Source organism: Corynebacterium sp. LK2590, from assembly GCF_040946105.1.
GTDB lineage: Bacteria > Actinomycetota > Actinomycetes > Mycobacteriales > Mycobacteriaceae > Corynebacterium.
In genome coordinates this window covers 225,746-447,636 of record NZ_JAYWMH010000002.1, presented here as the reverse complement: position 1 = coordinate 447,636, position 221,891 = coordinate 225,746, and the positions used below count along the sequence as shown (strand labels likewise).

At 66.6% G+C, this 221,891-nt stretch carries 188 protein-coding genes and 5 tRNA genes (1 of these 193 cut by a window edge); 58 read left to right on the top strand and 135 right to left on the bottom strand.

Annotation, left to right across the window (positions count from 1 at the left end; translation table 11 throughout):
• Nucleotides 1–247: 247 nt before the first annotated feature.
• The 19 genes from tyrS to uvrA all read right to left on the bottom strand — a co-directional run bounded on the left by tyrS (nucleotide 248) and on the right by uvrA (nucleotide 22,877).
• Nucleotides 248–1,507, bottom strand: a complete 1,260-nt coding sequence (gene tyrS / locus VVR85_RS04695; RefSeq protein WP_368519780.1) for a tyrosine--tRNA ligase — start codon at nucleotides 1,505–1,507, stop codon at nucleotides 248–250.
• Between the two features lie 66 nt (nucleotides 1,508–1,573).
• Complete coding sequence (locus VVR85_RS04690) at nucleotides 1,574–1,747, bottom strand: Trm112 family protein (protein WP_070769337.1); 174 nt, start codon at nucleotides 1,745–1,747, stop codon at nucleotides 1,574–1,576.
• Between the two features lie 188 nt (nucleotides 1,748–1,935).
• Nucleotides 1,936–2,964 carry an ornithine cyclodeaminase gene (locus tag VVR85_RS04685; protein WP_368519779.1) on the bottom strand — a complete coding sequence of 343 codons (1,029 nt, stop codon included), beginning with the start codon at nucleotides 2,962–2,964 and terminating at the stop codon, nucleotides 1,936–1,938.
• Between the two features lie 94 nt (nucleotides 2,965–3,058).
• On the bottom strand, nucleotides 3,059–4,582 hold the full coding sequence (locus tag VVR85_RS04680) for an amino acid permease (protein ID WP_409338171.1): 1,524 nt from the start codon (nucleotides 4,580–4,582) through the stop codon (nucleotides 3,059–3,061).
• Nucleotides 4,583–4,884: 302 nt separating this feature from the next.
• Entirely contained in the window at nucleotides 4,885–6,330 is a 1,446-nt protein-coding gene (argH, locus tag VVR85_RS04675; RefSeq protein ID WP_368519778.1) for an argininosuccinate lyase, read from the bottom strand.
• Nucleotides 6,331–7,548 carry an argininosuccinate synthase gene (locus VVR85_RS04670; protein ID WP_368519777.1) on the bottom strand — a complete coding sequence of 406 codons (1,218 nt, stop codon included), beginning with the start codon at nucleotides 7,546–7,548 and terminating at the stop codon, nucleotides 6,331–6,333.
• Between the two features lie 127 nt (nucleotides 7,549–7,675).
• Nucleotides 7,676–8,167, bottom strand: a complete 492-nt coding sequence (locus VVR85_RS04665) for an arginine repressor (RefSeq protein WP_368519776.1) — start codon at nucleotides 8,165–8,167, stop codon at nucleotides 7,676–7,678.
• Nucleotides 8,168–8,171: 4 nt separating this feature from the next.
• Nucleotides 8,172–9,122 carry an ornithine carbamoyltransferase gene (gene argF, locus VVR85_RS04660; RefSeq protein ID WP_368519775.1) on the bottom strand — a complete coding sequence of 317 codons (951 nt, stop codon included), beginning with the start codon at nucleotides 9,120–9,122 and terminating at the stop codon, nucleotides 8,172–8,174.
• An 89-nt stretch (nucleotides 9,123–9,211) separates the two neighbouring features.
• Nucleotides 9,212–10,381 (bottom strand): acetylornithine transaminase, encoded by a 1,170-nt coding sequence (locus VVR85_RS04655; RefSeq protein ID WP_368519774.1) that lies wholly within the window; start codon nucleotides 10,379–10,381, stop codon nucleotides 9,212–9,214.
• Complete coding sequence (argB, locus tag VVR85_RS04650) at nucleotides 10,378–11,325, bottom strand: acetylglutamate kinase (RefSeq protein WP_368519773.1); 948 nt, start codon at nucleotides 11,323–11,325, stop codon at nucleotides 10,378–10,380. The genes VVR85_RS04655 and argB overlap by 4 nt, the downstream gene beginning before the upstream one ends.
• 52 nt (nucleotides 11,326–11,377) lie before the next feature.
• Nucleotides 11,378–12,592, bottom strand: coding sequence for a bifunctional glutamate N-acetyltransferase/amino-acid acetyltransferase ArgJ (gene argJ, locus VVR85_RS04645; RefSeq protein WP_368519772.1), 1,215 nt, complete (start codon nucleotides 12,590–12,592; stop codon nucleotides 11,378–11,380).
• 66 nt (nucleotides 12,593–12,658) lie between these two features.
• The gene (gene argC / locus VVR85_RS04640; protein ID WP_368519771.1) at nucleotides 12,659–13,717 is read right to left on the bottom strand and encodes an N-acetyl-gamma-glutamyl-phosphate reductase; all 1,059 of its coding nucleotides are present in this window, start codon (nucleotides 13,715–13,717) and stop codon (nucleotides 12,659–12,661) included.
• A gap of 145 nt (nucleotides 13,718–13,862) precedes the next feature.
• Entirely contained in the window at nucleotides 13,863–16,376 is a 2,514-nt protein-coding gene (pheT, locus tag VVR85_RS04635) for a phenylalanine--tRNA ligase subunit beta (RefSeq protein ID WP_368519770.1), read from the bottom strand.
• A 38-nt stretch (nucleotides 16,377–16,414) separates the two neighbouring features.
• Nucleotides 16,415–17,461 (bottom strand): phenylalanine--tRNA ligase subunit alpha, encoded by a 1,047-nt coding sequence (gene pheS, locus VVR85_RS04630; protein ID WP_368519769.1) that lies wholly within the window; start codon nucleotides 17,459–17,461, stop codon nucleotides 16,415–16,417.
• 127 nt (nucleotides 17,462–17,588) lie between these two features.
• Nucleotides 17,589–18,389 (bottom strand): TrmH family RNA methyltransferase, encoded by an 801-nt coding sequence (locus tag VVR85_RS04625; RefSeq protein ID WP_368519768.1) that lies wholly within the window; start codon nucleotides 18,387–18,389, stop codon nucleotides 17,589–17,591.
• Nucleotides 18,390–18,539: 150 nt separating this feature from the next.
• Nucleotides 18,540–18,923 (bottom strand): 50S ribosomal protein L20, encoded by a 384-nt coding sequence (gene rplT / locus VVR85_RS04620; protein ID WP_290226108.1) that lies wholly within the window; start codon nucleotides 18,921–18,923, stop codon nucleotides 18,540–18,542.
• A 57-nt stretch (nucleotides 18,924–18,980) separates the two neighbouring features.
• Nucleotides 18,981–19,175, bottom strand: a complete 195-nt coding sequence (gene rpmI, locus VVR85_RS04615) for a 50S ribosomal protein L35 (RefSeq protein ID WP_070769319.1) — start codon at nucleotides 19,173–19,175, stop codon at nucleotides 18,981–18,983.
• 33 nt (nucleotides 19,176–19,208) lie between these two features.
• A complete protein-coding gene (infC, locus tag VVR85_RS04610; protein WP_290226283.1) occupies nucleotides 19,209–19,730 on the bottom strand; it encodes a translation initiation factor IF-3 in 522 nt (173 codons plus the stop codon).
• A gap of 294 nt (nucleotides 19,731–20,024) precedes the next feature.
• The gene (gene uvrA, locus VVR85_RS04605; protein ID WP_368519767.1) at nucleotides 20,025–22,877 is read right to left on the bottom strand and encodes an excinuclease ABC subunit UvrA; all 2,853 of its coding nucleotides are present in this window, start codon (nucleotides 22,875–22,877) and stop codon (nucleotides 20,025–20,027) included.
• An 84-nt stretch (nucleotides 22,878–22,961) separates the two neighbouring features.
• Here uvrA and VVR85_RS04600 point away from each other — a divergent pair, with 84 nt between their 5' ends.
• From VVR85_RS04600 to VVR85_RS04585, 4 genes are all read left to right on the top strand, one after another.
• On the top strand, nucleotides 22,962–23,564 hold the full coding sequence (locus VVR85_RS04600) for an MBL fold metallo-hydrolase (RefSeq protein WP_368519766.1): 603 nt from the start codon (nucleotides 22,962–22,964) through the stop codon (nucleotides 23,562–23,564).
• A 123-nt stretch (nucleotides 23,565–23,687) separates the two neighbouring features.
• A complete protein-coding gene (locus VVR85_RS04595; protein WP_368519765.1) occupies nucleotides 23,688–24,602 on the top strand; it encodes a DoxX family membrane protein in 915 nt (304 codons plus the stop codon).
• A gap of 108 nt (nucleotides 24,603–24,710) precedes the next feature.
• The gene (locus VVR85_RS04590; RefSeq protein ID WP_368519764.1) at nucleotides 24,711–26,936 is read left to right on the top strand and encodes a UvrD-helicase domain-containing protein; all 2,226 of its coding nucleotides are present in this window, start codon (nucleotides 24,711–24,713) and stop codon (nucleotides 26,934–26,936) included.
• Between the two features lie 15 nt (nucleotides 26,937–26,951).
• The gene (locus tag VVR85_RS04585) at nucleotides 26,952–27,986 is read left to right on the top strand and encodes an App1 family protein (protein ID WP_368519763.1); all 1,035 of its coding nucleotides are present in this window, start codon (nucleotides 26,952–26,954) and stop codon (nucleotides 27,984–27,986) included.
• A gap of 106 nt (nucleotides 27,987–28,092) precedes the next feature.
• Here the strand turns inward: VVR85_RS04585 and VVR85_RS04580 are convergent, their stop codons facing one another.
• The 6 genes from VVR85_RS04580 to rpsA form a co-directional block, all read right to left on the bottom strand.
• Entirely contained in the window at nucleotides 28,093–28,533 is a 441-nt protein-coding gene (locus tag VVR85_RS04580; protein WP_368519762.1) for a universal stress protein, read from the bottom strand.
• Nucleotides 28,534–28,630: 97 nt separating this feature from the next.
• A complete protein-coding gene (locus VVR85_RS04575) occupies nucleotides 28,631–29,077 on the bottom strand; it encodes a universal stress protein (RefSeq protein ID WP_368519761.1) in 447 nt (148 codons plus the stop codon).
• A 48-nt stretch (nucleotides 29,078–29,125) separates the two neighbouring features.
• A complete protein-coding gene (gene uvrB / locus VVR85_RS04570; protein WP_368519760.1) occupies nucleotides 29,126–31,231 on the bottom strand; it encodes an excinuclease ABC subunit UvrB in 2,106 nt (701 codons plus the stop codon).
• 33 nt (nucleotides 31,232–31,264) lie between these two features.
• The gene (coaE, locus tag VVR85_RS04565) at nucleotides 31,265–31,855 is read right to left on the bottom strand and encodes a dephospho-CoA kinase (RefSeq protein ID WP_368519759.1); all 591 of its coding nucleotides are present in this window, start codon (nucleotides 31,853–31,855) and stop codon (nucleotides 31,265–31,267) included.
• Nucleotides 31,855–33,870: a glucose PTS transporter subunit IIA gene (locus tag VVR85_RS04560; RefSeq protein ID WP_368519758.1), complete on the bottom strand. Its 2,016-nt coding sequence runs from the start codon at nucleotides 33,868–33,870 to the stop codon at nucleotides 31,855–31,857. The genes coaE and VVR85_RS04560 overlap by 1 nt, the downstream gene beginning before the upstream one ends.
• A 242-nt stretch (nucleotides 33,871–34,112) precedes the next feature.
• Nucleotides 34,113–35,573, bottom strand: a complete 1,461-nt coding sequence (gene rpsA / locus VVR85_RS04555; RefSeq protein ID WP_070769309.1) for a 30S ribosomal protein S1 — start codon at nucleotides 35,571–35,573, stop codon at nucleotides 34,113–34,115.
• A 242-nt stretch (nucleotides 35,574–35,815) separates the two neighbouring features.
• On the opposite strand from rpsA, the gene VVR85_RS04550 reads away from it, so the two are divergent.
• Nucleotides 35,816–36,280 carry an RDD family protein gene (locus VVR85_RS04550; RefSeq protein ID WP_368519757.1) on the top strand — a complete coding sequence of 155 codons (465 nt, stop codon included), beginning with the start codon at nucleotides 35,816–35,818 and terminating at the stop codon, nucleotides 36,278–36,280.
• A 19-nt stretch (nucleotides 36,281–36,299) separates the two neighbouring features.
• On the opposite strand, the gene polA is transcribed toward VVR85_RS04550, so the two are convergent.
• Nucleotides 36,300–38,906: a DNA polymerase I gene (polA, locus tag VVR85_RS04545; protein WP_409338178.1), complete on the bottom strand. Its 2,607-nt coding sequence runs from the start codon at nucleotides 38,904–38,906 to the stop codon at nucleotides 36,300–36,302.
• A 151-nt stretch (nucleotides 38,907–39,057) separates the two neighbouring features.
• Here polA and VVR85_RS04540 point away from each other — a divergent pair.
• The 6 genes from VVR85_RS04540 (at nucleotide 39,058) to VVR85_RS04515 (ending at nucleotide 43,862) form a co-directional block, all read left to right on the top strand.
• A tRNA-Leu gene (locus VVR85_RS04540) sits at nucleotides 39,058–39,134 on the top strand.
• A gap of 138 nt (nucleotides 39,135–39,272) precedes the next feature.
• Complete coding sequence (locus tag VVR85_RS04535; protein WP_368519755.1) at nucleotides 39,273–40,184, top strand: ABC transporter substrate-binding protein; 912 nt, start codon at nucleotides 39,273–39,275, stop codon at nucleotides 40,182–40,184.
• Nucleotides 40,181–41,116, top strand: a complete 936-nt coding sequence (locus VVR85_RS04530; RefSeq protein ID WP_368519754.1) for an amino acid ABC transporter permease — start codon at nucleotides 40,181–40,183, stop codon at nucleotides 41,114–41,116. The genes VVR85_RS04535 and VVR85_RS04530 overlap by 4 nt, the downstream gene beginning before the upstream one ends.
• Complete coding sequence (locus VVR85_RS04525) at nucleotides 41,106–41,885, top strand: amino acid ABC transporter ATP-binding protein (protein WP_368519753.1); 780 nt, start codon at nucleotides 41,106–41,108, stop codon at nucleotides 41,883–41,885. Before VVR85_RS04530 ends, VVR85_RS04525 begins: the two co-directional genes overlap by 11 nt.
• A 52-nt stretch (nucleotides 41,886–41,937) precedes the next feature.
• Complete coding sequence (locus tag VVR85_RS04520) at nucleotides 41,938–42,756, top strand: DUF368 domain-containing protein (RefSeq protein WP_368519752.1); 819 nt, start codon at nucleotides 41,938–41,940, stop codon at nucleotides 42,754–42,756.
• Nucleotides 42,757–42,848: 92 nt separating this feature from the next.
• A complete protein-coding gene (locus tag VVR85_RS04515; RefSeq protein WP_368519751.1) occupies nucleotides 42,849–43,862 on the top strand; it encodes an HNH endonuclease signature motif containing protein in 1,014 nt (337 codons plus the stop codon).
• 126 nt (nucleotides 43,863–43,988) lie between these two features.
• Here VVR85_RS04515 and VVR85_RS04510 read toward each other — a convergent pair whose 3' ends face one another.
• Genes VVR85_RS04510 through VVR85_RS04475 form a run of 8 tightly spaced genes read right to left on the bottom strand, consistent with a single transcriptional unit; the run spans nucleotide 43,989 to nucleotide 51,061 of the window.
• Nucleotides 43,989–44,726: a TSUP family transporter gene (locus VVR85_RS04510; RefSeq protein WP_368519750.1), complete on the bottom strand. Its 738-nt coding sequence runs from the start codon at nucleotides 44,724–44,726 to the stop codon at nucleotides 43,989–43,991.
• Nucleotides 44,723–45,196, bottom strand: coding sequence for a pantetheine-phosphate adenylyltransferase (gene coaD / locus VVR85_RS04505; protein WP_368519749.1), 474 nt, complete (start codon nucleotides 45,194–45,196; stop codon nucleotides 44,723–44,725). The genes VVR85_RS04510 and coaD overlap by 4 nt, the downstream gene beginning before the upstream one ends.
• Before the next feature lie 28 nt (nucleotides 45,197–45,224).
• Nucleotides 45,225–45,788, bottom strand: a complete 564-nt coding sequence (rsmD, locus tag VVR85_RS04500) for a 16S rRNA (guanine(966)-N(2))-methyltransferase RsmD (RefSeq protein ID WP_368519748.1) — start codon at nucleotides 45,786–45,788, stop codon at nucleotides 45,225–45,227.
• Nucleotides 45,785–46,000 carry an acetyl-CoA carboxylase biotin carboxyl carrier protein subunit gene (locus VVR85_RS04495; RefSeq protein WP_296205180.1) on the bottom strand — a complete coding sequence of 72 codons (216 nt, stop codon included), beginning with the start codon at nucleotides 45,998–46,000 and terminating at the stop codon, nucleotides 45,785–45,787. The genes rsmD and VVR85_RS04495 overlap by 4 nt, the downstream gene beginning before the upstream one ends.
• Before the next feature lie 26 nt (nucleotides 46,001–46,026).
• Nucleotides 46,027–48,102 (bottom strand): ATP-dependent DNA helicase RecG, encoded by a 2,076-nt coding sequence (locus tag VVR85_RS04490; protein ID WP_368519747.1) that lies wholly within the window; start codon nucleotides 48,100–48,102, stop codon nucleotides 46,027–46,029.
• Between the two features lie 5 nt (nucleotides 48,103–48,107).
• Nucleotides 48,108–49,460, bottom strand: a complete 1,353-nt coding sequence (locus VVR85_RS04485) for a DAK2 domain-containing protein (protein ID WP_368519746.1) — start codon at nucleotides 49,458–49,460, stop codon at nucleotides 48,108–48,110.
• A 10-nt stretch (nucleotides 49,461–49,470) separates the two neighbouring features.
• The gene (locus VVR85_RS04480; protein ID WP_368519745.1) at nucleotides 49,471–50,127 is read right to left on the bottom strand and encodes a uracil-DNA glycosylase; all 657 of its coding nucleotides are present in this window, start codon (nucleotides 50,125–50,127) and stop codon (nucleotides 49,471–49,473) included.
• Nucleotides 50,128–50,131: 4 nt separating this feature from the next.
• Nucleotides 50,132–51,061 carry a thiamine-phosphate kinase gene (locus tag VVR85_RS04475; protein ID WP_409338172.1) on the bottom strand — a complete coding sequence of 310 codons (930 nt, stop codon included), beginning with the start codon at nucleotides 51,059–51,061 and terminating at the stop codon, nucleotides 50,132–50,134.
• A gap of 55 nt (nucleotides 51,062–51,116) precedes the next feature.
• Here VVR85_RS04475 and VVR85_RS04470 point away from each other — a divergent pair, with 55 nt between their 5' ends.
• Nucleotides 51,117–52,037, top strand: a complete 921-nt coding sequence (locus tag VVR85_RS04470) for a DUF3515 domain-containing protein (RefSeq protein WP_368519743.1) — start codon at nucleotides 51,117–51,119, stop codon at nucleotides 52,035–52,037.
• On the opposite strand, the gene VVR85_RS04465 is transcribed toward VVR85_RS04470, so the two are convergent.
• Together VVR85_RS04465 and VVR85_RS04460 are read right to left on the bottom strand one after the other, a co-directional pair.
• The gene (locus VVR85_RS04465) at nucleotides 52,034–53,116 is read right to left on the bottom strand and encodes a D-alanine--D-alanine ligase family protein (protein ID WP_368519742.1); all 1,083 of its coding nucleotides are present in this window, start codon (nucleotides 53,114–53,116) and stop codon (nucleotides 52,034–52,036) included. The genes VVR85_RS04470 and VVR85_RS04465 overlap by 4 nt on opposite strands.
• 22 nt (nucleotides 53,117–53,138) lie before the next feature.
• On the bottom strand, nucleotides 53,139–54,134 hold the full coding sequence (locus VVR85_RS04460; RefSeq protein WP_368519741.1) for an NAD(P)H-dependent glycerol-3-phosphate dehydrogenase: 996 nt from the start codon (nucleotides 54,132–54,134) through the stop codon (nucleotides 53,139–53,141).
• A gap of 118 nt (nucleotides 54,135–54,252) precedes the next feature.
• On the opposite strand from VVR85_RS04460, the gene VVR85_RS04455 reads away from it, so the two are divergent.
• Nucleotides 54,253–55,251 (top strand): NUDIX domain-containing protein, encoded by a 999-nt coding sequence (locus VVR85_RS04455; protein WP_368519740.1) that lies wholly within the window; start codon nucleotides 54,253–54,255, stop codon nucleotides 55,249–55,251.
• A 3-nt stretch (nucleotides 55,252–55,254) separates the two neighbouring features.
• On the opposite strand, the gene VVR85_RS04450 is transcribed toward VVR85_RS04455, so the two are convergent.
• The 3 genes from VVR85_RS04450 to leuC are packed head-to-tail and all read right to left on the bottom strand — an operon-like array spanning nucleotide 55,255 to nucleotide 58,181.
• Nucleotides 55,255–56,097, bottom strand: a complete 843-nt coding sequence (locus VVR85_RS04450; protein WP_368519739.1) for a hypothetical protein — start codon at nucleotides 56,095–56,097, stop codon at nucleotides 55,255–55,257.
• A 23-nt stretch (nucleotides 56,098–56,120) separates the two neighbouring features.
• Nucleotides 56,121–56,705: a 3-isopropylmalate dehydratase small subunit gene (gene leuD, locus VVR85_RS04445; protein ID WP_368519738.1), complete on the bottom strand. Its 585-nt coding sequence runs from the start codon at nucleotides 56,703–56,705 to the stop codon at nucleotides 56,121–56,123.
• Nucleotides 56,706–56,741: 36 nt separating this feature from the next.
• Entirely contained in the window at nucleotides 56,742–58,181 is a 1,440-nt protein-coding gene (gene leuC, locus VVR85_RS04440; RefSeq protein WP_368519737.1) for a 3-isopropylmalate dehydratase large subunit, read from the bottom strand.
• A 51-nt stretch (nucleotides 58,182–58,232) separates the two neighbouring features.
• Between leuC and VVR85_RS04435 the strand changes: the two genes are divergently transcribed.
• Nucleotides 58,233–58,916, top strand: a complete 684-nt coding sequence (locus VVR85_RS04435; protein WP_368519736.1) for an IclR family transcriptional regulator — start codon at nucleotides 58,233–58,235, stop codon at nucleotides 58,914–58,916.
• 1 nt (nucleotide 58,917) lies between these two features.
• Here VVR85_RS04435 and VVR85_RS04430 read toward each other — a convergent pair whose 3' ends face one another.
• From VVR85_RS04430 to gltX, 5 genes are all read right to left on the bottom strand, one after another.
• On the bottom strand, nucleotides 58,918–59,490 hold the full coding sequence (locus VVR85_RS04430) for a DedA family protein (RefSeq protein ID WP_368519802.1): 573 nt from the start codon (nucleotides 59,488–59,490) through the stop codon (nucleotides 58,918–58,920).
• Nucleotides 59,491–59,726: 236 nt separating this feature from the next.
• Nucleotides 59,727–59,799: transfer RNA gene (locus tag VVR85_RS04425), tRNA-Glu, on the bottom strand.
• 581 nt (nucleotides 59,800–60,380) lie between these two features.
• Nucleotides 60,381–60,453 (bottom strand) — tRNA-Glu (locus VVR85_RS04420).
• 39 nt (nucleotides 60,454–60,492) lie between these two features.
• Nucleotides 60,493–60,564 (bottom strand) — tRNA-Gln (locus VVR85_RS04415).
• A gap of 176 nt (nucleotides 60,565–60,740) precedes the next feature.
• Entirely contained in the window at nucleotides 60,741–62,228 is a 1,488-nt protein-coding gene (gltX, locus tag VVR85_RS04410; RefSeq protein WP_368519735.1) for a glutamate--tRNA ligase, read from the bottom strand.
• 131 nt (nucleotides 62,229–62,359) lie between these two features.
• Here gltX and VVR85_RS04405 point away from each other — a divergent pair, with 131 nt between their 5' ends.
• The gene (locus VVR85_RS04405) at nucleotides 62,360–63,463 is read left to right on the top strand and encodes an isochorismate synthase MenF (RefSeq protein WP_368519734.1); all 1,104 of its coding nucleotides are present in this window, start codon (nucleotides 62,360–62,362) and stop codon (nucleotides 63,461–63,463) included.
• Here VVR85_RS04405 and VVR85_RS04400 read toward each other — a convergent pair.
• The 13 genes from VVR85_RS04400 to VVR85_RS04340 all read right to left on the bottom strand — a co-directional run bounded on the left by VVR85_RS04400 (nucleotide 63,460) and on the right by VVR85_RS04340 (nucleotide 79,241).
• Nucleotides 63,460–64,092 (bottom strand): class I SAM-dependent methyltransferase, encoded by a 633-nt coding sequence (locus VVR85_RS04400; protein WP_368519733.1) that lies wholly within the window; start codon nucleotides 64,090–64,092, stop codon nucleotides 63,460–63,462. The two genes, VVR85_RS04405 and VVR85_RS04400, sit on opposite strands and share 4 nt — an antisense overlap.
• Before the next feature lie 34 nt (nucleotides 64,093–64,126).
• Complete coding sequence (locus VVR85_RS04395; protein ID WP_368519732.1) at nucleotides 64,127–64,921, bottom strand: fumarylacetoacetate hydrolase family protein; 795 nt, start codon at nucleotides 64,919–64,921, stop codon at nucleotides 64,127–64,129.
• Nucleotides 64,922–64,971: 50 nt separating this feature from the next.
• Nucleotides 64,972–65,607: an exonuclease domain-containing protein gene (locus VVR85_RS04390; RefSeq protein WP_368519731.1), complete on the bottom strand. Its 636-nt coding sequence runs from the start codon at nucleotides 65,605–65,607 to the stop codon at nucleotides 64,972–64,974.
• Between the two features lie 33 nt (nucleotides 65,608–65,640).
• Nucleotides 65,641–67,500 carry a DUF294 nucleotidyltransferase-like domain-containing protein gene (locus tag VVR85_RS04385; RefSeq protein WP_368519730.1) on the bottom strand — a complete coding sequence of 620 codons (1,860 nt, stop codon included), beginning with the start codon at nucleotides 67,498–67,500 and terminating at the stop codon, nucleotides 65,641–65,643.
• 10 nt (nucleotides 67,501–67,510) lie between these two features.
• Complete coding sequence (locus VVR85_RS04380; RefSeq protein ID WP_368519729.1) at nucleotides 67,511–69,085, bottom strand: cell wall-binding repeat-containing protein; 1,575 nt, start codon at nucleotides 69,083–69,085, stop codon at nucleotides 67,511–67,513.
• Nucleotides 69,086–69,176: 91 nt separating this feature from the next.
• Nucleotides 69,177–70,202, bottom strand: a complete 1,026-nt coding sequence (locus VVR85_RS04375; protein ID WP_368519728.1) for a 3-isopropylmalate dehydrogenase — start codon at nucleotides 70,200–70,202, stop codon at nucleotides 69,177–69,179.
• Nucleotides 70,203–70,380: 178 nt separating this feature from the next.
• Nucleotides 70,381–71,967 (bottom strand): phosphoglycerate dehydrogenase, encoded by a 1,587-nt coding sequence (serA, locus tag VVR85_RS04370; RefSeq protein WP_368519727.1) that lies wholly within the window; start codon nucleotides 71,965–71,967, stop codon nucleotides 70,381–70,383.
• A 65-nt stretch (nucleotides 71,968–72,032) separates the two neighbouring features.
• Entirely contained in the window at nucleotides 72,033–72,980 is a 948-nt protein-coding gene (locus tag VVR85_RS04365; protein ID WP_368519726.1) for a hypothetical protein, read from the bottom strand.
• The gene (locus VVR85_RS04360) at nucleotides 72,970–74,775 is read right to left on the bottom strand and encodes a DUF262 domain-containing protein (RefSeq protein ID WP_368519725.1); all 1,806 of its coding nucleotides are present in this window, start codon (nucleotides 74,773–74,775) and stop codon (nucleotides 72,970–72,972) included. The genes VVR85_RS04365 and VVR85_RS04360 overlap by 11 nt, the downstream gene beginning before the upstream one ends.
• Nucleotides 74,776–74,796: 21 nt before the next feature.
• On the bottom strand, nucleotides 74,797–75,744 hold the full coding sequence (locus tag VVR85_RS04355; RefSeq protein WP_368519724.1) for a cation diffusion facilitator family transporter: 948 nt from the start codon (nucleotides 75,742–75,744) through the stop codon (nucleotides 74,797–74,799).
• 49 nt (nucleotides 75,745–75,793) lie between these two features.
• Nucleotides 75,794–76,810, bottom strand: coding sequence for a ketol-acid reductoisomerase (gene ilvC, locus VVR85_RS04350; protein WP_368519723.1), 1,017 nt, complete (start codon nucleotides 76,808–76,810; stop codon nucleotides 75,794–75,796).
• Nucleotides 76,811–76,887: 77 nt separating this feature from the next.
• A complete protein-coding gene (gene ilvN, locus VVR85_RS04345) occupies nucleotides 76,888–77,403 on the bottom strand; it encodes an acetolactate synthase small subunit (RefSeq protein ID WP_368519722.1) in 516 nt (171 codons plus the stop codon).
• A 2-nt stretch (nucleotides 77,404–77,405) separates the two neighbouring features.
• Nucleotides 77,406–79,241: an acetolactate synthase large subunit gene (locus tag VVR85_RS04340; protein ID WP_368519721.1), complete on the bottom strand. Its 1,836-nt coding sequence runs from the start codon at nucleotides 79,239–79,241 to the stop codon at nucleotides 77,406–77,408.
• 429 nt (nucleotides 79,242–79,670) lie between these two features.
• Between VVR85_RS04340 and VVR85_RS04335 the strand changes: the two genes are divergently transcribed.
• From VVR85_RS04335 to VVR85_RS04320, 4 genes are all read left to right on the top strand, one after another.
• A complete protein-coding gene (locus VVR85_RS04335) occupies nucleotides 79,671–80,279 on the top strand; it encodes a PH domain-containing protein (RefSeq protein ID WP_368519720.1) in 609 nt (202 codons plus the stop codon).
• Nucleotides 80,280–80,375: 96 nt separating this feature from the next.
• Nucleotides 80,376–82,229, top strand: a complete 1,854-nt coding sequence (gene ilvD / locus VVR85_RS04330) for a dihydroxy-acid dehydratase (RefSeq protein ID WP_368519719.1) — start codon at nucleotides 80,376–80,378, stop codon at nucleotides 82,227–82,229.
• A 49-nt stretch (nucleotides 82,230–82,278) separates the two neighbouring features.
• Complete coding sequence (locus tag VVR85_RS04325) at nucleotides 82,279–83,553, top strand: glycosyltransferase 87 family protein (protein WP_368519718.1); 1,275 nt, start codon at nucleotides 82,279–82,281, stop codon at nucleotides 83,551–83,553.
• A gap of 146 nt (nucleotides 83,554–83,699) precedes the next feature.
• On the top strand, nucleotides 83,700–84,698 hold the full coding sequence (locus VVR85_RS04320; protein ID WP_368519717.1) for an HNH endonuclease signature motif containing protein: 999 nt from the start codon (nucleotides 83,700–83,702) through the stop codon (nucleotides 84,696–84,698).
• 133 nt (nucleotides 84,699–84,831) lie between these two features.
• Here VVR85_RS04320 and VVR85_RS04315 read toward each other — a convergent pair whose 3' ends face one another.
• Nucleotides 84,832–86,004, bottom strand: a complete 1,173-nt coding sequence (locus tag VVR85_RS04315; protein WP_368519716.1) for a DoxX family membrane protein — start codon at nucleotides 86,002–86,004, stop codon at nucleotides 84,832–84,834.
• Between the two features lie 149 nt (nucleotides 86,005–86,153).
• On the opposite strand from VVR85_RS04315, the gene VVR85_RS04310 reads away from it, so the two are divergent.
• Nucleotides 86,154–87,236 (top strand): glutathione S-transferase family protein, encoded by a 1,083-nt coding sequence (locus VVR85_RS04310; RefSeq protein ID WP_368519715.1) that lies wholly within the window; start codon nucleotides 86,154–86,156, stop codon nucleotides 87,234–87,236.
• 18 nt (nucleotides 87,237–87,254) lie between these two features.
• Here the strand turns inward: VVR85_RS04310 and VVR85_RS04305 are convergent, their stop codons facing one another.
• The gene (locus tag VVR85_RS04305) at nucleotides 87,255–88,130 is read right to left on the bottom strand and encodes a LysR family transcriptional regulator ArgP (protein WP_368519714.1); all 876 of its coding nucleotides are present in this window, start codon (nucleotides 88,128–88,130) and stop codon (nucleotides 87,255–87,257) included.
• A 69-nt stretch (nucleotides 88,131–88,199) separates the two neighbouring features.
• Here VVR85_RS04305 and VVR85_RS04300 point away from each other — a divergent pair, with 69 nt between their 5' ends.
• Entirely contained in the window at nucleotides 88,200–88,910 is a 711-nt protein-coding gene (locus VVR85_RS04300) for a LysE/ArgO family amino acid transporter (protein WP_368519713.1), read from the top strand.
• Nucleotides 88,911–88,959: 49 nt separating this feature from the next.
• Here the strand turns inward: VVR85_RS04300 and VVR85_RS04295 are convergent, their stop codons facing one another.
• On the bottom strand, nucleotides 88,960–90,384 hold the full coding sequence (locus VVR85_RS04295) for a hypothetical protein (protein ID WP_368519712.1): 1,425 nt from the start codon (nucleotides 90,382–90,384) through the stop codon (nucleotides 88,960–88,962).
• 360 nt (nucleotides 90,385–90,744) lie between these two features.
• Nucleotides 90,745–92,250 carry an Asp-tRNA(Asn)/Glu-tRNA(Gln) amidotransferase subunit GatB gene (gene gatB, locus VVR85_RS04290; RefSeq protein WP_368519711.1) on the bottom strand — a complete coding sequence of 502 codons (1,506 nt, stop codon included), beginning with the start codon at nucleotides 92,248–92,250 and terminating at the stop codon, nucleotides 90,745–90,747.
• A gap of 66 nt (nucleotides 92,251–92,316) precedes the next feature.
• On the opposite strand from gatB, the gene VVR85_RS04285 reads away from it, so the two are divergent.
• Nucleotides 92,317–93,108: a DUF4261 domain-containing protein gene (locus VVR85_RS04285; protein ID WP_368519710.1), complete on the top strand. Its 792-nt coding sequence runs from the start codon at nucleotides 92,317–92,319 to the stop codon at nucleotides 93,106–93,108.
• A 25-nt stretch (nucleotides 93,109–93,133) separates the two neighbouring features.
• Here VVR85_RS04285 and VVR85_RS04280 read toward each other — a convergent pair whose 3' ends face one another.
• A complete protein-coding gene (locus VVR85_RS04280; RefSeq protein ID WP_368519709.1) occupies nucleotides 93,134–94,165 on the bottom strand; it encodes an ATP-dependent 6-phosphofructokinase in 1,032 nt (343 codons plus the stop codon).
• A 10-nt stretch (nucleotides 94,166–94,175) separates the two neighbouring features.
• The gene (locus tag VVR85_RS04275; protein WP_368519708.1) at nucleotides 94,176–95,612 is read right to left on the bottom strand and encodes an MFS transporter; all 1,437 of its coding nucleotides are present in this window, start codon (nucleotides 95,610–95,612) and stop codon (nucleotides 94,176–94,178) included.
• Nucleotides 95,613–95,692: 80 nt separating this feature from the next.
• Between VVR85_RS04275 and VVR85_RS04270 the strand changes: the two genes are divergently transcribed.
• Nucleotides 95,693–96,016, top strand: a complete 324-nt coding sequence (locus VVR85_RS04270) for a hypothetical protein (protein ID WP_290225952.1) — start codon at nucleotides 95,693–95,695, stop codon at nucleotides 96,014–96,016.
• A 28-nt stretch (nucleotides 96,017–96,044) separates the two neighbouring features.
• Here the strand turns inward: VVR85_RS04270 and VVR85_RS04265 are convergent, their stop codons facing one another.
• The gene (locus VVR85_RS04265) at nucleotides 96,045–97,109 is read right to left on the bottom strand and encodes an SIP domain-containing protein (RefSeq protein ID WP_368519707.1); all 1,065 of its coding nucleotides are present in this window, start codon (nucleotides 97,107–97,109) and stop codon (nucleotides 96,045–96,047) included.
• A 165-nt stretch (nucleotides 97,110–97,274) separates the two neighbouring features.
• Here VVR85_RS04265 and VVR85_RS04260 point away from each other — a divergent pair, with 165 nt between their 5' ends.
• Nucleotides 97,275–98,291, top strand: a complete 1,017-nt coding sequence (locus tag VVR85_RS04260) for a formamidase (RefSeq protein WP_368519706.1) — start codon at nucleotides 97,275–97,277, stop codon at nucleotides 98,289–98,291.
• A 125-nt stretch (nucleotides 98,292–98,416) separates the two neighbouring features.
• Here the strand turns inward: VVR85_RS04260 and VVR85_RS04255 are convergent, their stop codons facing one another.
• The 4 genes from VVR85_RS04255 to VVR85_RS04240 all read right to left on the bottom strand — a co-directional run bounded on the left by VVR85_RS04255 (nucleotide 98,417) and on the right by VVR85_RS04240 (nucleotide 102,221).
• A complete protein-coding gene (locus tag VVR85_RS04255) occupies nucleotides 98,417–99,361 on the bottom strand; it encodes an META domain-containing protein (RefSeq protein ID WP_368519705.1) in 945 nt (314 codons plus the stop codon).
• Nucleotides 99,362–99,463: 102 nt separating this feature from the next.
• Nucleotides 99,464–100,957, bottom strand: coding sequence for an Asp-tRNA(Asn)/Glu-tRNA(Gln) amidotransferase subunit GatA (gene gatA, locus VVR85_RS04250; RefSeq protein ID WP_368519704.1), 1,494 nt, complete (start codon nucleotides 100,955–100,957; stop codon nucleotides 99,464–99,466).
• A complete protein-coding gene (gene gatC, locus VVR85_RS04245) occupies nucleotides 100,958–101,254 on the bottom strand; it encodes an Asp-tRNA(Asn)/Glu-tRNA(Gln) amidotransferase subunit GatC (RefSeq protein ID WP_368519703.1) in 297 nt (98 codons plus the stop codon).
• Nucleotides 101,255–101,411: 157 nt separating this feature from the next.
• Nucleotides 101,412–102,221 carry a sulfite exporter TauE/SafE family protein gene (locus VVR85_RS04240; protein ID WP_368519702.1) on the bottom strand — a complete coding sequence of 270 codons (810 nt, stop codon included), beginning with the start codon at nucleotides 102,219–102,221 and terminating at the stop codon, nucleotides 101,412–101,414.
• A gap of 210 nt (nucleotides 102,222–102,431) precedes the next feature.
• Between VVR85_RS04240 and VVR85_RS04235 the strand changes: the two genes are divergently transcribed.
• Complete coding sequence (locus VVR85_RS04235) at nucleotides 102,432–103,118, top strand: amino acid-binding ACT domain protein (protein ID WP_368519701.1); 687 nt, start codon at nucleotides 102,432–102,434, stop codon at nucleotides 103,116–103,118.
• Here VVR85_RS04235 and VVR85_RS04230 read toward each other — a convergent pair.
• Together VVR85_RS04230 and ligA are read right to left on the bottom strand one after the other, a co-directional pair.
• Nucleotides 103,115–103,885 carry an HAD-IIB family hydrolase gene (locus VVR85_RS04230; RefSeq protein ID WP_368519700.1) on the bottom strand — a complete coding sequence of 257 codons (771 nt, stop codon included), beginning with the start codon at nucleotides 103,883–103,885 and terminating at the stop codon, nucleotides 103,115–103,117. The genes VVR85_RS04235 and VVR85_RS04230 overlap by 4 nt on opposite strands.
• A gap of 59 nt (nucleotides 103,886–103,944) precedes the next feature.
• Entirely contained in the window at nucleotides 103,945–106,023 is a 2,079-nt protein-coding gene (gene ligA, locus VVR85_RS04225) for an NAD-dependent DNA ligase LigA (RefSeq protein WP_368519699.1), read from the bottom strand.
• 107 nt (nucleotides 106,024–106,130) lie between these two features.
• Here ligA and VVR85_RS04220 point away from each other — a divergent pair, with 107 nt between their 5' ends.
• A complete protein-coding gene (locus VVR85_RS04220; protein ID WP_368519698.1) occupies nucleotides 106,131–106,802 on the top strand; it encodes a 3'-5' exonuclease in 672 nt (223 codons plus the stop codon).
• Between the two features lie 133 nt (nucleotides 106,803–106,935).
• Nucleotides 106,936–108,090 (top strand): AAA family ATPase, encoded by a 1,155-nt coding sequence (locus VVR85_RS04215; RefSeq protein ID WP_368519697.1) that lies wholly within the window; start codon nucleotides 106,936–106,938, stop codon nucleotides 108,088–108,090.
• Here VVR85_RS04215 and VVR85_RS04210 read toward each other — a convergent pair.
• Together VVR85_RS04210 and mnmA are read right to left on the bottom strand one after the other, a co-directional pair.
• Nucleotides 108,087–109,031: a methionine synthase gene (locus tag VVR85_RS04210; RefSeq protein ID WP_368519696.1), complete on the bottom strand. Its 945-nt coding sequence runs from the start codon at nucleotides 109,029–109,031 to the stop codon at nucleotides 108,087–108,089. The genes VVR85_RS04215 and VVR85_RS04210 overlap by 4 nt on opposite strands.
• Nucleotides 109,032–109,064: 33 nt before the next feature.
• A complete protein-coding gene (gene mnmA / locus VVR85_RS04205) occupies nucleotides 109,065–110,150 on the bottom strand; it encodes a tRNA 2-thiouridine(34) synthase MnmA (RefSeq protein WP_368519695.1) in 1,086 nt (361 codons plus the stop codon).
• A gap of 160 nt (nucleotides 110,151–110,310) precedes the next feature.
• Between mnmA and VVR85_RS04200 the strand changes: the two genes are divergently transcribed.
• Nucleotides 110,311–111,156 carry a spermidine synthase gene (locus VVR85_RS04200; RefSeq protein ID WP_368519694.1) on the top strand — a complete coding sequence of 282 codons (846 nt, stop codon included), beginning with the start codon at nucleotides 110,311–110,313 and terminating at the stop codon, nucleotides 111,154–111,156.
• Here VVR85_RS04200 and VVR85_RS04195 read toward each other — a convergent pair.
• The 9 genes from VVR85_RS04195 to VVR85_RS04155 form a co-directional block, all read right to left on the bottom strand.
• On the bottom strand, nucleotides 111,137–112,291 hold the full coding sequence (locus VVR85_RS04195) for a glycoside hydrolase family 25 protein (RefSeq protein WP_368519693.1): 1,155 nt from the start codon (nucleotides 112,289–112,291) through the stop codon (nucleotides 111,137–111,139). The genes VVR85_RS04200 and VVR85_RS04195 overlap by 20 nt on opposite strands.
• A gap of 56 nt (nucleotides 112,292–112,347) precedes the next feature.
• A complete protein-coding gene (locus VVR85_RS04190; RefSeq protein WP_368519692.1) occupies nucleotides 112,348–114,708 on the bottom strand; it encodes a bifunctional lysylphosphatidylglycerol flippase/synthetase MprF in 2,361 nt (786 codons plus the stop codon).
• The gene (locus tag VVR85_RS04185; RefSeq protein WP_368519691.1) at nucleotides 114,701–115,912 is read right to left on the bottom strand and encodes an alpha/beta hydrolase; all 1,212 of its coding nucleotides are present in this window, start codon (nucleotides 115,910–115,912) and stop codon (nucleotides 114,701–114,703) included. The genes VVR85_RS04190 and VVR85_RS04185 overlap by 8 nt, the downstream gene beginning before the upstream one ends.
• 60 nt (nucleotides 115,913–115,972) lie before the next feature.
• Nucleotides 115,973–117,109, bottom strand: coding sequence for a cysteine desulfurase family protein (locus tag VVR85_RS04180; protein ID WP_368519690.1), 1,137 nt, complete (start codon nucleotides 117,107–117,109; stop codon nucleotides 115,973–115,975).
• 1 nt (nucleotide 117,110) lies between these two features.
• Nucleotides 117,111–118,058, bottom strand: a complete 948-nt coding sequence (locus tag VVR85_RS04175; RefSeq protein WP_368519689.1) for an electron transfer flavoprotein subunit alpha/FixB family protein — start codon at nucleotides 118,056–118,058, stop codon at nucleotides 117,111–117,113.
• Nucleotides 118,059–118,097: 39 nt separating this feature from the next.
• Entirely contained in the window at nucleotides 118,098–118,895 is a 798-nt protein-coding gene (locus VVR85_RS04170) for an electron transfer flavoprotein subunit beta (RefSeq protein WP_368519688.1), read from the bottom strand.
• Nucleotides 118,896–118,975: 80 nt separating this feature from the next.
• Entirely contained in the window at nucleotides 118,976–120,169 is a 1,194-nt protein-coding gene (locus tag VVR85_RS04165) for a THUMP-like domain-containing protein (protein WP_368519687.1), read from the bottom strand.
• 77 nt (nucleotides 120,170–120,246) lie between these two features.
• Entirely contained in the window at nucleotides 120,247–121,074 is an 828-nt protein-coding gene (locus VVR85_RS04160; protein WP_290225914.1) for an NUDIX domain-containing protein, read from the bottom strand.
• 62 nt (nucleotides 121,075–121,136) lie between these two features.
• Nucleotides 121,137–122,054 (bottom strand): ABC transporter ATP-binding protein, encoded by a 918-nt coding sequence (locus VVR85_RS04155; RefSeq protein WP_368519686.1) that lies wholly within the window; start codon nucleotides 122,052–122,054, stop codon nucleotides 121,137–121,139.
• 58 nt (nucleotides 122,055–122,112) lie between these two features.
• Here VVR85_RS04155 and VVR85_RS04150 point away from each other — a divergent pair, with 58 nt between their 5' ends.
• Nucleotides 122,113–124,131, top strand: a complete 2,019-nt coding sequence (locus VVR85_RS04150; RefSeq protein ID WP_368519685.1) for a maltotransferase domain-containing protein — start codon at nucleotides 122,113–122,115, stop codon at nucleotides 124,129–124,131.
• A 76-nt stretch (nucleotides 124,132–124,207) separates the two neighbouring features.
• Complete coding sequence (gene glgB / locus VVR85_RS04145) at nucleotides 124,208–126,373, top strand: 1,4-alpha-glucan branching protein GlgB (protein ID WP_368519684.1); 2,166 nt, start codon at nucleotides 124,208–124,210, stop codon at nucleotides 126,371–126,373.
• A 38-nt stretch (nucleotides 126,374–126,411) separates the two neighbouring features.
• On the opposite strand, the gene VVR85_RS04140 is transcribed toward glgB, so the two are convergent.
• The 19 genes from VVR85_RS04140 to rho all read right to left on the bottom strand — a co-directional run bounded on the left by VVR85_RS04140 (nucleotide 126,412) and on the right by rho (nucleotide 143,641).
• Nucleotides 126,412–127,404 (bottom strand): co-chaperone YbbN, encoded by a 993-nt coding sequence (locus VVR85_RS04140; RefSeq protein ID WP_368519683.1) that lies wholly within the window; start codon nucleotides 127,402–127,404, stop codon nucleotides 126,412–126,414.
• A gap of 44 nt (nucleotides 127,405–127,448) precedes the next feature.
• The gene (locus VVR85_RS04135; RefSeq protein ID WP_070768999.1) at nucleotides 127,449–127,754 is read right to left on the bottom strand and encodes a thiamine-binding protein; all 306 of its coding nucleotides are present in this window, start codon (nucleotides 127,752–127,754) and stop codon (nucleotides 127,449–127,451) included.
• A 39-nt stretch (nucleotides 127,755–127,793) separates the two neighbouring features.
• Nucleotides 127,794–128,078, bottom strand: a complete 285-nt coding sequence (locus tag VVR85_RS04130; protein WP_290225903.1) for a hypothetical protein — start codon at nucleotides 128,076–128,078, stop codon at nucleotides 127,794–127,796.
• 45 nt (nucleotides 128,079–128,123) lie between these two features.
• Nucleotides 128,124–128,816: an endonuclease NucS gene (nucS, locus tag VVR85_RS04125; protein WP_368519682.1), complete on the bottom strand. Its 693-nt coding sequence runs from the start codon at nucleotides 128,814–128,816 to the stop codon at nucleotides 128,124–128,126.
• Nucleotides 128,817–128,930: 114 nt separating this feature from the next.
• Nucleotides 128,931–129,449, bottom strand: a complete 519-nt coding sequence (locus tag VVR85_RS04120) for a DUF2550 domain-containing protein (protein WP_368519681.1) — start codon at nucleotides 129,447–129,449, stop codon at nucleotides 128,931–128,933.
• A gap of 223 nt (nucleotides 129,450–129,672) precedes the next feature.
• Nucleotides 129,673–130,044 carry a F0F1 ATP synthase subunit epsilon gene (locus tag VVR85_RS04115; RefSeq protein ID WP_070769003.1) on the bottom strand — a complete coding sequence of 124 codons (372 nt, stop codon included), beginning with the start codon at nucleotides 130,042–130,044 and terminating at the stop codon, nucleotides 129,673–129,675.
• 10 nt (nucleotides 130,045–130,054) lie between these two features.
• Nucleotides 130,055–131,500 carry a F0F1 ATP synthase subunit beta gene (gene atpD, locus VVR85_RS04110; protein WP_290225895.1) on the bottom strand — a complete coding sequence of 482 codons (1,446 nt, stop codon included), beginning with the start codon at nucleotides 131,498–131,500 and terminating at the stop codon, nucleotides 130,055–130,057.
• A gap of 3 nt (nucleotides 131,501–131,503) precedes the next feature.
• Nucleotides 131,504–132,493: a F0F1 ATP synthase subunit gamma gene (locus tag VVR85_RS04105; RefSeq protein ID WP_368519680.1), complete on the bottom strand. Its 990-nt coding sequence runs from the start codon at nucleotides 132,491–132,493 to the stop codon at nucleotides 131,504–131,506.
• Between the two features lie 55 nt (nucleotides 132,494–132,548).
• The gene (gene atpA, locus VVR85_RS04100; protein WP_368519679.1) at nucleotides 132,549–134,189 is read right to left on the bottom strand and encodes a F0F1 ATP synthase subunit alpha; all 1,641 of its coding nucleotides are present in this window, start codon (nucleotides 134,187–134,189) and stop codon (nucleotides 132,549–132,551) included.
• An 81-nt stretch (nucleotides 134,190–134,270) separates the two neighbouring features.
• Entirely contained in the window at nucleotides 134,271–135,089 is an 819-nt protein-coding gene (locus VVR85_RS04095; RefSeq protein ID WP_368519678.1) for a F0F1 ATP synthase subunit delta, read from the bottom strand.
• 6 nt (nucleotides 135,090–135,095) lie between these two features.
• Entirely contained in the window at nucleotides 135,096–135,665 is a 570-nt protein-coding gene (locus tag VVR85_RS04090) for a F0F1 ATP synthase subunit B (RefSeq protein WP_368519677.1), read from the bottom strand.
• Between the two features lie 44 nt (nucleotides 135,666–135,709).
• The gene (locus VVR85_RS04085; RefSeq protein WP_368519676.1) at nucleotides 135,710–135,949 is read right to left on the bottom strand and encodes an ATP synthase F0 subunit C; all 240 of its coding nucleotides are present in this window, start codon (nucleotides 135,947–135,949) and stop codon (nucleotides 135,710–135,712) included.
• A 105-nt stretch (nucleotides 135,950–136,054) separates the two neighbouring features.
• Nucleotides 136,055–136,843: a F0F1 ATP synthase subunit A gene (gene atpB, locus VVR85_RS04080; protein ID WP_290225883.1), complete on the bottom strand. Its 789-nt coding sequence runs from the start codon at nucleotides 136,841–136,843 to the stop codon at nucleotides 136,055–136,057.
• Nucleotides 136,844–137,420: 577 nt separating this feature from the next.
• Nucleotides 137,421–137,798: a hypothetical protein gene (locus VVR85_RS04075; protein WP_368519801.1), complete on the bottom strand. Its 378-nt coding sequence runs from the start codon at nucleotides 137,796–137,798 to the stop codon at nucleotides 137,421–137,423.
• Between the two features lie 116 nt (nucleotides 137,799–137,914).
• Entirely contained in the window at nucleotides 137,915–139,078 is a 1,164-nt protein-coding gene (locus VVR85_RS04070; protein WP_368519675.1) for a glycosyltransferase family 4 protein, read from the bottom strand.
• Nucleotides 139,078–139,746 carry an L-threonylcarbamoyladenylate synthase gene (locus VVR85_RS04065; RefSeq protein ID WP_368519674.1) on the bottom strand — a complete coding sequence of 223 codons (669 nt, stop codon included), beginning with the start codon at nucleotides 139,744–139,746 and terminating at the stop codon, nucleotides 139,078–139,080. The genes VVR85_RS04070 and VVR85_RS04065 overlap by 1 nt, the downstream gene beginning before the upstream one ends.
• A gap of 87 nt (nucleotides 139,747–139,833) precedes the next feature.
• Complete coding sequence (gene prmC, locus VVR85_RS04060; RefSeq protein WP_368519673.1) at nucleotides 139,834–140,706, bottom strand: peptide chain release factor N(5)-glutamine methyltransferase; 873 nt, start codon at nucleotides 140,704–140,706, stop codon at nucleotides 139,834–139,836.
• A gap of 2 nt (nucleotides 140,707–140,708) precedes the next feature.
• Entirely contained in the window at nucleotides 140,709–141,785 is a 1,077-nt protein-coding gene (gene prfA / locus VVR85_RS04055; RefSeq protein WP_368519672.1) for a peptide chain release factor 1, read from the bottom strand.
• Entirely contained in the window at nucleotides 141,785–143,641 is a 1,857-nt protein-coding gene (gene rho / locus VVR85_RS04050; RefSeq protein ID WP_368519671.1) for a transcription termination factor Rho, read from the bottom strand. Before rho ends, prfA begins: the two co-directional genes overlap by 1 nt.
• Nucleotides 143,642–144,239: 598 nt before the next feature.
• Between rho and VVR85_RS04045 the strand changes: the two genes are divergently transcribed.
• From VVR85_RS04045 to VVR85_RS04025, 5 genes are all read left to right on the top strand, one after another.
• Nucleotides 144,240–146,024 carry a long-chain fatty-acid--CoA ligase gene (locus VVR85_RS04045; RefSeq protein WP_368519800.1) on the top strand — a complete coding sequence of 595 codons (1,785 nt, stop codon included), beginning with the start codon at nucleotides 144,240–144,242 and terminating at the stop codon, nucleotides 146,022–146,024.
• An 83-nt stretch (nucleotides 146,025–146,107) separates the two neighbouring features.
• Nucleotides 146,108–147,223: a GTP 3',8-cyclase MoaA gene (moaA, locus tag VVR85_RS04040; RefSeq protein WP_368519670.1), complete on the top strand. Its 1,116-nt coding sequence runs from the start codon at nucleotides 146,108–146,110 to the stop codon at nucleotides 147,221–147,223.
• Nucleotides 147,224–147,245: 22 nt separating this feature from the next.
• Nucleotides 147,246–148,517 (top strand): molybdopterin molybdotransferase MoeA, encoded by a 1,272-nt coding sequence (locus VVR85_RS04035; protein ID WP_368519669.1) that lies wholly within the window; start codon nucleotides 147,246–147,248, stop codon nucleotides 148,515–148,517.
• A 32-nt stretch (nucleotides 148,518–148,549) separates the two neighbouring features.
• On the top strand, nucleotides 148,550–149,029 hold the full coding sequence (gene moaC, locus VVR85_RS04030) for a cyclic pyranopterin monophosphate synthase MoaC (RefSeq protein WP_368519668.1): 480 nt from the start codon (nucleotides 148,550–148,552) through the stop codon (nucleotides 149,027–149,029).
• Nucleotides 149,030–149,032: 3 nt separating this feature from the next.
• Nucleotides 149,033–149,644: a molybdenum cofactor guanylyltransferase gene (locus VVR85_RS04025; protein WP_368519667.1), complete on the top strand. Its 612-nt coding sequence runs from the start codon at nucleotides 149,033–149,035 to the stop codon at nucleotides 149,642–149,644.
• Here the strand turns inward: VVR85_RS04025 and VVR85_RS04020 are convergent.
• Nucleotides 149,594–150,070 (bottom strand): molybdopterin-binding protein, encoded by a 477-nt coding sequence (locus VVR85_RS04020; RefSeq protein WP_368519666.1) that lies wholly within the window; start codon nucleotides 150,068–150,070, stop codon nucleotides 149,594–149,596. The two genes, VVR85_RS04025 and VVR85_RS04020, sit on opposite strands and share 51 nt — an antisense overlap.
• Nucleotides 150,071–150,318: 248 nt before the next feature.
• Here VVR85_RS04020 and VVR85_RS04015 point away from each other — a divergent pair, with 248 nt between their 5' ends.
• The 6 genes from VVR85_RS04015 (at nucleotide 150,319) to VVR85_RS03990 (ending at nucleotide 159,879) form a co-directional block, all read left to right on the top strand.
• Nucleotides 150,319–151,653: an MFS transporter gene (locus VVR85_RS04015; RefSeq protein WP_368519665.1), complete on the top strand. Its 1,335-nt coding sequence runs from the start codon at nucleotides 150,319–150,321 to the stop codon at nucleotides 151,651–151,653.
• Between the two features lie 30 nt (nucleotides 151,654–151,683).
• Complete coding sequence (locus VVR85_RS04010) at nucleotides 151,684–155,424, top strand: nitrate reductase subunit alpha (RefSeq protein WP_368519664.1); 3,741 nt, start codon at nucleotides 151,684–151,686, stop codon at nucleotides 155,422–155,424.
• Nucleotides 155,424–157,016 (top strand): nitrate reductase subunit beta, encoded by a 1,593-nt coding sequence (gene narH, locus VVR85_RS04005; protein ID WP_368519663.1) that lies wholly within the window; start codon nucleotides 155,424–155,426, stop codon nucleotides 157,014–157,016. Before VVR85_RS04010 ends, narH begins: the two co-directional genes overlap by 1 nt.
• A 12-nt stretch (nucleotides 157,017–157,028) precedes the next feature.
• Nucleotides 157,029–157,832, top strand: a complete 804-nt coding sequence (gene narJ, locus VVR85_RS04000; protein WP_368519662.1) for a nitrate reductase molybdenum cofactor assembly chaperone — start codon at nucleotides 157,029–157,031, stop codon at nucleotides 157,830–157,832.
• A gap of 9 nt (nucleotides 157,833–157,841) precedes the next feature.
• Nucleotides 157,842–158,630 carry a respiratory nitrate reductase subunit gamma gene (gene narI / locus VVR85_RS03995; protein WP_368519661.1) on the top strand — a complete coding sequence of 263 codons (789 nt, stop codon included), beginning with the start codon at nucleotides 157,842–157,844 and terminating at the stop codon, nucleotides 158,628–158,630.
• 238 nt (nucleotides 158,631–158,868) lie between these two features.
• Nucleotides 158,869–159,879 carry an HNH endonuclease signature motif containing protein gene (locus VVR85_RS03990; RefSeq protein ID WP_368519660.1) on the top strand — a complete coding sequence of 337 codons (1,011 nt, stop codon included), beginning with the start codon at nucleotides 158,869–158,871 and terminating at the stop codon, nucleotides 159,877–159,879.
• 162 nt (nucleotides 159,880–160,041) lie between these two features.
• Here VVR85_RS03990 and VVR85_RS03985 read toward each other — a convergent pair whose 3' ends face one another.
• The 3 genes from VVR85_RS03985 to VVR85_RS03975 are packed head-to-tail and all read right to left on the bottom strand — an operon-like array spanning nucleotide 160,042 to nucleotide 163,751.
• Nucleotides 160,042–161,445, bottom strand: coding sequence for a multicopper oxidase domain-containing protein (locus VVR85_RS03985; RefSeq protein ID WP_368519659.1), 1,404 nt, complete (start codon nucleotides 161,443–161,445; stop codon nucleotides 160,042–160,044).
• Nucleotides 161,438–162,667, bottom strand: coding sequence for a beta-carotene 15,15'-monooxygenase (locus VVR85_RS03980; RefSeq protein WP_368519658.1), 1,230 nt, complete (start codon nucleotides 162,665–162,667; stop codon nucleotides 161,438–161,440). Before VVR85_RS03980 ends, VVR85_RS03985 begins: the two co-directional genes overlap by 8 nt.
• Nucleotides 162,657–163,751 (bottom strand): hypothetical protein, encoded by a 1,095-nt coding sequence (locus VVR85_RS03975; protein WP_368519657.1) that lies wholly within the window; start codon nucleotides 163,749–163,751, stop codon nucleotides 162,657–162,659. The genes VVR85_RS03980 and VVR85_RS03975 overlap by 11 nt, the downstream gene beginning before the upstream one ends.
• A 216-nt stretch (nucleotides 163,752–163,967) precedes the next feature.
• Here VVR85_RS03975 and modA point away from each other — a divergent pair, with 216 nt between their 5' ends.
• The 3 genes from modA (at nucleotide 163,968) to VVR85_RS03960 (ending at nucleotide 167,331) form a co-directional block, all read left to right on the top strand.
• Entirely contained in the window at nucleotides 163,968–164,756 is a 789-nt protein-coding gene (gene modA / locus VVR85_RS03970; RefSeq protein WP_368519656.1) for a molybdate ABC transporter substrate-binding protein, read from the top strand.
• Nucleotides 164,757–164,834: 78 nt separating this feature from the next.
• The gene (locus VVR85_RS03965; protein ID WP_368519655.1) at nucleotides 164,835–166,661 is read left to right on the top strand and encodes an ATP-binding cassette domain-containing protein; all 1,827 of its coding nucleotides are present in this window, start codon (nucleotides 164,835–164,837) and stop codon (nucleotides 166,659–166,661) included.
• Between the two features lie 10 nt (nucleotides 166,662–166,671).
• Nucleotides 166,672–167,331, top strand: coding sequence for a helix-turn-helix transcriptional regulator (locus tag VVR85_RS03960; RefSeq protein WP_368519654.1), 660 nt, complete (start codon nucleotides 166,672–166,674; stop codon nucleotides 167,329–167,331).
• On the opposite strand, the gene thrB is transcribed toward VVR85_RS03960, so the two are convergent.
• The 4 genes from thrB to argS form a co-directional block, all read right to left on the bottom strand.
• Nucleotides 167,328–168,257: a homoserine kinase gene (gene thrB / locus VVR85_RS03955; protein ID WP_368519653.1), complete on the bottom strand. Its 930-nt coding sequence runs from the start codon at nucleotides 168,255–168,257 to the stop codon at nucleotides 167,328–167,330. The two genes, VVR85_RS03960 and thrB, sit on opposite strands and share 4 nt — an antisense overlap.
• 22 nt (nucleotides 168,258–168,279) lie before the next feature.
• Entirely contained in the window at nucleotides 168,280–169,617 is a 1,338-nt protein-coding gene (locus VVR85_RS03950; RefSeq protein ID WP_368519652.1) for a homoserine dehydrogenase, read from the bottom strand.
• Between the two features lie 207 nt (nucleotides 169,618–169,824).
• A complete protein-coding gene (lysA, locus tag VVR85_RS03945) occupies nucleotides 169,825–171,162 on the bottom strand; it encodes a diaminopimelate decarboxylase (protein ID WP_368519651.1) in 1,338 nt (445 codons plus the stop codon).
• Complete coding sequence (argS, locus tag VVR85_RS03940; protein ID WP_368519650.1) at nucleotides 171,162–172,814, bottom strand: arginine--tRNA ligase; 1,653 nt, start codon at nucleotides 172,812–172,814, stop codon at nucleotides 171,162–171,164. The genes lysA and argS overlap by 1 nt, the downstream gene beginning before the upstream one ends.
• Nucleotides 172,815–173,052: 238 nt before the next feature.
• Between argS and VVR85_RS03935 the strand changes: the two genes are divergently transcribed.
• From VVR85_RS03935 to VVR85_RS03910, 6 genes are all read left to right on the top strand, one after another.
• A complete protein-coding gene (locus VVR85_RS03935) occupies nucleotides 173,053–174,699 on the top strand; it encodes an L-lactate permease (RefSeq protein ID WP_368519649.1) in 1,647 nt (548 codons plus the stop codon).
• A gap of 292 nt (nucleotides 174,700–174,991) precedes the next feature.
• Nucleotides 174,992–175,777: a (Fe-S)-binding protein gene (locus tag VVR85_RS03930; RefSeq protein ID WP_368519648.1), complete on the top strand. Its 786-nt coding sequence runs from the start codon at nucleotides 174,992–174,994 to the stop codon at nucleotides 175,775–175,777.
• Complete coding sequence (locus tag VVR85_RS03925) at nucleotides 175,777–177,327, top strand: lactate utilization protein B (protein ID WP_368519647.1); 1,551 nt, start codon at nucleotides 175,777–175,779, stop codon at nucleotides 177,325–177,327. Before VVR85_RS03930 ends, VVR85_RS03925 begins: the two co-directional genes overlap by 1 nt.
• 3 nt (nucleotides 177,328–177,330) lie before the next feature.
• Entirely contained in the window at nucleotides 177,331–177,981 is a 651-nt protein-coding gene (locus VVR85_RS03920) for a lactate utilization protein C (protein ID WP_368519646.1), read from the top strand.
• A gap of 188 nt (nucleotides 177,982–178,169) precedes the next feature.
• Complete coding sequence (locus VVR85_RS03915; RefSeq protein WP_409338173.1) at nucleotides 178,170–179,753, top strand: alpha/beta hydrolase; 1,584 nt, start codon at nucleotides 178,170–178,172, stop codon at nucleotides 179,751–179,753.
• 65 nt (nucleotides 179,754–179,818) lie between these two features.
• Nucleotides 179,819–179,895, top strand: a tRNA-Arg gene (locus tag VVR85_RS03910).
• 56 nt (nucleotides 179,896–179,951) lie between these two features.
• On the opposite strand, the gene VVR85_RS03905 is transcribed toward VVR85_RS03910, so the two are convergent.
• The 9 genes from VVR85_RS03905 to VVR85_RS03865 form a co-directional block, all read right to left on the bottom strand.
• Complete coding sequence (locus VVR85_RS03905; protein ID WP_368519645.1) at nucleotides 179,952–180,593, bottom strand: N-acetyltransferase family protein; 642 nt, start codon at nucleotides 180,591–180,593, stop codon at nucleotides 179,952–179,954.
• 78 nt (nucleotides 180,594–180,671) lie between these two features.
• Nucleotides 180,672–180,845 carry a hypothetical protein gene (locus tag VVR85_RS03900; protein WP_368519644.1) on the bottom strand — a complete coding sequence of 58 codons (174 nt, stop codon included), beginning with the start codon at nucleotides 180,843–180,845 and terminating at the stop codon, nucleotides 180,672–180,674.
• Between the two features lie 113 nt (nucleotides 180,846–180,958).
• On the bottom strand, nucleotides 180,959–181,258 hold the full coding sequence (locus tag VVR85_RS03895) for a molecular chaperone GrpE (RefSeq protein ID WP_368519643.1): 300 nt from the start codon (nucleotides 181,256–181,258) through the stop codon (nucleotides 180,959–180,961).
• Between the two features lie 5 nt (nucleotides 181,259–181,263).
• A complete protein-coding gene (locus tag VVR85_RS03890; RefSeq protein WP_368519642.1) occupies nucleotides 181,264–181,773 on the bottom strand; it encodes a MarR family winged helix-turn-helix transcriptional regulator in 510 nt (169 codons plus the stop codon).
• Nucleotides 181,774–181,803: 30 nt separating this feature from the next.
• The gene (locus VVR85_RS03885) at nucleotides 181,804–182,322 is read right to left on the bottom strand and encodes a MarR family winged helix-turn-helix transcriptional regulator (protein ID WP_368519641.1); all 519 of its coding nucleotides are present in this window, start codon (nucleotides 182,320–182,322) and stop codon (nucleotides 181,804–181,806) included.
• A 4-nt stretch (nucleotides 182,323–182,326) separates the two neighbouring features.
• Entirely contained in the window at nucleotides 182,327–185,002 is a 2,676-nt protein-coding gene (locus tag VVR85_RS03880) for an AAA family ATPase (protein ID WP_368519640.1), read from the bottom strand.
• Nucleotides 185,002–186,159 carry an exonuclease SbcCD subunit D gene (locus VVR85_RS03875; protein WP_368519639.1) on the bottom strand — a complete coding sequence of 386 codons (1,158 nt, stop codon included), beginning with the start codon at nucleotides 186,157–186,159 and terminating at the stop codon, nucleotides 185,002–185,004. The genes VVR85_RS03880 and VVR85_RS03875 overlap by 1 nt, the downstream gene beginning before the upstream one ends.
• Before the next feature lie 65 nt (nucleotides 186,160–186,224).
• A complete protein-coding gene (locus VVR85_RS03870; RefSeq protein ID WP_368519638.1) occupies nucleotides 186,225–187,058 on the bottom strand; it encodes a hypothetical protein in 834 nt (277 codons plus the stop codon).
• Nucleotides 187,059–187,070: 12 nt separating this feature from the next.
• Nucleotides 187,071–190,160, bottom strand: a complete 3,090-nt coding sequence (locus VVR85_RS03865; RefSeq protein ID WP_368519637.1) for a DEAD/DEAH box helicase — start codon at nucleotides 190,158–190,160, stop codon at nucleotides 187,071–187,073.
• 453 nt (nucleotides 190,161–190,613) lie between these two features.
• On the opposite strand from VVR85_RS03865, the gene putP reads away from it, so the two are divergent.
• Nucleotides 190,614–192,179: a sodium/proline symporter PutP gene (gene putP, locus VVR85_RS03860; RefSeq protein ID WP_368519636.1), complete on the top strand. Its 1,566-nt coding sequence runs from the start codon at nucleotides 190,614–190,616 to the stop codon at nucleotides 192,177–192,179.
• A gap of 111 nt (nucleotides 192,180–192,290) precedes the next feature.
• Here the strand turns inward: putP and VVR85_RS03855 are convergent, their stop codons facing one another.
• The 7 genes from VVR85_RS03855 to VVR85_RS03825 all read right to left on the bottom strand — a co-directional run bounded on the left by VVR85_RS03855 (nucleotide 192,291) and on the right by VVR85_RS03825 (nucleotide 201,278).
• The gene (locus tag VVR85_RS03855) at nucleotides 192,291–192,734 is read right to left on the bottom strand and encodes a DUF2269 domain-containing protein (protein ID WP_368519635.1); all 444 of its coding nucleotides are present in this window, start codon (nucleotides 192,732–192,734) and stop codon (nucleotides 192,291–192,293) included.
• 120 nt (nucleotides 192,735–192,854) lie between these two features.
• Complete coding sequence (locus VVR85_RS03850) at nucleotides 192,855–193,433, bottom strand: HNH endonuclease family protein (protein ID WP_368519634.1); 579 nt, start codon at nucleotides 193,431–193,433, stop codon at nucleotides 192,855–192,857.
• Between the two features lie 122 nt (nucleotides 193,434–193,555).
• Nucleotides 193,556–195,529, bottom strand: coding sequence for a DEAD/DEAH box helicase (locus tag VVR85_RS03845; protein ID WP_368519633.1), 1,974 nt, complete (start codon nucleotides 195,527–195,529; stop codon nucleotides 193,556–193,558).
• Nucleotides 195,530–195,604: 75 nt separating this feature from the next.
• The gene (gene hutI / locus VVR85_RS03840) at nucleotides 195,605–196,804 is read right to left on the bottom strand and encodes an imidazolonepropionase (RefSeq protein ID WP_368519632.1); all 1,200 of its coding nucleotides are present in this window, start codon (nucleotides 196,802–196,804) and stop codon (nucleotides 195,605–195,607) included.
• A gap of 54 nt (nucleotides 196,805–196,858) precedes the next feature.
• Nucleotides 196,859–198,535, bottom strand: a complete 1,677-nt coding sequence (locus VVR85_RS03835) for a urocanate hydratase (RefSeq protein ID WP_368519631.1) — start codon at nucleotides 198,533–198,535, stop codon at nucleotides 196,859–196,861.
• 282 nt (nucleotides 198,536–198,817) lie between these two features.
• Complete coding sequence (gene hutH / locus VVR85_RS03830; protein WP_368519630.1) at nucleotides 198,818–200,398, bottom strand: histidine ammonia-lyase; 1,581 nt, start codon at nucleotides 200,396–200,398, stop codon at nucleotides 198,818–198,820.
• Nucleotides 200,399–200,534: 136 nt separating this feature from the next.
• Nucleotides 200,535–201,278 (bottom strand): IclR family transcriptional regulator, encoded by a 744-nt coding sequence (locus tag VVR85_RS03825; protein WP_368519629.1) that lies wholly within the window; start codon nucleotides 201,276–201,278, stop codon nucleotides 200,535–200,537.
• A gap of 61 nt (nucleotides 201,279–201,339) precedes the next feature.
• Here VVR85_RS03825 and hutG point away from each other — a divergent pair, with 61 nt between their 5' ends.
• A complete protein-coding gene (gene hutG, locus VVR85_RS03820) occupies nucleotides 201,340–202,326 on the top strand; it encodes a formimidoylglutamase (protein WP_368519628.1) in 987 nt (328 codons plus the stop codon).
• A 27-nt stretch (nucleotides 202,327–202,353) separates the two neighbouring features.
• On the opposite strand, the gene VVR85_RS03815 is transcribed toward hutG, so the two are convergent.
• Nucleotides 202,354–203,670, bottom strand: a complete 1,317-nt coding sequence (locus VVR85_RS03815) for a YjiH family protein (RefSeq protein ID WP_409338179.1) — start codon at nucleotides 203,668–203,670, stop codon at nucleotides 202,354–202,356.
• A gap of 326 nt (nucleotides 203,671–203,996) precedes the next feature.
• Here VVR85_RS03815 and VVR85_RS03810 point away from each other — a divergent pair, with 326 nt between their 5' ends.
• On the top strand, nucleotides 203,997–205,058 hold the full coding sequence (locus tag VVR85_RS03810; protein WP_368519626.1) for an alcohol dehydrogenase catalytic domain-containing protein: 1,062 nt from the start codon (nucleotides 203,997–203,999) through the stop codon (nucleotides 205,056–205,058).
• A 1-nt stretch (nucleotide 205,059) separates the two neighbouring features.
• Here the strand turns inward: VVR85_RS03810 and VVR85_RS03805 are convergent, their stop codons facing one another.
• Entirely contained in the window at nucleotides 205,060–206,334 is a 1,275-nt protein-coding gene (locus tag VVR85_RS03805) for an MFS transporter (protein ID WP_368519625.1), read from the bottom strand.
• Nucleotides 206,335–206,440: 106 nt separating this feature from the next.
• Between VVR85_RS03805 and VVR85_RS03800 the strand changes: the two genes are divergently transcribed.
• Complete coding sequence (locus tag VVR85_RS03800) at nucleotides 206,441–206,947, top strand: hypothetical protein (protein ID WP_368519624.1); 507 nt, start codon at nucleotides 206,441–206,443, stop codon at nucleotides 206,945–206,947.
• Between the two features lie 12 nt (nucleotides 206,948–206,959).
• Here the strand turns inward: VVR85_RS03800 and VVR85_RS03795 are convergent, their stop codons facing one another.
• From VVR85_RS03795 to VVR85_RS03785, 3 genes are read right to left on the bottom strand one after another with little or no spacing between them, the layout of a single operon-like run.
• On the bottom strand, nucleotides 206,960–207,796 hold the full coding sequence (locus VVR85_RS03795; protein WP_368519623.1) for a hypothetical protein: 837 nt from the start codon (nucleotides 207,794–207,796) through the stop codon (nucleotides 206,960–206,962).
• Nucleotides 207,797–207,822: 26 nt separating this feature from the next.
• On the bottom strand, nucleotides 207,823–208,635 hold the full coding sequence (locus VVR85_RS03790; protein ID WP_368519622.1) for a DNA primase: 813 nt from the start codon (nucleotides 208,633–208,635) through the stop codon (nucleotides 207,823–207,825).
• Nucleotides 208,636–208,689: 54 nt separating this feature from the next.
• Nucleotides 208,690–210,390 carry a carboxylesterase/lipase family protein gene (locus VVR85_RS03785; protein WP_368519621.1) on the bottom strand — a complete coding sequence of 567 codons (1,701 nt, stop codon included), beginning with the start codon at nucleotides 210,388–210,390 and terminating at the stop codon, nucleotides 208,690–208,692.
• Nucleotides 210,391–210,506: 116 nt separating this feature from the next.
• Between VVR85_RS03785 and VVR85_RS03780 the strand changes: the two genes are divergently transcribed.
• Both VVR85_RS03780 and VVR85_RS03775 read left to right on the top strand, forming a co-directional pair.
• Nucleotides 210,507–211,274, top strand: a complete 768-nt coding sequence (locus VVR85_RS03780) for a hypothetical protein (protein ID WP_368519620.1) — start codon at nucleotides 210,507–210,509, stop codon at nucleotides 211,272–211,274.
• 144 nt (nucleotides 211,275–211,418) lie between these two features.
• On the top strand, nucleotides 211,419–215,162 hold the full coding sequence (locus VVR85_RS03775) for a multifunctional oxoglutarate decarboxylase/oxoglutarate dehydrogenase thiamine pyrophosphate-binding subunit/dihydrolipoyllysine-residue succinyltransferase subunit (protein ID WP_368519619.1): 3,744 nt from the start codon (nucleotides 211,419–211,421) through the stop codon (nucleotides 215,160–215,162).
• 87 nt (nucleotides 215,163–215,249) lie between these two features.
• On the opposite strand, the gene VVR85_RS03770 is transcribed toward VVR85_RS03775, so the two are convergent.
• On the bottom strand, nucleotides 215,250–216,278 hold the full coding sequence (locus VVR85_RS03770; RefSeq protein ID WP_368519618.1) for an HNH endonuclease signature motif containing protein: 1,029 nt from the start codon (nucleotides 216,276–216,278) through the stop codon (nucleotides 215,250–215,252).
• Between the two features lie 134 nt (nucleotides 216,279–216,412).
• Nucleotides 216,413–217,117 carry a hypothetical protein gene (locus VVR85_RS03765; RefSeq protein ID WP_368519617.1) on the bottom strand — a complete coding sequence of 235 codons (705 nt, stop codon included), beginning with the start codon at nucleotides 217,115–217,117 and terminating at the stop codon, nucleotides 216,413–216,415.
• A gap of 91 nt (nucleotides 217,118–217,208) precedes the next feature.
• Here VVR85_RS03765 and VVR85_RS03760 point away from each other — a divergent pair, with 91 nt between their 5' ends.
• Nucleotides 217,209–218,345, top strand: a complete 1,137-nt coding sequence (locus VVR85_RS03760; protein WP_368519616.1) for a P-loop NTPase — start codon at nucleotides 217,209–217,211, stop codon at nucleotides 218,343–218,345.
• Between the two features lie 3 nt (nucleotides 218,346–218,348).
• Here the strand turns inward: VVR85_RS03760 and VVR85_RS03755 are convergent, their stop codons facing one another.
• From VVR85_RS03755 to sigE, 3 genes are all read right to left on the bottom strand, one after another.
• Nucleotides 218,349–218,906: a twin-arginine translocase TatA/TatE family subunit gene (locus VVR85_RS03755; protein ID WP_368519615.1), complete on the bottom strand. Its 558-nt coding sequence runs from the start codon at nucleotides 218,904–218,906 to the stop codon at nucleotides 218,349–218,351.
• Nucleotides 218,907–218,911: 5 nt separating this feature from the next.
• Nucleotides 218,912–219,319, bottom strand: a complete 408-nt coding sequence (locus VVR85_RS03750) for a zf-HC2 domain-containing protein (protein ID WP_409338180.1) — start codon at nucleotides 219,317–219,319, stop codon at nucleotides 218,912–218,914.
• Between the two features lie 140 nt (nucleotides 219,320–219,459).
• Nucleotides 219,460–220,068 (bottom strand): RNA polymerase sigma factor SigE, encoded by a 609-nt coding sequence (gene sigE / locus VVR85_RS03745; RefSeq protein WP_368519614.1) that lies wholly within the window; start codon nucleotides 220,066–220,068, stop codon nucleotides 219,460–219,462.
• Between the two features lie 114 nt (nucleotides 220,069–220,182).
• On the opposite strand from sigE, the gene VVR85_RS03740 reads away from it, so the two are divergent.
• Nucleotides 220,183–220,854, top strand: a complete 672-nt coding sequence (locus VVR85_RS03740; RefSeq protein ID WP_368519613.1) for an O-methyltransferase — start codon at nucleotides 220,183–220,185, stop codon at nucleotides 220,852–220,854.
• Here VVR85_RS03740 and glgC read toward each other — a convergent pair.
• A protein-coding gene (glgC, locus tag VVR85_RS03735; RefSeq protein ID WP_368519612.1) for a glucose-1-phosphate adenylyltransferase crosses the window boundary here: on the bottom strand, nucleotides 220,851–221,891 show its 3' portion. Its footprint extends 177 nt past the window's final position; only the last 1,041 of its 1,218 coding nucleotides appear in the window; its start codon lies off the right edge, out of view; it ends in the stop codon at nucleotides 220,851–220,853. The genes VVR85_RS03740 and glgC overlap by 4 nt on opposite strands.

Here is a 221,891-nt window from a genome sequence, read left to right as displayed (position 1 = left end):
TTGCAAAACCGTTCCGCGCTATTGTCTAGCGAAGTTCGTGTTTTGTAACTGGGGTTTAAATCTTAGACCAACTTTTAAACCAAAGTCAACCTGGAGTTTAACTCCCTGTCACCTGCTCTCGCGGCGACTCGGACTAATTTACACACCCCTTTAATTTTCCACAAATCCCCTGCTAGACAATAAAAACCCGCCACCAGGTGGTGACGGGTTAACTTTTGGCGCTGCCGGTTACTGCCTTCGGCGGGTTTTAGACGAACTTGGCGCCGGCGAAGTTCTTCTTGCCGCGGCGCAGAACCAACCATGCCCCGTGCAGCAGGTCGCTGTCGGACGGCTCCCACTCCGAGTCTTCGACTCGCTCGTTGTTGACGTAGGCGCCGCCTTCCTTAATGGTGCGGCGGGCCGCGCCCTTCGAATCAGCCAGGCCGCTGGCGACCAGAAGATCCACGATGGTTCGGGGCTGGCCCGCCTCGATCTCGGCGACCTCGGTCTCGGACAGCGCGCCGCACAGGGTCTCCTCGTCCAGGTCCGTCAGGCTGGCCTTGCCGAACAGCGCCTGGGCAGCGAGCTCGACGGACTTCGTGGCTTCCTTTCCGTGGACCAGGTCGGTCATTTCCTGGGCCAACCGGCGCTGAGCCTCACGCTTGTACGGCTCGGTCTCTACCTTCTCCTGGTACTCGGCGATCTCGTCCTGGGTCAGGAAGGTGAACCAGCGCAGGTAGTCGATAACCACGGAGTCTCCAGCGTTCAGGAAGTACTGGTACCAGGAGTACGGGGAGGTCTTCTCCGCGTCTAGCCAGAGCTTGCCGCCACCGGTGGACTTGCCGAACTTCTGACCGCTGGCATCGGTGACCAGCGGCACGGTCAGGCCGTGCACCTTGGCGCCGTCGACGCGGCGGTTCAGGTCCACACCGGAAACGATGTTGCCCCACTGGTCGCCGCCGCCAATCTGCAGAACGCAGTCGTAGTTGCGGCGCAGCTGCACGTAGTCGTTGGACTGCAGCAGCATGTAGGAGAACTCGGTGTAGGAAATGCCGTCGGCCTCCAGGCGGCGCTTGACGGTGTCGCGATCCAGCATCGTGTTCAGCGAGAAGTTCTTGCCCACGTCGCGGAGGAAGTCGATGACGGACATGTTCATCGTCCAGTCAGCGTTGTTGACCAGGGTTGCGGCGTTCTCGCCGTCGAAGTCGACGAAACGACGCAGCTGGCCCTTAATTGCTTCGAGGTTCTTCTCGATAACGTCCTCGGAGAGCATGGAACGCTCCCCGACGTCGCGCGGATCGCCGATGAAGCCGGTAGCGCCACCAGCCAGAGCTAGCGGGTGGTGGCCGGCTTCCTGGAAGCGGCGCAGCATGATCATCGGGACCAAGTGGCCGGCGTGCAGGGAGTCACCGGTCGGGTCGAAGCCGCAGTACAGGGTGATGGGCTGCTCGCAGGCCTCGCGCAGGGCCTCAAGATCCGTGGACTGGTTGATCAGCCCGCGCCATTGCAACTCATCGATGATATTCATGAAAATCGTCGTCCTTCTAGTAGATCTCTTCTTAGTTTTGGTTTCGGGGCGCCCCTGGAACTGGGCCTAGGCCGGCCATTTCTTGGCCTCGTCGGCCAGCATGACCGGGATGCCGTCTTCGATGGGATAGGCGATCCCCAAGCGCTTGTTTACTAGGACCTGCTGGTCCTCGATATACTCCAGCGGGCCTTTGTCCTGCGGACAAACCAAAATGTCTAGGAGGGCGGGGTCACAACTCATGGCCCTCATCGTACCCGTTGCGCTTCCACCCTGCGGCCTTGGCCCCGCCCTTTCCGGCGGCGAGTCCTCCGCTGCGGTCGCCGGTGGAGGCTTCGGACGCGACAAAGCCCCGCTTCCCCATCGGTACGAGGCCGCGGGAGGCGGGGCGAAGGCAATTGCGCACGTGGTTTAGCCGCGTGCGCTGTGGGCTAGATCAGGGAGGGAACGTTCGCCACGAGGGAGAACAGATCCTTCGGATCGTCCGGGTTGGCGATGATGTCGATGTCGGTCTCCAGCTCGGTGCCCTTGACCGCGTCGCGGACGTAGCGCAGCGCGGAGAAGTCGTTGATGGCGAATCCCACGTCGTCGAAGAGCGTGATCTGCTCGTCGTCGTCGCGGCCGGTCGCCTGGCCCGTCAGGACCTGGTAGAACTCCGTGACGGGGAAGTCCTCCGGCATCTGCTGGATTTCGCCCTCGATGCGGGTCTGCTCCGGGAACTCGACGAAGACCTTGGACTTGTCCAGGATGGAGGCCTCCAGCTCGGTCTTGCCCGGGCAGTCGCCGCCGACGGCGTTGAGGTGCACGCCTGGGGCGACGTGGCGCTCGGCCAGAATCTGGTTCTGAGCCTTGTCCGCGGTGCAGGTGGTGATAATGTCAGCGCCCAGCACGGCCTCGTCGACGCTGTTGCAGGCGGTGATGTTGAAGCCCAGCGGCTCCAGGTTGCGCTTGAACTTCTCGACGGCATCCGGGTCGATGTCGTAGATGGTGATGTCCTCGATGCCCAGTACGCCGCGGAAGCCCAGCGCCTGGAATTCGGACTGCGAACCGGCGCCCACCATGGCCATGCGCTTGGAATCCTTGCGGGCCAGGTACTTGGCCACCATCGCGGAGGTCGCGGCCGTGCGCAGGGCGGTCAGCAGGGTCATCTCGGCCTCGAAGGTCGGGTAACCGTTGTCCACGTCGGCAAGCACGCCGAAGGCGGTCACGGTCTGGAAGCCGCGGGCCGGGTTGGACGGGTGGCCGTTGACGAACTTGAAGGCGTACTCCTCGCCGTCGGAGGTCGGCATGAGCTCGATGACGCCGAACGGGGTGTGGGAGGCCACGCGCGGGATCTTGTCGAAGCGCTCCCAACGGCGGTAATCGCTCTCCAAGTACTCGACCATGCCGGTAATGATGTTTTCTACGCCGTCGCGCTGGATCCAGCGCGCCATGTTCTCAACGTCGACGAATTTGACCATAGTTTCTTAATCTTCCTTCCTTTTACTAACGATGTCGCTTCCCCAAGCGCCGGGGTGTATCCCAGCGCTCAGCCATAGCCGTTAGAGATCTTACTTACTTTCGATCGCGCGGGTGCAGGTCCGACTGCGGGGCAGCCGGGAAGCTAGAGGTCGGCAGGTGCTTGGCGCGGCGCTCATCGGCAATGGCCCGGATGCGGTCGCGCCAGGCGAACCACATCACCATGAAGACCGGGATGAGCAGGATGGAGGCGCCCAGCGCGTAAGTGCCGATTGGGTAGTCGAAGGCCATCAGGACGATGACCACGGCGATGAAGACCAGGGTGGCCCAGTCCCCGACCGCGCCGAAGGGCGAGCGATACTCCGGCCGCGTGTAGCGCCCGCTCTTAGACAGCCGCACGAACTTCAGGTGCGCCAGGGCGATAGCTGCCCACGATGCCAGCGTGCCCAGCGCCGCCAGGTTCAGCACGATTTCGAAGGCCGCCTCCGGAACAATGAAGTTCAGGAACACGCCCGCCAGGCCCACGAAGGCCGCCATAACGATGCCGCCGTAGGGCACGCCCGACTTAGACATCCGGGCACCGAACTTCGGACCGGAGCCAGCGGTCGACATGTTGTACATGATGCGCCCGGTCGAGTACAGACCGGCGTTCAGCGAGGAGATCGCCGCGGTGATGACCACCAGCTGGAAGATCGGGGCCGCGGCCGCGATACCCAGGGACTCGAAGAAGGTCACGAACGGCGAGACGTTCGCGATGTACTCGGTGTACGGCAGGACCAGGGTCAGCAGCAGCACGGAGCCGAAGTAGAAGACCAGGATGCGGAACAGGACGTTGTTGACCGCCCGCGGGATATGCTTCTCGACGTCCTTAGTCTCACCACTGGTGGTACCGACCAGCTCGATGCCGGCGTAGGCGAAGACCACGCCCTGGATGACGATGACGGCCGGGATGAAGCCGTTCGGCAGCCAGCCGCCGGCGTCAGAAATCAGGCTAAACCCGGTCGGGTCGCCGCTCGGGTGGCCGAAGATGACCACGCCGATGGCCACCAGCATGAAGATGAGCAGGGCGACGACCTTGATCATGGAGAACCAGTACTCCAGCTCGCCGAAAATCTTGACCGACATCATGTTGAACAGCAGGATGCCGCCGATGACCAGCAGGGCCAGCACCCACTGCGGGATGTCTTCGATCCAGTGGGTGTACTGGGAGAACCACTTGATGTAGAGGGCCACGGCCGTGGCGTCGGCCACCAGCGTCATGGCCCAGTTGCCCCAGTAGAGCCAGCCGGTCACGAACGCCGTCTTCTCGCCGTAGAACTCACGGGCATAAGACACGAACGAGCCGGAGCTCGGGCGGTAGACGATGAGCTCGCCGAGCGAGCGCAGGATGACGTAGCCGAACATACCGCAAATGAGGTAGAGCACGGCCAAGGAGGGGCCGGCTTGTTCGAGGCGCGCACCGGTGCCCAGAAGGAGGCCGGTGCCGATAGCGGAGCCAATGGCAATCATCTGGAGCTGGCGGTTGCCCATCCCCTGTTGCAAGCCATGGTCCTCGGAGGCGTAGACGTTGCGTTCTGCCTCGTGGGGGGCTGACTCGGAGCCCGTTGGATTGGTTGTCATAGGTTGGCTTTCTAAATCTGTCCACGATTAAGTAGCACGGATCACATCCGCTTGAGTGAACTGTAGTACACACTTCAAAGATGTGTGACTGGCAGCACCTTCGCTAGTCTCGTTTTTCAGACTGTCCCCGGAGACACCCCCACCACCACAGAAAACAGAACGCCGTACGGTGAGAACCACTAGCCCCGAAAGAGGTAGCCCTGCCCCACCGATGCAAAAACCGGCGCGGCCTTGTCGCCTCACCACAGGAGGCAACGAAACCGCGCCGGTTCGTTAATGGTGGCTATGCCAGCTAGCCGGTGCTATTTCTGGGCGCCGGGAATCACCGGAGTCTCCGCCCAGGTCTTCGCCTGAGAATTGCGCTGGGCGACCAGCTCGCGTTGCTCCGCCACGCGCACACCCGCGGTGCCGCCCTTGGTAGAGCGGGAGGCAACCGCGCCGTCGATGGTCAGCACCTCGCGCACCTCCGGGGTGAGCGCCTCGTGGACCCCCGCCAACTCCGCGTCGGTGAGATCGATGAGATCGACGCCGCGTTCCTCGGCGATCCGCACGCACTCGCCGGAGGCCTCGTGCGCCTGGCGGAAGGGCACGCCCTGGCGCACCATCCACTCGGCCAGGTCGGTGGCGAGCGTAAACCCGCGCGGGGCCAGCTCGCGCATCCGGTCCTCGTGGAAGACCAGGGTGCTGACCAGGCCCGTCATCGCCGGCAGCAGCAGGTTGAGCTGGGCGACCGAGTCCACGATCGGCTCCTTATCCTCCTGCAGGTCCCGGTTGTAGGCCAGCGGCTGCGCCTTGAGCGTGGCCAGCAGGCCCGTCAGGTTACCGATGAGACGGCCGGTCTTGCCGCGGGTCAGCTCCGGAACGTCCGGGTTCTTCTTCTGCGGCATAATCGACGAGCCCGTCGACCAGGCGTCATCCAGGCTGACGTAGCCGTATTCCGGCGTGCACCAGTAGATGATCTCCTCGGCCAGGCGCGACATGTCGATGGCCGTCTGCGTGAGAACGTAGGCGGTCTCCGCGGCAAAGTCGCGCGAGGCGGTAGCGTCCAGGGAGTTCTCCGCCGCGGCGTCGAAACCGAGTTTCTCGGCGATGGCCTCCGGGTCCAGCGCCAGCGAGGAGCCCGCCAGGGCACCGGAGCCGTAAGGCGAGATAGCCAGTCGCTTGTCCAGGTCCTGGAAGCGCTCGATATCGCGCAGCAGCGGCTGAGCGTGGGCCAGCAGCTCGTGCGCCAGCAGGATGGGCTGGGCGGCCTGCGAGTGCGTCTTGCCCGGCATGATGGCCTCCGGGTGCGCGCCCGCCTGCTCGACCAGCGCGTCGATCAGCTCGGTGATCTGCGCCGTGATGTCGCGGATGGCGTCGCGGACCCACATGCGGAACAGGGTCGCAACCTGGTCGTTGCGGGAGCGGCCCGCGCGCAGCCGGCCGCCCACCTCGGGGCCAACGCGCTCGATGAGCCCGCGCTCCATGGCGCCGTGGACGTCCTCGTCGTGGGCGTTCGGCGTGAACTCGCCGGAGGCGACGTCCTTACCTAGCTGCTGGAGACCAGCAATCATGGTCTCGAAGTCGGCATCGCTGAGCAGGCCGGCCTTGTGCAGGACGCGGGCGTGGGCCTGGGAGGCCAGCACGTCGTAGGGCGCCAGGACCCAGTCGAAGTGGGTGGACACGCTGAGGGCAAACATCGCCTCAGAGGGACCGCCGGAGAACCGGCCGCCCCAGAGGGCGCCCTCGTTCGTCTTGTGCGGCTGCATCTACTTCGCCCCCGTGCGGAAGCCGCCGTCCCGGTCGCGCTGGTTGGAGATCTGCGTGGACAGGCCGTGCAGCTGCACGAAGCCCTTAGCCGCGGTCTGGTCGAAGGCGTCGCCGGTGTCGTAGGTGGCCAGGTCGAAGTCGTACAGGGACTGGCCCGAGCGACGGCCGTTGACCACGATGGAACCGGCGTGCATGACCATGCGGATGTCGCCGGTGACGTTCTCCTGGGAGGACTGGATGAACTGGTCCAGCGCCTTCTTCAGCGGGGAGAACCAGAGGCCGTCGTAGACCTCCTCGGACCAGCGGGCATCGGTAAGCCGCTTGTAGCGAGCCAGTTCGCGCTCGACGGCCACGTCCTCCAGCGCCTCGTGCGCCTTGATCAGCGCGATAGCGCCCGGGGCCTCGTAGACCTCGCGGGACTTGATGCCCACCAGGCGGTCCTCGACCATGTCCAGGCGGCCGATGCCCTGGGCGCCGGCGCGCTGGTTCATCTGCTCGATGGCCTGCAGGACGGTCACCGGCTGGCCGTCGATGGCCACCGGCTTGCCCTTCTCGAAGGAGATAACGACCTCGTCGGGGGCGTTGCCCAGGCCCGGATCCTCGGTGTAGGCGTAGAGGTCCTTTGTCGGCGGGTTCCACAGATCCTCGAGGAAGCCGGTCTCGACGGCGCGACCCCAGACGTTCTGGTCGATGGAGAACGGCGAGGAGGCGGACTGCTCAATCGGCAGATCGATTTCCTCGGCGAAGGCGATGGCCTTATCGCGGGTCCAGGCGTAGTCACGAGCCGGGGCGATGATCTCCAGGGACGGATCCAGGGCGCGGAAGGAGACCTCGAAGCGCACCTGGTCGTTGCCCTTGCCGGTGCAACCGTGGGAGACGTGGGTGCCACCGTGCTCCTGGGCGGCCTCGACCAGGTGCTTGACGATGAGCGGGCGAGAGATAGCAGAAACCAGCGGGTACTGCTTCATGTACATGCCGTTGGCCTGGATGGTCGGCAGGCAGTACTCCTCAGCGAACTCGTCCTTGGCGTCGATGACGATGGACTCGACGGCGCCGCAGTCCAGGGCGCGCTGGCGGACCGACTCCATGTCTTCCCCACCCTGGCCGAGATCCAGGGACACCGCGACGACGTCGCCGCCGGTCATCTTGGCCAGGTACGGGATGGCCACCGAGGTGTCCAGGCCGCCGGAATAGGCCAGCACTACGCGTGCACTCATTGCGAATCTTCTCCTTCTTGAGCACGGTTGTCTGCAATTAATTCATCTGGATAAATATTATCCACCGGGAGCGCGGGGAACAAACTCCGCCACCCCGCGCCTCACCCCTGGCCCTAGTCTGCCAGGTCTACTCGCTCGTGGAGCTGCGCCCGGTCAGCCGCTCCCCCAGCTCCTTGCCGGCTAGCGGTTCGCGCGCCAGGACGAAGACCGTGTCGTCGCCAGCGATGCACCCGACGACGTCCGGCAGGCCCACGCGGTCGATGAAGCTGGCCAGGTACTGGGCCGCACCCGCCGGGGTGCGCAGCATGGCGATGTTGCCGGAGTGGTCGTGGGAGACCACCAGCTCGTCGACCATGCGGCGCAGCTTCTCCCGGGGCCCGTTGACCTGGTCATCGAAGTCCTCGTGCTCCCCGCCGACCTTGTAGAAGGAACGCCCGCCGTCGCGCTTGACCTTCTTAGCGCCCAGCTCGTCCAGGTCCCGCGACAGCGTCGCCTGGGTGATATCGATTCCCTCGTCCAGCAACAGATCGGAAAGTTGCACCTGGCTGGTCACCCGGGTCTTGCCCAGGATTTCCAGGATTTTGGCCTGACGCGCGTTCCGGGTACTCGGCACGGTCATGTATCTAGCTGTCCTTTCGTTCCAACAACCACGTCAGCAGCGCCTTCTGGGCGTGCATTCGGTTTTCGGCCTCGTCGATGACGCGGGACGCCGGCCCGTCGATCACCTCGGCGGTGACCTCGTTGCCGCGGTAGGCCGGCAGGCAGTGCAGGAAGATGGCGTCGTCGGCCGCGGCCGCCATGACGTCGTCATTGACCTGATACGGCAGGAACGGGGTGCGGCGGTCCTTGCCGTCGCCCTCCTGCCCCATGGAGACCCACGTATCCGTGATCACCACGTCGGCGCCGGCCCCGGCCGCAACGTCATCGCTGACAACGACGTTAGCACCGGTGGCCTCCGCCCGAGCGCGCGCCCGGTCAACGAAGCGCTGCTCCGGCTGGAACTGTGCCGGCGAGCAGATGGTGATGTCCATGCCGGCCGTGGCAAAGCCCAGCAGGTAGGAGTTGGCCATGTTGTTGGCGCCGTCGCCGTAGTAGACAGCCTTCTTCCCGCGGAGATTTTCTACCCCACCGAAGTTCTCGGCGCAGGTGAGCAAGTCGGCCAGGATCTGGCACGGGTGCAGGTCGTCCGAGAGGGCGTTAATCACCGGGACCGTGGCGGTTTCCACCATGTCCACCAGGTTCTGGTGGGCGAAGGTGCGCCAGACGATGGCGGAGACGAACCGCGACATCACCGCGGCGGTGTCCTGGATGGACTCCCCCTTGCCGATCTGGGTCTCCGAGGTGTCCGAGACCACCGCGTGGCCGCCCAACTGCGGCACGCCGGCGCCGAAGGAAAAGCGCGTGCGCGTCGAGGTCTTATCGAATAGCACCGCGACGGTCTGCGGGCCCTCGAGGGGCCGGTAGCCGTACGGGTCCTTTTTCATCTCCAGCGCCAGGTTCAACACCTCGGCCTGCTCCTGGGGGCTCAGGTCGTCGTCGGCAAGGAAGTGCCGAAGCTTGGGGGCGGAAGTCATATCGTTCGTTGTCCTTTCGATGTATCTACGAATCTTATTTTATAGCGGTTGGTGCATAATCCGCAGGGATGGGCTCGCGGATGTTGCCGCTACTTGCTGAGCTCGCCCAGGATGGCGGCGATGTGCTTGACCGCGAAGTCGATGTCCGCGTCGGTCAGGACCAGCGGCGGGCACAGTCGCAGCACGTACTCGTTGGGGGCGTTGAGCAGCAGGCCGTGGTCGTAACCGGCCTGCACGGCCTTCTTCGCCAGCGGCTGGTTGAGCACGACGCCCAGCAAGAGGCCCTGGCCGCGGACGTAGTCCACCTGCTCCAGGGCGGAAAGGCCCTCGCGCAGGGCGGCTCCGGCGTCCTGGACCCGCTGGCAGAAGGCCTCGTCGACGTGGTCGATGACCACCTGGGCCGCGGCCGCGACCACGGGGTTGCCGCCGAAGGTCGTGCCGTGGGAGCCGGGCGTGAACAGCTCGGCCGCCTTGCCGCGGGCAATCGTCGCGCCCATCGGCAGGCCGCCGCCCAGCCCCTTGGCCAGGGTGATGACGTCGGGTTGGATGCCCGCCTGCTGGTGGCAGAAGAACGAGCCCGTGCGGCCGATGCCGGTCTGCACCTCGTCGATAACCAGCAGGATGCCGTGCTCGTCGCAGAGCGCGCGGGCGGCGCGCAGGAATTCCGGCGTGGCCGGGACCACGCCGACCTCGCCCTGGATGGGCTCCAGGATGATGGCGGCCGTATCGGCCGGGTCCTGCTCAACCAGGGTGCGCAGGTAGTCGATGTCGTTGTAGGTGAAAAACTCCACCCCGCCGGGCAGCGGGCGGAAGGCGCGCTGCTTGTCCGGCTGGCCCGTCAGCGCCAGCGAGCCCATGGTGCGGCCGTGGAAGCCACCGTGGGCGGCCAGGATCCGCCGGCGCCCGGTCAGGCGCGCGAGCTTGAAGGCGGCCTCGTTGGCCTCCGCGCCGGAGTTACAGAAGAAGACCCGGGCGCTGGAATCGCCCACCTTGTCCCGCAGGGCGGCCGCCACCTGGAGCGTCGGCTCGGAGGCGCACAGGTTGGACACGTGGCCTAGGCGGGCAACCTGCTCGCTCACCGCGGCGACGATGTCCGGATGGGCGTGCCCCAGCGCGTTGACGGCGATGCCCGCCACCAGATCCAGGTAGTCCTTCCCGGCGTCGTCGGTCACCCAGGCGCCCGACCCGCTGCGTAGGGTCAGCGGCGGGGTCCCGTAGTTGTTCATCATGACGTCATTCCACTGCGGAGTGGTGCTCATTTCGCGTCGTCCTTCCTAAAGACCGTTCCGGCCGGGTAATTGTTGATTTGGTAATCGTCGGGCAGCACCATCGTTCCGATGCCGCCCATGGTCATCAGCTCCAAGAGCACGGTGTGGGCCTGGCGGCCGTCGATGACGTGCGCGGCCTTCACCCCGCCTTCCACCGCCTTGAGGCAGGCTTCCATCTTGGGGATCATCCCGGAGTCCAGGTGCGGCAGCAGCTCGCGGAGCTGGCTGGCCTCGAGCTTCGAGACCAGCGAGTCCGGGTCCGGGTAGTCCGTGTAGAGGCCCTCGACGTTGGTCAGCATAATAAGGCGCTCCGCGCCCAGCCCGACAGCCAGCTCGCCGGCGGCGATGTCGGCGTTGATGTTGTAGACCTCCCCGCTATCGCCAGGGGCGATGGTCGAGACCACCGGGATGCGGCCGGCATCGATGATGTCGCGCACGGCCGCGGGGTTGACCTCGGTGATTTCGCCGACCAGGCCGACGTCGCAGCCCTTGCCGTCGATGGTGACCTCGCGGCGACGGGCCCGGAACAACCCGGCGTCCTCCCCCGACGTGCCCACCGCGTAGGGCCCGTGGGAGTTAATGAGGTTGACCAGCTCCCGGCCGACTTGGCCGAAGAGCACCATCCGCACTACCTCCATGACCTCCGGGGTGGTAACCCGGAAGCCGCCCCGGAATTCGCCGTGCAGGCCGACGCGTTCTAGCATCGCGTTGATCTGCGGGCCGCCGCCGTGGACGACCACGGGCTTGGCGCCCACAGTGCGCAGGAAGACCATGTCGGCGGCGAAGGCCTCCTTGAGCGCATCGTCGACCATGGCGTTGCCGCCGTATTTGACCACGACGATCTTGTCGCGGAAGTGTTTCAGCCACGGCAGCGCCTCCGCCAGGATCTGGGCCCGCTGCCCGTCGCTGAGCCGGTCCGTAGTGGGATTGTTCATTGCTCTTCTTTCTCCCCTAGTCCTTGTTCCTGCTTATCCGAAGCCGCTGCACCTAGGAGCTGTAGGCGGAGTTGATTTCGACGTAGGCGTGCGACAGGTCCGTCGTCCGCACCGTCGCCTGCCCCGCGCCGCCCGTGCCCAGGTCGACCTCGACGTCGATATCGGTGCCGCTGAGGTCCACTTCGCGGGCGGTCGGCGTGCCGGTGGTGTTCTCACAGACCGCATGGCCGTTGAAGCGCACGGCTATGCCGTCCGGGTCCATCGCCACCGGCGCCATGCCGACGGCGGCCAGCACCCGGCCCCAGTTCGGATCGGAGCCGAACATCGCGCACTTGAAGAGGTTGTCCCGGCCCAGGGTGCGCGCGGCTACCAGAGCGGCGGCATCGTCCTGGGCACCGGTGACCGTGATCTGCACGCGCTTGGTCACGCCCTCGGCATCGGACTGCATCTGCGCGGCGATCGCGGCGCAGACCTCGTGGATGGCGGCGTTGAGCTCTGCCTGGTCGGGGGTAATGCCCGCCCGGCCCGAGGCCAGGGCCACCACCGTGTCGTTGGTGGAGGTCGAACCGTCGATGTCCAGGGTGTTGAAGGTCTTCGGCATCGCCGCTTCCAGCGCGGTCTTAAGCTGCTCGGAGGTGACGTCGGCGTCCGTGGTGATAACGGCGAGCATCGTCGCCAGCGAGGGCGCCAGCATGCCCACGCCCTTGCCTATAGCACCCACGGACCAGCCCTCGCGCCGCGCCGAGGCCTGCTTAGGCACCGTGTCGGTCGTCATAATGGCCTGCGCGGCCTGCCCCGCGGCCTTAGCCGTCGCGCCCGCGCCCTGGGCTGCCTGAGCGCCCAGCTTGTCGATGCCACCGGCAACCACCGGCATATCCATCGGCTCGCCGATGATGCCGGTCGAGCACACCACGACCTCCTGCGGCGCCACCCCCAGGGCCTGCGCCGTGGCCTGGGCCATGGTCTCGGCGTCCTGGTCGCCTTGGGCGCCGTTGCAGGCGTTCGCGTTGCCGGAGTTGATCACCACGGCGCGTACGCTGCCGTCAGCGACGGCCTTCCGGCTGTATTTGACGGGTGCTGCCACGACCTGGTTCTGGGTAAAGACCGCGGCGGCCGCGCTGGACGGGCCCTCGTTGACGACCAGCGCCATATCGGGGTTGCCGGAGGGCTTAAGGCCGGCGGTCGCGGCATAAGCGCTAAACCCGGCCGGGGTCACGACGCCTAGTTCTTCCGGGGCGGCGTCAGGTCCTGGGGTGTGAGTCTGCATGGGGGTTCTCCTAAAAGGTGCTTGAAAGATGGGGCGAGGGTTAGTGGCGGGAATGTTGGTCCCGCTCTAGGGCAGGACGGAGGTGCCGGTCAGTCCGGCGGTTTCCTCCCAGCCCAGGGCGAGGTTGAGGCACTGTACCGCTGCCCCGGCCGTACCCTTGGTCAGGTTGTCGATAGCGCAGGTCATAATCAGGCGGCGCGCCCCCGCGTCGACGTGGACCTGGATCTGGGCGAAATTCGATCCGACGACGTGCTTGACCTGCGGCTGGACGCCCTCGGACAAGAGCTGGCAGAAGGCCTCGTCCGCGTAGGCCGCGACGTAAGCGCGCCGGGCGGCGTCCGCTACGGCGGCCGCGTCCTGGGGAACATCGGCGGCTAGCGGGGCGGAGACCGTGGCCAGGATTCCCCGCGTCATGGGTACGAGCACCGGGGTGAAACTGACGGTGACGCCAGGGACCAGCTCGGAAAGGTTCTGGACCATCTCCGGGGTGTGCCGGTGGGTGCCGCCCAGGCTGTAGGCCTTGACGTTGCCGATGGTCTCGGAGCCGCTGAAGGCTACCGCGGCCTTCTTGCCCGCACCCGAAAGCCCCGTCACGGCGACGACGTCGAAGCTCGGCTCCACGATGCCGCCCTGCAGGGCCGGGAAGGCCGCCAGGGTCACGGCCGTCGGGAAGCAGCCCGGCACGGCCACGAGGCGCGCGGCGGAAATTTCCTCCCGGTGGCCGGGCAGCTCCGGCAAGCCGTAGGGCCAGGAGCCGGCGTGATCGGTGCCGTAGTAGTCCGCCCACGCGTCCGGGCTTTTCAGCCGGAAGTCGGCGGCGCAGTCGATGACCAGGACGTCCTCGGGCAGCTGCTGGGCCAGGGCGGCCGAGTGCCCGTGCGGCAGGGCCAGGAAGACGACGTCGTGGCCGGCCAGTGTCTCGACGGTCGTGTCCTCCAGCGTGCGGTCGGCCAGCTCGGCCAGGTGCGGGAGGGCCTCGGCCACGGGAGCCCCGGCCTGGGAATGCGCGCACAGCGACCCGATGGTCAGGTCGCCACGGCGGTACGCGGGGTGTGACAGCAGGAGGCGGAGGATTTCGCCACCGGCGTACCCGGTGGCGCCAGCTAGTGCGACGTGAATACTCATAGCGAAGAGCATAGATGAATATGCACTCGAATGTACGTTATTCACGAATCTTTCGCTGTTTTCTCCGTTTTCTAGCGTTTTTACTACCCCCGAAAATGCATAAACCCCCGCCGCTGGGTGCGGCGGGGGTAGGTGCGGGCGGGAACTAGGCGCGGATCTTCGCTCCCAGCTCCTGCTCGGCCAAAGCGGCGGCGGCCTCGCGGTGCGCGTTGACCTCCTCGTCGGTCAGCGTGCGGTCCGGGGCGCGGAAGAGCAGCTTGAACGCGAGCGACTTCTGGTTCTCGCCCAGCTGCTCACCGCGGAAGACGTCGAAGAGCTCCACGGACTCGAGCAGATCGCCCGCGCCCTGCGCGATGACGCGGCGGACCTTTTCGGCCGGCACGTCCTCGGCGACGGTCAGAGCGATGTCCTGGTGCAGGGCCGGGAAGGCCGAGAGCACCGGCGCCGGGAAGCGCTCGTCCAGCGGCAGGGCCGTAACATCCAGCTCCATGGCGCAGGTGCGCTCCGGCGCGCCCAGCTTCTCCAGCACCTGCGGGTGCAGCTCGCCGGCGTAGCCGACGACCTTCTCGCCCACCTTCAGCGCGGCGCAGCGGCCCGGGTGCCACGGCAGCTCGCTAGCGGCTTCCACGTCCAGCTCCACGCCGGCCGCCCGCGCGACGATGCGCGCCGACTCGATGGCGTCCGCGTAGGTGTAGGCGCGGCCCTCGCCCCACGGGCCCGGGTTGTCCGCGAAGCCGGCGGAGACGGTGGCTACGTGCAGCGGCTGCTCCGGCAGGGTACCCAGCAGCTCGGCCAGGGTCTCGTCGTCCGGACGGGACTCGACAGAGGGCATTGGCGTGACGTCCGCGCGGCGGAAGGAGACCTGCTGCAGGCCGTACAGGCGCAGGTTGGCCTGGCCGCGGGAGACGTTGCGGTTGAGCGCTTCCAGGATATTCGGCAGCAGGGTCGTCGACAGCTGGGCCTTGTCAGCCTCCAGCGGGTTTTGTACGGCGACGGTCTGGCGGCGGGCATCGTCGGCAGCCAGGCCCCAGACGTCGAAGGTGTCGTTGGCCACGAACGGCGACGGGATGATTTCCGCGTAGCCGGAGTAGGCCAGGCTGTGGCCGATCGCCCGGCGGCGCTTCTGCGCCGGGGTCAGGCCGCGGCCGCCGCGCGGGGTCGGCAGGACGGACGGGATGTCAGCCAGGCCCTCTAGGCGCAGGACTTCCTCGATGAGGTCGACGTCCATGCCGATGTCCGTGCGCCAGGTAGCCGGGGTAACCGACAAGGTCTCGGAGTCCGCGTTCTCGACCTGACAGCCGACCTCCTGGAGGCGGTTAACGACGGTCTCGAGCGAGTAGTCGACGCCGGCGTAGCGGCCGGGCATATCCACGGGCAGCTCGATGGCGGCCGGCTGCGCGACCTCGCCGATGAGCGTGCGCCCGGCCTCGATGGTGCCGCCGGCCAGCTGCTGCAGCAGTGCGCAGGCGTAGTCCAGGGCGACCTCTACCAAGGCAGGGTCCACGCCGCGCTCGAAGCGGCGGGAGGCCTCCGAGGACAGCTTGTGGCGGCGGGAGGTCCGCGCCACGGTGATCGGATCCCAGATGGCGGCCTCGAAGATGACGTCGGTGGTATCGTCCGAGATCTCCGAGGTGGTTCCGCCCATCACGCCGGCCAGGGACTGGATGCCGTTGTCGTCGCAGATGACGACGTCCTCGGCGTCCAGAGTGCGGTCTACGTGATCCAGGGTCTGGAAGCTCTCCCCTGCCTGGGCGTTGCGGATGACCAGCCCGCCGGAGACTTGGTTGGCGTCGAAGGCGTGCATCGGCGAGCCGAGCAGCAGCATGATGTAGTTGGTGACGTCGGTCGGCAGATTGACGCTGCGCTGGCCGGAGAGCATGAGCTCGCGCTCCAGCCAGAACGGCGTGCGCGCGTGCGGATCGATGCCGGTGACCTTGCGCAGGCCGAAGCGCTGGGCCTTGGTCTCCTCCCGCAGGTCGACCGGCAGGGCGCCGGCGGCATCGTCGGCCGCCGGTACGTGGGCGGTATCGATGCCCGCGGCGGCCGGGTCCTCGGCCAGGTCGCGGTAGTCGGCGTCGAAGGCCGAGGCCACCTCGCGGGCCAGGCCGCGCACCGACAGCGCGTAGCCGCGGTCCGGGGTGATGTTGACGTCGAAGACGGTCTCGTCCAGGCCGATGATCTCGCGGGCGTCGCGGCCGACCGGGCCGGCGTCCTCCCCGAGGGTGATGATGCCGTCGGCCTTCTCGCCGAAGCCCAGCTCGGCGGCCGAGGCCAGCATGCCGTTGGAGATGTGCTCGTAGGTCTCGCGCGCGGCAATCTTGAAGCCGCCGGGCAGCTCGGAGCCGGGCAGCGCGACGACCACGTAGTCGCCCTCGCGGAAGTTGCGGGCGCCGCAGATGATGCCCTGCAGCTCGCCGGTGCCGTTGGCCTCGCCCACGTTGACCTGGCAGTAGCGGATCGGCTTCTTGAAGCCGGTCAGCTCCTCAATCTCCTCGACGCGGCCGATGACCAGCGGGCCGGTCGACTCCGGCAGCGCGGCGTAGCCCTCGGTTTCGAAGCCGACGCGCACAAAGCCGCTGTCGAGCTCCTCAGCGCTGACCGACCAGTCCGGGTTCTGGGTGCCAAGCACGCGGGTTACCCAGCCTTGCGAAATAAGCATGTGGTGAATTCTTCCTTTCTAAGAGTCTGGGTAGCGGCCTAGGCCTGGATTCCGAACGGGAGGGTGAAGCGGACATCGCCCTCGACCATGTCGCGCATGTCGGACAGCCCGTTGCGGAACTGCAGGGTGCGCTCCAGCCCCATGCCGAAGGCGAAGCCGGTGTATTCGGCCGGGTCGACCCCGACGGCGCGCAGCACGTTCGGGTTGACCATGCCGCAGCCGCCCCACTCGATCCAGCCGGCGCCGCCCTTCTTGTTCGGGAACCAAACGTCGACCTCGGCCGACGGCTCGGTGAACGGGAAGTAGTTGGTGCGCATGCGGGTCTTGGTCTCCGGCCCGAAGAGCACCTGGGCCAGGTGGTCAAGGGTGCCGCGCAGGTGGGCCATGGTCAGGCCCTTGTCGACGGCCAGGCCCTCGACCTGGTGGAAGACCGGGGTGTGGGTGGCGTCCAGCTCGTCGGTGCGGAAGACGCGGCCCGGGCAGGCGATGTACAGCGGGACGTCGCGGTCCAGCATGGTGCGTACCTGCACCGGCGAGGTGTGCGTGCGCAGCACCTGCTTGGAGCCTTCCACGGAGACGTGGAAGGTGTCCTGCAGCGTGCGGGCCGGGTGATCCGGCTTAAAGTTCAGCGCGTCGAAGTTGAAGTACTCGGCCTCGACCTCGGGGCCGTCGGCGATCTCCCAGCCCATGCCCACAAAGATGTCGGCGATCCGCTCGGACAGCGCCGTAATCGGGTGCAGCGCACCGGTCTGGGCGCGGGTAGTCGGGATGGTCACGTCCACCGTCTCCGCGACCAGCTGTTCCTGGCGGGCGCGCTCTTCGAGCTCCTTCTTCAGCTGCGCGTAGCGCTTCTCGGCCTTGCCGCGCGCCATGTTGACAGCCTTCCCGGCGTCCTTGCGCTGGTCCTTCGGCAGCGATCCCAAGGACTTGCGGGCCTGCGGGATATATCCCTGCTCGCCCAAGTGCTCCCGATGCGCCTGCGCCAGCCCGGCTAGGTCCTCGGCGCCCTCAAACGCGGCGATGGCCTCGTCTGCGGCCGCGGCCAGGGCCGCCTCTGTCAATTCAATCTCGGGGGTATCTGACACGTAGCTTCAACCTTCTTCTCACGCTTAAACTAACGCAGGCTATGTTACCCGCTGTTACCGTGCACACCGGCGCCGGGGCGGGAATTTTATCCCTGCGTCAACCCCGGCTAGTTCGGGCTAGTTCGGGCTAGCTCTGCGCTTTGGCGGACTCGTAGAGGCAGATACTGGCGGCGGTCGCGAGATTGAGGGACTCGGCGCGGCCCCGAATCGGGATCCGCACCCGCAGGTCCGCCTGGTCCAGTAGGTCCCGGCCCAGCCCGTGGGCCTCGTTGCCGAAGAGCCAGGCCGTCGGTTGCGAGAGATCCACGTCCGCGAGATCCGCTTCCCCATCGGCGGCGGTGGCCAGGATCTGCAGGTCGTGGGAGCGCAGCTGGCCCAGCACGTCCTTGACGTTGGTCTCGCGCGCCACCGGCACGTGGAACAGCGAGCCGGCCGAGGCCCGCGCCACCTTGCAGCCCAGCGGATCGACGGTCTCGCCGGCGAAGATGACCCCGTCGGCGCCCATCGCGTCCGAGGTGCGAATCAGGGTGCCGGCGTTGCCCGGCTCGCTGGTCAGCACCGGCACCGAAACCAGCGAGGGCTTGCCCGCCAGGATCTTGCCGGCCGACCACAGCACTGGGCGGCATACGGCGAACAGGCCGGTGGTCGTCGCGGTGTCGGACAGCGACTTGGCGGCCTTGTCCGTAATGGGGTGGACGTAGACGTCCATATAGCCAGCGGCGGTAAGGATCTCCGAGAAACGCGACGCTGCCTGCTCGGTGGCGAAGACGTCGGTGGCTGCGCCGGTGGACACGGCGGCATCGACGGCGTTCTCGCCCTCGATGAGGAAAGCGCCGGCCTTCCGGCGGGCCGCGGCGCGGTGCAGCTTCGTGGCTTTGGCCACGCGGGGCGTGCGTTCGGTTAGAGGTTGGGAAAAGTCCAGTGTCATACCCGCCAATCTAGCAGTCAGGCCACCACCCACCCGCACGGGGACCGCAGGCCCAGATACCAAAAAGCCCCGCGACCGGCGCACTGTTAAACAGTGGCGGGCGCGGGGTGGAAGGCGAAGTAGTGAAACTACTCCGAGAGCCGTTAAGGCTTAGGCAGCCTTCGGGGCGTTGACGTCCTCCGGCAGGGCGGCCTTGGCGGCGTCGCACAGCGCGGAGAAGGCGTCGAAGTCGTTGACGGCCAGCTCGGCCAGGATCTTGCGGTCGACCTCGATCTCAGCTAGGCGCAGGCCGTGGATGAGACGGTTGTAGGTCAGGTCGTTCATGCGGGCTGCAGCGTTGATGCGCTGGATCCACAGCTTGCGGAACTCGGACTTACGGGCGCGACGATCGCGGTAAGCGTAAGTCATGGAGTGCAGCCACTGTTCCTTCGCAATGCGGTAGCGGCGGGAACGGGCGCCACGGTAGCCCTTAGCGGACTTCAGAATCGCGCGACGCTTCTTCTTGGCGTTCACAGAGCGCTTTACTCGTGCCACGGTAGTACTTCCTTAAATCTTTCTCGACGGTATTGAGGTGGGGTGGGTTCGGCGCTACTAGGAGCGGCCGAGCAGGCGCTTGACGCGCTTGACGTCGGACTGGGCGACAGCCTCGGTGCCCTTCAGACGACGGGTGCGCTTGGAGGGCTTGCCCTCCAGCAGGTGGCGACGGCCAGCCTGCTCACGGCGCAGCTTGCCGGAACCGGTCACCTTAATACGCTTGGCGGTGCCCTTGTGGGTCTTCTGCTTCATGAGAATTAAGTCCTTAAATCCCTAGTGTGTGGTCTACTTCTTACCCTTGCGAACCGGGCCCAAGACCATGGTCATGTTGCGGCCATCCTGCTTGGGGCGGGACTCGACGACGCCGACCTCCGCGACGTCCTCAGCCAGCCGCTCCAGCAGGCGGAAACCGAGTTCCGGACGCGACTGCTCGCGACCGCGGAACATGATGGTCACCTTGACCTTGGAGCCCTTTTCGAGGAAGCGAACAACATTGCCCTTTTTGGTCTCGTAATCGTGGTCATCGATCTTAGGACGGAACTTCTGCTCCTTGACCACAGTCTGTTGCTGGTTCTTGCGAGCCTCACGAGCCTTCTGGGCCTGCTCGTACTTGTACTTGCCGTAGTCCATGATCTTGGCCACCGGCGGCTTCGCCTTCGGGGCAACCTCGACCAAGTCCAAATCGGCTTCGTACGCAACCTTGCGGGCGTCGTCGGTACGGACAACTCCTACCTGTTCACCCTCGGGTCCGATCAGACGAACTTCGGGTACTCGGATTCGCTCATTGATGCGAGCTTCAGCGCTGATTGTGTGTCTCCTAAGTGAGAAGGGTCAATAGTTAATTCGCCTACCAACGCCACAAACAAAGAAACCCGCCTGCCAAAACTGACAGCCGGGAGGTCTCACCTAGATACCGCGCCCCGAGGGGCTCGGTTACCTTTTGACCCGTTGCCTGCTCTAGGCGGCTGGGGGTGGGAGAATCTCCGCTTGTGACCCGGAAACCTTATGGAAGGTACCACGGGCGGTAGTGCCAACAACATTAGCACGCCACCCGCGGCCCACCAAATCGCGGCCCCGCTCCCCTTTCCGCGGCCAACTCGGCTACTTGCCGGCCGGGGTCAAAACGTCGGCGAGGAACTGCCCGGTATAGGAGCCTTCGACGGCCGCGACCTGCTCCGGAGTACCCTCCGCGACGACCGTGCCGCCGCCGTTGCCGCCCTCCGGGCCCATGTCCACTAGCCAGTCGGCGGCCTTGATGACGTCCAGGTTGTGCTCGATGATGATGACCGAGTTGCCCTTGTCCACCAGGCCCTGGATGACCAGCATCAGCTTGCGGATGTCCTCGAAGTGCAGGCCCGTGGTCGGCTCGTCCAGGATGTAGACGGTCCGGCCGTTGGTCCGCTTCTGCAGCTCCGAGGCCAGTTTGACGCGCTGGGCCTCGCCGCCGGACAGGGTCGTCGCCGCCTGGCCCAGCCGCACGTAGCCCAGGCCCACCTCTACCAGCGTGTGCAGGTAGCGGTGGATGGAGGTGATCGGCTCGAAGAACTCGGCGGCCTCCGAGATCGGCATGTTCAGCACCTCGGCGATGTTCTTGCCCTTGTACTGGACCTCGAGCGTCTCGCGGTTGTAGCGCGCGCCGTTGCAAACCTCGCAGGGCACGTAGACGTCCGGCAGGAAGTTCATCTCGATCTTCAGGGTGCCGTCGCCGTGGCAGGCCTCGCAGCGCCCGCCCTTGACGTTGAAGGAGAAGCGCCCGGCTTTGTAGCCGCGCACCTTGGCCTCCTGGGTCTCGGCAAACAGGTTGCGGATCTTGTCGAACACGCCCGTGTAGGTCGCCGGGTTCGAGCGCGGGGTGCGCCCGATGGGGCTCTGGTCAACCTGCACCAGCTTGTCGAGGTGCTCCATGCCCTCCACGCGCTTGGCGCGGCCGGGCACCTGGCGCGCGCGGTTGAGCTCGTTGGCCAGGGTCTTGGCCAGGATCTGGTTGACCACGGTGGACTTGCCCGAACCGGACACGCCGGTCACGCAGACCAGCACGCCCAGCGGGATGGTCACGTTGATGCCCTTGAGGTTGTTCTCCCGGGCGCCGACGATCTTCAGCACGCGCTGCTTGTCGATCTCGCGGCGGTGATCCGGCACCGCCAGGACCTTAGCCCCGGACAGGTACTGCCCGGTCAGGGAGTCCTCGCAGCTTTCGATGCCGTCCGGCTCGCCCTGGTAGACCACGTGGCCGCCGTATTCGCCGGCGCGCGGTCCGATATCCACCAGCCAGTCCGCCTGGCGGATGGTGTCCTCGTCGTGCTCGACGACGATCAGGGTGTTGCCGATATCCCGCAGCCGCTGCAGCGTGGCGATGAGCCGCTGGTTATCGCGCTGGTGCAGGCCGATGGACGGCTCGTCTAGGACGTAGAGCACGCCCGCCAGGCCGGAGCCTATCTGGGTGGCCAGGCGGATGCGCTGGGCCTCGCCGCCGGACAGCGTGGACGCACCGCGGTCCAAGGTCAGGTAGTTCAGGCCGACGTCCAGCAGGAAGCGCAGGCGCGCCTGGATCTCCTTGAGCACCGCGCCGGCGATGATCTCCTCGCGGTGGCCCAGCTGCAGCGTGGACAGGAACTCGGAGGCGTCCTCGATGGACAGGGCCGTCAGCCCCGCGATGGACTGCTCGCCGTGTGCGCCCGAGGCCAGGCGCACGGCCAGGATTTCCGGCTTCAGGCGGGAGCCGTGGCAGGTCGGGCACGGCACCTGGCGCGTGTACTGCAGCAGGCGGTCCTTCTGCGAGTCGGAGTCGGTGGTCTCCAGCTTGCGCTCGATAAAGCCCACCGCGCCCTCGAAGGGGGCGGTCCAGTTGCGCTGGCGGCCGTAACGGTTCTTGTAGCGGACGTGGACTTCCTGCTCGGTGCCGTGGATCAAGGCATCGCGCTGCTCGTCGGTCAGCGAGCTCAGCGGGGCGTGCGGATCGAAGTCCAGCGCTTTGCCCAGGCCCTCGACCAGCTTGACGAAGTAGCGGCTATTGGGGCTGGAGTGCCAGGGCTGGACGGCATCGACAGCCGGGGCGTCCGGGTCCGGGATGAGCAGGTCCTCGTCGACCTTGAGGCGGGTGCCCAGGCCGTCGCAGACCGGGCAGGCGCCGAACGGCGAGTTGAAGGAGAAGGCGCGCGGCTCGTATTCCTCGATGGTCAGCGGGTGCCCGTTCGGGCAGGCGGCCTTCTCCGAATAGGTGTGGTTGAGTTCTGGCTGGTCCACGAAATCGATGCTCACCAGGCCCTCGGCCAGGCGCAGGGCCGTCTCCACCGAATCCGTCAGGCGCTGCTTCTGGGAGGCCTTGACCTGCAGGCGGTCGACGACCACCTCGATGTCGTGTTTGATCTGCTTCTTCAGCTTCGGCGGATTAGACAACTGGTGGACCTCGCCGTCAACGCGCACGCGGGCAAAGCCCTGGGCGGCCAGGTCGGCAAAGAGGTCGACGAACTCGCCCTTGCGCTTGCGCACCACCGGGGCGAGCACCTGGAACTTCAGCTTTTCTTCGTGCTCCAGGACCGTGTCCACAATCTGCTGCGGGGTCTGCCGCTCGATGACGGCGTCGCACTTCGGGCAGTGCGCCGTGCCCGCGCGCGAAAACAGCAGGCGCAGGTAGTCGTAGATCTCCGTGATGGTGCCGACCGTCGAGCGCGGGTTGTGGTTGGTCGACTTCTGGTCGATGGACACGGCCGGGGACAGGCCGTCGATGAAATCGACGTCCGGCTTGTCCATCTGCCCCAGAAACATACGGGCATAGGAAGACAGTGACTCCACGTAGCGGCGCTGGCCCTCTGCGAAAATGGTGTCGAAAGCCAGCGAGGACTTGCCCGAGCCGGACAGGCCGGTGAACACAATCATTTTGTCGCGGGGCAGGTCGATATCTACCCCTTGCAGGTTGTGCTCGCGGGCGCCGCGGACGACAAGGCGATCAGCCACAGTTTGCCTACCTTCCTTAATGGATCTGCTGCAGATTATTCACTGCGGGTCTCTTCGCTTGAATTTACCCGTAGACTGGTCAACATGACTAAAGAGCTCAAGCTACACCATATTTCCGTCTCCGACATGGACAACAATTGCTACCTGCTGGCCTGCGGCGACGAGGGCTTGCTTGTCGATGCCGCCGACGACGCCCCCGCCATCCTCGACATGGCTCGCCAGGCTGGCGTCAGCATCACCGCGGTCTTTACCACCCACCGCCACTGGGACCACGTCCGCGCGCTGCCGGAAATCCTGAAGGAAACCGGCGCCACCCACTACGCGTCCTTCCTGGACTCGCCCGCCCTGCCCGCGCCCGTCGACGTCGAGCTCAACCACGGCGACACCATCGACTTCGCCGGGCACGAGCTGCCCGTCATCATCCTGCGCGGCCACACCCCGGGCGGGGCGGCGCTGGTCACCGAGCTGGACGAGGTGCCCAACCTCTTCGTGGGTGATTCCCTCTTCCCCGGCGGCGTCGGCAAGACCACCTCGGAGGGGGACTTCGTCCGCCTGTACAAGGATCTGACCGAACGCGTATTTGATATCTATCCGGACGAAACGGTCGTCTGGCCGGGCCACGGCAAGCCCACCACCCTCGACGAGGAGCGCCCGCACCTCGGCGAATGGTGGGACCGCCGCTGGTAGTCTCCCCCGGCTGGCCCACAGCCGCGGAAAAAGTGCGTAAACTTGAACCCCTAGGTTAAATTTCTGGCTTAGAACTTCTAGGTTAGACTTACTGGTCTTTTTCACTAAAGGAGCATTTCAGACATGATTCGCAAGATTGCCCGCCCGATGTTGGCTTCGGTCTTCGTTTTCGACGGTGTGGACACTCTCCGTAACACCTCCGATCACGTGGAGGAGACGGAGTCCTTCCTGCAGACCCTGCGCAAGGCGCTGCCGGGTAGCTACGCCGGTTACGTCCCGAACGACCCGGAACTGGTTGCCCGCGGCCTGGGCGGCGCCAAGGTTGGCGCCGGTTCCCTGCTCGCCCTGGGCAAGGCTCCGCGTACCTCGGCCGCTGTGCTGGCCGCTGCTACCCTGCCGACGATGTTGACCCGCAACAACTTCTGGGAGGCCGACAGCGCCGAGGAGAAGACCTCCAAGCGCAACGGCCTGCTGACCAACACCGCCCTGCTGGGTGCGCTGTTTATCACCACCCAGGACACCGCCGGCAAGCCGTCCCTGCGCTGGCGCGCCCAGAAGGCCGGTGAGCGCACCAACAAGAAGATCCAGCAGGCGCTGCCGACCAAGTCGGAGTCCCAGAAGTTCGCCGACGACGTGACCGAGCGCGCCTCCGATTTCTCGGATCGCGCTTCCGACTGGTTCAACGAGACCTCCGACAAGGTCCAGGCCTACATCGATGACAACAAGGACGACTGGCAGGAAAGCGGCAAGGATCTGCTGGAGACCGCTAAGGGCTACGTCAACGACGCCAAGGACTTCGTCACCGACAACAAGGACGACTGGCTGAAGGCCGCCCAGGACAACGCCGAGACCACCCGCAAGGGTGCCGTCAAGGCCGCGTCCCGCGCCCAGGAGAAAGCCGAGAAGGCCCGCTCCGCCGCCGACAAGAAGAACGGCAAGCGCGCCGCCAAGAAGGCTTCCAAGAACGCTGACAAGCTGCAAAAGCGCGCTGACAAGGCCATCGCCAAGGCCATGAAGAAGCTCGAGGGCAAGCTCTAAGCTTTCTCCTTCCAGCTACTTTTCTCACGCAACGGCCCAGCGAGTATGCTGGGCCGTTGTTCTTTTGCCCACCCCGCAAACCCGTGCACAAGACAGAAAGCCCACCAAATGACCGGTGAACGTGACCCGCGGCAGGCCGCGGCCCACCAGGCCGAGATAGCCGCCGAGCAGGCCTACGTGGATGGCTTGTTCGATCGCCTCGACGACGCCGTCGCCCGCGCCAACGAATCCCTGGCCCGCGTGCAGGCGGATGTCGATCCCCAGACCCCCGACGCGGACGCGCTGGTGCGCCGCGAGACCGAATACCACGGCCTGCAGGCCAAGCTCGACAAGCTCAACCTGGCGCAGCTGGGCTTGGTCTTCGGCCGGATCGACATCGACGCGGACGGGGACAACCCGACCGAGGCGGGCCTCGACCGGCGCTATATCGGGCGCATGGGCATGGACGACCGCGCCGACGATTACCGCACCCTGCTGTTGGACTGGCGCGCCCCGATGGCCCGCCCGTTCTACCTGGCCACCACCGCCCACCCGGAGGGCGTCGAACAGCGCCGCACCATCCGGATGCGGGGGCGGGAGGTCACGGATCTCACCGACGAGTTCCTCTCCGGCGACGGCGCCGGCACGGATACCGCCGGCGTGGCCAGCGAGTCGGCGCTCTTCCAGGCCCTGCAGCAGGCGCGCACGGGACATATGTCCTCCATCGTGGAGACCATCCAACGCGAGCAGGACGAGATCATCCGTGATTCCACCCGCGGCGTCCTCGTCGTCGAGGGCGGCCCGGGCACCGGCAAGACCGCCGTGGCGCTGCACCGCGTGGCCTACCTGCTCTACACCTACCGCGAGCGGCTCGCCTCGACCGGCGTGCTTATCGTGGGCCCCAACCCGACGTTTTTGGACTATATTTCCCAGGTGCTGCCCGAGCTGGGCGAGACCGGCACCGTGCTCTCGACCATCGGCGACCTCTTCCCCGGCGTGACGGGCAACCACCCGGAGGATCTCCTCGCCCGGGAGATCAAGGGCTCCGAGGCCATGGCGGAGATCCTGGCCAACGCCGTCAAGGACTACCAGCAGGTGCCGGGCGAAGCCCAGGAGATCACCGTCGAGCAGCTGCCGCTTGAGGTCACCCCGGCCATGGTCAAGGCCGCCCGCACCCGCGCGCGCCGCTCCCGCAAGCCGCACAACGATGCCCGCCTGGCCTTCGCCGAGCACCTCACCGAGTCCCTGGCCCAGGCGCTTTCGGAGCGCATCGGCGCGGACCCGCTGGGTGGCGAGAACCTGCTCTCGCGCGCCGACGTCGACCAGCTCCACGACGACCTGTCCGAGTCCCCCGCCGTGCGCGAGCTCATCGACGCCTACTGGCCGGAACTCAGCCCCCAGCAGGTACTTTCCGAGCTGCTGTGCTCCCGGGAGTTCATCGCCCGGGCGGCCGCGGCCTACGACGAGGAAACCCAGGGGGCACTCTACCGCGCCGACGGTACGGCCTGGACGGCCAGCGATGCTGCGCTTCTCGACGAGCTCGCCGTCTTAATCGGCATGCCCGACCCGGCCGCCGTCGAGGAGGCCGAACGCGAGGCCTGGAAGCAGCAGGTCGCCGAAGCCGAGGACGCCCTGGACATCCTCAGCAGTTCCGAGTCCACCGACAACGACGACGACATGTTCGACGCGGAGATCCTCTCCGCGCACGACGTCATCGACGCCGAGACCCTGGCGCGGCGCCAGCAGGTCCAGGACCACCGCACCACCGCCGAGCGCGCTCGTGCCGACCACACGTGGGCCTTCGGTCACGTCGTCGTCGACGAGGCCCAGGAGCTTAGCGCCATGGAGTGGCGGATGGTCTTCCGCCGCAGCCCCTCGCGCTGGGTCACCCTGGTCGGCGACACCGCCCAGACCAGCGCCCCGGCCGGCGTCGACGCCTGGGCGGACACGCTCGAGCCCTTCGTCGGCGGCCGCTTCCGCCACCACCGCCTGACCGTCAACTACCGCACGCCGGAGCCCATCGCCGAGGTCGCCAACCGGCTGCTTACACTCATCGACCCGCACGCCGAGCCCGCCACCGCCATCCGCCCCGGCGAGCCGGTGGCCTACCACTGCCTGCCGGAGGAGGAAGCAGACCGGCCGGCAGCCGGCATCGGCAGCACGGCGGACGGACGCCTGCGCGCGGTGATTGATGCCAGCAACGTCGAGGAGATCAAGGGCCTGGAGTTCGACCACGTGGTCATCGTCGACCCGCAGGCTATCGTCGCGGCCTCCCCGCAGGGGCTGCAGAACCTCTACGTGGCGCTGACACGGGCCACCCAGACGCTTACGGTCTACGGCGAGCTGCCCGCTTAGGATAGATTGGTCATTATGGCTTTATCTGATTTTGCCCGCCTTTGCGAGCGCCATATCAACCGCTGGAGCGTGAAGCGATCCGACGCTCGGGGCTGGGTCCCCACGGTGACCGGCTACCTGGGCTACGGCAGCCCGGACCGAGTCCGCGTGCTGGGCCGCGTTCTGATGGAAAACCCCGAGAAACCGGCCCGCAACTGGGCCGAGCGCGGCTACCGCCAATTTTTCACCATCCAGGTCGCGGGCATCGATATCACGGTCACCGCCGGGGATCAGACCGTGCACGCCTCCACCAACGACAACGGCTATATCGACGTGCTCGTCAAGGACCACGGCTTGCCTCCCGGGTGGCACGAGGTAACCATTGCCGCCGAGGGCGCCGAGCCGGTGACCGCGGAAGTCCTCATCGTCGACGAGAAGACCCGCGTCGGCATCATCAGCGACGTCGACGACACGATCATGGTCACCTGGCTGCCGCGCGCCCTACTGGCAACCTGGAATTCCTGGTTCAAGCGCACCAACCGCCGCCAGCCCGTGCCGGGCATGGACGCGTTCTACTCGGAGCTTATCGATGCCCACCCGAACGCACCCGTCTTCTACCTCTCGACCGGGGCGTGGAACACCTTCGACACCCTGATGAATTTCGTCCGCGCGCACCGCCTGCCGCGCGGCCCGATGCTGCTGACCGACTGGGGTCCCACCCCCACCGGGCTCTTCCGCAACGGCGTGGAACACAAGAAGGTCCAGCTCCGAAATTTGATTATCGACTTCCCCCACATCCAGTGGGTCTTGGTCGGCGACGACGGCCAGCACGATCCGCTGACCTACCGTGACATAGTCAACGAGCACCCCGAGCGCATCGCCGGCGTGGCCATCCGCAACCTGTCGCCGCAGGAGCACGTGCTCTCGCACGGAACCGCCGCCCCGCTCGCCGAGGCCGGCGACAGCGCGCGCAGCGACGTCCCGCTCATCCAGGGCGACAACGGCCACAGCCTCCTGGCGGTCTACCGCCGCAACCCCTTCGAGCGCGTCGAAAAGCACCGCACTCACTAGGCCCTCCTCCGGCGCCCGTGGCCCGGGCACGCGAAAGGCCCTCCCCGACCGCATCGCAAGGGACGCAGCGGGGAGGGCCTTTTAATCTCCGGCGGCTAGCCGCAGCTTAGGCGACGGTGTGAACGATCATGACGTCGCAGTCGGACTGACGGGCAACGTCGGCCGGGACGGAGCCCAGCAGGCGGCCGGTCAGGGAGTTGATGCCACGGTTACCGACGATGAGCAGGTCAGCCTTGTTGTCGTTGACAATCGACATCAGGGCCTGGACCGGGGTGCCCGGGCGGACGGCGGTCTTGACGTCCTTGACGCCGAACTTCTCAGCGTGCTCGCGGCCGGCCACGAGGTTAGCCTCGGCCTTGTCATCACCCAGGATGGTCACAGACTCCTGACGCAGAGTCTTGGAGGCCTCTTCCTTGTTCTCGTAGTAGGCGCAACCGATGATGAGGGTTGCGTCGAACGCAGCGGCAATCTTGGCCGCCCGCTCCACTGCCAGCAGGGAGGAGTTGGAGCCGTCGGTGCCGACAACAATGGTGTTGTAATCGCTCATGGTGACCTTTCTGTGGACTCTTAGTCCGCAAAATATTCTTCTGGTATTTACCCTATTCTAGTGTAACAACCAGCCGGCGGGGCTTTGGTGCAGCGAGCTAGTCAGTGGTATCTGCCACAAGCACATCGACGTGTGCCCGGCGGGTCAGATCCTTCGCCACGGAGCCGAAGACGCGGCCGCGCATGGAGTTGAAGCCCTTGTTGCCCACGACGAAGAGATCGACGTCGAAGTCCTCGCCGGCCGCCAGCAGCGCCTTGACCGGATCGCTGGAGCGGCCCACGATCTCGACGTTGTCGGCCTTTTCCTCCTCCGCGACCTTCAGCGCGGTAGCCAGGAAGTCCTTCGCCATGTCCTCGCTGATGACCGGCACGCCGGTGTTGTCCGAGCCGGTGGCCCCCAGCATGGAGCTGGAGTGGTTGAAGAACGCGGAGACGATGATGAGGCGGGCCTCGTAGACGCGCGCCAAGGAGGCGGCGGTGCGCACGGCGCGCAGGGAGGTAGCCGAGCCGTCGGTGCCGACGACGATGTTCGAATAGGTAAGCATGTTCTTTCTTTCTTGCAGATTCAGCTTGCTTCCGCCCTAGTATAGCCTCTAAATGCCCGCCTCTTTGAGGCCTCGCGCTTCCTTTTTCAGGTCCGCAATCTCGTCGCGCAGACGTCCTGCAAGCTCGAACTTGAGCTCGCGGGCGGCCTCCCCCATTTGGGCGGTCAGATCGTCGATGAGCTTCTCGACTTCCTCGACCGCCATCGAGGACACGTCCGGCTTGTCCACCATCGCCGCCGGGTCACTGGCCGCGGCCGATTCCCCGTCGCCGTCGCCGTCGTTGTCGTAGACCTGGTCCAGGATGTCGGCGATCTTCTTGCGCAGCGGCTGCGGATCGATGCCGTGCTCGGTGTTGTAGGCGATCTGCTTCTCGCGGCGGCGCTCGGTCTCCTCGATGGCGTTGTTCATCGACTCGGTCACCTTGTCCGCGTACATGATGACCTCGCCGGAGACGTTACGGGCCGCGCGGCCGATGGTCTGGATGAGCGACGTCGTCGAGCGCAGGAAGCCTTCCTTGTCCGCGTCCAGGATGGCCACCAGGGAAACCTCCGGCAGGTCGAGGCCCTCGCGCAGGAGGTTGATGCCCACCAGCACGTCGAACTCGCCCAGCCGCAGCTGCCGCAGCAGCTCCACGCGCTGCAGGGTGTCGATGTCCGAGTGCAGGTAGCGCACCTTGATCCCGTGCTCGAGCAGGTAGTCCGTGAGATCCTCGGCCATGCGCTTGGTCAGCGTGGTCACGAGCACGCGCTCCTGCTTGTCGACGCGGGTGCGCACCTCATCGATAAGATCGTCGATCTGGCCCTTCGTGGGCTTGACCGTGACCTTCGGGTCCACCAGCCCGGTCGGGCGGATGACCTGCTCGACGAACTCGCCACCCGCGGCGGTCATTTCGTAATCGCCCGGGGTCGCCGACATGTAGACCGTCTGCCCCACGCGCTGCTCGAACTCGTCGAAGGTCAGCGGGCGGTTGTCCACCGCCGAGGGCAGGCGGAAGCCGAACTCGACCAGGTTGCGCTTGCGGGCCATGTCGCCCTCGAACATGCCGCCGATCTGCGGCACGGTCACGTGGGACTCGTCGATGATCGTCAGGAAGTCTTCGGGGAAGTAGTCCAGCAGCGTCGCCGGCGCGGAGCCGGCCTCGCGGCCGTCGATGTGCCGCGAGTAGTTCTCGATGCCCGAGCAGAAACCGACCTGCTCGATCATCTCCAGGTCGTATTCGGTGCGCATGCGCAGGCGCTGGGCCTCCAGCAGCTTGCCGCGGTTTTCCAAGTCCGCCAGGCGCTCGGCCAGCTCCTCTTTGATGTCCGCGACGGCCTTTTCCATGCGCTCCGGGCCGGCCACGTAGTGGGTGGCCGGGAAGATCCGCAGCTCGTCGACCTGCTCGAGCACGTCCCCGGTGACCGGGTGGATGTAGTAGAGCGAGTCCACGTCGTCGCCAAAGAACTCGATACGCACCGCCCGCTCCTCGTAGGCGGGGATGATGTCGACGGTATCGCCGTTGACGCGGAAGGTGCCGCGGGTAAAGCCGACGTCGTTGCGCTCGTACTGGATGTCGACCAGCAGGCGCAGGAAACGGTCGCGCTCGACCTCGTCGTCCACGGCGAGCACCACCGAGCGGTCCAGGTAGGACTGCGGCGTGCCCAGGCCGTAAATGCAGGACACGGAGCTGACCACCACGACGTCGCGCCGCGAGAGCAGCGCCGAGGTCGCCGAGTGGCGCAGGCGTTCGACGTCCTCGTTGATCGAGGAGTCCTTCTCGATGTAGGTATCCGTCTGCGCGATATACGCTTCCGGCTGGTAGTAGTCGTAATAAGAGACGAAGTATTCGACCGCGTTGTGCGGCAGAAGCTGGCGCAGCTCGTTGGCCAGCTGCGCGGCCAGGGTCTTGTTCGGCGCCATCACCAGCGTCGGGCGCTGCTGCTGTTCGATGAGCCACGCCGCCGTGGCCGATTTACCGGTACCGGTCGCGCCCATGAGCACCACGTCGGCTTCGCCGCGATCCAGCCGCTTATCCAGCTCCGCGATGGCCGCGGGCTGGTCGCCGGCGGGCTCGTATTCGGACTCGACCTTGAACTCGCCGGGGGTGCGCTCCACCTCGCCCACGGGGCGGTGTTCGGACTCGGACAGGATGGGGTGTTCCGCTGCAAAGGCCATGCCGGCCAGTCTACCCGCCCGCCCGCGGGGTCCCTAGGCGAAAACGCGCTCCCGGATGGCCTCTACCCGCTCACGCAGGTCCTCGAGGCTGCCGTTGTTGTCGATGACGATATCGGCCGCCGCGCGGCGCTTATCGTCGGGGATTTGGGCCTTGATGCGGGCACGGGCATCGTCAGCCGTCAGGCCGCGGCCGACCAGCCGGTTAACCCGCTCCTCCGGCTCCACGTCCACGACGAGTACCAGGTCCATGTCCTTGTCCAGGCCCTTGTCGACTAACAGCGGCATGTCGTAGACGACGACCTCGTCGCCGCGCTCGCGGGCCTTGCGGAAGGCCTTGCGGGTCTGCTCCCCGATGCGCGGGTGGGTGATCCGGTTGAGCTTATCGGTTGCCTCCCGGCTGGCGAAAGCCCGCTCGGCGAGCTTGCCCCGGTCCAGGCTCCCATCCGGGTTGAGGATATCGCTGCCGAAGGCGTAGGCGGCGTCCTGGAGGGCCGGGCGGCCCGGCTCCATGATGTCGCGGGCGATCTGGTCGGCGTCCACCACCATAGCGCCGGCTTCCTCCAGCATCTTCGCCACGGTCGACTTACCGCTGCCGATGCCTCCTGTCAGCCCCACCAGCCGCATTAAGCGTCCTCCTTCTTATCGTCTTGCTTGTCTCGCGGCACCACCTCGATGACCGGAGTGGTGGTATCGACTGTACCCAGCGTCGGGTTGACGTGCGCGAATTTCTTCGTGTTGGTCACCACCACCGGCGTAATCAGGTTGTAGCCGCGGGAGCTGATGAACTCCGGGTCGAAGCTGATGAGCTTGTCGCCGGCGGCCACCCGCTGCTTCTTGTCCACGTGGACGGTAAAGCCCTCCCCGCCCAGCTCGACGGTGTCCAGGCCGACGTGGACGAGCAGCTGCACGCCGCTATCCAAGCTCAGCCCCACCGCGTGGCCGGACTTCTGGACGGTGAGCACCTTGCCGTCCGCTGGGGCGTAGACCGTGGTGCCGGTCGGCAGGATGGCCACGCCCTCGCCCAGCTTCGCGCCGGCGAAGATCGGATCGGGGACCTCGCTGAGATCCACGGCCTCGCCGGCCAGGGGCGCATCGATAGCCACGGCGCCCTCCTGGGCCGGGGCGGCGACGGCGACGGCGGCCGGGGCGGCTGCCGCGTTGGACGTAGCCGGCTGCGGGGCGGGAGTCTCCTTGCCCTCGGCGGCGCGGCGCTGGGCGATGCGCTCCAAATCCGCAGCCTTTTCCTCCGGGGTGCGGTAGCCGAAGAAGACCGTCAACAGGAACGAGGTCATGAACGCGACCAAAAGGCCCAGCGCGTAGCCGGCGGCCGGCTCCATCGCGAAGACGGTCAGGGCCGAGGTGAAGACGAAGGCGTTGGCCTTGACGTTGAACAGGCCCATCACCGCGCCGCCGATAGCACAGCCCGGCAGCAGTCGGTAGTAGCTGCGACGGAAGCGCAGCAGGATGCCGTAGAGCGACGGCTCCGAGACGCCGCCGAGCAGGCCGGCGGCCAGACCGCCGATGGAGACCTGGCGCATCTGGTCGTTGTGCTCGCGGAAGGAGATAACCATGACGCCGGCGACGACGCCGAAGCAGGCGAAGTTCCAGGCGCCCATGGGGCCTTGGATGAAGTCGTAGCCATAGGTCGCGATGTTCTGGACCATGATGATGTTCAGCGGCCAGTGCAGGCCCAGCGGTACCAGGAACGGGTACAGCAGCGGCACGACAATAGCCAGGATGAACGGCGAGAACTCGTTGATGCTGTGCAGCAGCCAGGAGATCCCGTTACCCACACCGACGCCGAAGGGACCGAGCAGGAACGCCGTGGCCGGGATCATGATGAGCAGGGAGAAGAACGGCACGAAGACCATGTGCACCGCCGACGGGATGATCTTCTTCAGGCCCTTTTCCAGCCAGTACAGGCCGATGGCCGCCAGGATCGGCGGGAAGACCTGCGAGCCGTAGGAGTTGATGACCAGCGGCAGGCCGAAGACGTCGACGACGTCGCCCTGCTCGCCCATCGCGAGGAACTCCGGGGTCAGCAGGGCCGCCGGGATGGCCGCGGAGACCCACATATTCGCGCCGAGCTTATTCGCCGCGGTGGCCGCGACCATAATCGGCAGGAAGTAGAAGACGCTGCGCCACATGGCGTGGCCCAGCTGGTAGGCCGGCGGCTGCTCCTCCATCGGCGCGCGGAAGTCCTGCCAGCCGATGGTATCGGCCAGGATGAGCAGCATGATGATGAGCGACGCGCCCAAAAGCGCCCACAGGATTGGGCGGAAGGTATCCGAGAGGAACTCGAAGCAGTAGTCGACCCAGGAGTACTTCCCGCGCACGCCGTCGTATTGCTTCTTTTGGCCGCTGGCCTTGTCCCCGGCCGAGGCCGAGACGCCCGGCTGCTTGATAATCGCGTTGTAGTACTCCGCTACCCCGCCGCCCATGACGACCTGGAAACCGTGGTCGCCCTGTGGGACGGTGCCGAGCACCGCCTGGTCTTCGTCCAGCTTGGCGTTGTCGACCAGCGAGGTGTCTGCCAGCTGGAAGCGCAGACGCGTCGCACAGTGGGTCAAGGACGTAATGTTGTCGGCGCCACCGAGGTTGTCCACGATGTGCCGCGCCGTGTCTTGTGTAGACGCCACGACGAAAGCCCCTTCCTAATGAACCGGACCACCGCCGCGGCAGTGGTTATTACCAGGCCAGTATAAAGGGGTAAGCAGTCCGAAACCTAATAGTTCGGACGGCCTATGACATATCCCACTTTTGAGGCACCTGGCCGGCTTCGCGCAGCGTGGTGAGGATAAAACAGGTGGGACTGTCGGGCATGAAAAAGCCCCCGGCCCGCGGCTGCGGACTGGGGGCTCTAGCGGCTAGCTAGCGCGGTTTACTTACCGGCCAGCTTGTCGCGCAGCTTAGCGAGCTGCTCGTCGGAAGCCAGGGAGCCAGCCTCCTCTGCCGGAGCCTCAGATGCCGGAGCTGCATCTGCGGACTCGGAGGAGTAGTTGGAGGACTCGCCGGCCTCGGCTGCCTCGGCGGCAGCGGCACGGTGACGCTCGATCTGAGCGGAGTGCAGCTGGAAGCGGCGCTCGGACTCGGCGTAGCGGGCCTCCCAGGCCTGACGCTGCTCGTCGAAGCCTTCCTTCCACTCGTTGGTCTCCGGGTCGAAGCCCTCGGGGAAGACGTAGTTGCCCTGCTCGTCGTAGGAGTCGGCCATGCCGTACTTGGACGGGTCGAACTCGTCGGTGTAGTCCTCGTCAGCCTGCTTGACCGACAGGGAGATGCGGCGACGCTCGAGGTCGATGTCGATGACCTTGACCATAACCTCTTCGCCGACGGTGACGACCTGGTCCGGGACATCCACGTGGCGCTGAGCCAGCTCGGAGATGTGAACCAGGCCCTCGATGCCCTCCTCGACGCGGACGAAGGCGCCGAACGGAACCAGCTTGGTGACCTTGCCCGGGACGATCTGGCCCACAGCGTGGGTGCGGGCGAAGACGCGCCACGGATCTTCCTGGGTTGCCTTCAGGGACAGGGACACGCGCTCGCGGTCCAGGTCGACGTCGAGCACCTCGACGGTGACCTCGTCGCCCACGGTGACAACCTCGGACGGGTGGTCGATGTGCTTCCAGGACAGCTCAGAGACGTGAACCAGGCCGTCGACACCGCCGAGATCGACGAAGGCGCCGAAGTTGACGATGGAGGACACAACGCCCTTGCGGACCTGGCCCTTCTGCAGCTGGTGCAGGAACTCGGAGCGGACCGCGGACTGGGTCTGCTCGAGGTATGCACGGCGGGACAGGACAACGTTGTTGCGCTGCTTGTCCAGCTCGATGATCTGGGCTTCCAGCTCCTGGCCGATGTACGGCTCCAGGTCGCGGACGCGGCGCATCTCGACCAGGGAAGCCGGCAGGAAGCCGCGCAGCCCGATGTCGAGGATGAGGCCGCCCTTGACGACCTCGATGACGGTACCGGTGACAGGCTCTTCCTTGGCCTGCAGCTCCTCGATGGCGCCCCAAGCACGCTCGTACTGAGCGCGCTTCTTGGACAGGATCAGGCGGCCTTCCTTGTCCTCCTTGGTGAGGACCAGAGCGTCGATCTCGTCGCCGACCTCGACGACCTCATCCGGGTCGACGTCGTGCTTGATGGACAGCTCGCGGGAAGGGATAACGCCCTCGGTCTTGTACCCGATGTCGAGCAGCACCTCGTCGTGGTCAACCTTGACGACGGTACCGGCAACGATGTCACCATCGTTGAAGTACTTGATGGTCGCGTCAACGGCTGCGAGGAAGTCCTCAGCGGTTCCGATGTCGTTGATCGCAACCTGAGGGGTGTTAGAAGATGGCATGCGTAAAAATGCTCCGAAATAACGTAGGAAATCGAATTTGGACAATCGCACGTCTCTTGCGCCACCGCATTAATGCTGCTGAGAGTATTGATGAACGGAGGGACGCAATCCCGCCCCAAGCGCCATTCGACTTTCCTACCAGAGCCGAACGACCGCTTGAGAGCATAGACGCACCTGCTACACACTACATCCGTGCAGCTACTTGCGCAAATACCGGCGGTTTTCTTCTAAGGTGGAAGGCTATGTGGACGGAAAGAATTGCCGTATTGCTCCGCCGGGCCGTCGCCTGGTGGATTGACGCCTTCGCGGTCGCCGCGGTTCTAGTGCTGCTCCGGGGCCTTATCAACCTCATGTTTTCGGAGCCGCTGACCGGGCAGGCCGCCGAGGTCTACAACGTCGTGGGCCTGGCCCTCGGCTTCTTCGCCTACCGCGTGGTGGTCGAGGGACGCTACCGCACCAGCCTCGGCAAATGGTCGTTGGGCCTGCAGGTCTACGAGGGCGCACGCGGATATACCGGCGCCGCGATCCGCAACAGCTGGGTGCTGCTGACCATGCTGGCCGCCGTCGGGCCGGCCATCCTCGACGAGATCGTCATCGGCCTGGTCGCGCTCAGCGTCCTGCTGCTGGGCCGCCACCCGGGCGACTTCGCCGCCCACGCCCGCGTGGACCGGCGCCTCGATCCCTTCGACCCCATGGAAGAGGTCTAGGGAAAGGCCAGGCTCCGCGCTAGTGCGCCGCGGCGTCCCAGTTGGCGCCGGCGCCGGCGGAGACCTCCAGCGGCACGCGCAGCTCAATGGCGGAATCCATCTCCTTTTCCAGGATGGCGCGGATCTCGTCCAGCTCGCCGGGGGCGATTTCGACGACCAATTCGTCGTGGACCTGCAGCAGGACGCGGGACTTCTTTTCCTTGAGCGCGGCATCGACGCGGATCATCGCAACCTTGATGATGTCGGCCGCCGTGCCCTGGATGGGGGCGTTGAGGGCGGCGCGCTCGGCGTTTTCGCGGGCCAGCCGGTTGTCGCTGGCCAGCTCAGGCAGGTAGCGCCGGCGCCCAAAGATGGTCGAGGTGTAGCCGTCCTTGCGGGCGGTGTCGACGACCTCGTCCAGGTAAGTCTTGACCCCGCCGAATCGCTCGAAGTAGCTTTCCATAATCTCCTTCGCCTCCTTCGGGCTAATGCCCAGCTGCTGGGACAGCCCGAAGGCGGATAGGCCGTAGACCAGGCCGTAAGACATGGCCTTGACGCGGCGGCGCAGCTCGGAGGTGACCTGGTTGACGGGGACGTCGAAAACCTTGGAGCCGACGTAGTTGTGCAGGTCCTCGCCCGCCTGGTAGGCCTCGATGAGCCCCGGGTCCTGGGACAGGTGGGCCATCACGCGCATCTCAATCTGGGAGTAGTCCGCGGTCAGCAGGGTCTCGAAGCCCTCGCCCACCACGAAGCCGGAGCGAATCTTACGCCCCGCCGGCGTGCGCACCGGGATGTTCTGGAGGTTGGGATCCGCCGAGGACAACCGGCCCGTCGACGCCACCGTCTGGTTGAAGGTGGTGTGGATGCGCCCGTCCGGCTGGACCGTCTTGATGAGACCTTCCAGCGTGGACTTGAGCTTCTGGTACTCGCGGTGGGCCAGCAGGTGATCCAGGAAGGGGTGCGGGTGGTTAACCGCCAGGGCCTCAATCTCCTTGGCCGCGGTCGAATAGCCGGTCTTGGTCTTCTTCGTCTTCGGCAGGTCGAAGGTATCGAAGAGCACCGCCTGCAGCTGCTTCGGCGAGTTCAGGTTCAGCGAGGGGTCGCCGGCCAGCTCGCGGGCGGCGTCCTCCTGCTCCTTGACCTGGGCGACGAAGGATTCCAGCTGGGAATCCAGCGTGTCGATATCGACGGCGATGCCGGTGGCCTCCATCCGCGCCAGGATGGAAATCAGCGGCAGCTCCAGGTCCGTGTACAGCTGGAAGGAATCGATATCGTGCAGCTGCCGGGTCAGCTCCGCGGCCAGCTCCATAATCGCCGCGGCCGAATCCACCAGGGAGGTCTCGTCCAGCAGGCTCAGCTGGCCGCTGGTCGCCCCGAGGGTCTTGTGCAGGTGGCGCTGGTAGACGTCCGGCAGCTCGTAGGTGCGCTGGCCCGGGCGCAGCAGGTAGGCCGCCACCGCGGTGTCGTGGGCGATGCCCGCCAGCTCGATGCCGCGGCCCAACAGCATGTGGTAGGCCGCCTTGGCCTCGTGCAGGTACTTGGCGCAGTCGGCATCGGCCAGCCATTCGGCCAGCGCCTTGTCGTCGTCGGCGTCGAGTTCGGCCAGCTCGACCTGCAGGCCGTGGTAGTCGGTGTCGACGAAGGCCATGGCGGCGGCATCGCCCTGCCCGGGCCGCCCGTCACCCTGCACGAAGACGGCCACGTGCTCGCGGCCGGGCAGCCAGTCCGCCAGCTTCTCGCTCACGATGCTCACTTCCGGCACCTGCACGTCCTCGTCCTGCGCGGTGGCCTCACCGCCGTCGTTCGGGATGGCCTTGAGCACCCGGTCGCGCAGGTTGGTGCCGAATTCGAGGTTGTCGAAGTGATCGGCGACCTCGCTGACCACCGCGCCCTTAAAGTCCAGATCGGCCGGGCTGACCTCCAGGTCCATGTCCGTAATCATCTGGGTCAGCTCGCGGTTGAGCTGGACCTGTTCGACGCGGTCCCTAAAGTTCTGGCCGGCCACGCCCTTAATATCGTCGGCGTGGGCGACCAGCTCGTCAAGTCTGCCGTACTGGGTGATCCACTTGGTCGCCGTCTTCTCCCCGACCTTCGGGATGCCGGGCAAGTTATCGGAGGGATCGCCACGCAGCGCCGCGAAATCCGGGTACTGCCGCGGGGTCAGGCCGTATTTTTCCTCCACGGCCTCCGGGGTGAACCGGTGCAGGTTGCTCACCCCGCGCATGGGATAGAGCACCGTCGTGGACTCGTTGACCAGCTGCAGGTAGTCGCGGTCGCCAGTAACAATATAGGTATCAAAATCCTCCGCGGCCGTGGCTTCGGTGGCCAGGGTGGCCAGGATGTCGTCGGCCTCGAAGTTCTCCCGCGACAGCGTCGCAATACCCAAGGTGTTAAGCACCTCGCGGATGATGTCCACCTGGCCCTTGAATTCCTCCGGCGCGGCCTCGCGCTGGGCCTTATACTCCGGAAATTTTTCCGTCCGGAAAGTCTTGCGCCCCACGTCGAAGGCCACGGCCATCTTGTCGGGGCGTTCCTCGCTCACGATGCTCGACAGCATCGACAAGAACCCATAGACCGCGTTGGTGTGCTGGCCACCCGAGGTGGAGAAATTCTCCGCCGGCAACGCATAGAAAGCGCGGAAGGCCATAGAGTGTCCGTCGATGAGCAGAAGGCGTTGTTTGGAATCAGTCACGGCTCCCCAGTCTAGGCAATAGCCGCACTACTGCGTAGGCCGGAGGGCGATTTCTCTTCGCCGCTTTCCATGCGCTAGTATTTCCCCAGTGCGAAACAACCCGCGCGCCCCTGTAGCCCAATTGGCAGAGGCAACGGATTCAAAACCCGTCCAGTGTGAGTTCGAGTCTCACCAGGGGCACCACTTTTAAATCCCCGTTATCACCCCAGTGGTAGCGGGGTTTCGCGCGTTCCGGCGCGGTAATTTCTTAAATGCGAGCGAATATTATACATTTGAGGGGTAACTATTCATTCGCAAGTTTTCCCAAAGGACCACACGACTATGGTTGTGCCTGCAACAGGCAAAGTCACCGCCGCGCGCCGCGCCCGCCGGGCCACGGTTGCCGCAGTGACGATAGCCACGCTGGGCTTGAGCGGCTGCGTGACCAACGTGGAAAAATCCACGCCCGACGGGTGGCAACCCATCCGCGCGGACAAGGTCGACGAGATCGCCGCAATGTACGACGACGATGACGGCGTGCTCAGCATCGGCGTCAACCCGCCTTTCGCCCCCTTCCAGCTCAAGGACGCCGACGGCCAGATCGTCGGCCTGGAGATGGACCTCGCCCACGCCGTCGCTGACGTGCTCGGGCTCGACTTCCGCATCGAGGAGCAGGACTTCGCGATGATCCTGCCGGCCGTGCAATCCGGCCAGATCGATATGGGCGTTTCCGGCTTCACCGATACCCCGGACCGCCGCGAGAACTTCGACTTCGTCGACACCCTCTACGCGGGTATCCAGTGGACCAAGCGCACGGATTCTTCAAAAGAGATCGACCCGGACAACCCCTGCGGCTTGACCGTGGCCGTCCAGCGCACCACCGTCTCCGACACCGACGACGTCCGCCCCAAGGCCGAGGCCTGCGACGGCGACATGCAGGTCCTGGCGTACGACACCGCCGACAACGCCGCACTGGCCGTGCTCATGGGGCGGGCCGATGCCCTCTCGGCCGACTCCCCCGCCGCCGGCTGGGCGGTCAACCGCTCCGACGGCCGCCTGGAGCTCGTCGGCGATATCTCGCAGGCCGCCCCTTACGGGATGGCCGTTCCCAAGGGCTCAGAACTGGGCCCGGCTGCCGCGGCCGCGCTGCAGCACCTCATCGACAACGGGCAATATGCCGAAATCCTCGCGCAATGGGGCGTCGAAGACGGGCTCGTCGACGAGGCTCTCATCAATGAAAGGCCAGTGAAATGACACAGGACACCCCCTCCACTCCCCCGGAAATCCACGCCAAGCCGCTGCGCCACCCGTGGCGCTGGGCTTTCGCCGTCGTACTGCTCGTGCTGGCCGCCTGGTTCGTCATCGCCGCCGCCAACAACGAGGCCTACGGCTGGTCGACCTACTTCAGCTACCTGCTGGATACGCGGATTGCCATCGCCTCGCTGCACACCATCGCGATTACCATCCTGGCGATGATCATCGGCGTCGTCGGCGGCGCCATCCTGGCCATCCTGCGCATGTCCCCCAACCCGGTGATGCGCGCGGTCTCCTGGGTCTTCCTCTGGATCTTCCGTGGCACTCCGATCTACGTGCAGTTGGTCTTCTGGGGTCTGCTCAGCGCCATCTACCAGTCCATCAACCTGGGCTTTGCGGAAATCTCCCTCGAGGAGCTTTTGTCCAACGCCTTCTTCCTGGCCGTTATCGGCCTGGGGCTCAACGAGGCCGCCTACATGGCCGAAATCGTGCGCTCCGGCATCAACTCCGTGGGCGAGGGCCAGCGGGAGGCATCGAAGGCGCTGGGGCTTAGCTGGTGGCAGACCATGTACCGCACGGTCATGCCGCAGGCGATGCGCATCATCATCCCGCCGACCGGCAACGAGTTCATCTCCCTGCTGAAGACCTCCTCCCTGGTCGTGGCCATCCCGTACACCCACGAGATTTTCGGCCGCGCGACGGACATCTCCGCCGCCCTCTTCGAGCCGATCCCGCTGATGATGGTCGCCGCCACCTGGTACCTGGTCATCACCTCGCTGCTGATGATCGGTCAGCACTACCTCGAGCGCTACTTCGACCGCGGCGCCACCCGCGAGCTGACCGCCCGCCAGCTGGCCGCGCTCGCCGATGCCGAAGGTGTTATCCCCAACAATGTCAACGTCGTCCAGGAGGCCCCGCGCAATGAACGCTAAAGATACCCGCCAACCCATGGTGCAGACGCAGCAGATCCACAAGAAGTTCGGCTCCCTGCAGGTTCTGCGCGGCATCGACCTAGAGGTCCAGCACGGCGAGGTCGTCTGCCTGCTGGGGCCGTCCGGCTCCGGCAAGTCGACCTTCCTGCGCTGCATCAACCACCTAGAAACCATCGATGCCGGCCGCCTCTACGTCGACGGTGATCTCATCGGATACAAGGAGCGCAACGGCGTCCTCTACGAGATCTCCGAGAAGGAAGCCGCCGCCCAGCGCGCCGACATCGGCATGGTCTTCCAGAACTTCAACCTGTTCAGCCACCGGACGGTCCTCGAGAACGTCGTCGAGGCCCCCATCCACGTCAAGAAGGTCGATCCGGAGGCCGCCAAGCAGCACGCTATGGAGCTGCTCGACCAGGTCGGGTTGGCATCGAAAGCCAACGCCTACCCGGTCCAGCTTTCCGGCGGCCAGCAGCAGCGCGTGGCCATTGCCCGCGCGGTGGCCATGGACCCGAAGCTGATGCTCTTCGACGAGCCCACCTCCGCGCTTGACCCCGAGCTCGTCGGCGAGGTCCTGCGCGTGATGAAGGAGCTGGCCGCCGACGGCATGACGATGCTCGTGGTCACCCACGAAATCGGCTTCGCCCGCGAAGTCGCCGACAAGATCGTCTTCATGGCCGACGGCCGCGTCGTCGAGGCCGGCCCGCCTGCCCAAGTCATCGACAACCCGCAGCAGCCGCGTACGCAGGAGTTCCTGTCTTCCCTGCTCTAAGCGCCGGGGTGGCGCGACCACCGCGGGCTGAATTGCCACTAGTCTGGAAAGAATGAATCATCTTGCCAACGCAATCCGCGGTGGGCTCATCGGCTCCGCCGAGCTGGTCCCCGGCATCTCCGGGGGCACAGTCGCCCTCATCGTGGGTATCTACGAGCGAGCCCTGCACAACGCCGACAAGATCCTCAAAGCCCGCTTCAAGGAAGTCGAGTGGGGCTTCATCATCGCCGTGGCCATCGGTATGTTCGCCGCGGTCTTCGGCCTCTCGTCTGTCATGTCCAGCTTCGTCGAGGGCCATGTCTCCCTGTCGAAGGCCCTTTTCTTGGGCATGGTCGCCGTCTCCATCATCGTGCCGGTGTCCATGATGGACAAGGCCGACCGCTTCAAGGCCCCCTCCCTCATCGCTTTCGTGGTGGCAGCCGTGCTCATCTTCTTCATCACCGGCTTTACCTCCGCCCCGCATGAGGACCCGTCGCTGGTGGTTGTTTTCTTCGCCGCCGCCATCGCCGTGTGCGCGCTGGTCCTGCCGGGCGTGTCCGGCTCTCTCATCCTGCTCACGATGGGCCTCTACCAGCCCATCATCGGCGCCGTCAGCGACCGCGAGATGGGCACCATCGCCGTTTTCGCTCTTGGCGCCCTGTGCGGCTTGGCCGCCTTCGTCAAGGTTCTCAACTACCTGCTGGACAATCACCACTCCGTGACCCTGGCCGCGATGGCCGGCTTCATGCTGGGCTCCCTGCGCGCCCTCTGGCCCTGGGGCGAGAGCCAGGACGCCGGGACGCCGGCCATCCTCGGCATGTTCGTCCTCGGCGCGGCGATCGTCTCTGTGTTCATCTACCTCGACCGCCGCAAGGCCAAGTCCTACCAGTAGCTTCGCGCTCCCGATGCCCCTTCCAGTTGCAGGCTGGCAGGGGCTCATTTAGTGTGTGGGGCATGACATCGGGGGATTGTTTTTCTAGGTTCGTGGCTGCCGTAACCCAGCCCGGAATCGACATTGTGGAGGGCGCTTGGCACGCCGATTGGGATGCCGAGCGCGCGGCCGCCGGCTCCGGCCGCGACGAGCTGGAGCGCCTTTTCGACCTGGCCGGCGTGTTTTTCGGCCCGGTCAAGCACGCCGGCCGCCAGCGCCGAGTGCGCGCGAATGCCGCCCGCCACGGGCACTGCCTACCCGTACTCGACGTACTACGTGGGGTGCTGCGGCGGGTGAAAAACAAAAACGATGCCTGGCGCATCATGGAAGAGCTTTCCGCCCAGCCGGTTGACGCCAAGCAAATGGCGGCGACCGCCCGGCGCAAAATCCAGGAGGCCCGCCCCGCCCCGGCGCCGCAGCCAGGCGTTATTTACCGCCGTTCGGCCGAGGGCTTATGGTCGATGCGCCTTATCGCCGACGCCGGCCTCGTCGCCGATATCAAAGCCCAAGTACGCACCGTCGAGGATGCCCGCGCGGTCTTCACCGGCGGCGGTGACGGCGACGGTACCGGTGATGGTGCCGGTGTGCGCGCGTCGGTGACGACCAACGTGGTCCTCAACCTTCAGGATTTCGGCCACCTCGTCGTCGGCCAGGACGCCGCGGATATCACGGTGCAGCTGACCAACGGCGCAGTGATCAGTGGCGCCGAGCTGGTGACCCGGGCGTTTGAGCAGGTCGGCTACGTCGGGGTCTTCGACCCGGTGGCCGGACCGGTTAACTGTTACCGGGATGCGCGTTTGGCCTCCTGGAAGCAGCGGCGCTTGGCGTTGATGGAGCATCCGGTGTGTGCCTGGCCGGGGTGTTTGGCCGGTGCCGATGAGTGCCAGGTCCATCACCTGCAGTCCTGGGACTCAGGTGGCCCGACGAATGCGGCGAACCTGGCCACGTTGTGTCCGCACCATAATGGTGCCAACGAGGACGGGCCGGGCCCGGCGCAGACTCGGGGCCGGATGGCTAGGGTTGGTGGCCGGGTGGTGTGGATACCACCCGAACGCGTGCCGGCTTAAAACGCCGGCGGCCCCCTGCGGCAAGCGCAGCAAGAACACGCGAAGAGGCGTCCACGGAACAGACCGTGAACGCCCATTCAGCGTGCCTACTCGGCGTATCTAGCTTGCGCGCCTGGGTGCCGTGCCTTAAAGGCTGGTGAGGCCGCGGATTACGGCGCTGGCGGCGCCGACCGAGGCGATAAAGAGTGAGAACTTGTGCGCCGCCCCGCGGGGTACTCGGCGCGCCAGCGCGGTGCCGGTGCTAATGCCCAGCAACATCGCGAGCAGGCCCACCGGCCACAGCCAGCCGCTCACCCCGTCGAAGCCACCGGCGCCCACCAGCAGCTTGGCCGTGACGGAGATAAACCCGCCCACCATAAAGATGGGCTGCAACGTGGCGGTATACATCTGCTGCGGCCAGCGTGCAGCCTGGGCGTAGACGGTGATGACCGGACCCGCGATGCCGGCCAGCGTGTTGGTAAACCCGCCCAGGATGCCGGCGGAGACAGCCGGACCGGTGCCTTGCATCTGCGGCACGAAGCGCTTGCCGAAGGTCACCACGCCCAGCGCAACCAGCAGTGCGCCGCCGACGATCACCAGCAGCGGCGCCGTATCCGTGCGCGCGCCCAGCAGCCCGGCCGGGATGGATCCGAGCACCATCACCGCCCCAATCTGCGCGAAGACCTTCCAGTCCACGTCGTGGCGCACGGATATCGTCGTCAGCGCGGCGTTGATACAGGCCAGCACGTTGATGACCAGAATGCCTTCGACCGGCCCCATCAGCAGCATGAGGACGGGCCCGCCGATAAGACCCAGCCCCATGCCGGAGACCCGCTGCATGCAGGAGCCGAAAAGGACGACAGCGAAAACGGCCAGCAGCATCATGCGCGGTACTTGTCCATCACGGCGCAGGCGACGGCCTCGGGGAACATGCCCTGCACGTCCCCGCCGAACTTAGCGACCTGCTTGCACAGGGAAGACGAAATATAGCCGTACTTCTCATCGGTGAGCAAGAACATGGTGTCGATGCCGGTCAGCCGCCGGTTCATCTGCGCCATCGGCAGCTCGTATTCGTAGTCCAGCGAGGAACGCAGGCCCTTGACCAGGCAATCGATGCCGTGCTCGCTGGTGTAGTCAACCAGCAAGCCGCCCCAGCTGTCGACCTTGATGTCGGCGGGCACGCTCTGGCGGATGAGCTCCATGCGCTCGTCGATGCTAAACAACCCCGAGGGCTTGTCCGGGTTGCCGGTCACGAGCACGGTGACCTCGTCGAACAGCTGGTTAGCCCGGGTAAAGATATCGAGGTGTCCCAAGGTCATCGGGTCAAAAGAGCCCGGGCACACGGCCTTCGTCATGGCAGTAGGGGTCCTTCCTGTAGCGGTTCTATCCGGCGCGGTGGTACAGCGCCATGTCCATCCGCGCAATACCAAAGGTACGCTTCTTCAGCTTCTGGCCGGTCGGCTCAAAGCCGGCGGGCCACTCGGTCTGCGGGGAGTCGACGTGGCGCTCGATGACGACGATGGCATCGTCGGCTAGCACCGGCTCGATGGCGGCAACGAGCTCGTCGACGGCATCGAAGGCGTAGGGCGGGTCGGCCAGGACCATGTCGAAGAATCCGCGCGGGGCGCCCGCCAGGTAGGCCGAGGCCTTCTGCTGCCGGATGGTCACCCGCGGGTGCCCGACGACGCCGACGTTGTGTTCCATGGCGCGGCAGGCGACGGCGGCATCGTCGACGAGGACGACCTCCTCGGCGCCGCGGCTGGCGGCCTCTAGTCCTAGGGCGCCGGAGCCGGCGAACAGGTCCAGCACGCGGGAGCCGGCAAAACCCCAGCGGGCATTGAGGGAGGAAAACAGGCCCTCCCGGGCGCGGTCGGCGGTCGGGCGGGTACCCGTGTCCGGCACCACGATGGTGCGTCCCCGGGCTTGTCCAGCAATAATCCGCGTCATGGGCGCTCTCCAATCTCGGCCAGGCGGTCGCCACCGGCCACGGTCGAAAAATCCGGGACCAGCACCCGGCTCACGATGCCCGGCGCCGGGCTCACCACCGGAATCTCCAGCTTGGTAGCCTCCACAGTAGCGACGGGGGCACCGGCGTCCACCGTGTCCCCTTCCGCCACGTGGTAGCGGACGATGCCCGCGAAGGGCGCGCAAATTTCCATGCCCCATACCCTAGCACCGCGGCTGGTTAGTTCTTTTCCAGGTAGCTTAGTTTCTCCGCGTTCATCTCCTGCGTCAGCTCCAGCGCCAGATCCGGGTTGCGCTCGACCAAGGCGAAGGCGTCGGCGTGGCTGCGCTCGATGATGTCGCGGTCGCGCAGAAGGTTGAGCAGCTTGAGGCTGCGCCGGGTGCCGGATTGCTCGGTGCCCAGCACGTCGCCTTCCTGGCGCTGAGCCAGGTCCAGTTCGGCCAGCTCGAAGCCGGAATTCGTGGCCGCGACCGCCTGGACGCGGTTAAAGGCCGGGGTATGCTCCTCGGCGAGCGTGTGCAGCAGGCAGACCGAGGCGTTGCCGCCGCGGCCGACGCGCCCGCGCAGCTGGTGCAGCTGCGAGACGCCGAAGTTCTCCGCGTTGCGGATAAGCATGACGGTGGCGTTCGGCACGTCGACGCCGACCTCCACCACGGTGGTTGCCACGAGCACGTCGATATCGCCGCGGGCGAAGGCGGCCATCCGCTCGTCCTTGTCCGGCATGCGGCCATGCAGCAGACCGACGCGCAAATCCTTCAGCGGCCCGTGGGCCAGCTGCTCGGCCACGGCCTCGACGCCGCCCTCGCCCTCGATCTGCGGGCAGACGATATAGGCCTGGTGGCCGGCCGCGACCTCCTCGCGGATGCGCTCAAGCGCCCGCGAAACCCAGGACGGCATCCACTCCGGCACCACCGAAGTCTGGATCGGCTTACGCCCGCCCGGCAGCTCGGTCAGCGTCGACACAGCCAGATCGGCGAAGACGGTCATCGCCACCGTGCGCGGGATAGGCGTCGCCGTCATCACCAGCAGGTGCGGGCTAAAGCCCGGGTGCGACTTGGTACGCAGGGCCTCGCGCTGCTCGACGCCGAAGCGGTGCTGCTCGTCGACGACGACCAGCCCCAGGTCGAAGAACTCCACCTTGTCCTGGATGATCGCGTGCGTGCCGATGACGATGTCCGCGTCCCCGGAGACGATATCCAGCAGCGCCTGGCGCTTCTCGGCGGCCTTCATCGAGCCCGTCAAGCAGACTACCTTGACATCCGCGGGGACGGTGGCGGTCACGGACTCGAAGTGCTGTGCGGCCAGCACCTCCGTGGGGGCGAGCAGGGCGGCCTGGAAGCCGGCATCGGCGGCCTGCAGCATTGCCAGCACGGAGACCATGGTCTTGCCGGAGCCGACCTCGCCCTGCAGGAGCCGGGCCATCGGCGCGTCCTGGGTCATGTCGTGGGAGATGTCCGCAGTCACGCGCTTTTGCCCGTTGGTCAGCTCGAAGGGCAGGTTATCTAAAAGCTCGGCGCGGAAGCCGTCGTCGAGCGGCGGCAGCGGCTTGGCCCGGTGCGTTTGCGCGTCGCGGTGGCGCAGCGCCATCACCAGCCCGATGCCCAGCGCCTCGTTGTACTTAAGCCGCTGGATGGCGCGCTGCGGGCCGGCCGGGCCCGGCTGGTGGACCTGGCGCAGCGCGGTGTCGAAGCTGACCATCTGCCGCTGATCCAGCGGCTCGGGCACGGGAGGCAGCGTGTCAAGGACGCGCTTGACCGCCATCATGATGAGCCAGGAAGGCGCCTTCTCCGAAGCCGGGTAGACCGGGATCCACTCCCACTGGCTCAGAACCTCCTCGAGCTCGCCGGCGCTGGCCAGCCCCCGCAGGGCGCCGGAGCCGGCCACCGTGCCGTCGTGGCTATCGAGCATCACGAAGTCCGGGTGCTGCAGCTGCGGAGTCCCGCGGAAAAACTGCAGCTTACCGGAAAACATCGCCCGGCGCCCGCGCTGCAGAAACTTGCGCTGGAACGTCGGGTTGAAAAAGCTCACGACCAGGCCATTGTCCAGGAAGACGCGCAGCACCCCGCGGCGGCTGGTGGGCCGGAAATCGGTGCGGGTGATAACGCCCGAGAGGGTGACGTGGTCGCCCTCGTCGGCATCGGCGATGCCCACGTCGTAGCCGTGGCGCATATAGTCGCGCGGGTAGTGCTCCAGCAGCTGCCCGCAGGTGGTGTACCCGAAGGCCGCCTCCAACCGGCGCGCCTGCTTCGGGTCTAGAACCTCCGAGAGCTTTCGTTCATCGCGCCACCCCAGCATGCCCGCTACTCTACCCCAACTTCGGTGGCGATCCCGGGGACCTGGAGGGCCGCGACCTCCGCGCCGAGCCTTGCCCCCAGCTCCGCCGAGTCAATCGGCTGGGCAGACAGGACGGTGACCTGTTCCCCGCCCGCGGCCAACAGCCGGCGGCACGCCGCCTCGACGGCTTCCGGGCTCTCCTCATCTAGGATCTCCACGCGCATGGAGTCGGCGACTTCCTGCATGGCCTGCACCATCGCCGCGGTGTCCGGGTTGCCGGGTTCGTAGACGCTCAGCGCGGCCAGCCCGGCGACGAAGGATCCCGTCGGCACCACCTGGCAGCGGCCGGTCTCGGACTCAGTGCCGTTGGTGAGGAAGATATCGTTGTCCTGCGTCTCGCCCGCGCCCTGACCAGGCGCGACGACATCCACGCCGGCGGCGGCAAAAAGCTGGGCGACCGCGCCGTCGGGGGCGGCCGCGATGACCCGGCGCACCTGCCCGCGCTCCGGCGCGGGCTCGGCGGGGCTCGGCAGGACCTCCAGGCGCAGGTCGCTGACAGCGCCGGCGGCGAAGGCCTCCTCGATGACCGGGCCGGCAACGGTGGTGTGCAGGTGGACGGTGGCGGCATCGTCGGCCGCCGGGGCGACGACCAGGCAGTTGCCCATCGCGTCGAGGCGGGCCTGCAGGGCGTCGAGATCGCCGCGGAAGAAGAACATGACCTCGAGCCAGTCGGCATCCGGGGCCGCCGCGGCCACCGGCGCGGGTTGGGTGTCGGTGGACAGCAGGGACTCGAGCAGGACGACTAGGCCGGCCCCACCCGCGTCGACGACGCCAGCCGCGGCCAGCTCCGGCAGCAGCGAGGGCGTGTTTTGCAAAGCGATGCGCGCGGCTTCCACCGCCGCCTGCGCCACCGGCTGCAGGCGCGGGTCGTCTTCGGCCGCGTCCTCGGCGGCCTCCGCGGCCGCCCGCAGGACCGTGACCACGGTGCCCTCCACCGGCTGCGCGATGGCCCGGCTGACGAGCCGGACCGCGAGCGTCAGGGCATCGGCGAGCACTTGCCCGTCCAGGGGGCCGTCGTGGACGGTCTCCGCCACCCCGCGCAGGACCTGGGAGAGCACGAGCCCGGAGTTACCGCGGGCCCCGCGCACTGATCCGACGGCGAGCGCTTGGGCCACCCCGGCCAGGTCCGCCTCCGGGTGCTGGTCGGCCTCTCGCAGCGCGGCCTCCATGGTGTAGGCCATGTTGGAGCCGGTGTCAGAGTCCGGCACCGGGAAGACGTTCAGGGCGTTGATCTCCGCGCGCCGGCGCGACAGTTCGCCGGTGGCCCGGCCGGCCCACCCGCGCAGACCGGCCGCATCTAAGGACCCTAGAAATGACATGGCCGTTATCTTACAAGCGCCAGTCCACTTCGCGCGCGCCAGCCGCCCGAAGGTACTCGTTCGCCCGAGAAAACGGTCGCGACCCGAAGAAACCGCGGTGCGCCGACAGCGGCGACGGGTGCGGGGCGGCCAGCTTGTGGGCGCGCGGGAGGAACGTCGCGCACTTCTGCGCGTCCCGGCCCCACAGGATGGCCACCAGCTGCTCGCTATCCAGGCTGCGGATGGCGGCCTCCGTGACCGCCTCCCAGCCGTGGCCGCGGTGCGAACCCGCGTTGCCGGGCGCCACGCTCAGCACTCGGTTGAGCAGCATGACCCCCTGGTCGTTCCAGGCCGACAGGTCCCCGTCCGCGGGCGGGGCAATGCCTAAGTCGTCGTGGAGCTCTTTGTAGATATTGACCAGCGACTTCGGCGGCTTGACGCCCGGCTGGGTAGAAAATGCCAGGCCCATCGGATGGCCCGGGGTCGGGTACGGGTCCTGGCCCAGGATGAGGACGCGCACCTGGTCGCGCGGCTGCCAGAAGGCGCGGAAGAGGTTTTCGGCGGCGGGCAGAAACGGCCCGGCGTCCAGCAGGGACTGAATCTGCAGCCAGTGCTCATCGAGGGCCGGGCCCAAGACCTCCTCCCAGGACGGGTGGTAGGTCGGCGTGCACGTGGGGATATCGCTCATGGGTTTAGAAGGCCTCCCAGCCGGCATCGTAGGCGGATTCTTTCCCATCCACCGTAGCCGCCGCGCCCTTGTTAACGCTGCCGATGACCCGGAACCCCGACGGTGCCTCCTTCGCCGTGGTGCCCACCAGGGTGTGGTCCTCGCCGCCGGTAAGCACCCAACGCCACGGATCGACGCCCAGGGCGTTGCCGGCCTCGACCAGCAGCTCGTGCGGGGCGATGGCCGCCGAATCCAAGTCGATGTTGACTCCGGAGCGCGCCGCGATGGTGCCGACGTCGCGGATGAGCGAGTCGGAGATATCCGTCATGGCGGTCGCGCCCGCCGCCCGCGCGATCATGCCCCGGCTGGGCTCTAGCCAGGGGCAGCAATGGGCATCGATAAGCGGGTTGAGGTGGGCCAGCTCGGCGGGCAGATCGCGGCCAAAGCGCTCGAGCAGGGCCAGACCGGCGGCCGACCAGCCGATCTTGCCGTGCGCGACCAGCTGTTGGCCAGGCCGGGCGCGGTCCAGGGTCATCGCGGGCCGGTCCCCGCCCAGGTGCCCAATCGCGGTGACTGTGACAGTGACCTGGGCGCCCTGGGTGAGATCGCCGCCCACCAGCTCGGCGTTGTAGGGCTCGCAGCGCTGGGCGATGCCCTCCGCAATCCCCCGCACGAACGCCACCGGGGTGTCGGCCGGGGCGCTAATAGCCAGCAGCGCGGCAATCGGCCGCGCGCCCATGGACTCGACGTCGGCGAAGTTTTCCAGGATGGCCTTCTGCCCTATCTCGTTAGGCGTCGACCAATCGCGTCGGAAGTGGCGGCCTTCGACCATCATGTCCGTGGCCGCGACCGTGCGAGTGTTGGGGGCGGCCGGAAACATCACCGCCGCGTCGTCGCCGTTCAGCGCGCTGGGCGCGGCCGCGATGATCTCGCCGATGACCTCGTGTTCGCCCACATCGGTCAGAGTCGGGGTTAAGTTCACCGAATACCTTTCGATAAGATTGCAGTTTATGGACTCTCAGGGTAACCAATTTAACCGCACCGCAGTCTACGCGCTGCTGGCTATCTCCTTAATTCTTATCGTGGTGGTCCTGTTCGGGGCCAAGTACTACTTTTCCACGGTGGCGCGGGAGCCGGTGGCGATGTCGCCGGTGCCGTCGCAGGAGGCATCGTCGGCCGAGTGCGCGGCGGTGGTGGACAACCTGCCGGGCAAGTTCTACGGGCACGAGCGCTCCGAGATCGTCGAGCCCGTGCCGGACGGGGTGGCCGCCTGGGCGACCATTTCTTCCGAGGCGACCACGCTGCGCTGTGGCGTCGACTTGCCGCTGCAGTACACGCCTTATTCCGAGACCACCGAGGCCAGCGGCGCGCAGTGGCTGCAGGTCCGCGACATGACGCCGGGGTCGACCCTGACCACGTGGTACACCGTTGACCGCGCCCCGGTCGTGGCGGTGACCACCCACGACGACGGCGAGCCCGAAGGCCTGGAGGAGGCCCTGGGCCAGCTCGAGCACAAGGACCAGAAACCGCACGCGGCTCCCCTGTCCCAGCTCCAGGCCGCAGACGGTGAGACCCGCACCCCCTGCCGCGCCCTCGATGCCGCCCTGCCGGACACGCTGGCCGAGGACTACCGGCGCCTGCGCGAGCTGCCGGAGGGCACCGCTGCAGGCACGGCCGTGTGGACCGCGCCCGGCCGCGAGGCCGTCGTCCTGCGCTGCGGGGTGGAGCCGGCGCCGGGCTATGCGGCCGGCGAGCAGGTCCAGCAGGTCAACGACGTGCCCTGGTTCGAGGACACGACCCTGGCGCCGGGTACTACGGCCAGCACCTGGTTCGCGCTGGGCCAGGACACCGACATCGCCGCGCACCTGCCCCAGGACGTCGCCGACAGCGTGCTGGTAGAGCTCGGCGATGCCCTCGCAGCCGCCGACTAGGGCTCCGGCGTCGAGGCGCCTGCCAGCGCGGTTTCGATGAGCGTGTCGAGCAGGGTCTCGTAGTCGACGCCGCTGGCGGCGAGCACCTGCGGGTACATCGAGATCGGGGTAAAGCCCGGCATGGTGTTGATCTCGTTGAGGACCGGGCCTTGGTCGGTGACGAAGAAGTCCACACGGGACAGGCCTTTGCAGTCCAGCGCCTGGAAGGTCTCCAGGGCCAGCTGTTTGAGCTCGTCGATGACTTCTGTCTCGAACGGGGCCGGGATGGTGGCGGAGACGACGTTGTCCAGGTACTTGGTCTCGAAGCCGTAGAAGCCTTCCTCCGAGTCGCCGGTGCCGTTGAGCAGCGCCGGCACCGAGGCCAGCAGCTTTCCGTCCGGGTACTGCAGGACGCCGACCTCGACCTCGGAGCCGACGATCTCCTTTTCCACGATGACCTTCTCGTCGGATTCGCGGGCCAGGCGGATGGCCTCGGGCAGCTGCTCCCAGTCGGTGACCTTGGAGATACCGATCGAGGAACCGCCGCGCGCCGGCTTCACGAAGACCGGCAGGCCCAGCACGGACTTTTCCTCTTCGGTGAGCTCGGAGCGGTCGCGGAGAATGACCTCCGGGGTGACCGGCAGGCCTTCGGCGACCATGAGCTTCTTGGTGAACTCCTTGTCCATGCCGGTGGCCGAGGACAGCACCCCGGTGCCCACGTACGGCACCGAGGACATCTCAAACAGGCCCTGAATGGTCCCGTCCTCGCCGAAAGGCCCGTGCAGGACGGGGAAGATGACGTCCACGTCGGCGTAGACCTCGCCGCGGGTGACGTTGACAAAGCGCCCGCGGGAGCTGGGGGTCAGCGACAGCGAAAGCTCGTCGCCGGCGGTGACCTCGGGCAGGACGCCATCGTTGAGCTGCAGGCCCTCGGTGGTTCCCGGGGTCCACAGGCCCTCGCGGGTAATACCGACGGGCACGACCTCGTATTTGTCGTGCGGGAGGTGGCTCATCACCGCCCCGGCGGAGATACAGGACACGGAGTGTTCAGTGCTGCGGCCACCGTAGACGACCGCCACGCGGATCTTTCGGGAACTCATAGGCAGCTAGCATACCGGTTGCCTACTCCGACTTCTTGGACCGACCCATCAATGCGACGATCATTTCCTCCACCGCGACCCCGCGGTGGCATACCCCGTAGACCGAATGGGTAATGGGCATGTCGATGTTGTGCTGCTGCGCTAGGCGGAAGACCGAGTCCGAGGAAATTACGCCCTCCGCGACCTGGCCGTTGGTAGCAGCCTTGGCTTCCTCCAGGGTCCCGCCCTGGCCCAGGCGGTAGCCGAAGGTGCGGTTACGCGACAGCTCGGAGCTGCAGGTCGCGACCAGGTCGCCCAGGCCGGCCAGCCCCGCGAAGGTCCGCGGATCGGCGCCCAATTCCACGCCCAGGCGGCTGATTTCGGCCAGGCCGCGGGTAATCAAGGAGGCCAGCGTGTTGTTGCCCAGCCCCTTGCCGGAGGCGATGCCGCAGGCCAGGGCGATGACGTTCTTACAGGCGCCGCCGATCTCGCAGCCGATGACGTCGGTGTTGGTGTACGGACGCAGGTAGTTAGTGGCCACGGCAGCCTGGACCAGCTGGCCGCGGGACTCGTCCTCGCAGGCGATGACGGTGGCCGCCGGCTGCTCCAGCGCGATCTCCTTGGCCAGATTGGGGCCCGAGAGCACCGCGATCCGCTCGGCGTCCACGCCGGAAGCCGCAATCACCTGGCTCATCCGCCGCAGCGAGGTCGACTCCACGCCCTTGGAGATGGAGACGACGGTGGCATCGTTAGGCAGGTGCTGCGACCAGGCATCCAGGTTTTCGCCCAACGTCTGGGAGGGCACGGCGAGGACGACGATGTCGGCATCGGCAAGCGCGTTTTCCGGCTCGGTCGTCGGGGCGATGGTGGCGGGCAGCTCGATATCCGGCAGGTAATCAGCGTTGCGGTGGGTCTCCCGGATGGTGGCGGACAGCTCCGGCCGGCGGACCCAGAGCCGGACGCTGTTGCCGGCATCGGCGAAGACCTTGGCCAGCGTGGTGCCCCACGAACCAGCCCCCATCACTGCAACTCGGACCATTAAGCGCTCCTCCTTAGACATCACGAACAATAGTAGTGTAGCCGGGCCCACCGCGGGACTATGATGGACGGCGAGAAATATCCGTTTGAGACCAGTTGCAAGGAGTAGGCGCGCGCCCATGCCCAAGCCCAAGAACATGCACGAAAACGACAAAGACAGCCAGTCCGAGGTCTTCATTTCTGGGCGTCACCAGGAAATTAGCCCCGATCCGGCCAAGGAATTTTCCCGGACCACCCTGGCGGCGGGCGCGGTGCTCTGGCGCGGCAACCCCCACGATCCGGAGGTGGCCGTCATCCACCGCCCGCATTACGACGACTGGTCGCTAGCCAAGGGCAAGGTCGACCCGGGCGAGTCCCTGCCGACTACCGCCGTGCGCGAAGTCGCCGAGGAAACCGGCTACCGCATCAAACTGGGCAAGCTCATCGGCAAGGTCACCTACCCGGTCCAGGGCCGGACCAAGGTGGTCTACTACTGGCTGGGCAAGGTCGAGGACGGCGAGTTCACGCCCAACGACGAGGTCGACCAGATCCACTGGATGACCGTGGACGCGGCCATCAACCTGCTGTCCTACCAGGTGGACGCCGACGTGCTCCGGAAGGCAAAAAAGCGCCTGCGGCTGGCCCCGACCACCCGCGTGCTCTATGTCCGCCACGCCCGCGCCCTGCCGCGCAAGGGCTTTAGCGGCGACGACAACCTGCGCCCGCTGGACAAGAAGGGCCTGCGCCAGGCGGAGATGCTCGTGCCGATGCTCGCGCCCTACCAACCGACCGCCATCTATTCCGCGCTGCCGGACCGCTGCCAGCAGACCGCCGCTCCCCTGGCGGCCGAGCTCGGCTTCGACGTCACGGTAGACGAGCGCTTGGGCGACGACGGCTGGTTGCGCGACAAGGAGGCGGCGCGGGAGGCCTTCGATGGCATCGTTGAGCAGGGCGGCACGCCCGTCATCGTCAGCCAGGGCCTGGCCATCCCCGAGATGATCGCCAGCCTGGACCCGGTGTTTTTGAAGTACGACGTCGACGACCTGAAGGTCAAAAAGTCCTCAGTGTGGGTGCTGTCCTTTAACGGCGGCGAGCTGACCGGCGCGGATTACCTGGCCAGCCCGCTGCCCGTGCGCTAACGCCTACCAGCGCGCGGCCGGGCGCTGGGTCAGCGAGCGGTAGGTCAGGACCCAGGCGAAGAAGAGCACCGGCAGCACCACGAGGCTGCCGACAATCGGAATGAGGCTCGCGGCCATCTGCAGCAACACCAGCAGGACGACCAGCAGCAGCGTGGTGCCAATATTCTGGGTGGACAGGCGGTAGGACTCCCACATCGCCGCGCCGATGCCCTTGGACGGGTCCTCGGCCTTAATCACGGGGACCCAGCACAGCAGGAAAGCGATGAAAAGGCCCGGGATGATAAAGAAGAAGCAGCCCAGCCAGACCAGGATCCCGTAGACGGCGACCGTGACCATGGTGCCGACGCGGCCTCCGTCAAAGCGGAACAGCCCGCGGAAGCTCACGCGCTGCCCGTTAGCCTCCTCGACGGCCCCGTGGTAGAAGTTCACGTACATCCACAGGCCCACCAGAAAAACGCAGGCGCCCAGCAGCAGCAAAACGATAAAAGCCGCACCCATGGTGGCCGACCCTGTGCTCGCGGTGCCTTCGGTTTCGAGGATGCCGGTAAGCGCGACGACCAACGCAAACGGGATCATCGGGAGGAACTGCAGCACCAGGTAGACCACCGCCGCGCCGAACCAGGGGCCGAAGTTCTGGAAGTAGCCCTTGAAGCCCTGGCCGACGGCCCCGGGCGCGTCCGGCGGGGTGGGCGCGTAGACCGTGCCGGATTGAAAGCCAGCCTGCGGGCCGGCACCGGCGTAGCCCGGCTGGCCGTAGGGCGTGCCCTGGTTCGGGTTCTGGTTTTGGTAGCCGTAGCCTTGTCCGTAGTTGCGGGATTCGGAGTTGTTCCACTCAGGTGTTGTCATGACACCTGAGCTTATGCGAATTATTAGCGCACCGCTGGCTTAAACGACGGGCGGGTACCCTCGTACGCTGCGATGGCGTCCTCGTCGCGCAGCGTCAGCCCGATGTCATCGAGGCCCTCCATGAGGCGCCAGCGGGTGTAGTCGTCGACGTCAAAGCTGTAGACGTTGCTGCCGACGGTGACGGTGCGGGCCCCCAGGTCGACGCGGACGGCGGTCTCCCCACCCTCCAGCTGCTTCCAGATGAGCTCGATATCTTCTTGGGCCATGATTCCTGCCAGCAGGCCCGCCTTGCCCGCGTTGCCGCGGAAGATGTCGGCGAAGCGGGAGGAAAAGACGGCCTTGAAGCCGTAGTCGTTGAGCGCCCAGACGGCGTGCTCGCGCGACGAGCCGGTCCCGAAGTCGGCGCCGGCGAACAGGACGGAGCCGTCGCGGAAGGTCTCCTGGTTCAGGACGAAGGCGGGGTCTTTGCGCCAGTTGGCGAACAGGGCATCGGCAAAGCCGGTGCGCTTGACCGATTTCAGGTAGACGGCCGGGATGATCTGGTCCGTGTCCACGTTGGAATACGGCAGGGGCACCCCGGTGCCGGTGTGGGTGGTGAATTTCTCCATCGGAATCTTCTCCTTCTAGGGTTTTCGGCTCGGGCGCTATTCGGCGGACGGGGCGGCGGGCAGGTCGGCCGGGGAGGCCAGGTGGCCGGTCACGGCGGTGGCGGCGGCCACCAGCGGCGAAACGAGGTGGGTGCGCCCGCCGGGGCCCTGGCGGCCTTCGAAGTTGCGGTTGGAGGTGGACGCGGAGCGCTCGCCCGGCCGCAGCTGATCGGGGTTCATGCCCAGGCACATCGAGCAGCCCGCGGTGCGCCACTCCGCGCCGAAGTCGGCGAAGACGCGGTCGAGGCCCTCAGCCTCGGCCTGTTGCTTGACGACGGTCGAGGACGGCACGACCAGCATGCGGGTTCCGTCCGCAATGCGGCGGCCGCGCACGACGTCGGCGGCGGCGCGCAGGTCCTCGATGCGCGCGTTGGTGCACGAGCCCAGGAAGACGGTATCGATGGCGAGTTCGCGCAGCGGGGTGCCCGGTGTAAGGTCCATGTAGTCCAGGGCCTTCTCGGCGGCGGCGCGGGAGTTGTCGTCGCCGAAGTCCTCCGGGCTCGGCACATTTGCCCCCAGCGGCAGGCCCTGGCCCGGGTTGGTCCCCCAGGTCACGAACGGGGTCAGTTCAGAGGCGTCGATTTCGACGACGGTGTCGAACTCGGCGCCCTCGTCGGTCGGCAGGGTCTTCCAGTACTCGACGGCCGCGTCCCAGTCCGCGCCCTGCGGGGCAAACTCGCGCCCGCGGACGTACTCGAAGGTGGTCTCGTCGGGGGCGACCAGGCCCGCACGGGCGCCGGCCTCGATCGACATGTTGCAGATGGTCATGCGGGCTTCCATCGACATCGCGCGGATGGCCTCGCCGCGGTATTCGATGATGTGTCCCTGGCCGCCGCCGGTCCCGATCTTGGCGATGATCGCCAGAATGAGGTCCTTCGCGCTGACGCCTTCGGCCAGCTGGCCCTTGACCTCGATGGCCATGGTCTTGAACGGTTTCAGCGACAGCGTCTGGGTGGCCATGACGTGCTCGACCTCGGAAGTCCCGATGCCCATGGCAATGGAGCCGAAAGCGCCGTGGGTCGAGGTGTGCGAGTCGCCGCAGACGATGGTCATGCCCGGCTGGGTAATGCCCAGCTGCGGGCCGACCGTGTGGACGATGCCCTGTTGCTCGTCGCCCATCGAGTGCAGGCGGACGCCGAACTCCTCGCAGTTTTTCCGCAGAGTGGACACCTGGGTGCGCGAGGTCGTGTCGGCGATTTCGTTCAAGCCCCCGATCTTGATGCCCGTGGTGGGCACGTTGTGATCCTCGGTCGCCAGGTGCAGCTCTGGGTGGCGCAGGCTGCGGCCGTTGAGGCGCAGCCCCTCGAAGGCCTGCGGGCTGGTAACTTCGTGGAGGAGCTGGAAGTCAATGTAGATGAGGTCCGGTGCCCCATTCTCACCGCGGGTGACGACGTGGTCGCGCCAGATCTTTTCTGCCAAGGTCAGTTTTTGACTCATACTCTTCCTCCACACTTGAAATCTCAGAATTTGAGACGTAAATTTCAAAGTATGGGAGATTATAGCGCAGTTTCCGGGATCAAGGTACTGGACCGGGCCGTCGCCATCATGATGGCGGCCGCCAACCGGCCCTCGAGCCTCAACGACCTGTGCGAGACCACTGGTTTGCCGCGGGCTACGGCGCATCGTTTGGCAACGGCACTGGAAGCACACCGAATTTTAACCCGCACGGATGAGGGTAAATGGACGGCCGGCCCCGCCCTGCCGGGCAACCGCGACCGGCTACTCACCGCGGCCGGGCCGATCATGGATAAATTGCTCGAGCAAACCGGCGAATCGGTCCAGCTTTACGAGCTGACGGGAGCCACCCGCACCTGCATTGCCACCCGGGAGCCGGAGGCCGGCCTCCACAACGTCGTCCCGGTGGGACGCCAGCTGCCGCTTACCTCGGGGTCGGCGGCGCGCATCATCGCGGCGTTTACCCCCACCAGCGTTAGCGGCGCCTCCTTCAGCGAGGACGATATCGAGGCCGCCCGCCGCGACGGCATCTCCGAGTCCGTCGAGGAGCGCGAGGCCGGACTCTCGTCGGTTTCTGTGCCGGTCCTCGACCCGTCCGGCACGTTTATCGCCGCGCTGTCCGTCTCTGGATCGGCGCAGCGCTTCCGCCCGGACCCCACCGCTAAATTCGGCGAGCCCCTAAAAGACGCTGCCCGGAAGCTGGGCGCGCTGCTGTAGGCTACCGGGCGGGTTCGGCATCGTTAGCCGGGGCGTCCGGCTTGTGGCGCCAGCTGCGCGCGCCGGAGATGACCACCGGCAGGACCGAAACGCCCACGATGACCAGGACGATGGCGTCGATGCGGTCAGCAATCCCCGGGATGCCGCCCAGGAGGACGCCCACCATGGTCATGGTGACGATCCAAGCGACCGCGCCGAGGACGTTCCAACCCACGAATTTCTTATACGGCATGGCGGCCGTGCCTGCCGAGACCGGCACGTAGGTGCGCACGATGGGCACGAAGCGACCCAGCACCAACGCCAACGGCCCGTGCTTGCGGAAGAAGGCCTCGGCGCGCTCGAGGTACTCCGTCTTCAGGATCTTCGCATCCGGCTTGAACAGCCGGCGGCCGAAGGTATGCCCCAGCCAGAAGCCCACCTGGTCGCCCAGGAAGGCCGCCACCGTACCGACGAGCAGGATGAGCGGGACGCTCAGGCCCAAATCGTCACGGAGGATGGCGGCGGTGACCAAGAGGGAATCGCCGGGCAGGAACGGGAAGAGAACGCCCGATTCGATGAAGATGACCAGGCCCAGGCCCGCGAGCGCCTAGCCCCCAAAGTTCTGGAGCAAAACGCCCGCGTCCATAAGATCGCTAAGATGCACGGCGCATCCCTTCTGTGGCAGGAATAGATAGAACGTTTTAGTTTTACTCCCCTGCACCCCGCTCGACCAAGGCAGAGACGCCGTTGCGGGCAAGTCCCCAGAACATTCACAGCCAGCTGGCGGCAAAAGAAAAAGCCCAACCCGGGCTGGGTTGGGCTTTTAGGTTGTACCCCGTACGGGATTTGAACCCGTGTTACCGCCGTGAGAGGGCGGCGTCCTAGGCCGCTAGACGAACGGGGCCTAGCTTGTCCACAGCAGCGCACGCTGTGCGTTGCGGACTTGAATTACTCTAAACTATGCGCGAAACATCAACAAATCCGCAGCTAAAGACATAAAAATCCCAGTGCGGTAGTGACAGTTCCTTCTGTCCGGCCGGATGCGAATCGAATCAGTGGTTATTTCGCTTGCAGTCTGTCTGACTGTCAGTGGCCCGAAGGATCCTCGGCTACGCTGCACTGGGATTTCGTTTCTGCGTCGAGATTCATCCTCGTTTAGCTCCTGTACTTCGTGCAATAGTCGCGGTGGGAAGTTATGAATTATGGCAATGCCGCATCTTCACGAGCTACAAATCTTCGTTGCGCTTAAGACGGAAAGAAGCTTTCATCCAATCTCCTTTTCTTTCGGTGAACGTCTTGAGGCCTAGTATACGACCAGCTCAGAGGGGATGGAAGCGATTGGAGGAAAGTCCCGAAAATGGCGGGTGGTCCTACCCCACCGGGCCCGGCAACTTGAGCTTTCCCGGCGGTGGTCTGGGGTAGGTTAATACCACCCTGGAAACGAAGAAAAGGCAGCCAGTAGAAACTGACTGCCTTCATGATTTGTACCCCGTACGGGATTTGAACCCGTGTTACCGCCGTGAGAGGGCGGCGTCCTAGGCCGCTAGACGAACGGGGCATAGAACTGTGACTCCGGATTTTTAACCCTTTATCACTGCTGGCCTACCAGGACTCGAACCTAGAACGACGGTACCAGAAACCGCTGTGTTGCCAATTACACCATAGGCCAATTGTTGCCGTGCTTTTCGACTGGAAGATTATTTAATCTCTCGCAACCGCTCGCTGCAACGGTTAATAACTATAACCACCCTGGCGGCACACTAGCAAATCGCCTGGGTAGAGGCGGTTTTTAGCGCTATTTTAAGTGTGCCTACCGCGGATGAATTACAGCGTGTGGATTTAGGCTTACGCGCTCTCCCACGGGGTCTTGGCAAGGGCGGCCCGCAGACGGTTCAGCGTGGACTCCTTGCCGAGCAGCTCCATGGACTCGAACAGCGGCGGGGACACAGCAGCGCCGGAGACGGCCACGCGGAGAGCGCCGTAGGCCTTGCGCGGCTTGAGCCCCAGATCGTCGATGAGGGCCTTCGACAGGGCCGCCTCGATGGGCTCGGTGGTCCAGTCCTCGATGGGCTCCAGCGTCGCGATGGCGACCTCGAGCGGCTGGACGGCCTCCTCCTTGAGGTTCTTGCGGGCGGACTTCTCGTCGAGCTCTAGGTCCTCGTCGGCGGTGACGAGGAACTTGAGCAGGCCGTAGGCATCGGACAGCGTCTTGATGCGGGTCTGGACGAGGTCGGCAGCGAAGGCGAACTTCTCCGGGTCGTAGTCGGCCGGGAAGTCGGTGTACTCCGTCAGGTAGTTGCGCAGGCGGAAGGCGAATTCCTCCGGCTCCAGCAGGCGGATGTGGTCGGCGTTGATGGCCTCGAGCTTCTTCTGGTCAAAACGGGCTGGATTACCCAGCACGTCGGTCACGTCGAAGTTTTTGACCAGCTCGTACATGCCGAAGATGTCCTGGTCGGCGGACAGGGACCAGCCCAGCAAGGACAGGTAGTTGAGCATGCCCTCCGGGATGATGCCATTGTCGCGGTGGTTGAACAGGTTGGACTGCGGGTCGCGCTTGGACAGCTTCTTGTTGCCCTCCCCCATGACGAACGGCAGGTGGCCGAACTGCGGGGTGAACTCGGCAATGCCGATCTGCTTCAGGGCCTCGTAAAGGGCCAGCTGGCGCGGGGTCGAGGACAGAAGATCCTCGCCGCGAAGGACGTGGGTGATGCCCATCAGGGCATCGTCGACCGGGTTAACCAGCGTGTAGAGCGGCTCACCGTTGGAGCGGGCCACCACGTAGTCCGGCTGGGTCTCGGCCTTAAAGGTCATCTCGCCGCGGACCAGGTCGGTCCAGGACCAGTCCTGCTCCGGCATGCGCAGGCGCCAGACGGGCTTGCGGCCCTCGGCCTCGAAGGCATCGATCTGCTCCTGGGGGAGCTCGCGGTCGTAGTTGTCGTAGCCGAGCTTCGGGTCGCGGCCGGCGGCCTTGTGGCGCTCCTCGACCTCCTCGGCGGTGGAATAGGCCGGGTAGACCAGGCCGGCGTCCTTGAGCTTCTGCAGAACGTCGGCGTAGATGTCCTTACGCTGGGACTGGCGGTACGGCTCGTGCGGGCCGCCCACGTCGATGCCTTCGTCCCAGCCGAGCCCCAGCCAGGTCAGGGAGTCAATAATCGCCTGGTAGGACTCTTCGGAGTCGCGGGAGGCGTCCGTATCCTCAATACGGAAAATCAGTTTGCCACCGGTGTGGCGCGCATAGGCCCAGTTAAACAGGGCCGTGCGCACCATCCCCACGTGTGGGGTGCCGGTCGGCGACGGGCAGAATCGTACACGTACATCACTCATGCCCACCATCGTAGACGAGGCGCCGCCCGCCTTTTCGCTAAGCCTGCACGCCGAATCCGCTCACGTCCTATTCGCTTACCGGCGCGGGACCGATGAGCTGATTCCGCGGTCGCGCAGCCGGATGACTAAAATATTTTTTCATGCATGAAAACCGGCCATCGACCGCGCCCGACTTCCTCCTCTCGCGCGCCACGGGGTCCGTGCGCACCCAGGGCTGCGCGCAGTCCTACACGGACCCGTGGGAGGCGGCGCAGGCTCTGCGCGAGTCCCGCCACGAGATGGTGGTCGGGGCTATCCCCTTCAACGCGGATGAACCCGCCGCTCTGACGGTGCCGCGGTCCATCATCCGCGAGGACGGGCCCCTCGAGCCGCACGCCTACTACCGGCGCGGCCACCTCAACGCGGAGATCTCCGGGGTGGACCCGGAGCCGCAGGAGCACCTGCGCCGGGTCGAGGCCGCCGTATCCACCATCCAGAACTCCCGCCTGGAGAAGGTCGTTTTGGCCCGCGCCGTCGATATCGCGTTCGCGGAACCGGTCGACCCGCGGCTGGTCGCCGCGCGGCTTATCGATAATTCTTCCCACCGCGACGGCTTCATCGCGGATCTGACCCCGGCGGGCCGCACCGGCGCCATGCTGGTCGGTTCTTCCCCGGAGGTCCTCATCAAGAAGCAGGGCTCGACGGTTTCCGCCTTCCCCCTGGCCGGCTCCGCGGCCCGGCACGCCGATGCCGCCGCCGATGCCCGCGCCGCCGAGACCCTGCGCGGTTCTGCCAAGGACCAGGCCGAGCACGCCTTCGTGGTCGACCACCTGCGGCGCATCCTGGAGCCGCTGTGCTCGCACCTGGATTGCCCGGAGACCCCGCAGCTGCTGAGCACGACCGAGATGTGGCACCTGGGCACCCCGATTACCGGCACGCTGGCGGATTCTTCCACCAACGCGCTGGAACTGGCCCTGCGGGTGCACCCCACCCCGGCCATCTGCGGGACCCCGACGGCCGCGGCCGAAGCCCTCATCCACACCGCGGAGACTGACCGCGGCTTCTACGCCGGTGCGGTCGGCTGGTGCGACTCGTCCGGCGACGGCGAATACATGGTGGCTATTCGCTGCGCCGAGGTCGCCGGCGACGGCTTGAGCGCGCGGGCCTGGGCCGGCGGGGGCATCGTCGCGGACTCGGACCCCGAGACAGAGCTGGAAGAAACCACGGCTAAGCTGCGCACCATCCTGGCCACGCTGGGCCTCTAGAAGGACTCCTCCGCGGGCCGCTGGGCGATGAGCACCACGTCCTCGTGGTGGTGCGCGCCCGCGCCGTGGCTGACGTTGCGCGGGCGGGACTCGAAGCTTAAGACCTCGAGCGCGGACAGACGGTCACGGACCCACGCCGGCATGGCCACGCCTTCGCCCTCGGCATAGTGGTGGACAAAGAGCAGGTAGCCGCCCGGGGCGACCGCGTCTTCGAGCGCGTGGAGGGTCTCCGCTTCGGCGGGCAGGGTGCTGTAGTGGCAGCTGACCAAGTCGAAGGTCTCCCCGCGCGCGGAAAAATCGCGGAAATCGATGGCCTCTAGCTGGACGCGGGCGGCGACGTCGGGGACCTGTTCGGCTAGGAGTTGCTGGCTGCGTTCGATGGCCACGTCGACTAAGTCGATGCCCACCACGTGCCAGCCGCGGCTGGCCAGGTAGACGACGTCGGCGCCCTCCCCGCAGCCGATATCGAGGGCGGTGCCCGCCGGCGGCGCGGGGGCATCGCTAACAAAGCTCACCAACGCCGCATTCGGGTTACCCGACCAGACCCGATCGGATTCCTGGTAGACCGCGGCGAAATGCTCGCGGCTGTGCGGGCCATGGGGTCGGGCGGGGCTGTCGTCGTGCTGCATGCCCCCAGCCTACCGACGGCGGAACGACGCGGTTTTAAGCGCGCGCGATGGGGTTGGACAGCGAGCCGATGCCCGGGATCTCGATCTCGATGTGATCGCCCGGCGTCATCGGGGCGGTGCCGGCCGGCGAGCCGGTGGTGATGACGTCGCCCGGCAGCAGGGTCATCGAGGCGGAGATCTCTTCCAGGATGCCGCCCATCTTGACGATCATCTGGTTGGTGTTCGAGTCCTGCTTCTGCTCCCGCTGGCCCTCGTGGGTCAGGTAGGCGTTGATCTTGGTGTTGTCCAGATCCAGCGTGTCCAGGTCGGTCTCGATCCACGGCCCCAGCGGGCAGAAGGTGTCAATACCCTTGGCGCGGGCCCACTGGCCGTCGGAGAACTGCAGGTCGCGGGAGGAGACGTCGTTGCAGATGGTGTAGCCCAGCACGTGGTCGCGCCAGTTCTCGGCCTTAATATTCTTCGACGGCTTGGAGATGACCACGGCCAGCTCGCCCTCGAATTCCACGCGGGTGGCGAAATCCGGGATCTTGATGGGGTTGTCCGGGCCGATGACGGCGGTCGACGGCTTAACGAAGATCGTCGGCGGCAGGTGCTCCGCGGACTCCTTGAAGACCTCGGCCACGTGGTCCGCGTAGTTGCGGCCCAAGGCGACCACCTTGGTCGGCAGCGTCGGGGCCAACAGGCGCACCTCGTCGAGCTTCCACTCCCGGCCGGTCGGCTTCGGGGTGGTAAACGGGGTGTCCGCGATTTCCTTCGCGACGAGTTCGTCCTCGCCCTCGATGATGGCGAAACAGATTCCTTCTGGGTGTGCAATTCGTCCTAAACGCATGACGCATAGTGTACTCATGGACGCCTTTGCAACTTTGTTAATCCCCCCTGTTAGGTTCCTTTGATCTGCACGCCGCGCTGGATCTCTTTGAGTGTGTCCGCCCGCATGCCGCTGACAATCGCCAGGTAGAGCTCGGCGCAGGCGAGGGCATCGCCCAGCGCGTTGTGGCTGCCGTAGGCCGGCAAACCGTAGCGCGCACGCACGTTTGCTAAGCGCAAGTCCTCCCCACGCGGGTAGGTGCCCATGCGCTCCATGTGGCGGCGCTCGAGCCCGAAGGTGTCTACTACCTCCAGGTGCGGCACGCGGCCGCGGTGACGCCGTGCCGCCGCGTTTAAGAAACCGACCTCGAGTCCGGCGAAGTGCGCGAGCATCGCCCGCCCTCGCAGGGCAGCAAAGAGGCTCTCCAGGACGTCGTCTTCGGCCTCGCCGGCGGCCAGGGCGTCGTCGGTAAGCAGGTGGATGGTGGCCGACTGCCCCACCGATGCCCCGCGCACGACGTGGTAGCCGGCGCCGGCCAAGTCGATGACCTGACCGCGCACCGGCACCCAGCCGACCGAGACGATCCGGTCGCGGCGCGGATCCAGCCCGGTGGTCTCCATGTCCACGGCCAGCAACTCCAGCTCATCCAGCGGCGTGGACCGGGCGGGCGCCTCCAAATCCAGGCGGGAACGGCGAAAGAGCGCCATGCTGGGATACCTCCTTGTCTTCTCGCGCGCGGGCTAGATATTGCGGACGGGATACTTGGTGGCCAGCGCGTTTTGCTGGCTCTTGATGATCTGGAAGGCATCGCGCAGGTGCTCGCGCTGGTTGCGGCTGAGCTCCTTCGGCGACAGGTAGTAGTCCGTGGCCTCCCCACGGGCGTGCTGGGCGGCCTGGTGCGCCAGGGTGATGCTGGTCAGGTAGTCGAAGGCGTCGCGCAGATCGGCCGCGCCCTGCTGGCTGACGCTCTGGCCGGCGGCATCGGCCAGCCGGCTGCGGGTATCCACGGCCCGGCTGCCGGAGACCAGCGCGTACAGCCGGGCCATCTGGACCACGGCGGCGAGCCCACCTTTCTTCACGTCGAGGGTGTGCGCGTAGTCGCCGGAGCGATCCACCACGAAGCCTTTGAAAAAGGTCAGCGGTGGCTCACGGCGGGCGGCCAGGCTGGCCAGGTGCGCGTGCGTGCGGCGGGAGGCCTGCCCGGCGGCCACGGCCCCGCGGTGCACCCCGGCGGCTAGCTCGGTACTGCCCGCCACCGCCCGCAGGTCGAAAAAGACCTGGGCGTGCAGGAGGGCCTCCGGCTGCGGGGCCTGGACCCAGCGGCGGAACGTCGCCTCCCAGGAGCTCACCGACATTCGCCACTCGGGATTGCTCGCCATCATGTCACCCGGGCACAGCAGCTGCCCGGCCGCGGCGAGACCCTGGCAGACGAGCTCGGAGAACTGCGCGAAGTACTGGCCGTGGCGGGACTCGTCGTAGTCGTCGGCCACAACCAGCGCGTTGTCCTGGTCGGAGGCGAAGCCGACCTCGCGGCGGCCCTGGGAGCCGACGGCGACGAACGCGTACTCCACCGGCGGGGCCCCGAGCTCGCGCTCGGCTAGGGTGCACAGGCGCCTAGCCAGCGCGTCCGCGCCCAGGGTCAGCACCCCGGCGGTCTCCTCCGGGGAGGCGTTGCGCCGCACGTAGCGGGCGGCTAGCTGGCGCGAGTGTGCGAAGGCGTCGGCCAGCTCTTCGCCCGTCTCGCAGCGGTGGAAATCCGCGGCGACGTAGAGCGGGTCCTCCTGCAGCGTGCGCGCGATATCCGCCTGCAGCAGGACCGCCACCACCTTCCGACCGTCGACCACGGGCACGTGGTGGATGGACTTTTCTGCCATGACCAGCAGGGCCTCCATGACGAGGCTGTCGGGGCGCACCGTGGCCACCGGCGCGGTCATCACCGCCGAAAGCGGCTGGGCCGGGTCCACGCCGGCCGCCACCACGCGGGCGCGCAGGTCGCGGTCGGTGACGATCCCGTGCGCGCTGCCGTCGGCGGGATCGGTGACCACCAGGCAGGAGACGTTGTGCTCGGTCATGCGGCGGGCGGCAGCGGCGATGCCCTCCTCGGCCGCGGCGGTCACCGGCTCCTGCAGCGGCAGGTCGGTCACGCGCTGGCGCAGGATCTCGGCGTGCTCGGTGTCGGTGAGCTTCTCGGCCTCCGCCCGGATGCGGCGCGACTGGGAGGAAAAATAGCGGTCCACGTCGGGGTGGCGCTGCGCCAGTTCGCTAAAGTCCGCGCGTGGCAGGGCCAGCACCAGGCTGTCTTCGACCGCCTCCATGCGGTAGCGCGGGGAGTTTTCTCCCACCAGCGTAGAATAGCCGAAGCACTGGCCGGCGTCGCGTCGGTCCAAAAGCACCCCGTCGGCGTCCATGATGTCGACGGCGCCGGAGCGGATGACGTAGAGAAAATCGTTGGGCCCGCCCGGCTCCACGAAGACCTCGCCGCGGCGGGCGTAGCGCATGGTCAGGCTGGTGGGCAGGGCGTCGAGCTCCCCGCCCGGCAGGCGGGCGAAGGGCTCGTGGGCGGCTAGGAAGGTGCGGACCTCAGTAATCTCCACGCTCATGTGAGCTAGGTTACTGGTATGAGACGAACCAGGGGCGCGGTTCTATGTCATAAGTCTGCTCGGGGGTGAAAGTGGGTGTGTCCTCGTCGATGAAGTTCTTCCACGCCATGAAGTAATCGTCGCTCAAGCCCTGCTGCATGGTGTTCCAGGTATCGAACTTCTGGTCCGGGCCGCCGTGGCCGTCGGCGTGCAGGATGAAGGACAACTCCGGGTGATCCGTGTTGATGGTCTCGCGGTCGCGGATCATCTGCAGCTGGAACTGGTGGACGATAAGGCCCTTCTGCGGCAGCTCGTTGTCGCGGGCCAGCTCGGCCAGCCAGTCGCCGACCTCGGTGATTTCGTGGGCCTCAACGTGGCCGACGCGCCCCATGGGCTGCTCGTCCGGGCCGATCTTCCACTCCGGATCCAGGGCCAGCCCGACGTTCGGGCGCTTGAGCAGGTCCTCGTAGAGCTTCGCCTGGTCCAGCAGGTTCGCCCGTCCCGGCTGCAGGTCCAGGAAGGCATACCCGCCGGCCTCGGTGATGGCGTCGATATACGGGATGAGCTCTTCCGGGTCCGCCTCGTTGGAAAAATCGCCGTCCGGGCCCGGTTCCGAGGAGGCCACCGTCGCGATGATCTCGAAGGCGGGCATGACCGGGTAGTCGGTGTGCGGCTGGTATTCGTGGACCAGCTTTTGCACGCGGTCGACGGCCTCTGCCGGGGGCTGCTCCCCCATCAGCCCCAGCGCCCCACCGGACGGGTGACCGTAGAGGGCCACCATGCGGCGGCCCGGGAAGAGCAGCCCGCCGCCGCCCGGCAGCTCGCCGGCGGCCGCCAGCTCGGCGCTGGCATCGAATTCGTCCTGGGAGTCGAAGTCCTTGCCCAGGCCGACGACGGCGCCGTCCTCGAGTGCCTGCATGGATTCGCTGGTCGCGCGCGGGTCGGCCACCGGCACGCCCAGCACGTCGGCCCCGGCCGAGCGGGCCGTCGCCGCCAGCGCGGAGGCCCCGGCGTCCTCGGCGGTCTGGGCCGAGATTAGCGCGGCGGCCGGCACGTCGTAGTCGCTATCCAGGCCCGCGATGCGCTTTAACTCACCGAAGGGGTCCTGCGCGTCCGCCGCCTGGGTCTCAAAGTCCTCGGTGACCTCGATCGAGACTCCCTCGCCCAGGTCCTCTTCCGACAACCCGGCACCGTAGTCGTGGACGGTCTCCGCCCCGAGGCGCTGGATCTCCTCGGCGACAGCGGCCGCGTCCGAGCCCTCGCCACGCACGACGAGCATGGGGGCGCCGGCGGCCACGGCGGCATCGGCGGCGCTGGCCTGGGCGTTGCGGTCTTCGCCGGCGACGAAGACCTCGGCGGCCGAGTCGAAGAAGGCCTGCGTGGTGGCCACGCCGTTACCGGTCTCGTCCGCGACGAGCTCGCGGGAATCGGCCGCCAGTTCCTTCGCGCCCTCGGGCCCGTGCGTGCCGCCTTCCGAGCCGGAGGATCCGTCGCCGCCGGCGCAGGAGGCCAGCCCCAGCGCGGTCGCGGCGACGATGAGCGCTGCCGCCGCCCGCGGGGTGCGGCGGGAGCGTGGGGACAAAGAATTCAGTGCCTTGGTAGCCATCGTGATCATCTTACAAGCCGGCCGGGCTTGGTATGCAGTTTCCTGCATTCTTAATTCCTCGCCCAGCCTGCGGTTCGGTTAACCCGCGGGTTTAGCCAGCGCACACGGCTCGGGCCAGGCGGTCACCGACCTCGGTGGTCACGATGGGGGCACCCGTGCGCGCAGCGACATCGGCGGCCACGGCCTTCTCGATGCGCTCGGCGTTGGCCTCGTCGCCCAGGTGGCGCAGCAGGAGCGCAGCCGAGAGGATGGCCGCGGTCGGGTCGGCCACGCCCTGACCGGCGATATCCGGCGCGGAGCCGTGGACCGGCTCGAACATCGAGGGGTTTACCCGGGAGGCGTCGATGTTGCCGGAGGCCGCCAGGCCGATGCCGCCGGTAACCGCGCCGGCCAAGTCCGTCAGGATGTCGCCAAAGAGGTTGTCGGTGACGATAACGTCGTAGCGGCCCGGATCGGTGACCAGGTAGATGGTGGCCGCGTCGACGTGGTTGTAGTCGACCGTGACGTCCGGGTATTCGCGAGCCACCTCGTCGACGGTGCGCTGCCAGAGGCCGCCGGCGTTGACCAAGACGTTGGTCTTGTGAACCAGGGTCAGGTGCCCGCGGCGAGCCTGGGCGCGGGCGAAGGCGTCGCGCACCACCCGCTCAACGCCGAAGCGGGTGTTCTGGGAGACCTCGGAGGCCACCTCGTGCGGGGTGTTCTCGCGCAGGGTGCCGCCGTTGCCGCAGTAGAGGCCCTCGGTACCCTCGCGCACGACCACCAGGTCGATGTCGCCCGGGTTAGCCAGCGGGCTGCTGGCCGCGTCGGCACGAGCCGTAAACGGGCGCAGGTTGACGTGGTGATCGAGGGCGAAGCGCAGCTTGAGCAGCAATCCCCGCTCCAGCACGCCGGGCGCCACCCGGGCCGGGTCGCCGATAGCACCCAGCAGGATGGCATCGTGCTCGCGCAGGGCCGCCAGGTCGTCCTCGGTCAACAGCTCGCCGGAGCGCACATAACGGGAGGCACCCAGGTCGAAGTCGGTGGCCTCGATGTCCGAGCGCACAGCCTTCAGCACCTTGAGGGCCTCCGCCGTAACCTCGGGGCCGATTCCGTCGCCGCCAATAACCGCAAGTTTCATATACTGAGACTCCTATTCCGCATAATGGACTTTGACTCAGTGTAGCAAACCCCGGCGGCTAGGCGGCCATTTTTGTGCGCCGGCCGGATTCGGCCCTTCTTGCGGAGGCCTCCTTTTGGCCCGTAGGCCTCCTCTTGGCGCTTAGGCCTCCTTCTCTCGCCTAGGCGTCCTTTGACGCCTAGGCGTCGAAGTTCAGCTGCAGGCAGGTGGCACCCAGCTTGTTGCAGATCTCCTCGGTCAGCTCGCTGGAGACCGGGTTGTCCACGCGCAGGATGAGTACGGCGTCGTCGGCCACCTTGCCCTGGGTCAGCGCGGCGGCCTCGATGTTGATGCGGGCCCCGCCCAGCACCGTGCCGACCGTGCCGAGCGCGCCCGGAGCATCCGCGTAGCGGAAGAACAGGTTCCGGCCCTGGGCCCGCATGTCGACGCCGCGGCCATCGATGCGCACGATCTTCTCTACGCCGTCGATGCCGGTGCGCGCGCCCTCCAGCACGGAGACCTCACCGTTGGAGCCGATGACCTTGACGCGCAGCACGGAGCTGTGGCCCTGGGCGACCTCGCCGGTGCCGACCTGCACGTCGACGCCGCGGCTCTCGGCAATCTGCATAGCGTTGACGAAGGTGACCGGCTCGTCCACCACGCCGCTAAACAGGCCGCGCACGGCGGACAGCCCCAGCACATCCGGGTCTTCGTTGGCCAGCTCGCCGCAGGCCTGGACCTCGATGGCCACCGCCGGGGAATCCAGCAGCTTGCCGGCCGCCAGGCCAACCTTGCGGGCCAGCTCCAGCCACAGGGCGACCTCCTCGCCCACGCGCCCGCCCGAGACGTTGACCGCGTCCGGGACGAATTCGCCGGCCAGCGCCTTGAGGACCGACGCCGCCACGTCCGTGCCCGCGCGGTCCTGGGCTTCCACCGTGGAAGCGCCCAGGTGCGGGGAGACGGTGACCGCGTCCAGTTCGAACAGCGGCGAATCGGTGCACGGCTCGGAGGCATAGACGTCGAAGCCGGCGCCGCGGTGGCGGCCCGAGCGGATGGATTCGGCCAGCGCGGCCTCGTCGACCAGCCCGCCGCGAGCGGCGTTGATCAGGATCTGGCCGGGCTTCGCCTTGGCCAGCAGCTCGGCGTCGAACATCCCGGCGGTCTCCGGGGTCTTCGGCAGGTGGATGGTCACGAAATCGGAACGCTCCATCAGCTCGTCGAGCTCCACCAGCTCGACCCCGAGGGAACCGGCGCGAGCCGGGTTGGCGTACGGGTCGTAGGCCAACAGGGTGGTCTCGAAGGCCTTCAGGCGCTGGGCGAAGAGCTGGCCGATGTGGCCGAAGCCGACGATGCCGACGGTCTTGCCGTAGACCTCCACGCCCTTGAACTCGGAGCGCGCCCAGCGCCCCTCGCGCAGACTGCGGTCGGCGGCAGGCACCTGGCGGGCGGTGGCCAGCAGCAGGGCGATGGCCTGCTCGCAGGCGGAGTGGATGTTCGAGGTCGGCGCGTTGACCACCATGACGCCACGCTCGGTGGCCGCGTCGATGTCGACGTTGTCGAGGCCGACGCCGGCGCGGCCGACGATCTTCAGGTTGGTCGCGGCGGCGAGCACCTCCGCGTCAACGGTGGTCGCGGAGCGCACCAAGAGGGCATCGGCAGCCGGGACGGCCGCCAGCAGCTCGGCCCGGTTCGGGCCGTCAACCCACTTGACCTCCACGGACTCACCAAGCGCGTCGACGGTGGACTGGGCAAGCTTGTCGGCTATCACTACAAGGGGCTTGGTCATTGAAGGCTCCTGGGGTTGTTGTCTTTTAGAAAGAGGGATCCGGCTGGCCTTCTGTAGTACCCTGGCTATGCAGCGGGAACGCCACTGGCAGGGCGCGGTTCCGACCAGCCTTCCCTAATTCTATCGGCTAACAGTTTTTCATCCCCGAATTCGGGGCCAAGAGCCACCAACGGGCCGTCTTCCATCCCCTCGACCATGGCCTGCGAAACCTTGGACTCCCGCGGGTCGGCCGTGGGCATCATCCGCACGCCCGCGCCATAGGATCGGGCGTTAGCTACCGATGCCACCGAGGCCGCCTCCGTGGCCACCACAATGGGCGCCATGTCCGCGTCGCGCCGCGACTGGGCCGGCAGCGGCACAGCCTCCTCGTCCTCGAGCCGCTCGAGCGGCTCCCAGGCCGCCTTCAGCTCCGTGCGGGTCCGCCCGTCCAGGTGCGCCACCGCGCGCGCCATGTTCTCCCGGTTGGCCACCACCTTGCTCTCAAACTGGAAGGCGGTGATCTGCCCCAGCGCCCAGGTGGTGCCCGGGTCCTGGATGAGGCGCACGGAGCCGGCCGAGGCCGTCATCGGCACCTGGCCGACCATCAGCGCCCGGTCCACGCCGAGCCGGGCCATCTCGGTATAGATATCGTTGCGGATGGACTCGTCGTAGACCAGCATGGGCGCGCGCTGGGACACCGCGATGGACGCCGCGCGCAGCTTAGAAGAATCCCGTTGATCGCTGATGACCAGGGTCGGCGACTCCGGGAAGAAATACCGGAGCGTTTCCAACCCGTACGGGTCCTCGAAGACGTGGAAGTGCCCCTTGAACTCCTCCTTGACCATACGGTTGCGGTTTTCGGCCGCCGCGTCGTCTAAGTTGATGTCGGATTCGGCCGGGGTCACCGAATCCGTGAGCACCGCCGTCGGCTGGTGGAGCACGTCGTGGCAGCCAGAAAGCGTCAGGCACAGCGCCACCGACGCGACATGGGCGGCGACGACTGCAGTGCGGGTGCGAACACCTTTAACGAACAAAGGCTTGCGGTCCTTCTTCTCCGGCAGTCAGATCGGCCTCATCCACGTCCCGACGCACCGGCTTGCCCATGGCGTATTCGATCATCGCCACCAGGCGCTGGCGGCGATCCCGCAGGAAACCGTCGAAATCGGCGGCCCACAGGTACTCCGGGTCGAGCTCGTGGCTGGCCAAAACGGCTGCGAACTCGTGGTCTTCCATTAAAGACTTGGATTGTACTCGGGGCAGGTAGCGCGCGGGCGAATAGCCGTCCAGAACCACCTCGGTGCGCTTGCCCATGGGCGCACGGTTGAGCACGGAGGCCGCCAGGGAGGCCGGCACCGCGTGCTTTTTCGCCCAGGCCAGGGGGAAAACCGGCTCGAAGCCCGGCTGCAGGTCCCCGATGGTCCCCCGGTTGAAAGGCTGGGCGGTGCGCCAGTCCCGCGCTCCCCTGCCCATGAGCAGAGCGTAGATGGCATGGAAGACCCCATCGTCCGGGCCGGCGGACAGCAGGCGGGACTCGCTAAACTGCGCGTCGCGCACCGTCTTCGGCGCCCGGTCGGTCTTACCCTCGACCCAGGCGGTGACCTCGTCGACGTCCCGGGCCGAGCGCAGCTTGACCGCCGAGGAGCCGTAGAGCTCCCCGAACACCCCGCACCAGAACCACTGGTTGAGCTTGTCCCAGGCCGCCTGGGCGCTCAAGACCCGGCCGTGCTCGCCGCGGGCCTCGGAAAGCTGGGCCAGAATCACCGCCAGGGGAACGATCTGGGCGCTATAGGGCACCTGCGCCAGCTCGAAGATGCACCGCTGCGATAGGAACTCGGCGACCTCCCGGAAGGTAATCCGCAGCGTCTCCGTGGCCTTTCGGTAGTCGGCCAGGCGCAGGTTCAGAATGTCCTCGCGCTGCCCGCGCGCGGGACCGCGGGAGCCGGTCACCAGCAAGGAGACCGCCGACAGGAACTGCGTACGGCCGATGCCGTCCAGCGCCGGGTAGTCCCGCAGCACCCGCTCAGTTTCCTCCCAGTCGCGGGCCAGCTGGAAGTCCGGGTCCTCGGCGGCGAAAACCGCGGTGAGCAGGTCGAAGACGTCCATCTGCAGGCCCGCGGCGTTGGCCTGGGCGAAAATTGAGCCCACGCCCGCCCGCGCCGTGTGGCGGGCCAGCCGGATAATCGGCGTGTTGTACCCGGTCAGCGGGGCCATCACCCGATGCTGGAAGGCTGCCAGCAGCGCCCGGTCGCCGTCGCCGGCCTGAGCGGCCATGTCGAAAAGCAGCGCGGGGCCCTCCTCCCCCAGCAACGCGGCGACCGGCAGGCAAAGGTTCGCCACCTGCTGGCTGCGCTCGTGCAGGTTGCTCTCGATGTCGGGACCGAAATGGGAGCGCACTGCCCCGGCCTGGTTGACGGCGAAAACCGCCTCGTCGGGCAGGAGGTCCCCGCGCACGGCGCTGCGCACGTCAACGAAGAAGCTGCGGGTAATCTTCTTGGAGCGAAAATCGGTGGTCTCCACCTCCCCCGAGCCCCGGAAGCAGTGGTAGAGGCTGGTCAGGCGCTGCTGGCCGTCCAGCAGCAACATGCCGGGGGCGTTGTCGGTGGCCGGCGCGCCGCTAATCCGGCGCGGGCGGAAGCGCTGCGGCTCGTTGCGCGTATCCAGGGCCATCATCGCCCCCATGGGATAGCCGCGCAGGACGGTCACGATGAGCGAGCGGATGCGGTCTTCGTCCCAGGCATAGGATCGCTGAAAATCGGGCAGCTGGATATCCCCGCGATCGATGCGGGCGAACAGGTCGGGCAGGTCATAGCTTGGCGTGGTGAAACCCATGCCGCCTAGCTTAACCCCGCCCTAATCGCCGTGCGAGTGCTCAGTACAGGTCGTCTCGTGCGCCTGGTGCCCGGGGTGCTCGAGCTGGATGGTCGAATGCTCGATGCCCATCTCGTGCAGGATCTCCTGCGCCCTATCCAGCACCGGCCCGGTGGAGAAATCGTCGTTGACCACCAGGTGGCAGGTCGCCAGCGCCTCGGTGCCGCTGACCGACCAGACGTGCAGGTCGTGGACGGCGCGCACCCGCGGGATTTCCTCCAACGCCGCGGCGATGTCCGCGACGTCGTAGCCGGCCGGCACTCGGGCCAGCAGCACGGACAAGGAAGCGCCCAGCAGCTTGATGGCGCGCGGGGCGACGATGGCGGCGATCACCAACGAGGCGATCGTGTCGGCGGCGCGCCAGCCGGTGAAGTAGATGATGACGGCGCCCGCGATCACGGCCACCGAGCCCAAGAGATCGGTTAGCACGTGCAGGAACGCGCCCTCGACGTTGAGGGAGGCGCTGCGCTGGCGGTGCAGCACCCAGGCGCTGGCCGCGTTAGCTAGCAGGCCGACGATGGCCACCCCGCCCATCACGTGCGGGTCCACCGCCTGGTCGTTGCCCAGGCGCAGCAGCGCGGAGACCACGATCCACACGGAGACGGCAACAACCGCCACGGCGTTGACCGCGGCGGCAAGGGCCTCCACTCCCCGATAGCCGTACGTCGCCCGAGCCGAGGCCGCCTTGCGGCCAATCACCACGGCAATAACGGCCAGGATGAGGCCGGTGGCATCGGAGAGCATGTGCATGGCGTCGGCCAGCAGCGCCAGCGAGCCGGAAACCACCCCGCCGACAATCTCCGCGAAGAACACCGTGCCCGTGATGGCGAGCGCTGTGACCAGCGCCCGCAGCGGGGTGTTCTGCGCGTCGATGCCGTGCGAGTGGTCGTGGCTGTGCCCACGACTGTGACCGTGGCCGTGCTTTGTCATACTCAATGAGTATAGCCGAAAAACCGGCTATTGAAAATAGATTGAAAATCTAGCGAGCGGTGTCGGTCAGCTCGACCTTAACCCAGCTCATCAGGTCGCGCAGCTGCGCGCCGGTCTTTTCAATCTGGTGGTCGGCGAACTCCTGGCGCAGGCCCTCCAGCTCCTTGTTGCCGCCCTCGACGTTGGCGATCAGGCGCTTGGTAAAGGTTCCATCCTGGATATCGGACAGGATGTCGCGCATGCGCTGCTTGGTGCCTTCGTCGATGACGCGCGGGCCGGACAGGTAGCCGCCGAACTCCGCGGTGTCGGAGACCGAGTAGTTCATGTTGGCGATGCCGCCCTCGAACATCAGGTCCACGATGAGCTTCATCTCGTGCAGGACCTCGAAGTAGGCCATCTCCGGCTCGTAGCCGGCCTCCACCAGGACCTCGAAGCCGGTCTTGATGAGGAACTCCGCGCCACCGCACAGGACGGCCTGCTCACCGAAGAGGTCGGTGACGGTCTCGGCCTCGAAGGTGGTCGGGATGACGCCGGCGCGGGCACCACCGATGGCGGCGGCGTAGGACAGAGCCAGGTCCTGGCCGTTGCCCTTCGGATCCTGCTCGACGGCGATCAGGCAGGGAACGCCCTTGCCGTCCAGGAACTGGCGGCGCACCAGGTGGCCCGGGCCCTTCGGGGCGACCATGCCGACGGTGATGTTCTCGGCCGGCTCAATCAGCTTGAAGTGGATGTTCAGGCCGTGGCCGAAGAAGAGGGCGTCGCCGTCGTGCAGGTGCGGGGCGATCTGGTTGTCGTAGATCTCCTTCTGGGAGGTATCCGGCGCCAGCAGCATGACCAGGTCGGCCCACTCGGCGGCCTCGGCGACGGAGGTCACCCGGAAGCCGGCCTCCTCCGCCTTGACGGCGGACTTGCTGCCGTCGCGCAGGCCGATGGTGACCTCGACGCCGGACTCGCGCAGGTTCTGCGCGTGGGCATGTCCCTGGGAGCCGTAGCCGATGATGGCTACCTTGCGGCCCTGGATGATGGACAGATCGGCGTCGTCGTCGTAGAAGGTCTGGATTGCCATGAGGTATTTACCTACTTTCCAAAAATGATGATGATGGGTGGAAAACTGTGGCCTAAACGGCCAGGGTGATTATTCGTTTATTTGGGTGGGGCCATCGCCTTGGGGCCGCGCGAGAGCGCCACATGTCCAGATTGCACTAGCTCGCGCACTCCGAACGGTTCCAACACGTCCAGCAGCGCTTGCAGCTTGCCGGGGGTGCCGGTGGCCTCCACAACCACGGACTCAGGCGCCACATCGACCACGCGGGCGCGGAAGATGTTGACCGCGTCGACCACCTGGGGCCGGTTTGCGTTGTTCGCTGCGACCTTGACCAACATGATCGCCCGCGCGACCGAGGAATCCTCTTCCAGCTCGACGACCTTGATGACCGGGATGAGTTTGTTGAGCTGCTTGGTAATCTGCTCGATAACAATCTCGTTGGCATCCGCCACGATAGTCAGGCGGTTAATGCCTTCGGTCTCCGTGCGCGCCGAGACGAAGGAGATTATGGAATAGCCGCGGCGGGTAAACATTCCCGCCACGCGGGAGATGATCCCCTCCCCGTCTTGGACGAGCACCGACAGCGTGTGCCGGGTGACATCGGTTGCTGCCATGGTTAACTCTCCTTTCCGGTCGCGTCCAAGTCCTTACTGGACTCTTCCGCGAACAGGGGCCGCAGCCCCTGGACGTATTGGATTTCCTCGTTCGATGCCCCGCCGCCGACCATCGGCCAGACCTGGGCGTCCTCGCCGACGATGAAGTCGATGACGACCGGGCGGTCGTTGATAGCGCGGGCCCGCTCGATAGCCGGGGCGACCTCCTCCTCGCAGGTGACCCGGATGGCTTCGCAACCCAGCGCCTGGGACAGCTGCACGAAGTCCGGCAGGAAGGTGCCGCCCTCGCGCAGCTTGGTGTGCGAGTAGTTGCCGTCGAAAAACAGCGTCTGCCACTGGCGCACCATGCCCAGGTTGCCGTTGTTGATGACCGCCACCTTGATGGGAAAGCCCTCGATGGCCGCGGTCGTCAGCTCTTGGTTGGTCATCTGGAAGCAGCCGTCGCCGTCGATGGCCCAAACCTCGCGGTCCGGGCTGGCGGCCTTGGCGCCCAGGGCGGCGGGCACCGCGTAGCCCATCGTCCCGGCGCCGCCGGAGTTAATCCAGCTGCGCGGGCGCTCGAAGTCGATGAACTGCGCGGCCCACATCTGGTGCTGGCCCACGCCGGAGCAATAGATTGCCTCCGGGCCGGCCAGTTTGCTCAGCTGCTCGAGCACGAACTGCGGGTTGAGCAGGCCGTCCCCGGTCGGCTCCCACCCGCGCGGGTAGCGCTCGCACAGGTCATCCAGGTAAGTACGCCAGCGGTCCAGCTCCGGCAGTTCGGGCTGGCGCGGGCCCTGGAACCCCCGCAGCAGCTGGTGGAGGACCTCGCGGGCATCGCCCACGATGGGGATATCCACCTCGCGGTTCTTCCCAATCTCGGCCGGGTCGACGTCCGCATGGATGACGCGGGCCCCCGGCGCAAACGATGCCGTATCGCCCGTCACCCGGTCATCAAACCGGGCGCCAATGGCGATCAGCAGGTCGGAGCGCTGCATGGCCGCGACCGCCGGCACCGTTCCGTGCATGCCGGGCATGCCCAGGTGCTGCGGGTGCGACTCGGGGAACGCGCCCAGCGCCATCAGCGTGGTGACCACGGGGATGCCGGTGAACTCGGCGAATTCCCGCAGTTCCTTTTCAGCGTTGGCCTTAATAACGCCGCCGCCGACGTAAAGCACCGGCTTGCGGGACTCCGAAATCAGCTGGACCGCCTGGTTGATCTGGCGCGCGTGTGGGCGGGTGACCGGCTTGTAGCCGGGCAGCTCGAGGCGCGTCGGGGCCGTGTAGTCCAACGTGCCGTTTTGCACGTCCTTCGGGATATCGACCAGCACGGGGCCCGGGCGGCCCGTCGACGCCAGGTGGAAGGCGGCGGCGATAGCCCCGGGGATTTCCTCGGGCGTGGCGACGATGAAGTTGTGCTTGGTAATCGGCATCGTGATGCCCCGGATGTCCGCCTCCTGGAAGGCGTCGGTGCCCAACAGGTTGGACCCGACCTGGCCGGTGATGGCGACCACGGGGACGGAATCCAGCATGGCGTCGGCCAGCGGCGTGACCAGGTTGGTCGCGCCCGGGCCGGAGGTAGCGATACACACCCCCACCTGCCCGGAGGCCTGGGCGTAGCCCTCGGCCGCGTGGCCGGCGCCCTGCTCGTGCCGGGTCAGCACGTGGCGCAGGCGGCTCGAATGGGCCAGCGCGTCGTACAACGGGAGCACAGCGCCACCCGGGATGCCGAATACCAGCTCGGTTCCGAGATCCTCTAGCGTGCGGACGATTGCCTCGGCTCCGGTGAGCCTTTCACGAACAGGGGTGCCGGTTCGAGCGGCCACGGAAGCGGGCGTGGGAGTGGGTGAAGCTGCCACGGTAGATTCGCTCCTTTTTGCATTTAAGTGTTGACTGGGTTGACTAGGTTGTCTGGGTTGTTGGTCGTTGTGGTTGGTGATTGTCGGCTACCACCTCCTGGGTGCGAGGCGATGATCATTGCCGGCCGGGGTCTGCCGATACGACAAAGCCCCCGGCGGGAACCTGCCTCTGGTGGTTCCGCGTCGAGGGCGCTTGGCGTATACGACAACAGTTAGCCGCTACGGCGAGCGCCGCTCGGGTACGAGTACTAGCTGAAGTCGAATAATGATCATGTCCTGCATCATACACAGCCGAAAATTTGCGACAACCCCCTTACCCCTAGCCGGGGTTATCTCACGCTTTGAAATTAATTCCGTCACGATTGACCATACAATGAAACGCGTCGCGGGTTTTCCCACGCTAACCCCCGTCCACTAGCATGGATAGCCATGAGCACACCCCAGCGCCGACCTTCCCGTAACAACCGCCCGGCCCGCCCGGAGGAAGCGAATAAAAATCGCACCAACCAGGCACCCGCCGGGACGGCCGAGCAAACCACGGTCTTTCGACCGGAGCGCACCAATCTGCTCGCCATCGTCTTGCTCACCGCCATCGCAATCCTCATCATCTCCTGGAAGCCGCTGGTCTTGGGCTGGCTGCTGATCATCCCCGCGCTGGCCTTCTGGTGGGTGCTGCGGGCGCGCACCACGGTGGGCGAGGCCGGCATCGCCATCCGCTACGCCTTCCGCGGGGATGCCCGGCTGTCCTGGGACGAGTTCGCAGGCATCGGCTTCAAGCGCGCGCACGCCTTCGCCGCGACCCACGCGGGCCGGAAATTCAACCTTCCGGGGGTAACCTTTAATTCACTCCCCGACCTGGCGCGGGCCTCCCGCGGGCGCATCCCGGACGCGCTCAGCGCAGGTAAGAAGGCCGCCGACGACAAGGTCGTGGTCATCCACCGCGACGGGCAGCAGGTTCTCATGTCCAAGGAGGAGTATGCTGCCTACCAAGCCACCGAGGGCGACTCGGCCACCCACACTGAGTCCAACCCCAACTAGGCGCGCGGCCACCCCATCCGCGCACGCGGTACGGCTTTGCCTCTTCTTTCCTGATATCCCCGTGTGCCTGTAGAAAGGTCAAGGCTTTAGACCCCCATGTACCCGCTGCGCTCAAAAACCACCACTGTAGGCCGTCAAGCCGCCGGCGCCCGCGCCCTCTGGCGCGCGACCGGTACCGCCGAGAACGACTTCGGCAAGCCCATCGTGGCCATCGCCAACTCCTTTACCCAGTTCGTGCCCGGCCACGTGCACCTGAAAAACGTCGGTGACATCGTCGCCGAGGCCGTCCGCGCCGCCGGCGGGGTGCCCAAGGAGTTCAACACCATCGCTGTCGACGACGGCATCGCCATGGGCCATTCCGGCATGCTCTACTCGCTGCCCAGCCGCGAGATCATCTCCGACTCCATCGAGTACATGGTCAACGCCCACACCGCCGACGCCCTGGTCTGCATCTCCAACTGCGACAAAATCACCCCGGGCATGCTGAATGCCGCCCTGCGCCTGAACATCCCCACCATCTTCGTCTCCGGCGGGCCGATGGAGGCTGGCAAGGCCGTCGTCGTCGACGGCGTGGCCCACCAGCCCACCGATCTCATCACCGCGATCACGGCCTCGGCCTCCGACGCGGTTTCCGATGCCGCCCTAACCACCGTCGAAGAATCCGCCTGCCCCACCTGCGGCTCCTGCTCCGGCATGTTCACCGCCAACTCCATGAACTGCCTGACCGAGGCCTTGGGCCTGGCCCTGCCCGGCAACGGCACGACCCTGGCCACCCACGCCCAGCGCCGGCGCCTGTTCGAGCAGGCCGGCGAAAAGATCGTCGAGCTGTGCCAGCGCTACTACGGCGAGGAAGACGACCGGATGCTGCCGCGGAGCATCGCCAGCAAGGCCGCGTTCACCAACGCCATGGCGCTGGACATGGCCATGGGCGGCTCCACCAACACGATCCTCCACACGCTGGCCGCCGCCCAGGAAGGCGACGTCGACTTCACCCTGCGCGACATCGAGGCCATCTCCGACCGCGTGCCCTGCCTGTCGAAGGTCGCGCCGAACGGCGTGTGGCACATCGAAGACGTCCACCGCGCCGGCGGCATCCCCGCCATCCTGGGCGAGCTGCGCCGCGCCGGCCACCTCGACACCACCGTCCACACGGTCTGCTACGACGACGCCAACCAGTGGCTCGACGACTGGGACATCCGCGGCGGGAACCACATCCCGGACGCCGAGGAACTCTTCTACGCCGCGCCCGGCGGGGTGCGCACCACCGAGCCCTTCTCGACGTCGAACCGCTGGTCCTCGCTGGATACCGACCAGCAGGACGGCTGCATTCACTCGGCCGAGCACGCCTACTCCGCCGACGGCGGCCTCGTGGTCCTGCGCGGCAACCTGGCCCCCGACGGAGCCGTCATCAAGGCCGCCGGCGTCGAGGAGGAGCTGTGGGGGTTCAGCGGCCCGGCCCGCGTGGTCGAGTCTCAGGAGCAGGCCGTCTCCGCCATCCTCAACAAGGAGGTACAGGCAGGCGAGGTGCTGGTCATCCGCTACGAAGGCCCCTCCGGCGGCCCCGGCATGCAGGAGATGCTCCACCCGACCTCCTTCCTCAAGGGCGCCGGGCTGGGCAAGAAGTGCGCGCTGATCACCGACGGGCGCTTCTCCGGCGGCACCTCGGGGCTGTCCATTGGGCACATCTCGCCCGAGGCCGCCCACGGCGGGCTCATCGGGCTGATCGAAAACGGCGACACCATCCACATCGACGTGCGCTCCCGCCGCCTGGAGCTGGCCGTCGCCGACGATGAGCTGGCCCGCCGCCGCGCCGCCCAGATGGAGCGGGAGCACCCGTTCACCCCGGTGGACCGCAACCGCCCGGTGACCAAGGCGCTGCGCGCCTACGCCGCCCTGGCGACCTCCGCCGACCGCGGCGCCGTCCGCGTGGTCGACGGCCACGTCCACTAGGCCACGTCGATCGCCCCGGGGCGCGGGCGTCTCGCCTAAACTCTCCGGGGTGAATACCCAACGCCGCGTACCGCCACTACTGGCCTATCTCCTCATCGCCGCCGGGCTCCTCGGCGGCATCGGGAAGACCATCGCCCACACCCTGATCACCGACTTCCCCGTCGACATGATCATCTACCGGGAAGGGGTCAAGGCCTTCCTGTCGGGCGGCGAGGTCTACTCGCAGCCGATGTATGCCGGCGACATCGCCCTGCCGTTCATCTACCCTCCCTTCGGCGCCCTAGTGATGGTGCCGCTGGCCGCCTTCGAGTGGATGAGCGACGACCTGGCCGGCGACATCATGATCGTGCTGTCCGACCTGCTGCTGCTCGCGTGCATCTACTTCGTCGCCCGCGCCATCCTGCCGGCGATGGCGCGCCGCAACTTCCTCGCGGTCGTCTTCGTGGTCTGGGCCGTGGTGCTGGGCTTCGAGCCGGTGGAGCTGAACAACGGTTTCGCGCAGATCAACATCGCCGTCATGGCCTTGGTGGTCTTCGACCTCGTGCCGCGCAAGCGCTACCTGCCGCAGGGCTGGCTCATCGGCGTCGCGGCCGCCATCAAGCTGACCCCTGCGGCCATGCTGCTGTATTTCCTGGTCCGCAAGGAAGTCAAGCCGATTGTCACCGCTGCCGTCTCCGGCGTCGTCGCCACGGCCCTGGCGGCGGCCGTGCGCTGGGATGTCTTCGTCGAGTTCTTCTTCGGCAAGATGCTCGCCATGGGTTCCGGCGACGATTTCGGCGTCGGCACCGCCTACCAGTCCAACAGCTCGTGGAAGGGCGTGCTCGAGCGCGCGTTCACCTCCGCCGAGGCCGCCGAGGCCCACGGCACCTTGCTCAACGTCGCCTGGCTGGTGGGCGCCCTAATCATCATCGGCGTCGGCGCCTGGCTCATGCGCAGCCTCCTTAGCCGCGGCCTGGCTATCGATGCCGCCCTCACCGCCTCCGTCGTCATGCTGCTCATCTCTCCGGTGTCTTGGTCGCACCACTGGGTCTGGCTGGCACTCATCCTGCCGGTTCTCGCCTACCGCGCGTGGTCGTGGCGGCACCAGACCTGGGTCGCCGGCAGTCTTATCGCCGTCGTGGCCGCCTGGGCCTTCTGCTTGCTCACGATGCCACCCAAGTGGTGGTTCGGCGACGACATCAACGTCTACGGGCTTAACACCATGCAGAAGTTCCTGGTGAGCGACTTCGTGTGGATGATCATCATCGCCGGCGCCCTCTACGCCTACTGCGCACTGAAACAGCCGCGGCAGGAGTTATCCACAGGCACGCGCACCGAAGTGTGACGGACTCAACTCCCTTCGCGCCAAAGTCGGGGTTATCCACAGGCAGGCGCGTTGACGCGTCATCAAAAATGGCGTTTTTGGGCGAGTTATCCACAGGTTCAGGTTTTTACTTGTCGGGGTTGACGGGCGGGCTTAGCGTGTGAGGCATGACGACGACAGCCATAGACACTTTGAAAGCAGCGCACTCTATCTTCGCGGACGGGATTTCCTACTTGGGCCTGTGCCGCGAGCTGAGACTGCCCGCCCTGAAGGCTGTCATGTCGGACGTTGCCGCGGCCGCCCACTACCGCGCCTGCCAGACCTTCTTCGGACACACCACGTATACGCGCAAGCAAGCCGATGCGAGGAAAGGCGCCGCGGAATCCGGACACCACTTAGATACTTTGCTGGTGTTAGACAACGCCTTCCGCCGGGTGCGACACAAAGGCCACGCCTGGGCCATGCTCATAGAACTCTGCAACACCCCCGGCACCACCAAACAACTCCGCCGCCTTGCCAACCAAAAGGTCCTAGAGCTTAACCGCCCGGCCCCACCGGCCGAAGGCGTGCGCGTGACCCGCTGCAAAGACGGACCGAGTACTTTTTCTATCACCGGCGACCCTGAGCTGGTGGAAAACCTCTGGGCGTCGATTAAGACCATCCCCGACGTGGAAGCCTTGTTCAGCGGCGGGCTGAACAAGCAACCGAAAGCCACCCACGTGGTGATCTCGCTTCCTGATTGGGTGCAAATCCTGTCCGGTGATGGGGATGAGATCACCCTGCAGCTAACCAACGGCACCACCATGACCGGTGCCGAGTACGTCCGCCAATGCTTGCTGGACGCGGGCCTGGCCACCCTGGTGGACCCTAGGCGCGGCCCGGTCAACCACTACCGCTTCCAGCGCCACGCTTCACCGAAGCAGAAGGACATGGCCAAGGCCGAGACCACCACCTGTGCGTGGCCGAACTGCCGCAAGCCGGCCGATGAGTGCCAGGTCCACCACATCCACCCCTGGGCCGATGGCGGCGAGACCAACCAGGAGAATCTCACCTTGTTGTGTGAGTTCCATAATTCGTGGAACGACGACGACCCCGCCTACCCCAGACACGGGCGGGTCAATCGAAGACACGGCAAGGTGACCTGGGACCCGCCCTGGGGCGGCTGACACTGGGGCGGCGGGCATAAATCCCGCCGCGGGGCTGGCATAAAGCCAGCCGAGCCACAAGGAACGGCCAGCCAAATACACTGAAAGGCGCCACGGACCACGTCCGTAGCGCCTACTCGGCGTGCCTTAAGGCCTAGTGCAGCGGATTGACCCCTGCGCCGAACCACCAGATAGCCCCCAGGGCGACCAAGCCCAGGATGATGAAGACCCACGAGGACGCCAGCGGGCGACGCACCCACGAGCGACCAAAGTCCAGCGACATAACACCCGGGCCGGTAAACTGAACGCCCAGAGCGATAACGAACAACACGACCGACAGCCATACCGACTCCGGCCAGTTAAAGACGTTGAGCCCGGCCCCAGAGACAGCGAGGGCGTGCAGAGCGGTGAACCCGGTGACGAGCGTCGCGAGCATCGCCGCGACCGGCGTCAACAGACCCAAGACGAGGAAGGCGCCAGCGACCAACTGGACGACCGGCACACCGATGCCCAGAATGTTGGCCCACGGATAACCCGCGAACTGCTCGGTGACCTCGCTAAGGCCGGCAGAATCGCCGAGCTGCAGTAGCGGGCGCAGCCCCGCCAGGATGAGGTACACGCCCAAGCCGAGGCGGACCAGCAAAAGGCCGAAATCGATGGTGCCACGCTTAGCGGAGGCCGTGGTTTCGGGGGCCTCGGTCGGGTCGGTGGCATCGGCAGCGCCGGCGTAGAGGGGCTGCCCGTCGGCGTCGTACTGCTCGCCGGCCGGGACCTGGGAGGTCGCGGCGTAGTCCGGCTCGTTCGGATCCAGCGCCATGGTCTCCTGCGGCGCGGCGGCCGGCTGGTAGCGAGTGGCAGGCTCGTCGGCGCGGCGCTCGGCGAAGTCGCGATCGGCAAAGGCCTCGGACTCGCGCGGCTCGCGGTCCAGCTGGACGGTCGGATCCGCGGCGGCGGCCGGCGCACCCGTGGCACTGAAGGCGGTGGTCTCAGCCCCCTGGCCTGCCGACCTCACCTCGGGAGCCTCCTCCACACCCGGCTCGGGCGTGGTAGCGCGGGGCTCGATGTTCTGCGGCTGGGCGCGGCCGGCGCGCTCGAAGAGGGAGCTGCGCTTCGGCGCGGGCTTGCTCGGGGCACCTGCCTGGGCGGACTCGCTGGTCTCGCCAGGCTTGGCGGCCTGGCCGAACTCGGTGGTCTCCGGGGCATCGTCGCGCTTTAGGGGACGCGCGGTGCCGCGGCCGGAAGACTGGGAGGGCCCAGTGTAGGTGGGAACGTCGTCAAAGTCATCGCCTAAGGCTCGGGCGTTATCTGGCTTGTTGTTCTGGGTCATAACTGCCAACTTAGGCCAGCTAAGCGTCAGTCTGGACCACCGTTATCGGCGCGCCGCGACATCGTCTGCAAATCGAGCCCCTTTCACCTTTGTTGACACGTCACGCTTTTGGGTACACTAGAGTTATTAGCCAACACCAAGGAGGAACCATGACCGACAAGAACCAGGACTGGGCCGGCGACCCGCACAACGCTTCCCCGGACGGCGAATTCGTCCGCGACACCAACTACATCACCGACCGTTTTGTCGCCGGTATCACCGAGCGCCAGAACAACGACGACGGCACCGTCAGCTGGCCAATGGCCGCCGACCGCTACCGGCTTATCGCCGCCCGCGCCTGCCCGTGGGCGCACCGCTCCGTCATCACGCGCCGCCTGATGGGCCTCGAGGACACCCTCTCGCTAGGCCTGGCCGGCCCGACCCACGACGTGCGCTCCTGGACCTTCGACCTGGATCCCGATGGCGTCGACCCAGTGCTTCGCATCCCCCGCCTGCAGGACGCCTACTTCGCCCGCTTCCCCGACTACCCGCGCGGGATCACGGTACCTGCCATCGTGGAGGTCGCCAGCGGGAAGGTCGTGACGAACGACTACGACAGCATCGTGCGCGATTTCATCACCGGGTGGACCGACTTCCACCGCGCCGGCGCCCCGAACCTCTACCCCGCCGAGCACGCGGCCGAAATCGACGAGCTCAACGAGTACATCTTCCGCAACATCAACAACGGCGTCTACCGCTGCGGCTTCGCCGGCAGCCAGGAGGCCTACGAAAAGGCCTACGCGGACCTCTGGGAGGCCCTCGACTGGGTCGAAGAGCGCCTGGGCCAGCAGCGCTACATGGTCGGCGAGCACCTCACCGAGACCGATATCCGCCTCTTCGTCACGCTGGTGCGCTTCGATCCGGTCTACTACTCGCACTTCAAGTGCTCCCGCCACAAGACTTCCGAGCTGCCGAACATCCGCGGCTACCTGCAGGAGCTTTTCCAGATCCCGGGCTTCGGTGACACCACCGACTTCACCGAGATCAAGCAGCACTATTTCATCGTGCACAAGGAAGTAAACCCCACCCAGGTTGTCCCGGTCGGCCCGGAGATGTCCTGGCTGGCCCAGCCGCACGACCGCGACCGCTTCGGCGGCGCCCCCTTCGCCGAGGGCACCACGCTGCCCGGCGCCCTGCCGAAGGGCGAGGAGCTCAAGAACCCGGAGCCCTTCCAGGAAGAGCTCTTCGGCTAAGCCGCGCTAGGCAACGGGCTAAGCAACTAGCCCCTCCCCGGCGGCGCGCACGACGGAGTCCGTGAGCTCCTCGAGCACCTCGGATTCTAGCCGCCAGCGCTGCCAGTACAGATCGACGTCCAGCGGATCACCGTCGAGCAGCACCACCTGCCCGCTGTCGAGCAGCGGCCGCGCCTGGGCCTCGGCCACCAACCCCCAGCCCAGGCCCGCGCGGACGGCCTCGACGTAGCCCTCGGCCGAGGGAATCTCCGAGATATTAGCCCGGATGACGTGCGAGTCGATGAAGCGTTCCTGCATGGCATCGTCGAGCACTTGGTCGTGCGGGCCGTACATCACCACCGGCATCTGCGTCCACGAAATACCCTCCACCGTCCGATGCCGCCGCGCCAGCCCCGGTGCCGCCACGGCGACCAGCCGCTGCTTGCCCAGGTACGTCGACTCGCAGCCGCTCACCGGCAGCTCCTCGCGGGTTACCGCGCCGAGGACGTCGCCGCGGCGGAGCATCGCCAGCGTGCGAGCCTCGTCCTCAATCAGCAAGCGCAACGATGCCTTGCCCCCGTCGGCCACGTCCTCCAGCACCGGGCGAAACCAGGTCGCCAGCGAGTCGGCGTTCACGGCCACCGACAAGGGGACGCGCGCCAGGCGTTTCTGCAGGCGGGCATTGGTCTCGGCCTGGACCAAGGCCATGCGGCGGGCGGCTTGGACGAGGACTTCGCCGGCATCGGTAGCCATCACCGGCGTGGAGCGCCGCAGCAGGACGCGGCCCGTGCTGGTTTCCAGGGCTTTGACGCGCTGGCTAACCGCGGAGGGTGATACCCCTAACACTCGGGCGGCGCCGTCGAAGCTGCCTTCGTCCACAATTGCCAGCATAGTTTCCAGATGAAGCGGGTTCATGAAGCATAGCTTAACTATATTTAGTCTGATTAACTAGACTTCACTTTCGCGCGGCGGCACACTAGAGATATGTCGATCATCGTAGCTGGCTTCGCCCTGGGTATCTCCCTTATCGTCGCTATCGGGCCCCAGAATGCCCTCCTGCTCAAACAGGGCATTCGCCGCCATGCGATTGGCGTGGTGATTGCTATCTGCGCGGCCAGCGACATCATCATGATTCTCGGCGGCACCGCCGGCGTCGGCTTCTTGGTCGACCGCTTCCCTTGGGCGCTGACCATCCTCAAATACGCGGGCGCGGCCTACCTGGCCTATTTCACCTTCCTGTGCTTCCGCGACGCCCTCACCCCCGACGGCAAGGCCCTCGACGCGGACACGCCGCCCAACAAGACCGAGGAGATCGAATCCTTCGGCACCTCCCCCGACGCCCGCGGCGGCGTGGCCGCCGTGGCCACGAAGACCCGCCGGGTCATCCGCCGCCAGATGCAGGAAAAGACCTGGCTCAAGCCAGCCCTGGCCGCCGTGGCCATCTGCTGGCTCAACCCGGCCGCTTACGTCGACGTGCTCGTCATGTTGGGCGGCGTGGCCAACCAGTACGGCCCCGACGACCGCTGGCTCTTTGCCGGCGGCGCCATCTGCGCCAGCCTCGTCTGGTTCCCTACCATCGGCTACGGCGCGGCCAAGTTCTCCGACGTTCTGGCGCAGCCGAAGGTCTGGCGGGTCATCAACTTCGCCATCGGCTGCATCATGATTGGCCTGACCATCAAGCTGCTGATGCACTAAACGCCCCGCCGGAGAGCTCGTCTCCGCGGGGCGCCGGTCCGGCTTTTAGTTAGTTCTTCTGCTCGCTAGTGGAAGCGTCGGTGCCGGTGGTCTCGGCATCGTCGGCCTCGGGGTCACCGGAGGCGCCGGTTTCCTCGATCCACTGCTTGATTTCTTCCTCGGAGCGGCCTTCCTCAACGTTGTCGCGCTCGGTGTAGTAGCTGACGTCGTTGCGCTTCTCGTCGTACTCCTCGAGGTCGAAATCGACTTCCTCGTCGTTGTCGAGGTCGTCGGTGACCTCGTCGACGATGTCGTTGTAGAGCTCCTCGCGTTCCAGGTTGGAGTCGACCAGCTGCTGGCCGATCTCGTCGTCGTAGCGCGCGGCGTCGTACTCCTTGTCCGGGTGCAGCTTCAGGTGCAGCAGGGCGCGGATGCGCTCGCGGCGCACGCCCTCGTCCTTAATCTGGGACTGGCTGCGGAACCAGGCGAAGACCAGGATGGCCACCATGACAATGCCCATGTAGCCGATGACCGGGTAGACGTAGTTCATCAGGGTCTTGAAGCCGGCGAAGGAGACCCCGAAGCCAGCCAGGCAGCCCGCGACGAAGATGACGCGGTAACGGCCCTCGTGGCCGGCGGACAGGCGCTTACCCAGCGCGTAGAACATGCCGATGGCGGTGTTGAAAATCATCAGGTAGATGATGACGGCCATGATGCCGCCCAGCACGGAGCCCATCTCGTCGACGAGCATCAGCATCGGGATGTCGGAGTCGCCGATCTTGTCGGCGTTCATCAGCAGGGAGAAGCCCGCCATGCCCATCATGATGAAGTAGATGACGCCGCCAATGATGCCGCCCAGGCCGGCCTCGCGCGGGCTGATGTTGTCGCCGCCGATGACCAGCGACATGGACACGGCCAGCATCAGGGCCAGGCCGTTGTAGTTCAGGGCAGAAACCAGCCAGTTGCCGATAGGCGAATCAATCTGGCCGGAGTGCTCCATGGCCAGGGTGACGTCCTCGGGCATGCTGAACAGCGTGTAGATGAAGACCAGGATGACCGCGATGATGATGGTCGGGGTCAGCGCGCCGATGACCTTGGAAACCTTGTCGACGTCCAGCATGCCGCACACCAGCACGAGGATGAGCATCAGCAGGGAGCCGACCCAGGCCGGCCAGCCGAACTGCTGCTCCATGTTGGAGCCGGCGCCGGCGAGCATCACGAAGCCGATTGCGAACAGGGTGATGACCACCGCGATATCCAGCAGCTTGGAAACAATCGGGTGGGTCACGCGGCGGAAGACGGTGTTGTGCTCCGAGGCGTGGAAGTAGCTACCCAGCTGCAGGAAGACGGTGCCAGCCAGCGTCATGATGATGCCGGCGACGATGATGCCCCACACGCCGTTGGCGCCGAAGGAGGTGAAGTATTGCACGATCTCCTGGCCCGTCGCGAAGCCGGCGCCAACCAGCAGGCCGACGAAGGCCAAGGCGATGCTCATTGATTTGGTAATAGACACAACTTTCCTAGTTCTGCTAGACAATGATCAAGTCTCAAGCGCGCACCCGACGGCCAGGGGCCCTGCCAGAAAGCGGCGGGCCCAGCCAGCCTCAGCCCGCCGCGGCCCGAGGGAGCAAGCATACAACTCAACCTCCGGCGCAGCGGATTGGCGCGCGCTGTCGTCCCAAAGCATAACGCACCTGTCCGCGCCGCCTGGTGTGCACTGTAGCTAGTCCACCCCTACCTGTGAGACACCTAACGCTTGGCTGGGACTTTCGGCAGGAAAGGCCCCGGAATACGCCAAAGAACCGCGGATATCATTTTGATAACATCCGCGGGTCCTGGCTGATAACTGTGCGGTCTAGTTGAGCTTCTCCGCGATCAACTTGTTGACCTGGCCCGGGTCAGCCTTGCCCTGGGTGGCCTTCATGACTGCGCCCACGATGGCGCCGGTGACCTTCTTGTTGCCGGCCCGGTACTTCTCCACGATGTCCGGGTTGGCGGCCAAGGCGTCGTCGACGGCCTTCTCGATGGCGCCGTCGTCGCGGACGACCTCCAGGCCGCGCGCGGCGACGACCTCGTCGACGTCGCCCTCGCCAGCCAGCACGCCGTCGACGGCCTGGCGAGCCAGCTTGGTGGTCAGCTTGCCCTCGGCCACCAGGGCGCACACGCGGGCGACCTGCTGCGGGCTAATCGACAGATCGGCCAGGGCCACTCCCTGTTCGTTGGCCTTGCCGGAGAGGTAGGCCACCCACCAGGAGCGGGCATCGGAGGCCGGGGCGCCAGCCTCGACGGTGTCGACGATGAGGTCGAGGGCGCCGGCGTTGACCAGGTCGCGCATCTCCTCATCCGTCAGGCCCCACTCCTTCTGGATGCGGGCGCGGCGGACCCACGGCAGCTCCGGCAGCGTGGCGCGGATTTCCTCGACCCACTCGCGCGGGGCGATGACCGGCGGCAGGTCCGGGTCGTTGAAGTAACGGTAGTCCTCGGCGGTCTCCTTGGGGCGCCCCTTGGAGGTGGTGCCGTCGGCCTCCTGGTAGTGGCGGGTCTCCTGGACGATCTCGCCGCCGTCCTCGATGACCTGGGCCTGGCGCTGCATCTCAAAGCGCACGGCCTGCTCGACGGACTTCAGCGAGTTGATGTTCTTGGTCTCTGTGCGTGTACCAAACTCCTCCTGGCCGATGGGGCGCAGGGACAGGTTGGAGTCCACGCGCATGGAGCCCTGGTCCATGCGGGCATCGGACACGCCCAGGGCGGCGACCAGGTCGCGCAGGGCGGAGACGTAGGCCTTGGCGACCTCGGGGGCGCGCTCGCCGGCGCCGATGATCGGCTTGGTAACGATCTCGATCAGCGGGATGCCGGCACGGTTGCAGTCCACCAGGGACTTCGTCGCGCCGTGGATGCGGCCGTCGGCGCCGCCCAGGTGGGTCAGCTTGCCGGTGTCTTCCTCCATGTGGGCGCGCTCGATCTCGACGCGCCACTCAGTGCCGTCCTCGAGCTGGACGTCCAGGTAGCCGTCGTACGCGATGGGCTCGTCGTACTGGGAGATCTGGTAGTTCTTCGGCTGGTCCGGGTAGAAGTAGTTCTTCCGGGCGAACCGGGAGGACTCCGCGATGGAGCAGTTCAGCGCCAGCCCAATCTTGATGGCCCATTCCACGCCCTTGGCGTTAACGACCGGCAGCGCGCCCGGCAGCCCCAGGGACACCGGGTCCACGTTGCTGTTCGGAGCGGCGCTGAAATTGGTGGCCGAGGTGGAAAACATCTTGGTTTCGGTATCCAACTCGACATGCACTTCCATGCCCATGACGGGTTCAAACTTTTCCAAGACCTCATCGAAGTCCATCAGGTCATACATCGCAGCAGTCATGCGTGCCATCTTAGTACGTTATTTTTCTTCGCCGGCAACTGGTCTTTTTTGCCTATGCTGGGGCGCATGGATACCCCGAATAGCGTCGGCTCGGACCTCGTCAATGCCCCCTTGGTCAACGTCGTCTATTGCCGCAACTTACCCACCGCGAAAGACTTAGCCGCCGCCGTCCGCGACACCTTCGGCGACCAGCTCAGCCCGCTGGAGCCCGGCCCGAACCCGCAGCTGCAGGTGGCCCAGGCCCGCGACTGCACCATCACCTTCAAGCTTATCGATGCCGCCCCCGACCTTTCCGAGGTCGAGCCCCACCCGGAGCTCAACGACGGCTCGGTCGACGTGTCCAGCGCCACCAGCTACGTACTCGTCACGGTCTTCCCCGACAACGCGCACCTCGAGCGCGGCAAGAAATACCGGGAGGACCGCCTGCGCCAGCTCAACATGCTGTCGGTGGCCACCCTCGCCGCGCTTAAAACCCCGGGCGCGCTCGCGGCCTTGGTGCCGCGGGCCGGGGTGACCATTAGCGCGCCGCGCTTTATCCAGCTGGCCGATAGCGGCGAGCTGGCGATGACGGCCGCGGGCGTGTGGGTACGCCCCTCCGAGGACGCCGATCGCTGGTACGCCTACTCCGTCGGGCTCATCCAGGCCGGCCACCCGGAGGTGCAGATTCGCAACGCGCCCGGGGATCCCAACGATTTCTACGCGGTACTGCGCGGGCTCGTTTCTTATGTGCTGGACGGCAACACCGTCCGCGCGGGCGACTCCCTGACCATCGCCGAGGACCGGCCGGCCATCACCGTGGCCGAGGACAGCTGGGTCGTGGACCCGCAGCTGCCGGCGCTGCGCCTCGACGTCGCGTAGGCGCTTACCCTACCGCGGGCCCGCGCTAGCCGAAGAGCGCCTTGGCGGTGGCGTAGCGGGCGGGCGGGACGACCTTGAGCTCGCCGACGGCATCGGCAAGCGGGACCAGCTCAATCTTTTCCCCGTGCAGGGCCACGCACTGGCCGGACTTGCCGGCGTGGGCGGCGCGGGCCGCGTGGACGCCGTAGCGCGTGGCCAGCACGCGGTCGTAGGCGGTCGGGGTGCCGCCGCGCTGGATGTGACCGAGCACCGTGGTGCGCACGTCGTAGCCGGTGCGGCGCTTGATTTCGTCGCCGATAACCTGGCCGATGCCGTTGAAGGTCTGGTGCCCGAACTGGTCGGTATCACCCTCGGTAAATTCCATGGTCCCCTCCTTCGGGAGGGCGCCTTCGGCCACGCAGATGATCCCGTACTTCTCCCCCATCTGGAAGCGGCGCTCCATGGCCTTGGTGATTTCGGCGATGTCGAAGGGTTCTTCCGGGATGACGGTGTAGTGCGCGCCGCCAGCCATGCCCGCGTGCAGCGCGATCCAACCAACGTGGCGTCCCATGACCTCCACGATGAGGATGCGGTTGTGGGACTCGGCGGTGGTGTGCAGGCGGTCGATGGCGTCGGTGGCCACGGAAACGGCCGTGTCGAAGCCGAAAGTAAAGTCGGTGGCGTTGACGTCGTTGTCGATAGTCTTCGGCACGCCGATGACAGGGATACCGTTGTCCGCCAGCCACTGCGCGCCTTTTAGGGTGCCCTCGCCGCCGATGGCGATGAGCGCGTCGACGCCGGCGTCGGCGAGGTTTTCCTTAATTTGGCCCAGGCCGGCCTTGAACTTGTCCGGGTGCAGGCGGCCGGTGCCCAGGATGGTGCCGCCGCGCAGGAGGATGCGGTCAATCTCGGCGTCGTCGTAGAGGTCGCGCCGGCGGTCTTCCATAAGCCCTACCCAGCCGTCTTCGTATCCGACCACCGTGTCGCCGAATTCGCTAGAGGCGGTGCGCACCACGGCGCGGATTACTGCATTCAGCCCGGGGCAGTCGCCGCCGGAGGTCAAGGTGGCAAGTCGCATGCTAACCAGCTTAACGCCTCTTGGCCTCCGCTGCCCCGCCGTGCAACGTATCCCGGAAGAAGCTGACCGTCACCAGGCCCGCGGCCAGCGCCGCGATGATCGCCCAGAGGGAGTGCGCCAGACCGGCGCCCAGGCCGAAGGCGGCCTGCCCGGCCTGCATGGCCGCCGAGACCACCGCCACGCCGATCACCGAACCGACCTGCCGGGCGGTGTTGTAGGCGCCGGAGGCGGCCCCCATGAGCGTGGGCGGCAGGTCGCGCATGGCGGTCGCGGAGTTGGTCCCCCAGATAAACGACTGACCCAGGCCCAGTAGCCCCAGCGGCAGGGCCAGCCACGCGGCCGCGTGCCCGCCAAGCATCACCCACCACGCAAGGACGAAGGATCCGAGCGAGACCGCGAATCCGAACTGCGACAGCGCCCGCGGGTGCAGCTTGTCCACCAGGATGCCGGCGAACGGGGTCACCAGCATGGAGACCACCGCCATGGGCACCACGATGAGCCCGGCCTGGTTGGCCGGCAGGTCCTGCACGTCCTGCATCCACATCATCATCGGCAGCATCATGGCCGCGGCCATAAAGCCCATGGTGGAGATGGAGGCCACGCCCAGGCTGTAGTTGCGGTCGGCAAAGAGCGCGGGCGGGATGAGCGGCTCGGTGCCGCGCTGGCCGGCCGTGGCCTGCAGGCGGGCGAAGACGATAAGCCCGGCGATGCCGGCCGCCAGTAGGGCCCAGACCCACCAGCGCCAGCCGAGCTCGGGGCCCTGCTGGACGGCGAAGACGATGGCGGCCATGGCGACGAGGGAGACGGCGGCGGAGGTGGCATCGATAGCCCGGGCGACCGTCGGCAGCTTCGGCACCCAGCGGGTGGCCAGGATGATGGCGGCCGCCGCAAAGGGCAGGTGGAGCCAGAAAACGCCGTGCCAGCCGACCAGGCTGACCACCAGCCCGCCGGCCACGGGGCCGGTCAGCGAGGCCAGCGAGCCGACGATGCCCCACACGCCGAGTGCGCGGCCGCGGCGCTCGCGGGCGAAAACGCGGTTGATAACGGACATCGTCTGCGGCATCTGGATCGCGGCGCCCAAGCCTTGGACGGCGCGGGCGGCGATGAGCCATTCGATGCTGGGCGAGAGCGCGCACAGCAGCGCGCCGACGGCGAAGAGCCCCACGCCGAGGCGGAACATCAGCCGCTGGCCGTAGATATCGCCCAGGCGGCCGGTAAACAGCAGGGGGACCACGACGGCCAGCAGGTAGATGGACGAGACCCACATCGTCTGGTTGATGGTTGCTCCCATGTCTGCGGCGATGGCCGGCAGCGCCACGGCCACCATGGTCTGGTCCAGCAGGGAGATGAAAAACCCGAGGCTCAGCGCGATCATCGCGCGCCACGCCTGCGGTTCGGGCAACACCGTCGATGCCGCGGGCTGCTGCGGGGTTCTATCACGCGTCATGGACAACGAGTCTAGCCCTCCGGGCAGGCCGGCTTCCGAAACTGTTTACCGCGGGTCGCCGGGCGGACTAGGGTGGTGGCATGGGAATGATTGATATCAAGAAGCCAGAAAACGTCAGCACCGCCACGACGGTCACCCTGGGCCTTATCGGCGGTTGGGTCACGGCCAAGGAGACGGGCGTGCGCCCGCTGGGCGGCGTCATCCTGGGCGCCGCTGGCCTGTGGGCGGGCCGCTCCTGGGCGGCCAAGACGAATGCCGCCACCACCGCCGGCCTGTCGGCGCTCTACCTGGGCGCATTCGGCGCCTCGCACCCGCTGGCCAAGAAGATCGGCGCCTGGCCGTCCGTCCTGGCCGTGACCGCCGCGACCGCCGGCGCCGCCTACGCTCTCTCGGACGCCAAGTAGCCGAGAGGAACGCTTCTGCGCGGTCGGATTAGCTAATCCGCCGCGCCTTTTCTTCGGCTTCCATCGCCGCGACGAATTCGCCCTTGGTGGACTGCCACAGGTCCTCGGTCATGCCGAGGCGCCAGTAGCCGGAGATGGACACGTCGGCCTTATCGACGCCGTTTTCCTTGAACAGGAAGCGGCGCAGGTCCTTAATCATCTCGGCCACGCCGTGGATGAACCAGCTGGTGCGGCCAGCCGGGATGCCGTGGTTGCGGACCGCGGCGGCCAGCGGCGCGCCCGGGGTCGCGCCGTTGCGGTAGACCCACTGGACGGTCGCCCCCGGGCGCTCGGGCATCTCGATCTCGTGGCCGGGGGCCTCGACCTCGACGAAGGCGGTCGCCTGCGCGCCCGCCGGCAGCTTCTCTAGGGCGGCGGCGACGGCCGGGGCGGCCGACTCGTCGCCGGCCAGGACGAAGGTGTCGTAGCCGGGCTCGGGCTTCCACTTGCCACCGGGGCCGGCGAACCCGAACTCGTGGCCCACCTCGACGTCGCGGGCCCAGGGGCCGGCGAGGCCGGCATCGCCGTGCAGGACGAAGTCGACCTCGCACTCCCCCGTCTGCGTGTCGACGCTGCGCAGGGTATAGGTGCGCGTGACCGGGCGCAGGTGCCGCGGCTGGTTGGCGCGGGCCTCGGCTAGGTCGAAGGGCCAGGCGTAGTCCGCGCCCTCGGGCACGAAGAGGATCTTGATGTAGTGATCCGTCTTGTCGAGGTCCTGGCCCACCAGGTCCGGCGCGGAGATAGTCAGGCGCACCATGTCGGGGGAAATCTGGCGCTTAGCGGTGACGGTGGCGCCGTGCGCCTTGCGCTTCGGCTTGCGCGGCGCCGGCGCCTGGCCCGCGGCCGCGGCGGCCTTTTCCTCGCGTCGGCGCAGCTTGGCCGCCCGCTTTTCTTCCTTGCGGGCACGGCGGGAATCGTAGTGGGCGTGGTCCTGCCCGGCCTGGAAACCGCGCTCGAAGCCGCTGTCAAAGCCGGCCCCGAAGCCTTGGGTAAAGCCGGCCTGAAAACCGGCACGGTACGGGTCGTCAGGGATGTATGCAGAATTCTCGCTCATTTGGGTAAGGCTACCCTACAGAAATTTTTCTCGCTAGGGCCCAATAGTCACCAGCTGCGCAGTCTGGTCAGCGAGATCACCACCGGCCGCGAGACACGACTGTGCCGCGAGTCACACTATAGGCTGGGGCGCGCACCACCCATTCAACCCCAAGGAGTGATTTCCATGTCCAGCACCGGTAGCGTCAGCGCCTCCCCCAACGGCCTGTTGATGGCCCTCATCCAGTACCCCGTCCCCGTGGTCAACCACCCCGACGACGTGCAGCGCAACGTCGACGAGATTTGCCGCATGGTAGCCAGCACCAAGGCCGGCTACCCGGAGCTCGACCTCATTGTCTTCCCCGAGTACTCCTCGTCCGGACTCAACACCAAGATCTGGTCCTACGACGAGTTCCTCATCGGCCTCGACGACCCCAAGGTCGAGCAGTACAAGGCCGCCTGCCGCGACAACGACGTCTGGGGCGTGTTCTCTATCATGGAGCCCAATCACGAGGAGGGCAAGCCGCCGTTTAACACCGCCATCATGATCGACAACACCGGCGAGATTGCCCTGCACTACCGCAAGCTGCAGCCCTGGACCCCGATCGAGCCCTGGTACCCGGGCGACCTCGGCATGCCAGTGGCCGACGGCCCGAAGGGCTCCAAGATTGCCCTGAACATCTGCCACGACGGCATGTTCCCGGAGCTGGCCCGCGAGGCCGCCTACAAGGGCGCGAACGTCTACATTCGCATCTCCGGCTACTCCACCCAGACCCAGGACTCCTGGATCATGACCAACCGTTCCAACGCCTACCAGAACCTCATGTTCACCGCGTCGGTGAACCTGGCCGGCTACGACGGCACCTTCTACTACTTCGGCGAGGGCAACGTCTGCAACTACGACGGCGGCATGATTTCCGAGGGCCACCGCAACCCGGGCGAAATCGTTACCGCGGAGATCTACCCCGCGCTCGCCGACCAGGCCCGCCAGAACTGGGCGCTGGAGAACAACATCTACAACCTAGGCAACCGCGGCTACGTCGGCTACCCCGGCGGCAAGACTGAAAACTACCTGACCTGGGTCCGCGACCTAGCCAACGGCGAATACAAGCTGCCGTGGGACGACAAGGTCCGCATCAAGGACGGCTGGAAGTACTACCCGGATGGCCCTCAGCTAGGCCCGCTGCCGGACGAGTACAAATAAGGTGACGAACCCTAGTAAGGGCTAGCCTTCCCCGGACAAACACTTGACCCCTCCCGCAAGCGCGGGAGGGGTCAAATTGAGGAATTACGCGGCGGGACTGTCAATATCCGCGTCTGAAGAACGCCTTAGGCCGTGGCACCTGCCGGACCAGTCTGGTCGGCGGTGGTGTCCGGCTGGACGACGCCTTCGTCGTCTACGTTAGCAGTCTCGGCACCGGTGTTCCCAGCCTGGGATGCATCCTGGTTCACTTCTGCCCCCGGGACAGGGGTCTGGTCACTTGCCGCGCCCTCAGCTTCCGGAGCGGTCGCCGGGGCGCTTGCCTCCGGCTGGGTGGAAGCGTCCGGGCCCACCGGCTGGGTAGCCGGGGCGGCGTTGCCACCCTCCTCGGTCTGGGCGGGCTTGAACTCGATGGCGTCGTCTCCGGCGGCCAGGGCCAGAGTGGAGTTATCGAGCTGGTAGATGGCCGGCTTGGACTCGAGAATCTTGGTGATGGCGGCGGCATCGGCCATCGCGGCCGGCTCGCAGGCCATCTGGGTCGAGGTGATGGTGCCGACCTCGAGGGCACCCTCGGAGTCGAAGCTGTACTCGGCGTTGCCGCCGTTGCAGCCGTCCTCGAAGCTCAAGGTGCCGTCGTCCTGCAGCGTGATGCTGACGGCATCCGGCTTGACGGTGGAGACCAGCTTGCCGGAGATGGTCTCGTTGCCGCCCTTCGGCTGCAGCTTGGTGGCCCCCTCCGGCAGGGTGGTCACCAGCTCGGACTTTGCTTCCTCGCCGCCCTCGGACGGGGTGGCGGTGGCGGCATCGCCGGAAGTAGCGGCCGCTGCGGACTCAGTGGACTCGGTCGTCTCGCTGCCGGCGGCAGTCGAGGCGGCCTCACTGTTGGAGCTCAAGCCCAGCAGCTGCTCGAGCAGCTCCGGGGTCACGACGCTGGACAGCTGGTCCACGCCGGAAGTTTCTTGGTCAGGTTCTGGAGAATCGGTGGGCGCGGCCAGTGCTGCCGGGGCCGACAGGGCAAGGCCGGCGGCCACGGCGGTCGAAGCGGTCAGGGTCTTGATTTTCTTGGAAACCATGGTCCATAACCTACCGTCACAATCGTCACACGCAACCCATCCGATACAAAAAGAAGGTTCCCCGTATAGAAAAAACAGGGAACCTTCAGGAAACGGCGGCGGCTAGTTCGCCGAGTCGCGGCCGGCCTCGTAGGCGGCGCCGACCTTGTACAGGCGGTCGTCGGCAAAGGCCGGGGCCATGATCTGCAAGCCGGTCGGCAGTCCGGAGTCGCTGGCCATGCCGGACGGCACGGACATGCCGCACAGGCCCGCCAGGTTCAGCGGCAGGGTGCACAGGTCGAAGTTGTACATGGCCATCGGGTCTTCGACCTTCTCCCCCAGCTTGAACGCCGTGGTCGGGGTGGTCGGTGAGACCAGCACGTCGACCTGCTCGAAGGCCTTGGCGAAGTCCTGGGCGATCAGGGTGCGCACGCGCTGGGCCTGCAGGTAGTAGGCGTCGTAGTAGCCCACGGACAGCGCGTAGGTACCCAGCATGATGCGGCGCTTGACCTCGGGCCCGAAGCCCTCGGCGCGGGACATGCTCATGACCTGCTCGGCGGAGTGGGTGCCGTCGTCGCCGACGCGCAGGCCGTAACGCATGCCGTCGAAACGGGCCAGGTTAGACGAGACCTCGCAGGGCATGATCAGGTAGTAAGCGGCCAGGGCGTCGTCGAAGTGCGGGCAGTCGATCTCGACGGTCTCGGCGCCCTGGGCGACCAGCTGGTCCACGGCCTGGTGGTAGGCCTCCATTACGCCGGGCTGCCAGCCGTCGCGCTCGAACTGCTTGATGAGACCGACCTTGACGCCGCTGAGATCGCCCTGCGCGCCCTCGCGGGCGGCGGCGACTACGTCAGCGACCGGCTTGTCCACGCTGGTGGCATCGAAGGCGTCGTGGCCGGCAATGACCTCGTGCAGCAGCGCAGTGTCCAGGACGGTGCGTGCGCACGGGCCCGCCTGGTCCAGGGAGGAGGCCGCGGCGATGAGACCGTAGCGGGAGACGGTGCCGTAGGTCGGCTTCACGCCGACGGTGTTGGTCAGGGCGGCCGGCTGGCGGATGGAACCGCCGGTATCGGTGCCGATGCCCAGCGGGGCCTGGCCGGCGGCCAGCGCCGCGCTGGTGCCGCCGCCGGAACCGCCCGGGGTGCGCTCGGTGTCGTAGGGGTTATGCACCGGGCCGTAGGCGGAGTTCTCGCTGGACGAGCCCATGGCGAATTCATCCAGGTTGGTCTTGCCCAGGATCGGGATGCCGGCCTCGCGCAGCTTGGTGACCACGGTGGCATCGTAGGGCGAGATCCAGCCCTCGAGCATCTTGGAGGCCGCGGTGGTCGGGGCATCGGTAGTAGTCAGCAGGTCCTTCAGCGCCAGCGGGACGCCGGCCAGGGCCGAGGCCGGCTGCTCACCGGCGTCAAGGGCCTTATCGACGGCATCGGCGGCCGCCAGCGCTTCCTCCGCGCCGACGTGGAGGAAGGCGTTGAGCTCGTCGTTGGTCTCGGCGATGCGATCAAGGAAGGCCTGCGTGACCTCGCGGGAGGAAAGCTCCCGGGAGTGGATCTTGTCCGCCAGCTCGGCGGCGCTCAGAGAGGTAATCCCCTCGTTCGGGGCAATAAAGGTGCTCATTTACTCTCCTCCCAGAATCTGCGGAACCGCGAAACGATCGTCCTCTGCGGCCGGGGCCTGATCCAGCGCCTGCTCGGCGTTCAGGGTCCGCACCACCTTGTCCTCGCGCATGGTGGCGTTCAGCGAGTGCGGGTGGCTCATCGGCTCGACGCCGTCGGTGTCCACCTTGCCCACCGCGGAGACCGAGTCCACGATTTCATCAATCTGGCTAGCAAACTGTTCGAGCTCTTCCTCGCTCAAGGCCAAGCGGGAAAGCTTAGCCAGGTGCGCGACCTCGTCACGCGAAATCTCAGACACGCGAACTCCATCCCTTCTTCTTGCGCGCCGCCCACACTGGCCTGGCCTACCCAGCAGGCAGGCGACCAGGCTCCCGGGCCGGCGCACGGTAGTGTTTAGCTTTTGCTCCTCACCATGCTACTGCACCGCCCGCCGCAGGCGCGTAGGTGGTCTCCGACTAGAGGAACTGCCGCACCAGCGCCACGAGCGCCACGACGACGATGACGGCCCGCAAGACCTGGTTCGGCAGGCGCTTGGCCACCTGCGCGCCGACCAGGCCGCCGACGAGTCCCCCGGCCGCGACGACCGCCACCCCGATCCAGAGGATCTCGGCGCCGAAGAAGGCCCAGGCGATGAGGTAGACCAGCGCGGCGGTGACGTTGACGAACAGGGACAAGAAATTCTTCACCGGGTTGATGGCCTTGAGGCTGCGCCCGGTCATCACCGACAGGATGGCCATATACAAAATGCCCTGGGCCGCGGTGAAATAGCCGCCGTAAACCGCGGCCAACCCCATGGGGGCTACCACCCGGGGCCGGCGGTAGGCCCCGCCCACCTCAGCGCCGGAGGCGGCATCGTTAGCCGTGCCTTGCCCGGACTGGGAGCGCCCGGAAAGCCACCGGGTCAACCGCGGCTGGAAGGTCACCATTACCAGTGCCACGACGATGAGGATGGGGATGACGAAGTCGAGGGCATCCGACGGCGAGGCTAGCAACAGCAGGGAGCCGGCGGCCGAGGCCACAATGGTCACCACCACCAGCGGGCCCAGGTAGGGCAACTCGCGCCGGATTTCTTTACGGAAACCCCACGCTGAGCCCACCGACGCGAACATCATGCCGGTGGTGTTGGTGCGCACCGCCACCCCCGGCGGCACGCCCAGGGCCAGCAAGACCGGCAGGGTGAGCAAGGAGCCCGAGCCCACCGCGGAGTTGATAATCCCGGCCAGCACGGCCATAGCGAAAAGCAAAGCACCGCTAACAATGGACATGTTGGGCTCCTCTCCTTGGGGGATACTTACGCGGGCGGTTTAACGTGTCTCACATAGTAGTGCGCGCACGCTGCGTTTTCGCTATTAGTTTCCCCGGAAAGAAATTTATAGGCGGGGCGTCTATTGAGACTTGCGACACCCGGCGGGTAGTATTTACGGGAAAACAAACCGTATTAACCGCGCTAGCCACAGAAAGAATTGTCTACTATCATGTCCTTCCTCATCCGCGTTCTTCTTCCCGACACCCCGGGCAGTTTAGGCCAACTGGCCGACGCGATCGGCATGGTAGACGGCAATATTCAGTCGGTCGATATTGTTGAAAACTTCCCCGATGGCACCGTCATGGACGACATCGTGGTGGAGCTCGCCGCCGGCGGCATGGCCGATTCGCTCATTACGGCCGCCAGCACCGTCGACGGCGTCGAGGTGGATTCCATCCGCCCGTTCTCGGGCCGGGTGGATCGCCGCGGCCAGATTGCGCTGCTGGCCCGCGTGGCCTCCCACCTGCACGACGTGCGCGCGGCGATGACCGAGGTGGTCGCCGCCATCCCGAAGGCGCTGACCTCGACATGGGCCATCGTCATCGATAACAACGAGCCGATCCACCGCATCGCCAGCTCGGACGCCGCCCCGGAGGACGACGGGACGACCCCGCACGACATCGACGTCACCCAGGCCCGCGCTCTTAACCCAGAGGCCGATTCCTGGATCCCGGCCTCCTGGTCCCTGTTGGACTCGGCGCTGGCCGCCGCCCCCATCGGCGATACCGGCCTGGTCATGGCCATCGGCCGCACCGGCGGGCCCGATTATCTGGCCTCCGAGGTCGAGCACCTCGGCAACCTGGGCACCATCCTGGGCGCTTTCTTGAGCGACGGCCACGCGGGCACCGCGGACTAGTCCAGCAGCCGGCGCAGTCCTTCCGCCGCGCTATCCACTACGGTCCCGGCGGCGGCCTGTACGTCCCGCGGGGCCCAGGGGAAGGAGAAGGCCTGGCGGGAGAGCTGGAACATGGACAGATCGTTCCAGGAATCCCCGAAGCTGTAGATTTCCATCTCCTCCCGGTCCCAGCCGGCGTGCCGGGCCAACCATTCCACGCCGGCCCCCTTGGTGGTCCCGGCCGGCAGGATGTCCACGAAACCCTGGTTCTTAGTGGACTCGACCTCGTAATTGTCCAGCACCCAGCGGTGAATCTCGTCCTGGACCTGCGGGTTATCCGGCGTCCAGGTCGCCACGGCCACGAAGTCCTGGTCCGGGATGGTCTCCGGCGTCGCGTAGGCGACCTGGGTGATAACCCCGGTGCCTTCCGTGCTCACGCACTCGCGGAAGCAATAGTCCAGCCCGGTATGGGAAATCCCGTAGACGTTAGTGCCGGGGCGCTCGGCCAGGCTGCGGACCAGCTGGGTCACCGTCTCCTTGTCCAGGCCGGCGCGGTGGACGACCTGCCGGTTCTTGTCCGCGATGATCGCCCCGGTAACCAGGATGGAGTAGTCGAATTCCACCCCGGAGCCGGCCAGCGCCCGGTAGGCCTCGTTGTAAGACTTACCGGTCGCCGCGACCGCGATATTGCCGGCCGCCTGCCACTCGGCGATGGCCTCGGCAATATCCGGGGCGAGCCCGTCCGGGAAGTAGATGGTCCCGTCGAAATCGAAAGCGGCAATCTTCATGCAGTTGGTCCTTCCTCCAGGCTTCGGCGGTAACGCTTGCGGCGTCTTAAGCCTCCAGCCTATCCGTCGGCGTCTTCGCCGGCCGGCGCGCCATGAGCTAGCAGGTCCTCGAAGCCGGCCTCATCCAGGATGGGCACGCCCAGGTCCTGGGCCTTTTGTTCCTTAGAACCGGCGTTCTCCCCGGCGACCAAAAAGTCCGTCTTCTTCGACACGGAGCCGGTGGCCTTCCCGCCGCGGCTGACGATGGCCTCCTTGGCCTCGTCGCGGCTGTAGCCTTCCAGGGTGCCGGTGACCACGATGGTCAGCCCCTCCAGGGTCTGGGGGCGGCGGGATTCGGCGGCGATCTCCATGCGCACGCCCGCGGCGGCCCAGCGCTCGACGATGTTGACGTGCCAGTCGACCTCGAACCAGGACTTGAAGGACTCGGCGATGATAGTGCCCACGCCCTCGGTCTCCGCCAGTTCCTCGACGTTGGCGGCGCGCAGTGCTTCCATCGAGCCGTAGCGGGTGGCCAGCGCCCGCGCCGCGATGGGCCCGACGTGACGGATGGACAGGGCCACGAGCACGCGCCAGAAGTCGCGCTCCTTGGCCTCGCCGAGGTTGTCCAGTAGCGCACGGCCGACCGTGTTGACCGCGATGTTGTCCGCGGACTTCGGCCCCTTGGCCTTCTTGTCCGCCTTGGAGGTGTAGACGTCGGAGGCCAACAGCTTTTCCTCGGTCAGCTCGAACAGCTCGGCCTCGTCTTCCAGGATGCCCTGTTCGATGAGATCCCAGGCGCCCTTCTCCCCCAGCGCCTCGATATCGAGCGCCTTGCGGGAGGCCAAGTATTCTAGCCGCGCCGACAGCTGCGCCGGGCACGAGCGGGTGTTCGGGCAGCGCCAGTCGGCGTCGCCCTCTTTTTGCGGCGCGAGCGGCGTCCCGCAGGAGGGGCAGTTGTCCGGGAAGGTCCACTCGACCTCGCTGCCGTCGCGGGCCTCGACGACCGGCCCCAAGACCTCGGGGATAATTTCGCCCGCCTTGCGGATGACCACGGTGTCGCCCACCAGCACGCCCTTGCGTTTGACCTCGGACTGGTTGTGCAAGGTGGCCATGGAGACCGTCGAGCCGGAGACGAAGACGGGATCCATCACCGCGAACGGGGTCACGCGCCCGGTGCGGCCCACGCCGACCTGGATATCCCGCAGGACGGTGGTGACCTCCTCGGGCGGGTACTTGTAGGCAATCGCCCAGCGCGGTGCCCGGGAGGTCGCGCCCAGCTGGCGCTGGGAGGCCAAGTCGTCGACCTTGACCACCAGCCCGTCCATCTCGAAGATGGCGTCGTGGCGGTGATCGGCCCAGTAGTTCACGCGCTCGATTACTTCTTCCGCCGAGTGCACCTGCTCGGTGTACGGCGAGACCGGCAGCCCCCAGGCCGCCAGGGCTTGGTAGGCGTGGTACTGCGAATCCGGGCTGAAGCCCTCCCGGGCGCCGATGCCGTGGCAGACCATCTTCAGACGCCGCTTTTTCACCTCCGCCGGGTCCTTCATCCGCAGCCCGCCGGCCGCGGAGTTGCGCGGGTTGGCGAAGGCCGGCTTGCCGTCCTCGACGCGCTCGGCGTTGATCTCGGCGAAGTCTTCCGGCCGCATGTAGACCTCGCCGCGGACCTCGACCAGCTCCGGCACGGGGAAGTCCGCGGTGTCCTGCAGCTGCTGCGGGATATCCTCGATGACCCGGGCGTTGGCCGTAATGTCCTCGCCGACCTGGCCGTCGCCGCGGGTGGCCGCGGAGACGAGGCGCCCGGAACGGTAGACCAAGTCGATGGAGAGCCCATCGATCTTCAGCTCGGTCAGGTAGGTCTTCGCCGGGGTGCGGGTCAGCCAGTCGCGCATCTCCGCCTCGCTGAAGACGTTGTCCAGGCTCATCATGCGCTCGAGGTGTTCGACGTCAGCGAACGGCGAGGCCGCGCCCACCTCCCGCGTCGGCGAGTCCGGGACCGCCAGCTCCGGGTGCTTTTCCTCCAGTTCCTGCAGGCGGCGGAAAAGCTGGTCGAAGTCGGCGTCCGGGATGACCGGCTGCTCGTTGTAATAGAGCTGACGATGCCGCCGTACTTCCTGGGCGAGCTCGTTCCATTCGCGTTGCACATCTGCTGGATTAGTCACGGTGCCCCAGTCTAGTCGCCGCGCCGACGCTTCCCGCCCGGCGGGTAAATTCGCAGCGTTTGGCCAGCCAGCCGCGTGTGTCCGGGGTGGCGACTAAGGTTAAGCCCATGAACTTCGACGCGACCCGCATGCTCTCCTTTGACCTGGAAACCACCTCGACCGATCCCCGCTCCGCCCGCATCGTTACCTCCGCGCTGGTCACCATTGACGGCCGCCACGTGGAAAAGAAGGAGATGCTGGCCGATCCCGGCGTCGAGATCCCCGAGGCCGCCGCCCAGGTCCACGGGATTACCACCGAAAAGGCCCGCGCCGAGGGCCGGCCGCACGACGAGGTCCTAGAAGAAACCGTAAGCGCCATCAAGCAGGCCTGGGACAACGGCCTGACCCTGGTGGTCTATAACGCGGCTTATGATCTCTCGGTCCTGCGGGCCCTGACCGGCGACTTCACCGTCACCGGCCCGGTCTACGACCCCTTCGTCATCGACCGTGTCATGGACAAGTGGCGCAAGGGCAAGCGCACCCTGGGCGCGGTCTGCGAACACTACGGCGTCAGCCTGGACAACGCGCACGAGGCCACCGCGGACGCCCTGGCCGCCGCACGGGTGGCCTGGAAGCAGGTCCGCCAGGTCTTCCCGGAGCTCGCCCAGAAGGACGTGGACGAGCTGATGGAGTTCCAGGCCGTGCGCTGGTACCACGACCGGATGGACTTCAAGAAGTACCTGGAGGGCAAGGGCCGGGATGCCGACAGCGTCTCCACCGCGTGGCCGATGATCAGCTAGGGCGCTACCGCCGAGGAGATCGCCGCCATCCCCAAGGCTCAGGAGTCTCCAGAGTCTCCAGAGTCTCCAGCGACTCCTCAAGTCTCCAAAATCTCCGTTTTCTCCAAAGTCTCCAGCTGATAGGATCCGGGTCATGTCTGCTCCTTCCCTCCCGCGGGACAACCCGTTCCGCCCGACCTTCGGCGCCGCTCCCCTGTATTGGGTCGGCCGCGAGGTCATCCTCCGTTCCTTCGAGCGCGCGCTCGTCGGCGCCGCCGGCACGCCCGGGCGCTCGCTGGTCATCAGCGGATCCCGCGGCATTGGCAAGACGGTCCTGCTCAACGAGCTCGAAGACCGCGCCCGCACGCAGGGCTGGATCGTGCTGCGCGCCTCCGGCCGCAGCCCCATCGTGGAAGATTTCGTGGAGACCACCATCCCCGCGGCCATTGAGGTCATCAGCCCGCGGCCGACCACGCGGGTTAAGCAGTTAGGCCTCGGCAAGGTGGCCAGCATCGGCTTCGACACCGACGACCAGGCGCCTTACAAGCACAACCTCAACACCCGGCTGCGCGAGTTGTCCGGCCACCTCACCGGCACCGGGATCCTCATCAGCATCGACGAGGCCCAGGACGCCTCCCTGGAGGATCTCACGACCATCGCCGTCGCCTACCAGGACCTAATCCGCGACGACTTCAACGTCGCGCTGGTGGTGGCGGGACTGCCCCAGGGCATCGACAAGCTGCTGAGCCTGCCGGGGGCGACCTTCCTGCGGCGCGCGGAAAAATACCTGCTGGGCCCCTTGAACCAGTCTCTGACGGCGGAGGCCTTTGAGCTGACCGCCCGCGACAGCGGAATCAGTTTCAGCCCGGCCGGCATCCAGGCCGCGGTGGAGCTCTCCCACGGCTACCCCTACCTCGTGCAGCTGGTCGGCTCCCTGGCCTGGCAGCAGGCGGATCTGCGCGCGGGCGGCGAGGACGGTGCCGTCATTACGGAGGCCGACGTCGCCGAGATTGCGCCCCAGGCCATTTCCCTGATGGGCACGCAGGTCCACCAGCCGGCGGTCAAGGAGCTCTCGCCGGCGCTGCGGGAATTCCTGGAGGCCATGGCCCAGGCCGCACCCACCGACCCGGTGGCGGTGCACGATATCGCCGCGTCGTTGGGCCGGACCCTGCGTTCCCTGTCGGGCACGCGCCAGCGGCTCATCGACGCCGATATCATCGAGGCACCCCGCTACGGCGAGCTCAACTTCACTCTGCCCTACCTGCGCGACTTCCTGTTGGCGCGGGATTCCGGCGGGCGGGTCAGCTAAAGATCCCCCGCGTCCCGCTCGAGCATCGCCGCCACTCGATAAGCCAGCCGGTAGTCCCTGGCGGGTGACTCCGGCCGGGCCGGGTAGACGTCCACCGCGTGGGTCAACAGCGTGCGCGGCAGGCCCAGCCGGTCCAGCAGGCGCGCGATAGCGATCGCTACGCCCCGGGCGGTATCCGGCTGGCCGGGCACTGCGTCAGCGGCCGTAATGCCGAGGCCGACGCGCGAGCCAGCATCCAGGTGCTGGCCCAGCCCGTCCAAGTCCCGGGGGTTAACCAGCTGCGGCAGGTCCAACAGCACCGTTTGCGCGGTGCGTGCCAGCTCCCACTGGGGCCTGTCAAGGTGCAGGTACTGGGAATCGAAGCGCGCCAGGGTATCCGCGGCGACTTCCGCGGGCACGGCCGCGATGTCGTCGAAGTCCGTCACCCCCGGCAGCGTGCCGGCCAGGATCTGGCCCAGGTAGGGCTCGTCGAGTTGCAGCACGACCTGCGCGCCGAAGCGGCGGGCCACGTCGGCGGAATGGCGGGCAAGGCCTTCTTGCAGACCGAGGAAGAGGTCGCGGCGCGCCCCACTATCAGTGATGACACGGTGCCCGTTGGCCAGCTCAATGGCGGCGGACAGGCTCCACGGCCCGACGGCCTGGATCTTGACTTCGGGCACGCTTTCGCCCCAGACGTCCTGGATTTCGTCCAGGTCGCGTTCCATCCGGTCCCAAGCCCGGCGGGTCAGCAGCTGCGGCCGGTCGGTCATCTGCCAGGCGCGCGGGCCGCGGTCGACCGCCACGAATTCCACCAGCCCGGCGGTGCGGCCGATAGCGTCCGAGCCCAGCCCGCGGTCGGGCAGCTGCGGCAGGTGCGGCAGGTCGCCGGTCTCCCCCAGCACGATGTCGGCGGCCTCCGGCATGGAGGTGCCGGGCATAGGGCCGAGCCCAAATCCAGTCACGCTGTCACCTTCTCCTTCGTGGGGCGCAGCCGCCTAGGCCGTCTCGCAAATGGTGCCGGAGCCCAAGACGATGTCGCCGAGCTCGTCCTCTGTCGGCAGGTAAAGCACGGCGGCCTGCCCCCGGGCCACGCCGGAGAGCTCGCCGTGCAGCTCCAGCCGCATGTAGTCGGCCGCGCGATCGATGTGCGCGGTGCACGGGACGACCGAGCCGTGGGCGCGCACCTGGACCTCGCACTCCAGCGTGCCGTCCATGGCCGGGTGCAGGTACTTGAGCCGGTCCGCGCCAATGGCGGTCACGGCCAAGTCCTCTCGCGCGCCGACGGTGACGGTGCCGGTGGCGGCGTCGATATCCGTGACGTAACGCGGCCGGCCGTCAGCGGCGGGCTGCTTGATGTCCAGGCCCTTGCGCTGGCCGATGGTGTAGTTCCAGGCGCCGTCGTGCGTTTTAAGCTCCTGGCCCTCCTGGTCCACAATCATGCCCGGGCGCAGGCCGATGCGCGCGCCCAGGAAGGCCTGGGTGTTGCCGTCGGGGATAAAGCAGATGTCGTAGGAATCCGGCTTCTTAGCGGTGGAAAAGCCGTGCGCGGCCGCCTCCTCGCGGATCTGCGGCTTCGGGGTGTCCCCGATGGGGAAATAGCAGTGCTCCAGCTCATCGGCGGAAATCACGCCCAGCACGTAGGACTGATCCTTGTTCTCGTCCTTGGAGCGGCGCATATAACCGTCCCGGTCCAGCGTCGCGTAGTGGCCGGTGGCCACCGCGTCGAAGCCCAAAGCCATGCCCTTTTGTAGCAGGGCCCGGAACTTGATCTTTTCGTTGCAGCGCAGGCAGGGGTTGGGGGTCTCGCCGCGTGCATAAGAGTCCACGAAGTCCCCGATGACCTCTTCCTTGAACTGCTCGGAGAAATCCCAGACATAGAACGGGATTCCCAGCTTGTCGCAGATGCGGCGGGCGTCGGCGGAGTCCTCCAGCGAGCAGCACCCGCGGGCCTTCTCACGCGTCTGCTGCGCGTCCTTGTGCAGCGCCAGGTGCACACCGACGACGTCGTGGCCCGCCTCGACCGCGCGGGCAGCCGCCACGGAGGAATCCACTCCGCCACTCATCGCCACCAGTACTCGCACGCCGCGCCACCTTTCTTCCTATCACTGCCGCCTGCCGGATTATCCAAAGCGGCTCAAAAGTCTACTCCCTCGGCCCAACGCAGGGATAATCCTCGCCATTCCCGGCCAGCGTCGGGCCGGAACCTCGGCCCGCTGGCCCCGGTGTCTACAGTAAGGGGTCATGGGTAGGAAACGGAACCGGAGCAGCCAGCCCGGCGAGGGCATCGTTGGCGTCTACGACATCGACACGGGCCAGGCCGAGGTCGTGGCGGATGAGTTCCGCCGGGACGGCTATATCCTCAACGTCAACGGCGTGCCCAGCAGCCACATCGTGCTCGGCTCCCCGGGCGAGCTGGAGTTTGAGTACATGCGCTGGATCGCCGCCGCGGTCGAGGTGCTCAACCCCGTCGACCCGGCCGCGCTGCGCGTTACCCACCTGGGCGGGGCGGGCTGCTCGCTCCCCCGCTATTTCGCGGACCTGTGGCCGCGCTCGCGGCATACGGTCGTGGAGTTAGATGCCAAGCTCGCGGAGCTGACCCGCACGCTTTTCGATGTGCCCCGCGCGCCCACGGTCAAGATTCGAGCCGGTGAGGCCCGCGCGGAGACGATGGCCTTCCAGCCGGCCAGCCGGGATATCATCATCCGCGACGTCTTCGCCGGGGCCACCACCCCGCGCCCGCTGACCACGGTGGAGTTCTTCGCCGCGTGCCGAAACGCCCTGTCGGCCGCGGGCCTATACGTATCCAACTGCGGCGATCACTCAGATTTGCAGGGCGCCAAGGCGGAGCTGGCCGGCATGGCCGAGGTCTTCGACCACCTAGCCGTCATCGCCGATCCACCGATGCTCAAGGGCCGCCGCTACGGCAACATCATCCTGATTGGTTCCGCGACACCCCTGCCCGCGGCCGGATCACAAGAAGCCGCGGCGCTAGCCAAGCGGCTTCTAGGCGGGGCGGTCCCCGCCCACTACAAAGACGAGTCTTTCACCCGCAAGTTTATCGGCGGGGCTAGCCCACGACGCGACTAACGATGCCGGCCAGCTGCTGCACGTCCAGCTGCCCGCCGTTGGCCCCCGCGGCCGCAGCAGCCTGGGTAGCATCCGCGACCGTCTGGTCGTCGACTTCGATGCCGGCGGTGTGCCCGGCGTTTTCCAGCAGCAGCGCCAGGTCACCGACGGAGTAGTCGCCCGCGGCCATGGCTTCGAGCTGCTCGACCGGCAGGGCGCCCTCGGCGTTGAGCTTTTCCACGTAGCCGATAAGGCCCTCGGCGGCATCACGGTCGATGCCTGCCTCACCCGCGGCCTCGGCCAGCTGCGGCGCGGCGGCCACGCCGGCGGCGATGGCCAGGATGGCGGCGACCAGGGCGGTCGAGTCCTTGCCCAGGTCCGGGGCGCCGGTTACCACGAGGTCCTCGAGGACCCCGCCGAAGTCGACGTAGTTGCCGGCGCTGAAGGAATCCAGCTGGGCGTGGGTGCCGTTGAACAGGTTCATGTCCACCTGGGTGGGGATGCCAGCAACCTTGCCGGAGCCGGAGCGCTGCCAGAAGGACAGCTTGTCCCAGCCGCCGACCGGCTGCGGGGCCGCGTCCTGGTAGGCGGCCAGCCACAGCGGGTACTCCGCGAACTGGGTGGTATTACCCATCTCCACTTCCCAGAAGTACTTGTAGGTGTAGATCATCGGGGTCCGGCCGGTCAGCCGCTTGAGCTCATCGGTGAATTCGCGGACCCAGGCCTGCATCTGCTGCGGGTTCTTGCCGTCGGTGACCTCGATGTCGAGCACCGGCGGCAGCGACTGGTCCGCCACCAGGGCCAGCTGGGAGGCGAAGTGCGCGGCCTGCGTCTTCGCGTCCGTGTTTGGGCGCCCGTAGTGGTAGGCGCCGACCTTTAGCCCGCTGGCGGCCGCGGCGTTGGCGTCGACGGCGAAGTGCGGGTTGCTAAAGCCCTCGCCCTCGGAGGCCTTGACGAAAGCGAAGGACTGCCCGTCGGATTTCACCTGTCCCCAGTCGATGGGGGCTCCACCCGGGTGCTGGTGGGCGGCGACATCCACGCCGGCGGGCGCAGACGTGCTCATCGGCGCGGCGTTCGCGGGAGCGGCGGCGGTAGCGACGAGAGCGCTGGCGACAACGGCGGTCAGGGCGGACTTGAGCGACTTAGTGACGGTCATGCCGGCGAGTGTACCGACTAAACCACAATAGTCACACAAGTAACACGCGTTTCATTCTATTTTTCTTTCGCCGACCGCCGGGCTCGCTTCCACGTCTGCACCGCGGCCCAGGCCTGCCCGACGTTGAGCTCGGGCAGGTAGGCACTCGTCGCCGCCAGGCCGATGGCCAGCAGTTTCAGCTCGTCGTCGTAGCAGAGGAACCAGGGGCGCTCAGCCGGCAGAAATTTGCGCTTGCTGGCCGCCAGGGTCCGGAAGCCGTAGAGCGGCTCCAGCTCCTGGCCCACCCGGGACAACGCCTGATCCAGCCAGCTGGGATCCTCCGCCGCGCCGGCCAGCGGGGCGCCCGACAGGGAAATCCATTCGCAGCCGCGATCTGCGGCGATGATGAGCGCCTCGGAAATCAAAAGCTCCATCACGCCTTTAAAGCCGTCCGCGGCCCGGCGCATCACGTCCAGGGTGTAGCCGATTACCTGGCCGTCGCGACGGACCGGCAGCCAGCTGGTGACCCCGTGCAGCCTGCCTTCCTCATCGAGGGCGTAGAGCAGCTGGGTACCCGGAACCTGCATCTCCTTAAGGCCGCCCAAGGTAAATCCCATCTCCGGCAGGGCCTTGTCCGAAACCCACTCTTCGCTCAGCGCCGTGATTTTCGCCGCCACCGCGAGGTCGAGGTCGTGCCAGGTGGTCCAGACGGTATGCACCCCTTGCTTTGCCGCTTTGTTGCGCGCGGTGCGGATGTTCTGGAATTTCTTGCCCTTAAACTCGGTATTGGCGCAGCTGAGCACGGCCTCCTCCGCGACCTTGACGCGCTTGAGCTCGGGGTGGGCGTCGGCGAAATCTGCGTCGACGGAATACCAGGCAACGCTGAGTCCTTGGTGGTGGGCGAAGTCCTCGAACTTGCCGGCGATATCCGTCCCCGCCGGGCCTACGGGGGCGCCGACGGTCAGGGCAATCCCGCGCGCCGGACGGTAGGCCACGTAAGAATCGCCGTCGAAAAAGTAGCGGTTGCCTTCCCAAAGCGTCATAAACGACAAGTGGTCGCCGCAGGTAGCAGAGAGGATCTCCCGGGCGCGGGCGCGGTCGGCTGCATTTTCCGGATCCGCCGGGCGCGCGAAGCAGGTATACAGCTGCCAGGCTAGAACCGCCCAGGCGATGATGCCGACCCATTCATAGACCAGCCATCCCAGCCAGGTGGCCGGGACCACGAAGTGCGGCCCGATAAGCGCCACAACCGTCGGCAGGAAGCGCAGGGGCAGCTCTGCCAGTACGTCGCCCGCCGTATTGATGGTGATAAAGCCCTCTGGGTACAGCAGTGCCACGGCCACCCAGGTTCCCGCCCCGGCGAGCACGACGCCGGCCACTGACATCCCGGCCCGCCGCAGCAGCGCCGGGTTGGTCGCAACGTGGAAAAGCCGGCGGGTGGCGACCAGCACGGCCGTGGCCATAATCCACGGCAGCAGCACCAGCGCGAGGTTGATGACCAACAGGTCGACCTCGCCTGGGGCCCATAGCTGGGCCACCAGCACGCCCATCACGCAGACCTGGAAGGCCAGCGACAGCCACCAGGCCAGGCGGCGCCCGCGGACGAGCCCGAAGGCCAGCACCAGCTGCACGACAAACGGCATCAGGTTGGCCACCACCGGGCCTAGCCCGTGGGCCCGGGCGATATCGAGGGCGTTCAAGCACTCGTCGCTCAAGGGGCTGGCCGCGCACAGCTCGGCCACCTCAATCCGGGACAGATCCGCCGACCACAACAGCTGGGTGACCATACTAAAGGGCCCTTCGGCCAGCGGATCCAGGGCCACGAAGAAGGGGCCGACTGCCACTGAGAGCACCACGACCGCCACCAGCACGCGCCGCTCGGCCACCGAGGCCTCCACCCGGTGGGGCCGGTACAACGCCTGCCCGGCCGCCAGTCCCAGCGCCATGGCCACGACCGCCTGCACGTCCGCCAGGGTCCCGGAGTACAACACGAACGTCAGCGTCAGGGCGATGATGCTCAGGCGCAACCGGCGGCGCCACAGACGCGGCATCTGGGCGGAGGAAAACGCCGCCGCCCCCGCGATGAAGCCCACCGGGGTCAGGAAGCTGGCGTGCAGCAGGTCGTCGCCCCACTGGTTCAGCCCGGCCAGCTCCACCCCACGGGCGGCGTAGACGGCCAGCGGGGTGGAAACTACTTGCGCGACCACCCCGACGGCGGCGTAGCGCAGCGAGCCCAGCTGCCCTTCCGCCGGCACACCCCAGGCCAGGGCCAAGATTGTCAGCACCACGGCCCCGCCAGCGTGGCCGGCAGTCAAGCCGATGGTCTGGATTCCCTCGACCGGCCAAATCTGCAGGCCCCACATCACCGCCAGCACCGCCAGCGTCACCGGGAAGCGGGGCAGGGTTTTGAAAACCCCCACCAGTGCGTTTTTAAGCACGGACATCCTTATCCTCAATTCCGTCGAAGGGGTCCTTGTCGATCCTCATCCCGCCGCGTTGCGCGGCCCAGGCGAGCACTTCCCGCAAGGCCGGGCGCCAGACCTGGAAGCTGTGCCCGCCGGGGCGGGTGCCGTTATAGGTGCGCATCCCCGCCGCGCGGGCCTGCTGGGACAAGGTGCTGAGTGCCTCGACCGCAGCGTGGTCGTCCTCCCCGGCGATGAAGACGGCGGCCAGCCCCGGGTAGCGGTTCTGCTTGAGCAGGTAGGCGGGGTCCTGGGCCTGGAAGGCCTTCTCGTCGCCGCCGAAGAACTTGTCGACGGTGGCCTGATGACTGCCGATAGTCGGCTCGGCCTCTCCGGAGATATCCACGATGGAGCCGTACGCGGTGGGCTGGTTGGTGGCGATCTGCAGCGCGCAGGTGCCTCCGTAGCTTAAGCCGGCAACGGTCCAGTGGGATTGATCCGCGTCCACGCGGAAGGCCTGCTTGATCCCGGCGGGCACGTCTTGGGACAGGTAGGTCATGACGTGGGCCTGGCGGGAATCCGCGCAGATGGGGTTGGCGGTCTCCGAGCCGGTGGCATCGACGGCCACGATGATCGGGCTGCGCCCATCGTTGGCGGCTTGGAACTGGTCGGCGGTCTGGGCCGCCTCGCCGGAGCCGAACCACTGGTCGGGCCCGCCCGGGTTGCCGTGGAGCAGCACCACGACCGGGAGGTTCTCGCCGCGCCAGTAGGCCGGCGGGACATAGGCGATGGCTTCGCGCGCCGCGAACTGCGAGCGCGTGCCCGGCAGGTCCAGGTGGACGAGCGCAGCGTCCTGGAAGTCGCGGGCGGACTGGAATTCGGCCAGGCTCATTTCCCGGGCCACCGGCGTCGGGTCAAGCGAGCCGACGTCCGGGTAGGTCTGGTATTCGATGTTGACCAGGCCGACGGTGGCCAGCAGGGAGAAAACGCCGGCGAGCACGGTGGGCACCGTCGGCTTGCGGAGCAGGGCGGCCAGCGGGACGGCGGCGGCCGCCATGAGATAGAAAGGCACGTCCCAGCGCTGCAGGAAGAAGCCGGCGGCTATGCAGATGACCGCGGCTACGGCCACCGGCCACCAGCGGCGCTGCCACGCCACGACGCCGGCCGCGATAACCAGGATGCCGATGAAGATGGCGGCATCGACCGGTTCGGCCAGGGGCAGATCAGAAAGAAAGTTCACCCTCTAAACATAGAACTACCCCGCCCCGGAATCACTGGGGCTTAGCTGGGAATATACTAGCTAAACGCTACGCGCGCGGCGGATGACCTCCGGCAGGTGCGCCAGGACGTAGTCCACGTCCTCGTCGCTGGTATTGCGGCCCAGCGTGAAGCGCAGGGAACCAATCCCCTCGCTTTCGGTCACACCCATGGCCTCGAGGACGTGGGACATGCGGTTGACCCCGGCCGAGCAGGCCGAGCCCGTCGAGGCCTCAATACCCAGCTGGTCGAGCAGCATGATGAGGCTGTCGCCGTCCGTGCCGGGGAAGGACACGTGCAGGTGCGACGGCAGCGCGGGCTCGCTGGAGTTGACCACGACGTCGTCGATCTCGCGCAGGATGCCCTCGCGCAGGCGGTCCCGCAGGGCACCCACGCGCGCGGACTCGGTGGGGATTTCGGCCACGGACTCTGCCAGCGCCGCGGCCAGGCCGGCCACGCTCGCCACGTCGACGGTGCCGGGGCGGATACCGCGCTCCTGGCCGCCGCCGTAGGCGATGGGCTGCGGCGCCGGGCTGCGGCGGGCCAGCAGCAGGCCGATGCCGCGGGGGCCGCCGAACTTGTGCGCGCTGGCCGCCAGGGTCGTCGCGCCCAGTTCCGCGAAGTTGATGGGCAGCTTGCCGACCACCTGCACCGCGTCGATGTGGACCGGCGTGCCCTGGGCGCTGGCGCGCGCCACGATTTCCTCGACCGGCTGGAGGGCGCCGATCTCGTTGTTGGCCCACATGCAGGTCGCCAGGTCCGCCGGCGTATCCAGGGGCCTAAGGTCGCTGACCCGCGAGTGCCGGTCGACCGGCAGCAGATCCACGCTCGCGCCCTGCTGTTCCAGGGTGGCCACCGTATCGCGCACCGCCGGGTGCTCGATCGGGGTGGACACGATTCGCCGGGTGCGCTTGTCCTGCGGGCCGCGCTCGGCGGCCCGGTAGAGGCCCTGGATGGCGATGTTGTCGGCTTCGGTGCCGGAGGCGGTGAAGACTACCTCGATGGGCTCGCAGCCCAGCAGCTCGGCGACCTTCTCGCGGGCGTCGTCGAGCACCGAACGGGACTTGCGCCCGGAGGCGTACTGGGCGCCCGAGTTGACGCTGCCGGCGGCTGCCACCCAGGCATCGATGGCTGCCTGGCGCATGGGCTGGGTCGCCGCGTAATCGAAATAGTGGGACATTTTAGGCGCGATTCTTCAGCTGTTCGGTCAGCGCCGGGGCGATCTCGTGCAGGTCCCCGACCACGCCCAGATCGGCGATCTGGAAGAAGGGCTCGTCCTGGTCCTGGTTGACCACGACGATGTTCTTGGCCGTCTGCATGCCCGAGGTGTGCTGGATGGCGCCGGAGATACCCAGGCCGATGTAGAGGTCCGGGGTCACGGTCACGCCGGTCTGCCCGATCTGGTAGGCCGCGTCGTAGAAGCCCTCGTCGACGGCGTCGCGGGTAGCGCCCACGGCCGCGCCCAGGGCATCGGCAAGGGGCCCGACGACGGCGGCGAACTCGTCGCCCACGCCGCGGCCGCCGGCGACCACGGTGGCGGCCGACGGCAGGTCCGGGCGGGCGGACTTCTCGGCCGGGGTAAAGGACTCGACCTTGACGTCACGGTCGGTGGCGGCCGGCAGCTGCATGGCGGCGACCTCGCCGACGCTGGCCTCGGCCTCGGCGGTCACGCTGCCCGGCAGCAGGGTGTAGATCGGGCAGGCACCAGCCGCGGTGGCGTAAGCGTCGTAGGAGCCACCGAAGATGGCGTGCTGGGCCGCGCCGTCCGGGCGGATGCCGGAGACGTTCGACAGCACGCCGGAGGCCAGGCGCGCGGCCACGCGGCCGGCGATCTCGTTGCCGGTCGCGGACGCGGCGATCAGGATGGGAGCCGGGTTGGCCGCGCCCAGCCCGTGCAGGGCGTCGACCTCGGGGGTCAGCAGGCGGGAATCGTAATCAGCGGCCTGGGCGTCGACCACCTGGGCCGCACCCCAGCGGGCCAGCTCCGGGGCCAGCTTGTCGCCGGTGCCGGCGGGGCCGACCACCACGGCGGAGACGGTGCCGAGCTGGCGGGCAGCGGTGATGAGCTCCCCGGTAACCGGGCTCAGCTGGCCTTCGGTGTGCTCGACCAAAACATAAACGTGAGACATGAAAAGAAAACTCCTTATAAGCGTGCGCGGAGAGCGGTGTTACAGCAGGTTCTTGGACTCGAGGAACTCAACAATCTTGGCGGCCTTCTCCTCGGCGGAGCCGGTCTCTACCAGCTCGCCGGCGGTCCGCGGCGGGCGCGGGGCGGCCTCGGTGACCTGGGTGGTCGCCGAGTTCAGGCCCACCTGCGCCGGGTCGACGCCGATGGCGGCCAGGTCCAGGGTGGTAATCGGGTGCTTCTTGGCCGCCATGAGGCCCTTGAAGTTCGGGAAGCGCGGCTTGTCGGCCTTGTCGCCCACGGCGATAAGCGCCGGCAGCGGGGCGGACAGCTCCCAGGTGCCGCGGTGATCCTCGCGGGTGCCACGCACGGTGCCGTCGGCCAGGCTCACCGCGTGCAGCTCCGTGAGCGCCGGAATCTGGCGGTACTCAGCCAGCAGGCCAGCCAGCAGGCCCGTCTGCGAGTCGGAGGCGTCCGTACCCATGGTGATAAGGGCAACGTCGTCCAGGGTGTTGATGGCGTTGCTCAGCGCCCAGGCGGTACCGATGGCATCCGAGCCGGCCAGCGCCTCGTCGCTGACCAGGACCGCGTCGTCGGCGCCCATGGCCAGGGCCTTGCGCAGGGCCTCTTCCGCGCCGGCCGGCCCCATCGTCAGGGCCACCACGCGGTAACCGGCGTCCGGGTTCGCGTCGCGCAGCCGCAGCGCCTGTTCGACCGAATACTCGTTGACCTCATCAATGATGTTGTCCACCGCGTCGCGGTTTAGCGTGTTGTCGTCTTCCAACGTCTTAGTGGACCACGTATCGGGTACGTACTTGACCAGAGCCACGATAGTGGGCATGGGCATTCGACCTTTCCGTCAATTTGGTTTAAGCGTTCTAGAAACTTATTCTCCGCGCCATAGTAGTAGCGAAGGCGGGACTAATTCCATTGGCGTGGCTCACAGACCAGCGCCACGGCGCCGCGGCCGAGCCGCGTGACGACCACCGCCAGGGGGCGCGAGCCCCGCAGCTTCAGCTTCTTGCGCAGCTGGTCTGGGTCGATGTTGACGCCGCGGACGAGGATCTCCAGGCTGCCGACGTCCAGGGCTTTCAGACTAGAGCTCAGGCGCTTGAGACTCACCTGCTCAATGAATGGAAATCCCGACCGGCCCGGCGGGATTGACTCCCCCGTCAGGTAGGCGATCTTCTCGTCCAGCTGCCACAGCCCGTGCCGCGCCGCGTAGTGCTTGACGAGTCCGGCGCGCACCACCGCGCCGTCCGGGTCCACGATGTAGCGGCCCACCTCCCCGGCCGCCGGCAGCTCGTCCGGGGAGAAATCGGCGCTGCTGATGGTCTCCTCCCCGGCACCCGACTCGCCCGCGGCGCCGCTGCGCAGCAGCCAGGCCGCGCGCACCGGCTGGCCGTCTGCGGCCGGGTGCTCTGCCAGGCCCGGGGTATACAGGCAGGCCTCCTTGACCGCGCCGTCGACGCTGGCGACGACCACCGGCCCGGCCCACTCGCTGTAGTCCAGGCCGGGCGCGCACTTGACGGCCATCTCGCGGCCCGGGTAGGCGGCCAGCAAGTCCGGCAGGGCCGGCAGCAACTGTTCCGGCTTGGTGATGCGCTGTCCGCCGGCCCGCCGGGCCGGGTCCGCCACGACCACGCCCCGCGCGCTCACCGGCGCCAAGGCGTCGGCGACCACGAAGGGCAGATCGGGCACGTTGTGCCGGGCCATGGCCACGCGCGTTTTGTCCAGGTCGCTGCCCAGGTAGCCGATGCCGGCCGCCCGCAGCGCCGGGGCCTCCGTGCCCACCGAGCAGGTGACGTCGTGAACGAAGTCCGCTCCCAGCCGCGACAGGTGCCGGGCCCGGGCGCGGGCCACCGGGGCCGGGGTGGCCTGCTGGGCGGCGTCGACGTCGCTGAGCCAGGTGGCCGGAAATTTTCCGGTGCGCACGGCGCGGCGGCGGGCATCGGCCAGCTCCCCCACCGCGCGCCCGTGCTCGCCGAAGCGCTCGCGCAACAACTGGGCCTCGGCCAGCGCCTTAGCCCGGGTTCCCTCCAGTTGCTCACTGACCTGCCGGATTTCGGCGGCATGATCCTGGAAGAACCGGATGTCGGCTAGTTCGAATGCCACGGTGCAGTTCGGCCTTTCTCAACGGGTCGGGACGGGAGGTAGGAGGGCAATCAAAGGGGCGGCGAGGTTTTACCGGCCTAGATCCGGTCGACGGGCCGGGTGGTGAAAAACTCGCGGTAGCGGGGATCGTCGACGGGGTCGCCTATCACGGGGCGCATGTCGGAATAGTCGACGTCGTCGAGGACCTCCTGCACGCTGCTCAACCGGCACAGACGCTGCAGGTTCGCCCAGGTCGGCGCCACCAGGCGCACCAGCCCGGCGCGCCAGCCGTCGATGAGCAGCTGCGGTGGGAACCAGCCGGCATCGGCGGCCTCGCCGGTGTTGCCGTCGGGTTCCTGGCCGGGCGGCAGGGTGGCGACGAAGAAGAAGGTGTCGAACCAGTTGCCGGCCGGAGAATGGCCGACCCACCGCCCCCAGGGCAGCAGGCGGTCGGAGTCCATGCGCAGCGACTCCTGGCTCAGGAAATCGGAGAAGGATAATTCGTGGCCTTCCAACTGGAGGCGCTCGGCGTGGAAGCGGGCGGCGTTGGACTCGACGCGGCCCTTCTCGTCAACGACCAAAAGCGTGCCGGCTTCCTCGAACAGTTCTCGGGCGGCCGCGAAGACGAGGGCGTGGGCCTTGTACTTGGTCACCCCCAGCCGGCGGGCCTTGGAGACCAGGGAGGCGCCGGCCCACAGCTTGCCGGAGTCCCAGCTGCGCGGCGGGAAATCGCGCGGATCTACCCCACCGCCTGGGAAGACGGCGTGACCCGGATAGTTGCGCATGGTGGCCACGCGCTCTTGGACCCAGACCTTCAGCCCGTCGGGTTCGTCGCGAATGAGCAGGACAGACGCCGACAGCCGGCCACCGTTGAAGCCGGTCGTGTCGGTCGCGTCAATGACATCTAAGGGGTTTATCTTGCTCATCTTCTCCACCGGGACTTAGGCGCGGCGAACTCTTGGGCACCAGGTAGGGAGGTTGTAACCTCCTAGCGTACCCGGCGCGCGAAGTAGCGCTCGCCGATCCGGTCGACCTGGATGGGCTGGCCGAAGGCGCGGGTGAGGTTATCGGAGGTGAGCACGCTGTTGATGAGCCCCTTGGCGACGACCTCGCTCTCGTCCAGGATCATGGCGTGGGTGAAGCCGTACGGGATTTCCTCGACGTGGTGGGTGATCATGACGATGGCCGGGGCGTCGGCGTCCAGGGCGAGGTCCCCCAGGTAGCCCACGAGGTCCTCGCGGCCGCCCAGGTCCATGCCGGCGGTGGGCTCGTCCAGGATGAGCAGTTCGGGGTTGGGCATGAGCGCACGCGCCAGGATGACGCGCTTCTTCTCGCCTTCCGACAGGGTGCCCCAGGTGCGTTCGGCCAGGTGGGTGCAGCCGGTCTGTTCCATGATCCGGTTCGCGCGGCTAAAATCCATGTCGCCGTAGTCCTCGCGCCAGCGCCCCAGGACCGCGTAGCCGGCGGAGACCACCAGGTCGTCGACGCGCTCGGTGTCCGGGATGCGGTGCTGCACGGCGGCCGAGGAGATACCGATCATCGCGCGCAGATCACGCATGTCGGTCTTGCCGAGCTGCTCGCCCATCACGAAGGCCGTGCCCTTGGACGGGAATTCTTCGGCCGCGGCCATGCGCACCAGCGAGGTCTTGCCGGCGCCGTTGGGCCCGATGATGACCCAGCGCTCGTCGAGCTCGACCTGCCAGTCGACAGGGCCGACGAGGGTCTTGCCCCCGCGGCGTAGCTCGACCCCGCGGAAGTCGATCAGCCAATCCTGATCGGTTTCGGCGGCGGCCGGGTCTGCCGCCCCCGTCGCGGCGGAGGAAGCGGGGCCGCGGGCGGACTGGGCGGCGGCGCGGGCGGCGGCGATTTGTTCTTGGCTAAACATCGAGGAACTCACGTGTCCCATTGTGTCTGATTTTCCAGTTGGCGGGCGACACTGAAACACCTCGGCTACGCTAATTTCCATGACGACCCGCCTTGGTATTGACGACGTCCGGCCCGTAATCGACCACGGAAACCTACCCGCCAAAGGAGCAGTCGGTGAGGTCATTCCCGTCACCGCTTTAGTCTGGCGCGAAGGCCACGACGCGGTGGCCGCCAACCTCGTGGTGTACTCGCCTGACGATGCCGCCTTGTCCACCCCCGTGTCCAACACCCGTCTGACCGCCGACCCGGAAGACCAGGACCGCGTCCACGGCGTCTTCGTGCCCGATAGGCCGGGCACCTGGCGCTTCCAGATCCAGGCCTGGTCCGATCCGGTAGCCACCTGGACGAATGCCGTCACCAAGAAACTGGCCGCGGGCCAGTCCGCAGCGGAGCTGGACAACGATCTGCGCCACGGCGCCGACCTCTTCGACCGCGCCGCCATGACCCGTAAGGATTCCGCCTCCCTGTACAAGGAAGCCGCCGAGGCTCTGCGGGATAGCACCCAGGACCTGACCGAGCGGGTGGCACCCGCCCTGTCCGAGGCGGTCTCCCAGGCCTTGGCCGAACAGCCCCTGCGCGACCTGGTGGTCGAAGACACCGTGCGCGAGGTCTACGTGGAGCGCCAGGCCGCGCTCTACAACTCCTGGTACGAGCTCTTCCCGCGCTCGACCGGCGGCCGCGACGCACACGGCGAGCCCGTCCACGGCACTTTCGCCACGACCGCTCAGGCCCTGGAGCGCGTGGCGGCGATGGGCTTTGACACCGTCTACTTCCCTCCCATCCACCCCATCGGCCAGGTCCACCGCAAGGGCAAGAACAACACCCTGCATGCCGAGCCCGACGACGTCGGCTCGCCCTGGGCGATTGCCGACCACCGGGCCACCCACCCGGAGCTGGGCACCCTGGACGACTTCCGCGCCCTGGTACGCCGCGCCGAGCAGCTAGGCCTCGAGGTCGCCCTGGACTTGGCCCTGCAGTGCTCCCCCGACCACGTCTGGGCCAAAAAGCACCCGGAATACTTCACCGTGCTGGCCGACGGCACCATCGCGTACGCGGAAAACCCGCCCAAGAAGTACCAGGACATCTACCCGCTCAACTTCGACAACGCCCCTGCGGCGCTCTACGCAGAAATCCTGGACGTGGTCTTGTACTGGGTCGCGGCGGGCGTGAAAACCTTCCGCGTGGATAACCCGCACACCAAGCCAGCCAACTTCTGGGCCTGGATCATCCGCGAGGTCCACCGCGATCACCCAGAGGTCATCTTCCTGGCGGAGGCGTTTACCCGCCCGGCGCGCCTGTTCGGCCTGGCCAAGCTGGGCTTTAGCCAGTCCTATTCCTATTTCACGTGGAAGACCACCAAGGAAGAGCTCACCGAGTTCGCCCAGATGCACGTGGAGCAGGCCGATATCTGCCGCCCCAATTTCTTCGTCAACACCCCGGACATCCTGCACGCCTCCCTGCAGACCGGCGGGCGGGCCATGTTCGCCATCCGCGCGAGCCTGGCGGCCACCCTGTCGCCTCTGTGGGGTGTCTACTCTGGCTACGAGCTCTACGAGCACCTGCCGGTCGCCCCGGGCAGCGAGGAATACCTGGACTCAGAGAAATACGAACTGCGCCCGCGCGACTTCCAGGCCGCCGTCAACTCCGGGGACTCCCTGGAGGGCTACCTGCGGCTGCTCAACCAGATCCGGCGGGAAAACCCGGCGCTGCAGCAGCTGCGCGCGCTGCACTTCCACGCCGCCGATAACCCCAGCATCCTGGCCTACTCCAAGGCGGACGCGGTCACCGGCAACGTGGTGCTGGTTATCATCAACCTGGATCCGCGCAACCCGCAGGAGGCCACCGTCGATCTGGACCTGGGCCGCCTGGGGCGCAACCCGGGCGATGTCTTCGCCGTCCAGGACATGGTCACCGGCGCGGCCTACAACTGGTCCGAGCGCAACTTCGTGCGGCTCGAGCCCATGCGGGACGTCGCACATATCTTCCTACTCCCGCCCGCCGAGCCGGACCTGCGCGAGCAGCTGGCCTGGCGAGAAGTCACCGACTACCGCGCCTAAGCCCCAGGTTCTGCTCCCCTGCCACCGGGGCGCATTCACCCTCCAAAACCGAAGGAACTGACGTACAGTCATAGCCATGGATACCAGCCCAGATTTCGAGCCCACCATCGCCGCCGAAGACCTTAGCCGGCTGGACCACTGCCAGCACCACGACCCGCACGGCTTCTACGGCTGGCACGACGGGACGGTGCGCACCCGCCAGCCCGGCGCCGAGACGGTCGAGCTGCTCACCGCGGCCGGGGCCACGCCCATGCGCGCGGTCGGCCACGATATCTTCGAGGCCGAACTGCCCGAGCAACAGGACTACCGCCTGCGGGTGAACTACCCCGGCGGCGCTAACCGCACCGTGGCCGATGGCTATACCTTCCTGCCCACGCTGGGCACGCTGGATCAGCACCTGGTGGCCGAAGGCCGCCACGAGCGCCTCTGGGAGGTCCTGGGCGCCAACCTGAAGGAATACGACACGCCGCTCGGCACCGTCACCGGCACGGCCTTCGCCGTGTGGGCGCCGAATGCGCTGGGCGTGGCCGTGGTGGGCGATTTCTGCGGCTGGAACCCCACCCAGTACCCCATGCGCAGCCTGGGCGCGACCGGCGTGTGGGAGGTCTTCATCCCCGGCGTGGGCGCGGGCGAGCGCTACAAGTTCGCCATCCAGTCCCGGGAGCACGGGCGCATCGACAAGGCCGATCCGCTGGCCAAGGCCACGCTCGCCCCGCCGGAGACCGCCAGCGTCGTCGCCAGCACCAGCTTCAACTGGACCGATGCCGAATGGCTCGCCGCGCGCGACGGCAACCTCGACCAGCCGATGAATATCTACGAGGTCCACGTCGGCTCCTGGAAGATCGGTTCCAACTACGCGACCCTGCGGGCCGAGCTCATCGACTACCTGCTGGAGCACAACTACACCCACGTCGAGTTCCTGCCCGTGGCCGAGCACCCCTTCGGCGGCTCCTGGGGCTACCAGGTCTCCGGCTACTACGCCCCGTCGGCGCGCTGGGGCAGCCCCGACGAGCTGCGCGCGCTTATCGATGCCTGCCACCGCGCCGGCATCGGCGTCATCATCGACTGGGTGCCCGCCCACTTCCCCAAGGACGAATTCTCCCTCGGGCGCTTCGACGGCCGCCCCTGCTACGAGCACCCCGACCCGCGCCGCGGGGAGCAGGCGGACTGGGGCACCTACGTCTTCGACTTCGGCCGCAACGAGGTCCGCAACTTCCTGGTGGCCAACGCCCTCTACTGGGCCGAGGAATTCCATGTCGATGGCCTGCGCGTCGACGCGGTGGCCTCCATGCTCTACCTGGACTACTCCCGCGACGACTGGCTGCCGAACGTGCACGGCGGCCGGGAGAACCTCGAGGCCGTTCGCCTCCTGCAGGAAACCAACGCCACCGTCCACCGGGTCAGCCCCGGCATCCTGACCATCGCGGAGGAATCCACCTCCTGGCCGGGCGTGACCGCCCCCACCGAACACGGCGGCCTGGGCTTCGACCTGAAGTGGAACATGGGCTGGATGAACGACACCCTGGAATACTTCGGCCGCGATCCCATCTACCGCAGCCATCACCATCACGAGATCACCTTCTCGATGGTCTACGCCTACTCCGAGCGCTACGTCCTGCCGTTTAGCCACGACGAGGTCGTCCACGGCAAGGGCACGCTGTGGACGCGGATGCCCGGCGACGACTGGAACAAGGCCGCCGGGGTGCGCACGCTCTTTGGCTACATGTACTCGCACCCGGGCAAGAACCTTTTGTTCATGGGCGACGAATTCGGCCAGGTCACCGAGTGGTCGGAGGGCTCCTCCGTGGACTGGGCCAACCTGGAAGGCTGGGGGCACGAATACCACCAGGGCATTAAGCGCCTAGCCCGCGATATCGGCGCGATCTACCGTGACACCCCGGCGCTGTGGGACCAGGACTTCGATCCGGCCGGCTTCCAGTGGGTCGCCGGCGACGACGCCGCCCACAATGTGCTCGGCTACCTGCGGTACTCGCGCGAGGGCCAGACCCTGCTCGCGGTGGTCAACCTCGCGGGCAGCTCCCACCCGGACTACGAGCTGTGGGTGCCGCACGCCGGCGCCTGGGAGATGGTGCTCAACACCGACGACGGCGTCTACTCCGGGGCCGCCAACGACCTGCCACGCCACGTGGAGACGCTTCGCCGCGACGGCAACGACTTCCTGCGGGTCCTGCTGCCGGCCAATTCGGTGCAGTGGTACCTCTACCGCGGCACTGAGTCTTAAACCCGGGCCCTCACCCCGGGGCCCGGGTGCAGGCCGCGCTAGTACAGGGCGCTGGCCAGCTGGGTGCGGGCGGACAGCACGCGCGGATCGGCGGCGTCGAAGAGCCCGAAAAGCTCCAGGAGGCGCTCCTTGAGGCGATCCTTGTCCTCGCCGGCGGTTCGCCGCATCCCCTCGATAAGCCGCTCGAAGGCGGCCTCCGGGCGGCCCGCGACGACGTCCGCGTCGGCGGCGTTGAGCTGGGCGTCGATATCATCCGGGTGCGCGTCGGCCTGGCTGATGTGGTCGACACCCTGGCCGGCCGCCGACAGGCGCTTGAGCAGCAGCGTGGTATCCCGCGCCTGCTTGATCTCCTGGTTGCCCGGCTCCTCGGCCAGGATGGACTCGTAGGTGGCAATCGCGCCGTCGAAGTCGCCGTTGTTGAGCTGCTCTTCCGCTGCGGTCAGGCGGGAATCCTCGGCCGGGGCGGCCTCCTCTTCCCCCGCCGGCGCCTGGCCGGCCTGGCCGACCTGGGCGGCCTGCAGCTCGGGGCCCGGGCCCTGCAGCTGCGGGGAGACCTGCTGGACCAGGGCGTCCACCCACTGCTCGAGGGCCGCCATCGGCTGGGAGCCCTCGAAGTTAGTCAGTGGCTGGCCCGCGCCGAGTGCGATGGTCGTCGGCAGGTTGCGCACGCCAAAGACCTGCGCGATCTGCGGGTGTTGGTCGGCGTCGATATAGCCCACCAGGAACTTGAACCCGCCGCGCTCGGCGAGCTGGCGCAGGTGGGACTTGAGTTCTTCCGACTGCGTGGAGCGCGCGGTGCCGATAAGCGCCACGACCGGCACCTCCAGGGAGCGGCGCACCAGCTCGGCCTCGAAGTTGGCCTCAGTCACCTCGAAGAAAGCGCGCAGGCCGGCGCCCGCACCGGCTGGCGTTGCGCCCTGGCCGGGCGTCTGCGCAGCTTGCTTTTCGGCCTGGGCGCGCGCCTCGGCGCGGGCCTTGACCTCGCCCAGGTCCAGGGCGCCGGCCACCTGCGGGCCACGGGGGTTCGTCATACTAGTCCTTTCTTGGCTGTTTTCGGCTGCTTCGCAACCGGCTACTAGTTCTGGTTCAGGCGGCGGTTGACGGACTCGACCTTCTGGGTCAGCTGCCCGGTGTGCCCTTCGCGGATATCCGCCTTAATAACCAGCGAAGTGCGCGGGGAGACGGCGCGAACGGCATCGGTAGCGCGCTTGATGACGTCGAAGACCTCGTCCCACTCGCCCTCGATGAGTGTGAACATCGCGTTGGTCTCGTTCGGCAGGCCGGATTCGCGGACCACGCGGACCGCCTCCGTGACGGCGTCGGCCATCTCGGCGTCCGGGGTATCAACAACTGCGGGGGCTACGGAAAAGGCAACAATCATGCCCGCCATCCTACTCGTCGCGAGCTGGGCAGTGGGCCGTTAACGGCGGTCCCAGCACCCGCGGTGCCAGTGCCGTCTGTCATCGGCCTGGCCGCCGGCGTCCTTCGGCCACGCCACCACGTGGGCGACCCCGGGGAAGATGCTCTGGTTGCAGCCCGGGCACACGTAGGTCTTGACCGCCCGCGCCGCGCCAATCTGGCGCACGACGTAGGGCTGGCCGAAGCTCCAGCGCGGGCCCTCCTGGACCTGGGCGCCGTAGAAGCCAGCGCCGTCGGCGGGCAGCTTGCGCGGGGCCGAGCGCTGGCGGCGGTTGCGTCGCGGCACGTCTTACCTCCTTCGAGACTTATCGCTTCGCCTGGTTAACGCGCGTTAAAACAGCCGCAGCTCGTTCGACTCGATGCCACGTAGGTCCTGGTAGTCCAGGATGACGCAGCGGATGCCGCGGTCCTCGGCCAGGGTGCGGGCCTGGGGCTTGATCTCCTGGGCCGCGAAAACGCCGTGGACCGGGGCCAGCAGGTCGTCGCGGTTGAGCAGGTCCAGGTAGCGGGTCAGCTGCTCCACGCCATCGATGCCGCCGCGGCGCTTGACCTCGACTGCCACGTGCTCCCGGTTGTTATCGAGCGCCATGATGTCGACCGGTCCGATGGCGGTCGGATACTCGCGGCGGATGAGGCTGTAGCCCTCCCCCAACGTCGTGATGTGCTCGGCGAGCAGCTCCTGCAGGTGGGCCTCCACGCCGTCTTTGACCAGGCCCGGATCCTCGCCCAGCTCGACCTCGATGTCCTGGTGCACCTTCGCGATGGTGATGCGCAGCTGCTCTCCCTTCGGGTTTTCCACCAGCCAGAGGGTGTCGCCGGTCGGCTCGCCGTCGATGTCCTCGATGGCCGATTCCGTCACCGTGCACGGCGGGGTCATCCAGTTCAGGGGCTTGTAGGCGCGGTCGTCGGCGTGGATTGAGACCGAGCCGTCCGCCTTGAGCAACAACAGGCGGTCTGCCAGCGGGAGGTGGGCATCAACGCGGCCGACGTAGTCGACGCTGCAGGAGGCGATTACTAAACGCATGGCTACCACCCTATCGCCTCGGCGCCGCACCACCCCACACCAGGCAGGGCGGAAGCCGCCGAGATACGCAAAAACCGCCCGGAACAGCGGGCGGGGCCGAGAAAATCCCGGCGCCTATTCGTAGTAGGACTGCCAGCTAGCGATGTCGTGCGGCAGGTTCGTGCGCAGCGGGCGTTCCATCTTCTTGCGCATCTGGTGGAAATCGCGGCTTTCCTGCCGCTGGGAGGGCGCGGCCTCGACCCAGGCGGAAAACGCCATGTGCGCGTGCGGGGCAAGAGCCAATTCGTACTGCTGGTTGCGCACGATGATGTGGACGGCCTTCATGCCGGAAGAAATAAAAACCGCCTCTTCATCGTCCAAGGCGCGGGTGCCCAAGATTTCGATGTCGCGGCGGTTAAAACGGCGGTCACAGCTGGGAGAGACAGAGCGCAGCTCGTAGTACTCCACAAACTCCCCGGCGTAGGAAATGACACCATGGCGCCAACCTCGGGTGTCTTTAGCAGGGACAGAACGCATCAACATCGGCGTTCCCTTGGAGCGCAACGTGAAAAAGCGGACCGCGGCCAGGAGAACGACGCAGACCACGAGGGCGACCACGACCCAGAGGACAACAGTAACCACGGTCGAGCTCATAACCTCTCACCTTCCCTGCAAAACGTGTTTGGCGTGGGTGCCACAAGTGATGATCCGAGTCTAGTCGGTATCCCGCAGAAAGTGCTAATACAAAAGGCCGCATAAAAACGACAAAGCGCCTGTAAGCAGTTCCTTTTGTAGAGGAACACTTACAGGCGCTTAGCCTTAAATGACGAGAGTAGAAAGGCGGCAGTTGCTGCCCCTTTACGTGCGTTTGCGCACGCTACTTTTCCTGCGAGCGGCGCAGGGCGCGAAGCCCGGCCTCGCCGCGGGACTGTACGATCTGGTCGTCGGACTTGGCATCTTCCTGAGCCTGCGAGCTATCGACCTCGTCAGCCCAGACGGCCCAGTCGGCCAAGACGGTCACCTTTTCATCAGTCACCGACAGGAAGCCACCCTGGACGGCGGCGAAGCGACGCTCGCCGTCCACCGGGCGGAAGGTCACGACGCCGTTCTCGACCAGCTGGCCGATCATAGCCTCGTGGCCCGGAAGCACGCCGATCTCACCCTCGGTCGTTTCCGCGGTCAGGATGCTTGCCTTACCGGTCCACAGCAACCGCTCCGGGGAAACGAGTTCTACGGTGATGTCAGCCATGTGCCTCTCCCTACTTCTCGGTCATCTTCTTGTACGCAGCCTCGACGTCGTCCAAGCCACCCAGGCCGTTGAAGGCCTGCTCCGGGTAGTGGTCGAATTCGCCGTTGCAGATGCGCTCGAAGGCGTCGATGGTCTCCGACAGCGGGACGTAGGAGCCCGGCAGGCCGGTGAACTTCTCTGCGACGAAGAAGTTCTGGCCCAGGAAGCGCTCCAGACGACGGGCACGCTGCACCGTCAGCTTGTCCTCCTCGGACAGCTCGTCCATACCCAGGATGGCGATGATGTCCTGCAGCTCCTTGTTCTTCTGCAGAATACCGATAACGCGCTGGGCGATGGCGTAGTGGCGCTCGCCGACGATACCCGGCTCAAGGATACGAGAGGTAGAGGTCAGCGGGTTCACTGCCGGGTAGATACCCTTCGAGGCGATGGAGCGGTCCAGCTCGGTGGTCGCATCCAGGTGGGCGAAGGTGGTCGCCGGTGCCGGGTCGGTGTAGTCATCCGCCGGCACGTAGACGGCCTGCAGCGAGGTAATCGACTTACCCTTGGTGGAGGTAATGCGCTCCTGCAGCACGCCCATCTCGTCCGCCAGGGTGGGCTGGTAGCCCACGGCCGAAGGCATACGACCCAGCAGGGTCGAAACCTCGGAACCAGCCTGGGTGAAACGGAAGATGTTGTCGATGAACAGCAGCACGTCCTGGTTCTGCACATCGCGGAAGTACTCCGCCATGGTCAGGCCGGACAGAGCCACGCGCATACGGACTCCCGGCGGCTCATCCATCTGGCCGAAGACCAGGGCGGTGTCTTGCAGCACGCCCATCTCTTCCATTTCCAGGAACAGGTCGGTGCCCTCACGGGTACGCTCGCCGACGCCGGCGAACACGGAGGTACCGGAGAACTCGCGAGCAATACGAGTAATCATTTCCTGGATCAGAACGGTCTTGCCCACGCCGGCGCCGCCGAACAGGCCGATCTTGCCGCCCTTAACGTACGGGGTCAGCAGGTCGATGACCTTAATGCCGGTCTCGAGGATCTCAGTCTTGCCCTCGAGCTGGTCGAATGCCGGCGGCTCGCGGTGGATGCCCCACTGCTCACCGTCGCGGCCCAGGCCCGGCTCGTCCAGGCAGTCGCCCAGAGCGTTGAAGACGTGGCCCTTGACGACGTCACCAACCGGCACCGAAATCGGGTTGCCGGAGTCGGTCACGGTCGCGCCGCGGACGAGGCCGTCCGTCGGAGCCATGGACACGGTACGGACAAGGTTGTCACCGAGGTGCTGAGCGACCTCCAGGGTGACGGTCTTAGCAACAGCCTCGAGCTCAATCTCGACGGTCAGTGCGTTATACAGTGCCGGCATTGCGCCGCGCGGGAATTCCACGTCGACGACCGGACCGATGACACGCACCACACGGCCGGCGGAAGCCGACGACTGTGTGTTCTGCTCTTGCAGAGCTGTAGTCATAATCTAGTCACTTTCTGCGCTTTCGGCGAGCGCGCCAGCGCCACCGACGATCTCTGTAATTTCCTGGGTAATCTGCGCCTGACGGGCCTGGTTGGCCACGCGGGACAGGTCCTTGACCAGGTCCGTCGCGTTGTCAGTTGCAGACTTCATGGCGGTACGACGAGCCGCGGACTCGGAAGCGGAAGCCTCCAAGAACATCGCGAACAGGGTGCGTGAGACGTACTGCGGAAGCAGGGCTTCCAGCAGGCTGTCCGCGTCCGGTTCGAAATCAAAGTCCGAGCTCAGTTCCTCAGTGTTCCCGCTATCGGAGAGCGCCGACTCACCCTGGTTCAGTTCCACCGTATCAATGACCGGCTCGATGGGCAGCAGCTGCTGCGCGCGAGCGGTCTGAGTCAGCATGGACTCGAACTCGGTGTAGACGACGTGCACCTGGTCGAAGCCGCGGACCGGCTGGCCCTCGCCCTCGGCGTGCAGGCCCTCGCGAGCCTTGGTGGTGCCTTCGGAACCAGCGATGAACCCTTCCACGATGTGGTGGCGGACGTCGTGCGTCTCGTTCCACGTCGGGTCCTGGGAAAAGCCGGACCAGCTGCCGGCCACTTCTTCCTCACGGAACTGGTAGTAGCCCACGCCCTTGTTACCAGTGACGTAGCGAGCTACCTCGTAGCCCTCCTGCTTGAGGAGAGCTTCCAGTTCGGCGGCCTTCTTAAACACGTTGTTGTTGTAGCCACCGCACATACCGCGGTCGGAAGAAACAACCAGCACGGCCGCGACCTTGGCGTTGTCGCGCTGTCGCAGCATCGGGTGATCCAGCGAGCTGGCGGCCGCCAGGCGGTTCATCACTGCGTTGAGCTCCTGAGCGTAGGGCACGGATGCCTCCACTCGGGCCTGCGCCTTGGTAATGCGCGAGGTAGCGATGAGCTCCTGAGCCTTGGTGATCTTCTTAGTGGAGTTGACGGACCGGATACGGTCGCGCAATTCACGAAGAGTTGCCATGGTTTACTTTCCTCCCTTCTTAATCAATCGACTTTGTGTCCTCGTAAGCGCGAGCCTACTTGGAAGCCTTTCGGGAGACGTTGAGCTCGGTCTTCTTAACCTCGTCGGCATCGAGCGGCTCAACCGGAGCCTCGGAGCCCAGGTTGTGGCCCTCGGTGGTGCGGAAGGTCGGGGTGAAGTCCTTAGCCGCGGAGACCAAGGCGTCCTTGGACTCGTCGGTGAACGGAACGCCGCCGGCGATCTGCTCGTAGACCTGCGGGGTGTTGGCCTGCAGGTACTCGTGGACCTCGGTCTCGAAGCGACGCACATCTTCGACGGGAACGACGTCGAAGATGCCCTGGTCCGCCAGGAAGATGGACACCATCTGGTATTCCACCGGCTGCGGAGAGGACTCGCTCTGCTTGAGCAGCTCAACCAGGCGCTGGCCGCGCTCCAGCTGGGCCTTGGAGGCGGAGTCCAGATCGGAAGCGAACGCAGCGAACGCCTCCAGGTCACGGTACGCAGCCAGGTCCAGACGGAGGTTACCGGCAACCTTCTTCATACCCTTGGTCTGCGCAGCGCCACCGACACGGGAGACGGAGACACCGACGTTAATAGCCGGGCGCACACCTTGGTTGAACAGGTCAGACTCCAGGAAGACCTGGCCGTCGGTAATGGAGATGACGTTGGTCGGAATGAACGCGCCCACGTCGTTTGCCTTGGTCTCGATGATCGGCAGTGCGGTCATCGAGCCTGCGCCCATGTCGTCGGACAGCTTGGCGGCACGCTCCAGCAGGCGGGAGTGCAGGTAGAACACATCGCCCGGGTATGCCTCGCGTCCCGGCGGACGGCGCAGCAGCAGGGAGATGGCACGGTAGGCCTCGGCCTGCTTGGTCAGGTCATCGTAGATAACCAGGACGTGGTTGCCCTGGTACATCCAGTGCTGGCCCAGAGCGGCACCGGAGAACGGTGCCAGCCACTTGAAGCCGGCGGAATCCGAAGCAGGGGCGGCCACGATGGTGGTGTAGTCCAGCGCACCGTGATCGGCCAGGGTCTGGCGCACACCAGCGATGGTGGAGCCCTTCTGACCGATGGCCACGTAGATACAACGGACCTGCTTGTTCTTGTCGCCAGATTCCCAGTTGGCCTTCTGGTTCAGGATGGTGTCGATGCAGACCGCGGTCTTACCGGTCTTACGGTCACCAATGATCAGCTGACGCTGACCGCGACCGATCGGGGTCATGGCGTCGATAGCCTTGATACCCGTCTGCATCGGCTCTTCGACCGGCTGGCGCTGCAGCACGGACGGTGCCTGCAGCTCGAGGGCGCGGTCTTCTTCGCTCTCGATCGGGCCCATGCCGTCAATCGGCTGGCCCAGCGGGTTGATAACGCGGCCGAGGAATTCCTCGCCCACGGGAATGGAGAGGACCTCTCCAGTTCGCTTAACCTCGTCGCCCTCCTTGAGGGACTCAAAATTACCCAGCACCACAACACCGATGGAATTGGTGTCCAGGTTCTGTGCAACGCCGATTACGCCGCCAGGGAACTCGAGCAGCTCATTCGCCATAACAGACGGCAGGCCAGAAACCTGTGCAATACCGTCAGCTGCCGAAATGACCACGCCGACCTCCTCACGGGAGGCCTCCGCGGAGTAGCTCGAGGTGTAGTTCGCAATCGCGCTACGGATCTCATCGGAGGAGATCGTCAGCTCCGCCATGTTCTTCCTACTCTCGGTAGTATCGTCCAGCAATTACTTAAAGTTTGTGTCGTAGTCTTCACGTAGAGACCGTCAACGACTCTACTTGGCCATCGAGGCCCGCAGGCGGGAAATCTTGCCCGCCGTGGAACCGTCGATAACCTCGTCGCCGACGCGAATAGTCATGCCACCGAGGAGGCTGGTGTCAACCTCAGAGTGAATGGACATCGCACGACCATAAATCTTGCCCAGCTTCTCAGCGAGTACTGCCTGCTGGCCTTCGTTCAACTCACCCGCGCTGACCACGTGTGCGACCTCGCGCCCCTGCAGCTTGGCTGCCAGCGACGCCAGATTGGCAACGTCGTCGATCGGATTCTGCTCCGGGCGTCCGATGGCCTGCAGCGCGAGCGCCTCAGTGAACATCGTGACCTTGCCGTAGAGCACGTTAGCCAACAGCCCGCGCTTCTTGGCGGACTTGGCAGTGCGGTCGGAAAGCAGCTGGGTCAGTTCGCCCTCGCGGTCCAGGATGCGCGACAGGCGGAAGAGCTCGTCTTCCACCTGGCCGAGCTTCCCCTCGGACTCTGCGCCCCGCAGAAGGGAACGGCGGCCCAGGGCCACCAGGCCCCGAACCAGGTCCCGGCCGGAAGACCACTTGGCGGAGGCAGCCGCCTCCAGCACCTGCTGGGTGCTGGGGGCAACCTTGCCGCCGAAGAGGTCAGCGACCAGCTTCTTGCGGGTCTCTTCCGAAGCCGCGGCGTCGGACAGGTCGGCGCGCAGTTTGCGCTCACCATCCAGGACGTCGACAACTTCGAAGAGTTCGAGGCCGGTTTGAGCGGCAACCGCTACGGCGGTGGACTCGCCCAGGATGTTATCCAGGGTCGACTCCACGCCGGCGAGTGCTTCGCGGCTAGCTGCCTTCATAGCCTCCTACTTTCCGGCCGGTGCCACAGTGTCGAGCTCGGACAAGAAGTTATCAATGGTGGAAGACTGCTTGGCGGAGTCAGAAAGCTCGCCGCCCAACAGCTTCTCAGCCAGGTTGATGGAGTTTTGTCCGATGTCGGAACGCAGATCGGAGATGACCTGGGTGCGGGAAGCCTGCAGCTGCTTTTCGCCATTGGCGATAATGCGGCGGGACTCCTCCTCGGCCTTCTCCTTGGCTTCGGCCTCGATCTGCTTGCCGCGCTCGCGCGCCTGCTCACGGATCTCAGCTGCCTCTGCACGGGCATCTGCCAACTGCGCGTTGTACTTCTCGAGGGCTGCCTTGGCCTCGGCCTGCTGGGCCTCGGCGCGCTTCAGGCCACCCTCAATCCGGTCCTCACGCTCTTGCAACAGCTCCTGGAACTTCGGAAGCACGAACTTCCAGAAGACCAAGAGGATGATGATGAACGGGATCAGAGACCAGACGATGTCATAGAGCTTGGGCAGGAGGATGGAGTTGCCGCCCTCCATAGGCAGCTCCTCGCCCTCCGCCGCAAGGTAGTAAAAGACGTTGTTCATAAGTCTCCAGTCTTAAAAGGGGTTTGTGTGTGAAACGCGCGCTTTTAGAACAGGAAGCCAGCGACGAGGCCGATCAGGGCCAGGGCCTCAACGAAGGCGATACCCAGGAACATGGTGGTACGCAGCTGGCCAGCCATCTCCGGCTGACGTGCCATGCCCTCGACGGTCTTGCCGACGAGGATGCCGATGCCCAGGCCCGGGCCGATGGTGGCGATGCCGTAGCCGATGGCGCCAAGACCGGTGATCGAGGACTCTGCTGCCTGAGCCAAGATGATGTCGTTCATGTGAAAGTCGTTCCCTTTCGAATGTTTCCCCGCCAGCGCTTTGCCGGCGAAGGCGGTGGTGGTTTGATGTGGGGTTATTCAGTTGGCCGCGTCGTTCGCGCGTGTTTAATGCGAATCTGCGTGCAGTGATAGTTCGATGTATACGGCGGTCAGCAGGGCGAAGATGTACGCCTGCAGGAAGATGATGATGATCTCGTATACGGTGAACAAAACCGCTGCGATCAGAGTCACACCAGACATCGCGGTCCAGCCATTCAGCTGCCAGAAGAAGAAGTTGGTAGCCGAGTACAGCAGGACCAAGATGATGTGGCCGGCCAGGAAGTTCGCCATAAGACGCAAGGCCAGCGTGACAGGACGCAAGATGAACGTCGAGAAGAACTCGATCGGCACAACCAGCAAGTGCAGAGCCGGCGGCAGGTTAGGAATAACCACCGACGACTTCAGGAACTTGCCGAAGCCATAGCGCTTTGCACCGGCGTAAATCATCGCGATATACGCCACGATGGCCAGCACGATGGGCATGCCGATACGGGCATTCGCCGAAATATTCAGGCCTGGGATGATTGTCGAGACGTTCCAAAACAGAATGCCGAAGAAGATGGACGCCAAGATCGGCAGGAACCGACGGCCTTCCTTCTTCCCCAAGATGTCTTCTGCGATGTGAACGCGGACGAAATCCAGCCCGTATTCCGCAACGTTCTGCAAACCCTTCGGAACCAGCTTCGGGTTCCGGAAGGCGACTACAAACAGGATCACCAAGATGGCCGCCATGAGCAGGCGGACCAGCATCAAGCGATCCAGCGCGAACGGTGTATCCGCAAAAAGGATATGGCCGTAATATTGCCCCGGGAAAAATTCTGGATCCAGTTCGGGTGCGTGAAAGCTTCCCTTCATGGCCAATGTCGTAACGCTCAGCGTTCTCTCCCGTGTTCGGGCCGTATGAGTGTCGAATTCATACGGTGCGATGGACGTCTCAAACTCTCTGCCGCAACAACGGACTCCGTCGCACATCAGCGATGCTGCAGCAGGGATTCACCGCAACGGACTATAAGGCGTTGCAGTCCGTCACTTACAGACTGCGGACCCTAGATCCGCGGTAACCCGCAGGAAATTCTAGCAGCTTGTTATCGAAATTTCGCACGCGGGGGCCCAGTTTGTGCAAGTAGCCGGCCGGAAACGCGAACAAATGGTCCACTCTCGGCCCAAAACTGCCCGTTCCCACCGAAAACCCAGGCGGGTAAGGTTAATCACAGCCTTATGCTTTAGTCCCCCGCGGGGGTGACCAGCACCGCCCAAATACACCCCCGACCACCCCATTAGCCGACCTTGTCGGCCTTTGCCGCGCCTTCTTCCCTACCGACTTAGCCCCCGTATACCCCACGCGATCCGGCCCGCCCGGGCCCTACACGACGAAGCGCCCAGGACAGCTTGTTCCTGGGCGCAACGCGAGCGGGAGTGACAAGGTCCTGGCTTAGGACACGTAGGTCACCCGCGAGGTGATAATCCCCCACACCTCGGTCCCCAGCACGATAATCAGCGCCAGGATGACGGTCACGAAGAGGGCGACGTTGTCGTAGAAGTCCATGCCGCGGATGGCCAGCAAGACAATAATCAAGAAAACAACCTTGACCAACCAGCCTCCGAGGACGACCGCCATGGTGGTCGACGGGCTGGAGTTGGCGGTCACGAGCACGGACAGCGCGGTCAGCAGGACGAAGCCGCCGCCGATGGCCGCTCCGAGCAGCACGCCCCAGATGCCGGGCAGGTCTTTGGCCCAGCCCCAGCCGACCAGCGACAGCACGGTCACGACAGCCAGCGCCATGGAGCCGAAGCGCACCGCGCGCACCATCGGCCGGCGGTGGTCGTCGAACTCGGAGCGCAGGGCCCCGCCGTTCGGGTTAGTTTGCGTGGAATCAAAGCTTTCAGACACGAATACGAATCCTACAGGTTTAACGGGTGGACCTACTAGCGCGGCTTATTCGCCGCGGCTGGCACGCGGCCAATCTTGCCGGCGCGCAGCGGGATGAGCGTGGCGACGGCGGCGGTCACGATGGCAACGGCCGTGGCCCCGGCCGCGACGGGCACGGGCACGACCGAGAAGCTCACCGCCCCGAAGGCGACGGCCGAAACCCACAGGTAGAGCACCAGTACGGTACGGCGGTGCGTGTGCCCCAGCGACAGCAGGCGGTGGTGGATGTGGGCCTTGTCGGCCGAGAACGGGGATCGTCCCTGGGACAGGCGGCGGATGACCGCCCAGACCAGGTCGAGCACGGGAATGAAGACCGCGGCGACGACCACGATGAGCGGCGAGAGCACCGCCACCATGTCGGCACCTCCATAGAGCGACATGTTGATCTTGCCGGACACCGACGTCGAGGCGGCCGCAAGCAAAAGGCCGATGAGCATCGAGCCGCTATCGCCCATGAAGATGCGGGAGGGCTCGAAATTGTGCGGCAGAAAGCCCGCGCACATGCCCACGAGGCCGGCCGCGATGATCGCCGGCGGGTAGGCCGAGACCGCCCCGCCCTGGTCGTGCAGCACCGTCAGCGAGAAGATCAGGATGGCCCCGCCCGCGATGAGTCCCAGGCCGGCGGCCAGGCCGTCCAGCCCGTCGACGAAGTTGATCGCGTTGACCAACAGCACGGTGATGAAGATGGTCACCAGCGAGGACTGGAACTGATCCAGCAGCAGCGTGGTGCCGCCGCCAAAGGGCACGAACAACAGCGACCAGGTCAACCCCAGGGCCGAGAGCAGGGTCGCGGCGACCAGCTGCCCGGCCAGCTTCACCAGGGCGGAGAGCTCGACCAAGTCGTCGACGATGCCGACGAGCACGATAGCCGTCGCCGCCCAGATCACCGCGGTCATCTCCGGGGTGACCGGCATGAAACCGCGGGTCAGCGCCGGCAGCTGGGCCGCGAAAAAGACCGCGGAGATAAACCCGGTGTACATGGCCAGCCCGCCCAGCTGGGGCGTGGGCTGGGAGTGGCTGTCGCGTTGGCGCACCTCGGCGACTTGGCCGCTGCGCACCAGCAGCGAGCGCACGATGCCCGTGGTCAGGTAGGTGATAATCGCCGCCACGAGGATCACGAGTCCGATCTCGCGCAGCGGCACCCCGGCTCCGCCTAGCATTAGGCTCCCGGGCGGGTCCGCAGAGCCTCGGCGGAGACCCCGATAACTTCGGAGATCTGTTCGGCCGAGATGGCGCCCTCCCGCAGCAGGTAGGGCTGCGGCGCGGCCAGGTCGATGATGGTCGACGGCTTGCCGATGGCGGTTTCCCCACCGTCCAGGTAGACCGACACCGACTTGCCCAGCTGTTGCTTAGCGGCGATCGCCGTGGTCGGCGGCTGGTGGCCGGAGATATTGGCGCTGGACACCGCCATCGGGCCGACCTCCCGGAGCAGCTCGATGGCGATAGGGTGCAGCGGCATGCGCAGCATGACCGTGCCCCGGGTATCCCCCAGGTTCCACGGCAGGCTGGGCGCCTGCGGCACGACGATGGAAAGCCCGCCCGGCCAGAAGGCCTCGACCAAGAGCTTGGCCTGGTCGGAGTACGTGGCAACGAGGCCCTGGATGGTGTCCCAAGAGCCGATGAGCACCGGCACCGGCATGTCCGGGCCGCGGTGCTTGGCGGCCAGCAGGTTGGCTACCGCGTCGTTGTCGAAGGCGTCGCAGCCGATGCCGTAGAGGGTATCCGTCGGCAGCACCACCAGGCGCCCAGACTTCGCCGCCCGAGTCGCCGCAGCGATTCCTTCCGCGCGCCCGGCCTCGTCAGCGCAACTATAGATTTTGCCTTGCATCAACTTCTCCCACGAAAAACTTAAGTTCTCTGGTTTTTGATCTCGGTGTCTTTTGGCACCGCTCCCCTGGTTGCGGGAGCTTTAACCCTACTCTGTGCACTGCGCGCGCACGAAGCGGGCGGTGCCGGTGAGATCGAGCATTGGTTCTACTGTACTAAAGGCACCGGTGTCCCGAAGGACGCTCTGCACGGCCGCGGAGGTGGCATCGTCGTGCTCGACGCCAAGCCACCCGCCCGGGGCCAGCCAGCGCGTCAGGTTGCCTGCCATGGCCCGGATGACGTCCATGCCATCCGATCCGGCGAAGACCGCCTCGGCCGGGTCGTGGTAGACCTCCGGGGCCAGGTCCGGCGACTCCGGCACGTAGGGCGGGTTGGTCACCAGCACGTCGACGCGCCCGTCTAGCTCCGGCAGCAGGGCCCGATCGCACACGTCGCCTTCGACGAGCTCCACCTCCAGCCCCAGTTCGGCGAAGTTGCGCGCGGCATACTCCGCGGCCTGGGGGGACTTCTCGACCGCCACCACGCGGGCGGCGGGCACGAGGTAATAGGCCAGATAGGCAGCCAGGGCACCCGAGCCGGTGCAGAGGTCGAGGATCGTCAAGCGGGAGCTATCCCCCCGCTTAATCAAGCCCTCAGCCTTGCCTTTAGCCCAGTCGGCCAGGACCTCGGTCTCCGAGCGTGGGATGAAAACCCCGGGCCCCACCGCGAGATCGAGCGGGCCAAACGGCGCGGTGCCCACGATGTGCTGCAGGGGTTCGCGCTGCTCCCGTCGCCGAACGAGCGGCTCGAGGGCGAGCTCGAAGCCGGGCATCGTCGGCTCATGCAGCGGGATATCCAAGTGCCCGCAGCCGATGAGGTGGCTCATCAAGAGGCGGGCGTCGAACTCCGGGGAGGCCACCCCGGCCGCGGACAGCCGCCGGGTGGTCTCCTGGAGCAGGCCCGCGTAGGTGCCGGGGGCCACTGCTAGCCTTCGGCCTCGAGGCGCTCGGCGCGCTCCTGGTTCTGCAGGGCAGTGATGAGATCGCCCATGTCGCCGTCCAGCACGGAATCCAGGTTGTTGGCCTTGTAGCCGATCCGGTGATCCGTGATGCGGTTTTCCGGCCAGTTGTAGGTGCGGATGCGCTCGGAGCGGTCCATGGTGCGGACCTGGGAGGCGCGCTGCTCGGCGTCCTCGGCCTCGCGGGCCTCGCGCTCCATCTGATCCAGGCGGGCCTGCAGCACCTGCAGGGCGCGCGCCTTGTTCTGGATCTGGGAGCGTTCCTTCTGGCAGGTGACGATGAGCCCGGTGGGCAGGTGCGTGATGCGCACGGCGGAGTCCGTCGTGTTCACGCCCTGGCCGCCCTTACCGGAGGAACGGTAGACGTCGACGCGGATGTCCTTTTCGTCGATATTGACCGACTCGACCTCGTCCGGCTCCGGGTAGACCAGCACGCCGGCCGCCGAGGTCTGGATGCGGCCCTGGGACTCGGTCACCGGCACACGCTGCACGCGGTGGACGCCGCCCTCGAACTTGAAGACGGACCACGCGCCGTCGCGGGACGGGTTCTTCGACTTGAAGGAGATGGTCATGTCCTTCACGCCGCCCAGGTCGGACTCGTTGAGGCCGAGCACCTCCCAGCTAAAGCCCGTCTTGTCGGCGTAGCGCTCGTACATGCGGGCCAAGTCGCCGGCAAAAAGCGCGGCCTCTTCCCCGCCGGCGCCGGCCTTAATCTCCATGATGATGTCCTCGGCGTCGTGCTCGTCGCGCGGGGCCAACAGGTCAGCGAGCTTTTCTTCCAGCTCGACGACCTCGCCCTCCAGGCGGTCCGCCTCGGCCTGGAAGTCATGGTCCTCGTAGGCCATCTCCTTCGCGTCCTCGAGGTCGGCGCGAGCCTGGTTGAGCTCGTCGTTGACCTGGATGATGGGCCGCAGCTCGGCGTAGCGCTTGGACAGCTTCCGGAACTGGTTCTGGTCGCCGGCGACCTCCGGGTCGGCCATCTGCATTTCCAGACCCTGGTATTCGGAGACGATGTCGTCGACCAGCGAAACCTGGCTAGCCATTACTTGTAATCCTCCTCGTCCTTGTCAGCGACCATCGGCGCGGACTGCGCCACGCCCATGAGAAATTCGCCGTTGGACTTGGTCTTCTTTAGCTGCTTGATGAGCAGGTCGATGGCCTGGTGGGAGTCCAGGGCCGCGAGGATGCGCCGCAGCTTAGTCATAATGCGCAGCTCCTCCGGCACGAGCAACAGCTCGTCCTTACGGGTGCCCGAAGGGTTCACGTCGACGGCCGGGAAGACACGGCGCTCGGAGATGGAGCGGTCCAGCTTCAGCTCGGCGTTGCCGGTACCCTTGAACTCCTCGAAGATGACGTTGTCGCCGGTGGAACCGGTTTCCACCATGGCCGTGGCGATGATGGTCAGCGAGCCGCCGTTTTCGATGTTGCGGGCCGCGCCCAAGAAGCGCTTCGGCGGGTAGAGGGCATTGGAGTCGACACCACCGGACAGGATACGCCCGGAGGCCGGGGACGAGTTGTTGTACGCGCGGCCCAGGCGGGTGATGGAGTCCAGCAGAACGACGACGTCCTTGCCCTGCTCCACCAGGCGCTTGGCGCGCTCGATGGCCAGCTCGGCGACCGAGGTGTGCTCTGACGGCGGGCGGTCGAAGGTGGAGGCAATGACCTCGCCGTTGACCGAGCGCTGCATGTCGGTGACCTCTTCGGGGCGCTCGTCGACGAGCACCACCATGAGGTAGCACTCCGGGTTGTTGATGGAGATCGCGTTGGCGATGTTCTGCAGGATGGTGGTCTTACCGGCCTTCGGCGGGGAGACGATGAGGGCGCGCTGGCCCTTACCAATCGGCATGATGAGGTCGATAACACGCGTGGTCAGGACCTTCGGGTCCGTTTCCAGGCGCAGCCGCTGGTTCGGGTACAGCGGGGTCAGCTTGGCAAAGTCCGGGCGCTGCTTCGCTTCTTCCGGATCCATACCGTTGACGGTATCGACGCGCACCAGCTGGTTGTACTTGCGGCGGTTGCGGCCGTTGCCGTGGGTGTGCGTGGCGCCGGCGACCTTGACCTGGCCGGTCACCGCGTCGCCGGAGCGCAGCCCCAGTCGGCGGACCAGGTTCTGGTTGACGAAGACGTCCGAGTTCGCCGCGCGGTAGCCGGTGGTGCGCAGGAAGGCGACGTTGTTGTCGACTACCTCGAGGATTCCGCCGACGGCCTGCAGCTCATCGCCTTCGCGGATCTGCAGGTCGTTGCCACCCCCACGGTTGTCGTTGCCGCCGCCACGGTTGCGGCGGTTGCGGCGGTTGCGACGCCCGCGGCGGCCGCCGCGCTCGTCATCGTCGCCGTTGTTGCGGCGGTTGTTGTTGCCGCCGTTGTTGTTGCCGTGGTTGCCGTTATTACCGCCGTTGCCGTTGTTGTTCCCGCCGTTGTTGCCGTTGCGGGAATCATCCTGGTTGTCGCGGTTGTCGCGGCCCTGGTCCTGGTTGTTGCCATTACCGTTGTTGCCGTCGTGATCGTCGCGCCCACCCCGGCGCGCGCGGTTACGGCGGGCCCGGCGAGCCTGGGCGCGGGATTCATAGCGCGGCTCGTCATTGCCGTTGTTCTTGTCGGCGTTCTTCTCGCCCTTCTTGTCGCTGTCGCCCTGATTGTCATCGCGGCGCGAGCTACGGTGATCGTCGCGTGGTGCGGCATCAGCGGCATCGTCAGCCTGGTTGGCCGGGGCCTCAGCCTTCGCCGGTTTAGCGGCCTTGGCGGCGGCCGGCTTCTTGCCGGTGGTAATTGCCTCGATGAGAGCGCCCTTGCGGAGAGCGCTGACGCCGCGCAGCCCCTTCTGGGCGGCAATTTCGCGCAGCTGTGGCAGCTTCAGGGATGCCAGTTCTTGAGGCGAGATATTCTCCGTATCGCTCACGGAAGTCCTTTCGTCGCTTTTCCCAGCGGATGATTCTGGGTGCCCAGCGTGCCCGGTCGGGCGGTCGTGCCGCGTGTCACCGGGCCGGTGTTCCCACTCAGCTGGGTCTGCCGGCTAGGCACTCTGGAAATGACTGTGTAGTTAAAAGATAAAACTCTGGCTAGCCTGCCTGTACACCCCGCGGCACACTGTCTTGGACCTCGAGCTAACTCGAGGGCGCGCAGTGCCGGTGGGGACTGGAAGGGGCCCAATAGTCCGCGAGGGACCAGGTTGCCCTTCTTTTCCTCGGCAGGAACCACGTCGTCCCCTGCGGGCCGGCCTTAAACCTTGCGCGATGTGCACGGCGTTGGCAGAACTAACCCATAAAAGCGCGCGGGCTGTGGTTCGACCCATTCTGCAGGGTCAAAGCCCAGGGACAACGCATCTCGACTGCACGAGCAGGCCCGAGCACATGATGCTTTACTGTTCAACTTAGGGCAGCTCACGTAGCTCAAACGCTCAAGCAGCTCAGCCAGCCTCAGACAGTATAGCGCAAGAATTTGCCTTCTTCGGTACCGACCCCACCCCGGGGCCGAAGGAGGTGGCTATCATAGTGACCATGCACTCCACCATGCAGGAAGTCCCGCTCAACATCTCCCGTATCTTGGAGCAGGGGGCGACCGTCCACAGCCAGACCAAGGTCACCACGTGGCACGGCGAGCACGCCCCCGACGGCGCCGGGGCGGCCGAGGAATGCACCTTCGCGGACATCGGCGCGCGGGCGGCGGCCTTTGCCCACGTGCTCCACGACGAGCTGGGCATCACCGGCGACGAGCGCGTCGGCTCTTTTCTGTGGAACTGCGCGGAGCACCTAGAGGTGATGTTCGCCGTTTCCTGCAAGGGCGCGGTCTTTACCCCGCTGAACAAACAGCTGATGAACGACCAGATCCGGCATATCGTCAACCACGCCGAGATAGAGGTCATCGTCGCCGATCCGCGCCTGGCCCAGCAGCTGGGCGCGGTGCTGGCCGGCACCGAGACCGTCCGCGCGGTCGTCTTCACCGGCCCGGGCCGGGTGGAACACCTAAGCCCCTACTTCCCCCGCGGCGTGGAGGTCTACTCCTACGAAGCCCTGCTGGACGGGCAATCGACCCGCTACGACTGGCCGGTCCTGGACGAGTCCGCGGCCGCGGCCCTGTGCTATTCCACCGGCACGACCGGCGCGCCCAAGGGCGTGGTCTACTCCCACCGCTCCATTTATCTGGCCTCCATGTTGCTGCGCACCACAGACAGCCTGGCCATTACGCACGGCGAATCCTTCCTGTGCTGCATCCCCATCTACCACGTGTTGTCCTGGGGCGTGCCTTTTGCCGCCTTCATGACGGGCACCCCGCTCATCCTGCCGGACTCGGACGTCTCCGCGCCCACCCTGGCCAAGCTCATCGCCTCTACCCACCCACGTGTGGCGCACGGCGTGCCGACGATTTGGATCCAGCTCTTCGTCCACTACCTCCACCACCCGCCGGAGCGCATGTCGCTGACCGAGATTTACGCCGGCGGCTCCCCCGTCCCGCCGCAGGTGATCAAGGTCTGGGAGGAGCGCTTCGGCGTCGACGTCGTGCACGTGTGGGGCATGGTGGAAACGACCACCGTGGGCACCGTGGCGCGCCCGCCGCAGGGCGCCAGCGGCAACGCCCGCTGGGGCTACCGCATCTCCCAGGGCCGCTTCCCCACTAGCTTGGAATACCGCGTGGTCAACGACGGGCAGGTGGTCTCCAAGACCGACCGCAACGCCGGCGAGATCCAGGTCCGCGGCAACCTGGTCACGGAGTCGTACTACCACTCGCCGGCCGCGGAGTCCGGCGGGGCGGCTTCCCAGTTCCGCGGCAAGCGCACCGAGGACGCGGCCAGCAAGTTCACCGCCGACGGCTGGCTGCGCACCGGCGACGTCGGCTCGGTGACCAAGGACGGCTTCTTAACCATCGAGGACCGCGCCCGCGACGTCATCCGCTCCGGCGGCGAGTGGATCTACTCGGTCCAGCTGGAAAACCTCATCATGGCCGACGACCGGGTCATCGAGGCCGCCGTCATCGGCTACCCCGACAAGCAGTGGGGCGAGCGCCCGCTGGCGGTGACCGTCCTCCAGCACGACATCGACCCGACCATCGAGACCGCGGAGAGCCTGCGCGAGAACCTGCGTTCCGAGCTACCCGGCTGGATGCTGCCGGAGTACTGGACGTTCATCAAGTCCATCGACAAGACCTCGGTGGGCAAGTTCGACAAGAAGGATCTGCGCTCCCACCTGGCCGAGGGCGAGTACAACATCATCCGCCTGGCCGGCCCGGGCGAGGCCAACCAGATTGATGACAACGCCACCCTCGATCCGGACCAGCGGCTGACCTAAAACCCGACGGGAAGGAATAGCTGACCTGCGCGTGCCGTTGTGGTTGGTAGTCCTGTCCGCACAACGCATAGAGTTGGGAGAATATGACTGACCGTTCTTCCGCCCCGAAGGTGCTGCTGCCCACCCCGCGCGTAGCCGGCCGCCCGCAGGCCGCCGCGGACCTGGCTCCCGCCGACGCGAACGGCAACCGGGCTTTGGTGGACAAATACGGTCGCGTCGCCCGGGATCTGCGCGTATCCCTGACCGACCGCTGCAACCTGCGGTGCACCTACTGCATGCCCGCCGAGGGCCTGGATTGGATGCCTAACCAGCACAAGCTCGACGACGCCGAGACCATCCGGCTCATCCGCCTGGCCGTTGAGCGCCTGGGCATCCGGCAGGTCCGCTTCACCGGCGGCGAGCCGCTCCTGCGCAAGTCGCTGGCCGAGATCATCGCGGCCACCAAGAAGCTGCGCACCGACGAAGGCCGCGCCCCCAGCACGGCGCTGACGACGAACGGGCTGGGCCTGGACAAGCGCATCGACGAGCTCAAGGCCGCCGGCCTGGACCGGGTCAATATTTCGCTGGACACCATCAACCACGCGGCCTACGCCGAGCTCACCCGCCGCGACCGGCTCGATTCCGTCTTCGCGGCTATCGATGCCACCCTCGCCGCCGGCCTCCACCCCGTCAAGATCAACGCCGTGGTCATGCCCGGTATCAACGACGGCGACATCGTCGAGCTGGCCGATTTCGCCCTGCACAAGGGCGCGCAGCTGCGTTTTATCGAGCAGATGCCGCTGGGCCCGCGCGAGCAGTGGGATCGCTCGACCATGGTCACCGCGGACGACATCCTCGACCAGTTGAAATCCGCCTTCGATCTGCGCCCGGCCCGCGCCCCGCGCGGATCGGCGCCCGCCGCGCTCTGGGAGGCGACCTGCCCCGACGGCACGCGCGGCAAGCTGGGCATCATCGCCTCGGTCAGCCACCCCTTCTGCGGCGACTGCGACCGCACCCGCCTGACCACCGACGGCGCCGTGCGCAACTGCCTCTTCGGCAACTCGGAGACCTCCCTGCGCGATCTTATGCGCCAGGGCGCTTCCGACGAGGCGCTCATGGCCGCCTGGGCCGGCGAGATGTGGGCCAAGCTGCCCGGCCACGGCGTCAACGACGAGGGCTTCCTGCAGCCGGACCGGCCGATGTCCGCCATCGGCGGGTAGCCACCTTAAGCTAGTACCCGTTATGCACCATCCTTCTTCGTGCTCCGTCGCCGAGCATCTCTCCCGCATCCTCGGCCTCGTCGGGCCCCTCCCGGCCGTGGAGGTAGCCGCCGACGAGCTGACCAGCGGCCTGTTTTGCGCCGCCGATGCCACCTGCCGCATCCCCGTGCCCGCCTTCCACAACTCGGCCATGGACGGCTTCCTGGTCCACCGCGCCGACCTGGGTTCCGGCTCGGCCACGCTGCCGGTGCTCGGCGACGTGCCGGCCGGCAGCGCACCGCAAGAGGTGCCCGCGGGTGCGGCGGTGCGGATCATGACCGGCGCCCCCATCGCCGACCCGCTCGATCCGGAGCTCGTGGTCGTGCCCGTAGAACTGACCAATATCCCCGCCGGGCCCACCCCGCTGCCGGAGACGGTCACCATCACCGGCGCGGATCCCGCCCGTCCCCACATCCGCCGGGCCGGCGATAACCTCGCCGTCGGGGACATCGCGGTTCGCGCCGGGTCCCGCGTGGACCCCGGCGTCATCGCCGCCTGCCACTCCGCGGGCCTTAACACACTGCCCGTGCACCGCACCCCGCGGGTGGCGGTGATTTCCACCGGCGACGAGCTCGTCAGCCTGGGCGACGGCCCCTGGTCGCTGGGGCCTGGCCAGATCCCGGATTCCAACCGGCCTATGCTGGCCCAGCTCGTGCGGGACTCCGGGCCCGTCGAGCTCACACACCTACACGCCGGGGATAGCGACGGCGCCGCAGGCCGGAGCGATTCCTTCGTCGCCCTGACCAAGGAGGCGGCCCAGACCCACGATCTCATCATCACCAGCGGCGGGGTCTCGGCCGGGGCCTTCGACATCGTGCACACCAGCGCCCAGGCACATGCCAGCAATGCCTGGTTCGGCGACGTCAACCAGAAGCCCGGCGCCCCGCAGGGAGTAAGCATCTGGGGCTCGACCCCAATGATCTCGCTGCCGGGCAACCCGGTGGCCACCTTCGTCTCCTTCCACCTCTACGTCGCCCCCGCGTTGCGCGCCCTCCGCGGCGACCCGCACCCGGCCCTGCGCCGCCGCGGGATAGTCCGGGCGGGCGAGAATTTCCCGGACACCCGCGACCGCCCCGCCTGGCTGCCGGTCCGGGTGGACTACGCGGACAACCCGCCTGCCGCCTTCCCCTTCAACGGGCGGCGGCTGGGCTCCCACATGGTGGCTAACCTGGCGGGCACCGCGGGGATGGTGGGCCTTGACGCCCACGCCGCCGGGCCGCGGGCGGGCGATACTGTCGAGATCACCTGGTTCTAGACGAGTCTTAGTTAAAGGAGAAAGGACGAGCAATGGAGTTTACGCATCTCAACCAGGCCGGCGAGGCCTACATGGTCGACGTGACCGAGAAGAAGCCGACCGTGCGCACCGCCACCGCCGAGGGCGAGGTGGCCTGCTCCCGGGAGGTCATGGACGCGCTGCGCGACGGCACCGTGCCCAAGGGCGACGTGCTGGCTGTGGCACGAGTGGCCGGCATCGCGGCGGCCAAGAAGGTCCCGGAGCTGCTGCCGCTCGCCCACACCATCGGCGTGCACGGCTGCCGCGTCGACCTGGAGCTTAAGGATGATTGCGTGGCGATTTCGGCCACCGTGCGCACCGCGGACCGCACCGGCGTGGAGATGGAGGCCCTGACCGCGGTGAACGTCGCTGCGCTGGCGGTAATCGACATGGTCAAGGGCGTGGACCGTTCCGCCTTCATCCGGCGGACGGGAATCGTCGCCAAGTCCGGCGGGCGCTCCGGCGACTGGTCCCGTACCCTGCCGGAGGCCTAAGCCATGGCTCTGCCTGCTTGTCCCCTTACCGGCCAGCTCGGCGTCCTCGTCTTGGCCGGCGGCCGGGGCCGCCGCATGGGCGGGGTCGACAAGGCCAGCCTGCGCGTTTCCGGACAGCGACTCGTCGACCGCGTGCTGGGCCAGCTGCCCTACCACTGCAAGCGCATCGTGGTCTCGCCCTATCCCCTGGGCCTGCCGCAGGTCTGCGAGAACCCGCTCTTCGGCGGCCCCGTCGCCGGCATCGCGCGCGGTGCACAGGCCCTGCACAGCGACTACATCGCCGTCCTGAGCGTCGATGCCCCGGATTCCGCCCAGCTCCTCCCCGCCCTCTGGCAAGGGCTTATGGCCGATGATGCCGACGCCGCCATCGTCCGCAGCGCCGACGGCTTCCTGCAGCCGCTGTGCTCGCTGTGGAAGGCCGACCACCTGCGCCGCGCGCTCGCCGGGCTGCCGGGCGTGCACAACACCTCCGCCCGCCGGCTGCTGCGCCAGGCGCGCCACAGCTCCCGGGTTATCGAAGTCCCCGGCACCGGCGCCGAGCGCGACTACGACACTCCCCAGGAGCTAGCGGCATTCGCGGAAGATGTCCTTCAGCAGGGGCAGGACAACCGCTAGCGTGTCCTCGACCGCCCCGACCGAAGACGCGGAATTGACCAGCAAGGTCCCCGGCGGGCACGCGGTAACGCCGATGATGCCCCGGCACAAGCCCGCCCGGGGCGAGTTTTTCAGGCCCTCCAGCAGGACCTGAGTCTCCAGCCCCCACATACGCGCCGCGATGAATTCTTCCGTGACCTCCGGGGTGTCGTTATCGCGAGAAATCCCCGTCGCGCCGATAACGAGCACCACGTCGGTGCCTGCCTCAATTGCCTGACTCAGCGCTGGCCTTAAGTTCGCGGCTCCCTCGTTGAGGCACTGCTTCAGCGTGACCTCCACGCCGTGGTTGGTCAATAGCTCCACCGCGCGTTGACCTGCCTTGTTGGGCTTTGAGCCCTCCTTGATGCGGTTCGACGCGACGATGACTGCGGCCTGCAACTCAGGCATTGGTGCCTCCTGGCGTCCCATTCGGCCACCTCCTCTACTACACCCGTGAGAAAAATCACTGTGGGAATTATTTTCCCAGCTAAGGGAACCCTCAGCGGCTTACGCAGCACGAACCGGAAGGCAAGGAAATGTGCAACATTAACGTTTCCTAAATAAACCCAGATTCTTCCGTACAAATTCCTCTTCTGAGTCTAATACTCGATAGATTGATATTCAGCTATTCCTTCGAGATGTTTTGAGGACACCCCATGACTCAGCTAGACACCTCAGGCAAAGTCATCCAGGGCTGGGATCCAGAGGATTCCGAGCACTGGGACTCCAAGATTGCCTGGCGCACGCTCATTATTTCGACGACCACCCTGTTCATCGGCTTTGCCGCATGGTATCTGGTCTCCGCCATCGCGCCCATCCTCAACGAGATCGGCTTCGTTCTCAGCTCCGGCCAGCTCTACGCGCTCACCGCGGTCTCGGGACTCGCCTGCGGGCTTTTCCGCCTGGTCTTCATGTTCCTGCCGCCGGTGCTCGGCACCCGCAAGCTGGTGACCTTCTCCGCGCTGCTGTTCCTGCTGCCGATGTTCGGCTGGTTCTCGGTCGTGCAGCGCCCCGATGCCTCCTTCGCTGAGCTGCTCGCCATCTCTTTTGCCTCCGGCATTGGCGGCGGCGTCTTCTCCGGCCTCATGCCGTCGACCGGCTACTTCTTCCCGAAGCGGATGTCCGGCACCGCGCTCGGCCTGCAGGCCGGCCTGGGCAACTTCGGCATCTCCTTCATCCAACTGGTCGCCCCGTGGCTGATGGGCTTCAGCCTCATCGGCATCGGCTTCGTCGCCCCACAGCGCCTGCCCGACCAGACCGCGATCTTCGTCCACTCCCCGGCCATCTTCTTCGTGCCCTGGACCATCGTTATGGCCGTGCTGGCCTGGACGCTGCTCAAGGACGTGCCGGTCAAGGCGAACTTCCGCCAGCAGATCGACATTTTCGGCAACATCAACACCTGGGTACTCACCGTCGTCTACCTGATGAGCTTCGGCGCCTTCTCCGGCTTCGCCGCCCAGTTCGCCCTGATGATCAACGACCTCTACGGCCAGACCTCCAAGTTCGCCGAGGTCATGAACCCCGACGACCTGCCCCGCGGCGCCGCCTTCGCCTTCATTGGCCCGCTGCTCGGCGCCCTCGTGCGCGCACTCTGGGGCCCGCTCTGCGACAAGTTCGGCGGCGCCATCTGGACCTTCATCGGCTGCCTAGGCATGACCATCTTCACCGCGTTCTCCGCGCTGTTTTTGAACCCGGATTCCCCGGACCAGTTCTGGTGGTTCCTGGCGGGCATGCTCATCATGTTCTTCTTCACCGGCCTGGCTAACGCCGGCACCTTCAAGCAGATGCCGATGATCCTCCCGCCCCGCCAGGCAGGCGGCGTGGTCGGCTGGACCGGCGCCATCGGCGCCTTCGGCCCGTTCGTCGTCGGCATGCTCCTGTCGGTTATGCCCATGGCCGCCTTCTTCTGGGGCTGCGTGGTCTACTTCGCCATCACCACGGTCCTGGTCTGGGTCTTCTACGCCCGCCCGAACGCCCCGTACCCTGGCTAAACCCCGCACCCAACAGAGAGTTTTACCCCCATGACTACTCACGTCCCCGCTCCCGAAAACGGCAAGCTCAACCCGCTATTTAAACTGGGCGCTTACCTGCGCCGCGGCGAGGCCTCGGCTTCCGGCCAACAGGTCTTTTTGCAGGGCGGCCGGCAGGCCGACGTCTTCTACCGCAACCGCTGGGCCTTCGACAAGATGGTCCGCTCCACCCACGGCGTGAACTGCACCGGCTCCTGTTCCTGGAAGGTCTACGTCAAGGACGGCGTCATCACCTGGGAGTCCCAGGCCGTCGACTACCCCACCACGGGCCCGGACACCCCGGAATACGAGCCCCGCGGCTGCCCCCGCGGCGCCTCCTTTTCCTGGTACACCTACTCCCCGACCCGCGTGCGCTACCCGTATGCCCGCGGCGTTCTGGTGGACATGTTCCGCGAGGAAAAGCAGAAGCACGGCGACTCGGTGCTCGCTTGGAAGGCCATCCAGGAAGACCCCGACAAGCGCCGGGCGTATATCTCCCAGCGCGGCAAAGGCGGACTTATCCGCATCTCCTACGAGGAGGCCATCGACATGGCCTCGGCCGCGCACGTCTACACCATCCGCAAGTACGGCCCCGACCGCATTAACGGCTTCACGGTTATCCCGGCGATGAGCCAGGTCTCTTACGGCGCCGGCAGCCGCTTCCTGCAGATGATCGGCGGCGTCGCCCTGTCCTTCTACGACTGGTACGCGGACCTGCCGCCGGCCTCCCCGCAGACTTTCGGCGACCAGACCGACGTCCCCGAATCCGGCGACTGGTACAACTCCTCCTACCTGATGATGTGGGGCTCCAACATCCCGGTCACGCGCACCCCGGACGCCCACTTCATGGTCGAGGCCCGCTACAAGGGCACCAAGGTCGTGGTGGTCTCCCCCGACTTCGCCGACAACACCAAATTCGCCGACGAATGGGCCCGTATCGAGCCGGGTACCGACGCCGCCTTGGCCTTTGCCATGGGCCACGTCATCCTCAAGACCTTCCACGTCGACCGCCAAGAGCCGTACTTCCTGAACTACATGCGCAAGTACACCGACGCACCGTTCTTGGTCTCCCTCGACCAGCGCGAAGACGGGACCTATACCCCCGGCAAGTTCTTCACGGCCTCCCAGACTAACGATGCCGCCCTGGCCGACAGCCCCAACGCCACGCACCGTGGCCTGGTCATGGAAGAAGACGGCCGCGTGGTCGATCCGGGCGGCACCGTCGCCGATCGCTGGGACATGGATTCTGCCAAGTGGAACCTCTCCCTCGACGGCGTCGACCCCGTCATGTCCGTGGCGGAGACGGATTCTTTCTCCACCGCCGAGGTCCTCTTCCCGCGCTTCGACCTGGATACCGACCCGGCCGATATCGGCACCGGCAAGCCGGTTGGCGCCGGGGTGGTCCACCGCGGCGTGCCCGTGCGCGAGGTCAACGGCAAGCTGGTCACCACCGTCTACGACATCATGCTCGCCCACTACGGCGTCCCGCGCGAGGACCTGAACCTGCCGGGTAGCTGGCCGACCGGCTTCGACGACGCCAGCGAGGTCGGCACCCCGGCCTGGCAGGAAGAGCTCACCGGCGTCCCCGCCGCCGCGGCCATCCGCATCGGCCGGGAATTCGCGCAGAACGCCGCGGATTCGCAGGGGCGTTCCCAGATCATCATGGGCGCGGGCGTGAACCACTACTTCCACGCCGACAACATCTACCGCACCTTCCTAGCGCTGACCTCGATGTGCGGCACCCAGGGCGTCAACGGCGGCGGCTGGGCGCACTACGTCGGCCAAGAGAAGCTGCGCCCAGTCAACGGCTGGACCCAGTGGGCCATGGCCACCGACTGGCAGCGTCCCCCGCGCCACATGATTTCCACCGGCTTCTACTACTTCGCCACCGAACAGTACCGCTACGACAACTCGCGCGCTTCCCAGCTGGGCTCCCCGCTGGCCAGCCGCGGGGCGATCGGCGACAAGATGGTCTCCGACACTATGTCCGAGGCCATGCGCCGCGGCTGGATGCCCGCATACCCGCAGTTCAACCGCAACTGCCTGCTGCTGGCCGACGAGGCGGACGCCGCCGGCTTAGACATCAACGACTACGTGGTCCAGCAGTTGGAAAAGGGCGACCTGGAGTTCGCCCACGACAACCCCTCGGCGGAAGAAAACTGGCCGCGCATCCTGCTCAACTGGCGCACCAACCTGCTGGGCTCCTCGGCCAAGGGCACGGAGTTCTTCCTCCGTCACCTGTTGGGCATCGACTCGGACGCTACCGCCGAAGAGCTTTCCCCGGAGCAGCGCCCGCGCACCATCAAGTGGGTCGACGAGGCCCCCGAGGGCAAGCTCGACCTGATGCTGACCACGGACTTCCGCAACACCTCGACCACGCTGGTCTCCGACATCGTGCTGCCGGCTGCCACCTGGTACGAAAAGCACGACATGTCCTCGACCGACATGCACCCCTACCTGCACTCCTTCAACGCGGCCATCAACCCGCCGTGGGAGGCGCGCACCGACTTCGAGGTCTTCCAGGACCTGGCCGCCGCGCTCTCCGACAAGGCCGTCAAGTGGCTGGGCACCCAGCGCGATGTCATCACCCAGCCGAGCCACCACGACACCCCGGACGAGCTGGGCATGCCCAACGGCATTGTCCCGGACATCGACGAGGTCGGGCTGGTCCCCGGCGTAACGATGCCGAAGCTACACGTCGTCGAGCGCGACTACACGCGCATCTACGAAAAGTGGGCGCACCTAGGCCCGCTGCCCGCGAAGGCCGGCACCGGCGTCCACGGCACCAAGTTCAACGTGGATAAGCAGGTCAAGGAGCTCGAGCTCATCTGCGGCACCTCGCAGACCTCCCAGGGCGAGCTCATCGATCTGACCAAGGACACCAAGGTCATCGACGCCATCCTGCACCTGTCCGGCGTCTCCAACGGTGAGCTGGCGCAGCAGGGCTTCGAGTTCCTGTCCTCGCGCACCGGCAAGGACCTCACCCCGCTGGGTGCTTCCGATGCCGACGTCCACATCACCTGGGATTCCATCAAGGAACGGCCCACCGAGGTCATCACCTCGCCGGAATGGACTGCCGACAAGCGCAACAAGCGCCGTTACACCGCTTTTTCCATCAACGTCGAGTTCGACAAGCCCTGGCACACGCTGACCGGCCGCATGCACTACTACCTCGACCACGACTGGTTCATGGACTACGGCGAATCTCTGCCCGTGTTCCGCCCGCCGCTGGACCACGTCCACCTGCACGGCGAGCACGCCCCCGGCCAGACGTTGAACAACGAGCGCGGCGAGGCCGAAGTCACCCTGCGCTACCTGACCACCCACAACAAGTGGTCTATCCACTCGCAGTACTTCGACAACCTGCACGTTTTGTCCATCTCTCGCGGCGGCCAAGTGGTGTGGATGTCCAACAAGGACGCCGAAAAGATCGGCGTCAAAGACAACGAGTGGGTCGAGGTCTACAACCGCAACGGCGTCGTCAGCGCCCGCGCCATCGTCTCCCACCGCATCCCGGAAGGCACCATGCTGTGCAACCACGCCCAGGAGCGCACCGTCGGCACCCCGCTCAACGAGCACACCGGCCGCCGCGGCGGCACCCACAACTCGCTGACGCGCATTTCCATCAAACCGGTACACATCGCGGGCGGCTACGGCCAACTTACCTACCACTTCAACTACATCGGGCCCACCGGCAATAACCGCGACGAGGTCACCCGCGTCCGCCGCCGTTCCCAGGAGGTGTCTTACTAATGAAGGTCATGGCTCAGATCTCAATGATCATGAACCTCGACAAGTGCATCGGCTGCCACACCTGCTCCGTGACCTGTAAGCAGGCATGGACCAACCGCGAAGGCACCGAGTACATCTGGTTCAACAACGTCGAAACCAAGCCCGGCGTCGGATACCCGCGCGGCTGGGAGGACCAGGAGAAATGGAAGGGCGGCTGGGAGCGCACCAGCTCCGGCAAGCTCAAGCCCAAGGCCGGCGGCCGGCTCAAGAAGCTGGCCACCCTGTTCCACAACCCCAACCTGCCGACCATCCAGGACTACTACGAGCCGTGGAGCTACCAGTACGAGGACCTGATGGGCGCCAAGGCCGGGCAGAAGACCCAGCCGACGGCCAAGCCGGTCTCCCAGATCGACGGCCACCCCATCGAAAAGGTCGAATGGTCCTCCAACTGGGACGACAACCTGGGCGGGTCCACCGCCACCATGGACAACGACCCTGTCCTGCACGAGATGAACCTGGACGTGAAGAAGGAGATCGAAGACACGTTCATGTTCTACCTGCCGCGCATCTGCGAGCACTGCATGAACCCGACCTGCGTGTCCTCCTGCCCGTCCGGGGCGATGTACAAGCGCACCGAAGACGGCATCGTCCTGGTTGACCAAGACGCCTGCCGCGGCTGGCGCATGTGCGTTTCCGGTTGCCCGTACAAGAAGGTCTACTTCAACCACAAGACGGGCAAGGCCGAAAAGTGCACGCTGTGCTACCCGCGCATCGAGGTCGGCCAACCCACGGTGTGCTCCGAGACCTGCGTGGGCCGCCTGCGCTACCTGGGCGTCATCCTCTACGATGCCGACCGCGTCGCGGAAGCCGCCGCCACCGAGGACCCACAGGACCTCCTGGAGGCCCAGAAGTCGGTCATGCTCGACCCCCACGACCCCGAGGTAGTCAAGGCCGCCCAGCGCGAGGGCATCCCGCACTCCTGGATCGACGCAGCACAGAACTCCCCCATCTACGACCTCATCTTCAAGTACGGGGTCGCGCTGCCGCTGCACCCGGAGTACCGCACGCTGCCCATGGTCTGGTACATCCCGCCGCTCTCACCCATCGTCGATCAGGTGACCGCCTCCGGCAACGACGGCGAGGACCACAAGATCCTGTTTACCGCCCTGTCGCGCATGCGCATCCCGCTGGACTACCTGGCGGGCCTGTTCACCGCCGGCGACCCGGTCCCGGTGGAAAAGGCGCTGCGCCGGCTGGTGGCCATGCGCTCGTATATGCGCGACATCAACTTAGGTAACGAGCCGCAGGAAGAAATCGCGCAGGCGGTCGGCATGGACGGGCGCACGATGCAGGAGATGTACCGCCTGCTTTCCATCGCCAAGTACGACGACCGCTACGTCATCCCCACCGCCTCGCCGGAGACCCCGCGTGGCATCAGCTCGCTGGATCCCTTCGGCGGCGTCGACCCGGCCCGCAACCTGAACGACACGTTCCAGGACCTAGGCATGGGCGCGCCGGAGGCCTGCACCCACGGCAGCGCGCCCAGCGGCAAGGTCTCCCTCCTGTCCTGGACCGGCGACCGCCCCGATTCCATGTTCCCGCCGAAGGACTAAGCGAGGCCAGCCATGAATATCTTTGACAAACTCGCCCGCCGCGCCCCCAGCCGCCCACCGGCTGTTGATGCCGTGGCCGGCTTCGGGACGCCAGCCGGCATCGGTAGCGGCGGGGGTGCCAAGGACGTCGAGCGTGCCATCCGCACCCACACCGGCAAGCTTCCCGACGAGTTCATCGCCCCGGTAAAGGTCTCGGTAGACCAGCGCCGTATTATCGCCATGGCGGTCTCGGTGCTGCTCAATTACCCGCAGCCGGATTTCCTGCAGCGGCTCGAGACCGTCGAGGAGCAGCTGGATCAGCTGCCGCTGGCCATCGCCAGCGATTTCGTGGACTTCGCCACCTGGGCCCGCTCCGCCGGGGTGCGCGGGATGGAGGAGCACTACGTCGAGACCTTCGACCAGCGACGTCGCTGCTCGCTTTTCCTGTCCTACTACGCGGTCGGCGACACCCGGCAGCGCGGCATGGCTATCTTGTCCTTCCGCCAGCAGCTCGAAGCCCTCGGCTTCGTCGTTAGCGACGAGGAACTGCCCGACCACCTCTGCGTCGTCCTGGAGGCCCTCGCGCTCAGCGAGGACCACGACAGCGCCGTGGAGATGGTGGCTAGCTACCGGGAGGGCATCGAGGTGCTGCGCGCCGCCCTCGGCCACGTCAACTCGCCCTACCTGAGCCTGGTGACGGCCCTGTGCAAGTCTTTGCCCAAGGTCGACCCGGACACCGCCCAGAAATACGTCGATCTCATTCGCACCGGCCCACCCGCTGAGATGGTCGGGATCGCGGATCTGCCCTTCCCAACCGCTCAGCCGAATTCGGTCTAAGGACTTTCCATGGATACTTTCAACAACTTTCTCTGGGGAGCGTTCCCCTGGCTCGCGATAGCCGCGTTCGTCGTCGGTATTTTCTGGCGTTGGCGTTCCGACCAGTTCGGGTGGACTACCCATTCGACCCAGATCTACGAGTCCAAGCTGCTGCGCCTGTCTTCCCCGCTGTTCCATTGGGGCATGGTCTTCGTCATCATCGGCCACCTCATGGGGCTAGCGATGCCCAAGTCCTGGACCCGCGCCGTCGGCATCAGCGACCACGTCTACCACTGGATCGCCACCATCCCCGGCTCGCTCGCGGCGGTCGCCGTGCTGCTCGGTTTTGCTGGGCTGGTCTACCGCCGCGTGGTCAACCGTTCCGTCTTCCTGTCGACCTCCACGTCCGACAAGGTCATGTACGTCCTGCTGGGGCTGGCTCTGCTGTCCGGGTCCATCGCGACCTTTACTCTGCAGCTTTTCGACCTGGCCGGCACCCATGGCTATGACTACCGCGAGACCATCGCGCCCTGGCTGCGTAACCTTCTCATCTTTAACATCCAGCCCGAGCTGATGGCCGATGTGCCGTGGCAGTTCAAGGTCCACGTCCTGGCGGGCTTTACCATCATCGCCGTCTGGCCGTTTACCCGCCTGGTGCACGCCTTCTCCGCGCCCGTCGGGTACGTGACGCGCCCGTACGTGGTCTACCGTTCCCGCGACCAGCGCACCACGGACATGCGCCGCCACGTCGCTTGGGAGCCGGTGCGTTCCCACCGCGCGCAGTTGGATAAGAACGAAACGCCGTCCCACGGCGCCTAGACCGGAATTGTCCACAGCCCCCGCCGCGTGCGGGGGCCATTTTTGTGCCTAACGATGCCTCCCTGCGGCTACCTGGTCACATTGCACCATTTTTCGGCCCTTAGGCAGGTGGCACCGCAAAAACGGGCGTTTTCGGCTGTTTCGGGGTCCGTGCAGGATGGCTACTTTGTCCCGAGTTATCCACAGATTGGGTTTCCGGGCCTTGTAGGGGTTGAGCCGGGCTTCTAGCGTGTGGGGCATGACGACGACAGCCATGGACACTTTGAAAGCAGCGCACTCCATCTTCGCGGACGGGATCTCCTACTTGGGCCTGTGCCGCGAGCTGAGCCTGCCTGCCCTGAGGGCTGTCATGTCCGACGTTGCCGCGGCCGCCCACTACCGCGCCTGCCAGACGTTCTTCGGGCACACCACCTACACGAGGAAGCAAGCCGCCGCGAGGAAAGGCGCCGCGGAATCCGGACACCACTTAGATACTTTGCTGGTGTTGGACAATGCCTTCCGGCGGGTCCGACACAAAGGCCACGCCTGGGCCATGCTCATCGAACTGTGCAACACACCCGGCACCACCAAACAACTACGCAGACTGGCTAACAAAAAGGTCCTGGAGCTTAACCGCCCGGCCCCACCAGCCGAAGGCGTGCGGGTGACCCGCCGCAAAGACGGACCGAGTACTTTTTCTGTTACCGGTGACCCGGAGTTGGTGGAAAACCTCTGGGCCAGTATTAAAACCATCCCCGACGTCGAGGCCTTGTTCAGCGGCGGACTGAACAAGCAGCCCAAGGCCACGCACGTGGTCACCCCCCTGCCCGACTGGGTACGCATCCTTGCCGGTGACGGGGACGAAATCACCCTGCAGCTAACCAACGGCACCACCATGACCGGGGCCGAATACGTCCGCCAATGCTTGTTGGATGCGGGCCTGGCCACCCTGGTGGACCCTAGGCGGGGTCCGGTCAACCAATACCGCTACCAACGCCACGCCTCACCCAAACAAAAAGACATGGCGAAGGCGGAGACCACCACCTGCGCGTGGCCGAACTGCCGCAAGCCGGCCGATGAGTGCCAGGTCCACCACATCCACCCGTGGGTCGATGGTGGTGAAACCAACCAAGAGAACCTCACCTTGTTGTGCGAGTTCCACAACTCTTGGAATGATGACGACCCGGCCTACCCCAGACACGGAAGGGTCAATCGAAGACACGGCAAAGTCACGTGGGATCCGCCCTGGGGCGGCGGCCCTAACAGCTGACGGCTAACGGCTGACGGCTGACATGAAGTCAGCCGAGGGACAAGGAACGAGAACGCAGCCGCGAGACCAGGCTGCGAGGGGACATCCCAAGGAACACACCCAGCCAAAATACGCGAAAAGGCGCCACGGACCACGTCCGTAGCGCCTACTCGGCGTGCCCGCCTACTCGGTCACCACAATCTGTCCGCGTTGGCCCTTCTCCGCGTTGGTCAGGGCATGATTGACGAACGTGTACGTCCCCGGCTCATCGAATGTCATCTCCACGAACCCGCCCTGGGCGGCTGCCAAGTCGACGGCCTGCGAGCCGGTGTCCTCGGCGTCGCGGATGAGGTACTGCCCTTCCTTGAAGACGGTGTCGAAGACCTCGCCGATGACGTGGAAACTCAGCGACTCGTCCGGTCCCACGTTCAGCACCCAGATGCGGATGGTCTCGCCCACCTTGGCCCGCAGGGGCCGCTGCTCGTACTGGTTGGGGTAGGAATTGAACGCCGCAAGGTCGTAATTGCCGGCGGCCACGCGCTCCTCGTCCGCGCCGACCTCGCGCTCGCCCAGGAAAAGCTGGCTGGCAACGAGGGCGTACTCGGCATCGACGTCCGACAAGGCATCTTGGGACTCCTCCGGCGGGTCGATGATGACCGCGCCCGTCATCCCGTTGGCGATGTGCAGCGTCATAGGCGCCGTCGCGCAGTGGTACATCCAAATCCCGGAGCGCTTCGCGGTGAATTCGTAGACCAGCTCCTCGCCGGGGTCGATGGTCGCCATCGCCTCGTCGGGGTTGACCTCGCCGGCGTGGAAATCCACCGAGTGACCCATATGCCCCTCGTTGCGCAGCGTAATCCGGAACGTGTCCCCGACCTGGCCGCGCAGCGTCGGCCCGGGCGCCTGCCCGTTAAACAGCCACTGCTTTTGCTCCACGCCCGGCGCGACCTCGCGGATCTCCTCGGTCATCACCCAGGTGTATTCGTGCACGCGCCCGGACGGGGCGGCCTCCAGGTGCGGGTCGAAGGCCGCAAAGCCCGGCCCTAGGTCGCTCTGGCGCTCGGCGGCCGTGGGCACGTCCACGTGCGGGTTCGCCCCGCCTGCCGCGCTTGCCGATGCCCCACTGCCGCCCGCTGGCGCATCACCAGCGACGACGTCGAAGGTCATGCCCTGCGTACGATGCCCGGCGATGGTGCAATAGCCCTCCACGGAGGCGGAAATCACGCCGGCATCCAGCACCACCGAGTCGCCTGGGTTGACGCGGCCGGTTTCCGCCTCGCCGATTTTCAGGTCGTGGACCTGGTCGCCGGTATTGGTGAAGTTGACCTTGAGCTGCGACCCGGCCGGCACGTCGACGCTGTTGGGCACGAAGGCCATACCCTCCACACTCACGTCAACCTCGACGACGTCGCCGGTCGCGGCCACCGGCTGATCGCCGCCCGTCGCGGTCTCTTTGCCGGCGGAGGTCGTGGTGACCACCGCCAGGATGACCACGGCGACGACCGCGATTCCGATGAGGGCCCAGGCGGCCCAGCCGGCCGATTCCTGGGTGCTCGTGCCACCACGAGGCGTGGATTGCTTAGTCATGTTTTCTCCCAACAATTACGACAACGGTGGCGATAACCACCACATTAGCCAGTAGCGCGAGCCCGACCAGAATGAGACCGGCCGGGCCGGCGGGCCCGCCGAGGTTGCCTACCAGGACCAGCCCGGCGCCCACGTTGAGGCAGACCAGGCGGGCGGCCCCTCCGGTGTCTGCCGCTCTCCGCGCCCGGTCCACGACCGCGGGCCCGCCGCCACGCAGCGTGGGCAGCAGGTGGTGCAGCACCCCGGTCACCAGCTGCAGCAGACCGCCCAGCAGAAAGACGGGCAGCAGCTGCAGCGTGATGGCGCGGGGGAAGGCGCCGGCTGCCAGGCTGGCGGCATCGGCGGCGTTGACCGCCCACATCCAGCCCAGGCCGCACAGTACGGACAGGCTGGCGGTATTAAGCCCCGGCCCCTGGGCGAGGACGGAGCCCACCACGGCCACGACGAGCATGCCGCTGGCTAGCGCCACCAGCGCCATCCCGAAGCCTGCGACCAGCCCTGCCCCGGCGACCAGCCCCGCCGCGGCCACCGCCAGCCCCACAACGTGGACGATTAAGGCCCGCGTGCACCGGGCCCGCGCGGCCTGGCTAATCGCCGTGCCCGTGAGCGTGGGCAGCAGGGTCACCACCGTGCCCAGGATGGTCAGCCAGGCAAAGCCCCAGACCATCAGCCGCGAGTGCGCCGCAATCAGCCCCGTATAGCCGCCGATGCCCCTGCCCGCCAGCACCGCCAGCACCACCGCGGCGATGGAGCAGCCAAACGCCGCCACGTAGTACGGCACCGTCACCGCGAAGGCACCGGCAAGGGATCGGCGCAGGCGGGAGACGATGACGGCCACCTGCCACGCGGCGGCGAGGAGGATGAGGGCGCAGGAGGCATCGGAAAGCCAGGACCAGGAATAGCCGGCCCGGTCCGCCAGCAGGCCCAGCAGCCCCACCTGGACGAGTGCTACGCGGGTGGCCACGCCGCGGTACTGGGCCGTCGGCGTGCGGGTTAATGCCTCGGTAAAGTGCGTGGAATAGACCAGAATGGCGGTGGTGACCGCCCCGAGGGTGAAGGTGTGGATGAAATCCCACCAGACCACGGGCCCGCCTAAGTGGTAGGCCACCGCGACGGCCCAGCCGACCAGTATCCAGGCCCCGATGAGTGCGCCGGCGGCCGTGTGCCACCGCGACCTCGCCCGCAGGGAGACGTCGCTGACTACCCCGAGACTAAGCTGCACGGCGACCACCCCGCAGGGTCAACACCAGCCCGGTGTCCACGAAGACCAGCACGGCAACGAGGGTTATCACCCCGCCGACGGTATAAATCGCGTCCTGGGCCAGAAAGTCCCCGGCCAGGCGCGTGGCCAGCCCGCCGTGCAGGAGCACCACGGGGACGTAGAGCGCCCGGTGGTACGGCAGCCGGCGGTGGACCACGGCGGTCAAGATGATGGGTGCATGCGCGAAGATCATGGACATGACGAAGCCTAAGAAGACGGCGTGGACGGAGGCATCGTAGGCATAGCCTTCCGCGCCGACGCCGTAGGCCAGCCAGGTAAAGCCGGCGACAACCAGCCAGAAATAGCCGCCCAGCATGCACGCGGCCGAGTACCGCGGCAGGGCCCGCGAGCGCACCAGGTGTCGGGCCACGTCGACGCGCAGCGCGGTCGTGGCCGCCACGATAAGCGCGAGCGCGACCAGCACGTGCCCCAGCCGCGGGGCGACGGCAAAGACGACGGCGGCGAGCACCATCGCCAGCACCTGCCAGGTCAGCTGGATCTCGGCGCGGGTGCCGGACACCGATAAGCGGGCCAGCTCCATGCGCTCGCCGATGATCGTGGCCACCACGTAGGCCACCGCCAGCGGCAACACCTCCGCGAAGCGGCCGGTCATCCCCCACAGCAGCGCCGCCATCACCGCCGCCACGACGCCGGCTGCCTGCACGACCACCGACACGGTCGGCTGGCGGCGGTAGATGGCCACGTAGATTGCCCCGAGCACGCCGAAGCTCGCCGCGAACAGCGCCCCGGGCACCAGCGCTGGCAGCTCGGTGCCCGCCACCGCCGGCGCCAACAGGGTCACCACGCCCGCGACGTGGGCGGCCGGCCCGGCCCAGGCCCACGCGCGCCGCACCGCGACCGCGCGCTCGAGCCCAATGGCCCCGCCGACGAAGCCGAAGACCATCAGCGGGCCGTGCAGATCCGCCACCGGCGCCGCGGCGTTGAACACCCCCAGCAGGGAGGCCCCCGCCGCCAGGCCAGCCAGCAGCGCCACCCCGGCGAAGGCGAGGAACACCACGCGGTAGGCTACACGGTCTTTTTGCACAGGTTTTATCGTACTAATTCCCCCGCCCCGGCGGAAACCCCACGCGCGCCGGCCACCCCGGTGGACGTCCCCGCTTTTACCCCCGTGCCGACGTCTGGCCGACCGCGCACCTACGGGCATGTAGAATAAGTTGAACAAGCGTCCAAGAAATGCCCGTCTACTAGGGTAGACGGGATGGGCGCGTTCTCGATTGTCTCGTGAAAGGAAATTGTCTCCATGATGAAGCGCGTTCTCGCCGGCTGCGCAGCCGCCGCCACGTTGTTCGCCGCCGCTTGCGCCCCGTCGACGGAGTCGGCATCGGATAGCAACGCCGATCGCACCAGCGGCTCCGAGAGCTCCGTGGAGCTCAACGTCCTGGCCGCCTCCTCCACCCGCGTGCTCAACGACGACCTGCAGGCCGCCGCCGACGAGCTCGACCCGCCGGCCGAGCTGAAGTTCCAGAACGCCGGCTCTTCCGACCTGGTCTCCCAGCTCAAGGAAGGCGCCCCGGGCGACCTGCTGCTGACCGCCTCCAAGAAGACCATGGACGACGCCGTCGAGGCGGGCACCGTCCAGGATCCCAAGGTCCTGGCCGAAAACGAGATGGTCATGGTCGTGCCGAAGGGCAACCCGGCCGGCATCAAGTCCGTCGAGGACATCACGGACGAGACCCGCTTCGTGCTGTGCGACCCGCAGGTCCCGTGCGGTGACATCTCCCAGCAGATCATCGAGGACAAGGGCCTCGACATCCAGCCGGATTCCCAGGAGCACCAGGTTGCTGACGTGCTCGGCAAGGTCGTCTCCGGCGAGGCCGACGCCGGCTGGGTCTACTCCACCGACGCCGCCGCGGCTGGCGACGACGTGGAGGTCATCAAGATCGAAGGCGCCGACCAGTTCACCAACCAGATCCTCGGCGCGGTAGTCACCGCCTCCTCCGAGCAGGACTCCGCCCAGGCAGTCCTGGACCTGCTGGCTGACGACTTCGACGCCACCTGGGAAGAGTACGGCTTCACCCCGGCCGACTAAGTGAGTTTCGTGGCTACTACCGCTACCTCAGCTGCTACGGCTACTACCCCACCGCGCCCCGCCCGGACGCCCGCCCCTGTGGTGTTTGGGCTCATCGGGATCATCGCGGTGGGGTTTATCCTGTTCCCCATCATCGCCCTGGCCGTGCGCGTGCCCTGGGCGCGCATGGGGGAGATCCTGGCCCGCCCCGAGGTCCACGACCTTCTCAAGGTCTCCCTCGCCGCGGCGGCCCAGTCGACCGTTTTGACCATGATCCTGGGCACCGGCCTGGCGGTCTGGATGCAACAGCTCGGCCGCGGCGGGCTCGCCGCCCGCCTGTTGGTCTTCCTCCCGCTCGCGATGCCCCCTGTCGTCGGCGGCCTCGCCCTGACCGCCGCCATCGGCCGGCGCGGCCTGCTGGGGCCCTGGCTGGAGGCGATGGACCTGCATTTCGCCTTCGCCTTCCCCGGCGTCGTGGTGGCGCAGATGTTTGTCTCCCTGCCGTTCGTGGTCGTCGCCGTGGATTCCGCCCTGCGCCAAATCGACGGGGAGGTCCTGGCCTCGGCCCGCGGCATCGGGATGAGCCCCGGCCGCGTGCTGTGGAAGGTCACCCTGCCGCTGGTCGCCCCCTCGATTGCCACGGGCGCCGGGCTGGCGTTTGCGCGCTCGCTGGGCGAGTTCGGCACGACGCTGACCTTCGCGGGCTCGATGCCCGGCGTCACGCGCACGATGCCCCTGGGCATCTACCTAGAGCGCGAAGTCGACACGGAGGCTGCCTACGCGCTTTCGGCCATCCTCATCGGGCTGGCCTTGGTCTGCCTGGCGCTGGCCGGGCTGCCGGCGGTCTTCGGGCGCCGGAACCGCCAGCACGCCCGCACCATCACCGAGATGGACGCCGAGCGCCTGCGCGAGCTGACCCGCCCGCCGGCAGAGCCCACCCCGGTCACGGTGGAGGGCACTACCCTGCCGGCCGGTCTGGTCTCCGCCGTCGTGGGCCAAAACGGCTCGGGCAAGACCACGCTCATGCGTCGGGTGGCCGGCCGCCTGCGGGGCCGGGTCGCTATCGGGGACCGGACCGTGGACGACGCGGCCGGCCAGTTCGTGCCGCCGCACCTGCGCCGGGTGGTCATGGTTACCCAGTCGCCGGGCCTGCCGCCGCGGGCGAGCGTGGTCGAGGCCGTCACCATGGCCAGCCGCGACCAAAGTATGGCCACCCAGCTGCTGGAGGCGGCGGGCCTGAGCGACTTGGCGGACGTCGACGTGCCCTCCCTGTCGGGCGGGCAAGCCGCCCAGGTCGCGCTGGTGCGTGCGCTGGCCACCCGCCCGTCCGTGCTGATTTTGGACGAACCTCTGGCCGCCCTCGATGTGGCCGCCGCCGCCCGGTGGCGCCGCTTCTTCCACGCCAGCCGCCACGACCGCACCGTGCTGATGGTCACCCACAACCTGCTGGACATCCAGCGCCTGGCCGAGCACCTGGTGGTCATGGAGTCCGGACAGACCATGGCCAGCGGGCCGACCAGCCAGCTGCTCGCCGCGCCGCCGACGGAGTTCGTAGCACGCATTAGCGGCCTCAACCGGGCCACGGGCACCTGCGACGTCGTCCACGCGGGCACGGCGCGGGTGGCCGCCGGCGGGGCCACGCTCATCGGGGAAACCACCACACACCTGCGCCCCCAGCAGGAGGTCGTCGTGACATTTGCACCCGAGGACGCCCACTTAAGCCCGCATCCGGTGGCCGAGGCCGAAAACTGCTGGCCGGGAAAGATCACGGCCGTGGAGGCGCGTTCGCTGACCAGCTTCCTGGTCACCCTCGACTGCCCGTTCGGCCAGGTGCGCGTCTCCCACGCCGAACCGCCGGCCGTGGGCGAAGAGGTCTACTGTCAGGTGGATCCGAAGGCAGTTCACGTCAGCGCGAACTCGTACTAAAATTATGAGAATGACCGACCCTGCCCTCCTGCCCCGCCCCGCGACGGATCTCTTCCCGGAGGCGCTCGCGCTGTCCCCAAAGCAGCGCGCGGTACTCGACGTGGTGGATTCCTTCCGCGACGGCGCCACCGCGGCTCAGGTCGCTGACAGGCTCGGCATGCACGTCAACACCGCCCGCGGGCACCTCGACGAGCTACAGGCCGCGGGTGCGGTCGCGGCCGCTCGCGCCCACTCGCACGGGCGCGGGCGCCCCTCCCTCATCTTCCGGGTGCGGGTGCCTGACAACCAGGCCATCGCCGGCGAATACGTCAGCCTGGTCACGGTGCTGCTCGACCTGCTGGCTGACGATGCCGAGCTCACCAACTACGACTCACCCCGCGCCCGCGAAATCGGGCGCCAGTGGGCCAAGAAGCTGGAACAGACCGGCCCGGCGTCCCTGAGCCAGGTCCAGGCCCGGCTCCGCCAGATGGGCTTCGACCCGGAGCAGACCAAACAGGGCCTGTGCTTGCACGCTTGCCCCTTCGTGTCTGCCGGGGCGGCCCCCACGCCGTTTTTGTGCGCGGTCCACGAGGGCTACCTGCAGGAAATGACCGCCACCCCCGACGGAGAGCCCACCGTGCGGCTGCACCCGTTGACGGACGACGGCACCTGCTTTATCACCCAGGACTAGGCCTGGGTCACCTCGACCTCCACGGGCCCGGCGATCTCCAGCGGGAGGACCCGCAGGCCCTGGGCGCGGGCATCGTCGAGCACGGCCTCCGGGATGGGCTCGGTGTGCAGGACCATGATGGTCGGGCCCGCACCGGACAAATACGCCGAGAAACCGCGGTTGCGCAGGCGGTTGACCCATTCCGCGGTCACCGGGAGCACGTCAGCTCGGTAGGGCTGGTGCAGGCGGTCGCGCGTGCCCTCCAGGAGCAGATCCGGGTGCTTGGTCAACGCTGCCACCTGGACGGCGGTGCGGGAGACGTTGAAGGCGGCATCGCTGTGCGTGACGTGCGAGGGCAGCACGCGCCGCACGGCCTGGGTGGAGGCGTGGAAGTCCGGCACCAGCGCGGTGGCGCGGATATCCGGGTGCACCGGCAGGCAGCGCGCGCGGTACTCGGGCAGGGAACGCCCGTCGACCGGGACCGTCGTCCAGGAAACCACCATCTGGCCCAGCACGGACGCGGCGGCGTTGTCCGGGTGGCCCTCGAAGGCCGAGGACAACTGGACCACCTGGTCCTCATCGAGCGGGAAGCCGGCCAGCCCGTTGGCGGCGGCCACGCCGGCGACCGCGGCGGCCGCGGACGAACCCAGACCGCGCGACTGCGGGATGGCGTTGGTGCAGACCACGCGCAGGCCCGGCGCTTCGACGTCGGCGGCGTTCAGCCCGGAGCGCAGCGCCTTGACCACCAGGTGCGAGCCATCGCGCGGCAGGTCGTCCTCGCCCTCGCCGAAGATGACTACCTCGAGGCCGGACTCGGTGACCTCGATCTCGACGGTGTCGTACAGCGTGACGGCCAGACCCAGGGTGTCATAGCCCGGGCCTAGGTTGGCCGAGGAGGACGGCACCTTGACAATCGCCTTGGTCCCGACTTGCAATTCGGTGCTCATGAGCGCGCTTTCCTCCCCTTTCCTAGCTGCCCAGGCGGATGACCGAGTTGACAGCCAGCACGTCCGGCAGGGTCTTGAGCTTTTCCACGATATCGGCCAGCAGCTGCTCCTGGGCGGAGTGCGTGACGATGACCAGGCGGGCCTCGTCGTCGCCGTCCTCCTGTCGCACGGTGCGCAGGGAGACGTCGTTGGAGGAGAAGACGTTGGCGATTTCGGCCAGCACGCCGATCCGGTCGTTGACCGTCATGTCGATGTGGTAGCGGGTGCGCACCTCGCCGAAGGAGGCGATCGGCAGGTTGGCGTAGGTGTTCTCGCCCGGGGCGCGGCCGCCGTGGACGATGTTGCGGGCCGCGCCGACCACGTCGCCCAGCACCGCGGAGGCGGTCGGGTTACCGCCGGCGCCGTTGCCGTAGAACATCAGCGAGCCGGCCGCCTCGGCCTCGACGAAGATGGCGTTGTAGGACTCGCTGACCGAGGCCAGCGGGTGCGACTTCGCCACGAGGGTGGGGTGCACTCGCGCGTTCACGGCTTCCTTACCTTCCTTATCGGTGATCCGCTCGCAGATAGCCAGCAGCTTGATGGAATAGCCGGCCTGGCCGGCGGCCTCGATATCCTCGGCGGTGATGTTGGTGATGCCCTCGCAGTGGACATCCTCGAACTTGAGGCGGGTGTGGAAGCCCAGCGAGGCCATGATGGCGGCCTTGGAGGCGGCGTCGTGGCCCTCGACGTCGGCGGTCGGGTCGGCCTCGGCGTAGCCCAGGCGGGTCGCCTCCGCCAGCGCCTCCTCGTAGGAAGCGCCGGTGGATTCCATCGCGTCCAGGATGAAGTTGGTCGTGCCGTTGACGATGCCGGAGATGCGCTCGATCTGGTCGCCGGCCAGGGAGCGGCGCAGCATGCCGACCACGGGGATAGCGGCGGCGACGGCGGCCTCGAAATAGAGGTCGACGTTGGAGGCGTCGGCGGCCTCGGCCAGCTCGTCGGCGTGGGCGGCCACCAGCGCCTTGTTGGCGGTGACCACGGACTTGCCGGCGCGCAGGGCGGCCAGGACCAGCTCGCGCGGGTAATCGATACCGCCAATGACCTCCACGACCAGGTCGATGTCGTCGCGGGCGACGAGCGCGCGGGCATCGTCAGTCAGAAGCTCTTGGGGAACGCCCGGGCGCGGCTTTTTGCCGACGTTGGACACGGCCACGCCGCGGATCTCGGCCGGGCCGCCGATGCGGTGCGCAAAAGCGTCGGCGTTCTCCCCGAGCAGTCGGAAGACCTCCGCGCCCACGGTGCCGAATCCCAGCAGCGCAATTCCGACGGTCTCTCCCTCACCCTTAGCCGTGCGGATAGTTCCCTGCGTAGTGGCTGCCATCTTCGAAGCTCTCCTCAATCTGTGCGGTCGTTTAAGGTACGTGGCCCATCATACAGAACGAGCTGTCTATTTTGAGTCCCTACGAGAAGCCTCCCCCGTCCCCCGTCCCCCGTCCCCCGACAACCGCGCGTGTGCTGGCCGAATGTCCCGCACCGGGGAGAATAATAATCCCGCCCGGGCGCCAGTCCGGCGCCCGAGCGGGGGTAACTAGTCGACCTCTAGCGAGAGCAAATCGGCTAAGGTCTCGCGCCGCAGCATGGGCTTGACCTGGCCGGCGCGCACGGCGACCACCGCGGGCCGCACCGCGCCGTTATAGCGCGAGGACATCATGTACTGGTAGGCGCCGCTGGCGGCGGTGGCCACGATGTCGCCGCTGGTGATTTCTTCCGGCAGATCCCGCTCGTCGACCAGGATGTCGCCGGATTCGCAGTGGAAACCCACCACGCGGGAGGGCACCTCGGCGCCGACGGTGTAGCGGCCCATGACCCGCAGGTCGTACTCGGAGCCGTACATGGCCGGGCGGATGTTGTCGCTCATGCCACCGTCGACGGAGAGGTAGCGCCGCAGCGGCAGCTCCTGCTTGCCCGTCTCCACGTCCTTGACCGTGCCCACGGAATAGACCGCGATGGCGGACCCGGCCACCAGCGCGCGGCCCGGCTCGACCAGGACGAAGGGCGGGGTGATGCCCAGCGCGTCCGCCGTCGTGCCGACCGCGGTGAGCAGGTCGTGGGCCACGGCGTTCACGTCGAGGGCCTCCTCGTAAGGCATATACGGGATGCCGAAGCCGCCGCCTAGGTCCAGCTCCGACAGCGTGACGCCGAGCTCAGTGTGGATGCGCGAATACAGCGCCATGACGCGCTCGGCGGCCAGCTTAAAGCCCTCAGCGTTGAAGACCTGGGAGCCGACGTGGCAGTGCAGTCCGACTAGCTCAAGGTTGTCGGCGGTCAGGCAGGCGCGGGCGGCATCAAAAGCTGCGCCAGTGGCCAGCGAGATGCCGAATTTCTGGTCCTCGTGCGAGGTGGCGATGAACTCGTGAGTGTGGGCGTCCACGCCCGGCTTCACGCGCACCATCACCTTCTGGACGCGCCCCAACTCCCCGGCGATCCGGTTGAGCATCTCCAGCTCGTCGGTGTTGTCGAGTACCACGTGACCCACGCCGTGCTCGACGCAGTCCCGCAGGTAGTCCGCGCCCTTGTTGTTGCCGTGGGCAGTCATGCGGGCGGCGGGAAAGTCGCCGGCTAGCGCAATGAGCAGCTCGTTGTGGGAGGCCACGTCCAGGCACAGCCCCTCCTCGTTGACCCACTGCACGATCCTTTTGCAGATGAAGGCCTTGGAGGCGTAGTGCACGTGGGCGGGCCCGCCGAAGGCGGCGGCCATGTCGCGGCAGCGGGAGCGGAAGTCGTCCTCGTCGAAGACATAGAGCGGCGAGCCGTACTCTTCCACTAGGTCGGGCACGGGGACCCCGGCGACGGTGACCACGCCGTCTTCCTCGCGCTGGGCGTTGCGGGGCCAGACATGCGCCGGCAGATCGTTGAAATCGGCCATTACATCCGCTCCGGGGCGGTCACGCCCACCATGGTCAGCGCGTTGGCCAGGGTGGTGCGGGCGGCATCGGCAAGCGCGAAGCGGGCCGAGTGCACCGGCTGGGCCTCCTCACCGGCCTTGGGCAGGACCTGGCACTGGTCGTAGAAGCGGTGGAAGCTGGCGGCCAGCTCCTCGGCGTAGCGGGCGATGCGGTGCGGCTCGCGCAGCTCCGCGGCCTCGGCCACCACGGCCGGGAACTCGCCCAGAGTACGGATGAGGTCGCCCTCGCGGTCGTGGGTCAGAAGGGACAGGTCCGCGCCGTCGGCGGTGACCCCTGCCTCCTGCGCCTTGCGCGCCAGGGAGCACAGGCGGGCGTGCCCGTACTGGACGTAGTAGACGGGGTTATCGGAGGACTGGGACTGCCACAGGCCCAGGTCGATGTCGATGGACTGGTCCACGGACGAGCGCACCAGCGAGTAGCGGGCCGCGTCCACGCCGATGGCGGCCACCAGGTCCTCCATCGTGATGACGGTGCCCGCGCGCTTGGACATGCGCACCGGCTTGCCGTCGCGCAGCAGGTTGACCATCTGGCCGATGAGCACCTCGACCGCGCCGGCGTCGTAGCCCAGGGCGGCCGCGGCGGCCTTCAGGCGCGGCACGTAGCCGTGGTGATCGGCGCCGAGCATGTAGATGTTCAGGGTGTGGCCGCGGTCGAACTTGTCCGCGACGTAGGCGATGTCGCCGGCGATGTAGGCGGCGTTGCCGTCGGACTTGACGACCACGCGGTCCTTGGAGTCGCCGTAGTCGGTGGATTTCAGCCACCAGGCGTTGTCCGCCTCGTAGAGCTCGCCCTGGGCCTTGAGCTGGTCCAGTGCGCGCTCGACCGCGCCGGACTCGAACAGCGAGTTCTCGTGGAAGTAGACGTCGAAGTCCACGCCGAACTCGTGCAGCGACTGCTTAATCTGGGCGAACATCATGTCCACGCCGTCGGCACGGAAGGCCTCCTGGACCTGTTCCGGGGTGCCGTCCAGGGCCGACGGGTTCTTCTCCAGCACGGCGCTGGCGATGTCCTGGATATAGGCCCCGCCGTAGCCGTCCTCCGGGGTGGGCTCGCCCTGGGCGGCCGCCACCAGGGAGCGGGCGAAGCGGTCGATCTGGCCGCCGTGGTCGTTGAAGTAGTACTCGCGGGTAACCTCCGCGCCGCTGGCTTCCAGCACGCGGCCCAAGGAGTCGCCGACGGCGGCCCACCGGGTGCCCCCGAGGTGGATGGGCCCGGTCGGGTTCGCGGAGACGAACTCCAGGTTGATCTTCTCCCCGGCAAAGGTGGTGTTCTTGCCGAAGTCGGAGCCGGCTTCGCGGATCTTGCCGACCACGTCGCCCTGGGCGGCGGCGGCCAGGCGGATATTCAAAAAGCCCGGGCCGGCGACGTCGGTCTCTGCGATCGCGTCCTGCTCGTCCAACGCGGCGGCCAGCCAGGTGGCCAGCTCGCGCGGCTGGGTGCCCGCCTTCTTGGCGACCTGCAGGGCCAAGTTGGTCGCGTAATCGCCGTGTTCCGGGTTGCGCGGGCGCTCCACGGTCACGGTTTCGGGGATAACGGAGGTGTCCAGGTCGTGCTCCGCCAACACGTTGGTGGCGGTGTCCTTAATCAGTTGTGCCAGTTCTGCCGGAGTCATAACCCTAAACTCTATCGAATATCCCCTTTGACTACCGCACTAACCCCGGTAGTGCATGAGATACCCCATACGGGGACCGAAATGGTCTGATAACACACAGGTCCGCGCTATGCTTTTCTTAACTCAGTGTGAGTTTCTAAGCCGGTTCTTCCCCGACTAACCACAATGAGCACCGTGTACTACCTGCTGCGCCCCGAATAGTCGGGGCCTCCCTATCTGGAGAATTCGAGGACGCATCTTGTTTGAGATCAATACCTCAGCGATCGGGGACAGCCTCGGGCTCACCGCGCTCGTGGCCACCCTGCCGCTCATCGCCTTTTTCATTATGTTGTTGGGCTTCAAGGCCCGTGCCCACACCTCCGGCGCGGTCGCCCTGCTCACTTCCCTAGTGATTGCCATCGTGGGCTTCGCGATGCCCATCGACATGGCCCTGTCTTCTGCGGTCCGCGGTGGGCTCTTCGGCCTGCTGCCCATCGTCTGGGTCATCCTTACCGCTATTTGGTTCTACGAAATCACCGTGGCTTCCGGCCGGTTTGAGGATCTGCGCAAGACCTTCGACCTGCTCGGCGACGGCGATATCCGCATCCAGGCCATCCTGATCGCCTTCTGCTTCGGCGGCCTGCTGGAGGCCCTGGCCGGCTTCGGCGCCCCCGTGGCCATTACCGCCACCATGATCATGGCCCTGGGCGTCAAGCCGCTGCGGGCTGCGACCGTGGTCCTCATCGCCAACACCGCCCCCGTGGCCTTCGGCGCCGTGGGCATCCCGGTGACCACCGCCGGCGAGGTCGGCGGCCGTACCCTGGAGCAAACCCACGACATCGCCGCGCTGATCTCGCTGCAGGTGCTGGTCATCGCCGCCATCGTGCCCTTCCTCATCGCCTTCATCCTGGACGGGATGCGCGGCGTGAAGGAGACCGCCCCGGCGGCCGCCGTCATTGGCATTTCCTTCGCCGCGGCCCAGTGGCTCGCCGCGACCTTCTTCGCCTACCAGCTGACCAACGTCATCGCCTGCATCGTCTCCCTGGGTTGCGCTTTCGCCTTCCTGCGCGTCTGGAAGCCCAAGGGCGTGGCCGCCCTGCGCGAGCGCATGGAGCTGCCGGCCCAGGACGGCACTAGCGATCTGACCGGCCGCCGCATTTGGATGGCCCTGCTGCCCTACGCCGTGGTCACCGCGGTCTTCGCCGTGGCAACCACCGTCCCGGCCCTGTTCGGCTTCTGGGTCATCAAGACCGGCTGGCCCTTCCTGGACGGCACGATCGTGGACGCGACCGGCAACATCATGGACACCAGCTTCAGCTTCAACGTCTTCGGCAACCCCGGTACGCTGCTGCTGATTTCCGGCATCATCGTCACGATCATCTACCACTTCTTCAACGAGAACGGCCGCTACAAGCTGAGCTTCGGCCAGCCGGTGACCGCCTTCGGCGACGTCGTTTCCCGCATGAAGTTCTCCGCCCTGACCATCATCCTGGTCCTGGCGCTGGCCTACACCATGAACTACTCGGGCCAGACCATCGCCATTGGTGAGTTCGTCTCCTCGGCCGGCGGCATCTTCGCGCTGTTCGCCCCGGTGCTCGGCTGGATCGGTACCGCCGTGACCGGCTCCGACACCTCGGCCAACGCGCTGTTCGCCAACCTGCAGGTCGCCGCCGCCGAGCGCATCCACGTCAACCCGGATCTGATGCTGGCCGCCAACACCTCCGGTGGCGTGGTCGGCAAGATGATCTCCCCGCAGTCGCTGGCGATTGCCGCCACCGCCGTGCAGATGGAGGGCAAGGAGTCCGTCATCCTCAAGAACGTCGTCGGCTACTCGCTGGCCTTCCTGGCCGTCGTGTGTGTCATCGTCTTCCTGATGACCAACGTGCTCGGGTTCCTGGTGCCCTAACCAGCCCCCACGCCTAGTTCCCTAAGGCTTTCCTTACACGACCCTGATAACCCCGGCTACCCCCAATCCGTCCGGGGCCGGAATCCCGCGCAAAATGCGCGGGGCAGGCGCATGACCTGCGGACCATTTTCGCAACATTAATGTTTCGAAACATCCGCAGGTCATCGTCATTTTTAGGGGTGATTAAATACGGGATTCGCGCTAATATTTACTTCATAACCCCGTGAATTTTCTAGAAGCCTCATTTCCCGAGAGTCTTCTTAAGATCCCGCTAAACCAAGGAGCCTGATCGATGCGAATAGCATTGTTTTCCACCTGCATTGGCGACGCCCTTTTCCCGGACGCTCACAAAGCCACTGCCCTCATCCTTTCCCGCTTGGGCCACGAGGTGGTCTTCCCCGAGGAACAGACCTGCTGCGGGCAGATGCACGTCAACACCGGTTACCAGGAAGAAACGCTGGGCATGATCCGCACCTACGCGGATGCCTTCGCGGATCCTTCCATCGACTACGTGGTCTCCGCCTCCGGCTCCTGCGTCGGCGCCGTGCGCGAGCAGCACGTCAAGATTGCCGACCGCTTCGGTAACAAGGCGGATGTCGACGGCGCCAAGAAGGCCGCCGACAAGACTTACGACCTGCCGGAGTTCCTCGTCGACATCGCGCAGACCACCCAGCTGGGTGCCTTCTTCCCGCACCGCGTGACCTACCACTCCTCCTGCCACGGCCTGCGCTTTCTGAAGCTGGCGGATCGCCCGTACCAGCTGCTGAAGAACGTCGAGGGCATGGAGCTGGTCCCGCTCGAAAACGCCGAGGAGTGCTGCGGCTTCGGCGGTACCTTCTCGCTGAAGAACCCCGAGGTCTCCCAGGCCATGGTCACGGACAAGACCCGCCACATTAAGGACACCCGCGCCGAGTACGTCACCGGCGGCGACTCCTCCTGCCTGATGAACATCGCCGGCGCCCTCTCGCGCCAGCAGGCCGGCATCCGCGCCGTCCACATGGCAGAAATCCTCGCCTCGACCAAGGAACACCCGTGGACGCCGAAGTCCGCAGCTTACTCGAAGGAGAAGATGCTCTAATGGCTGTTTTCACCGACACTACCCCGCCCCGTGCCCCCGAAAACTACGGCAACCTGCGCGGCGACCGCGGCTTCGTCGCCGCCGCCCACGACGGCCTGAACAACGCCACCCAGCGCCGCAACCTGGAGCACGCCACCACCACCATCCGCAACAAGCGCGCCCACGCCGTGGAAGAAACCCCGGACTGGGAGGAGCTGCGTTCGGCCGGTTCCGCGCTGAAGGAGGACGTGGCCGCCCGCATGCCGGAGCTGCTGGAGCAGTTCGAAGAGGCAGTGACTGCCCGCGGCGGCATCGTCCACTGGGCCCGCGACGCCAAGGAAGCCAACGAGATCATCACGCAGCTCATCCAGGACACGGGTGAGACCGACGTGGTCAAGGTCAAGTCCATGGCCACCCAGGAGATCGGCCTGAACGAGCACCTCGAAGAGGCCGGCATCAGCGCCCGCGAGACCGACCTGGCCGAGCTCATCGTCCAGCTGGGCGAGGACAAGCCCTCCCACATCCTGGTCCCGGCCATTCACCGCAACCGCGCCGAGATCCGCGACATCTTCGTCCGGCAGATGCCGAACACGGACGAGTCCCTGCCGGCCAACCCGCCGGAGCTGGCCGAGGCCTCCCGTAAGTTCCTGCGCGAGCAGTTCATGAAGGCCAAGGTGGCTATCTCCGGCGCCAACTTCGGCGTGGCCGAAAACGGCGTTATCAACATCGTCGAGTCCGAGGGCAACGGCCGCATGTGCGTGACCCTGCCGGAGACCCTGATTACGGTCATGGGTATCGAGAAGCTCGTGCCGAGCTTCCAGGACCTCGAGGTCTTCCTGCAGCTGCTGCCGCGCTCCTCCACCGCCGAGCGCATGAACCCGTACACCTCGATGTGGACGGGCGTGACCGAGGGCGACGGCCCGCAGAACTTCCACCTGGTCCTGCTGGACAACGGCCGCACCGCCGCCCTGTCGAACCCGGTCGGTTCCCAGGCGCTCAAGTGCATCCGCTGCTCGGCCTGCCTGAACGTCTGCCCGGTCTACGAGCGCGCCGGCGGCCACGCCTACGGCTCGGTCTACCCGGGCCCGATCGGCATCTCGCTGACCCCGCAGCTGACCGGTATGAAGGATCACCACGACCCGTCGGCTTCTCTGCCCTACGCCTGCTCCCTGTGCGGGCGCTGCGACGAGGTCTGCCCGGTCAAGATCCCGCTGTCCCAGGTCATTCTGGAAAACCGTTACCAGAAGGTCACCCACGCCACCCCGCCGGTCGAGTCCAAGCTCTTCGACCTGGTGGAGTTCGTCTGGGCCAAGCCGAAGGTCTGGAACACGCTGACCCGCCTGGTCGCCTTCGGCCGCGTGCTCGGCGGCTTCAACGGCACCATCGACAGCCTGCCGCTGTTCATGTCGGGTTGGTCGGAAGGCCGCGACACCGCAGTGCCGCCGAAGAAGTCCTTCCGCCAGTGGTTCGAATCCGATGAGGCCCATGACCTACTGGCCCAGGCCCGCGAGGAAGGCCTGCCCGCCGCCGCTGTCCAGTCCCCGGACCAGGGCACTGAGAAGGAGAACTAAGTCATGACCCGTACCGCTGAACAATCCCGCGCGGCCAAGAAGGAAATCCTGTCGCGCATCCGCTCCGCCCAGAAGTCCGCGGGCCTGGCCGACCACGTGGACGTCCCGCGCGACTACCAGCGCGACCGCCAGGTCGCCCCGGACGAGCTGCGCGACCTGCTGGTCGACCGCCTGGTGGACTACAAGGCCGACGTACACGTCACCGACGCCGCCGAGCTGCCGGCCACCCTGGCCAAGATTCTGGCGGATAAGGACTGCCACGATATCCGCTACGCCCCGGGCATGGATACCGCGCTTTTCGCCGAGTTCGACGGGGAGGCCAAGCCGGATTCCAACGACGTGGACCCGCGCACCCTCAACGAGGTCGACGCCGTCGTGACGGAATCCCACGTTACGGCTGCCCAGACCGGCACGATCTCGCTGGAGGCCGGTGAGACCAACGGCCGCCGCGCGCTGACCTTGGTCCCGGACCGCCACGTGTGCATCGTCCGCCAGGAAAACATTGTCTACGGCGTGCCGGAGATGGTCTCCCTCATGAACCCGGAGCACCCGGCGACCTGGATTTCGGGCCCGTCGGCGACCTCCGATATCGAGCTCTCCCGCGTGGAGGGCGTGCACGGGCCGCGCGACCTGATCGTCGTCATCGTGAAGTAGCGCTGTCCCGCCCCGTGGGGCCGGCGGTGCCAGAGTTGTCAGTTGTGGCGACCTAGGGCACCCGCCGGCCCCCTTTTTATTGGGGAAGGATGCAGGCCGGGGGCAACGGCGATAATGTAAAAACACTCAAACCCTACGGTTTCCGTTATTTTCAATTTCTTTACTGACTCAGTTCCTAGGAGAATCAGGTGCTACGACCTTCTCAGAAACGCCCGGCCCGGGCCGCTGCTTCCATCCTGGCAGCGCTCGGGGTGGCTTGCAGCCTCGCCGTCGGCCCGGCGGTAGCCCAAGAAGCCCAGAACGCCGCCCCGCAGATCCAGTGGGAGGACTGCCCCGAGCAGGTCACCGAGGACAACGCCGAGTGCGGCCGTATCGATGTCCCCACGTACTACGACAACCCGTCAGCCGGCACCATCAGCGTCGGCTTCCTGCGCGTGCCGGCCGCCAACCCGCAGGCCAAGCGCGGCGTGCTCTTCGGCAACCCGGGCGGCCCGGGTGGGGACGGCTACTCCTACTTCGGCAGCGAGCAGTTCGCCTGGCCCGAGGGAATTACCAACGAGTGGGACCGCGTGGCGGTCCAGCCGCGCGGCCTGCCGGGTTCCACCCCGGTGGAGTGCACCCAGCCGGGCGGCAGCGACCTCGACGCCGCCACCCGCGCCGGCGCCTATATCCGCAATTCTTGCGAGAAGTCCACGCCCGGCTACACCAACTCCCTGACCACCGAGAACACCGCCCGCGACTGGGAGATGGTGCGCCAGGCCCTGGGTGAGGACCGGATTTCCATCATGGGGCTAAGCTACGGCACCCTGCTGGGCTCTACCTACGCCACCTTCTATCCCGAGCACACCGACAAGGTAGTGCTGGACTCGGCCATGAGCCCCGGCCGCGCGTGGAACGGCACCCTGGCCGACCAGCAGGCCGGCTACGAGAACGCGCTGCACGATTTCTTCGACTACGTCGCGGCTAACGATGCCACCTACCACCTGGGCACCACTCCCCTGAAGGCCTACGAAGCGTGGTCGCGCAAGGTAGCCCGCGAGGCCGGCGTGCGCCCGACGGTGCTGCCGCCGAACGCCAAGATCGGCGACCTGCCCCCGGGGCTGGAGTTTTCCAGCCAACCGGCGGCCAACATCATGACCGCGACCGGTGAGCTGCGCGTCCAGGCCGAGTTCCTGGGTGACAAGATCCGCAACCCGCAGGCCTCCCAGATCAACTCGAATACCCTGATGCTCACCCGCCTACTCGTGCCTTCGGCCGTCAGCTGGGAGGCGCTGGCTAAGCACATCGCCGGCATCGAGGACCTGGGCGGGCCCCAGGATCCGGAGCAGGCCCGCAAGGCGCTCGAGGCGCAAACCCAGGCCCAGTCCATGCAGAACCTCGTCCTGTGCAACGAGAACTCCTTCCGGGCCAACCCGGGCCTGGTCCCGTCCTACGCGTGGTCGGCATTCGTCACCCAGGACCCTTTCACGATGGCTAGCTCCCTGTACGGCTCCGGCATCGCCTGCAGCGGCCGCGGGCCGGTGACCACCGTCCCGGCGCTAAACGGCGCGGGGCTGGAGCACCGCCCGCTGCAGATCAACGCCACCGGCGACCCGCAGACCCCGTACCAGTTCCACGGCGATATGGCCGGCCAGATGGGCTCCCACGTCGTGACCGTCCACGGCCCGGGCCACGGCCACGTCGCCTCCGGCAACGCGGCTGTCGACGAGATCGTGGTGGACTATCTGCGCACCGGGACCAGCGACGTTAACGAAGCGCCGGGGCTGATTTAACACTGACTAGCCCGATGGGTTAGAATTTCATCATTGTCGTTCCAACGAGCGGCAATGGTGAAAATGTCTCCGTAGCTCAGCGGATTAGAGCATCGGTTTCCGGTACCGAAGGTCGCAGGTTCGATCCCTGTCGGGGACACCACAAAACAAGGGCCCGCACCCAGACAAAGTTCTGGGTGCGGGCCCTTTGTACTGCGACTAATCATCCTCCCGCGGGGTCGGCCGCCACATGGCGACCTCCGGCGGGTCGGCCAGCTTGTCGCCGGCGACCTCGATCGGGCCGAGCTCCACGAAGCCCAGGGAGCGGTACAGCGCCGCGGACTTCGGCGTGGAGGCCTCCAGGTAGACCGGGGCATCGCCGGCGCGGCGCAGGCCGTGCTTGAGCATCGTGGAGCCAATCCCCTTGCCCTGGACGCTGGAGCTCACCGCGATGGCGAAGAGGTACCAGTGGGCAAACCCCGGGTGGGCGCTGGCGGTGCGCGCCTCCCGCCGGGCTACGAAAGGCACCGCGCGGCGGAAGAGGTTGATGTACTTCGGCAGCAGCGCCATGAACTTGGGCGTCGACATCTGCTTATTGGGACGCGCCCACAGGCCCACGCCGACGATTTCGCCGTTGTCGATGGCCAGGTCCACCTCCCCGTTGGGGAAATAGTGACCGTAGACCTGGATTTCATAAATGGCGCGGGCAAAGTCCACGTTGTTGTACTGGCCGCCCGTGTGCGCCATGATGGAGCGCACCGCGCGGTCCTGGGCGAAGGTGTGGGCCAGGACCTCGATGGCGGCGGGAAGCTCGTCTTCGCGCGCGGGTCGAATCTCTACATCTGCTGACTTATTATTCATATCCCCCAATCTAACACCGCAGATGCAAAAAGCTCCCTGACCACCTAGGTCAGGGAGCTTAAGAAAGCCAATGCGGGATTAGAAAAGCTCCATCGGGCCCGGCTCCAGGGCGAGCATGCCGATCATCAGCAGGCCCATGACGACGATCATGATGATGCCCATCGGGATCCACTCCAGGATGACCTTGCCAACGCCGTCACCGCGGTCGCGAGCTTCTGCCTCGCGCTTTTCCTGCTCCAAACGAGAAGTCATTACTTCGCTTCCTTTCGACTCCACTGGCCGTGACCGGCCCGATTCCACCGCTATCTTAGCAGTATCCACGTACTAGTTTCGACTTTGCCCGGCGGGTGCTACACCCTTCCAGGCTAGGCCTCGGGATCGACGCCTTCCTCCAGCGCCGCGACGAATTCCTCGCGCGCGCTAAACAGCGCCTCGACGTCGGCCTCCGCGCCGCTAATCCACAGGCCCGTCGCCGCGTCGAAGGTCAGCGCCTCGTCGGGGTGCGCCTCCAACAGCTTTTCCATGATCTCGGCCTGCTCGGCGGTCGGCTCCCCGTCCGGGAATTGTTCCGGATCGCCTAAGGCGGCGGATTCTTCCGGGAAGGCGGTGAGGTGGTACTGCTCGTATTGCTTGTTCGGTTGCTCGAACAACTCTTGGCCCATCATGGCCTTTACTCTACCTTCTCGCCCAGGCGGGCATCGGGGACGAACCCGGGTTGGCCGGGGATGTTGTCGACGGCGAGTACGCCCTCACAGAAGCGCCGCAGGGCGGCGCGGTCCGCGTCCGACAGGTGGTCGAAGACCAGGCGGCGGACGGATTCCACGTGGGCCGGCGCGGCGCGCTCCAGGCGGCGGCGCCCCTCGTCGGTGAGCTCGATGAGCACGCCGCGGGCATCGCCAGCGCACTTGCCCTTCGTGACCAGGCCGCGTTTGGACATCCGGTTGACCTGGTGGGAGGCCCGGGAGCGATCCCAGCCCAGGTTCTTGCACAGATCGCGCAGCCGCAGTGCCTCGCCATCGGCCTCGGAGAGCGGGACCAGGATGGAAAAATCTGCCAGAGAAAGATCGCTGCCGTAGAGCAGGGAGTCTTCCATGCCCCGGTCGATCTTCCGCATGGAGTCTAGGAGCATTCGCCAGAGGTCCTGCTCGCCATCGTCAAGCCAACGCGTTTGCTTAGTCATAGACTCAACGTACCCTATCCCACCTCCGAGTTAACAGCCCGCTGCAGCGGAGACATCCGGCCCTTCCTCGGCTACGCTCGCCAGTAAACGCCGCACGACGTCGGCCTCCCCGGGCGCAAGCCGATCGAAAATCGTACGCTGCAGCTGCGCGGTATAGGCCGGAACGGCGCGCCCCAGCTCCTCCTTGCCGTCCTCGGTTATCCGGGCGCGCACCGCCCGCCGGTCGTTACCGTCAGTCGATTTGCTGACCAGGCCGCGCCGCGACATGCGCGAGATTTGCTTAGAGACCCGCGGGTGCGCCCAGTCCAGCGCCTCGCTCAGTTCTTTCAAGCGCAGCGTATACCCGGGTGCCCGCGCCAGCGCCGCCAAGAGGTGGAACTCGGTCCGCGTCAGCGAGCCGCACGACTCCAGCGCCTGGTCCAGCTTCGCCTCGACGCGCTGGGCGGCCAGGTTCATCAGCTCCCACAGGCGCTGTTCTTCCGGGGCGAGCCAGCCGTGGTAGACAGACTGCCGCGCAGCTTCCTCCGCCTGCTGCCCGGCCTGCTCCATTGTCCTAGTCCGCCCGCTTGAGGTCTTCGATATCTAGTTCCAGCTTTCCCGGCACGCGCGAATAGCGCTGCGGCATGCAGGTCAACACGATGACCTGGGCGCGTTTGCCTACCTCGCTAAACAGCGTGGACATCAGCTGGATGCGCTCGGAGTCCGTCGAGCCCAGCGCGTCGTCGATGACCACCGGCACCGGCCGGGCCCCGGCCTCATCCCCGCCGCCCGCGGATTCCTCCACCAGCTCCGCGATGGCGAACCGCGTCAGGATGGCCAGCTGCTCGCGGGCGCCGCCGGAGAGCTCGCCCAAATCAATGGTGACGTCGTCCTGGGTGCGCTGGGTGACTTCGAGTTTTTCGTTCAGCTGGAATTCGACGTCGCCGCCGTAGACTCGGCGGGCCAGGCGGCTGAGCCGATCGGCGAACGGCGCCGAGTACTTGCGGCGGGCCTCCTCGCGGTGCCGTAGGAGCACCTCGCGCAGGTATTTCACGGCCTTAGCGCGCCGGTCCAACGAATCGAAGCGGTCCTGGGCGTTCTCGAACTGGGCCTGGGCCTTCTCCGCGCGCTCGGCGCTGCCCTGGTCCCGCTCGATATAGCCGGTAAGCGTAGCGATGGTCCGGTCGGCCTGCGACCAAGTCTCCTCGAGCGACTTCAGGTGAGCTTGGGCGCCGGCATGCAGTTGCTCCGCGCGTTCCGGATCCGCAGCATTCATCTCAGCCTGCGCCTTAGCGCGCGCTGCCTGGGCGGCCGCCAGTCTTTCTTGGGCGGCCTCCACCGCCTGCTCGAGTTCCTCGTCGCCGCGGTGCCCACGGGCGCGCGCCAGGGATTGTTCGGCGCGCTCGACAGCCTCCTGCAAGCTGTCCACCTTGACTTGGCTGCGCAGCAACTTCTCCGAGAGGTTGAGTTCCTCCTCGCGCGCGACGGCCGCGGCGGCTTCCTCCTGCTCGGTTTGGGCCTGCTCCTCCGCTTCCTCAGCCGCAGCCAGGGTGGCGGCGGCGGTGTCGACGTCGGGCAATTCCTCTGTCTGTTCGCCTTCGAAAAATTCCTGCAGCGCGCGGTGCTCGGCTCGCAGTTGCTCGATGTCGTCGCCGGCGGCGAGCGTATCCAACTCGTGGCGCAGTCGCTCCGCCCGCTGGTCCTGCTCGACCTGCTCCTCCCGCAGACCGCGGGCTTCCGCCGCCCCGTCGCAGCCGAGAGATTCCAACAGATCCTCCAAGCGGCGCTTCGCGTGGGCGTATTCCTCCCGCGCAGAGCGGACGCTCTCCCCCATCTGGCCGGCGGCGAACCGGGCCGACAGCGTGCCAATGACCAGTTCGGTGCCGTCTGCGACGGGGACTTCGAGCTCTTCGCCTCCCGCCTCTAGGGCATAGGACTGCCCGTCAACGGTAATCTCCTCGCCGGATGCGGAGCTAAAAAACAGCTTCGACTGGGCGGCTTCCTGCAGACGCTGGTGCAGCTGCACGTCTTGGGCCAGCTGGTCGATGTCCGCTAGCTGTTTCTCGGTGACCGTGTGCTCGCGCGCGGCGATTTCCTGGCGCACCGCCCCCAGCTTTTCGGAGACTTCGTCGATGCGGCCCAGCAGGCTGTCCAGCTTGGCCAAGCGGTTTCTATCCACGACGAGCTTGTGGGCACCCGCGGCGTCCTTGCGCCGCTGCCGCGCGTCCGAAACGACCTTGGCCGCCTCCGCGGCCCGCTGGCGCACCTGCTCGAGGCGCTGATCTGCCTCGGCGGCCTGCTGTACGACCGGGGCGAGATCCTCCCGCGCCGCCTGCAGCTGCTCCTGGTTGCGTTTGAGGTCCTCGACCAGCTCCTGGCGGCCGCGCAGATCTTCGCCCGCGCGCTGATGGGATTCCTGGGCTTGGACGAAGTCCTTGTCCTTGGCCTGGAAGGCCGCGCGCGCTTGCTGGGCCGCGGTCAGCTCGGCCGTGCGTTGCTCGAGCTCGCTTCGGGCGGAGCCTTGCTCCTGCGCAGCCTGCTCGCGCCGGTCGACCGCCCGCTCGTAGTCACGCACGTAGCCTTCCAGCTCCGTGAGCTCCCGCTGCGCCTGCTCCGCCGCGTCCTGGGCGGCCGATAACTCGTTGCCCGCGCGCTTGTACTCGCCGGTGGGCTCGCCCTTCTTGCCGGTGAAATAGCGCTTGTATTCTTCTTCCACCCTGTCCATCAGGCCGGAGTCGTGGCCCTCGCTGAGGGCCTGGCTGCCGGAGCTTTGCTCCAGGGCGTTGCGCAGGGAGGAGATGCCGACGGCTTCGACCGCCGCGCCCAAGTCGTCCTGCTTGAGAAACAGGGCGTCTAAGAGGTCGTCGTCGAGGTGCTCGTCCAGAATTTCCTTGAGGCGAGCATCCGCGGCGCGGCCGGTGTGGTTTTCCGGGCGCGGCGAGAAAACGGTCAGCTCCGCGGCCTGCTTTCTGAACCACCGCTTGAAGATCCGGAAGCGGTACGGCCCCACGGTAGCCTCCAGGGTGATTTCGGGCGAGGCGTCCTTGCCCACCGGGCGCAGGACGCCCACCGTGTTCTTTGCGTGGGAGCTGTGCGCCTGCTTGAGGACCACGCCGATGGCCTCGACCAGGGTGGACTTGCCGGCCTCGTTGTCGCCGTGGATGACCACCACGCCCTGATCCGGAAGGTCCTCCAGCTTCAGGTGTTCGACGGCGCGCACATTGCGCAGCTCGAGAGAGTGAATCCGCATTAATTAGCCCCTTTCCGCGCGTCCGGCGAGGAAAGCCGGAACAACAAATTCGCCGCGTCCCGGGCCACCGGATCCGCGTCCATGTCCGTGATGATTTCTTCCAGCGCCCCGGCCGCGAAACCGCTTAACTCCAGGTCCGCGAGCTCCTCCTCCGAGGGGGCGAGGTGGAGGTCCATGGTCCGGGCGCGCTCGCGCAGGTCGGCGAAGACTGGCTCCAGAGCCTCCAACTCGTGCTGCAGGCGCTGAGTGTCCTGGATGCCCAGGGTGCCCTGCAGGCCGTACTTGATGACGGTGCGGTCCTTGTGCGGGTAGGCCTTGAGCCTTTCGAGGAAGTGATCCACGTCCTGGCTGGTGGTCAGCTCGGCGCTCAAGGCCTCGAAGCGCCACTCGCCCAGCTGGTGCTCTTCCACGGTTACCGAGGCCTGCCCCGCGGCGGTCTTCTCGATGGTCACGGCCAGGGCCTTGCCCGAGTTGTTCTCGCCGGCGTCGCTTTCCACCTCGTGGAAGGCGGTGGTTTCCGGCGCCCCGGAAAACCACACCGCCCCGGTGCTGCCCAGGGGCATGGCCGAGTGGGTATCCCCCAGCGCGAGGTAGTCGATGGCCCCGGCGCGGATCTTTTCCTCGACCAGGGCGAGGTCGATCAGCTCGGCGTCCTCTTCTGAGGTGCGAGATTCGACCTGCCCGTGCCCGACGGCCACCCGGATGGTGTCGGTAGGCTCTAGGGGCTCGAGGGCGGCCGCGACCAGATCGTAATTGGAACGCTTCGACAGGTACGGGGCCCCGACGAGCTCGACGCCGTCCGCGACCGGGATGGGCTCCGAGTCCGCGATGACGTGGATTCCTTCGGCCTGGGTGCGAAAGAAGATCGAGTCCGCCACCAGCGGATCGTGGTTGCCGGGCAGCAGGTAGACCGGCACGTCCAGGTTGGCCAGCGCCTCCCGGGCGCGACCGGTGGTCTGCGGCGACAGGGAGTTATGTTCGAAGACGTCCCCGGCTACGACGATGAACTCGGCGCCCACTTCGGCGGCGAGCTTTCCCAATTTGTCAATGCTGGCCAGCCGGGCCGCGTTAAAGCGGGCCTGGCCGTCGCTTCCGAGGAAACCACGCTCCATCCCTATCTGCAGGTCGGAGGTGTGGATGAACGTCGTTGAAGTCATACCCCATGTCTAACACAGCCACCGGACACATGCCCGAAGCTATTATCGAACACCCGTTTAATCCCCTAGCGGGTGGTCAGGTGGTGGTACATGTCCTCGATATCGGAGAGCGAGCGCAGCAAGTCCACGTTGGTGTGCGAGACCGCCCGCATGGCCTTGCGCAGCAAATCCGGGTCGGAATCCTCCAGCGCCGGGGCGACCTTCGGCCGCGGCAGGTCCGGCAGCTGGCGGCCCTTCCAGAACAGGTCGTTGCGCTCGTCGTTGGTCAGGCCGGCATCGTTAGCCAAGGCGTCCTGGGACGCGGCCTGCGATTCTTCCAGGACCGCCTGTTCCAGGGACAGGAAGTTCAGGCCGCGGAAGGCGAAGACCACCGACGCGTCGGCGTCGATACGACTGGCCAGGCGATCGGCCACCGCCACCACGTGCTTGCAGACCGGGGTAGAATCCGGACAGGAGCAGCTCAGCCGCAGGTCGTCGGCCGTGGGGGCAAAAAGCAGGTCGAGGACCTCCTCGCTTAGGTGCCCCTCGTGGGCGTTGCGCAGGGCGTTCGGGGTGCGCGCCAGCAGCTCATTAATGCGCGCTAGGTCGTCGTTGGAGCGGTACGGCAGCTGAATGAGGACCGTGAAGGGCTCGTTTTGGGAGCCGGCGACCCGGCCGTGGATGGCGCCGTTGCGCACGTCGAGGCCCACCACGTGCCCGGCGCGCGCGTACTGGCGCCCGCGGGTCAGGCGGCCGTCGTCGGTGGCCTTGCTGATAACGGACCAGACGCGCTGGGCCGCCGGAGACAACACGGGCCCGGTAGCCCCGCTGCGGGTGACCTTGTTGGTCTCCTCCGCGGAGGTCACGCGCTTGCGGGTCCCGAAGTTCGCGTAGATGACATTGTCTTTAGACACGCTCATGACCGACTCCTCCTACTCTCTGCCCCGGTAGCTCATCAGGGAGGCCAGCTGCTCCGGATCCAGCTCGGTGAGCCAGCCTTCGCCCTCGCCGACGACGGAGCCGGCCAGGGTGGTCTTGCCGTCCAGGATATCCTGGATGCTCTCCTCCAGGGTGCCGGCGGTGATCATCTTGTAGACCTGGACGTTTTTGCGCTGGCCGATGCGGAAGGCGCGGTCCGTGGCCTGGTTTTCCACCGCCGGGTTCCACCAGCGGTCCATGTGCACCACGACGTTGGCGGCGGTCAGGTTCAGGCCCGTGCCGCCGGCCTTCAGCGACAGGATCATCGCCGGCGGTCCGTCCGGATCCTGGAAGTCCTCGACCATCTGATCGCGCTTGTTCTTGGTGACCCCGCCGTGCAGGAACGGGATATCGCGCCCCAACTGCTCGCTCAGGTAGGGCTGCAAGATATCGCCGAAGGCGCGGTACTGGGTAAACACCAGCAGGCGTTCGCCGGCCTGGATCGACTCGTCGACGATCCGCATCAGCTCGGCGACCTTGCCGGAGCGGTGCTTGCCCTTAATGGTCACGGGCGAGCCGTCGCCCAGGAAGTGGGCCGGGTGGTTGCAGATCTGCTTGATGCGGGTCAGCGAGGAGAGCACCAGCCCGCGGCGGGCCATGCCCTGGCGCTGCTCGAGTTGGACCTGGACGTCGTCCACGAAGGCCTTGTAGAGCGAGGCCTGCTCGGCGGTCATGGATACGGTGAGGATCTGCTCGGACTTCTCCGGCAGGTCGTCGATGATCTTCGGGTCCGTCTTCAGCCGGCGCATGATAAACGGCGCGGTGAGTAGGCGCAGGCGCTCGGTCATGGTGGGGTCCTGCTCCCGCTCGATGGCCTTGGCGAAGTGGTTGCGGAAGAAGCTGGTAGACCCCAGGATGCCGGGGTTGCAGAAGTCCAGGATGGAGCGCATCTCCGACAGGCGGTTTTCCACCGGCGTGCCGGTCAGCGCAATGCGGTGGCGCGACGGCAGGGAGCGCACCGCCCGGGAGCTGCGGGTCGCGGAGTTCTTGATCGCCTGCGCCTCGTCCAGCACGACGCGGTCCCACTCGGCTAGGCCGAGCTGCTTGAAATCGCGCCCGACGGTGCCGTAGGAGGTAATGACCAAGTCGGCATCGGCAGCTGCGGTCAGCAGCGCCTTGTCCTTTAAGCGGCCGGAGCCGTGCTGGACCAAGACCGTGAAATCCGGGACGAAGCGCGCGGCCTCCCGCGCCCAGTTGCCCACCACGGAAGTCGGCGCGACCACCAGCGTCGGGCCGAGTTCCTTGCCTTCCTCAGCGGCCTTGTCCTTTTCCACGGCCAGCAGGGTCAGCAGCTGCAGGGTCTTGCCCAGGCCCATGTCGTCGGCCAGCACGGCGCCGATGTTGTTCTGCGACATCCAGTAGAGCCAGTCGACGCCGCGGCGCTGGTATTCGCGCAGCTCCGCGTGCACGGTATCCGGCACCGCGACGCGCTGCGGGGCGACGGTGTCCATGCCGCCCAGCAGGCTGTTGAACCACTTGGAGCCGGTGAACTCGATCGGTTCGTTGGCCATGGATTCCAGGGCCAGCTGGCGCAGCTCGGCGATGGTCACCTCGCCGAACTCGTCCGTGTCCTTGTCGGCCTGGTTGAACTCGGCCAGCTGGCGTTCCACGTCCGCGACCAGCTGCTCCCAGCCCGGCGTCTCCAGCACCCGGGCGCGCTCGGCTTCTTTGGCGGCCGCCTCCAGCTGCTTCTTCCGGCGCTTGTAGGCGGTCTGGTTGAGCTTATCCATGTAGTCGGTAATACGGCTAAGCGCCTGCGTATCCGCCATGACCCACTCGCCGCGCAGGCGGATGAGCCCCGACTTGGAGTTGACCAGCTCCTCCATTTCCTGTTCGCTCAGCTGCACGTCGCCGACGGAGATATGCCAGTCGTATTCGACCAGTTTCTCCAGGCCCACCTGCGACTTGGTGGCCGCCACGGCCGGGTCGGTGACCTCGCGGGTCTCCAGCTGGGCCTTGGTCTCCGCCTGCGCCCAGGCCTTGGGCAGCATCACCGTGAAGCCGGCGGCCTTGAGCGCGGAGACGTCGCTGCCGATGAACTGCACCAGCGCGTCCGTACTCAGGTAGACGTCCCAGTCCCCGGCGTTGTCGTACCAGCGGGGTGCCGGCCGCGAGGAGCTGGGGTTGAGCGCCGGGGCGATGCCGATGGCGCGGCGCTGCGAGTCGCGCAGCTTCTCCACCGAACGGGCGTCGAGCTGGTCGACGCGGATGGGCTGCGGCGAGTCTGTACCGGAACGCACCCGCAGGCGCACCGGCCACACCGCCTGGGAAGGATCCAGAGAGGTCTCCTCCTCCCCGGGTTCCTCGACGATGATGACCAGCTGCAGATCGACCGAGGCGATCGAATCCTTCCACTCGTTGAGGCCCCGCAGCAGCTGCGCCCGGCCCCGCTTGATGGGCGAGGTGGTCAGCATGGCCTGCGCGAAATCGTGCCAGGGGTACGGCCGCGGCGTGTGGAGCAGGTCTTTGAGCTCCATGAAGGCGATCCAGTGGGTGAGCTCGTCGATGAGATCGTCCGACAGCGATCGGTTGTTGATGGTCAAGATCCCCGGCGCCGCGGCGATCATCTCCGCCAGCCAGCCGCGCTCCCCCAGCCCGGCGGCCAGCTGCCACATGGGGAACCACTCGCCCGCCTGGTAGGACAGGCGGATGGTCACACGCCCGGCGCGCACGAACTTGGTCAGCCCGCGGTAGGTCCGGATGAGCCAATAGAGATCGGGGGCAATGGAGGCGCGTTGTTCGGCGGTGGCCGCCGGGGTCCGCTCGTCCAGGAAGGACAGCTGGGACAGCGCGACGATGGCGTCCTGCGGGCCGAACATAGCCATCGGCGCCATGAGCGAGACGTCCTTGCCCTTCGGCGTGCGCAGGGAGACACGGGCCCGGTTGCGGAAAGACTTCTTGGCAAGCAGGCTCTCGACCGCTTCTGGAAAGGTCCCTTCCGGCACGGAGGCGGGCGTGACAATCTTGTGCCCCTCCACCTGTTCGACCCACAGGCTAAACCCAGACACAGGCAGCCAGAGGCCGTGCAGAAGGTATCCAGACATGCCGAATAGTCTAACACCGATGGCCGACACGCGACTTTTTCTGCCTGCGTCAAAGATTGCTCTCCCCGACCCGTCCGACCCTGCCGGCCGGCCGCCTAGGCCGCTGGCCAGCGTGGATGCCTACCCTCCTTTGAGGGGAGGAAACGGCGCTTTTTCGCGCAAACGACGCCGGAACGCCTGTCACCTGGGATTGTTACCGTCTCGTTATAAACAGTGGTGAACCTCCTCATTGCTTCACAAAAGCCTGCCACGCACCTGTGACGCCGTGTTTCATAGCTTGGGCAGTTCTGTGAGTCTCGTTACCCTTGTTATGTTCCGCAGGTCATATTCCCACGGCACCACCTGGGAAAAGACTCTGTAGGCAACCGTTATTTCCCGCCCCTGGGCCGCTTGAGCTTTATCGCGCCCGGGCGGCGCACTGTTTTTACACATCAATTACTGCAAGGAGCCTTCGTGGATACCTCAACCTGGTATGTCATCGCGATCATTATTTATCTGTTCGCGATGCTCGCCATCGGTTACTGGAGCTACAAGCAAACCGATCAATACGACGACTACGTTCTGGGCGGCCGTGGGCTGCACCCCTTCGTAGCGGCCCTGTCTGCGGGCGCCTCTGATATGTCCGGCTGGCTGCTCATGGGCCTGCCCGGCGCCCTCTTCCTGACCGGCATGTCCGAGGTCTGGATCGCCATCGGCCTGACCTGCGGCGCCTGGGCTAACTGGAAGTGGGTTGCCCCGCGTCTGCGCGCCTACTCGGAGGTGGCCGGGAACTCCATCACCATCCCGTCCTTCTTCGAAAACCGCCTGCGCGACAAGTCCCGCCTGCTGCGGATTATCGCCGCGCTGGTCATCATCTTCTTCTTCACCTTCTACGTCTCCTCCGGCATGGTCTCCGGCGGCCGCTATTTCGAGTCCACCTTCGGCGGCGACTACCTGACCGGCATGCTGATCATCGCCGCGGTCACCGTCGCCTACACCTTCGTCGGCGGCTTCCTCGCCGTGTCCTACACGGACGTCGTCCAGGGCCTGCTGATGTTCTGCTCGCTCATCATCGTGCCGGTCATGGCCATCATCTCCCTGGATAACCCGTCGGACATCTTCTCCTTCGCCGCAGAGAACCCCTACGCCACCAACGGCGTGCTGGAGAACCCGAACTACTTCTCCCTCGTCTCCGGCGTGACCGCCGGCGTGGTTATCGGCAATATCGCCTGGGGCCTGGGCTACTTCGGTCAGCCGCACGTCATCGTGCGCTTCATGGCACTGCGCAAGCCCTCCGATGCCCGCCAGGGCCGTTTCTACGGGGTGACCTGGATGGGCCTGTCCGTGCTCGGCGCCATCTTCGTGGCACTGTCCGCCACGGTCTTTTTCACCCAGAACGACTACTCCATCACGGACCAGGAGAACTACGAGACCGTCTTCCTGGACATGGCGCAGGTCATGTTCCACCCGCTGCCGGCCGGCCTGGTGCTGACCGCGGTTCTGGCCGCCATCATGTCCACCATGTCCTCCCAGCTGCTGGTCGTGGCCAGCTCGCTCATCGAGGACCTGTGGAAGATCTTCTCCAAGAAGAACCTCTCCGAGGATCTGCTCATCAACCTGTCGCGTACCGCGGTCGTGGCCGTGGCCGTCGTGGCCGCCCTGCTGGCCATCAACCCGTCGGATTCCATCCTGGGTCTGGTCGGCTTCGCCTGGGCCGGCTTCGGTGCCGCCTTCGGCCCGCTGGTCCTGCTGTCCCTGTACTGGAAGCGACTCAACTCCACCGGCGCCATCGCCGGCATGATTGTCGGTGCACTGACCACCATCATCTGGGGCAACGTCCCGGCGCTGACCGAGACCATCTACGAGATCGTCCCGGGCTTCGCCCTCTCGCTCCTCGTGACCGTCGTGGTCTCCCTGGCGACCAAGCAGCCGCCCAAGGAGGTCCAGGACGAGTTCGCCCAGGTCGAGGACCTGGTCAAGATCGTCTCCAAGGACGACGAGATGGCCTTCGAGGACGCTGCCAAGCAGGTCAAGGACTAGTTCCGCCTAGCCCGCACGGCGCCCTCCTAAGATAAGAAAAATCCCGCCTTCCCCGCCGCGTTCTTGCGCGGTCCGGGAGGCGGGTTTTTGCTTGCCGATGCCCCGTGGCGTCTACAGGAACATCAGGATGGCGATAACAACCCACAGCAGGTTGAAGATGCCGCTGAACATGGCCAGCTGCTTCTTGTCCTTGGCGAAATCGGTGGTGCCCTCACCGGCTAGGGCGGCCATGGCCTTCTTCTGGCGCGGGATGATGAGGAAGAACAGCAGCGCCCAGGCGATAATCGCCAGCAGGATGGACGCGTGGAACTGCCCCTGGGTGCCGTAGGTGGACATATCCATCAGGAAGACGGCGATACCCAAAATCGGCACGATCGCGGAGATATAGCCGTAGGAATTAGTGATGTTGTGCAGGGTACGCGTGGCGCCAAGCGCCTTGTCGTCGCCCTCGGCGGCCTTCAGCATCTGCGGGCCGAACTGCGACGTCGCCACGGTGACCGGGCCCAACAGCAAAATCGCGGCAATCACGTGCGCGGCGATGAACAAAGAAGTCATAAAAGTTGCTCCAGAACCTTTCTCACGGGTTTTTGCGACGGCTAAGTAAAAGCGCCGCTCATAGGAAAATCACCGTGCATGGGACACGGCTTCCGCAGTTAACCCTATCGTTAATTCGGGTCAAATGATCAACCGGCACTGCGCCCGCATGACCTTTACGTCCCGCCGCGGCAGGGGCAGGCCGTATTTCGCGGCGACGGCCGCCAGCCGCCGCACGTACCAGCAACGCTGCCCCACCGCCGGCGGCAGCCACCGGGCCGGCAGGTCGTCGGACTTGTCGCGGTTGACCTCGTCCCGGGTCACCACCAGGTTGAGCGGATCATTAGCGAAATCCTGCCGCCGCTGCGCCGACCAGCTGTGCGCGCCCAGATCCCACGCGGCAGAGAGCGGGAAGACGTGGTCTACCTCCACCGGGACGTCGCCGCGGCGCAGGGGCACCTCCTCCCCGGCGTAGGGGTCGTAGAGGCTGCCGCGGCTAATCCCGCACGCCCCGCTGCGGCGCAGCTGCATGGCCTGTTCCATAATGGCGACCTCCCGGGTGGTGCACGCCGAGCTTGGGGCCGGGCCCCACCCGGCGCCGAAGGCCTCGCGCTCGTAGCCCAGCACGCGCTGGCGCTGCTCGACCGGCTCCACCCGCTCCAGGCTGGCGCCCAGTTCTGGGAGACCGTCGTCTTCCTCCGGCTGTAGGTAAGGGGCCACCTGCCCGCAGAGATAGAGCAGGGTGCACAGACAAAGAAACCACAGGAAGCGTTGGCGCATGCCTTTATAGACTGCGCCAGGTTTCCTGTGGTTCCTTAGCTGGCTTAGGGCCGGTCAGCGCACTAGTCGCGCCAGCGGCCGCGACCGCCCTTGTCGCCCCGGCGGCCACCCTCGCGGCGGCGGCCCCCGCGGTTATCGCGGTTGTCGCGGTTATCGTCGCGGTGGAAGCCGCGGCGCGGCGGGCGCCCAGTGTCCTTCTGGATGTTGATGAGCTGCCCGGAAATACGGGTGTCCTTCAACCGATCCAGCACGGCCGGGTCCAAGTTCTTCGGCAGGTCGACCAAGGTGTGGCCCACCGCGATGGTGATACGGCCGAAGTCCTTCGACGACAGGCCGCCCTCGTTGGCGATGGCGCCCACGATGGCACCCGGGCGGACGTTCTGGCGCTTGCCGACGTCCAGGCGGTAGGTCTCGAAGTCGCCGTCCGGGCGCTTCGGCCCGCGGTCGCGGTCCCGGTCGCGATCCCTAAAGCGGCCGCCGCGCTTGTCGCCGCGGTCGCCACGATCGTCGCGGCGGAAGCGCTCCTTGTCGCGCTTGTCCTTCTTGCTCACCGGCTGTTCCTTCATCAGGAAGTCGGAGCCGGCCTGCAGCTGCACGGCCAGGGAAGCGGCGATGTCGTCCATGCCGACGTTGTTGACCTCGGAGTACTTGCGGACCAGGCCGCGGAAGAGCTCCATCTGCTTGTCGCCCAGGGTCTCCGTGATGGACTGCGCGAACTTCTCCTTGCGCTTGACGTTGACCTCGTCGACGGTCGGCAGCTCCATCTCCTCCAGGCGGGCGTTGGTCACCCGCTCGATGGAGCGCAGCATGCGCCGCTCGCGCGGGGTGACGAACAGGATGGCCTCGCCGGTGCGGCCGGCACGGCCGGTGCGGCCGATGCGGTGCACGTAAGACTCGGTGTCGTTCGGGATGTCGTAGTTGACCACGTGGGTGATGCGCTCGACGTCCAGGCCGCGGGCGGCCACGTCGGTAGCCACCAGGATGTCCAGGCGGCCGTCCTTGAGCTGATCCACGGTGCGCTCGCGCTGGTTCTGCGCGATGTCGCCGTTGATGGCGGCGGCGGAATAGCCGGCATCGGACAGCTTTTCGGCGACCTCTTCGGTCTCGTGCTTGGTCCGGCAGAAGACGATGATGGCGTCGTAGTCCGTGACCTCGAGGATCCGGGTGAACGCGTCCATCTTCGCGCGGTGCGGGGTCAGCAGGAAGCGCTGCTTGATGTTGTCGTTGGTGCGGCGCTCGGACTTGACGGTCACCTCGGCCGGGTTATCCAGGTACTGCTTGGACAGGCGGCGGATGCTGTTGGGCATGGTGGCCGAGAACAGCGCGACCTGTTTGTTGTCCGGGGTGTCTTCCAGGATGCGCTCGACGTCTTCCTGGAAGCCCATGTTCAGCATCTCGTCGGCCTCGTCGAGGACCAGGAAGCGCAGCTGGGACAGGTCCAGCGAGCCCTTCTCCAGGTGGTCGATGACACGGCCCGGGGTGCCGACGATGATCTGGGCGCCGCGGCGCAGGCCGGACAGCTGGATGCCGTAGGCCTGACCGCCGTAGATCGGCAGGACCTCGATGTTGCCCAGGTGATCCGCGAAGGACTGGAAGGAATCGGCAACCTGCAGGGCCAGCTCGCGCGTCGGCGCGAGCACGAGGGCCTGCGGGTGGCGGGCCTGCTCGTCGATGCGGGCGAGGATCGGCAGCGCGAAGGCCGCCGTCTTGCCGGTACCGGTCTGGGCGAGGCCGACCACGTCGCGGCCTTCCATCAAGATCGGGATGGTTTCCGCTTGGATTGGCGAAGGGGTGGTGAAACCAACGCTGGCCACGGCGTCAAGCACTTCGCTTGGCAGGCCTAGGCCGTCAAACCCCTGGGAGTTGTCTTTGGCCGAATCCTGGGATTCGGCGCCGGCGCCCTCAGAAGCTTGCGCAGCCCCGGTGTTCTTCGCAGCCTCTGCTGCCACACCTTGCGCGTTGTCCTGAGATTCCGACTGTTGAGAAAATTCTTCCGGCTCGTTGACGCCGCCGGTGGCGTTATCGGTAATGCTCATTGCCCGCCCAACATTACGCTAATGGGCGGGCAAACACCATTGGGGCAAGCCCCCGGCGCGTTGCCGCCGGTGGGGCTAGTTATTCTCGGCGGCCAATTCCCCGCCGACATAGGTGCGCCACGTGGCCGGCATGCCCGGGCGGTACGCCAGATTAATGGCGTTTTCCGCGGTCAGGACGTGCAAGTCCGCGGCCGCGCCGACCACCAGCTGGCCCTTGGCCGGGCGACCGGCGGCGTCCTTGCCTCCCGAGACCGCCTGCCGGCGCAGCGCCTTCGCCCCGCCCAGGGTGGCCGCGGCGATGGCCTCGTCCAGGCTTAGGTGCTGCTGGAGCACCGCCGTGGTCACGCAGAAATTCATCGAGGAGGTGTAGCTGGTGCCCGGGTTCAGGTTGGAGGCAATCGCGACGGTCACGCCAGCGTCGATGAGCTTACGGCCCGGCGCGAGCGGCTGCCGGGTGGACAGATCGCAGGCCGGCAGCATGGTCGCGACGGTCTCCGAATCCGCCAGGCGCGCAATATCGTCGTCGCTTAGGTAGTTGACGTGGTCGACGGAGGCGGCGCCGAGCTCGACGGCCAGCGCCACGCCCGGGCCCTCCCCCAGCTGGTTGCCGTGCACGCGCAGGCCCAGCCCGGCGTCGCGGCCGGCCTCCAGGACCCGGCGGGACTGTTCCTCGTTGAAGGCGCCGCGCTCGCAGAAGACGTCGATCCAGCCGGCATAGGGCGCAACCTTATCTAGCATCGGCCCGACGACCTGCTCGACGTAGGCCTCGGCCTCCTGCCCCGGCGGCACCAGGTGCGCGCCGAGGAAGGTCACTTCGTCGACGTACTGGCTAGCCACCCGGGCGGCCTCGACCTCAGAATCCACGTCCAGGCCGTAGCCGGTCTTGGTCTCGAACGTCGTGGTGCCGCCCGCGTGCCCGGCGGCCACGCGCTCGCGGACCAACTGGCTCAGCCGCTCCGCGCCGGCCGAGCGGGTGGCCTCCATGGTCACCGCGATTCCGCCGGCCGCGTAGTCGCCGCCGGCCATCCGGGCCTCGAATTCCTCGGCGCGGTTGCCGTCGAAGACCATGTGGGTGTGGGAGTCCACCCAGCCGGGCAGCACGGCCCGCCCGCCCAGGTCGACGGTCTCGGCGTCTGCGTATTCTCCGGGCAACTCGGCCGCGGGGCCGACCCAGGCGATGGTGCCGGCGTCGTCAGCCACCAGCGCGGCGTCGGTAATGGTGCCAGCTTCGGCTACCGTGCGGAGCTCGGAAATATTGCGGAATACCTTGGTCATGCGTCATACCTTTCTGGAACGGGCGTGGTCGGCAAAGGGAACGGGGCTTTATACCTAGTCGCGGGCCTTGAACTCCATCGGGATGCGCACCCCGCGCTCCTCGGCGACTTCCTGGGCCCGAGTGTAGCCCGCGTCCACGTGGCGGATAACGCCCATGCCCGGGTCGTTGGTGAGCACCGAGCGCAGCTTGGCGGCGGCCAGCTCGGTGCCGTCGGCGACGCTGACCTGGCCGGCGTGGATGGAGCGGCCCATCCCGACGCCGCCGCCGTGGTGGATGGAAACCCAGGTCGCGCCGGAGGACACGGCGGTCATGGCGTTGAGCAGCGGCCAGTCGGCCACGGCATCGGTGCCGTCCAGCATGGCCTCGGTCTCGCGGTACGGCGAGGCGACGGAACCGGAGTCCAGGTGGTCGCGGCCGATAACGATCGGCGCGGAGATCTTGCCCTCGGCGACGAGCTCGTTAAACCGCAGGCCGGCCTTGTGGCGCTCGTTGTAGCCCAGCCAGCAAATGCGCGCCGGCAGGCCCTCGAACTCGACGTATTCCTCGGCAGCATCCAGCCAGTTGTGCAGGTGCTCGTTGTCCGGGAAGAGCTCCTTAAGCGCCTGGTCGGTGACCTTGATGTCTTCCGGGTCGCCGGACAGCGCGGCCCAACGGAACGGCCCCAGGCCCTCGCAGAACAGCGGGCGGATATAGGCCGGGACGAAGCCCGGGAACTCGAAGGCGCGGGTGTAGCCGGCGTGGCGGGCCTCGTCGCGGATGGAGTTGCCGTAGTCGAAGACCTCGGCGCCGGCGTCCTGGAATTCGACCATGGCCTGGACCTGGCGGGCCATGGACTCGCGGGACTTCTTGGTGAAGGTGGTCGGGTCGGCCTGGGCCTCGGTGTGCCAGTCCGCCACGGTGATCTCGGTGGGCAGGTAGCTGAGCGGATCGTGGGCGGAGGTCTGGTCGGTGACCACGTCCACCGTCAGCTCGCCGGCCTGCTGGCGGCGGAGGATCTCGGGGAAGACCTCCGCGGCGTTGCCAACCAGGCCCACGGACAGGGCGCGCTTTTCTTCCTTGGCGGCCAGGGTCAGCTTGAGGGCCTCGTCCAGGTCGGTGACTACCTCGTCGAGGTAGCGCTTGGACTGGCGGCGCTTGAGGCGGGTCTCGTCCACATCCACGATGAGGCACACGCCGCCGTTCAAGGTCACGGCCAGCGGCTGGGCGCCGCCCATGCCGCCGCAGCCGCCGGTCAGGGTCAGCGTGCCGGCGAGCGTGCCGTCGAAGCGCTTGTGGGCCACGGCCGCGAAGGTCTCGTAGGTGCCCTGCAGGATGCCCTGGGTGGCGATGTAGATCCAGGACCCGGCGGTCATCTGGCCGTACATCATCAGGCCCTCGGCCTCCAGCTCGCGGAAGTGCTCCCAGTTGGCCCAGTCGCCGACCAGGTTGGAGTTAGCAATCAGCACGCGCGGGGCCCACTCGTTGGTCTTAAACACGCCGACCGGCTTGCCGGACTGCACCAGCAGGGTCTCGTCCGCCTCGAGGTCGCGCAGCGTGTCGACGATGGCGTCGAAGGCTTCCCAGCTGCGGGCGGCCTTGCCGGTGCCGCCGTAGACGACCAGGCCCTCGGGGCGCTCAGCGACCTCCGGGTCCAGGTTGTTCATCAACATACGCAGCGGGGCCTCGGTGGCCCAGGACTTGGCGCTGATTTCGGTCCCGCGCGGCGCGCGGATTTCACGAGCTTCCGACATTAACTAATCCTTCCTCAAAGCAATTCCGGCGGCAGGTCAGCACGCGCTTGTCGATGCTGCCTCGCCGCCCTGGGGCGTTGGGGACCGGTGTCCCTGGGCTGTCTCCCCGACTACCCCGAAGCGGGCAGGCGGCATCGCGCGCATGCACGGTGGTGGCTCACCTCAAGCTGGGATGTGCGCCACCTCGTGCCGTGCATCAAAAGTAACCCGCGTCATAGTAAAAAGTCCCGCGCCTGAGGGGTGGTCTGTCTCAGATACGGGACTATGCAGGCTGGGTGCCGTTTATTGCAGTTTTCCGACGGCGGATTCCGCGGCGCGCAGGAAGGTAGCATCCCGCACCATCTGGACCGCCTGCTCGATTTCCGGCGCCAGGTAGCGGTCCGGTCCTACCCCCGGAACCCGTTCCCTAAGCGCCGCCACGACGGCGGCCACCCCGTCCCCCGGCGCGCCGTCGCGCAGGTCGATGCCACGCGCCGCGGTCAGGATTTCAATCGCCACCACGCGCTGCGCGCCATCGATGCCGCGCCGCAGCTTCCGGGCCGCCGACCAGCCCATGGAGACGTGGTCTTCCTGCATGGCCGACGAGGGGATCGAATCAGCCGACGCCGGGGCCGCCAGCCGCTTCAACTCGCTGACGATGCCGGCCTGCGTGTATTGGGCAATCATGTGGCCGGAGTCCACGCCCGGGTCGGCCGCCACGAACGCCGGCAGGCCGCGGTTGCGCGCCACGTCTAGGAAGCGATCCGTGCGCCGCTCCGAGATGGAGGCGAGATCCGCGAGCACGATAGCCAGGAAATCGAGCACATAGGCCACGGGGGCGCCGTGGAAATTGCCGTTGGAGACCACCCGCCCGTCCAGCGCGACCACGGGGTTGTCCACGGCCGCCGCCAACTCGTTGACGGCAACCTGGCGGGCGTGCTCCAGCGTGTCCCGGAAGCCGCCGGCCACCTGCGGGGCGCACCGCACCGAGTAGGCGTCCTGCACGTGCGACTGGGCGAATTCGTCGTGCGCGGCGGAAAGGTTCTCCGAGCCCGCGGCCAGCGCGCGGATATTCGCCGCCGCGGCGGCCTGGCCGGGGTGCGGGCGCAGCTGCTGCAGGTCGTCGGCGAAGACGTCCAGGCTGCCCTGCAGGCCCTCCACCGTCAGCGCAGTCGCGATGTCCGCCTGCCTAGCCAGCGCCTCCAGGTCTGCGATAGCCAGGCACAGCTGCCCCAGCATGCCGTCGGTGCCGTTGATAAGGGCCAGGCCCTCCTTCTCCCGCAGCTGCAGCGGCTCGATCCCGGCACGTTCCAGCGCGGCGGCCGCCGGCTGCCGCTTGCCCTCCACGCGGACCTCGCCTTCGCCCAGCAGCGCCAGCGCGCAGTGGGCCAGCGGGGCCAAGTCGCCGGAGCAGCCCAGGGAGCCGTATTCGTAGACCACCGGGACAATCCCGGCGTTGAGCGCGGCCGCGTATGTCTCCACCACCACCGGCCGCACGCCGGTCCGGCCCGTGCACAGCGTGGACAGGCGCAGCAGCATCAGCGCGCGGATGACCTCTTCTTCGACCTCTGGCCCCGAGCCGGCCGCGTGGGAGCGCACCAGCGACAGCTGCAGCTGCGCGCGCTTGTCGGCGGGGATATGCCGGCGGGCCAGCGCTCCGAACCCCGTCGAGATCCCGTAGACCGGCGTGTCAGAGGCCGCCAGATCCTCCACCCGCTGCCGGGTCGCTGAGACCTCGTCGAGCGCTTCCGGCGCCACCGTCACGCGGGCACCGTGGCGCGCGACCGCCACGACTTCGGCGATGCTCAGACCGCCGATCCCGATTTCCACTTCCTGGATTTCCCCCGCCTGGTGCGCGGTCTTGTCAGCCTTAAACTCAGCCATGGTCAGTTGTCTCCTTCTCGTAGCCTGGCCGGTTCCCAGCGTTGTGCGCTGCGGAACGCTACTTTCAGACACTAACTCCAATGAGTGTTATTTGCCACAGTTTCGCCGAATAATGTTCTGACTCTCTAATGGGGCTTCACCGGGCGCCGTACATCCGCGCCGCGATCTCCCGGGCGGAGGCCTGCAGGTGGTCCAGGACGGCGGCACGGGTGGCATCGCCCAGCCGGCCGACCCCGAAGGTCACCGCCAGGCTGGCCGCCGGCCGCGCGAGGTGGTCCAGCACCGGCACGGCCAACGATGCCTGCCCGCGCGAGATCTCCTCCGTCTCCTCCTCCCAGCCGCGCTCGCGCACCTGGGCCAGGCGCTCCCGAAACTGGCGCAGGCTGCCCTCCTGCCCCGCCGTCGCGAAGGTGGCGCGGGCCTCCGCCTCCGGCAGGTAGGCCAGCATGACCCGCCCCGAGGCCGAGCGCAGCGCCTGCAGGCGCACGCCCACCTCGGTGACCAGGGACACCGCCCCCGGGCTGCGGACCTCGTGCAGGTAGACGACCTCCGAGCCGGCCAAGCGCGACAGATGGCCGGATCCGCTCGCCAGATTCGCGGCCTGCTCTACAAAGCGGTGGCTTAGCCGCACCAGCGGCTGCTGCGTCGTGTACGCCGAGGCCATCGCGTAGGCCGCCAGCCCCAGCCCGTAGGTCTGGTTTTCCGGCAGGTGCACCACAAAGCCCGACTCCACCAGCTCGTTGAGCAGGTGGTACGTGCTCGAGCGCGGCAGGTCCAGCTCGCTGCGGATGCGCGCGGCCGAAATCGGCACGTCAATGGTGGACAGCAGCGACAGAATCCGCAGGGCATTGTGGGCGGCGGGGACCTGAATCTTTCTCACGCGACAATTGTAGGAAATTCCCCGGCGAACTCGCGGTACAAAGCGCCTACAGTGGAAGACTATGAACACCATCAGCGACCAACCGCTCTTTGCTCCCGCCCCCGAATGGACCGGCCGCGCCGACGGCCCCGGCCCCGAACACGCCCGCTGGCACAGCGTCATCCAGCCCCTGCCGGCCGACGGCGCCGCTTCTGCTCGCGATGCCGCCGTGCTCGTCGGCTACGCCTCCGACGAAGGCGTCCTGCGCAACGGCGGCCGCCAGGGCGCAGCCGCCGGCCCGGCCGCGCTGCGTTCCGCCCTGGGCGGCCTGGCCGTCCACGATTCCTCCCCCCGCTTCGACGCCGGCACCGTGACCACCCAGCGCGACGACCTGGAAGGCTCCCAGGAAGAGCTTTCCCGCCGGGTCGCGGACATCGTCGGCAGCGGCAACCTGGCCGTGGTGCTCGGCGGCGGGCACGAAACCGCCTTCGCCACCCACCGCGGCGCCTTCCGCGGCAATGGCGAGCAGCCGCTGAAGATCGTCAACCTCGATGCCCATTTCGATCTGCGCACCGCCGACCGGGCCACCTCCGGCACGCCGTTTAAGCAGATCGCGGGGTTTGTCCAGGACGCCTGCCCCGAGCAGCCGGCCGCCTTCGACTACTCCGTCTTCGGCATCTCCGAGGCCAACAACACCGCCGTGCTATTTAACACCGCGGACGAGCTCGGCGTGGAGACCGTCCTCGACGAAGACCTCGTGGATCTCAGCCCCTCCCAGGCCGCCGGCCTGGTCGCCAAGTCCGTGCAGAACCAGCCGGCCATCCACCTGTCCATCGACCTAGACGTCCTGCCGGCCGCCGCCGCGCCGGGGGTCTCCGCCCCGGCGGCATTGGGCGTGGACTTCGCCAAAATCCGCGCGATGGCGCTGGCCGTGGCGGCCACAGGCAAGCTGCGCCTGGTCGACGTCGTCGAGCTCAACCCCGACTTCGACGTCGACGGCCGGACCGCGAAGCTGGCCGCCCGGCTCATCGCCGATATCGTGGCCGCCCACGCATCAGCCCACGCTTAAAGCCCGAAGGCTTTAAGCCCCCAGGCTTTAAGCCCCGAGCCCTAAGACCTCAAAGAGCACGTAGGCGATCGGGGTGGCCAGCACGATGGTCAGGGCCACCCGCTCGAACCAAATGGCCAGCATGTGCCAGAGCTTGATCGGGATCTTGGTCGCCAGGATGCAGGGCACCAGCGCCGAGAAGAAGATGATCGCCGAGACCGAGACCACCCCGATCACGAACTTCAGGACCAGGTTGTCCGAGTCTGCCACGGCGGTAGCCGGCAGGAACATCTCCGCCACGCCCATCGCCGAGGCCTTGCCGGCCAGCACCGGCTCCGGCAGCTGCACAATCCAGGCAAACGGGTAGAACAGGTAGCCAATCCACTCGAAGATCGGGGTGAAACGGGCCAGCAGCAGGCCGATAAGCCCGACGGACATGATCGACGGCGCGATGGCCCCCGACAACTTCAGCCCGTCCAGGAAATTCTCGCCGATGCCTTTGCGCAGCGACGGCGCCGTCGCCAGCGCCTGCAGGGCCTCGCGCCAGGCCTCCCGGAAGCGGTTGCCGTTGATGGTCCGCTCCGGATCCGGCTCGGCCGAGTGGTAATACTCGTCCGGGATCGTGCGCAGCGGCGGGAACCGGACGGTCACCGCGGTGACCAGGAACGTCACCACCAGGGTCACGGTGAAATAGATGCCCCAGATATTCATGATGTCCAGGGACTTGGCCACGATCACCATGAAGGCGGCCGAGACCGTCGAAAAGCCCGTCGCCACGATCGAGGCCTCCCGTGCGGTGTAGCCGCCGCTCTGGTAGACGCGGTCGGTGATGAGGATGCCCAGGGAATAGGAGCCGACGAAGGACGCGACGGCATCGATAGCCGAGCGCCCCGGGGTCTTCCACAGCGGGCGCATGATGGGCTGCATGAGCACGCCGACGAATTCGAGCAGGCCGTAGCCGATGAGCAGCGCCAGGAAGGCGCCGCCGATGGGGACAATCAGCCCAACCTGGACCGCAATCTTGTTCCACAGGAACGGGACCAGGTCCTCCTCGCCCAGGACCCACGGTAGTTTGTCGATGACCATCAGGAAGCTGACCACCAGCCCAACCACGTTGAGCACCGTGAAGACGGCCTGGAGCGGGCCTTGCTCCCAGTTTTTGTTGGCGATCGAGCGCCACGTGCCGTACGCGGCCAGCGCCAGAATGATCCACGGCACGACCCCGGGCAGGTACTGCTGGATGATCGTCACCAGGTGATCCAACGGGATGGACTGTTTGCCGTCGTAGGTGACGGGGAAGAAAAAGACGAAGGCGCCGATGGCGCTGTAGACGAACAGCCGCCACTTGCCGTCCACCCGAGGCAAGGGCGCGTTCTCGACCTGCTTGTCGGCAGGCGGTTGGGATTGAGTAGTCACTGCTTACTCCTGGTTCAGCGGGCCCAAGGAGCCAGGAAAAGCGCGCACGCCAGCTGAGGGCATACGGCCTTGCCCGTTCCTTGAAGCACCGGGGTGAGGTCTCCTATGCCCGCGCGACAGCCAGACGCGAGTAGAACTTAATGTAACCTATAACACTTTCAATGTCCAGTAGGTTGTCAATTACTAGACTGGGCGGTGTCCCCCGTCCCCTATCCGCGCCAAGTCCCGCACTCGAACACCGCGTTGAAACACCGCGCTAGAACACGGAGAAGAACATGACCACTATGAAGGCTATCCGCCACGTCGGCCTGCACACTTTCCCCGAGCTCAAAGACATCGAACGCCCTACTCCCGGCCCCACCGAAGTCCTGCTGAAGGTCGCCGGCTCCGGCGCCTGCCACTCCGATGTCGCCATCTTCGACGAATTCGGTGAGTCCTCCCCCGCCGTCTACCACCGGGAATTCACCCTCGGCCACGAGATCACCGGTTGGGTCGAGGAGGCCGGTTCCGCCGCAGAAGGTTTTGAAAAGGGCGACGCTTACCTCGTCTACGGCCCCCTCGGCTGCGGCCGCTGTTCCATGTGCGTGCGCGGAGATATGCTCCAGTGCCGCAACCGGGCCGCCAATACCCCCGCCGGCATCGGCCTGGGCCGCGACGGCGGCATGGCCGAGTACGTCACCGTTCCGGCGCGCAACCTGGTCCCGCTGGGCGATGCCGATCCCATCGCTGCCTCCGCCCTCGCCGATGCCGGCCTGACCCCATACCACGCCATCAAGAAGGCCCTGCCGACGCTCAACCAGGGCGGCCAGTACGTCCTCGTCATCGGCCTGGGCGGGCTGGGCCTGCTGGGCATCCAGATCCTCAAGGCCATGACGAGCGCGACGATTATCGCCACCGACACGAAGGAATCCGCCCTCCAGGAGGCCGAGCGCCTGGGCGCGGTTACCGTAGCCTCCGATGACGACGTCGTCGACAATATCCTGGCCGCCACGGGCGGCAAGGGGATCGACGCCGCTTTCGACTTCGTCGGCCTGGGCCAGACGGTATCGACCGCGATGGCCACCGTCGGGCCGGACAGCCGCGTGACGGTGGTCGGCCTGGGCAACGGCTCGCCCTACGAGTTCGCCTGGCTGACCTCGCCGCGCGAGACGGAGCTAATCTCCACCTACTGGGGCACGCTGCCCGAGCTCCACGAGCTGGTCGAGCTCTTCCGTGACGGCTACCTCGAGCCGATGTACACCACCTACCCGCTCAGCGAGGGCCTGGAGGCCTACCGCAAGCTGCAGGCCGGCGAGGTATCCGGCCGCGCCGTCATCGTCCCGCACGGCAACGCCTAGGCTAACGATGCCTCCTCGGCCGCCGCGGTCCCCCAATCAGGCAGGGGATAACCCGCAGCTTGGCCTGGGTGGACGGTAGCGGCTCGCGGGAAAAGCTCCACGCGACAACGCCCACGAGCGCGACCGCCCCACTGACCGCGAACGCGGTCTGGAAACCGTAGATATCCGCCAGCGCGCCCACCACGACCGGCCCGAAGATAGAGCCAAGGTCCATGGCCATCTGGAAGCTGGAGAGCACCTGCCCGCCGGAGCGCTCGGATCCGATGATGTCAGCCAGGGTGGCCTGCTGGGCGGGGTTGATGAAGCCGGCCGCGGCGCCGGTGAGCACCGAGAAGCCAATCAGCAGCGGCAGCGAGTCCGCGTGCCCCAGCAGCCAGGTAAAAACGGCCGATCCGCACAGGCCGGCCAGGATCATCGGGCGCCGGCCAAAGGTGTCGGCCCAGCGTCCGGAGAACTGCAGGACCACGGCGTTACCGGCCGCAAATGCCGCCAGCGCGTAACCCGCGGCGGCGGAGCTGTTGGCAAAGACCGCGGCAGCAAAGAGCGGGATGACCGAAACGCGCACGCCCATATTCACCCAGCCGTGGGCGAAGCTGGAGGTCAGCGCGGCCCGAAAGGCGGTGTCCTGCCAGGCCTGTGCAAGGTGCATCGGCGGCAGGCTGGACTTTGTATTGCCCGTCCCCGCCGAGCGCGGCATCAGCCACCAGACCACGCCGGCGGCCAGCGCCACGCCGAGGCCATAAATGAAAAACGGCCAGCGGAAGCCCAAAAACGCCAGCCCGGCGCCTAAAAGCGGCCCGGCGATATTGCCCAGCAGGAAGGCGGTCCCGTACAGCGCCGAGCACCGGCCGCGGATCTGCGCCGGCGACAGGCTCACGATGAGCCCCATGGCCGAGACCGTAAACATGGTCGAGCCAATCCCCGCCAAAAAGCGCAGCGCGATGATATGCCAGTACGCCTGCGCCAGCGAGACCAAGCCCGTCATCACCGCCACGGTCAGAAGGCCGGTCAGGTAGATGCGCCGGGATCCTATCCGGTTGACCAGGTAACCCGAGGCCGGGGCAAAAAGCAGCCGGGAGGCGGAAAAAATCGACACGACCAGGCCCGCCGCAGCCATCGAGACGTCGAAGCTCACCACGAACTGCGGCAACAGTGGCGCGATGAGCCCGTAGCCCAGCGCGATAATGAAGGCAGCAGCCACGAGCACCCAGATCTGCCGCGGAATGGCTGGAGTGGCTGGGCTGGGCTGCGAGGAATCTGGCGCGGTATCTGACATGGTAAATCCCTAGCTTAGCCGGTGCCCCCAAATCCGCCAGCCAGATTCGCACATGCGTTCTAATTCGCGCGAGGCTATGTCCCCACGGGCCGCTAGCTTTTAAGGCATGAAGAACACGAACTACCGCCCCCAGCCCACCGCCGCCTCGACCATCTCCCCCAGCCGCTTGGCCTCCGAAATCCAGTTCACCGCCTGGGAGGACGCCCGGGCGGTAACCAGCATCATGCGCCACCCGCGTTCCCTGGCTCGTCCGCTGGCGAACTGGCGTCCACCGTCGGTCTCCCTGCCACCGGTGGCCGGCAGCCCCGGGCTCAACGTGGCGATCACGCGCCACCGCGTCGGCCCGCGCGCCAAAGCCCGTGCTAAGGGCTACGGCGCCGAGCGCGAGCCCGCCTACGTGGTCTCCTTGCGCTTTACCCACGCCGGCGGCGACTTCGTCGACAGCACTACCGCGGAGGCCTGGGTCCGCGCCGTCATCGACAAAGAGCTTATCGATGCCGTCCACGAGCTCAGCTCCGGCACCGCCCACACCTTCATCTGGCTCGTCGACCGCGACTTCCAGCCGGTGCATTCCCCCATCTCGCTCTTCGCCGGCTTCGACCAGGCCGCCTAGGCGCGGTGAGGTTTAGCGCCCGGTCTGGAGGGTGTGCCGCTGATAGGCCCGCATCTGTTCGCGGGCCCGCTCGGCCTCGTCCGGCGCGCGCAGCAACCCGCCCAGGCGCTCCACGTTGCCGCCGTAGCTCAAGCGCAGCTGCAGCGCGGCAGGCAGCGTACGCAAGAGCACCCCGGCCAGTAGCAGACAGAAAATCTTGTCAATCGTATCCGAGGTCAGCACCTGCATAACCGTGGAAAACCCCTGGTGCCGGGACAGCAGGAAATAGAAATCGGTTAGGTGCCGCAGCCCCGCGGCGTTGGTCTCGGGCTGCGGCCACAGCCGGGGCGGACAGGAAGCCAGCGCGGTGGTAAGTCCAATCAGCCAGCCGGCGGCCAGGATGCGCAGGACCGAGCTGCACCACTGACGCTTGGCGGCCCAGCCGAACAGCACCCCGGCCAGGGCCCCGACGGACGCGAAAGCCAGATCTCCCGGCGCCCCCAGCGCCATGACCGCGCCGCTAGCGGCCCCAGTGGCCATCCCCAGCAGCGGTCCGCCCACGATGGCGGCTATACCGGTACCGATACTGTCGAAATAAAACGGCAGTTCCCAGGCCCGGAAAAGCCAGCCAATCAGCACGTTGACCGCCACCGCGCAGGGAAACAACTTGAAGACTGTCCCCGGCAGCTCGTCAACCCGGGCCAACAGCAGCAGGGCCGCGGCGACAACCACCCCGAGCCACATCAACAGCGCCGGGGTGCTGGCGAAAATCCCCTCCGCCAGCAAGCTGGAAGGGTATTTAATGCCCGCGGCCCACACGGCGATTAACAACGCGGTGGCGAGGCCAACGAAAACCTTCCGCCACTTCACCCGCGATCCTTGAACGGGGAGGTGCATTAGTCTTCGCCGGTGGTGTCCTCGTAGTCGGCGAAATCGGCATCGTCGACGTCTTCGCCGAAGATGTCGTAGACATCCGGCTCATCAAATTCGCCCGCGTCGAAGGAGACCAGCTGGGCCTCCCAGTCAAGCGCCTGCTCGGAGACCAAGCCCAGCACGTCGAAGAGGCGGTCAAAGTCGGTGTAGGTGCCCAACTCTAGGGTCTCGGCCGGCACCTCGATGATCGGCGCGCCTTCGGCCAGCTCGCCGCTTTCAAACAGCGCGATCCGGTCTTCCTCCACGATGCCGTCGGCCTCGCCCTGGTCCCAGGCTTCCGAGATGGCCTCGTCCTCGGCGGCGTCGAGCTCGTCCTCGTCGAAGTCGAAGGCCAGGAAACGCACGATCGCCTGCGGGATGCCGTCTACGGTCTCCACGAGCACGCGCAGCTCGGAGTCCTCGCCTACCTCGGCGACCACCAGGTTCGGGTTAAAGGAGTCCTGCTCGAATTCCAGGTCGGAAATCCGCTCGTCGGTACCTTCGATGAGATCCCGCAGCACCGTGACCACCTGGTCGGTGGCGATGTGGCGGGCGACCGCCTCGGTCGCGTCCTCTACCGAAAACGCCACCGAGACCAGCACTGCCTCGAAGTTTTCGTCATCCTCGTCGACGTCCGCGGCAGCAATGTAGACGTTGGCAGCGGGCAGCAGCGGGTCGATCTCCACGAACTGGATCTCCAGCTCCGCGGTGATCGGGACGAACAAGACGTCGTCGTTGACCCGGGATTCAATTCCTTCGGCGTCCAAGGCAATTGCGATATCTTCGAAAAAGCTCATGTTCAGCAATCCGTCCTTGTGTTTAGGCAGTGGTGCACCGGCCCTAGCCTACCGCTAATCGGGCTCGCTCGTGATGAATCCCAGTTCCGCCAGCAGCTCCGGGCGGCCGGCACCCCATTCCAGCATGGAATAGTCCTCCCAAGCCCGGCGCTGCTCGGCCTTCGGATCGTGGTCCACCCGCGGCGGGATATCGTAAACCTGCGTCGCGCGCAGCTCGGCTTCTTCGGATTCTTCGGATTCTTGCGCGCCTTCCACCCGGTAGCGCGGCCAGCTGGGCGCCGGCTCCGACTCCCAAATGAACCGTGCCCAGTGATCCTGCATCAACTCCGTCATCGACTCCCCCGCGTCCCCGTTGCCCAGCTTGGTCACCAGCGACATCCGCGAGGATTTCGGATCCCCGAAGACGTTGGCCAGCTCCAGCGAGTGCACCGCGCCGAGCCCCAGCCAGCGCAGCGCCATCGGCGTGTAGTCGTAGCGGTACATCCACGTCGGGTAGCGCTCCGCGTGGGCCTCGGCGGCGCGGACGGTGGGCGCCCAGAACAGGGCATCGGAAAGCAGGTCGGCGAAATCCCGCCGGCCCTCGGCCCGCCCGTAGGCGTCCACCACCCGTTCGGCGTTGCGCTCGTCGAAGGACCGTAGCAGCCGCAGCCCGGCGCGGGCGCGGGAATCCTCCCGCTGGAACAGGTACTTGGCAAAACTGGTCTCGCCCGAGTTGGTCCCCACCAGCAGCGGAACCCCCGCTTGCCTCCCCTTCTCAAAGGCTTCCAGCGGGTGTGCGGGCAGCACGTCCTCGTCGACCGTCGGCGCGTAACAGGAATTCAGGTGCAGCAACTCCCCGGCGCGCCACATCATCGACTGCCCAGCGCGGACCAGGTCCGGCCACTCCTCGGCGCGCAGCTCATCGATGCCGCTTCCCCTCGGCAAGGCCAGACGCTTGACCAGCTCGCGGGCCCACAGCGTCGACTGCGCGCGGGAATGAATCAGCCCGATGGGCGGCGACTGGGCGATGGCCTTGTGGAAGAGCCCCTGCGCCGCCGGGCTCGTCATGAGGGTAAGCACCGCGGCCGCCCCGGCGGACTCGCCCATCAGCGTGATGTTGTCCGGATCGCCGCCGAACTGGGCGATATTGTCCCGCACCCACTCCAGCGCCAGGAGCTGGTCCAGCACCGCCGGGTTGGCCACGCACTCGCCCGGCAGGCTGCGCATATCCAGGTAGCCCAGCGCGCCGAGGCGGAAGTTAATAGAAACGTAGACGACGTTCATCGACTGCGCCAGGTGGAAACCGCGCAGCATCAGCATGTGCGACGAGCCCATGATGAAGGACCCTCCGTGCAGGTAGACCACCACCGGCAGCCGCTGCGTGCCCGTCGGCCGCACCACGTCCAGGTTCAGGCAGTCTTCGCTGCCGATGACCCTCTCAGTCCACGAATACGTCGGCTGCGGCGCCACCTCGCCGAAGTCCCGGCATTCGCGCACGCCTTCCCAGGCCGCCACCGGCTCGGGGGCACAAAACCGCCCGGTGAGCGCGGTGTCCTTGCCGAACGGGATCCCCTTCCAGGAGCTGACGTCGAGGCCTTCGTCGTCGTGCTCGCGCTTGCCGTGGACCCAGCCGGCGGCCGTCCGGATGGCCAGCCCGTCGCCGGGGTGGGCGTGCGCGGCCGCCTGGGCTTCGGCGGCGCGGGCATGGGCGGCTGCCGCTTGCCGGCGCGCGGCAGCGACTGATTCTTCTTCCCACTCCTCGTCCCAGGGCCCCATGGATTCCAGCGTAGTAAGCTCGCGTCGGGTTTGCGCAACCTTGCGCACGCTTGACGATGCCCCACCACACTTTCCCCTAGAGTGGTATAGGACCTATTTATCGGAGGAGACGAAACGTGTTTGGAATTGGTAAGAAAAACAAAGAAGACAACGGCGCGGTAGCTACCGTCACCCCGGAAGAGGCCGCGGACAACCTGCAGCGCTACGACATTGATCCGGACAACGCCGACAAGTGGACGGCCACTCTGCTCAAGTCTTTAGATAAGGCCGTCAAGATCCAGGCCGGCACCATCGTCAAATACGTCGAGTCGGTCAAGAAGCGCAATCCGAACGCCACGCCGGAACAGATCCAGGCGATTATCGACAAGCACTTCCGCAACATCACCACGGGCACGGGCGCCGGGGCCGGCGCGGCCGCCTCCGTTCCGGGCGTCGGCTTTTTCACCGGCGCGGCCGCCATCGGGGCGGATTCGCTCGTTTTCTTAGAGGCCGCGGCCTGGTACATCCTGGCCTCCGCGCACCTGCGGGGCATCGATGTCAGCAACGAGGAGCAGAGGCGCGCGCTCGTGCTGTTGGTGCTGACCGGTTCCAAGGGCTCGGCGCTCGTCGACACCATCGTCGGCGACCTGGGCCAGGGGGCGAGCCTGTCGAGCGCGGCATCGCTGACGCGTTTTTCCGCCCCTACCCTGTCCGGGATGAACGCGCGCCTGGGCAAGCTCTTTACCAAGCAGATCACCAAGCGCTTCAAATGGGCCTGGGTGTCCAAGCTAATGCCGCTCGGAATCGGCGCGTTTTTGGGCTCCGTGGCCAACCGCAAGCTGGCCCGTCAGGTCATCGAACACGCCCACACCAACCTCGATCCGCTGCCCGCGATCACCAATTAAGAAGCAGGATTGTCAGCCAGCTGTTGACCCGTATCATTGGGAACGGACCACTTTGCTGGGGGCATTACCCCCGCCGTGGATGTTTACCACTAAAGTTGATGTGACTACCCGACAAAGCTAAAGGAAAAGAGGCGAGCACCTGCCGTGAGCAAGTCGAATATATTCGGCCCCAACGCGTGGCTGATTGACGAACAGTTCCAGCAGTATTCCCAGGATCCATCCTCCGTAGATAAGGAATGGCGGGAGTTTTTCGAGGCCAACGGCGCCCCCAAAAAGTCGGCTGACGCTGGCAAATCCGGGTCGACCCAGCCGAAGAAGGACAAGCCGGCGAAGGCGCCCAAGGAATCTGAAGGCACGACTGCTAAGACCAAGCAGAACGTCCGCGAGACTGAGGTCTCCAAGGGTGTAAAGAAGGCGCAGAAGGAATCCGCCAAGGCCAACACTCCGGCTAAGGAAAAGGCCCCGACTTCACCCCTGGATCGCATCGGCGCTACCCCCGAACCGGGCCAGAAGCCGCTGAAGGGTACCTTCAAGGCCATCGCCAAGAACATGGACGAGTCCCTGGAGATCCCGACCGCAACCACCGTGCGCGACATGCCGGTCAAGCTCATGTGGGAAAACCGCTCCATGATCAACGACCACCTCAAGCGCACCCGCGGTGGCAAGATCTCCTTTACTCACATCATCGGCTACGCCCTGGTTAAGGCCACCCAGATCCACCCGGCCATGAACGTGCGCTACGAGGTCTCCGACGGCAAGCCGACCGTCGTCCAGCCCGAGCACATCAACTTGGGCCTGGCCATCGACCTGCCGCAGAAGGATGGCTCCCGCGCGCTGGTCGTCGCCGCCATCAAGGAATGTGAAAACAAGGGCTTTTCCGAGTTCGTCGACGCCTACGAGGACATCGTCACCCGTTCCCGCAACGGCAAGCTGACGATGGACGACTTCTCCGGCGTGACCATCAACCTGACCAACCCGGGCGGCATCGGCACGCGCCACTCCATCGCCCGCCTGACCAAGGGCTCCGGCTCCATCATCGGTGTCGGCTCCATGGACTACCCGGCCGAGTTCGCCGGCGCTTCCGCCGACCGCCTGGCGGACCTGGGCGTGGGCCGTCTGGTCACGCTGACCTCCACCTACGACCACCGCGTCATCCAGGGCGCGGAGTCCGGTGAGTTCCTGCGCACCATCGGCCAGCTGCTGGTCGACGACAAGTTCTGGGACGAGCTCTTCGCCGAGATGGGCGTTCCCTACCAGCCGTTCCGCTGGGCCCAGGACGTCCCGAACTCCGGCGTGGACAAGAACACCCGCGTCATGCAGCTCATCGAGGCCTACCGTTCCCGCGGCCACCTGCTGGCCGACGTCAACCCGCTGGGCTGGCACCAGCCGGGCCTGCCGTCGCCGGATCACCGCGACCTGGACATGGCCACCCACGGCCTGACCATCTGGGACCTGGACCGCACCTTCAACGTCGGTGGCTTCGGCGGCAAGGAGTCCATGACGCTGCGCGAGGTCCTGTCCCGCCTGCGTTCGGCCTACACCCTGAAGGTCGGCTCCGAGTACGCCCACATCCTCGATCGCGACGAGCGCGGCTGGCTGCAAGATCGCCTCGAGGACGGCATGCCCAAGCCGACCAATGCCGAGCAGAAGTACATCCTGCAGAAGGTCAACGCCGCCGAGGCTTTCGAGAACTTCCTGCAGACCAAGTACGTCGGCCAGAAGCGCTTCTCCCTGGAGGGCGCCGAGTCCCTCATCCCGCTGATGGACTCCATCATCGACACCGCCGCCGGCCAGGGCCTGGACGAGGTCGTCATCGGCATGCCGCACCGCGGCCGCCTGAACGTCCTGTTCAACATCGTGGGCAAGCCGCTGGCCGAGCTCTTCGAAGAGTTCGACGGCAACTACCGCGGCGGCCAGCTGGGCGGCTCTGGCGACGTTAAGTACCACCTGGGCGCCAGCGGCGAGCACCTCCAGATGTTCGGCGACGGCGAGATTAAGGTCTCCCTGACCGCCAACCCGTCCCACCTGGAGGCCGTCGACCCGGTGCTGGTCGGTATGGCCCGCGCCAAGCAGGACATCATCGACCAGGGCGACGAGGGCTACTCCGTCGTCCCGCTGATGCTGCACGGCGATGCCTCCTTCACCGGCCTGGGTGTGGTCCAGGAGACCATCAACCTGTCCAACCTGCGCGGCTACACCGTCGGCGGCACCATCCACATCGTGGTCAACAACCAGATTGGTTTCACCACCACCCCGGACTCCGGCCGCTCGACCCACTACGCCACCGACCTGGCCAAGGGCTTCGACTGCCCGGTCTTCCACGTCAACGGCGACGACCCGGAGGCCGTCGTCTGGGTCGGCCAGCTGGCTACCGAGTACCGCCGCCAGTTCGGCAAGGACGTCTTCATCGACCTCATCTGCTACCGCCTGCGCGGCCACAACGAGGCCGACGACCCGTCGATGACCCAGCCGGTTCTCTACGACCTCATCAACGACCACAAGGGCGTGCGCGAGTCCTACACCGAGGACCTCATCGGCCGTGGCGATCTCTCGGCGGAAGACGCCGAGGCCGCCGCCCGCGACTTCCACGACCAGATGGAGTCCGTGTTCACCGAGGTCAAGGAAGCCGAAAAGACCGGCCCGCAGGAACAGACCGGTATTACCTCGTCCCAGGAGCTGACCCGCGGTCTGGATACCTCCATCACCGCCGAGGAGATGAACGAGCTGGGCCAGGCCTTCGTCAACCCGCCGGAGGGCTTCGACCTGCACAAGCGCGTGTCCAAGGTCGCCAAGGAGCGGGCCAAGACCGCGCAGGAAGGCGGCATCGACTGGGCCTGGGGCGAGCTGCTCGCCTTCGGCTCCCTGGCAAACTCCGGCAAGGTCATCCGTATCGCCGGTGAGGATACCCGCCGCGGTACCTTCACCCAGCGCCACGCAGTCCTGTTCGACCCGGAGACCGGCCAGGAGTACAACCCGCTCAACCACCTGGCCGACGCCAAGGGCAACGGCGGCAAGTTCCTCATCTACAACTCCGCCCTGACCGAGTACGCCGGCATGGGCTTCGAGTACGGCTACTCCCTGGGCAACCAGGACGCCCTGGTGGCCTGGGAGGCCCAGTTCGGCGACTTCGCCAACGGCGCGCAGACCATCATCGATGAGTACGTCGCCTCCGGCGAGGCCAAGTGGGGCCAGACCTCCTCGCTCGTGCTGCTGCTGCCGCACGGCTACGAGGGCCAGGGCCCGGACCACTCCTCCGCCCGTATCGAGCGCTACCTGCAGCTGTGCGCTGAGGGCTCGATGACCGTGGCGCAGCCGACCACCCCGGCCAACCACTTCCACCTGCTGCGCCGCCAGGCACTGGGCACGATGAAGCGTCCGCTGGTCGTTTTCACCCCGAAGTCCATGCTGCGTAACAAGCAGGCGACCTCGGCGGTGGAGGACTTCACCGAGGTGACCTCCTTCCGCTCGGTCATCAACGACCCGAACCAGGTCGACCACGACGGCAAGGTTGTCGGCGACCCGGACAAGGTCAAGACCATCATGCTCTGCTCCGGCAAGATCTACTACGACCTGGAGAAGAAGCGGGAGAAGGACGGCCGCGACGACATCGCCATCGTGCGCGTCGAGATGCTGCACCCGATCCCGTTCAACCGCCTGCGCGAGGCCTTCGAGACCTACCCGAACGCCACCCAGGTGCGCTTCGTCCAGGACGAGCCGGCCAACCAGGGCCCGTGGCCGTTCTACAACGAGCACCTGCGCGAGCTGATTCCGGACATGCCGGAACTGGTCCGCGTGTCCCGCCGCGCGCAGTCCTCGACTGCCACCGGCGTGTCCAAGGTCCACCAGCTCGAGCAGAAGAACCTGCTCGATGAGGCCTTCGACGTCTAGACCGCGCTCTAGGCACGCCGACTAGCCGGCCCGCTGCCCTCCCTCAGCTAGGGAGGCGGCGGGTCGGTTTTTTGTTTCTAGGCGGACCTACCGGGGCGGTATCCACACCGTCTTTCCGCGCACCCGTGCCATCCTGCCCCGCGATGCCGGCCCGCCGCACCCCGCGTCATCATTCGCGCCGTTGTGGTGCGGGCACAAGGTGACCAGGTTGTCCATGTTGGTCGGCCCTCCCCGCTCCCAGGCCTGTATGTGGTGTACCTGGCATTCATCCCCGCCCACCAGGCAGTCCGGCCAGGCGCAGACCGGGTTTTCAATCAGCGCCAGGCGCCGCTGCTTGTCGGAGGCAAAGCGTTCGATGCGGTAGAGGTTCACCGGCCCGCGCACTGGGTCGACCAGGCCGACGAAACCGAATTCGCTGAGCTTGCGCCGCACCAGCTCGGCGCCGCTGACGACGGCGCCGTTGGTCAGCTGGACGGCGATGTCTTCGGCGCCGGAGGAGGCATCGTTAAGCAGGCGACCGAAGTCGCTGATGTCCATGACCGCGTTGGTGATTGCCGGTGTGGCCGCCCCGCCGCCGCCTAAGAGGACGGCGCGGGCGTCGTCGACCGAGTCGATGTTGGCGTGCAGGTCCGCGATGAACGCCGAGTCCGCGGTAATCTTCCACGACCACAGTCCGTCCTTGCCGCGACGCAGCTCGACGCCGGGCGTGCGGGTTGGGCTGGGGTTGGCCTCGCGCACCTTGCGGCGAGCGATGCGCCCCATCGCCTCCTCGTCCGCCGCAATGGCCGCAAGTTCCTCGAAGATGCGCCAGGCGTCGTCCTGCTTGCGGGCCCGCCCCACGTGGTAGGCGATCACCAGCAGCACCGCCAGGTCGTGGCCAATCCGGCGCGCAGACGCTAGCGCCCGGCGTTGGCGACCACGGTAGCGGGTGGCCCCGAAAAAGAGGTCGCGCACTCCCAGCAGCTCTTCGGCACCGGCGCGCGTGGCACCGGCATGCTGCACGAGGTCGTCGACGCTCGCGCCGCGGACTTCCTCCAGCAGGGCGATGCCCGTCGCCCGCGCCCCGAAGTACGCCCGCGTGCGTTCTAAACGGTCTGGATCAAATTCTGTGTTCATGCCTCCTAGAACAGCAGCCCGCGCGGCGCGGCTCAAGGATTCGGGGCGCTAGCCTGTGGATAACCGGCCCAAATTATATGCGGGCGCATATACCGCGGAGTTATCCACAGGCCGGGGCGCTATTTTCCGGGGCGCTATTCTTCGGTGGAATCCGAGTCGCTGTTCGCGTCCAGCTCGCCTTCGGGGACGCTGTTCTGGCTCCAGCGGGAAACGACCTTCTCGATGTCGCCGTCACCGGTCTCGACCTCCTCGACCAACTCGTCGATGTCCTGCTCGATCAGGAATTTCGACAGCGAGCCCAGCATCTCCATTTCTTCCCGGTCCAGCAGGCCCTTCGTGAAGATGGGGCTGTAGTTCTGCGGCAGCTCGCTGGCGGGGCTCGCGCTGCAGCCCTGGGCGGTCGACGGGTCGACGGTGGTCAGCGTGGTCGGCAGCGATTCCATCATCGCGATGTGCGTCTGCCCGTTGCGGTCCTCGTCCCGGCTGGCCTCGCCGGCGCCGAAATCTTCGGCCATCTCCCGGGCGCGGTCGGGGTCGAGGGCGTAGAGGGCATCGCCGGTGCAGGCGGCCCAGAAATTACCTTCCTCGCCCATCTTTTCCACCAGGGAGGAACCGGCTGTGTTGTCCTCGACGACTAGCTCGGCATGCCGGTCGTTGCGGGCGAAGGCCTGCTTGAAGATTTCGGCGACGACCTGGCCCTCCGTCTCCTGCGAGTCGACCAGGATGCGGATGTCCGCGTCTTCCCGCGGGTCGGCGGAGCTGCCCGGATCGGCGTCCGCGCACCCGCTCAAGGCCACCACCGCGGCCACCAGACAGGCGGCACCGGCTTGCACACGCATCGAATCCTCCCAACGTTGAAATTCCCTGTCATCTTACACGGCGTGCCCCGACGTGTATTTTCCCCGCCCGGTTACTACGATGGTTCATGATATGACTAGTGCACTAACCGAATCCGCTGTCCGCAGCGCGCTCTCCCGCGTAGAGGATCCTGAAATCGGGCGCCCGATTACCGAACTCGACATGGTCAAGTCCATTTCCGTCGACGGCAACGACGTCGCCGTGGAAATCTACCTGACCATCGCCGGCTGCCCGATGAAAAACACCATCCAGTCCAACACCCAGGCGGCGTTGGAAGACATCGACGGCGTTGGCAACGTCACCGTGACGCTGGATGCGATGAACGACGAGCAGCGCCTCGAACTCAAAAAGAAGCTCCGCGGCGGCAAGGCCGAGCCGGAAATCCCGTTCGCGAAGCCCGATTCCACCACCCGCGTCTTCGCGGTGGCCTCGGGCAAGGGCGGCGTCGGCAAGTCCTCCGTGACCGTCAACCTGGCCTCCGCCCTGCAGCGCAAGAGCCTCAAGGTAGGCATTATCGATGCCGACATCTACGGCCACTCCGTCCCCGGCCTGCTGGGCTCGACGACAGGCCCCACCGTGCTGGACGAGGAGATGCTGCTGCCGCCCATCGCGCACGATATTAAGCACATCTCCATCGGCCAGTTCGTCGAGGGCAACGCGCCGGTCGTCTGGCGCGGGCCGATGCTCCACCGCGCCCTCCAGCAGTTCCTGGTCGACGTCTTCTGGGGCGACCTCGACGTGCTGCTGCTGGATCTCCCTCCCGGCACCGGCGATGTCGCGCTCTCGGTGGCCCAGCTCATCCCCAACGCCGAGCTGCTCATCGTCACCACCCCGCAGGCCGCGGCCGCGGAGGTCGCCGAGCGCGCCGGCTCCATCTCCCAGCAGACCCGCCAGCGTGTGGCCGGCGTCATTGAGAACATGGGCGCGATGGTCATGCCGGACGGCACCACGATGGACATCTTCGGCAGCGGCGGCGGCCAGATCGTCGCGGACCGGCTGAGCACCCTTTTGGGCCACGAGGTCCCGCTGCTGGGCCAGATTCCGCTGGATCCGGCGCTGCGCACCGGCGGCGATGCCGGCGTGCCGATCCTCGAGCAGGCCCCCGACTCGGCTGCCGCGCAAGCGGTGGCCGCCATCGCGGACAAGATCGCGGTGCGGAAGGATTCCCTGGCCGGCAAGCCGCTGGGCTTGGGCGTTACCCAGCACTAAACGCTAGGTAATATCCGACCAGCTAAAGCCCGAGGTCTGCTCGGGGCGGCGTTCACTCGGCTGCGGTTGCTGCTTAGGCTGCGGTGCTGCCTTCTCCTCGGGCGCGGGGGCAGAGGTGGCATCGGCAGCGTAAATCTGCGAATAATCAAAGCCCTGCGCGGCCGCCGCGGTATTGGTTTCGCGCGGCTGGTCGGTGTACGGGCTGTAGCTTTCCTCGCGCTGCTCGACCTTCGCCGCCGGCTCGTCTAAGAATTTCTTCGGGTTGAAGTCGTCCCAGGCGCTATCGTCGCCGTCGAACAGCGCCTTGGTCAGCACGCCGCGGGGCCCGAGCCGGCCCCACTCCATGGCCTGGTTGAGCGGCCCGCGCAGGTCGTCGAACTCCTTGGAGAACTCCCCCACCTCGCCGTTGAGCTCGGCCTTGGCGTTGTTGATCGCCCGCCGCGCGGCGAAAATCGCGGCGCGCACGTCCTGGAGCACGCCGGGCAGCCGCTCCGGCCCGATGACAACGACGGCGATCAGCACGATCACCACGATCTCGGTAACGCCTAAATTCGAAAACACGTGACTTACTCTAGTCTTTCTCCACGGCCCTGGTTATGCCGGATGGCCCGCACCATCATCTCCAGCCGGTCGAGCAGATCCTGTTCCGGATGGTAGGTCGGCGTGGAGGCGTCCGGGCCGGGCCCCACCGCCGAGCTAGCGATGCTAGTCAGCCTATCCACCAGCGAATGCGGCGCGCGCACCTGGTGGTCGACGTTGCACATGCGCACCCATTCCGAGGCGCCGCGCTGCACGTGGACCTCGCGGCGGCATTCCGCGCAGTGTACTAGGTGCACGCGCACGCGGTGAGCGGCCTTGTGGTCCATCTCGCCGTCGACGAAGGCCACGACCGCCTCGGGGCCCAAGTGCCCGATGGTGTCCATGCGGCGGGCCCGCGCCTTAGCCTTGTCGCGGATCTTGCGGGCCCGCGCAATCCCCGCCGCGCCAGCAGCTCCGGCCGAACCGGCAGCTCCGGCCGCGCCCAAGGAAGAAAAACGCGAAACATGCGGGTGCACAGCTTTGGCCTCCTTTCTGCCACCTAGCACTAGTCCTAACACCAGCCTAGGGAATTTTCCTAGGACTTGGTGGGAAGCAGGAGGCGAGCGTCGGCATCGTTAGCCGCGGCGGACTCGATGGCCGCGCGCAGCTGGGACCGGCCGCGGTGGATGCGGGAGCGCACAGTGCCCATCTTCACGCCCAGGGTCTCGGCGATTTCGTCGTAGCTCATGCCCACGACGTCGCAAAGCACGACGACGACACGAAACTCCGGGCTCAGCGAATCCAGCGCGGCCTGCAAGGCCGGGTCCAGATTGGCCACGGTGTAGGCCTGCTCGGGCGTCATATCGTTGCCCGGCACGCGGTCGTAATCCTCGGGCAGGGCCTCCATGCGGATCTTCGCGCGGTGGCGCACCATGTCCAGGAAGAGGTTGGTGGTGATCCGGTGCAGCCAGCCCTCGAAGGTGCCCGGCTGGTAGTTGTGCAGCGACCGGAACACACGCATGAAGGTCTCCTGGGTTAGGTCCTCCGCGTCGTGCTGGTTACCGGACAGGCGGTAGGCCAGCCGGTAGACGCTGTCGGCGTGCTCGGCCACCAAGTCGGCCCACGATGGCATGGCTGCCTGCCCGGCATCGAAAGCTGCGGTGCTTGCGGGGGCATCGTTCGACGGGAGTGACTCTTTTGCCATAACAAGTATTGTGCTACATCTTTCTTCCAAACTCCAGACGGTGGACTGTACATTTGCTGTTAGCCGTTTTGCCACCCACAACTCGGGGCGTTATCCCCACCTAAGCGCGGCATTATGCCTAGACTGAAGGCCGTGACTACTACGGCTTTTGACGCATTGCAATCCTATATCGGCTCGACCTCCGCGCCCTCGGAGGCGCTGGCGCACGCCCGCGACCACGCGCAGGAGTATTCCCTGCCGCTGCCCGACGAGTCGCTGGGCCAGCTGATTAGCACCCTCGCCGCCGCCTCGACGGGGCACGCGGCCACGCCGAAAGCCCAAGCTATTGTCATTTCCCCGGCCGCGGCGGTCGTCGGCCTCTACGTTTTGGAGGGCCTGTCCGAGTCGGGTTCGCTGACCTGCATCGACCCGGAGGCCGAGCACCAGGCCGCGGCCAAGGCCTCCTTCCGCGAGGCCGGTTACCCGCCCAGCCGCGTGCGTTACCTGCCGTCGCGCCCGCTCGACGTCATGAGCCGCCTGGCCAGCGAGTCCTACCAGGTCATCTACGCCGACGTGCACAGCCTGGACCTGCCCGCGCTAGTCGATGCCGCCTGGCCCCTCCTATCCCCGCACGGCACCCTGATCCTGCCGAATGCCCTCCTGGACGGGACCTTGGGCGATAGCTCCCGCACGGATCGGGCCACCCAGTCCGCCCGCCAGGCCGACGCCGCCATCCGCGAGCTCGAGGACGCCGTGGTCACCCGCCTGCCGCTGGGCGGCGGGGTCACGCTCGTGACGAAGCTCTAAACGCGCTGGTTCTTGCCGACGACGACCACGCCGCCGGCCGAAATCTGGAAGCGCTCGGCGTCGCGCTCCGCGTCGACGCCGATGATGGCGCCCTCGCCTACCTCGACGTTCTTGTCCAGGATGGCGTGCCGCACCACGGCCCCGCGGCCGACGCGCACGCCCGGCAGCAGCACGGAACCCTCCACGGTCGCGCCGTCGGCGACGTGCACGTCGGAGGCCAGCACCGAGTTGCGCACCGTGCCGCCGGAGATGATGCAGCCCGGGGCCACCATCGACGACTGCGCGATACCGTTTTGCACGAACTTCGCCGGCGGGAAGTTGGAATCATCCGTCGAGTGGATGGGCCAGTGCCGGTTGTACAGGTTGAAGATGGGGTGCACGGAGATGAGATCCATGTGCGCCTCGTAGAAGGAGTCAATTGTTCCCACGTCGCGCCAGTAGCCGTGGTCGCGCTCGGTAGAGCCGGGTACTTGGTTAGACATGAAATCGTAGACGTGGGCCTGGCCGCGCTCCACGAAGTACGGGATGATGTCGCCGCCCATGTCGTGCGCGGAGTCGGGGTTGTCCTCGTCGGCCAGGAGGGCATCGATAAGCGCCTGGGCGGTGAAGACGTAGTTGCCCATGGAGGCATAGGTCTGCGTCGGGTCGTCGGGGGTGGACGGCGGATCGGCCGGCTTTTCGACGAACTCGGTGATAGTGCCCATGCCGTCGGCCTGGATGCAGCCGAAGGCGCTGGCCTCGGAGCGGGGCACGCGGATGCCGGCGACGGAGCAGTCCAGGCCGGTCGCGATGTGCTCGTCGACCATCTGCGCCGGGTCCATGCGGTAGACGTGGTCGGCGCCGAAGACGATGACGTAGTCGGGCTTCTCGTCGTAGATGAGGTTCAGCGACTGGACGATCGCGTCGGCCGAGCCGTTGTACCAGCGCTTGCCGCGCCGCTGCTGCGCGGGCACGGAGGCGATGTACTGCGGCGTGGGCCCGGACAGGTTCCAGGCTTGGGAGATGTGGCGGTCGAGCGAGTGCGACTTGTACTGGGT

What these genes read in the sequence shown, in the direction of transcription:
- VVR85_RS04395 (WP_368519732.1), bottom strand. Translation starts at nt 64,921, where the DNA reads ATGCGTTTAGGACGAATTGCACACCCAGAAGGAATCTGTTTCGCCATC.
- gltX (WP_368519735.1), bottom strand. Translation starts at nt 62,228, where the DNA reads ATGGTGGGCATGAGTGATGTACGTGTACGATTCTGCCCGTCGCCGACC.
- VVR85_RS04530 (WP_368519754.1), top strand. Translation starts at nt 40,181, where the DNA reads ATGACACAGGACACCCCCTCCACTCCCCCGGAAATCCACGCCAAGCCG.
- modA (WP_368519656.1), top strand. Translation starts at nt 163,968, where the DNA reads ATGATGAAGCGCGTTCTCGCCGGCTGCGCAGCCGCCGCCACGTTGTTC.
- VVR85_RS04495 (WP_296205180.1), bottom strand. Translation starts at nt 46,000, where the DNA reads ATGGAAATTTGCGCGCCCTTCGCGGGCATCGTCCGCTACCACGTGGCG.
- serA (WP_368519727.1), bottom strand. Translation starts at nt 71,967, where the DNA reads ATGACCAAGCCCCTTGTAGTGATAGCCGACAAGCTTGCCCAGTCCACC.
- VVR85_RS04035 (WP_368519669.1), top strand. Translation starts at nt 147,246, where the DNA reads ATGCACCATCCTTCTTCGTGCTCCGTCGCCGAGCATCTCTCCCGCATC.
- VVR85_RS04390 (WP_368519731.1), bottom strand. Translation starts at nt 65,607, where the DNA reads ATGGCGCTCTTTCGCCGTTCCCGCCTGGATTTGGAGGCGCCCGCCCGG.
- VVR85_RS03800 (WP_368519624.1), top strand. Translation starts at nt 206,441, where the DNA reads ATGAAGAACACGAACTACCGCCCCCAGCCCACCGCCGCCTCGACCATC.
- VVR85_RS03905 (WP_368519645.1), bottom strand. Translation starts at nt 180,593, where the DNA reads ATGAATAATAAGTCAGCAGATGTAGAGATTCGACCCGCGCGCGAAGAC.
- glgB (WP_368519684.1), top strand. Translation starts at nt 124,208, where the DNA reads ATGGATACCAGCCCAGATTTCGAGCCCACCATCGCCGCCGAAGACCTT.
- VVR85_RS04375 (WP_368519728.1), bottom strand. Translation starts at nt 70,202, where the DNA reads ATGAAACTTGCGGTTATTGGCGGCGACGGAATCGGCCCCGAGGTTACG.
- VVR85_RS04260 (WP_368519706.1), top strand. Translation starts at nt 97,275, where the DNA reads ATGTCCAGCACCGGTAGCGTCAGCGCCTCCCCCAACGGCCTGTTGATG.
- tyrS (WP_368519780.1), bottom strand. Translation starts at nt 1,507, where the DNA reads ATGAATATCATCGATGAGTTGCAATGGCGCGGGCTGATCAACCAGTCC.
- VVR85_RS04460 (WP_368519741.1), bottom strand. Translation starts at nt 54,134, where the DNA reads ATGGTCCGAGTTGCAGTGATGGGGGCTGGTTCGTGGGGCACCACGCTG.
- rpmI (WP_070769319.1), bottom strand. Translation starts at nt 19,175, where the DNA reads ATGAAGCAGAAGACCCACAAGGGCACCGCCAAGCGTATTAAGGTGACC.
- VVR85_RS04310 (WP_368519715.1), top strand. Translation starts at nt 86,154, where the DNA reads ATGACCGACAAGAACCAGGACTGGGCCGGCGACCCGCACAACGCTTCC.
- VVR85_RS03865 (WP_368519637.1), bottom strand. Translation starts at nt 190,160, where the DNA reads ATGTCTGGATACCTTCTGCACGGCCTCTGGCTGCCTGTGTCTGGGTTT.
- VVR85_RS04580 (WP_368519762.1), bottom strand. Translation starts at nt 28,533, where the DNA reads ATGAGCGATTACAACACCATTGTTGTCGGCACCGACGGCTCCAACTCC.
- VVR85_RS03740 (WP_368519613.1), top strand. Translation starts at nt 220,183, where the DNA reads ATGCCTAGACTGAAGGCCGTGACTACTACGGCTTTTGACGCATTGCAA.
- VVR85_RS03770 (WP_368519618.1), bottom strand. Translation starts at nt 216,278, where the DNA reads ATGAACACAGAATTTGATCCAGACCGTTTAGAACGCACGCGGGCGTAC.
- VVR85_RS03900 (WP_368519644.1), bottom strand. Translation starts at nt 180,845, where the DNA reads ATGACTTCTCGTTTGGAGCAGGAAAAGCGCGAGGCAGAAGCTCGCGAC.
- hutH (WP_368519630.1), bottom strand. Translation starts at nt 200,398, where the DNA reads ATGGCTGAGTTTAAGGCTGACAAGACCGCGCACCAGGCGGGGGAAATC.
- VVR85_RS04435 (WP_368519736.1), top strand. Translation starts at nt 58,233, where the DNA reads ATGGGAGATTATAGCGCAGTTTCCGGGATCAAGGTACTGGACCGGGCC.
- VVR85_RS04070 (WP_368519675.1), bottom strand. Translation starts at nt 139,078, where the DNA reads ATGCTAGGCGGAGCCGGGGTGCCGCTGCGCGAGATCGGACTCGTGATC.
- VVR85_RS04275 (WP_368519708.1), bottom strand. Translation starts at nt 95,612, where the DNA reads ATGACGCGTGATAGAACCCCGCAGCAGCCCGCGGCATCGACGGTGTTG.
- VVR85_RS04525 (WP_368519753.1), top strand. Translation starts at nt 41,106, where the DNA reads ATGAACGCTAAAGATACCCGCCAACCCATGGTGCAGACGCAGCAGATC.
- VVR85_RS04175 (WP_368519689.1), bottom strand. Translation starts at nt 118,058, where the DNA reads ATGTCTCACGTTTATGTTTTGGTCGAGCACACCGAAGGCCAGCTGAGC.
- atpD (WP_290225895.1), bottom strand. Translation starts at nt 131,500, where the DNA reads ATGACTACAGCTCTGCAAGAGCAGAACACACAGTCGTCGGCTTCCGCC.
- VVR85_RS04270 (WP_290225952.1), top strand. Translation starts at nt 95,693, where the DNA reads ATGGGAATGATTGATATCAAGAAGCCAGAAAACGTCAGCACCGCCACG.
- VVR85_RS04625 (WP_368519768.1), bottom strand. Translation starts at nt 18,389, where the DNA reads ATGACACTGGACTTTTCCCAACCTCTAACCGAACGCACGCCCCGCGTG.
- VVR85_RS04230 (WP_368519700.1), bottom strand. Translation starts at nt 103,885, where the DNA reads ATGAAGATTGCCGCTTTCGATTTCGACGGGACCATCTACTTCCCGGAC.
- VVR85_RS04590 (WP_368519764.1), top strand. Translation starts at nt 24,711, where the DNA reads ATGACCGGTGAACGTGACCCGCGGCAGGCCGCGGCCCACCAGGCCGAG.
- VVR85_RS03870 (WP_368519638.1), bottom strand. Translation starts at nt 187,058, where the DNA reads ATGAGCGTGTCTAAAGACAATGTCATCTACGCGAACTTCGGGACCCGC.
- VVR85_RS03895 (WP_368519643.1), bottom strand. Translation starts at nt 181,258, where the DNA reads ATGATGGGCCAAGAGTTGTTCGAGCAACCGAACAAGCAATACGAGCAG.
- VVR85_RS03760 (WP_368519616.1), top strand. Translation starts at nt 217,209, where the DNA reads ATGACTAGTGCACTAACCGAATCCGCTGTCCGCAGCGCGCTCTCCCGC.
- VVR85_RS04510 (WP_368519750.1), bottom strand. Translation starts at nt 44,726, where the DNA reads ATGATGCTGCTGGCCGTTTTCGCTGTCGTCCTTTTCGGCTCCTGCATG.
- VVR85_RS03930 (WP_368519648.1), top strand. Translation starts at nt 174,992, where the DNA reads ATGCGAATAGCATTGTTTTCCACCTGCATTGGCGACGCCCTTTTCCCG.
- VVR85_RS04315 (WP_368519716.1), bottom strand. Translation starts at nt 86,004, where the DNA reads ATGACCCAGAACAACAAGCCAGATAACGCCCGAGCCTTAGGCGATGAC.
- moaA (WP_368519670.1), top strand. Translation starts at nt 146,108, where the DNA reads ATGACTGACCGTTCTTCCGCCCCGAAGGTGCTGCTGCCCACCCCGCGC.
- ilvD (WP_368519719.1), top strand. Translation starts at nt 80,376, where the DNA reads ATGTACCCGCTGCGCTCAAAAACCACCACTGTAGGCCGTCAAGCCGCC.
- VVR85_RS04355 (WP_368519724.1), bottom strand. Translation starts at nt 75,744, where the DNA reads ATGACAAAGCACGGCCACGGTCACAGTCGTGGGCACAGCCACGACCAC.
- VVR85_RS04085 (WP_368519676.1), bottom strand. Translation starts at nt 135,949, where the DNA reads ATGAACGACATCATCTTGGCTCAGGCAGCAGAGTCCTCGATCACCGGT.
- VVR85_RS04665 (WP_368519776.1), bottom strand. Translation starts at nt 8,167, where the DNA reads ATGACCGTGCCGAGTACCCGGAACGCGCGTCAGGCCAAAATCCTGGAA.
- VVR85_RS03845 (WP_368519633.1), bottom strand. Translation starts at nt 195,529, where the DNA reads ATGAGCATTACCGATAACGCCACCGGCGGCGTCAACGAGCCGGAAGAA.
- VVR85_RS04685 (WP_368519779.1), bottom strand. Translation starts at nt 2,964, where the DNA reads ATGGTCAAATTCGTCGACGTTGAGAACATGGCGCGCTGGATCCAGCGC.
- VVR85_RS04575 (WP_368519761.1), bottom strand. Translation starts at nt 29,077, where the DNA reads ATGCTTACCTATTCGAACATCGTCGTCGGCACCGACGGCTCGGCTACC.
- VVR85_RS04405 (WP_368519734.1), top strand. Translation starts at nt 62,360, where the DNA reads ATGCATGAAAACCGGCCATCGACCGCGCCCGACTTCCTCCTCTCGCGC.
- VVR85_RS04280 (WP_368519709.1), bottom strand. Translation starts at nt 94,165, where the DNA reads ATGCGACTTGCCACCTTGACCTCCGGCGGCGACTGCCCCGGGCTGAAT.
- VVR85_RS03880 (WP_368519640.1), bottom strand. Translation starts at nt 185,002, where the DNA reads ATGCGGATTCACTCTCTCGAGCTGCGCAATGTGCGCGCCGTCGAACAC.
- VVR85_RS03805 (WP_368519625.1), bottom strand. Translation starts at nt 206,334, where the DNA reads ATGTCAGATACCGCGCCAGATTCCTCGCAGCCCAGCCCAGCCACTCCA.
- argS (WP_368519650.1), bottom strand. Translation starts at nt 172,814, where the DNA reads ATGACTCCGGCAGAACTGGCACAACTGATTAAGGACACCGCCACCAAC.
- VVR85_RS04385 (WP_368519730.1), bottom strand. Translation starts at nt 67,500, where the DNA reads ATGAGCGTGGAGATTACTGAGGTCCGCACCTTCCTAGCCGCCCACGAG.
- ilvC (WP_368519723.1), bottom strand. Translation starts at nt 76,810, where the DNA reads ATGGCAATCCAGACCTTCTACGACGACGACGCCGATCTGTCCATCATC.
- VVR85_RS04550 (WP_368519757.1), top strand. Translation starts at nt 35,816, where the DNA reads ATGTGGACGGAAAGAATTGCCGTATTGCTCCGCCGGGCCGTCGCCTGG.
- VVR85_RS03950 (WP_368519652.1), bottom strand. Translation starts at nt 169,617, where the DNA reads ATGGCAGCCACTACGCAGGGAACTATCCGCACGGCTAAGGGTGAGGGA.
- narJ (WP_368519662.1), top strand. Translation starts at nt 157,029, where the DNA reads ATGAATATCTTTGACAAACTCGCCCGCCGCGCCCCCAGCCGCCCACCG.
- polA (WP_409338178.1), bottom strand. Translation starts at nt 38,906, where the DNA reads ATGGCCTTCCGCGCTTTCTATGCGTTGCCGGCGGAGAATTTCTCCACC.
- VVR85_RS04265 (WP_368519707.1), bottom strand. Translation starts at nt 97,109, where the DNA reads ATGAGCGAGAATTCTGCATACATCCCTGACGACCCGTACCGTGCCGGT.
- VVR85_RS04200 (WP_368519694.1), top strand. Translation starts at nt 110,311, where the DNA reads ATGGGTAGGAAACGGAACCGGAGCAGCCAGCCCGGCGAGGGCATCGTT.
- VVR85_RS04135 (WP_070768999.1), bottom strand. Translation starts at nt 127,754, where the DNA reads ATGATTGTTGCCTTTTCCGTAGCCCCCGCAGTTGTTGATACCCCGGAC.
- argF (WP_368519775.1), bottom strand. Translation starts at nt 9,122, where the DNA reads ATGACTTCCGCCCCCAAGCTTCGGCACTTCCTTGCCGACGACGACCTG.
- VVR85_RS04595 (WP_368519765.1), top strand. Translation starts at nt 23,688, where the DNA reads ATGATTCGCAAGATTGCCCGCCCGATGTTGGCTTCGGTCTTCGTTTTC.
- VVR85_RS04600 (WP_368519766.1), top strand. Translation starts at nt 22,962, where the DNA reads ATGACTAAAGAGCTCAAGCTACACCATATTTCCGTCTCCGACATGGAC.
- VVR85_RS03960 (WP_368519654.1), top strand. Translation starts at nt 166,672, where the DNA reads ATGACCGACCCTGCCCTCCTGCCCCGCCCCGCGACGGATCTCTTCCCG.
- VVR85_RS04455 (WP_368519740.1), top strand. Translation starts at nt 54,253, where the DNA reads ATGCCCAAGCCCAAGAACATGCACGAAAACGACAAAGACAGCCAGTCC.
- uvrB (WP_368519760.1), bottom strand. Translation starts at nt 31,231, where the DNA reads ATGGCCTTTGCAGCGGAACACCCCATCCTGTCCGAGTCCGAACACCGC.
- VVR85_RS04285 (WP_368519710.1), top strand. Translation starts at nt 92,317, where the DNA reads ATGGATACCCCGAATAGCGTCGGCTCGGACCTCGTCAATGCCCCCTTG.
- argC (WP_368519771.1), bottom strand. Translation starts at nt 13,717, where the DNA reads ATGAGTATTCACGTCGCACTAGCTGGCGCCACCGGGTACGCCGGTGGC.
- VVR85_RS04010 (WP_368519664.1), top strand. Translation starts at nt 151,684, where the DNA reads ATGACTACTCACGTCCCCGCTCCCGAAAACGGCAAGCTCAACCCGCTA.
- VVR85_RS04220 (WP_368519698.1), top strand. Translation starts at nt 106,131, where the DNA reads ATGAACTTCGACGCGACCCGCATGCTCTCCTTTGACCTGGAAACCACC.
- ilvN (WP_368519722.1), bottom strand. Translation starts at nt 77,403, where the DNA reads ATGGCAGCAACCGATGTCACCCGGCACACGCTGTCGGTGCTCGTCCAA.
- VVR85_RS04490 (WP_368519747.1), bottom strand. Translation starts at nt 48,102, where the DNA reads ATGCTGGGGTGGCGCGATGAACGAAAGCTCTCGGAGGTTCTAGACCCG.
- hutG (WP_368519628.1), top strand. Translation starts at nt 201,340, where the DNA reads ATGAACACCATCAGCGACCAACCGCTCTTTGCTCCCGCCCCCGAATGG.
- leuD (WP_368519738.1), bottom strand. Translation starts at nt 56,705, where the DNA reads ATGGAGAAATTCACCACCCACACCGGCACCGGGGTGCCCCTGCCGTAT.
- VVR85_RS04585 (WP_368519763.1), top strand. Translation starts at nt 26,952, where the DNA reads ATGGCTTTATCTGATTTTGCCCGCCTTTGCGAGCGCCATATCAACCGC.
- VVR85_RS04090 (WP_368519677.1), bottom strand. Translation starts at nt 135,665, where the DNA reads ATGAACAACGTCTTTTACTACCTTGCGGCGGAGGGCGAGGAGCTGCCT.
- VVR85_RS04140 (WP_368519683.1), bottom strand. Translation starts at nt 127,404, where the DNA reads ATGACGAACCCCCGTGGCCCGCAGGTGGCCGGCGCCCTGGACCTGGGC.
- VVR85_RS04480 (WP_368519745.1), bottom strand. Translation starts at nt 50,127, where the DNA reads ATGAGCGATATCCCCACGTGCACGCCGACCTACCACCCGTCCTGGGAG.
- VVR85_RS04450 (WP_368519739.1), bottom strand. Translation starts at nt 56,097, where the DNA reads ATGACAACACCTGAGTGGAACAACTCCGAATCCCGCAACTACGGACAA.
- VVR85_RS03810 (WP_368519626.1), top strand. Translation starts at nt 203,997, where the DNA reads ATGACCACTATGAAGGCTATCCGCCACGTCGGCCTGCACACTTTCCCC.
- hutI (WP_368519632.1), bottom strand. Translation starts at nt 196,804, where the DNA reads ATGACCAAGGTATTCCGCAATATTTCCGAGCTCCGCACGGTAGCCGAA.
- coaE (WP_368519759.1), bottom strand. Translation starts at nt 31,855, where the DNA reads ATGCGGCTGGTGGGGCTGACAGGAGGCATCGGCAGCGGTAAGTCGACC.
- VVR85_RS04470 (WP_368519743.1), top strand. Translation starts at nt 51,117, where the DNA reads ATGGACTCTCAGGGTAACCAATTTAACCGCACCGCAGTCTACGCGCTG.
- VVR85_RS04015 (WP_368519665.1), top strand. Translation starts at nt 150,319, where the DNA reads ATGACTCAGCTAGACACCTCAGGCAAAGTCATCCAGGGCTGGGATCCA.
- VVR85_RS04670 (WP_368519777.1), bottom strand. Translation starts at nt 7,548, where the DNA reads ATGAGTGCACGCGTAGTGCTGGCCTATTCCGGCGGCCTGGACACCTCG.
- gatB (WP_368519711.1), bottom strand. Translation starts at nt 92,250, where the DNA reads ATGACTGCTGCGATGTATGACCTGATGGACTTCGATGAGGTCTTGGAA.
- VVR85_RS03765 (WP_368519617.1), bottom strand. Translation starts at nt 217,117, where the DNA reads ATGCGTGTGCAAGCCGGTGCCGCCTGTCTGGTGGCCGCGGTGGTGGCC.
- VVR85_RS04680 (WP_409338171.1), bottom strand. Translation starts at nt 4,582, where the DNA reads ATGACAACCAATCCAACGGGCTCCGAGTCAGCCCCCCACGAGGCAGAA.
- atpB (WP_290225883.1), bottom strand. Translation starts at nt 136,843, where the DNA reads ATGAAGGGAAGCTTTCACGCACCCGAACTGGATCCAGAATTTTTCCCG.
- moaC (WP_368519668.1), top strand. Translation starts at nt 148,550, where the DNA reads ATGGAGTTTACGCATCTCAACCAGGCCGGCGAGGCCTACATGGTCGAC.
- VVR85_RS04320 (WP_368519717.1), top strand. Translation starts at nt 83,700, where the DNA reads ATGACGACGACAGCCATAGACACTTTGAAAGCAGCGCACTCTATCTTC.
- VVR85_RS04360 (WP_368519725.1), bottom strand. Translation starts at nt 74,775, where the DNA reads ATGGGTTTCACCACGCCAAGCTATGACCTGCCCGACCTGTTCGCCCGC.
- VVR85_RS04400 (WP_368519733.1), bottom strand. Translation starts at nt 64,092, where the DNA reads ATGCAGCACGACGACAGCCCCGCCCGACCCCATGGCCCGCACAGCCGC.
- leuC (WP_368519737.1), bottom strand. Translation starts at nt 58,181, where the DNA reads ATGAGTCAAAAACTGACCTTGGCAGAAAAGATCTGGCGCGACCACGTC.
- VVR85_RS03790 (WP_368519622.1), bottom strand. Translation starts at nt 208,635, where the DNA reads ATGAGCTTTTTCGAAGATATCGCAATTGCCTTGGACGCCGAAGGAATT.
- VVR85_RS03885 (WP_368519641.1), bottom strand. Translation starts at nt 182,322, where the DNA reads ATGGAGCAGGCCGGGCAGCAGGCGGAGGAAGCTGCGCGGCAGTCTGTC.
- rpsA (WP_070769309.1), bottom strand. Translation starts at nt 35,573, where the DNA reads ATGCCATCTTCTAACACCCCTCAGGTTGCGATCAACGACATCGGAACC.
- VVR85_RS03855 (WP_368519635.1), bottom strand. Translation starts at nt 192,734, where the DNA reads ATGACTTCTTTGTTCATCGCCGCGCACGTGATTGCCGCGATTTTGCTG.
- thrB (WP_368519653.1), bottom strand. Translation starts at nt 168,257, where the DNA reads ATGAGCACCGAATTGCAAGTCGGGACCAAGGCGATTGTCAAGGTGCCG.
- narI (WP_368519661.1), top strand. Translation starts at nt 157,842, where the DNA reads ATGGATACTTTCAACAACTTTCTCTGGGGAGCGTTCCCCTGGCTCGCG.
- VVR85_RS04485 (WP_368519746.1), bottom strand. Translation starts at nt 49,460, where the DNA reads ATGTCATTTCTAGGGTCCTTAGATGCGGCCGGTCTGCGCGGGTGGGCC.
- VVR85_RS04535 (WP_368519755.1), top strand. Translation starts at nt 39,273, where the DNA reads ATGGTTGTGCCTGCAACAGGCAAAGTCACCGCCGCGCGCCGCGCCCGC.
- atpA (WP_368519679.1), bottom strand. Translation starts at nt 134,189, where the DNA reads ATGGCGGAGCTGACGATCTCCTCCGATGAGATCCGTAGCGCGATTGCG.
- VVR85_RS03890 (WP_368519642.1), bottom strand. Translation starts at nt 181,773, where the DNA reads ATGACTAAGCAAACGCGTTGGCTTGACGATGGCGAGCAGGACCTCTGG.
- VVR85_RS04120 (WP_368519681.1), bottom strand. Translation starts at nt 129,449, where the DNA reads ATGAGCTCGACCGTGGTTACTGTTGTCCTCTGGGTCGTGGTCGCCCTC.
- VVR85_RS03920 (WP_368519646.1), top strand. Translation starts at nt 177,331, where the DNA reads ATGACCCGTACCGCTGAACAATCCCGCGCGGCCAAGAAGGAAATCCTG.
- VVR85_RS04155 (WP_368519686.1), bottom strand. Translation starts at nt 122,054, where the DNA reads ATGGGACACGTGAGTTCCTCGATGTTTAGCCAAGAACAAATCGCCGCC.
- VVR85_RS04170 (WP_368519688.1), bottom strand. Translation starts at nt 118,895, where the DNA reads ATGCCCACTATCGTGGCTCTGGTCAAGTACGTACCCGATACGTGGTCC.
- VVR85_RS04075 (WP_368519801.1), bottom strand. Translation starts at nt 137,798, where the DNA reads ATGGTGCGCGCGGTGCGCTTCGGCTCCATGGCGCTGGCTGTCGTGACC.
- argJ (WP_368519772.1), bottom strand. Translation starts at nt 12,592, where the DNA reads ATGCAGACTCACACCCCAGGACCTGACGCCGCCCCGGAAGAACTAGGC.
- rsmD (WP_368519748.1), bottom strand. Translation starts at nt 45,788, where the DNA reads ATGACGCGGATTATTGCTGGACAAGCCCGGGGACGCACCATCGTGGTG.
- VVR85_RS04065 (WP_368519674.1), bottom strand. Translation starts at nt 139,746, where the DNA reads ATGCAAGGCAAAATCTATAGTTGCGCTGACGAGGCCGGGCGCGCGGAA.
- VVR85_RS03990 (WP_368519660.1), top strand. Translation starts at nt 158,869, where the DNA reads ATGACGACGACAGCCATGGACACTTTGAAAGCAGCGCACTCCATCTTC.
- VVR85_RS04300 (WP_368519713.1), top strand. Translation starts at nt 88,200, where the DNA reads ATGTCGATCATCGTAGCTGGCTTCGCCCTGGGTATCTCCCTTATCGTC.
- VVR85_RS04160 (WP_290225914.1), bottom strand. Translation starts at nt 121,074, where the DNA reads ATGAGCAAGATAAACCCCTTAGATGTCATTGACGCGACCGACACGACC.
- argB (WP_368519773.1), bottom strand. Translation starts at nt 11,325, where the DNA reads ATGAACAATCCCACTACGGACCGGCTCAGCGACGGGCAGCGGGCCCAG.
- pheT (WP_368519770.1), bottom strand. Translation starts at nt 16,376, where the DNA reads ATGCTTATTTCGCAAGGCTGGGTAACCCGCGTGCTTGGCACCCAGAAC.
- VVR85_RS03785 (WP_368519621.1), bottom strand. Translation starts at nt 210,390, where the DNA reads ATGGGGCCCTGGGACGAGGAGTGGGAAGAAGAATCAGTCGCTGCCGCG.
- VVR85_RS04150 (WP_368519685.1), top strand. Translation starts at nt 122,113, where the DNA reads ATGACGACCCGCCTTGGTATTGACGACGTCCGGCCCGTAATCGACCAC.
- VVR85_RS04690 (WP_070769337.1), bottom strand. Translation starts at nt 1,747, where the DNA reads ATGAGTTGTGACCCCGCCCTCCTAGACATTTTGGTTTGTCCGCAGGAC.
- VVR85_RS04115 (WP_070769003.1), bottom strand. Translation starts at nt 130,044, where the DNA reads ATGGCTGACATCACCGTAGAACTCGTTTCCCCGGAGCGGTTGCTGTGG.
- nucS (WP_368519682.1), bottom strand. Translation starts at nt 128,816, where the DNA reads ATGCGTTTAGTAATCGCCTCCTGCAGCGTCGACTACGTCGGCCGCGTT.
- VVR85_RS03835 (WP_368519631.1), bottom strand. Translation starts at nt 198,535, where the DNA reads ATGTCGGAAGCTCGTGAAATCCGCGCGCCGCGCGGGACCGAAATCAGC.
- VVR85_RS04380 (WP_368519729.1), bottom strand. Translation starts at nt 69,085, where the DNA reads ATGGCTACCAAGGCACTGAATTCTTTGTCCCCACGCTCCCGCCGCACC.
- coaD (WP_368519749.1), bottom strand. Translation starts at nt 45,196, where the DNA reads ATGACGAAGGCCGTGTGCCCGGGCTCTTTTGACCCGATGACCTTGGGA.
- VVR85_RS04215 (WP_368519697.1), top strand. Translation starts at nt 106,936, where the DNA reads ATGTCTGCTCCTTCCCTCCCGCGGGACAACCCGTTCCGCCCGACCTTC.
- VVR85_RS04240 (WP_368519702.1), bottom strand. Translation starts at nt 102,221, where the DNA reads ATGTCCATTGTTAGCGGTGCTTTGCTTTTCGCTATGGCCGTGCTGGCC.
- VVR85_RS04025 (WP_368519667.1), top strand. Translation starts at nt 149,033, where the DNA reads ATGGCTCTGCCTGCTTGTCCCCTTACCGGCCAGCTCGGCGTCCTCGTC.
- VVR85_RS04105 (WP_368519680.1), bottom strand. Translation starts at nt 132,493, where the DNA reads ATGGCAACTCTTCGTGAATTGCGCGACCGTATCCGGTCCGTCAACTCC.
- VVR85_RS04465 (WP_368519742.1), bottom strand. Translation starts at nt 53,116, where the DNA reads ATGAGTTCCCGAAAGATCCGCGTGGCGGTCGTCTACGGTGGCCGCAGC.
- VVR85_RS04045 (WP_368519800.1), top strand. Translation starts at nt 144,240, where the DNA reads ATGCACTCCACCATGCAGGAAGTCCCGCTCAACATCTCCCGTATCTTG.
- VVR85_RS04020 (WP_368519666.1), bottom strand. Translation starts at nt 150,070, where the DNA reads ATGCCTGAGTTGCAGGCCGCAGTCATCGTCGCGTCGAACCGCATCAAG.
- VVR85_RS04255 (WP_368519705.1), bottom strand. Translation starts at nt 99,361, where the DNA reads ATGGTTTCCAAGAAAATCAAGACCCTGACCGCTTCGACCGCCGTGGCC.
- VVR85_RS03925 (WP_368519647.1), top strand. Translation starts at nt 175,777, where the DNA reads ATGGCTGTTTTCACCGACACTACCCCGCCCCGTGCCCCCGAAAACTAC.
- VVR85_RS04655 (WP_368519774.1), bottom strand. Translation starts at nt 10,381, where the DNA reads ATGAGCACCACTCCGCAGTGGAATGACGTCATGATGAACAACTACGGG.
- prfA (WP_368519672.1), bottom strand. Translation starts at nt 141,785, where the DNA reads ATGGCTAGCCAGGTTTCGCTGGTCGACGACATCGTCTCCGAATACCAG.
- sigE (WP_368519614.1), bottom strand. Translation starts at nt 220,068, where the DNA reads ATGGCAAAAGAGTCACTCCCGTCGAACGATGCCCCCGCAAGCACCGCA.
- VVR85_RS03985 (WP_368519659.1), bottom strand. Translation starts at nt 161,445, where the DNA reads ATGACTAAGCAATCCACGCCTCGTGGTGGCACGAGCACCCAGGAATCG.
- lysA (WP_368519651.1), bottom strand. Translation starts at nt 171,162, where the DNA reads ATGGCCGATTTCAACGATCTGCCGGCGCATGTCTGGCCCCGCAACGCC.
- VVR85_RS04305 (WP_368519714.1), bottom strand. Translation starts at nt 88,130, where the DNA reads ATGAACCCGCTTCATCTGGAAACTATGCTGGCAATTGTGGACGAAGGC.
- gatA (WP_368519704.1), bottom strand. Translation starts at nt 100,957, where the DNA reads ATGAGCACCTTTATTGCCCCGAACGAGGGGATTACCTCTCTGAGCGCC.
- VVR85_RS04235 (WP_368519701.1), top strand. Translation starts at nt 102,432, where the DNA reads ATGTCCTTCCTCATCCGCGTTCTTCTTCCCGACACCCCGGGCAGTTTA.
- narH (WP_368519663.1), top strand. Translation starts at nt 155,424, where the DNA reads ATGAAGGTCATGGCTCAGATCTCAATGATCATGAACCTCGACAAGTGC.
- argH (WP_368519778.1), bottom strand. Translation starts at nt 6,330, where the DNA reads ATGCAGCCGCACAAGACGAACGAGGGCGCCCTCTGGGGCGGCCGGTTC.
- VVR85_RS04295 (WP_368519712.1), bottom strand. Translation starts at nt 90,384, where the DNA reads ATGAGCATCGCCTTGGCCTTCGTCGGCCTGCTGGTTGGCGCCGGCTTC.
- VVR85_RS04095 (WP_368519678.1), bottom strand. Translation starts at nt 135,089, where the DNA reads ATGAAGGCAGCTAGCCGCGAAGCACTCGCCGGCGTGGAGTCGACCCTG.
- VVR85_RS03875 (WP_368519639.1), bottom strand. Translation starts at nt 186,159, where the DNA reads ATGACTTCAACGACGTTCATCCACACCTCCGACCTGCAGATAGGGATG.
- VVR85_RS04520 (WP_368519752.1), top strand. Translation starts at nt 41,938, where the DNA reads ATGAATCATCTTGCCAACGCAATCCGCGGTGGGCTCATCGGCTCCGCC.
- VVR85_RS04180 (WP_368519690.1), bottom strand. Translation starts at nt 117,109, where the DNA reads ATGTCCCACTATTTCGATTACGCGGCGACCCAGCCCATGCGCCAGGCA.
- VVR85_RS04335 (WP_368519720.1), top strand. Translation starts at nt 79,671, where the DNA reads ATGAGCACACCCCAGCGCCGACCTTCCCGTAACAACCGCCCGGCCCGC.
- VVR85_RS04195 (WP_368519693.1), bottom strand. Translation starts at nt 112,291, where the DNA reads ATGACCGTCACTAAGTCGCTCAAGTCCGCCCTGACCGCCGTTGTCGCC.